Origin of the sequence: Victivallis vadensis (assembly GCF_003096415.1) — a bacterium.
GTDB classification, from domain to species: Bacteria; Verrucomicrobiota; Lentisphaeria; order Victivallales; family Victivallaceae; genus Victivallis; species Victivallis vadensis.
Window position 1 is genome coordinate 1 of the sequence record NZ_QEKH01000002.1, and the last position, 230,686, is coordinate 230,686.

Sequence of the window (230,686 nt, forward strand, 5' to 3'; positions counted from 1 at the left end):
TAGATCAGCTGCACCGGATACCGCAATTCGGGCGAAAAATTGGCTCCGCCCAGCTCCCGGCTCACGATGTAGCCGTTTTCGCTCAGCGAAGCCTTGCCCGCCGTCATCGGCGACGAACGAAAGTTCAGTTGTTCCGCACTGTTCCCCATCAGGCTCCCCGCCGCCATCGTCAAGCCGATGGCCCAACATTGTACTTGTCGTGCTAAATTCAATTTAACATCTCCTGTTGGTTTTTCAAGCTGCAAATGAGAGCATCCCCATGCCCATCTATTCAGCTCTTTATTATCATACCATAAGAAAGACTGAATTTCAATGCAGGAGAAAAAGAATTAATGAAAATATAGTTCGAGTTGAAAATCAAGTAATTAATACGCTTGTTGTGATGATATCGCCGGAATATTAATTGGAAGATCGAAAACCGTATTAATGAGAATTGCAATCGCAATTCAGGCATCCGGTCGGATATGCGGATTTTATAAAGCTGCAGCTTTATCGGAGAATGTCATAATCATAAAGAATATTGTCATGAAATACATCCTTTCCCATTTGCGGAAAAGCAGTTGCCCCCTGCCGGCATATCACCGGCAGGGGCGGAGATTTTTAAAATTTACGCTATGAGCAAGTTTCCGGAAATGGGCTTCCGCTCCGGCGGCCGAAGGCGGAATCCCGATGGCTTATTCCGAAAAGAGCCAGGTGGAGAGGTAGCGTTCACCGGAATCCGGCAGCAGCGCGACGATGGTTTTTCCGCTGAATTCGGGGCGTCCGGCAAGTTCGAGCGCCGCATACAGCGCGGCTCCCGAACTGATGCCGATCAACAGCCCCTCCCGCTTCGCGGCTTCGCGGGCGGTATTTCCGGCGTTTTCGGCGGAAACCTGAATGACTTCGTCGATAATCTTCGTATTCAGCACGGCAGGTACGAAACCGGCGCCGATGCCCTGCAGTTTGTGCGGCCCCGGCGCGCCCCCGGAGAGCACGGCGGAGGCGTCGGGTTCGACGGCGAAGATTTTCACGTGCGGATTGCGCTCCTTGAGCACTTCGCCGACCCCGGTGAGGGTGCCGCCGGTGCCGACTCCGGCGACGAAGGCGTCAACCTTGCCGTCGAGGTCGTCCCAGATTTCGACGGCGGTGGTCGCGCGGTGGCGGGCCGGGTTGGCCGGGTTGCCGAACTGCTGCGGGATGAAGCTGCCGGGATTCGCCTTCTGCAGCTCTTCCGCCTTCGCGATCGCGCCCGCCATCCCGGAAGCTCCGTCGGTCAGCACGATTTCGGCGCCGAACGCCGCCAGCAGCTTGCGCCGCTCAATGCTCATGGTTTCGGGCATGGTCAGGATCAGCCGGTAGCCTTTTACGGCGGCGGCGATGGCTAGGCCGATGCCGGTGTTGCCGCTGGTCGGCTCGATGATCAGCGCGCCGGGCTTCAGCACGCCGCGCTGTTCGGCATCCTCGATCATCGCAACGCCGATCCGGTCCTTCACGCTGGCGCCGGGATTGCGGGATTCCACCTTGACGAGGACTTCGGCGCCGCCGCGGTTGAGTCTGTTGATCCTGACGAGGGGGGTATGCCCGATCAATTCAAGTACGTTATCGAATACTTTTTTCATAATGCTGCTCCGGTTGAATAGGGTTTATGCCAATATAAGCCGGAAATGCGGTTTTGTCCAATTTCAAATGGAAACAATCCGTTCCGGGCTTGAACTTTGCGGCGGGGAAACGTACTTTATAACACGACAAATATGCGCAAAGGAGTGTCAGCCGATGGAGAAGATGCAGACCGGAATTCTGGTTTCCGTTGCGGCGGTTTCCGTGGCCGCCGGATTTCTGGCCGGAGCCGTGGCGTTCGGCGGAAATAAACGGGAGATGCCGGACGGGCCGGTGTCCACCAAGGTCAGGCGTTACTTCGACGAAGCCGCCTGCCGCCGCGGCGCCGCGTTTCTGGATGAAAAGCTTCAGGCCTCCCGCTCGCCGGGCGAAATGGCCGGGCTGGGTGTCGCCGCGACCGCGCTGCGGCAGGCGGAGCTGTACGACTTCACCGTGAATTATCTGGAAAGGCTGCCGGCGGAGGCGCTGTACGATGCGTTGGCCGATGAAGCCGCATGGCAGAAGCTCTACGACCGGGTGTTGACGGAGTCGGCGAATTACACCGGCGGCTCGGTGACGCCGATGGAGAACGCACAGGCGATCGGAGCACTGGTGCGGAACCGGATCGATTTCCTGCGGCTTTCTCCGGCCGGGAAGAAGCTGTTCCTGTCGCTTGCCGGACAGAACTTTTCCGATGAATTTTATCCGGGCGGCGGGGAGCCCGCCGTGAAACTGGAGGAAGGGACGGCGCTGATCCGGCGCTCGAATGCCGAGGCGGTCCGCTACTGGCTGCTGCCGGGACTCTGCACCGAATCCGGCACGAAGAAGGCCGCGGTGATCCGCGCGGTGCCGGGAATCGCCGCTCCCGAATATCTGCTGCTGGTAATCTGGCGCGACGGACTGCCGGTCAAAACGGTCAAGCTGCCCGGCTCCATTCAGGTTTCGGAGCTGCGGCTGGCGACGGAGCCGGAGCGGGTCGTCGTGAGTTACAGCCGGCCGGGCCGGACGGAGACGGAGTCGTTCAGTTTCCGGTTCTGATTCAAATGGAGTATTCCGAAACGCAGGCCGGCGGGGAGTTGAGGATGTCGGCCAGCGTGATCGCCGCGGCTTCACGGCGGAACGCCTCCGAAAGCCGCTGCCAGACAGTGCGCGAAAGGCAGCCCGCGATCCGGGCGCACCGCTGTTCCGGCCCGGTGCAGCCGACCAGATCGATCCGCCCTTCAAACAGCTCGATCACATCCAGCACTGTGATGTCGGCAGGAACCCTGCCGAGCAGATAGCCGCCGTTGCGGCCCCGGGCGGAAAAGACGAGCCCGCTGCCTTTGAGCGCGATCATGATCTGTTCGACATAGGCGTCCGAAATGCTCTGCTGCTCCGCGAGTTCGCGCACCTTGCAGGAGCGCCCCGAACCGCGGCACTGCGCCAGCTGGAGCAGGATCCGCAGCCCGTAGCGCGACTTGGTCGAAAGGTTCAGCATGGAGCGCCCGCGAAGGTGTTCAAGGCGTCGATGAACGCCTCGTCGTCCGCGATGCTGCGCCCCCGGGTGGTCAGGTAGCCGCCGGTCATCAGGCTGTTCGCGCCGCTCAGCATCAGCAGACCCTGGAAATCCTTCATCGAGGTTTCGCGCCCGGCGGTCAGCTTCAGCATCTTGGCCGGGTTGATCAGCCGGAAGATCGCGAAGGTCTTCGCCGCCTCCGCCGGCGTCACGCGCCGGTTGTGTTCGAGCGGGGTGCCGGGGATCGGCAGCAGGATGTTGAGCGGAGTCCCCTCCACGTCCAGTTCGCGGATCGCCAGCGCCATGTCCACGCGGTCCTCCCAGCTTTCGCCGACGCCGATGATGCCGCCGGTGCAGTTGGTGACGCCGTATTTCTGCAGATATCTGATCGTCTGAATTTTATCCTCGATGGTATGGGTGTCGGCGATCAGTTCCTTGTACCGTCCCGGTGCGGTCTGGATATTCATATTGTAGCGGTAGGCGTGGTGTTCGGCGAGCAGCTTCGCGGTCTCCTCCGACAGGATGCCGATGGAGACGCACACCTTCAGATCCGGCAGCTCCCTGTGCAGCAGATCGAGGGTGTCGAGAATGGTGCGGAACTCCTCGTCCGGCTCGAAGTAGCCGTAGCCGCTGGTCACGTAGCCGAAGGTGCGGATTCCGGCGTCGTAGATTTCGCGGGCGGCTTTCAGCGTTTCTTCGGGAGTCAGCAGCGGATACTCCTCGATGCCGGTGTTGTGGTGTCCGCTCTGGGAGCAGAAGCGGCAGTTCTGGGAACAGCGCCCCGATTTCGCGTTGATGATCGAGCAGGGCACGATCGGATCGGCGAACTTGAGGCGGACCTTGTTCGCCAGCGACACGAGGTCGAGGATATCGGGGCCGTCCACTTCGGTCAGCGCGAGCGCCTCGTCGCGGGTCAGGGTTCCGCCGTCGAGAACCTTGTAGGCGTTTTCAATTGCCGGATGCAGTCTGGAACTCATATTTCCACTCCTAAAATCAATGCCATCACCGTATTGGCCTGTTGAGCCGCCGCAATTCCCACTCTCGGGGAGTGCGGCGGAGTTTCTTCCGAAATGCCGGTCGCACGGTCGCCGGCCATGTAAAGTCGTTGCCCGATCCGCTGCACGCGCATCGTGTTGCTCCGCCCCCAGCCGGCGATGCCGCTGGCGGCCACCACCGGTTTGCCGAGCGGAAGCAGCGCACGGATCAGCATGGTTTTCGCGTCGGGGTCGTCGAAGGCTTCGACAGTCACGTCGCAGCTGCCGAACCGGCGGACCGCGTTTTCCGCCGTGACCCGTTCCGGGTACAGTTCCAGTTCGAGGGCCGAATTGATCCGCCGGAGGTTGGCGGCGACGGCTTCGACCTTGGGCATGCCGAGCTGGTCGGCGAAGAAGAACTGCCGGTTCAGATTGCTTTCCGAAACCGTATCGAAGTCGGCGATCACAAAGCGGCGCACGCCGCAGCGGACCAGGTGGGCGAGGCAGTTCGATCCCAATCCGCCCGCTCCGGCCACGCCGACCCGGGCGGCTTCGATCCGGGCGCGTTCCGCCGCGCCGAGATAGGGATTGAACGCCATGCCGCCGCTCAGCCTCCCGCCACCAGCGAAAACGCGTTGATCCGGTCGCCCTCATTCAGCACGATGCCGGAAAGCTCCGCCGCCGGGTCGAGCACCTCGCCGTTGTATTCCAGGATCAGCCGCGCCGTGTTCACTTTCTGCGCCGCAAGGAATGCGGCCAGCGTGGTTCCGGCTTCGGTTTCGTATTCGTTTTCATTGAAGTTGATCTTCAAAGGACACCTCGCTATTTTGTGGACAGCTTTCTAATATACAGCTTGAATTTTAAAATAAAAGCGGCATATTATATAAATTCCGACTATTTTGGTTTTATATTTCCGGGAGCAGGAGAATCCATGACCGATCTTGAGCTGAAAGAGCTGCTTTCCTTAACCGATCCGGCCGCGCTGCGTGAGCTGTACGACCGCGCCTACCGGGTCAAACTGCAATATATCGGGCCCCGGGTCAGCATCCGCGGGCTGATCGAAGTCAGCAACATCTGCGCGAAAAACTGCTTTTACTGCGGCATCCGGCGCGGCAACCATCTGGTGAAGCGCTACCGGATCGACGCCGACGAGATCGTTGAAACTGCGGTCTGGGCTTATGAACAGAAATTCGGTTCGATCGTGATGCAGTCCGGCGAAATCGAATCGCCGGAATTCGCCGCATTCATCGAAAGCGTGCTGAAACGCATCTCCGCCGCGACCGGTGGCGGGCTTGGCGTCACGTTGAGCTGCGGCGAGCAGTCGCCCGAAGTCTACGAGCGTTGGCGGAACGCGGGGGCGACCCGCTATCTGCTGCGCATCGAAGCCTCCAACCCGGAACTGTATCGCAGGCTCCATCCGGCGGATCACGATTTCAACGCCCGGCTGGAGTGCCTGCGTTCCCTGAGGAAGCTCGACTATCAGGTCGGCTCCGGCGTGATGATCGGCCTGCCGGGCCAGACCGTGGACGATCTGGTGCACGATCTGCGCTTTTTCGAAGAGTTCGATCTCGACATGATCGGCATGGGACCCTACATTCCGCACGCCGACACGCCGCTCGGTCACGGCATTGAAGTTACGGAGGAATACCGGAGGCGTCAGCTGGAAGCCGGCCTGCGCATGATCGCCTGCACCCGGCTGCTGCTCCGGGATGTGAACATCGCATCGACCACCGCGCTGCAGGCGCTGGGCGACGACGGGCGCGAACTCGGACTTCTCGCCGGAGGCAATGTGGTGATGCCCAATATCACCGAAACCGGCTACCGCAAAGGCTACCAGCTCTACGAAGGCAAGCCCTCGCTGGAGGAGAGTTCGGCGGAGAGCCGCGACAACCTGTCGCGCCGGATCGCGTCGATCGGCGAAACCATCCGCTGGGCCGAACCCGGCGACTCGCTCCACTACGCCGCCCGTCATCGCTGACGCGGGGGAGGAGATGCCTCCGGCGGCCGGTGGCGCTTCACCCCCCGGTCCCCCCGACCGGCAAGGTGCCGGCGCCGGGTACGGTTTTGAGATTTTTGCATAGCAAAAATCTCAAAACCGGGTTATTGTCTATCGGTGATACTCCGCACTGGTAAGGTGCCGGTGTTTGGTATGGTTTTATGTGGCATGGCTTCTTTCTCTTTATATTAATAGGTGGGACGTTTTGTCCGTGAAATTGATGATTCGGCTGTGCCGGTGATAAAAGAAAAAACAAAAAGCGGAAAAATTCCTTTGCAATTGCTTTGAATACGGTTATATTTAATTACAGTTGTATGGAATTCCCTGATAAATTCAATGATAAGAAGAGTGCGAGGTGCAGAAAATGCGTAGTTTGAAACCGGTGAAGTTCGTTCTCCTGCTGCTGGCGGTGGTGTTCACGTCCGCGACGTTTGCGGCGGTGCCGTGGTTTGCCAACGGTCCGAAACGCGAGGTGCAGACTCTGGTGATTACCGGTAACTATAAAAGTCCCCGGCTGCTGGCTGAACTGATCCAGTATGAGAGCCGCCAGCCCTATCTGCTGCTGCCGCCGCAGGATTCCGGCGATACCCGGATCATCTTCTGCCCGCCGAAGAGCAATTCGCTGCAGATCCGGGAGGATAAGTTCAACGATTTCGTCCGTTTCCTGAATCCGCGCCGGATCATCGTGCTGGGCAACGACGCGTATGTGCAGCCGAAATACATCGCGATGCTCGACCGCACGATTCCGGTGATCCGGGTGGATTCGGTCGATTGGAACCGCTCCGCTGAAGAACTGACCGACCTGCTGCACCTGAGCAACCTCGACCGCAACTACCGCAAACTGCGTGAAACCATGCTCGACAAGGGCAAAATCTACCGCCCGATCAGCAAGCCGAAGCAGCAGATGCCGGCCAAAGAGGTGATGGAGGAGCAGGCTCCGGAGGATTTCGCCGTGGAAGCCGCCCCCGCCTCCGATGACGTGGTCGAAGCGGCTCCGGTGGAAGAAGTTCCCGCTGAAAAGTAAGCCGGCGAAACCGGAGAGGGCCGATGTTCAATTTCTTCAAAATCACGAGCAATACCTTTAAGGAATCGGTGCGTGAACCCATCTTTTTTCTGATGCTGTTCGCGGCGCTGGTGCTGATCGGACACTATCCGTCGGCCGCCCTTTTCGTTTTTTCCGAACAACTGAAGCTGGTGGTCGACAGTTCGATGGCGACCAGCCTGATCTTCGGCCTGGTCGCCGGGGTGCTCTGCGCCAGCCACACGGTGGCGCGCGAGATGCGCAACGGCACCGTGCTGCTGCTGCTCTCCAAACCGGTGTACCGCTGGACGTTCGTGCTCGGCAAGATCATCGGGATTGCGCTGGCGGTGACGCTGTTCGCCGCCGTCTGCAATTTCGCCGCGGTGATTTCGGTCTATGTCGCGACCGACCAGTTCCGGATGGATATGGGAATCTACTACATCTATCTCGCGCTGCTGGCGGCCGGATGCGTGGTCGGCATGGTCGCGAACTTCTGGAAGGGCAGTTCGTTCTCTGAAATCGCCAGCTACGCGCTGACGCTGCTGGTTCCGGTGTTTGCGGTCTACTGCCTGATGGCGAAGCCGGAGCCGACGCTGGCGCTGGCTGACCTTGGAAAGGCGCTGATCCTGATCAACTTTGCGGTGATCGCGATGTCGACGCTGGCGGTGGTGTTCGCGACCCGGCTGGATATCGTCGCAAATCTGTGCGTCTGCTCGGTGGTGTTCTTCCTCGGGCTGATTTCCAGCTATCTGTTCCAGCGCCAGACCGATTCGGATGCGCTGAATCTGGTTTTCGGTACGCTTTATGCGATTCTGCCGAACTGGCAGTATTTCTGGCTGGCGGACGCGGTCGCGGTGAACCGGCCGATCCCCGACAGCTACGTGATCAATGCCGCCATCTATATGGTGATTTACGTATCGGTCTGCTCGATGTGGGCCGTCGCGATCTTCCAGAACAAGGAGATCGCCGGGGACAGCCGCGTGTAACGGGATTGTCCGTTCGGTTTTCTGTTGCCGCCGTTTTCACGGCGGCTTTTTTATAACCTTTGAAACGAGTGAGGCACTCCATGCCGGAACCTTATATTCTGATGTTGGATGAGGTCGATTCGACCAACACCTACGCGCGGAACCACTTCGATGAACTGCCCGACGGCGCGATCGTCGCGGCCCGCAGCCAGACCGCCGGGCGCGGCCGCCGGGGGCGGCGCTGGAACGCTCCGCCCGGAAGCTGCATTTTGTGCACGATGGTGATGAAGCGCCTGGTCGACGGATTTCACGCCGGGGCGCTGCTGGGGGTCGGCGCGCTCAACTGTCTGCGGGAAGCGGCTCCCGGCATCAACGCCTTTCTGAAATGGCCGAACGACGTCTACGTGGAGGAGCGCAAGATCGCCGGAATCCTCAGTGAGAGCGCCCGGATCGAGCAGGGGCGCGTGACCGGGGTTGTTTCCGGGATCGGCATCAACGTGAATCTGCCCGGTTCACTGCTCGAAACCATCGACCAGCCGGCGACATCCTTGCTTTTTGCAACGAAAAATGAATTTAACGTCGAAATTTTACTGAAAAAACTGGCAGAAATCCTGATTCGATATTATATTACTTATCCAAAATGTGCGGCCGGGCTTCTTTTTGAGTGGAAAAGCGAGAACCGGCTGGTGGGTGAAACGATCTCGGTGACCGATCCGCAGGGGAAAAGTCACACCGGGATCTTCCGTGATATCCTGCCGGATGGCGGGATGGTGCTGGAGGAGGCGGGATCGCTTCGGGTTTTCACCTGCGGAGATGTCAAAATCGACCGCGCCTCGGTGGACTGGGAACGCGTTCGGAACAAACGTAAAATAGATTGAAGTCCTGAGTTACCAACAACAAAAAAGGGAAACGTTATGAGCAACGCAGAGTTGATTCTGGGCGGACTCAAACTGTTGGTCTTCGGCATGGGGATGGTATTCGTCTTCCTCGTGGTGATGATCATCGCAATGAATCTGATGCAGAAAATCCTCGCCCCCTTCGCCGCCGCTTTCGAGCCGGCTCCGAAGGCTCCGGCCAAGCCGAAGGCGGCGGCCGGCGGGGATGACGCACAGCTGGCGGCGATCGCCGCGGCGGCTGTGGAGATGGTTCGCAACAAATAATTTGCCTCAAGTTTAATCCAACCATATAGAAGAGACTGTCTAAGATGAAGAAAATCAAATTCATGGATTGCTCGTTTCGCGACGGCTTCCAGTCCTGCCTCGGCGCCCGCGTCAAAACCGAAGATTTCCTGCCCGCTCTGGAAGCGGCGGTGAAAGCCGGCATCAACCATATCGAAATCGGCGGCGGCGCCCGTTTCCAGGCGCTCTATTTCTACTGCCAGGAAGATGCGTTCGAAATGATGGACCTGTGGCGCAAGACCGTCGGTCCGGATGTGAATTTGCAGACTCTCGCCCGCGGCGTGAACGTGGTCGGCCTCTCCAGCCAGTCCAGCGACATCATCGACCTGCACGCCAAGCTCTTCAAGAAGCACGGCATCACCACGATCCGCAACTTCGACGCGCTCAATGACGTGCGCAACCTCGACGTCTCCGGCCGGGCGATCGCCAAACACGGCCTGAAGCATCAGATCACCGTCACGATGATGGGGCTGGCCCCGAACCTCAAGGAAGCCTACGCGCATACCCCGAAATTCTACACGGACCGCCTGCAGGAGATCCTCGACAGCGGCATCCCGTTCGACAGCCTCGCGTTCAAGGATGCCTCCGGCACCTCGACTCCGCAGACCGTCTACGATACGATCAAGCAGGCCCGCGCGATGCTCGGCAGCGACAAGGAAATCCAGTTCCACACCCATGACACCGCGGGCATGGCGGTCAGCTGCAACATGGCGGCGATCGAAGCCGGCGCGGATGTGATCGACCTCGCGATGAGCCCGCTTTCGGGCGGCACCTGCGAAGCGGATATCCTGGTGATGTACCAGCGTCTGCGCGGCACCGAATACACCCTCGACATCGATCCGGAGAAGATCCTCGAAGTTGAGAAGATCTTTGAAAAGTGCATGGACAAGTATTTCATGCCGCCGGAATCCATGCAGGTTTCCCCGAAGATCATCTTCAGCCCGATGCCGGGCGGCGCGCTGACCGCGAACACCCAGATGATGCGCGACAACAACTGCCTCGACAAGTACGACGCCTGCATCGACGAGATGCGCGAAGTGGTCGCCAAGGGCGGTTTCGGTACCTCCGTGACCCCGGTTTCTCAGTTCTACTTCCAGCAGGCGTTCCGCAACGCGGTGCAGGGCAAGAATGCCGACGGTTCCTGGAAGATGGACCCGAAGGGCTACGGCAAGATGGTGCTCGGCTACTTCGGCAAGACCCCGGTTCCGCCGGATCCGACCGTCGTGAAGTGGGCGCAGGAGCAGCTCGGCCTTGAGCCGACCACCAAGTCCGTGGTCGAAATCAATGACGCCAATCCGCAGCTCGGCGTCAAATACAACACCGAACTTCTCGAAAAGGCCGGTCTCCCGGTCACTGATGAGAATATCTTCATCGTCGCGGCCTGCGGCGACAAGGGCCTGAACTTCCTGAAGGGCGACCGCCCGATGGGCATCCGCTACAAGGAAGCGGCTCCGGCGAAGAAGGCCGACGCCAAGGGCGGCGCCTACACCGCCACCATCGACGGCAAGGCCGTCGCGGTCCAGCTCAATGCCGCCGGCGACGCCTACACCGCGACCGTCAACGGCAAGAGCTTCACGGTCAAGGTCGCCGAAGGCGCGGCTGCTCCGGCCGCCGCTGCCGCTCCGGCGGGCAACGGCGCGCTGACTCCGCTGGCCGCTCCGCTTCCGGGCACCGTGGTCAAGGTCGTCGCCGAGGTCGGCACCGAAGTCGCGGAAGGCGACGTGGTGCTGGTGATCGAAGCGATGAAGATGGAAACCGAAATCAAGGCCGCCAAGGCCGGTATCGTTCGCGAAATCAACGTCTCCGCCAGCCAGGTTGTGGCCGCCGGCGACACCCTCGCGATGATCGAGGAGAAGTAAGACAAATGCAGAAGTTCAAACTCTTCTTTGCGGCCTGCGCCGTGCTCCTGTCGGGCATGGTGATGGCTGCGACGGAGCCGCAGGTGACGGTGCCGGCCAATGCCGAACCGGCTGTGGCCGCGCTCAAGACTGCGGCGGCGAAAGCGTCCGGGCTGGTTCTGCCGCCCACCGCCAAGCTGGATAAAGTCGCCAGCGACGAATTGTTCGGCTGGTACGAAGACGTCGACGGCGCCAAATATCTCGTCTATATCTGGGAAAAGCCGGCGACCGTCTATTCGCTGAATATCGCGGAAAAGCAGAAACTGCTGCCGGGCCGCGAATCGATGACCATCCTGCCCGGCGGACGCAGCAAGGGCAAGCTGAAGATCACCGATGCGGTGAAGGTTGTGAAGCTGAATCCGGGCCTGGTCAATGCGGCGACGCTGGAAAAGGGCATGGTGCTCGGCTGCTTCCTGCCGACCGAGATCGTCCATGACTCCCAGAACAACGCGACGGTCGAATCCGGCACGCTGCCGGGCTGGGGCGAAGGCCTCAGGGGGCTGTGGCAGAGCACCGGCATCTACGACCTGATCCGCCAGACCACCTGCGATTTCAGCCAGACCTGGATTCTCGGTCTCGGCCGGCTGCTGATGATGTTCGTCGCGCTGGTGCTGATCTATCTGGCGATCGTGAAGGAGTTCGAGCCGCTGCTGCTGCTGCCGATCGGCTTCGGCGCGCTGCTCGCGAACATTCCGCTGGCCGGCATCTCCGGCCCGGACGGCATCCAGGGCATGATCTACAACGTCGGCATCGAATCCGGCGTGTTCCCGCTGCTGATCTTCATGGGCGTCGGCGCGATGACCGACTTCGGGCCGCTGTTGGCGAATCCGAAGACCGCGCTGCTCGGCGGCGCGGCCCAGTTCGGCATCTTCTCCGCGCTGTTGGGCGCGCTGCTGCTGACCATGGCGATTCCGGGGATCGACTTTCACTTCAAGGAAGCGGCCAGTATCGGCATCATCGGCGGAGCCGACGGCCCGACCTCGATCTACCTGACCAGCAAACTGTCGCCGAAACTGCTCGGCGCGGTCGCGGTGGCGGCCTACAGCTACATGGCTCTGGTGCCGATCATTCAGCCGCCGATCATGAAGCTCTTCACCACCAAGGCGGAGCGCCAGATCAAGATGAGCCAGCTCCGCCATGTCGGCAAGCTGGAGAAGATCTGCTTCCCGCTGCTGATCACGCTGCTGTGCGCGTTTCTGCTGCCCGATGCGGCTCCGCTGATCGGTATGCTGATGTTCGGCAACCTGATGCGTGAGTGCGGCGTGGTTGAGCGTCTGAACCAGACTGCCCAGAATGCGCTGATCAACATCGTGACCATCTTCCTCGGCCTCGCGGTCGGCTCCAAGCTGTCGGCGGACCAGTTCCTGTCGCTGCAGACCCTCGGCATTCTGGTGCTCGGCGCAATCGCGTTCAGCATCGGCACCGCTGCGGGCGTGATCTTTGCGAAGATCATGAATGTGTTCAGCAAGGAGAAGATCAACCCGCTGATCGGTGCGGCCGGCGTCTCCGCGGTGCCGATGGCGGCCCGCGTGGCCAACAAGGTCGGTCTTGAGGCCAACCCGCAGAACTTCCTGCTGATGCACGCGATGGGGCCGAACGTGGCCGGCGTGATCGGTTCGGCGGTCGCCGCGGGTGTGCTGCTCAACATGCTCAAGGCTCTGTAAGGGCTTTCCGGCAGTATCTTCAACGCCGTATCGTGAAAATCGCGATACGGCGTTTTTTCGCGCCTGTTTCTTGACGGAACTCCTTTGCGGCGCTATATTGCCGGTGTACCCCGAAAACATGGAAAGGAGTTTCTGAAATGAACCGTTCACTTCTGTTTGCAGCTTTGCTGCTTCCCTCCGTCGGCATGGCGCTTCCCGTTCTGGATTCCGCGCAGAAAACGCGCGTCAACCAGTCTGAGCTCCGACAGCAGTCCGTGGCTCCCGGCCAAGCTCCGGACGGGACGCCGATGCTCGCATTGACCTGGAACAACTCCGCCGCCAACTATCTGGAATTTACGGTGGACAAGCCGGTGAACCTGCCGGAGTTCGACAGCGCCGTGCTGAAGCTCGATCTTTACTGGCCGGAAAATACGGCGGTCGGCAAGCTGAATCTGCGCATCACCGACTCGACCGGCGAAACGCTGCAATATCCGCTGCCGATCAAGGAGCTGAAGCCCGGCCGCCAGACGCTGGAAGCAACCCTTACGCCGACTTCGGCGGGCGGCAGCTGGGGCGGCAATAAGAATAAGAAGATCGATTTTCCCGCCCGCGTGACCGGAATGTCGGTCGATTTCAACCGTAAGGACGGCGACGGAAAGCTTTGGCTCGGCAAGGCCGAACTGTTGCCGGAGGTGAAGATCGGCAAGCTGATCGTCGATCCCGCCGTTGCCAAAGTGCGGATTCATGACGGCGCGAAGCGGCAGCAGTCGGCGGAGGTGACGACGGTGGAGGAGAAGTCTGCGTATCAGGTGAAATGGGACGCGGCGGCGGCAAAATGGTTGGAATTTTCCTTTGCTCCCCAGCTCCCGGTGCTTCCGGAGTTTGTGAGCGGCAGGTTCGAGGTGGAATTGATGATTCCGGAAAGCGGCAAGGTGAGCCGGGTCAATCTGCGGTTGTCGGACAAGTCGGGAGAGACCTTCCAGTATCCGCTTCCGATCACCGGACTCAAGCCCGGCTGGAATGTCGTCGCGCTCCGGATCAATCCGGCTGATGCCCGGAAGGTGGGGCACTGGGGCGGCGATAAGAATCACCAGCTCGATTTCCCGGTTCGCCTGATCGGTTTCTCGGTGGATTATCCCGCGGGCAGCGGAGCCGGAGAACTGGCGATCGGCAAAGTCACTTTTTCGGAGTGATTCCGGGCGAGGGGAGGGCGCTTGGGCGCTGAGCCCGGAAAAGGAACGGCCCGGTCGGATCAACGACCGGGCCGTATTGCCGACATTCACGCTTCGGCTCAAAAGCCGAACATCGTGAAGCTGCTGCCGCCCTTATTCACATAAGCGGCGGTCAGAAAAAAATTCCAGAGATTTTTTTTCATGATGTTGCCTGTTTTTGTTTGTGTCCATGCTTTCACCGGCACGAAAGCGTACACTCCGGTTTCTCCCGGTCCCCCCGACGAGAATCCGGCCCAAGAATATTTTTAAAAACTCTCCTCGACCATGCAGACCCCGGAATGAATCTGCCGGGTCGCGAGATATACCAGTCCGGCCCGATAGCTCGGCCAGATGTCTTCTTCATAAATCAGTTCGGGGCAGACGTTGCGCTGTCCTTCCCAGTTGAACGAAACCCGTTCCCGGAGCCGTTCACCGATCCGCTCCAGCAGGGCGGGGCGCACCGAATCACCCGTAAACACCACCATCGCCGGATTCACCACACAGGTGACCGCGGCCACCATCTGGCTGATCACGCGCACATATTCGTCGTCGCTGACCCCGGAGTCGATGAACTGCCGCAGGTATTCGCCGTTGGCCAGCGGCAGCCGCCCGATCTCCCCGGCAAAATAGGAGAACCCGCGGACCACCCGGCCTCCCGCCAGGAAACCGGCCCCGTAACCGGCCTCCGACAGCAGCATATAGGCCAGATCCTGCACTTTCGGCAGGTCGCCTGAAACCGGCGTGAGACTGCCGCGCGCGAATCCGATCGAAGTGATGTTCAGATCGCGGCCGATCAGAACCGGCTGTTCCCAAACCTCGTCCAACCCATGCTGGACATCCACATCCTTGAACTGGAGCAGGTGCCCGCTGTGCAGCCGCCCTTCGAACACCGGAGCCGGAAAGCCCACCGCCACCGCCTGAATCTTCGGCAGCCGCTGGCGGCAGAAATCGCGGATCTCCACGAGCCGGTCGAATCCGTATCCCTCCGGCATCGGGAAAGTGTGCTGGAACTTGACTTCGCCGAGCAGGTCCGCGCCCACCACGTCGATCCGGTCCACCAGAAAACGCATGCCGACCGAACTGCCGAACGCCGGATTCACCGCGAACTGCTCCGCCTTGCGGCCGAGCGCCGACTCCTGCGTCCCGAGCCGGGTCAGGGCTCCCTGCTCGCACATTTCATTGACGATCTTGCCGACCGTCATCAGACTGATTCCGGTCAGCTGCGCGATTTCCGGTTTGGTCGCGGCGCCGTGATCCAGCAGGAACCACTTCACGAGGTTCACGTTGCACTCCTTGACCATCGGCGACGTTCCGGTTATCCGCATGACCTGACTCCTCCGTTTCACCATTCATAAATCATATTTATAAAATAATCTTTTCTTATTGAAAATCAACCTTTCCCCTTTGGAAAATCGGCGGGATCGATCAAATAATCCGAAACATTTCCGATCAGTCGGCAAAAAAAGCGCGCTCCTTTGCAAAGGGGCGCGAATATCGGAACGGCCGCTTGAAGTTCAGCGCAGATTCACGATCGGCCAGGCCGCTTCGTCGTCTCCGACGCCGAGGCCGGGAGCCGCGGCGAGGAAGCCCTCACGCAAATTGCCGTCGTTGTCGTTGACGATCAGGTTGAAGCGGAAGCCGTTCGCCGCGTTTTCCGGCGTCATCCCGATGGCGCGGAATGGAATTTCGGCCCGGTAGACGGTCGTCTTTTTCACTTCGTCGCGGGCGGTTTCAAGCCGGATCGACGAAACCGTGCCGGAGAAACCGGCGGGACGGCTCCAGCAGTATACCTCCGGTTTGCCGTCGGCGAGCCGGGTCAGGCCGAACTTCCAGAGCTTATCCTGTCCCGGCAGCCGCAGCGCGAACTGGATGCCGTCGCCCTGCCACACATCGCTTCCCCGGTACGGCTGCACATGCACGTCGTCGCGCACCTCCGCGCGAAGCAGCAGATGCTTTCCCTCACAAGACAGAAACACGTTCGCGCCGAGGTCCTCCGGCCCCTTCCAATACAGCGGTTCGTTGCCGGGGGCGCTTTCGACGAAGGAGTGGTACTGCTCCGCTTTCCCCAGCCGGAACAGCGGTTCTCCTTCGGGAAGCCGGTTCACCACCGGTAATGTAATCGTTTCAGGGGACAGACCGGCGGGAGTGACCGAAAAACGGAACAGCGCCGGAGCGGTCGGAGTCGCCTTGAATTCCCGGTCCGCCGTCAGGCGAAGCCGCACCGTTGCGTCTCCTTTGGCGGGAAGCGTGACGGCATGGGCCGCCGGAGCCACGGTGAGGTGTTCCGGCGCGGCCGCGCGTATTTCCAGCGCCAGCGGCCGCGACAGCGGATTGGCGAGCTGCAGTGCCAGTTCGCCGGTTCCGCCGGACGGCACCGCCAGCTGCTGCGGCAGCCTGCCGGTCAATACCTCGCCGCCGATCCGGATTTTTTCCTCCGGAACCTCCGGCATCCGGAGCGTGAAGGGCTGTTCCGAAATCCTGAGATAAGCCATCCCGTCCCGCACCGGCAGCGGCTGTTCGTTGCCGAAAAGGTCGATCCGGGTGGTTCCGGCGGGAAGACCGGCGAGCAGCACCGTTCGCGCCGTGCCCTCGTTCCACAACGCGAGCAGCCCCTGTCCGGCTGGATTTTCAAACAGGCAGCCGTAGACGCTGGGGGCGAGGTCGACCGTCCGCAGGAACTTCCCGCCTTTGTAGGTATTCGCGAGCATATTGTAGGTCACATAAGCCGGTTTCGGCTCGAATTCGGCGGTGATCAGCCCGAAGTGGCGTTCGTGGTGACCGAGCGGATAGTAACTCTTTTCGCGCAGCAGATACCAGTTGTAGCCCATCGCGCCGTTGGCCCACGCGTACAGCAGCTTCTTGAATACGCTGGCGGCCTGTTTGCGTTCGCCGATCGCGGCGGAACTTTCCGCGGTTTCGTTGGAGTACCACGGCCGGGGTGCGCCGGGACCGGTCAGGCCGTATTTGCGCAACTCCCGAAGCTGGCCGACATAGGGCTTGAATGCGCCGTGTCCGTGAAATGCAAAGAGGTCGAAATGCTTTCCGCCATCTGCCAGCAGCAGTTCGAACAGTCCGTTGTTGTGGTTCGGGCGGCCGCTGTTGTTGGTATGCACGGCGGCGATGCCGCCATTCATCACTTTCGCCTCCGGGGCGGCTTTTTTGACTGCGCCGTAACCGCGCCGCAGCAGCTCCATATAGGATTCGGCGGAGAAGTTGGCGAAGCCTATGAGGTCGGGTTCGTTCCAGATTTCAAAATATCTGATCCGGTCTTTGTAGCGGTCCGCGACGGTTCCGGCGAACTTCGCGAAGTCATCGTAATCCGGCAGGCCGGGACGTCCTTTGACCTCCGGATTCTTCGGCTTATAACTGGCCGGCACCGCCCACGGCACGCTGTAGCCGAGCAGGCATTGCAGCTCCACGCCGTTGCGGCCGAACACATCCACCAGCCGGTCGTAGACGGAAAAGTTCCACCGGTCGCGCTGCGGCTGAATCCGGCCCCACGCGAAATCCGTCCGCAGGATCTTCGCACCGCACAGCCCGGCCGCCAGCGCTTCCAGCTCGGCTTCCTCCGGCGAGAACCGTTCGGGATGGCCGCAGAGGCCGAACAGGAACTCCTGCGCCCGTTCCGACGTCGGCCCGGCCGGATTCATCCGCGCGAAGCGGTGCGTCCCGGCAAACTCTTTGCCGGAAGCGCCCTTGAGCCGGTAATCGACCTTCCACCAGCCCTGTTGCATGTAATCGCCCGGCAGCGGCAGCATCGCCTCGCCGCCCGGGGCTATCCTGCAGGAGACCGGTTCCGTGCGGATGCCGTCGCCCGCGTCGGAAATGGTCAAAGTCCCGGTCAGTTCCAGCGGCTCCAGGCCCGTGTTGCGGATCACCAGCTCCGGCGGCGTTTTCCGCTCCGGCAGCAGCAGATTCAGCCGGTGCCCGGTCCGCAGTGCAATTGCGGCGTGTTCGCCGGAGGGACGGCACTCCAGCGAATCAAGCAGAATCCGCCTGCCGCCGGGCGTCTCCCGATTCATGTCGATCGCGATTCCGGCCACCCGGAGCGGCCAGTCGATCTTTTTATTGCCGTCGCCGCCCCAGATGCTTCCCTTCGGGGCAGCCGCATCGACAGTATAGCGCAATTCATTTCTCCCCTGTACCAGACCGCCCGCCTTGTCAGGAGCGAACTGGAAGGTCTCGCCGGAGCGGTCCGCCAGCCGCAGCACGATCCGCCGCAGCGGCAGCGCCTCCGGTGCATTCAAGGTCAGGATGAACTCCGCGCGTTCGAATTTTTCCAGCTTCGGAGTCCTGCCCTGCAAAGCCAGTTCGACTACCGGCGGGCGCGGCGTCCCCCACGCCAGTACCGGAACGGTGCGGCCGGTATCGCCCAGCGGAGCAGTTCCGAGCTCCACTGTTTCGGAGCCGGGATGTTTCAGGTTGACCGGTTTCCACTGCGTCCGGTCGAACAGCAATGGCTCAAGGCCGAACAACATCCCCGTCACGCCTCCGAAGAGCAGGGCCGCCAAGAGTTGTTTTTTCATTTTCGCATCTCCTTACTGTTATTCCAGCGACCGGATGGTAAGTCCATCGGCCTCGATACACTTCTTCGGTTTATTGACTGTATTTGCGTAGAGTTCCGCCCCGGTCAGCACTCCGGCGCGGCCGTCGACGAAACCGACCGCGCTTCGGCCACCATGTGCCAGATGAATCAGTCTCGTACTGCTGTTGCAGCAGTAAAAAGCCCAGTTTCCCCCTTTTCCGGCTTCTTTGTTGACTGCCACTGCATTGGTTGAATCCGCCACAAGCACAAACCGGGACGGCGCCTTGCACTGTTCCGGGACCAGCAACGACGCAATCGGATTGGAAGCCGAGCCGATGAAGCAGTCGCCGGAGCCGTTTTCCTTGAAGTAGTTCCGCTCCGAATCCTGATCAAAATGCGGCATTCCGACCACTGCATCGAATCTGGTGTTGAACTCCATGCGGCTGCTGTAGGAGTTTGAAGCGCAGACCAGCATCTCCGGCGGCAGATAGCCGAGATTGTAATCGGCGGTCCCCTTGACCAGAATATCAAAGAAGGCCCGATAACCGGTCGTCGGATTGGTCGGAGTCGAACACACCATGTATTTATAGTCATTCGCGTACAGGATCTGTGCCGTCATGAACTGTTTTTTCGCGGAAACGCACTTGACCTCCCGCGCTTTCTCCCGCGCCTTGTTCAGTGCAGGCAGCAGCATCGCCGCCAGAATCGCGATAATTGCAACAACAACCAGCAATTCAATAAGTGTGAATCGATTTTTCATGCTTTTCTCTCCTGTCGGTTGAAACGGTTGGATGGAGTCCGGCGGATTCTCCCCATGCCAGCACCGCGCATTTGCCGGTTTCTCCCGGAATGCGGAAACTTTCGTAGAGGTCCGCATAAGTCTGGGTCGCGCGTCCCCCCCTGCCGACCGGCAGCCGGTGGCCGAACTCCCACTCGTGGATCGGAATGAAACCGCAGCCGAACCGGCGGTACGTTTCCTGTACCGGATCGGGGCCGCTCTGGTAGAACGGGCTGGTCGCCATCACATCGATCTTCACGCCTTGCGATTCGATCCGATCGTAAATCGGCTTCAGCTCCTCCCAGTGATAGATGTCGCCGCGCACCAGCAGCGTGACACCGGGCTGGAACGTGACCGCATAGGCGCTGTTCGGAACATCCTCCTTGTCGGCCATACGCTGCGCTCCGCGATAGCAGCGGACGCCCTCCGCCTGAAATTCTTCGGCGGGAACGGCTCCGTCCAGCAGCCAGCGCCGCACCGCGTCGCCGGGCGCGACCACCGGCTTGCCGCGCATCAGCAGCGCGTCGGCGACCGCCAGCCCGAGGTGGTCGAGGTGTCCGTGCGTGTAGAACATGCGGCCGACCAGTTCGGCGAACTCCTCCACCAGCCCCGGCGAGAGCCGCAGCCGGGTGCGCCGCTCACAGGCCGGAGTGCAGCCTTCGTTCAGGTCGAACCCGGTCACGAGGCCGGTTTCATCCTTGACCAGAATCGCGGAACTGTACAGCTTCCACAGCCTGACGCCGGGCCCGTGCCAGGTGCGGACCTCCGCGATCACCCGGCGGCATTGTTCGTGATAGAACCGGTTCAGCACCGGATCGTTCTCCAGCTCCGGTTCGCTGAACAGCGCATCGAGCCGTTCCAGCAGCGGCAGGCGCGCGCTCCAGTTTTCCGGCGACGGCGGCACCCGGTCCAGCTGCCGCCGCGCTCCTTCCAACTCCTGCAGTTTCATCATCTGATTCCTTTCTCTTTTTCAATGCCGCGGAGCGCCGATGCTTTCGCGGCGGATCAACTGCGGCGGCAGCACTTCGACACTGCGGGGCAGCTCCGGGTGCGCCAGCCGGTTCAGCACCCGATCCACCAGCTTCCGGGCCAGTTCCTCCCGGCTGCCGTACCCGACCGAAGCGAGCGTCGGCACCAGCCGTCCGCACAGGCCGATGTCGTCGTGCCCGATCAGGCTCAGGTCATCCGGAATCCGCAGTCCGCACTCGTGCAGCCGCCGCATCAGCGTCACCGCGATGGTGTCGTTGTGGCAGAGCAGCGCGGTCGGCAGCCCGGCGCGGGAGGCGCGGCGCAGCGGGTCGAAAAAAGCCGGGTCGTCCACAAGCTCGTAAATCGCTTCGCTGCACACCGAAAATGTTTCCGGCAGCTCCATCCCGTATTCGCGCGCCAGCCGCGGCAGCAGCCGGGAGCGGTCGTCGCTTTCGTCATAGCCGTACCAGCCGATCCGGCGGTGTCCCAGCTCCCGGAGGCACTCCAGCGACAGGCGCAAGCCGGCCTCCGCATCCTGCACCACCGCATCGAATCTCGGGTCGCTGTGGAACAAACTGACCACCGGCAGGTCGAGCAGGTCCGGGAGCCACTGCGGCTCAAGGGTGATGATCGCGTCGAGGTTGTTGTCCAGCAGCAGCTTCGTCGCGGACTGCTGCTCCATGTCGCTGCTGAAGAACGCGAAGAGCGGCCGGTATCCGCGCCGGACGATCTCGGCGTGCAGCGTCGTCACCAGCTCCGCCCGGTAGAAGTTGTCGGAATAGGCCAGCGCCACGCCGATCGTGTTGGAACACCTCCGGCGCAGATCGGAAGCGGCCCGGTTCAGCCGGAATCCCGTCGCCGCCGCTTCCTGCCGCACCCGTTCCGCCAGCTCCGGCCGCACCCGCCCCTTGTCGCGGTTGTTCAGCACCAGCGAAACCGTCGACTGGGAAAGATTCAGCCGCCGCGCCAGCTCCGTCATCGTAATCGCCATGATTTCCATATCTCCCGGGATTCAATGTCACTGATTAAATCATACGTATGACATTATTAATTATACCAAACTCCCGCCGCTTTGTCAAGAGCAAAACGGAATTTATTGCCGAAAAAGAGACGGAAGAACCGGGAATGCCGGCTCCGTCACCGGAATTCCAGACAGCGCCGGCGGAAATGCAGGTAGTCGCGCCAGTTCACTTCGGACGGCACGCCGTGGTCGCAGGTCGGCACATAACCGCCGCGCTCGTACATCACCGGGAAGATCCGGTCCACCTCGCGGTCGATCGCGTCACGCCCCGCCGCCAGAATCCGCTTGTCGAAGCCGCCCTGAAACACCAGTTCGGGATACTTCCGCCCCAGTTCCACCGGGTCGCAGCCGGAAGCGACTTCCAACGGCGAAAAGACTTCGCAGCCGATTCCGTCGCGGTACAGCTCGATCACCGGGCGGCAGTCGCCGTCGGTATCCAGCTGCACGTAAAGGTGGCGCGACCGGTCCCGCTGGCGGGAGCGGATGTTGGCGAGCAGCTGCTGGTAATACGGGAACAGGAACTCCCGGATCATCTCCGGCGAAATCAGCGGCCCGTGGTTGTAGCAGATATCCTCGGCGAAGAACACCTCGTCGAACGTGACCGCCTGCTGATACCGCGCCGTCACCGCGTCGGCCAGCCGGAACCAGCCCTGCAGGCAGCGGTGGATCAGTTCCGGGTCGTCGTAGAATGCGTACAATACCTCCTCCGGCCCCATCAGGCTGCGCAGGTACATATAGCAGCCGATGATCCGCTGGGAGATCATCATCCCCGCCGCCTCCGCCTGCCGGGCCGCGTCGAGCGTCGCGTCGATCGCGGCGAGCCGCTCCGGGGTGGCGGGGTCCATCCGCCACAGCACCTGCTCCTCAAAACTCTTCCGGTCGGTCACCGGGTGCCCCACGTATTCCGGCATGAATCCCTGCCGTTTACCCTTGAAACAGAGCAGCCTGCGCCCGGCGTGATCCTGCACGATCTCGGTTTCGCCGCGCTCCTCCAGCACCTTCGTCTCAAATTGCGGGAAAAACTGCGCTTCGCACCATCCGAGCTGCCAAAGCTCAAACTGCCCCGGCGGATCGAACTGGAAAAACTCGTTCAAGTCGACATCCTGCGGCAGGCCGTCGGCGCGCCATGCGTCGAGGCACATCCACAGGCCGAAGGTTTTCTGGATCAGTCCGGTTCGCGGCACACGCGCGTAGGTGTCGCGGTATTTACGGATCATCGAAGCAGTTTCAGTCATCGCGGTTACCTTCATTTTTATAGACTGGGCATTTCATTTCTCTGAATACGGCACCCCCTTTGCCGGAAGCAAAGAGGTGATTGACAAAATTCACTTTTCAACGCATATTATGAAAACTCACTTCAACACAGGATCGACAGAATGAAACAGATTTTCAGATTTTACCCGCTTTTTCTGGCTCTCGGCATGTTGTTCGCTCCCGGCTGCGCCTCGCAGACGGTTCCTCCGCCGCCTGCCGCCCAGGCTCTCGTCGCGGCGCCGGATTATACGCAGCCCGGCAGCTGGGCGGTTCTGCCGGAGGCGGGGGCGGAACCGCAGCCTTTCGACGTGTTCTACGTCTATCCGACCGTGTTTGTCGATCCGGCGCATCCGGTGATGGACATCTCCGTGCCGAAGCTCCGGAACAAAGCGGAACTGATCGCCCGCGAGCATACCGGGATGTTTCAGGGGAAATTCAACGTGTTCGCCCCGCACTACCGCCAATGCGAGCTGAGCCGCGCGATGCCGGTGCTGGAAAAAGAACCGGTCGACCTGACCGTGCTGCAGCCCGGTTTCGACGATATCCGGCGCGCATTCCGCAACTTCCTCGCCAACCGCAACCACGGCCGCCCCTTCATCCTGATCGGCCACAGCCAGGGGGCGATGGCGCTGCTCGAACTGATGAAAACCGACCTGCCGGAAGGTTCCATCGCCCGCCGGAATCTGATCGCCGCCTATCTGCCCGGCTGGCCGGTCAGGCCTGCCGATCTGGCCGCATATCCGCAACTGCGCCCGGCGGCCGGCGAACTGGATACCGGCGTGGTGGTCAGCTGGAACACCGAAGCGCCGGGGACCGGTTATCCGGTCTTTGCCGGCGGCATCTGCATCAATCCGCTGAACTGGCGGACCGACGGCGTCCCCGCCGGGCGCGCCGCCAACCTCGGCGCGGTATTTTTCGACCGCACCGGAGCGGTCGAGCGCGAAATTCCGGGCTTCTGCGGCGCGGCGGTCGATGCGAAGCGCGGGACCGTCGTGGTCGACCTCGACGATCCCGCCCCTTATGAACTGGCCGCTTTCGGCAAGGGGGTGCTGCACCTCGGCGATATTCTGTTTTTCTATCGCAACCTTGCCGAAAACGCCGTCAGGCGCGCCCATGCCTTTCAGGCGGCGCACGCTTTGGAACGCTCCCCGGCGATTACCAGTGGATCAGCTCCTGGACGTTGACCGGGAGTCCGGTCTTCATTGAGATATTTGCGCCGATGCCGGTCAGGATCGACTTCGCGCCGTCGTGGTAGTCGGCGGCCAGGCCGAGCGGGTCCTCGTCGGCTCCGACGAAGACGTTGTGCAGCAGCTTGGCGTCGCCGCCGCCGTGCCCGGCGAGGCTTTCGCACTCGTAGTCGATCACCTGCGCCTTGCCCCAGTGCGGCTGGAAGATGATTTCCGGGATCAGTTCGGAGCGGTCCTGGCCGAGTTCGCGCATGCCGAACTGGCTCATGTCCTCTCCGGCTTCGCAGAAGGAGCGTTCGACCACATTGAATTCAAGGCGGCCCTTGGTGCCGTTGAAGACGATCCGGTAGCCTTCCCACGGGCAGTGCGCGCAGAGGCAGTAGGTCATCACGGCCTTGTTCTTGTAGCGGACCATCACGCTCATATTGTCCTCGATGTCGATGCCGTCGCCGAAGACGCTCTGGTCGCGGTAGTAGCCGTCTTCGGCTTCCGCGTTGTAGTAGAGCCCCATCATGGTTTCATCGTCGGGGTTGACCTTGAGCGCGAAGGGGTCTCTGGCGGCGATTTCGCTGTTGCGGGCGCGGGAATAGAACTGGGTGATGCCGCGCTTTTCCGCGTTGATCTTGCCGTAGAACTTCAGGTCGCCCATCGCGAAGACGGTGACCGGCTCGGAGTCGAGCCACCAGTTGACGAGGTCGAAGTGGTGGGTCGCCTTGTGAACCATCAGGCCGCCGCAGTTGGCCTTGTTGCGGTGCCAGCGGCGGAAGTAGTCCGCGCCGTGGTTGGTGTCGAGCAGCCACTCGAAGTGGACGCTGGTGATGTCGCCGACGGTGCCGGACTGCAGGATCTCCTTGACCTTGGAGTTGCGCGGCGCGTAACGGTAGTTGAACGTGACGGTCAGGTGGCGGCCGGTGCGCTTCTGGGTGTCGATGATCTGCTGGCACTTTTCGGCGTCGATGGTCATCGGCTTCTCGCTGATCACGTCGCAGCCGAGCTCCATCGCGCGGCAGGTGTACTGGTGGTGGGTGCGGTCCATGCTGGTCACGATCACCACGTCGGGACGGGTTTCGGCGATCATCCGGTCGAAGTCGGGGGCCTTGTAGGTCGGGACGTCGGGATGGTTGCCGCACTCTTTCTTCAGGAAGACCCGGTTGTAGAAGTCCATGCGCGCCTGGTTGGAATCACAGAATCCGACCAGCTCGGCCTGATCCTTGTAGGTGGTGCAGAGCGCTTTGATGTACATGCTGGACCGACCGCCGGTCCCGACGACTGCGTAACGTTTCTTGTTCATGAAAACAAACTCCTGGGTTATGTTTTAGGATTGCGTCTATTGGTTTCGGCTGCTCTCGCGTTCGAGCAGCCGGGTCGGCAGAATCATGCTCTCCGGGCGTTGCGGCTCGGAACAGGTCAGGATATCGACGGCGGCTTTCACCGTTTCATGGTCGGGGTGGGCGACGGTGGTCAGCGCCGGGATCGCAAAGGAACCCGCGCTGTCGTTGTCGAAACCGGCGACCAGAATGTCGCGGGGAATCCGCAGCCCGTGTTCGTGCGCATAGCGGTAGAAGCCGAGCGCCATGCGGTCGGTGTCGAAAAAGGCGGCGTCGGCTTTGAGCTTCACGAGTTCGTCGCCCGCCCGGTAGCCGTCCTGCAGCTCCAGCGCCCGGCAGCGGACCGTGAAGCTCTCCACCGGCAGCCCGGCCCGGCGGACCGCCTGCTCGAAGCCCGAGGCGCGCCCGACGGCGGAACCGGCGGCGACATGGGCGATCCGGCGGGCTCCCTGCCGGATCAGCGCGTCGACGGCGGCTTCGACTCCGCTGGCGCGGTCGGTCAGCAGCCGGTCGAACTCCTCGGCGTCCGGAGCGCAGTCGATGAAGATGAACCGCATCGGATAATTTTTCAGCATCGCCGGGTCCCACGTGGGCGGCCACGCCAGAAACAGGATGAACTCCACAAGGCCGCTCCATTCGCGCAGCAGCGCGTCGAGGTCGCCGCAGCTGGAGGGAAGCGCCCCGAGCAATGTATATCTGCCCTCGGCCCGCATCGCCTCTTCGAGCAGCCGCACCCGGCGCTGGCCGACTTCGCTGCCGAAGGTCTGGCCGGTGATGAGTCCGACGATCCGGCTGGAACGCTGCTTGAGGTTGCGGGCGGCGGCATTCGGCACATAATTGAGCGCGTGCGCGGCAGCCAGCACCCGTTCGGCGACCTCCCGCCGGACCGGGCCGTCGCCGCGCAGGGCGCGCCCGGTCGTCCGGATCGAAACTCCCGCCTTTTCCGCCACATCCTTCAGTGTCGCCGCCATTGCATTTCCTGTGTATCGTTTCTCTTGTGCCATCGTTGGCATTTGCCTATATTATACTCGAAGAGAATCGAAAAAGCAAGAGGGGAGGGTGGAAAAATAACGGATTTTTTCTCTTTTTTTCTTTCCGGCTCTTCCGGCGGTCAATCGGCTTGGGAAACCGTGTAACGCTGCTTTCCCGGCCCCTGCCGGAATTGCCGGTCGCAGAGGGTCAGCTCCGCTTCGACCGCGGCGGGAAGCGTCAGCTCAAACTCCAGTCGGCCGCCGTGCCTGCGCCAGCGGCACTCGACCTCGCCGCGCCCGGTCCGGCAGCGGGCCTGGAAGGAGTCCAGCTCCGCCGGAATGCACGGGGCGACCCGAAGCGGACCGCCTGCGGCAAATCCGGGCGTCAGGCGGATGCCGCCGAGGTACTCGAAGGCGAACGCGACGAAATCCCCGTACATGATGTGGTTCCACGACTGGCTCCCCTCCCAGTTTTCGAGCAGCGTGGTCGCGCCGGAGTCCAGCCAGTGCATCCAGCCGGGATAGCTGTGCTGGGTGAAAAAACGCCATGCCGTGTCGATATGGCCGTTCCGCGCCAGCGCGCGCGGCACGTATCTGGCCCCCTGAATGCCGAACTGCGCCTGACAGGAAACCTTGCGGGCCAGTTCCGCCAGCGCGGCGGCGGCCTGAAGGCGTTCGTGTTCGGGGACGAGGTCCATTTCCAGCGCCATGCCGAGCTCGGTCATCCCGCCGTTGCCCCACTCTCCGGCGGAATGGCGGAACCGGTGGAGCAGGGCGGTGCGCACCGCTGCCGCGCGCTGTTGCAGAGTCCGGCCGGTTTCCGCTTCTCCGAACAGCCCGGCGATGACGGCGGCGGTTTCGAGGTCGCGGATGTAGTAGGCGCTGGAGCTGAAACAGCGTTCCACGCGCCCCTCGATGCAGTTCGGGGCGCACCAGTCGGCAAGCCCGAAGTCGAGCAGCCCGTCCGCCTCCTCGCGCTCGCGGCAGTAATCGAGATAGCGGAGCATGGCCGGGAAGAATTTTTCCGGAACCCGCCGGTCGCCGGTGTGCAGATAGATCGACCACGGCAGCAGCACCAGCACGCTGTCCCAGGCCGGGCCGCTGCATCCGTTGAAGCCCCAGCCGCCGGTCGGGGCGATCGCGGGAAGCTGGCCGCTGGGCCGCTGGCTGTCGCAGAGGGTTTCGAGCCATTCGGAGTAGCTCGAAGCGGCGTCGAACAGGAACAGGCCGGTTTCGGCGGCCAGCAGCGCGTCGCCGGTCCAGCCGTTCTTTTCCCGCTGCGGGCAGTCGGTCGGGATGCCGGTGAAGTTGCCGAGGTAGGAGCGGACGGCGCACTCGGTGAGGCGGTTGAAGTTTTCGTCCGAAGTGCGGTATTCGCCGGTCCGCTCGAAAGCGCTGCATACGAATTGCGCTTCGACCGCGCACAGCTCCGCCGCCGGGTCGGAAAGCTCGATCACCGCATAACGGAAGCCGTGGTAGGTGAAACGGGGCCGCCAGCTTTCGCCTTCGGGGACTCCCGCCGCGGTATAGTGGTCGGTCTGGAATTCGCCGTCGAGGATGTATTGGGCGAGCCGTTCCGCATGGGGCTGTTCCGGCTGGCCGTCCGGCGCGAGCCGTTCGTAGTACCGGATGGTGAAGACGGTTCCGGCGGGGGCTTTGACCGTGATCCGGCACCAGCCGGTCAGGTTTTCGCCGAAGTCGGCGGTGATCCGGTTTCCCGTCCGGTCGAGCCGGACCGGTTCGAGCCGGCGCATCACCTGACAGCACGGCGCAGTCTGGCGGGTCAGGATTCCTCCCGGCGGGGCGGTGATCACCGCGCGTTCCCAGCCGGAGTCGTCGAAGCCGGGAAGCCGCCAGCCGGAAGGTTCAAGCCGGGCGTCATAGGTTTCGCCGTTGCGGAGCCCGTCGAACAGCAGCCCGCCGGTGGCGACTCGCCACGAGCGGTCGCTGGCCAGAAACAGTTCGCCGTCGATTTCCAGCTCGAACCGGAATTTCGGATAATCCCGCCACGGCGCCTTGTCGAAGTGCCAGACCTCATGGGTGTGGCAGTTGTACCAGCCGTTGCCGAGCACGGCGCTCCAGGTGGAGCGTTTCCCCGGAACCAGCCGGCCGGTCACGTCGATTTCCAGAAAACGGACCCGGCGGTCGAAAACGGAAACGGTCGGGGCCAGTTCGCTGCGGTCGATCCGGCCGCCGTCGAGCCGGAGGTCGCAGTAACCCGGCGCGGCGATCCGCACCAGCGCTTTGCGGAAAACAGCCGGGCAGTCGAATTCCCGCCGCAGGCAGGGAGCGGGCATTACTTCACTCTGAAAGGTCAATCCGGGCAGATCGCGTGTGATCCAGCGCGCCCGGCATTCCGGTTCGATTGACATGGTTACGGCCTCCTTTTTATTTAAACGTTTCAAAAAATCGGAAAAAAAGTCGTCCCGCCTCTTGACAAGCGTGACTGATTTTGGTATAATATAGGTATTGAAACGTTTAAATTGCAAGGCCGGATATCAAAATTTATGGCGATAACTCTGAATGAACTGGCGAAGCAGCTGGGGCTGTCGAATGCGACCGTGAGCATGGCGCTGCGGAATTCGCCGCGCATTGCCGCGGATACCCGGGAGCGGGTGCGGAAGCTGGCCGGCGAACTGAATTATGTGCCGAACAACTTCGGGCGCGGATTGCAGTCGAGGCGCAGCTGGCTGCTCGGCTATATGCTCGGCACCGTGACCCGTTCCTTTCTGAATGAGCTGCTGGAAACGGTCGGATTCGCTTCGATGTACGACGGCTACGGGCTGCTGACCGGGTGGGTGCCGGATACGCCGGAGGCGTTCCGTTCCCAGTTGCACCTGATGCTGGAGAAAAATGTGGATGCGCTGATTTTCACCCTGACCGGCGAACTGGTCTATCCGCATATCCCGCTGCTGCGGGCGCACAGGAAGCCGTTTATTTTCTGCTCCTGCTACTGCCCGCCGGAGTACGACTCCGTGGTCGGCGATCACTACCTCGGCGGACGCATGGCGCTGGAACATCTGGCGGAAGCCGGGCATCGGGCGGTGCTGGTCAGCGAATGCCGGTCGCTGGAAGAGCGTCTGCGCGGTTATTCCGACGCCGCCCGCGAACGGGAGGTGACGCTGCATTGCTACCGGAGCAGCAGGGAGATTCCGGCGATGCTCGACGCGATGCCGGAGGTGACCGCCATAGCCGCCTTCAGCGATGCCGAAGCATTGGAAATCCGGCACCTGCTGCAGGATTCGGGCAGGTCCGTGCCGGGGGACGTGTCGCTGATCGGCTACGATGGAGCGTGGTTCACGCAGGAGCGGGAATTCAGCCTGACGACGGTGGCGCAGCCGGTTCAGGAGATCGGCCGGAGCACCTACCGGCGGCTGACGGAGATATTGGCGGGTGACAGCGACCCCCGGCAGATTCTGCTGGCTCCGTCGCTGCGCCCGGGCGCCAGCGTGGCGCCGCCAAAGACAGGGAAATAAGCGGACGGCAAGGTGCCGCTGCCGGGTACGCGCTCTACGCCCTTCGGGGTTGCGCGGCGGCTGGCACAGGCAAGCGAAGGTTGGTCTCCATAACCACTTACGCGGCGCACAATAAGCGCGGCAAGCGCCGCGAACGAATGTGAGGGAATTATTTTGCGGCAGCGAAATACCGAGGAACGATAGTGACGAAGCCCCTCTGGCGTAGTGAGCGCAGCGAACGTGAAGGGTTGGCCGCCGCAGGCGGACAAGTAAGCGGCGAAGCCGCGTCCGCGAGCGGAACTGCTCCGAAAGTCCGCGTGAGTTCAAATCCGGACGGGGAGGTCCGGAGGGCGCAACCGGGCCCTCCGGAGCCATCCGCAGGCTGGAGGCCCGGTGCTCACTACCCTCCGGGCAGCTTGCCTGTTCTTGATGCAATGCAAAGTTGAATATAGCGGAGCGGGAGCAAGCCGTTCCGGCTCCGCACTCCAAGGTTGATATCGGACGGCATTGGGTTGGATAAGTAAACATCACATTTGAGTTGTTCCTGTAGCAGCCTTTGAAAGAAACACAACGGAGGTAAAAATGCGTAGCAAACGAAAGAAAAAGCAAATGCAACAAGGAAAACACTCTGCACGTAAGCGGTATAAATTCACATTGATTGAGCTGCTTGTAGTGATCGCGATTATCGCGATTCTGGCTTCGATGCTGCTGCCGGCGTTGAACAAGGCGCGGGACCGGGCGCGCGCGACGTCATGCGTGAATAATATGAAGAATCTGGGACAGGCGTTCATGTTCTATTTTCAGGGGAACGAGGATTACTATCCGAACTACGAATCGCCCGATACGTTCTGGGCGCGGCAGGTGATGGAGTCGATGAATATCGTGAATACCACCAATACGGTCAAAGGGATGCTGCTCTGCCCGGCGGCGTCGCAGAAACCGAACGGCGAACGGAACTGGAATGTCCATGACGCCGCCTACGGCTATAACTATACCGGCCTGGGCGACTATGCGGGCGGGGTGATCGTGAAGGTGTCGCGGCTGCGGCGGCCGAGCATCATGACGGTTGCCGCCGACAGCCGCGACGATTGGAACAACGATGCCTTTCACGGTCTGATCGCGGGGGAGAGTACGCCGTATGTGATTTCGCAGCGGCATAACGAAGGCTCCAACGTGCTTTTCGGCGACGGCAGCGTGCGGGGATTCCGCTACGGGGAATTTTATGGAAAAATCGACAACGGGGAACTTCTGTTTCTGAATAAGTAAATGTAAAAGGAAAATGATTATGTGGAAAAAACTGCTTCCGGTCTTCACCCTGTGCGGCGCTGCGGCGATCGCCGCCGACTACAATGTGCTCGATCACGGCCTCAAGGCGGACGGGCGCTCCGACAATACCGCCGCGATGGCGGCGCTGCTGGCGAAAACCGCGCCGGGCGACACCATCCGTTTTCCCGGCGGAACCTATTTCTTCACCGGCGACATCAGGCTGGACGGAACCGGCCTGACGCTTGACGGCAGCGGCACGATCCTGTTTGAACACAAGGACGACGATCCGGCGTGGAACGACAACCGCAAAATCAACATCACCGGTAAAAAGATCGCGGTGCGGAATCTGAAGGTCACTTCGACCGCCAAGACCCGCAGCGCGGTGTACGGGCTGGTCAGCTGCTTCGACGCGGATGACGTCCGCATCGAAAACCTTGAAATCTACAATTCACCTTCGACGGCGATCTATACGATCCACTCTTCGCGGATCTGGATTCTGAACAACTTCGTTCACGACCAGTGGGCGGACGGCATCCATGTTTCGCGCGGTTCGGACCAGGTCCTGATCCACGGCAACGTGATCGAACGCAACGGCGACGACGGGATCGGCGTGGTCTCCTACCACGGGCCGGAGCCGTGGAACCGGCACCCGCGGAACAACCGCATCATCATGACCGACAACATCATCAGCCGCACTCCGGCGCGCGGCATCTGCGCCAGCGGCGGCAACCTGACCATCCGCGGCAATATCATTTCGCAGACCGGCAAGGCCGGGATCATCTGTACCGCCGAAGGGTGGATTTCCGCGTATACATTGATCGAGGGCAATACCGTCTTCGACGTCGGGACCGCTGAAAAGTACGGCTTCGACTTCTACGATACGCGCGGCACGCGCTCCGGCATTCACGTGCAGTACAACCGGGATATGATGATCCTGAACAATATGATCTACAATGCCCGGCAGGGGTGCGGCATCTCGGTGACTTCGTCGCCGGATGTGACGGTTTCCGGCAACCGGATCACGAACTGCGTGCGCGGCATCCAGGCCGATATCCCGGCCGCTTTCGGGACGGGGGAGAAATTCAATCCGGAGTGGCTCCGGGAGATGTACGGCGACAAGAGCTATCAGGCGGTCGGGGATATCCCCGGCTGCGACAATCTGACGGTCAGCGGCAACACGGTGCGCGACTGTATGACGGACGGCATCTGGGTTTCCGGCCTGAAAGATCGTCCCAACATGAATGTGGTGGTCAGCGGCAACATTCTCGGAGGCAACAACCGATCGAAACAGCCGAATGTCCGCGACGTGTGGAGCGCGTATTGCACCAGCCTGACCATGAGCGGCAATATCTCGCAGGGCGGCGATGGGGCTCCGCTCTCTCCGGTGCAGGGGAGCGCCGGGTGTACCGCAAACGCGCCCCGCTGAGAAAGGAAGTGGAACATGGCGTGTCAGCCTTTGATCAGCGGCATCATGCTCAGCCTCGGGCCGAACAGCTTTGCCGACAGCAGTTACCTGTACCGGATGGGCGCCGGGGAGTGGCGGGCCGAACTTGACGCGATGCAGCGTTTCGGTATCGACTGGCTCGGCTGCTGGTCCGGATTGGAAACGTGCGTGGAACGCCGGGCGGCGGTGCCCGGCGGCGACCTGATCGGTTTCCTGCTCCGCGAGGCGGAAGAGAGGAATATGCGCCTGAGCCTCTCCTGCGGCTTCTGCCCGGGGTGGTGGGAGGAGTGGAACCTGCCGAAGGCGCTGGCGTTCACCGGCCGCAGCATTGAACGGCTGCGGCGGCGGTACGGTGCGTTCCGGTCATTCGATTCGTGGTATCTGGACTATGAAATCTATCTGCGCTGGGGCGAAGAAGCGGAGCAAATGGCGGAACTTTACCGTGGAGTGACGGCGTACTGTCACGAGGCGGACCGGCGGCCGGTGATGGTTTCGCCGTTTTTCCAGCCGGACACCTCGGGGCGCTGCGGCGTATTCCGTTACGGGGAACCGGCGGAATATTATCCCTTCTGGCGCGACCTGCTGGCGGGGAGCGGCATCGATATTCTGGCGCTGCAGGACAACGGCGGCCAGCACCTCGGCTGCTTCGGCGACGGCGAACGGCTGCCCTTCATCCGCGAAGTGACCCGGGCGTGCCGGGATGCGGGCGTGCGCTACTGGGGAAATGTGGAGTCCGGCGAGCTGCCGGTCGCGAGTGTCGACGCGTTTGCGGAGCGCTACGGCGCGGGGGGCGATGTGAACGACCGCCGCATCCGTCCGGACTGGCGGGCCGTGCCTCTGCCGAAGCTGGAACGGAAGCTGGAGCTCGCCGCGCGCGACGCGGAGAAGATCATGAGCTGGGGGTACATGGAGTTCTTCCGCCCTGGAGGCGGCGCGGAAAACCGGCGCAACTATCAGGCGTACTGTTCTTACCGCGACAGCGTGCGCGGCGTCGAAGTGGAAAGTGCTTCTTCAGAGCTGCTTGCTGCCGGAAGCGTCTGAAAAACGGCTTTCTATAATCGAAATTGAAAAAAACAGCCTGCCCCGGCAATCCAGCGGCAGGCTGTTGAGTTGAAATATTACCGGTGGATATCCACCACGCTGCCGCCGAACAAGTCGACGACCTCATGGATGAAGGGATCATTGACCGCCTCCTCCAGCGCCTTCGGATTGTCGTTGGCGATGCTGTGGCGCTTCTTGCGGCCGGGGGCGTCCAGATCGGATTCCTCCGTCACCTGCGCGGCCAGCACCTCCGGCATTTGATTCGGGGGAGCAGGTTCGGGTTCGGCTTCCGGCTCTTCCGCCGGTTCCGGGACAGGCTGCCGTTCCACGGCCGGCGGGGCAGGGGAAGCCGGTTCTTCCTCCGGAGGCTCCGGGGAAGGCGCGGAAAGAGGCCGGATGGGCTCGACCGGTTCGGATTCGGGTTCCGGTGCCGCCGGCGCCTGTTCCGGCAGCTGCGGAGCCGGAACAGGCTCCGCTGTGACCGGCATGGGAGCAGCCTGCGGTTCCGGCGCAGGTTCCGGAGGAACCGGAGCAGGGGCGCTTTCCACGGCAGCAGGCTGCGGCATGGGGGCCGGTGCTGCCGGAGGCGGCGCAACTTCCGTCGCGGCCGGTTCCGGCGCGGGTTCCTGCGGAGCCGGGGGAGGAGTGGCCCTTGCGGCAGGTGCCGGCGCGGGAGCCGGTGCTTCCGGCTGCGGTTTCAGAGGCTCGATTTCGGCGGCCTCGGTCCGCTTGACTACCGGGGGGAGCTGGTCGATGAACTTCAATTCTCCGGCGGTGCGCAACTGGTTCAGGCGCGCCAGCAGGTCGTCGATGCGGACCGCATGGGCTTCGCGCATCGATTTCAGCAGGATCGTTTCCAGATAGACCTGCTTGTTCAGGGCGTCGTGCAGTACGCGGCCCACCGGAGCGATGATTTCCAGCAGTATCTGAATGGTGTCCGGCTTCGCGAGCGCCGCCAGCTTGCGGTAGCGTGCCACCGCTTCCTCGCCTTCGTCGATCAGGTCGGAGGGATCGGGCAGGATCGCGCAGAGCTGCACCGCGCGCATCGCTTCAAGCAGGTCGTCGAACAACGTTTCGAGATTTTTCCCTTTCCGGGCCAGCCGCGACACGATTGAGACCACTTCGCCGGGGGCATTGCGCAGCATTGCGACCATCAGCGCGTCGAGATCGGTCCGGTCGGTCAACCCGAAGAGCGACAGCACCTGTTCCCCGGTGATCGGCGTATCGTCGCCCTGGGAGAAGAACGCGATCATCTGGTCGAGCAGGCTCTGGGCGTCGCGCATGCCGCCCTCGGCGGCCCGGGCGATCGCGCCGATCGCGCTGTCGTTGATCTTCACTTGCTCGGAGTCGCAGATCAGCCGCAGCCGCTCCGTGATCAGCCGGGTCGGGATCGGCAGCAGATCGAACCGCTGGCAGCGCGAAATGATCGTCGGCAGGACCTGATGGACTTCGGTGGTCGCAAAGATGAACTTCACATGGGCGGGCGGCTCCTCCACCGTTTTCAACAGCACGTTCCACGCCTGCTTGGAGAGCATGTGGACTTCGTCGATGATGTAGATTTTGTAGCGGCCGCCGACCGGCTGGGTCAGCACGTCTTCGGCCAGTTCGCGCATATCGCCGGTGGTGTTGCGGCTGGCGGCGTCCACCTCCATCACGTCGAGGCTGCGCTCCTCCGCGATCGCACGGCAGGATTCGCAGCGGCAGCACGGCTCGCCGTCCTGCGGATCGAGACAGTTCATCGCCTTGGCGAAGATGCGCGCGAGCGTGGTCTTGCCGACGCCGCGCGGGCCGACGAAAAGATAGGCATGCGCGGTGCGCTGCTGGCGGATCGCGTTTTCCAGCGTCCGCACCACATGCTGCTGACCGACCACGTCACCGAAGCGCTGCGGCCGCCATTTGCGGGCTATGACCTGGTATTCACTCATGGGCGCACCTCAAGCGCGGTTTCCACCGCTTCGCGCTGCATCGCGAAAACCTGTTTGAGACCATGCTCGGCAAGGTCGATCAGTTCGTTGAGCCGGGCGCGGGAGAAAGGTTCCCCTTCGGCGGTTCCCTGCACCTCCACGAGTTTGCCGGATTCGGTCATCACCACATTCATATCGACTTCGGCATTGGAGTCCTCCTCGTAGCAGAGGTCGAGCATCGGAACCCCGCCGATCACGCCGACGCTGATCGCGGCCACACTCTCTTTGAACGGGTTTTCCGGGAAAATGCCTTTGGCGACTCCCCGGCGGCATGCGATCGCCAGCGCGGTCGCCGCGCCGGTGATGCCGGCGCAGCGGGTGCCGCCGTCGGCGTCGATCACGTCGCAGTCGAGATAGGCGGTGTTTTCGCCGAGCTTCAGGAGGTCGGCGGACATCCGCAGCGAGCGGCCGATCAGGCGCTGGATTTCGACGGTGCGCCCGCCCTGCTTGCCGGCGCTGGATTCGCGCTTCATCCGGTCGTGGGTGGAGGCCGGGAGCATTCCGTATTCGCAGGTGATCCAGCCGCCGGGAACCTTCCGGTTTTTCATCCACGCCGGGACCTTCGCATCGATGCTGACCGCGCAGACCACCCTGGTGCCGCCGTTCCGGATCAGCACCGAAGCGAGCGGATGCGACAGATAGTCGGGAGTGATCACGATTTTGCGAAGTTCATCCGGAGCGCGTCCGTCGATACGAGCCATAAAAAACCTCCACCAGCACAAGAGATGTTAAATTCCGAAACGGGCGGCTGTGCGCCGCATCAAAAAGAGTCGCCGGGTCAGATTACTCGTGGCCTGTCAAAAAATCGCGTAGAGCTGCTTGGTTCCCCACCTGACTCGGTTGGCACTTTTGACAACGCACGGGGTCCGGCCCGGCGACAACAAATTTTCGATTGTTCCCTTACTGTACCCTACTTTTTGAAAAAATCAAGGAGCAATCCGAGTTCTTTGCGCAAATTTTTCCGTTCGACCACTCGGTCGATCAGCCCTTTTTCCAACAGGAATTCGGCGGTCTGGAAGCCTTCGGGCAGTTTGGAGTTGGTGGTCTCCTGAATCACGCGGGGACCGGCGAAGCCGATCATGGCTCCCGGTTCGGCGATAATCACGTCGCCGACCGCCGCAAAACTCGCGGTCACGCCGCCGTAGGTCGGATTGGTCAGGATCGCGAAGTAAGGCAGCCCGGCTTCGGCATGGCGCTCCAGCGCGGCGCAGGTCTTGGCCATCTGCATCAGGCTCATGATTCCCTCCTGCATGCGGGCGCCGCCGGAAGCGGTCACGATCACCACCGGCAGTTTCGCGGCGGTCGCGGCTTCCACCAGCCGGGTGATTTTTTCGCCGACCACGGAGCCCATCGAAGCGCCCATGAAACGGAAATCCATCACACCGAGCATATAGGGACGGCCGTCCAGTTTCGCGGAGCCGCAGACGATCGCGTCGTTGAGCCGGGTTTTCTTCTCGTTTTCTTCGAGACGGGCCGTGTAGGGCTTGGAATCGGTGAAGTGCAGGAAGTCCACGGACTTGAGATCAGCGTCCATTTCAGCGAAGCTGTCAGGATCGGTCAGCGATACGATGCGGGAGTGCGCGTCCATCGAAAGGTGGCAGTTGCAGTACCAGCAGACGAGAAGGTTGTCCGCGAGGCGGTCCGTGTAGAGCGTCTGTCCGCAATTCTTGCATTTCACCCACGAACCGTCGGGAATGACCATTTTGCGCTCTCCGCTGGTCGGCATCCGCAAAGTCGAATACTTGCCGCTGCTGAATAATGACATAAAAGTTTACAACTCCAGTTAACCACAACTCAATCCGGACCGGTTCCCATGTCCGCCAACCGTAAAAATCAACACGTCATCTTGCCTAATATATCCCGGTTCCGTAAAAATTCAATTGCCGTTTTGTAATATTGTGGCGGCGTGTTGCGGTTTTCCCGGTCGAATTGTTCAGAAAAGTTCTCCCTGTTCCATGGCCGGGGAAGGCGCCGTTTCCGGCGCCGGGGCGGCGGAAGCGGCGGAAAACAGGTCGTCCTGATCCGGTTCGGGAGCGTTTTCCGGCACGACGGGGAGCTCCTTGAGAATGCTTTTGAGCTCCATGCGGCGGCAGATGTCGGCAATTTTCGCCCAGTCCGGTTCCCGGCGCGCCAGCACAGCTCCGAGGTCGGAGAAGCGTTCCGGCAGGTCGCTGCGCAGCCGGATCAACTCCTGGTTGCGCTTCAGGATATTTCCGGCGCCGGCAAGTTTCTTCTCGAATTTGGTGCCGGCCAGTTTTTCCGGATGCTCCAGCCACTCCGAGGCGGGGCCGTAGGTGTTGAGCAGCTGCGCCGCCCCTTTCGCGCCGATTCCCGGAACTCCCGGAATATTGTCGGAGCTGTCGCCGAGCAGCGCCAGATAATCGATCAGCAGTGCGGGCGGAACCTGAAATTTCGCGGTGATCTCCGCGACGCCCCGTTCTTCAAATCCGGCATTCCTGGGGGCGGGTGAAAGCATGGTGACCCGGTCGTCGACCAGTTGGGCGAGGTCTTTGTCGGAGCTGATGATCTTCACGGGGCCTTCGGCGGCGCGCGCAAAAGCGGCGGCGAGGTCGTCGGCTTCGTACTCCGGTTCTTCCAGCAGCGGCCAGCCGAAGGCTTCCGCCAGTTCGCGGATCACCGGAATCTGGGTGCGGAGCGCTTCCGGCATCGGCGGGCGGTTGGCCTTGTATTCCGGATTGAGTTTCATCCGGAACTCCACCTTGCCGCAGTCGAAGAGCATCGCTCCCCGGCTGGTGGGGTACTCCTTCTGGATGCCGAGCAGCAGCCGGGTGAACACAAAGACCGCGTTGGTCGGTTCCCCCCTGGAGTTGGTCAATTGGCGGATCGCGTAGAACGCGCGGAAAATCTGGGAGTAAGCGTCGATCAGAATCAGCTCGTCTGCCATCAAAAAACCTCCGGAACATTGATCAAATCAAATCCGCCGCAACGGATCAAGACAAAAAAAAGGGTTCAAGGTTGAGTTATCCAGACGCTTAGAGGAGTAATTATGAAGAGGAGAAATTGCGTATAGGAGCCTGAATAAACAGAACCTTGAACACTTCTTACTATAAACGGAAATTTTTCAAAATCAAATGGTTTTTGTCGATTTTACGAAAAAAAACGCTTTTTTTTTGATTTTTATCGAAAAAAGACCGTTTTTCACTGTTCATTTTACAGATATGCCGGAGATGTGAAAAACTGATCGGTTGACTGTCGTTTTTCCATAACCATCGATCAATTAAGATTGTTTATCGGAAATAAAAACTTTTGAGTCGAAAATAATAGTGGTTACGGTTTCAATTTGAAAATTAAAGTACCGATTAAATGGTTGAAAAGAGGGAATCAACTGATTCGGTTGCAGCAGAGACTTATTGAGTTACTACTATTATGGTAGTTTTTTAGTGGTATCTAAGAAATAAAAAACGGCAATTGCATAAACTGGCATTCAGTCTCGATCGACGCATTGCCGGTCTGGGGGCTGCAAAGGTTGACCGCTTAAGTTTCTTTTGCCGATATGACGCGTCTTTGTCGAGTGTCGCCTTTGTGCTTGCTTCTGCGACGCAAAGCGTCTTTGGAGTGCGGAGATTCATCTCCGCACTCCAAGGTTGTCAGTTCGCCTTTCGTGGATTTTTTCGATTATCATAAACGAGCCGCAGCCGTGCCGTTTTCGCGGCAGGCGGGTCTTACGGCCTTGCGGCCTCCAGACCTTGTACGCTACGCGGCCTGATTTTCAATCGCATCTCCGGTAGCTGGGCGCTGCAGCAGCGGCAAGGTGCCGCTGCCGTGACTGTCTCCGACGGCCAACGGTTTCGCCGTTGGATCACGACCGGGTGGCACCCGGTGGCGTATACCGTCTATAGAGTGAATAAGCTGATAGCTGATAACCCCGGTTTTGCAATTTTTACGTAGTAAAAATTCAAAACCGCACCCGGCGCCGGCACCTTGCCGGTCGGGGGGACCGGGGGGCGAAGCGCCCCCGGCCGCCGGAGGCTCCCTCCTCAGGCCGTGGGGACATCGCGGCCTGCAAAGACGCGCACGGCGGCGGTGTTGTCCATGAAGTCGCGGATGGTTTCGTTGACGGAGTCGCGGGGGCAGGCGCGCAGTTCCGCTTCGTGGAGCCAGCTCTCCTCCGCCGGGCGGCCGTAGTGCAGTGAAAGCACGCTTGCGGTCAGCGCAGAGCCGACGGATTCGGTCAGGCGCGCTGCGGCGAAGGCCGCCCCTTCGCGGGCGGCGAGGAATTCCTCTTCGCGCAGCCCTTCGGTGGCGAGCCGGTCGATTTCGGCGGCGATGAGCCGGTCGGCCACCTCTGCCTGTTCGGCGGTGGTGATCACGTGGAACATCAGCGAACCGCGGTGGAAACCGCCGGACATCTGCATGCCGGTGGTGTAAGCGAGCGCGTTGTCTTCGCGGATGCTGCGGAACAGCTGCGAGGCCAGCCCGTTGGTCGCCTGGTTCAGGATTTCAAAGGCCGGATAGCGCCGGTCGCAGCCGCTGATGCCGGGCAACGCGCGGATCACGGCGGTCTGTTCGCGTTCGATCGGCAGTGCGCCGCTGCGGAATCCGTGTTGGAAAACCGGTTCCGGCGGCAGTTCGATTTCCGGCTGGTTCCAGTCGATGCCGCCGGCAAGGAGTTCCGCGAACTCCCGCGTTTCTTCGGCGGAACAGTCGCCGCCGAAGCCGAAGACCACCCGCGAGGGCGTCCAGCGGGAGCGGTAGAATTCACGGGCCTGCTCCGGGGTCAGCGCCGCGAGCTGCTGTTCGGTGCCGTTTACGCCCCAGCCGTAGGGGTGGCTGCCGAAGAGCTGCCGCCGGGCGAGGTCCTGCGCGGCGGCGCGGGGGGATTGGGCGCGGCTGCGCAGGAGTTCGAGCCGGTTGTAACATTCGCGTTCAAACTCCTCCGGGCCGAAGGCCGGGGCATGGAGAATTTCAGCGAGGATTTCCAGCGCCTTTTTGAACTTTGCACGCGGTGCGTTGAGTTCGAGCACCCAAGAGTTCAGCCCGGAATTCACCGAAAGATCGGCTCCGCAGCCGTCGAGGCGGCGCAGGATTTCAGTTTCATTGTGGAACTTGGTTCCCGCCGTGATCAGGTCGGCGGTCAGGCTGCTGAGCCCGCCTTGCGCCGGAGTTTCGAAGATGGTTCCGGCCGGGAGCAGCAGCGCGAGGTCGATCATCGGCAGCCGGCGGTCGGTCAGCGTCAGCACGCGGGCGCCGTTGCCGAGCCGGGAGGTTTCCGGGCGCGGCGGTTTCGGCGCCGGAGCGGAGTGAATCCGCGCGGACTCCTTCCCGGTCAGCTGTGTGACCGTGGCGAAGCTGTTTTCGTCCAGATAGGTCGCGGCAACCCGGCGGATATCGTCGACGTCGAGCTTCGCGAGCTTTTCCATATAGAGGTCGGAGAGGGCAGGGGCGTCGTTCGCGATGACTCCTCCGGCGATATCGGCCGCGATTTCGCGCAGGCCGCGCAGCTGGCGGAGATGGTCGGCGGTCTGCTGCATCTTTTCGCGCTCGACCTCCGCTTTGGTGAGGTCGCCTTTGCGGATTTTCTCCAGCTCGCGCTTCAGGGCGGATTGGAGCTTGTTGAGTTTGCCGGGAGCGGCGGTGCAGCCGATGCCGAGCAGGCCGCCGCAGGGCTGGGTGTAGCAGAAGCTGCGCAGGTCGATCGCGAGCTTCTGCTCAAGCTCAAGCACCCGGACCAGCCGGGAACCGTCGCCCATGCCGAAGATGCCGGCCAGCACGTCCAGCGCCGGAATATCCGGGTGGGACGCTTCCGGAATCCGCACCGCCGTCGCCAGCCGGGCCAGCGGGTCGGCGAAGCGGAACGAGCTGGAGCGGGGCGCACACTGAACCGGTTCCTCCGGCAGCAGCGCCTCCGCCAGATGTGCGGCGGGCCAGTCGCCGAGCAGTGCGCCGATCTCCTCGTAAGCCTGTTCGGGGACCACATCGCCGACGATTACCCAGAAACAGCGCCCGGGCGTGTAGCGCTCCCGGTAATAGGTTTCCATCATCTCTTTGCTGACGCCGGCGATCAGTTCCCGGTAGCCGATGATCGGGTGGCGCATCGGGTGAATCTTGAACAGCTCCTGATTCAGCGCTTCAAAGAGCCGCCGGGACGGATTGTCCACACCGAGCTCACGTTCGCGCAGGATCACCTCGCGCTCCGCCCTGAAGCGGGCTTCCGGGAACTCCGGATACCGCACCATCGAGCCGAGCACCTTCACCGCCGTCCCGAGATGCTTGGCCGCCACTGTCGCGTGATAAGCGGTGTGGTCGTAACTGGTGTAGGCGTTCATCGTGCCGCCGAGCCGGTCGATCGTGTCGGAAACGGCGGTGCCGGGGTAGTCGCAGCATCCCTGGAACATCATGTGTTCGAGAAAGTGGGAGAGGCCGCAGCCGAGATGCCGCCCCTCGTGGATGCTGCCGGTGCGGATGAAGCATTCGACTTCGACCGCAGTGCCCGGCTGGGGCAGCACGTGGAGCCGCATGCCGTTTTCATAGTGGAAGGTGACGACGTCGCGGTAGAATTTCATAATGCTCCAAATGGGTTGTTTCAATCGATTTTCGGAAGGGGGGCGTGCGGCTGCCGGGGCGGTCCGCTTTCCGGCTCGATCAGCGGGAAGTCGATCTCGAATTCCTCCGGCGAATCGTCCTGCGAGGCGGAGAGCAGCTCGGCGCCGATCAGCGAATAGACGATGCTGCCGACATCGGCGGCTTCATGGATGCCCCACTCGTCCAGCACCTGCTGCGCGAGGACGCCGAACTCCTTTTGCGCGTAGTCGCGGACGCCGTGCAGCAGTTCGAGCGCCGAGACATGGCGGTGCTTCGGCAGCCGTCCGACCGTGAAGGTCACCGCGTTGGCGACGAAAGGGTAGGCATCGTGCCGGTAACGCGGGTCGCGCCGGACGAGTTCCTCGATTTTCTGCTCCACATCCTGTTGATCCATGATGAAATGCGCTTGTAAGCGCCTACTCCAGAACTTTGGGTTTCTTTTTGCCGCTGACCAGAGAACTCGGGTCCTGATTGAGATAGTCGGTTAATTCCCGCAGCGAGTCGAGCGTCTGGTTCAGCTTGAGCAGTGTGTTGGACAATTCATCCTGCGAGTTCACGAAGGAGTCTGCGGCGCTGCGGATGCTGGCGGTGCTCTCCGGGATTTTGGAGTCGCGGGTCTCCCGGATCAGCTGGGTGGTCAATTCATTGACGCTCTTGAGATCGGTTTCAAGCAGACTGACGATTCGGTTGATCTGCTCTTCGTTCAGCACGCGCGAAATGGTGCGGCTGCTGGTTTCGAGATTCTCCGCGGCGTCGTTGATCCGGGCGATCGTGGATTTGAGCGCGGGATCGGAGAGCAGGCCGGAGAGCTCGGAGAGGCTGCGCTCCAACCCGTCCGAAATCTCCTCGAAACGGATGCGGCTGATCCGGTCGAGCGAGGTGTTCAACGCTTTCAGGATGTCGCGGAAACTCGACGGCACCGCCGGAATGTACAACACTTCCGGACCGGTTCCGGCCGGCGGCTCCGGCAGCTCCTGTCCCGGCGTCGCAAAATAGTCGAAGTCGATATAGCGCATTCCGGTGATGCCCGCATATTCGAGGCGGCAGCGCATTCCCTGTTCCAGCTCGGAGCGGAAAAAGCGGTCGAATTCGGTCAACTGGCGGCTGCGCCCCCCTTCGACGTTCACGAAGTGGTCGAGCTGGATCTCCATATTGACTTCCACGAGCTTGTCGGAGACGCGGATCGCGATCTTCGAGACGGTACCGATCGGCACTCCCCGGTATTTGACGCCGGAGCCGACGGTCAGCCCCTGCACCGACTCCGAGAAATAGGTCCGCACCGCCACCTTGTGGGTGAAAAAGTCGGACATGCCGAAAAAGAACAGCATGATCAGCAGCAGCAGCACGCCGCCGATCACGAACATGCCGATCCGCAATTTTTGATTCCGGTCGTTCATTGCAGCTTACTCCACGATTTTTACTTTGACATCGGCCTTGTCCTCGCTTTTGAGCCCGTCACGGCTCAGGAAAGCGCGGACCCACGGGTTCTCCGACGTGTCGCGCAGCGTCGCGGGAGCGCCGAGGGCGGCGATGGTTTTCGTCGTTTTATCCAGCATGGCCACCCGGTCGCAGATGGTGAAGATGCTGTCGAGTTCATGCGTGACCACCACGATGGTCGCGCCGAAGTTGTCGCGCATGCGCAGGATCAGCCGGTCGAGGTCGGCCGAAGTGATCGGATCGAGGCCGGCGGAGGGTTCGTCGAAAAAAAGCAGCTGGGGGTCGAGCGCCATCGCCCGCGCCAGCCCGGCCCGTTTGCGCATGCCGCCGGAGAGTTCGGAGGGCATGTAGTCGCCGAAGCCGCCGAGGTCGACCAGTTTGAGCTTCTCTTCGACCTTTCTGGCGATTTCGGCGGGGCTTTTGCCGGTGTACTCCTGCAGCGGCAGCGCGACGTTTTCCGCGACGGTCATCGAGCCGAACAGCGCGCCGCCCTGATAGGTGACGCCGAAGTGGCGCATGATCTCAAGCTTTTCCGTATCGGTGGCGGAGACGATGCTGCGCCCTTCGATGCGGATGTCCCCTTTCTGCGGTTCGTAAAGCCCGATGATGTGCTTGAGCAGCGTACTCTTGCCGCAGCCGGAGCCGCCGAGGATGCCGAACACCTCGCCCGGCTTCACGTCGAAGTTCAAATTCTGCTGGAGCACATTCGAGCCGTAGCCGATGGTCAGGTCTTCGACTTCAATTTCCGGTTGTACCTTTTCCGCCATGATTCACCTCAATAACCGATAAACGAGTAAAGCACCGTCAGCAGTGCGGTCGCCACCACCACGAACAGGATCGAAATCACCACCGCTGCCGTCGCAGCCCGTCCGACCCCCTGTGCGTCGCCGCTGGAACGGAAACCGCAATAGCAGCCCGCCAGCGTGATCAGCACCGCGAAAACAAAACTTTTCAGCACGCCGAGCAGGAACGTCGTGGAATCCAGAATATCCAATGTGCGCTCCACATACGCGGCGAGCGGCAGCCCCGCGACGGTGATCCCGACCGCCAGCCCGCCGGTCAGCCCGGCGAAGTCTCCGAACACGGTCAGCAGCGGCAGCGCGATCAGCATCGCGATCAGCTTGGGCAGCACCAGATAGGCGGCCGGCCGGATACCGAGCGTTTCCAGAGCGCTGATCTCCTCATCCACCTTCATCGTGCCGATTTCGGAGGCGAAGGCGGAACCGGCCTGGCCGGTCGCGATCAGCGCCACCATCAGCGGGCCGAATTCCTTGAGCACCGAAAAGCCGACCATGTCCACGATGAAAATTTCAGAGCCGAATTTGCTGAGCTGGATCTGGCCGTTGATCGCCAGCACCCCGCCCATCAGGAAGCAGATCAGCAGCACCAGCGGCAGCGACTGCGCACCGCAGAGATCGAGATAGTACAGAGTCTCCTTGAGCCGCAGCTGCCGTTTCTGCCGCAGCAAGGGCAATGCCGAGGCGACCCGGCCGATGAAAACCACCGGTTCGGTGACGGAGTCCGGCAATTGAAAGCGCCGGGAAGTTTTCGCTCGGTTTTCCGCCAAGGGGACGCCTCCGGGTCAGTACATCCGCTGCTGCACCTGCCGCTGCGGTTTGATTTTGGGTTCTTCCAGATAAAGGGAATACCACAGGTCGCCGAGTCCGGCATTGTTGAAATGCTTGTATTTGCCGTTGACCAGCCGGTCGCAGTTTTCGATCAGGGTCTGGTTGTCGGAGAGCTTGCGCGCGGCGACCAGCGCGGCGACCGCTTTCTGCGGTTCATCCTGCCGGAGCTTGATCCAGGCGTAGGTCAATGCGACCAGCGCGGCATCCTCGCCCTTGAGCTTTTTGCATTTCCTGTCGTAAAATTTGTCGATGGAAGCGTCGTTGTTTTTGTAGAGCCGCACCAGCTTGATCGCGAGCGAACGCGGATCGAGCAGGAAGCACTTCGGCAGCAGTTCGTCCACCTTGCCGAACTCCTTGAGCTGGAAATGGAGCTGCATCTTCATGGTGTTGATCTGTTTTTTCAGCATCATGTTCCACTTGTACCACGGCTCGAACTCTTTGGTCGCTTCGAGGGTCCGGCGGACCGCGTCGCTCTGGAGTTTCTCCAGATTCTGCTGCGCGAGGCGCATATTGCCCGGCGGCCGCATCTGGTACTGCTGCATCTGCCGGTTGATCTTCGCCTGCGCCGCCTGCATGATCTGCTGCAACTGGAGATTGAGCTTGCCGACTTTCCTGCGGATCAGCAGCCCGATCACGATCTGGCTGATCAGCATCGCGCCGACCGCACAGAAAATACCCCAGCCGGTGCCGAGGTCGCGCTGCGTAATTGCGCCGATCACGGCGCCCACAATCAAGGATATGATAATGCTGTACACTCTGTAACACTCCCGTGAAAACGGTTATTTCTTATGTTTGCGCTGCTTCTGCCGCTGTTTCTTGGCGAGCTTGGCGAGGCGCTTTTTGCGATCCTGCTCTTTCTTTGAAATGGGCGCGGGGCCTCCGAGCAATCCGCCGAAGGTGCCGGGCGCGCCGCCATTTTCCGGCAACTGGGCGCCGGACATCAGGCGGCCGAGCACGCCGTTGTGCTTCATCATCTTGCGCATCGATTCGAACTGCTTGACCAGGTTGCTGACCATCTCGACCGGCACGCCGGAACCCTTGGCGATACGCTTTTTGCGGGAGAAGTCCATCAGGTCCGGGTTGGCGCGTTCGGCTTTGGTCATCGACAGGATCACCGCCTCCATGCGCGAAAAATGCCTGGGGTCGACGCCGGAGAGAGCGCCGGCGATCTGGCGGCCGCCCGGCAGGAACTTCAGGATGCTCTCCATGCCGCCGAGCTTGGTGATCTGGCGCAGCTGGGACAGAAAGTCGTCGTAATCGAATTTGTTGGCGCGCAGCTTCTCCTGAAGTTTTTTCGCCTCTTCCTCGTCGATTTCGGCCGCGGCCTTTTCAACGAGGGAGACCACGTCGCCCATGCCGAGGATGCGGCCGGCCATGCGGTCGGGGTAGAATACTTCAAGGCTGTCGAGCTTTTCGCCGAGACCGATGAATTTGACCGGGCAGCCGGTGACCTTGCGGATCGAAAGCGCCGCGCCGCCGCGGGCGTCGCCGTCGAGCTTGGTCAGGATGAAGCCGGTGAGGTCGAGCGCCCTGTGGAAGTGTTCCGCGACCGAAACCGCCTCCTGGCCGAGCGCGGCATCCGCGACCAGCAGCACTTCGTCGGGCTGGACGGCCTGGCGGATGCGGACCAGTTCCTGCACCATCGTCTCGTCGATCTGCAGCCGGCCCGCGGTGTCGATGATGACCACGTCGAAGCCCTGCCGCCCGGCCTGTTCGACCGCGTTGACCGCGATCGCGGCGACGTTGACGCTGGTGCGCTCGGCGTGGACCGGTACGCTGATCTCCTTGCCGATGATTTCAAGCTGGTCGATCGCGGCGGGACGGTATACGTCGCCGGCGACCAGCAGCACCTTCTTGCCGTCGCGCTTAAGTTTCAGCGCGAGCTTGCCGGCGGTGGTGGTCTTGCCGGAGCCGTGCAGGCCGACCAGCATGATCGCGGTCGGCTTGTGCGCGAAATTCAGTTCGGAAACGCCTCCGCCCAGCAATTCGACCAGCTTGTCGTTGACGATCTTGACGACCTGCTGGCCGGGGGTGACGCTTTTGACCACATCCTGGCCGACGCATTCGGTTTTGACCGCCTCGATGAATTCGGCGACCACGTTGAGGTTGACGTCCGCATCCAGCAGCGCCAGCCGGATTTCCCGCATCGCGTCGGCGATATTCGACTCGGTCAGGGTGCTCTGCCCCCGCAGCTTCCGGAAAACGTCGTGGAGTTTGTCGCTCAGTGACTCGAACATTATTCAGTCTGTCCTTTTTTATTTTAATATATCCATATTACATAATATCATTTTAATATATCTTGGTTCGTGCTCAACTTCAAGAGAACCTTTGAAACTTTTGCGGGGAATCCTGCGCGGGAGAAGGGGAACTGGAGCGATATCGGAAAAAAAGCGTTTTGAAATTTCCCCGTCCGGTTGCTTTTGCCGTCCGTTCATGGTAAATTATACCGCGTGAGTGCAAACCAACCATTGCCATAAGGAGAATCGTCAAATGCGCAGTGATACTATGAAAAAGGGGCCGGAACGGGCTCCGCACCGCGGGCTGATGCGCGCGACCGGCCTGAAAAAAGAAGATTTCGACAAGCCGTTCATCGGCGTATGCAACTCCTATACCAACATCGTCCCCGGCCACTGCCATCTGAAGAAGGTCGGCGAAATCATCTGCGACGCGATCCGCGAAGCCGGCGGCGTGCCCTATGAATTCAACACCATCGCGGTCTGCGACGGCATCGCGATGGGCCACAAGGGGATGAAGTACTCCCTCGCCAGCCGCGAAATCATCGCCGACAGCGTCGAAACCATGGGCACCGCCCATCCGTTCGACGCGATGATCTGCATCCCGAACTGCGACAAGGTGGTGCCGGGCATGCTGATGGGCGCGATGCGGCTGAACATCCCGACCATCTTCGCCTCCGGCGGCCCGATGCGCGCCGGGAAACCGCAGGCCGAAGGCGGTCCCGACACCGACCTGATTTCGATTTTTGAAGGCGTCGCGGCGAACCGGATCGGCAAACTCAGCGACGAGGGGCTGGAGGCGCTCGAATGTTCCGCCTGTCCCGGCCCCGGCTCCTGTTCGGGCATGTTCACCGCGAACAGCATGAACTGTCTGTGCGAGGCGCTCGGCATCGCGCTGCCCGGCAACGGCACCATCGCGGCCGATTCCCCCGAACGCGTCGAACTCTGGAAGCGCGCCGCCCGCCGCGCGGTCGAACTGGCCAGAATGGAAAATCCGCCGACCGCAAAGGATTTCGCGACTCCGGCCGCGTTCCAGAACGCGCTCGTGCTCGACATGGCGATGGGCGGCTCCTCGAACACCGTATTGCACACCCTCGCGGTCGCGACTGAAGCTGGCACGAAGCTCGACCTGAAGAAGCTCGACGAGATTTCGGCCCGCACCCCGAACATCTGCAAACTCTCCCCGTCGGTCCAGTACCACATCGTCGAAGACGGCAACCGCGTCGGCGGCATCATGGCGATCCTGAAGGAGATCAGCAAGGTTCCGGGGCTGATCGACGGCAGCGCCCCGACCGTTTCCGGCAAGACGCTGGCGGAGGAGTTCAACGGCGCGCCCGACCCGGACGGCACGATCATCCGCCCGCTCTCGAATCCCTACAGCGAAAAGGGCGGACTGGCGATTCTCTTCGGCAACCTCGCCGAAAAGGGGTGCGTGGTGAAGGCCGCCGGCGTCGCCAAAGCGATGCTGACCCACAAGGGGCCCGCGGTGATCTTCGACAGCGAGGAAGAGGCCGGTGAAGGCATCCTCGCGGGCAAGGTCAAGGCGGGCGACGTGGTGGTGATCCGCTATGAAGGGCCGAAGGGCGGCCCCGGCATGCAGGAGATGCTCGCCCCGACCAGCTACATCATGGGGCGCGGGCTCGGTGAAAGCGTGGCGCTGGTCACCGACGGCCGCTTCTCCGGCGGCACCCGCGGCGCATGCATCGGCCACGTCAGCCCGGAAGCGGCGGCGGGCGGCCTGATCGGCCTGGTCGAACCCGGCGACATCATCGAGATCGACATCCCGAACCGCAGCATCAAGCTGGATGTGCCGGACGAGGTGATCGCCGAGCGCCGCAAAAACTGGAAGCCGCGCGAGCCGAAGATCAAGACCGGCTACCTCGCGAAGTATGCGTCGCTGGCGACCAGCGCCGATACGGGCGGCGTACTGAAAGTCAACTGACGGCGGGAAGCGCCGGAGGGCATTTCTCCCTCCGGCGTTTTGCCCCGGAAGGACGCCATGATTCTCGCACTCGACTTTGAAACCGCCAACTCCGATCCCGGCAGCGTCTGCGCGGTCGGTCTGGCGTGGTTCGACGGTGCGCGGATCACCGGAAGCTGGGAGTCGCTGATCCGGCCCCACCGCAGTTGCCGCTGGTTTTCACGGCTCAATATCGCGGTGCACGGCATTACGCCGGAGATGGTGGCGCAGGCTCCCGAATGGGGCGACGTGTGGCCGGAGCTGGCGCCGCATTTCGCCGGGAGCATGGTGATCGCGCACAACGCGGCCTTCGATGTGCCGGTGCTGCTGCGGACGCTGGAGCTTTACGGCTTTGCGCCCCCCGAATTCGATTTCTTCTGCACCTGCAAGAGCGCACGGCGCGTCTGGCCGGGGCTGGAGAACCATAAACTCAACACTGTTTCGGACTTTCTCGGCTGGGAGTTCCGCCATCACGACGCGCAGGAAGATGCCGCCGCGGCGGCGAATGCGCTCGGCGCGATGCTGCGCGCCACCGGTTCCGCCGATGTGACGGAGCTGGCCGACCGCCTCGGAATCGCGCCCGGCCACGTCAGCCCTGCGGGGTTCACGCCGTGCAAGGTCCGCACTCCCCGAAAAAGGAGACCTGCCAAATCGTGAAATCGGTCCAGATCTACACCGACGGCGCCTGCAAGGGCAATCCCGGTCCCGGCGGCTACGGCGCCGTCTTGCTGTATAAAACCTACCGCCGCGAGCTTTCCGGCGGTTTCCGCCACACCACCAACAACCGCATGGAAATCTTCGCCGCGATCGCCGCGGTCGAACTGCTGAACGAGCCGTGTGAAATCACCCTTTATTCGGATTCCAGCTATCTGGTCAACGCGGTGACCAAACGGTGGCTGTACAACTGGAAGCGTTCCGGCTGGGTGAAGCGGGACGGGCAGCCGGTCAACAACATCGACCTCTGGAAACGTTTCCTCGCCGCGGTCGAGCCCCATAAGCTGCATATGGTCTGGGTGAAGGGACACGCCGACAATGTCGAAAATTCCCGCTGCGACGCGCTGGCGGTGGCAGCCGCCGCCCGCCGCAACGCGCTTCCGCCCGATACCGGCTTCCGGTAAGAGCTTATCCCTAAATAAGCTCTAAGTTCCTAGCCTTTGATGATGACGCCCATTTGTCCGGCGAGTTCGGCGGCCTGGAACAGGGTGACTTCGGCTCCCCGCAGCTCCGGGCCGCCGAGGGAGAGGGTGGGGGCCTGCAGACGGCAGGAGGTGAAATCCACCCCTTTCAGCGGGGTTTTGAAGAAGTTCACGCGGATCAGCTCCGAATCATCCGGCAGCAGGGCTTTCAGGGTGCATTCGGTGAAGGCGGCGTCGCTGAGGTTGCAGCGGCGGAACAGGACCCGGTCGAAAATCGCGCCGTGAAAGTTCGCATACTCGAAGTTGCAGCCGATGGCGGCGGCGTCCCGGAAGCGGCCGCGGGTGAAGTCGGCTCCAAGTCCTTTGACGGAGTGGAATTCGCACCGCCGGAAGCCGCATTCCGCGAACCGGCAGTTGGAGAAATCGCATTCGCGGAACACCGTGTCGGTGAAATCGCAATGGGTGAAGTCGCAGCCGGAAAAGCGGCAGTTTTCCAGAATCACATGCTCGAACGGAGTTTCGGCGAACTCCTCGCCGGCTGCGGAAACGCCCCGGATCAGACAGTCGAACACGTCGCACTCTTCACGGCGGCTTTCGGAAACGAGTTCGCGCAGGCTTTCACGGACGGCGAGGCGGCCGCCGACTGACGGCTTGGCAATTTTCATCGGGATTTTTTCCTGTTTCACATTTCATGGAATTGTTTTGTCCAATGTAGCCGGTCAAAACGGAATATCAAGCTGCGCAACGGGGTTGACAAAAGATTTCCGGCGGGATATGGTAGAAAAAAGGAGATGGAAATCATGCAGAAAATCGACCGTATCGACGCCGGGAAGCCGTTCGACTTCGGACGGACCTCCGGGGATTATGGACGTTACCGGGATATTTACCCCGCGAGTTTGTACCGCAAGCTGCGGACCTTCGGCGTGGTGACGCCGGGCAGTTCGGTGCTGGATGTCGGCACCGGCACCGGCGTGCTGCCGCGCCATCTGGCCGACAGCGGCGCGAACCTGACCGGAACCGATATTTCACCGGAACAGATCAAGGAGGCGCGCCGCCTTTCCGAAGGGCTGCCGATCCGCTACGAAGTCGCGACTGCGGAGAACGTGCCGTTCCCCGACCGCAGTTTCGACGCGGTGACCGCCTGCCAGTGTTTTCACTATTTCGACCCGGATCGGTTCACCGCGGAGCTGAAGCGGGTGCTGAAGCCGGGCGGGCTTTTCTGCCGGATCGATATGGAGTGGCTGCCGTTTGAGGACGAGATCGCGCGTCTGACCGAAGAGGTGGTGCTGCGGTACAATCCGGCCTGGAACGGCAAGGAGTTCCGCCCCGAACCGCCCGCGGTGCCGGAGTGGGCGTGCCACGGCTTCGAGCTGGAGACCTGGCACGCCTGCCGGGAGGAGCTGCCGTTCACCATCGACAGCTGGAGCGGGCGGATCCGCACCTGCCGCGGCGTCGGCGCCTCGCTGGAACCGCCGGAGATCGCCGCCTTCGAGGCCGAACTGCGCCGCCGTCTCGCGGAGGTTTCGGACGGCGCCTTCACGATCCGCCACTGGCTGCGGCTGGAGATTTACCGGCTGCAATAATTGCCCGGGGATTTCGCCTTCGGCGACCAAGGCGCTTCGCCCCTGCTCGCTCCGGAAGGAGCGAAATCCCCTCCTGCTTAAGCTTTTAATTCTGAGGTGTCGGGGAGGGGGATAAGTTGTTTTTCGCGCTGCCGCAGCTCGCGGAAGAAGAAGACCAGGAACGGGACGCAGCTGGAAAAGGCCAGCAGATCGGAGATCGGCTGGGTGTATTCGACTCCGCCGAGGCCGAAGAAGCAGGGCAGGATCAGGATCAGCGGCAGGAAATAGATCCCCTGACGGGTGGCGGAGATGAAGAGCGCCTGAAACGCTTTGCCGACGGACTGGAAGAGCATGTTGGACAGCACGATCGTCGATTGCAGCGGCAACGCGAGGCACTGGGCGCGGAACGCGGTCGCGCCGATTTCGATCACGGCCGGGTCGTCGCTTTGAAAAAGGGAGATCACTTCGGGGGCGAACCAGAAGCCAAGTGCTCCGAGACAGGTCAGGAATACGGTGCCGGTCTTGACGGTGAAGCGGAACGCCTCGCGCACCCGGTCGAACCGCTTCGCGCCGTAGTTGTACCCCGCGACCGGCTGGAAGCCCTGTCCGAAGCCGATCAGCGCCGACAGCAGGAAGTGGAACACCCGCCCGACGATGGACATGGCGGCCACCGCCGCGTCGCCGTAGCCTCCGGCGGTCACGTTCAGAGCCACGGTGGAGATTCCGGCCAGCCCCTGCCTGCAGAAACTCGAAGAACCGATTTTGAGGATTTCAAGGTAGTCGCTCCAGCGGCGCGAGATGCTGCCGAAAGAGAGGCGGGTGATGCTTTTTTTCGCGATGAAGAAGTAGAGCAGGATGCCGAAGCTGACGGCCTGGCTGATCAGCGTGGCCAGCGCGGCTCCGGCGATGCCGAGGCCGAACGTGAAGATGAACAAAGGATCAAGCCCGATGTTCAGGAGCCCGCCGACCCCCAGCCCGACCATCGACAGGACCGCCTTGCCTTCGGCGCGCAGGATGTTGTTGAGCACGAAAGACGAACACATCAGCACCGTCCCGGCGAAGATGTATTTCGCGTAGTCCCGGGCGTAGGGCAGGATGGTCGGCGTTGCGCCCAGCAGCCGCATCAGCCCGGAGTTGAACACAAGTCCGATGACCGTCAGCGTCAGGCCGAAGACCAGCGACATCAGAAAGGCGCTGGAGCCGAAGCGGTCCGCCGCCTCCCGGTCCTGTCTGCCGAGCGCGCGGGAGACCGAACTGCCGCAGCCGACGCCGATCATGAAGCCGACCGCCTGGATCAGCGCCATCATCGCAAAGACGATCCCGACCGCCCCGGCGGCGCTGGTGCCGAGCTTGGCCACGAAGAAGGTGTCCACCATATTGTAGAAGGTGGTGATCAGCATCGACAGGATGGTCGGCACCGCCAGCGCGGAGACCAGCCGGGGGACCGGCGTTTCGGTCATGCGCCGGAATTGCCGCTGTTCGGCTTCGGAGCGTTCCTGGTTCATTTGTCGGTGTGCTCCGGTCAGTCGAGCGGCATGCCGGTCAGGTTGCGGTACATCCGCCGGAGATAACGCTCGAACTCCTGCTGCTCGGCTTCGGAGAAGTCCCGCAGCGCGTCCGAGTTGATCTTTTCGATCCGCACCCGGATTTCGTTCTCGTAGAGCCGTCTGCCTTTTTCGGTGAGGTCGACCGCGACCGCGCGCCGGTCGCCGGCGCGGTCGGAACGCGCGATCAGCCCGTTCTCTTCGAGCAGATTCAGCAGCTTGGAGATGGTGGCAGGTTCGATGTCGCACGCCGCGGCCAGCTCCTTTTGCAGGCACTCTCCGTGCAGCGCGAGAAAGGTCAGCAGCTTCGGCTGGCCTGGCGACAGGCCGATTTCGGCCATCGCCGGGCGCACCCGGTTTTTCTGGGCGTGGAACACTTTCAGAATCAGCAGATTGAACGGCAGAATCATTCGTTTACCCATATAGTTGGTTTGCTTATTATTTGCAAGCTAACTATATCACTGTTTTGTCGTTTTTCAAGCTGTCACGCGGAATTTTGTGCTCAGTTGGCCATCACATAGACGTAGATGTTCGCGGCGATCTGGAAAGCGGCCTTGCGCTGCGCCTGCGTGAAGTGGAATCCGGTCCACGCGCAGTGCAGGTCGCTGGAGTTGGTCAGCATGATCAGCCGCCCTTTGTACCACGCTCCCCACAGGCCGTTGTCCACGCCCTGCATGTGGGTCCAGCGCTTGATGTCGTAATAGCAGTGAAAGACCGGATGGCTCAGCGGCAGTTTTTTCAGCTCCACTTCGGGCAGGATTTCCCTGACCAGATTGTTGACGCTGGTGAAAAAGATGTCCTCCTTGGGCTGCCGCAGCGCGACGCAGTCGTCGACGAACAGGAAGCCGCCGCGCAGAATGTACTCCCTGAGGTTCCGCTTCTCTTTGGCGTTCAGGTCGATGCTGCCTTTGCCGGAGAGGAAGAGCATGGGAAATTCGCACATCTGGTCGAGGCGGGCGACGTCGACAATGTTCCACTCCTCCTTGATGTTGATGTCGGTGTTGGCGCGCAGCCAGTCCACCATGCGCACGTCGCCGGTGGGATGGTAGAACCAGCCGAGCGCGACGTTGCCGTTGGGGTTGTAGCCGGTGACCCGGAACTTCAGCCGCGCCCATGCGACGCGGCTGCCGCGCCCGGCCTCGAACTCCTCCTCCTGCGCGAACAGCGCGGCAAGGGTGCAGCACAGCAGCAGGAAAACAAGCGTTTTTTTCATGATCGCCTCCACGTTATACCAGTTTGAAGATTCGTCTCAGGATCAGTTCGCAGCAGTAGAGCGCCAGCAGCAGCGCCAGCAGCGTGCCGGTCGGCCAGAGCGGCCGGACGATCCGCTCGGTCAGCGTTTCGCCCTTGAGCGCGGTGAAGTCGGAGAGGTCGAGCTTCTCCGCCGGGGCGAGCACCCGGCAGTTGTCCAATGCCCCGAACTGCCGCAGCAGAAAGAGGTTGGGGGCCGGAGCGTCCAGTTCGCGGTTGCCGCGGTCGGCGGCGACGGTGAAGTCCCGCACCGCGCCGTCCCCGGAGCGCAGCCGGTAGATTCCGGGCCGGGCGGGAGTGAAGCTGCTCTCCCAGAGCCCCGCCTTGCCGGAGACGGGCTGGAAGGTGAGGCTCCAGCTCTCCTTTTCGCACGAAACGGTGCAGTCGGCGGGTACTTCGGGCTGGCTGAGGCGGAGCTTCAGCGGTTTCCCGGCGACCGGCTGCGATTCACCGAGGGTCCACGGCTGGTCGCCGAGCTTCCCGGCATCCCCGGCGAAGCTGAGCAGGTTTTCCCAGAAGATTTCGCTGTCGCGGCGATCGGAGGGGAGCGAGAGCTTCCAGCGCCACAACGGATCGGTCGCGAGCACCACGCTGCGTCCCCGGCCGAACCGCTGGACCGCGAGGATGATATGCTCCGCGCCTTTTTCATCCTTGTAGAACGCCAGCGCCTGGGCGCCGGGCTTGACCGCGTCCACCTTCGCACAGTCGAGGAAGCCGGGGCGGATTTCGCCGCCGCCGGGCAGCCTGAACATCGGCCCGGCTTCTCCCGCCGGAGTCAGGGTGAACTCCTTGAGTCTGGTCGGTTTGTAGCTGAATTCCTGCGCCCGGAGGAAGCGCTGTTCCGCGCCGCCGTTGACGCCGCGATGGTAGTTGCGGATTTCGCGCCGGAACTGGCTGGTCAGCGCGTGCTTGCGGTCGGAGCGGTTCAGATTGGGCGAAAACTCCACCGGCAGCAGCATTTCGAGCGGGGAATTGGCGTACTCCCCGGCGATCACCGGGTTGCCGGTGACGAAGATCACGCCGCCGCCCGCTTTCAGGTATTCGTGCAGCGACTTTTCGAGGCCGCCGACGCACTGTTTCCGGTTCAGGTTCAGCAGGATCACCACATCGTACTCCGCCAGCTCGCGGTCGGACGGGAAGTTGTTGTTGGGCAGCTCGGCGTTGAAGCGCCGCACCTCCAGTTCGCTGCGGTTCTCGCTGGCGACCGCGTTTTTCAGGAAGCGCGCCGCCCAGTCGTGGGTCCCCTGATAGAGCAGGATGCGTTTGCGGTTTCGCTTGACGGTTTCGAGGCACCAGACGGTTTCGCGGTGTTTGCGGCCGTTGAGCAGCAGAGCCGCGGTGTAGCGGCGGAGGCCGGGCGCATCCATCGTGAGCTCGGCACGGAACATCATGCCGCCGCCCGCGCCGTTACGTTTGCCTTCGGCGCGGAAAAGCTCGTTGCCCCGGTCGTCGGTGATCGCCAGCTCGACCTTGTCGGAGCCGGTCAGGTTGGAATAGGAGGCGGCGATGTCCACCGGCACGGTCGCATTCTGTACCGCCCTGGCGGGGGCCTCGACTTTGCGGAACTCCAGAAACTTGTGCATCGCCAGCTCGGTCACGGCCGGGACGATCCGGTATTGCGGGCGGCTTCCCGCCAGCGCCGACAGCGCCGGGGCGGGCTGCGCGTCGGAGGTGTCCACGCCGTCGGTGAAGACCACCACCGCGTCGAGGTTCTGCGAGTCGAAGAGCGCCGCGCCGTCCCGCAGCGAGTCGAGCAGGTTCGTAAAGACGGTCCGCTTCGAGGGGGCGCCCGCCAATGGCCGGATCGACTCCGCCGACGCGGCCGGTTCGAGCCGTTCGCCGATGGTGAAGTACCGGTACTCCACCTTGCCCTCCGGCCTGGCCGCCTCCTCGAACTGCCGGAGCGAATCCGCGAGCCGCGAGCTGCCGAGCAGTCCATTTGCGCACATGCTCGACGATACGTCGAAGACCACGCCGAGCCGGACGGTTTTCTCATTCACATATTCGCGGATCTCCTCGCGGCGCGGATTGCCGAGCAGCGCCAGCAGCGCCAGCAGCAGCGCGAGCCGCAGCGCGCCGAGCAGCAGCCGCTGCCGGAGCTTGAGTTTGCGCAGCGTGAAACAGTAGAGCAGCGCCGCGAGCACGAGCGCCGCGCCGGCGGCGATGCCGAAAGCGGTCGCGCCGCCGGGAAAATTCCAGACGATTTCAGCCGGATTCATTTGGCTTCCTCCCTGTCGTTCGGTTTCGCCGGTTTGCCGCGCATCCGGGAAAGGGCTTCAAAATAGCGGGCCGCCGCGTCGCGGTACTCCTCCGGAATCCGGTCGGGCGAGAACTGGTAGACCGCGTTCGGCGGCTCCCCTTCGGCGGCGTTCCGTTCGAGCAGCTCCGCGAGCTTGTCCAGCGCGGCGGCGATCCGTTTCAGCTCCGGTTCGGGCGGCTCCCGGTCCAGCTGCATGTCGCGGACCGCCCCCTGCAGCGGCATCGACTCATTGAGGGCGAGGGTGCGGCGCGGCGACTGCTTCTGCTCGCGCCAGTAGCCCATGCCCGCTTCGAGGGCGAGCAGCAGGTCGTTGCGCCACGCCTCTGCCTGCTTCCAGTCGCCGCGCTTCTGGTGGTAGCCCATCTCCCGTTTGAGGCCGTCCAGCTCGGCGGCGAGGGCGTCGGGCGTGTCGGTTTTGCCGCGCAGTTCGCGCTGCGCCCTGCCCAGCTCCCGCATCAGGCCGTCGAGTCGGGCGGCGGCTTCGGCGTCGGGGAGTTTCGTCAGCTCTTTGGCGGCGGCTGCGGCGGATTCGGCGAGCTTGCCGAGCTTGTCGGCGTTCTCCTTGAGGCCGTTGCGCTGCTCGGAGTTCTTCGCCTCCTCCAACTGTTTATGGGCCGCTTCGACGTGTCTGGCGGCGGCGGCCTTCCCGGAACTCTTCCCGGATCCGGCTATCTTGCCTTGCGCCTGCCGGACTTCGCCGCGCGCCTTGCCCAATGCCTGATCGGTGTCGCCGTCGCTGCGGCGTTTGAGCCGGGCGAGCGCCGCGCGCATCTGGTCGAGCGCCTGTTCGGCATGGACCTTCAGCGCGGCTGCGGCGTTTGAAACGATCGCCTCCTCCGCCTTGAGGCTGGGCGGGAGCGCCAGCGTGACGTACTCCGCCATCGCCGCGGGCAGTTCGGTCCGGGCCGCGAGCATTTTCAGGATCCAGGTCACTCCCGACTGCTGTTGCCCGAGTTCGGCGGGCAGCTCATCGACGCCGGGGCCGGAATGTTTGACGACGTTCTCCTCGATGCCGATCGCCTTTTTCAGCAGTTCGCCGGGATTGGGTTCCTTTTTCCGGTCGGAATCGGATTGGCCGGAGGGCTTTTTATGCGGATTGATGTTGATCTCCTTGCGGAACTGGCGCAGCGCGCGCGACAGGTGGTAGACCGCCTTTTGCTGGGCTTCCCCGGCGAGCTTCGGCGCGGGCGGGGCCGGGATTTTGCGGATCTGCTGTTCCGCGGCGAACATCTGTTGTTCTGCGGCGGAGAGCGACTGGATCATCTCCGGGGAGAGCGGGGTGTCGGTCTTGTCGTCGTCGCGCTCCTTTGCGACGAAGTCGGCCAGCTCCTGCCGGAGCTTGAGCTGTTCGTCCGCGAGCAGCCCGAACGCCTCAAGGTCGGCCTTCGGGTCGAGGCTGAGCGAATTGCAGCCGAGGTAGAAAAGTTCGTTGAGCCTGATCTGCTGCCGCAGGAAGGCGGCGATGAAGTTGTATTTTTCCGTATAGCCGCCGCCGGGGCAGTCCACCACGCCGATCTCCTCGCGCAGCTCCTTGATGCGGAAGAACATCGGCGCACTGGAGATGCGCTGCCCCTCTTTGAGCACTCCGTTCAGCCGGATGCCGACCATGTCGAACGGCTCCGCGCCGTATTCGTCGAGCGCGAACGCGCCGGTGGCGAAGATCACTCCATTTTCACTTTTTACCCCGGAGAGATCGACCGGCACCTCCGGCTGCGCTTCCCCGTTGCGGGTGATCGCGAGCGTCAGGGTGCGGAACTCGGAGTTGGTGCTTCCCTTGCCCTCCCATTCCACGAGGTCGACCGGTTTGTAGCCGGGGTCTTTTTCGGGATAGGTGAAGACCAGTTCGGCCCTGACCGGCGGTTTGGGCGGCTCTTTTTCGTTTTCCCCTTTGCCGCCGTTCTCTTCCGGTTCCTTTTCGGGATCGGCGGCGGACTGCGTTGAGCGCTGTTGCGCCGCGATCCGGTCGGACATGCGGACATGGAAATCGCCGGTCAGGATCGGCACCGCAACCACCCCGGCCAGCCACAGCGCGCACCAGAGCCACGGCCGCCACAGCAGCCGGGGGAGCGGGCGGGGGCCGGCGGAGCGCCAGAAGGCTTCGGCGCTCTCCAGCTGCGCTTCGCGGAGCGGGTTCCGTGGCTCCTCCGCGAGCTGGACGGCGGCTTCGAGCCGGTTGGCACTGCCGGGAAGCTCCCGGTCGACGCGGGCGGCGGCCTCACGGAGCGTGTTCCGGTTCAGAAAACCGAAGCAGGCGGCAAGCACTCCGGCCGCCGTGCCGCCGTACCCGGCCCACTGAAAGAGGGCGGGATCGAAGGTCAGGACGGCCATCGCCGCCGCGGTCAGCAGCAGCGGCAGCCAGCAGAGCGCCGCGCCGGCGGCGAACGGGCGCTCGAAGTTCCGCCAGAAGCGGATGGTCCGCAATGTGTGTAAAAGCTGGTTCATCGTCGGCCTCCTTATAGCGCGGTCCGGTTGGCGAGCGCCAGCTCAGAAACGAGGAGCAGCAGCGCCGCGAGGATGAAATAGGCGTAAAGTTCGGTTTTGCCGCCGCCGGTCTGTGCGGCGGCTGGGACGATCACGCCCGGAGCCGCCGTCCGGAACTGTGCGGCGCGGTCATCGACCGGGTCCGGCGCGCAGTCCGACTCCTCCGGGGGCAGGTTCACGCTGAAGAGCCGTTCCCCGGCCCGGTAGTTGCCGGGGCGGTCGAAAGTCAGGAACCCGCCCGCCGCCTGAACCGGCTTCGGACCGGAACCGTCATCGAATTCGGCGCGCTCTCCTTGGGCGAGGCGCACCACGTCGCCGGGGAGGGGGGCGGCCGCCGCGACGGTTCCGGCCGCATACTTCTCCAGCTCCCGCCAGAAGGGGAGGAAGGAGTAGTGTCCGGCCCAACTGGTCGACTCCGGCGTGAACTTCATCATGAAAAGCCAGAGTTTTCCGGTGCCGACCGGCAGTTCCGCGACTGCCGGAGCGCCGTTGTCGAACCGGATCGGCACCGCCGCTTCCGGCGGCAGCGTGACCTTGCAGCTGCGGTAGACCAGCACGTCGCTCCAGCCTGTGCCGGAAGCCTCGAAAATCCGCCGGAACACCGGGTGATCGAAGTCGAAAAGCCCGAACTTGCGCAGCTTCCTTTCCTCCGCCCGGCCCGGCGACATTCTGACACTGTAGCGGTCGAGGAAAGTCGCGATGCGCGGCGAAGCCTCCAGCGTGACCGCGCAGACGCCGCCGGATTGCAGGAACTTCTCCAGTTTTTCCTGCACTTCCGGGGTCAGACCTGCCGGGTCCTGCCAGATCAGGAGCTTTCCGGCGGCCTCGCGCGGCACCTCGGCGGGAGCGTCGGCGACGCCGACCGCGAGGGCAGGGAGGTTGACCCGGTGCTGTTCCGGCGCCGGGGCACGGGTGCGTTCATGCCCGGCGGCGCGACTGAAGTAGAAGGAGTTGTCCGGCTTCAGGCCGTCGCCGGTTTCCAGCTCGATCCGGCCGGTGATGTCGCCCGCGGGGAGCGGGGCGGTCAGCAGGAAGGAGGCTTCCGCGCCCGGCTTCAGGTCGACCGGCAGCGACGCACGGCGGGTTCCGGCGAGTTCGAGGTAGAGCGTGCCGGGCAGCAGTGCGTCCGAGTAGTTGCGGACCGTCGCGCGCACCGTCAACGAGCCGGGCGCGGTCGAAAGCTCCGCGCCGGTGACCGTCGCATTGCGGACAGTCGCCGGTTCGGGGCGGATCACGCAGAATTCGGTCGCATTCTCAAACGCCTCTTCGCGCGGGGTGCGCCGCCACGGCAGCTCCTGGCGGTCGGTGAAGAGGAGCACCCGCCGCTTTTCCGCCGGCAGTTCCCGCAGCCGGAAGTCGCTCTGGCGCGCCACCTCGGCGAAGTTGGAGGTGCTCTGGTTCAGCGCGTTCTGGCGGAAAAAGCCGAGCAGCTCCTCCGCGTCGCCGGTGAAGGGCCCGTTCCACAGAATCCGGCTGCCGCGCACGATTCCGACCGTGGCGGGCGAGGCCGGAGAGGTTTCGCGCAGCGCCGCCTCGAACCGCGTTTTGAGCCGGGCATAGCCCGGCGGCAGCTGCATCGAAAAGGAATCGTCCCACAGCAGCACGGTCGTCCGCCCCGGCGCAACGCCGACCGACGACAGGAAGGGTTGGCAGAAAGCGAGACAGAGCGCCGCGACCGCCAGCACCCGGCACAGCAGGATCAGCCGCCGCCGCCAGCTGCCGCCGCTGCGGGCTTTCGTTTCGGATTGCAGCAAAAAGAGCAGCCCCGGAAACGGGATCTCCTCTTTCGGCCTGCGGTTCAGCAAATGGAGCGCCAGCGGCACGCCCGCCGCAACCAGCCCCGCCAGGAACGCGCCCGATACCACGAAGAGAGTCATCGCATCAGCTCCTTCCTGCGGATCATCACCCGCTGCAACGCCTCGACCGGCAGTTCGGAGGTGCGGAAGAGGGCGTATTCATTGCCGGTTTCCAGCGCGACCGCCTTGAGCCGGGCGAGATGGCGTTCCACCGCCTGCCGGAAACCCTTGCGCCGTTCGTCGGGGTGGACGATCAGCCGCGCTTCGCCCTCGGGATCGGTCAGCAGCACCGGGCCGTCCCACTCCAGTTCCAGCTCGGAGTCGTCGAGCACCTGAAAGAGCAGCGCTTTCGAGCGGGCCGCCGCGACCGCGTCCAGCGCGTCGCGCAGCGATTCTGGCGCCATGTAGAAGTCTGAAATCACTACCGTCAGCGTCCCCTTGCCGAACTCTCCGGCCAGCCGCGTCAGGCAGGGCGCGAGGTGGAAGGCGTCGGCAACCGGCGTCCGGTCGAGCGCACGGAACATCCGCAGCCGGTGCGATTCGCGCGGCGACGGCGGGAATTCCTGCTCCGCCCGGCGGCCGAGCAGCGTCAGCCCCGCCGCGTCCCCCTGATGCTGCAGCAGCAGGATCAGCGCGGCGGCGAGGGTGCGGGCGTACTCCCACTTGCTCATCGCCGCCTTTTTCCCTTTGTAGTCGAGCGAACGGCTCACATCCAGCACGATCCGGCACTTGAGGTCGGTTTCGTCGTCGCGGATGCGCAGTTGCAGCCGGTCGGAGCGGCCGCTGGCGCGCCAGTCGATGTCGCGGATCGAATCCCCGGCGCGGTAGTCGCGGAATTCGCGGAACTCCGGGCAGTTCCCTTTGCGGGGGCTGCGGTGGATTCCGGCGAGGAAGCCTTCGACCAGCATGCCGGCGCGTATTTCGATCCGGTCCAGCCCGGCGAGGCCGGCGATGTCGAGTTTCTGCTCCTCCATCGCGGTTCACCTGACCGCCTTGACCAGTCCCTGAATGATCCGGTCGGCGTCCACGCCCTCGGATTTCGCGCGGAAGTTCAGCAGCAGCCGGTGGCGCATCACCGGCGGGGCCGCTTTCAGGATGTCCGCCTCGGAAACGTTGAACCGCCCGTCCAGCGCCGCGAGCGCCTTGCCCGCCAGCGCGAGATACTGGCAGGCGCGCGGCCCGGCCCCCCACTTCACATATTTCTCCACGAATTCAAGTTGTTCCGGCGAGCCCGGACGGCTGGCGCGGACCAGCCGCACCGCGAACTTCGCGACCGACTCCGGCACCGGAATACAGCGGATCGCATTCTGGAACGCGATCAATTCGGCGGCGGTGATCGCCTTTTCCGGCTTCTGCTGCGCGGAACCGGTGGTTTCGCACATCACGCGCAGCTCCGAATCGAAATCGGGGTAGTCGATCCGCAGCGAGAACATGAAGCGGTCCTGCTGCGCTTCCGGGAGCTGGTAGGTGCCCTCCTGTTCGATCGGATTCTGGGTGGCCAGCACGAAGAACGGCTCCGGCAGCGGATAGACTTTGCCGTCCGCCGACACCTGCTGCTCCTCCATCGCTTCGAGCAGCGCGGACTGGGTCTTGGGCGGAGTGCGGTTGATCTCGTCGGCGAGCAGCAGCTGGGTGAAAACCGGCCCCTTGACGAATTCAAAGCGCCGCCTGCCGTCCGGCAGCTCCTCGATGATCTGGCTGCCGATGATGTCGGCGGGCATCATGTCCGGAGTGAACTGCACGCGGGTGAACTGGAGTTCGGAAGCCTCCGCCAGCGTTTTGATCAGCAGCGTCTTGGCGAGGCCGGGCACACCGGTCAGGATGCAGTGGCTGCGGCAGAGCAGCGCGAGCAGCAGCTCGTCGATCAACTGCTGCTGGCCGAAGATTTTCTTGCCGATTTCGCGCCTGAGCTGTTCGAGCTTCGGCGCGATGGCCTGGATGGTCCCCCGGATGTCGGCTGATTCATTCATCTCCCGTCCTCCCTTGTTTTTTCTATCGAAATTGAGCGGTAATTGCCTGATCTGAACGCAGCGCCTTCAGCAGCAGCCTGCGTACCGCCGGATAGTCGGCGGGGGCGACCTCTCCGGCGGAAAACCGGATGACCATATCTGTTTTATAGCGGCCGTTCTCCCCGGCGGAGCGGGTCACTTCGACCGTCAGCGGCCCGGCGCTCTCTTTCCAATCGGCGGCCTGTTCCAGTTTGCCGTATCCCTGAATGGAAACGGTCCGCCGGAAAGTGAAAGGCTGGCCGTCGTTCAGCGCGACCGGCAGGCTCCGGGCGGGCAGCGCGAAGGGCTTCCACAGGAAGCCGGGCAGCAGCACGGCGGGCGGCGTTCCGGCCGGTTCCAGTGTGCCGGAGGTGTCCGCGCCGCCGAGCCGGAAGGTTTTCAAACCGGCGCCGGGGATCAGCTCCGCCAGCTCCGATTGCAGCAGATAGCCGAGCTGTTCGGCCGGTTTGAGCTTGAAGGCGTGCCGCTCGCGGTATTTGAAGATGCCCTGCGCATTGAATGTGAACTGCCCGTCCCTGCCTCGTTCAAAGATGAAATTCTGGGTCAGTTGATTGGCCTCGGGGCGGCCCGGCTTCACGGTGCGGAAGGCTCCGCCCGCCGGAGTCAGCACCAGCGCCGGGCGGTTTACATCCCCCGGCGGCAGGGTCGGGAACGGGGTTTCGGTGTCGGTCGCGTCGAGCCACAGCCCCTCCGGGAAGCCCTCCAGCTCCGGGAAGTACGCAAGCATGTGGTTGAACTGCCACGACGGGAAATTCGGGTCCGCCGCCCCGGCGCGGTTCAGCAGCGCGGTATATCCCTCGATGCCGAGCTTCCCTGCCAGCGCGACCAGCAGCGTCGCCTTGTCCTTGCAGTCGCCGTAGCCGGATTCGATCACCTGCCCGGGCAGGCGGGGACGCAATCCCCGGATGCCGATCGGCGTGGTGTCGTAGCGCAGTGCATTCACATAGTCGTAGAGTTTTTCGAGCTTTTCCGCATTGGAGTTCGCCCCCTGCGCCAGCCGGACGGCGAGCTGCTCCACGTCGCTCCCGGCGATGTCGGAGCCTTCGATCAGCTTCGCGTACCAGTCGGTGAACTCCTGCCACTCCTTCAACGCCGACATCCGCAGATAGGGGTGGAAAAGCCGGTCGGCGGGAAGCCACGGCACCGGAACGTAGCCGGGGAGTTTGGCGAATTCCAGCACATAGGCGCGGTTGTACGGCCCCGTCTCCTCCCTGAATTGCGGGACGGCGGGCAGATTGCCGTATTTGAAATTCAGCCGCAGCGCCTTGGGAACGCTTAAAGTGAGTTTCAACTTCTGCTGCGGATAGTTGAGTGCGAGCGTGAGCAGCCTGCTGAAGGCCCCGAGTCCGTTTCCGGCCCGGTAACGGCGGCGGTACGCGTACTCGATCCGGCTGCCCGGCTCCAGCCCGGAGAAGCGGACCGAGCCGGTCGCTTTCGCGATTTCACCGTCGTTCACCTTGCCGGTTTTATCCAGGCTGCGGGCGGTGAGCACCTCGAATTCCGTGCTGCCCGCGCGCGGCAGATAGAGCACTGTGAACTGCCGCGCCGCATCGGGGGTGTTCAGCTCGATCACATTGCGTTCGGTTTCGGTGACGGTGCCGTTGGGGTCGAAGATCAGCTCCACCTCCCGCTCCCGGCTGAAATAGGGGACGCCGGGCAGGGGCGCGGCCTGCTTCCCGGCGGCGGCCCGGAACGAATCGGGTCTGGCCCGGCGGGCCGGAAGCTCGGCGTCGGTCAGCGCGGTGAATGGATAGGCGTCCGCCTTGTTTCCGGCGGTGATGCGCGGGGATTCGGCCTGATAGAGGCCGGCCTGTCTGGCGGCCGCGCTGTTTTCCAACGCCGCCTGCCGGACGGGGTCGAGCCAGCCCTCTCCGGGCACGGAGAGCTTTTTGAGCAGGAAGTCGGGCAGTTTCGGCGGGTTGCTCTCTCCTTCGGCGGAGGCGGAGGCGATCACGGTGCGCTCCGGCTTCTTCAGCGCCTCCTGCAGCTCGTAGCTGTACGGCGTGAACACGAAAACCAGCTGTTCACCGGAAATGCGGTCGAGCCTGCGGGCCAGCTCCGTGATGTTCAACACTCCTTTGGGCAGCTTGAGCCACTGGGTGAGCCGCCCGGACTGGGCATGGCCGAACAGGAAGACCCACAGCCGGTCGGAAGGTCCCTGCGCCGCGGCGATTTTATCCAGTTCCGCCAGCACCGCCTGCCGGTCGTAGGGAGAAGCCTCCGTGAAAACACGGATCGCCTCTTTCCCGAACCCGAGCCGGGGCAGTCCGGCTTCGAGCTGCCGCCGGTATGTGTCGAATTTGCGGAACATCGCCTCGTCGCCCGCCTTGGCGAACAGCAAAAGCGCGTGGTCTGCGGCGGCAAGATACGCCGTCACTCCCGACAGCAGCAGTGCGGTCAGGAGCCGTGAAATTCCCCGTTTCCCCATGTAGAAGCCTCCATCTCCCCCCGGAAGGTCGGCCCCGTTCCGTTCCGGCTATTTTCTGGCCGGATCGGAGATCAGGGTCTTGATCAGTTTGCGATCGTCCAGACTGCGCCGGACGCCCTGTATTTCCTGATAATTCTCGTGTCCCTTGCCGGCGATCAGCACCACGTCTCCCGGACGCGCGACTGCCACCGCCCGGCGGAGCGCCTGCGCCCGGTCCGGCTCCGTTTCAAAGCTGGTTCCGGCCGGGATGCCGGCGGCGATTTCATCGATGATTTTCTGCGGCTCCTCGGAGCGCGGATTGTCGCTGGTCAGGATCAGGTGGTCGGCGTACTGCGCGGCGGCTTTTCCCATGCGCGGCCGCTTGGAACGGTCGCGGTCGCCGCCGGCGCCGAACACCGCGATCAGCTTGCCTTTCGTGATTTTGCGCAGGATTTCAAGCACGTTTTTAAGTGCGTCGTCGGTGTGCGCGTAGTCGACGTAAAAGACCGGCCCCTCCGGGGAGGCGCGGAAAGGTTCGAGCCGCCCCGGCACCCGGATCGGGCGATTGAGCGCATGGCTGATCGCCTCCGGCTTGAGTCCGTAATCGAGCGCCGCGAGAATCGCTCCGGTCAGGTTGTGGATGTTATGCGTGCCGATCAGGTTGGTGGCGACGTCGAACGCCTGCTCCTCGCCGGTCAGGCGGAATTTCGAGCCTTCCGCGCCGAGTTCGACGTCGGAGATCACCCAGTCCGCCGCCGGGGTCATGCCGAAAGTGACCTGCTGGCGGCCCGAGATGTCCCGCGCCAGCCGTTTGCCGAATTCGTCGTCGATGTTGATCACCGCGGTGCCGTCCAGTCCGAGCAGCCGGGTGAAGAAGAGCTTCTTGGCCTGATAGTAGTGCTCCATGTCGCCGTGGTAGTCGAGGTGGTCGCCGGTGAGGTTCGTGAAGATCGCGGTGCGGAACCGCGCGCCGTTGATCCGCCCCTGCTGCAAAGCGTGGCTGGAAAGCTCCATCGCAGCGGCCCGCATGCCGTTCCTGCGCATCGTGGCCAGCAGCGGAAAGAGGATTCCGGCTTCGGGCGTGGTGTGCGTGGCGGGCGCGGTGATCTTGCCGTCGCGGTATTCGACCGTCGAAATCAGCCCGCACGGTTCGCCCGCGTTGCGGAAAATGTGTTCGACCAGAAAGGCGGTGGTGGTTTTGCCGTTGGTTCCGGTGACGCCGATCAGTTTCACGTATTCATCGGGGCAGTCGCAGAACTCCCGCACCAGCCGCGCGTAGGCCCGCGACGAGTCGGTGACCCGGATGTAGGTCGGCTTTTCCAGATAGTCGGTGAGTTCGCGCTCATGCACGATCACCTGCGCTCCGGCGGCGGCCGCCTTGGTGATGAAGTCGTGCCCGTCATATACCGCGCCGGGAATCGCGACGAAGATATCGCCGGGCAGCACCTTGCGCGAATCGTTCCGGACCTGCCCGCGGGTGTGGCCCTCCAGGCCGTGGCGGGAAATGAACAGCTCGCCGAGCGTTTTTTCAAATGATGTGATCATATTTTTCTCCTCCTCTGATTACCTCGCCGCCTCCGGCAGTGCGAGCTCGACCGCGATGCCGCGGGAGCCCTTCGCAAAGACGAGATCGCCGTCACGGACAAGTTTTGCAAGCGTCTCCCCGACTTCTTCCGAACGGTCGAAGCGGAGCGCTCCGGGACATTCACCGAAAGCGCGGCCGACGGTCAGCAGCCGGACTCCCGGAAAGGTCTGCAGCGCGTTTTCCACCAGCGCACGGTGTTCGGCGGCTTCGCTGCCGCCAAGCTCGCGCATTTCGCCGAGCACCAGCACCAGCCGGGCCGGATCGGCGAACTCTGCAAGATTGGCCAGCGCCGCGCGCATGCTGCCCGGATTGGCGTTGTAGGCGTCGTTCACATAGGTGACGCCGTCGAGCCGGGTCACTTTGGAACGCATTCCCGGCAGCCGGGCATGCACGGCCCCGGCGGCGATCGTTTCGGGCGGGATGCCGATCGCGACGGCGAGAGCGGCGGCGGCGGCGGCGTTCCGCGCCTGATGACGCCCGGTCAGCGCCCACTCCAGTGTAAAGCGTTCCCCGGTGCGGAATGAAAGCTCGAACCGGCTCCCTTCCAGTGTGCCGCCGAGATAACGCGCGGCGGCGTCGCATCGGGAAACATCCTCGCCGAACCGGAATACGCGGTAGGATTCTGCCGCCGTTTCGAGCACCTCGACCGCCGGACCGTCGGCGGGGATCACCGCCGCGCCGCTCTCCGGCAGGCCGCAGAAAATATGGGACTTCTCACGCGCCACCCCTTCGAGGCTGCCGAGGAATTCCAGATGGCAGGGGGCGATGGAGTTGACCAGCGAAGCGAGCGGCTCCGCCATCCGGCTCAGCGGCTCGATTTCGCCGTGGTGGTTGGTGCCCATCTCGATCACCGCGTACCGGTGGCGGCTGTTGAGCCGCAGCAGGTTCTGCGGTACGCCGATCTGGTTGTTGGTGTTCCCCTCGGTGTAGAGCACCGCCTCCGGAGATGACGCCGCCGTCAGGATTGCGCGGACGATCTCCTTGACGCTGGTCTTGCCGACGCTGCCGGTGACCGCGACGAGCTTCAGCTCCGGGAACCGGCGGCGGTGAAAATTGGCGATTTTCTGGTAAGCGGCCAGGGTGTCATCGACTTCCAGCACCGGAACCGGACACGGTTCCGGCAGTTTCTCCGCCCGGTCGCGGCGGATGCAGAGCCCCCCGGCTCCGGCGGCGACCGCCTGGGCGAGATAATCGTGCGCATCGAACTTTTCACCGGGAAGAGCAAGGAATAACCGCCCTTCACCGGCGACGCGGGTGTCGGTGTAGACCGCAACGGCCTCCGCCGGCAGCCGGCCGTCCCGCCAGCTGCCGCGGGTTGCTTCGGCCAGCTCTTTTCCGGTGAAAGTCGGGTTCTTCATGGATGCAGGCCGCCTCAATCGTTGATGTTCCAGACATTCCGGACCTTGTCGCCGCGGAAGATCACGCGCACGGTTTCGGTGGGCGTCAGCCAGTAGAGCCAGGTGTCGAGGCGCGGATTCGGGGTGCGGATCGCCGGAGGCGGCCCGTAGGCGAGCAGCACGTCGCGGCGGTTCATGCCGGCGACGACCTCGCCGCGCCGGATGCGTTCGAGCGTCTTGGGCGGAATGTCTTTCAACAGTTCATCCGGCGGCGTGGTGGTGAAGGTGTAGCCGATGAAGTCCCGCATCGTGCAGAGCCGGGTGCCGGAGTCGAATTTGATCACGTAATTGTGCCCCGCCGTGTCCTTGAAGCGGATCGCGCCGAAACTGCCGGTTCCGACCGGCTCGATTTCGGTGCCGACCGGGATGAAACTGCCCTGCTGGATGTTCAGGCAGCTGATCTCCTCCGGGTCGGTGTACCAGATGTTGTATTGGGTATAGATTTTCTGGCCGACTCCCTGCTGGAGCGCCTCCGAAAACACCACCGGGTCGGCGCAGCCCGCACCGACCAGAACTCCAATTGCGGACATCAGCAAAGCCAACAGGCGAAAACGCATCGTAAAATCCCCTTCCCGAAAAATATTGAACAGTAACCTTTATAATCTATAATCCCGAAGCGGTTTTCGCAAGTGTCCGCATGAAAAAAGCGGACGGTTTTCCGCCCGCTTTTCCTCCAACTGTTTTTCTATTTGCCCAGAAACACCTTTTCGAGGTCCACTTTGGCATAGGAATTCAGCGTGACCATGGTCTTGGTGTGGATGATCCCGCGGATGTCGTGGGTCATTTTCGTGGCGATGATGTCGGCGAGTTCGACGTTGTTGTTGACGCGGATCATCACGACCAGGTCGTATTCCCCGGCGACCGCGTACACCTCCGAAACGCCTTCGATCTTCATCAGGTCTTCGATCACGGTGCGAATCATCGCACGCTCCACATTGACCAATACAATGCCGGTAACCATTTTGATCCATCCTCCTTATGCGTCAGTCGTTGCCGTTTCCGGGGAAAGCATCCCCGCCGATTACAGTATAACCGGACATCGCCGGAATGCAAATTGTTTTTTCAGGAATTCCGAAAAAAATCTCCGCTTTCCCGGCGGTCACGCCTTGAGTTCGCGGGTGCGGAAGCCGTACAGCGCGACCACCGCGAAACAGATCAGCGGCAGCACGAACGACAAATTCACGGCGGGCATGCCGAACAGTTCGCCCCGGTCGATGATCGCCGCCTGCAGCGGGGGCAGCACCGACCCGCCGAGAATGGCCATGATCAGTCCCGCCGCCCCGAACTTCGCGTCATCCCCGAGTCCTTCGAGCGCGATGCCGTAGATGGTCGGGAACATCAGCGACATGCAGCCCGAAGTCGCGACCAGACAGTACATGCCGAGAATATTCCGGAACAGGATGGTTCCGACTGTGAAGGCCCCTCCGGCGACCGCGAGAATCAGCAGCAGTTTGCCCGGATTCAGATAACGCAGCAGGAAGGTGCAGATGAAGCGGCTGAAGCAGAAGATCACCATCGCGAGGATGTTGTATTTCTGCGACAGCACCTCGGCGGCCTTTTCGTCCATGCCCTGCGACATGAAAAGGCGCGTGCCGTACTGGATGATGAAGGTCCAGCACATGATCTGCACTCCGATGTAAAAGAACTGCGCGACCACGCCTTCGCGATAGCGTGGAATGGAGAAGATGCGTTTCAGGGTCGGCACGAGGTTGATGGTGTGGGACTGGTCGTGGCTGGTCGGCATCTTCGTGAATCTGATCAGCAGGAACATCGCGAAAATCACCAGCCCGATCAGCAGATAGGGGCCGATCAGGATCGACAGGTCGGAGTCGCGGACCGCCGCGAACTCCGCGTCGGTGAGCGCCTTGCGCCCGGCGGTGTCCAGCGGGTTCAGCCGGGCCTGGATGAAGGTCATCGCGACATACATGCCGAGCAGCGAGCCCATCGGGTTGAAGGACTGCGCGAGGTTCAGCCGCCGGGTGGCGGTCTCCTCCGGCCCCATCGACAGGATGTACGGGTTGGCGCTGGTTTCAAGGAAGGATAGCCCGCAGGTCAGTATGAAGTACGCCAGCAGAAAGGGATAGTAAGCGCCGGTCATCTTCGCCGGGTAAAAGAGCAGCGCGCCGAACGCGTACAGGCCCAGTCCGAGCAGGATGCCCGCTTTATAGGAAAATTTGCGGATGAACATCGCCGCGGGCAGCGCCATCGCGAAATAGCCGCCGTAAAAAGCGACCTGGACCAGGGCGCCGTCGGTCACGCTGGTCCGGAAAATCTTGGAGAACGCCTTCACCATCGGGTTGGTGATATCGTTGGCGAAGCCCCACAGCGCAAAACACGCGGTGATCAGGATGAACGGAACCAGATAGCTGACTCCATCCTTGCTCAACAGTGATTTCTTCTCCATATCATCCTCCCTGATTTCGGTGAACCGGCAATTTCTCCAACTTCTGTCGGCAATATAATTGTACAACGCTTTTTTGTCAAGCGGTGAGCGTGACGGCGCTGTCTGAAACGCAGTCCGGCAGAAAAATACATTTTTTTCGTTTTCGCTCTTGACATTTTACGGGATTTGATCTATAATATTGATAAAGCGGTTTATCTCATGTCGTTCAATCCGGGAGGCACAGCGGGAGACATGGTTAGAATGATTGATATTGCCGAGCGGGCCGGAGTTTCGCTCGGTACGGTTTCCGCCGTGTTGAGCGGCCGCGGAAAGAGTATCCGTTTTTCCAAAGAGAAGGCGGAAAAGATCCGTGCCATCGCCCGTGAAATGAACTATATTCCGAATTTTTCGGCGAAGATGCTGAGCGGACAGTCCTCACATACGCTCGGTGTGCTGGTCGACAGCGAGGACGTGGCGGTTCGGTTCGAACAGCTTGCCGCAATCGAACGCGAGGCCGAGCAGTGCGGCTACCGGCTGCTGGTCGCCGAAGCGCACCGCAATCCGGAAAAACAGCTGATGAACTACCGCACGCTCCGTCAGTACGGCGTGGATGGTGTGATCTGCCATGTGAACAGCATCCATGACGAGCTGCGCGGCGAATCCGGTGTGGTGCTGTACGGAGCCGAACCGGTGGAAGGTTTTTCCACGGTCTGCTATGATGTGCGGAGCGGATATGCCGAAGCGCTGGCCGCGTTCGAAGCGGAGGGGAGGCGGAATGTCGCGCTGGCAATCCGGGAACAGCCTGAATTCGATTCGATCCGGGCCCGCCGCCGCGCTTTTCGGGAACTGTGTCCGCACGGACAGATTTATGCGTTGCCGGAGGCGGATTGCGATATGCGCGAGGCGGCGGAAAAGCTGGTCAGGACCTTCATCCGGCCCCGGGAAATCGATGCGGTGATTCTGCAGAATGATGTGTGGGCGTTGGCGCTGCTGTTTGAGCTGCTGCATTGCGGAGTCCGGGTGCCGGAGGAAATTTCGCTGGTCGGGCAGGATAATTCGCAGTTCTGCCGCTGCACGCGTCCGGCGCTTTCGACGATCGATTCAAACCTGAACGGTCTGGGAAAGGCTGTGATGGAATCAATGCTTGAACGGATTGCGGAACCGGATGCGCCGCTTCGCGCGGTAAGCGTCGGAACCTGGCTGATCAGACGTGAAACAACGCTGGGATAACAAGCTGTGAAACGGGAGCGTCCGGGCTGAGTCGGTTAGAATGGCATCAGCTGGGGGAATTCGGTATTGTGAATATCTTCGAGCCGGTGTATCCATTGTTTACAAGCGGGGTGTAGGGAGGATGGAAAAAATGATGAATCTCAAATATGGCGCGATCGTATTTTCTGTCGATCAAGGCGGTAATTTGGGCTTCCGGTGCGGAAACGTGGTTGTGACCGGTTGCCGTCCCGAACTGATAATTGACGATGCCAGGGTTGTATCCGATGTCCGAATTTGCCGGACGGAAGATGGGATTCGCTTGGAAGGTCTTGCGTTTCAAGGGAATTGGATGCTCGATATCCGTGCTGCAGAAACGCCTTCCGGACATAAGGGAATCGCGCTTCAGATGGAGGTTCGGCTTGCATCATGCGCTCGGGCATTTTCCTTTGCGCCTTTTGCCGGAGGAAATGTCCGTCTTGAACACTATCTGGGATCAGGACGGGCGGGAGGCCATGCTGAATCCATTGTTTTTCCCGCTCTGAAGCGCCGTTTTATCAGCTATTATGCTGCGATGTTGAGTCGGGGAGGTGATCATCTTTATTGTGCGGCACCGTTGAGTGGAGCTGCGTTGCCTGAATTTCACGGGGAAAGCGGTGAGTTGCTGACGGGTTTTTCGCTGCGTTTCTCTTTTTTGCATGAGACTCTCACGAATGTCGATTCCGGGAATATTTTGATTCTTGGCGGAGACGATCCGTTTACATTGATGGAGGAGTATGCCGGAATCAGTTGTACTCGGCGCCCGGATTTTTCCACTCCGCCCGCTTGTGGTTGGAACAGTTGGGATTATTACCGGTGGACCATCACTGAAGAAGAGGTTCTCGCCAATGCGGATTTTATTGCACATGACCCCGTGCTTGCACGCAGAATCCGTCGGATTGTCATTGATGACGGCTGGCAATACTGTTACGGAGAATGGGAAGCCAATCCGCTTTTTCCGCATGGTATGGAATATCTGGCAAGGGAATTGACGAAAATGGGTTTTGAACCCGGACTTTGGTTTGCACCGATTCTCGCCGAACCACAGAGCCGGATTGCACAAAAAGAGACTCAGATGCTCGGAATGAGTGAGGGAGGACAACCTTGCCTGGCGTTTGAATGTATGCGGCGGAACGCTTTTATTCTTGATCCGACCCGGCAGGAAGTTTGCAACTGGATCAGCGCGCTTTTTGACCGATATGCAGCGATGGGTTACCGTTATTTCAAGCTTGACTTTATGCAGCGCGTACTGAATATACGGAAATTTCACAATCCGACCATTCCGCGTGCTGATCTGCAGCGGCGGATTATCGAAGCAGCGGCGCACGGCATCGCCGGACGGGCTCAATTGCTGGGGTGCAATTATCTTTTTGCCAGCGGCAATGGAGCAGTTGATCAGGTGAGGATCGGAGCAGATATTCATGCACGTTGGGATCATATTTGCCAAAACGCCGTTTCCATTGCGGCAAACTGGCATTTGAACCGGATTTTATGGTGGAACGATCCCGATTTTGCCCTTGCCCGCACTGTATGCAACCATCGTGACCCGGAACTGAACAGACTTCGGGCTCATGTGGTTTATGTTGAACCGGATGACCCATTGACTCCGGACAAGGACCGGGCACTGGTGACGATGGAGCCGGCGCAGGCGGAAGTTCTGCTGTCGCTGGTGCTTGTTTCCGGCGGCGTCTGCAATCTTTCGGATAAATTGCCCGCATTGGAGGAAAGTGAACTTGCCATGCTTTACAGGATTCTGCAAGCAGAACCCGGCGGTGCCGGACGGCCGCTCGACCTCTTCTCCGCGGAAATCCCTTCGCTCTGGCACCAGAAAACACAGCATGGAAATCGATTGCTTTTCATCAACTGGGGTGATGAATCGGCCACGCGATTTCTGGAACCGGGCCAATTCGGCATCTGCTCTCGAAAAGCACACGATTTCTGGAGCGACGAATATTTTTCTCCTGTTCCGAAAATGTTGACGATTGCTCCACGCAGTTGCCGTTTGCTGGAGTTTCCGTATATCTGAAATTATTAAAAAGTGAGGAGCTGTCATGAGGTTTTTTTCAGTAAGTTTGTTCAGTGTCGCGCTGGTCGTGCAGTGTGCCGGCAGTACGCTCGATATTGACCGGCGCGGCGCGCTTTCCCTCGGCGGGAAACGTTTTGAGATGGTATTCTTCAATCCGAAATGGGTTGCCTATCCGCAATATACTCCGATGCCGGGGTATTATCGGATCGAAAATAAGAATGCGGAATATGTGAAAATCGCCTTGAATTTTCCTGAAGCGAAAAACGGCACGCTTGTGCATCGGCTTCAGAAAACGGCGCCTTCCCATTGGACGCTCCGCAGCGAAGTCGATTTTCCGGAACATATCGAGTTACCCGGAGTGATGTCGCTCCGGCTGCCCGGCGAAGAATATCGGGGAGTCAAACTGAAAGCCGATGGAACGGAGTTGCTTTGCCCGCCTGTTCCTCCCGGTGATAAAAAAGCGATTATTTTCAGGCGGCAATGCCGGGAACTGCGGATTCCCGATCAGAACGGCGAGTGGATTCTGAAAGGCGACTTCCATCTTCTGCTCCAGGACAACCGCTGTTTCAGGAACGGAAAGGATTTCGAGCTGCGGCTGTCATTCACACGGCTGAAGCCGCCGGCGCGTTACCCGGCAGTTCTTGACCTTGCCATTGAATACTGGACTGCACAACAGCCATCGGATCATTCTCAAACAAATCTGCAACAGGACAAGGTCTCTGATGAAAAATAGAAATGCCTCTTTTACGCTTATTGAATTGCTTATTGTAATTGCGATCATCGCAATACTTGCCGCCCTGCTTCTTCCTGCCCTCAATAAGGCTCGCAGCTCCGCCCGGAACATCCAATGCGTGAATCAGCTTAAACAGGTCGGTTTGACTTTTTCTATCTATCTCAGCAATTCAGATGACCGGTTGCCGAATGTCTACAAATACGCAACCGGAGAGAATTGGGCGAAGACTCTGGTTGACTGCGAAAATCTCGAACCGAAAATTCTGGTTTGCCCCGAGGCAATCAACAGCGAGTATGACAAGATCCGCCGCGGCATGACCTTCTATAACTGGCAACTGCTTCCTTATGGCATGAATTGGAGTTTGGACGGAGTCAGAAACAGCCGTATCAGGAACTGTTCGGAGAAAGTGCTGATTGTTGAAAGTGTCAATTGCTCTGAAGCATTTCCGTCACCGGCGAGTACAGGTCATATCAGAGTCAGCAAACAACGCGAAAGTACCGGTTTCGGTGTCCCGTTTCCGCGCCATGGAAACGGGAGAGGTTGCAATGTGTTGTGGGTGGACGGGCATGTCAGTTCGCTTCAGGCACCTGTCATCGGCAGGGCCGCAAGTGATTTTTTTTATCAGTCGCGTTTGGATACGGAATTTCATTGGGAACCATAAAGAGGAACTATCATGAGGTTTTTCTCTGTAAGTTTGTTTAGTGTCGCGATGATCGTGCAGTGTGCCGGCAGTACGCTCGATATTGATCGGCGCGGCGCACTTTCCCTCGGCGGGAAACGTTTTGAGATGGTGTTCTTCAATCCGAAATGGGTTGCCTATCCGCAATATACTCCAATGCCAGGGTATTATCGGATTGAAAATAAGAATGCGGAATATGTGAAAATCGCCTTGAATTTTCCTGAAGCAAAGAACGGTACGCTTGTGCACCGGCTTCAGAAAACGGCGCCTTCCAATTGGACACTCCGCAGCGAAGTCGATTTTCCGGAACATATCGAGTTACCTGGAGTGATGTCGCTCCGGCTGCCCGGCGAAGAATATCGGGGAGTCAAACTGAAAGCCGATGGAACGGAGTTGCTTTGCCCGCCTGTCCCTTCCAGTGATAAAAAAGCGATTATTTTCAGGCGACAATGCCGGGAGCTGCGGATTCCCGATCAGAACGGCGAGTGGATTCTGAAAGGCGACTTCCATCTTTTGCTCCAGGACAACCGCTGTTTCAGGAACGGAAAGGATTTCGAGCTGCGGCTGTCATTCACACGGCTGAAACCGCCGGCGCGTTACCCTGCAACTCTTGACCTTGATATTGAATATCGTACTGCGGTTTGGACTGCGCTTGACCTGCGGGAAGCAATGAATATGGGAGTTGCCGATGAGGTCGCCAATGATGGAAGCGGGGGATGGACCGATCAGGGAAGCGAAAACGACCTGCGGATGCTCTGGCAGGCGCCGGAGAAACATCCCCGGGAATTTACCCTGACTGATCCCGCAAAGAATGGCGGCAAGGGGTGCATCATGCTGCGTGGCAAGGCTCGGCCTTATTTTCCGGAATCCGCTTCCGTGGAATTGACAGGAAAACCTCATGGGAATTTCCTTTATCTTCTGCATGCATTGGCATGGCGGGGAACTGCAGCCGACCTTGGAACCGTCACGCTGATCTATGCTGATGATTCCGAGCAGGATATTCAGGTCTGTTCGGGGCGTGAAGCGGATAACTGGTGGCAGCCGTCTCCGCTGGCGAATGGCTCAGTTGCCTGGATTGGAGAAAATACCAGCAGTTACGTCGGCTTGTACCGTTCCATGTTTCCCATTCAAAACAAACCGATCGCCAAAATCATATTTCAATCTGCCGGAAATGCAGTCTGGGGGATTCTTGCAGCGACCGTTGGTGATTTCGAGATCCCGCGCAAACTTGAGAGCCCGAGTTATATTCTGGAAAATAGCGAATGGAAGAAACTTTCGTTCGATAAGGATATTCTAAAAGGGTCCGTGCTGGATTTTTCGGCGCGGCTTGATGCGCCGGCCGGTAAGTATGGTCCGGTTGTGGTTCGGAACGGACGGTTTGAATTTCGCGATCGCCCGGGCCAGCCGGCTCGTTTTTACGGTACGAATCTTTGTTCCCAGGCGGTCTATCCCGAGCGGGAGTGGGCGGAGCGTCTTGCCGACAGGATTGCAAGGGCAGGATTCAATGCGATTCGACTGCATCATCATGACGCTCTTATGGTCAACCGCCAAAAGACGACTGAATTGGAGCCTGCCGCGATGGAACGGCTTGACTATTTCCTTGCCTGCCTGAAGAAACGTGGCATTTACGTTCAGACTGATCTTTTCATTTCTCGGCGCCCGGCTGCGGGAGAAATTCCCGGTTATAACAGGAAAATGGATAATTTTGACCTCTATAAAGCACTTTTTTATCTTCAGGAACCTGTATTTGAAAACTGGAAAGGTTATGTGAAGAATTATCTCAATCACATGAACCCTTATACCGGTTCGATCGTCAAAGATGATCCAATGTTCATTTCATTGGGATTGATTAATGAAGGAAACATCAATAAAAAATGGGATGCCGATCCTTTTTCCCGCAAACTCTATCTGGAGCGATTCAAGGAATATCTGGCGGAACATGATGTCATCAATCCCGAACCGGCGCTTCGCAATCGACTTTTTGATGATTTTTTGACGGAGATCTATTTCGCGCGGTACGCCCGGATGGTTGATTTTGTCCGTTCGCTCGATTGTCATAAGCCGCTTTCCGACCAGAATATGGGCAGCTCCCCCAAACTGGCGTCCATGCGCTCCTCTTATGATTTTGTCGATAATCATCTCTATTTCAACCACCCGGAATTCGCGGGAAAATCCTGGGGGCTACCTTCATTCTCCCGTAATCATTCAGTTTTGCAGGAGTATGTTTCTGTACCCGCCTGGCTTTTTCAGAGCCGGATTTTCGGGAAGCCTTTCATCGTGACGGAGTTTGATTTCGCACGCCCGAATCCGCATCGCTCGGACGGAGCGCTGCTTTTCGGGGTTTATGGCGCTTTGCAGCAGTGGGATGGCTTGTTCCAGTTCGCCTATGCACATGGGATGGACAAAATCAAATATGTCAGCAGAACAGACGGCTATTTTGATTTGGCAACGGATCCGGTTAAACTGTTATCACAGTATCTCGGAGTTGCATTTTTCCTGAATGGGGAGTTGGAAAACGGCAACAAAGACACATATTATTTCATGATTCCTGAAAAAACATCGGAATCTTTTGAAAAGCTCTATCCGGCTGAGTATGCTAAAATCGGACTTTGCGCCCGGATCGGCGGAGTACCCGAAGGACAGGCTATTCCTGTCGCCGGAAACATGCCGGCATCTCGGGAGGAGTTGCGAAAACTGGTTCGGGTCATTTCGCCCGACGGGTGTTTCCGGACTGCCGATGGAAATGTTGTTTTTGATTCCGCTGCCGAAACTTTTGAGGCCGTGACTCCGCAAGCCGAAGCGTTCATTCTGCCGGCTGGCGAAACGGGAACGGGCAGGTTTTGCCGTGTCGGCAATCACGTCGGCAAGGCGGTTGTGGGCGTGATTTCAGTCGATTCAAAACCTCTTCGGGAATCCGGCAGAATGCTGGTGCTTCACCTTACGGATTCGGCGGCGACCAAAATGCGTTATGCGGATCAGGATCATCGGAAATTGGAAGAGTGGGGGACGACTCCTTTTCTCGCCGCCCGCGGAGAGGCGGTGCTGACCTTCTCGCCGGCCGCCGGCAGGAACTACCGCCTTTTCGCGGTCGACACCGCCGGGAAAAGGTTGGCGGAGCTGCCGCTGAACCGTACGGAAACGGGCGGGCTCTCCGCTCTGCTCAAGGTGTTCAATCCATTCGGATCGGTATTCGCGTATGAATTGGAAGCGCGGCCTTGAAAATCCGTCCGGGGCGGCTATTTTGTAGTGTGGCAGAGTCGCCGGATCAATACGTCAGGAGAACTTGCGATGAGTTTTTCACCTTATTCCGATCAGCTTCAGCGTTATTACGGTCGTATCGCGCGCGAGTGCGCCGAACGCCGCCGGGAGGAGCTTGCCGCCGTGGACACGCCGGAAAAGGCGCGGGAGTATGTGCGACGCGCCGCCGAACGGATTCGGACCGCCTTCGGCCCGCTGCCGGAGCGTTGCGTGAAATCCCCGGCAGTGACCGGCGTGACCGAGCGCGACGGCGTGCGGATGGAAAAAATCCTGTTTGAATGCGCTCCCGGCTTCCACCTGACCGGCGTCTTCTACCGCCCGGTTCGGCTGGACGGGGCCGCGCCGGGCGTGCTCGCGCTGCTCGGCCACAACGACAACGGCAAGGCGGCGAAGTACCAGCAGTACTGCTGCTTCAACCTTGCGCGCAAGGGGGCGGTGGTCTTCTGTCCCGACCCGTTCGGGCAGGGGGAACGCAAGCAGTATCTCCACTCCGAGTTGCGCAGCGGCTGTGTGTGGGAACATAATATGGCGGGCAAACAGCTGCTGCTGTGCGGCGAATTCTTCGGCGCGTGGCGCACCGCTGACGCAAGGGCGGCGCTCGACTATCTGGTTTCCCGCCCGGAGACGGACCCGGCGCGTCTCGCGGTGACCGGCGCTTCCGGCGGCGGCACGCTTTCGAGCTACATCTATGCGCTCGACGAACGGCTGACGATGGCGGCTCCCGCCTGCTACATCACCACCTTTCGCCGCAATTTTGAAAACGAGCTGCCGGCCGACGCCGAGCAGATTCCGCCGGGCCTGTGGGCGGCGGGCGGCGAGATGGCCGACTTCCTGATCGCGCGCGCGCCGCATCCGGTGGTGATCCTCGGCGAGCGGGACGACTTTTTCGATGTGCGCGGCGCGCGGGAGAGTTATGAGGAGGTCCGCCGGATTTACGCACTGCTCGGCGCGGAGTCCGAGGTGAAACTGGTGATTGGCGACGGCGTCCACGGCTACGGGCTGCAACTGCGCGAGGCGATGTACGGCTTTTTCACCAGGCACTGGTTCGGCCGCGAGGATGCGCCGGAACCGCCGTTCGAGGAGTTCCCGGAACCGGAACTCAGGGTTACGGAACCGGGGCAGGTCGTGCGGCTTCCCGGCGAACTCACGCTGCCGGGATGGCTGGCCCGCCGCGCGGCGGAGCTTGTCCGCAGCCGTTCGCCCGAACCGGCGCGGATTGCGGCATTCCTGCGCCGGGCGCTTCAGGTTCCGGCGGAGACGGCGGCGCCGGAGTTCCGTGTGCTGCGCGGTCGCCCCGGTGAAAACGCGGTCTCCTGCTTCGCGTTGCGGACGGAGCCGGAGTGTGAGGCGTTCCTGCACTGCCGGGGCGGACTTGCCCGGTTCAGCCTGCCGCGGGGGAAACGCTGTACGCTGTATGTTTCACATCTCGATGCGGAGACGGAGCTTGCCGCCGGGCTGCCGGAGGAGAGCGGCAACGAAGTGGTCTTCGCGCTGGACGTGCGCGGCGTCGGCAAGTCGGCACCGCTGACCTGTGACCGGGTGGAGGACTATTTCTATATGTACGGCAGCGATTATTTCTACGACTCGGCCGGTCAACTCCTGTCGCACTCCTTTCTTGGCGGCAAGGTGCGCGATCTTCTGGGAGCGCTGGCGCTGCTGCGGAGCGCGGGTTACCGGGAGATCACTCTGGCCGGGCGCGGCCTCGGCGCACTGGTCGCGCTGTACGCCGCCGGAACCGATCTGACCGGCGTGCGGCGCATCCGGTTGCGGAATATGCCGCGCTCGTGGCGGGAGCTGATCGAAGCGGGGATCTTCCTGTGGCCGCAGTCACACCTGATTCCGGGGATGCTCCGGGAGTTCGACCTGCCGGAGCTGGCCGGGATGCTGGAGCAGGGCTGCGACTTCGAGGCAGCGGAACCGTGGGACGGCTTCTTCCGGCCTCCGGAACGGTGAGACATTTGTGAAAGGCGCTTGATTTCCGTGGTTTATATGCCATATTTCATCAATTGCATTTTCAGAACTTTTACGGATGAGATTCATGGTGTTCCAGTTTCTGCGCGACCGGGCGAATTCGCTGGCCTTCGCCTGGACGATCAATTCGCTGGCGTATTCGATCGTCTATCCCTTTCTGCCGATCTATCTGCACAGCGAACGCGGCTACCCGATGACCACGGTGGGGTTGATTTTTCCGCTGATGGGAGCCGCGATCATCGTTTCGCCGCTGATTGCCGGAACCCTGACCGACCGGATCGGGCGGCGGCTGATGATGCAGTTCGGGCAGACCGGACGGGCGGTGCTGTTCGCGGTGCTGGCGGTGATGGCATTCTGCCACGCGCCCTTCTGGCTGTTTGCGGCAGTGCTGATGGTCAACGCCGGAGTCGGGACCTTTTTTCAGGTCGGTTCGGACGCGTATCTTTCGGACATCTCCCGCCCCGAGGAGCGGCCGCGCATGTTCAGCCGCATCCGGATCGGCACCAACATCGGCTGGGCGCTGGGGCCGATGCTCGGCTCGTTCCTGATCGGTACGCCTTTCTGGCTGCTGTTTCTGCTGACCTGCGCACTTTGTCTCCTGGGAGCGTGGTACACCGGGCGCGTCTGCAAGCCGACGGTCCGCCATGCGGCTGCGGTTTCGGGGGCCGCGGCAAGGTTCACGGTGGGGCGGCTGCTTTCGGACCGGTGGCTGACCGGTACGCTCGGCTGCAGTTTCGTGCTGTTTCTGCTGACCAGCCAGCTCTATTCGGTGATGTCGGTGTACGCAACCGGGGTGGTCGGGATTTCGCCCAGCGCGCTCGGGCTGATCTATTCGCTGAACGGCTTCGCGATCATCGTGTTCCAGATGCCGATGACCTGGTTGCTGGAACGGTTCCGGCTGCTCTTTCCGGTCCGGCTGGTGGTCGGGGCGGCGCTGTATACCGCCGGTTACTTCTCGCTCGGCTTCGCGCAGAATGCCGGGATGATGGCCGTATCGGTGCTGACCATCACTCTCGGGGAAGCCGCGGTGATGCCGTCGGTCTACTCCGGCGTCAGCCGCCTCGCTCCCGCCGGCGGGACGGGGCGCTACATGGCGTCGCTGGAGCTGATCCGGGGCGTGGGGTACGCGGTCGGGCCGTTTCTGGGCGCGACGTTGTTCGATTGCTGGCCGGGGCGTCCACTGCTGCTGTGGGGGACGCTGTCGCTGCTCGGCGTCGCGGCGGCCTCCGGCTACGTGCTGCTCGCACGCAGGATGATTGCGACCAGATATTTACACTCATAATTCAGGAAGGGTTCAGTTGTTATGCGCATGAATGGATTCAAGGAGGTGCCGGAAGCCGTCGGGAAGTTCGCGTTTGAGAACTATCCGGACTACCCGTCGTGGCGCGCCGCAGCGCTGCCGGAACTGAAGCGGCTGCTCGGCTTCGACCGGTTGGAACGGTTGGAGCGCAAGCCGGTTGTGCCGGAGTCGCTGTGGAAGCGGAGGACTCCGCTCGGCACCATCGAAAAACTGCGTTTTTCACCGGAGGAGGGGGAGGAGGCCTGCATCTACATTTGTCTGCCGGAGCTGCCGCCGCCCTATAAAACCTTCATCTGTCTGCAGGGGCATTCCACCGGCATGCACAACTCCATCGCGGTGGAGTGGCAGGATGAAACCGTGCCGAAAGCGATCGAGGGCGACCGGGATTTCGCGATCGGCTGCCTGAAGCGCGGCATCGCGGCGGTCTGCCTGGAGCAGCGCTATATGGGCGAACGCAGTTCCGATCCGGAACACCATCCCGCCTGCCTGCTGCCGACGCTTCAGAATCTGATGATCGGCCGGACCGCCATCGGCGACCGGGTCTACGACGTGGATCGCCTGATCGACTATCTGTACACGCGCGGCGACATCGACCGCACCCGGCTCGGCGTGATGGGAAATTCCGGCGGCGGGACGACCGGCATGTTCGCCGGGGCGGTGCTGGACCGGATCACCCATGTGATCGCGTCGTGCAGTTTTTCGTCGTTCCGGGGCAGCATCGGGTCGATGTTCCATTGCGCCTGCAATTACGTCCCCGGACTCCTGGAGTACGGCGAGAGCGCCGACGTGGTCGGCCTGACCGCCCCGAAACCGGTCGTGATCGTGAACGGCGATGCCGACGAAATCTTTCCGCTCGATGAGGCGGACCGCCAGTTCAGGCGGCTCGAAGCGGTCTACCGCGCCGCCGGGGCCGCCGGAAACTGCGTCCACGCGGTCGGCGGCGGCGGCCACCGCTTTTATGCGGCGGAGGCGTGGAGCGCGATGCTGCCGTTCTTTCAGTAGACGCACTCCTTGCAGGCGTCGGTGAAGGCTTTCAGGTTGGCGAGATCGCCGAAGAAAAAGTGATCCGACGGCGCGATGATGTAGCCGGCGTGGTCGCGGGTGGCTTCGAAGCAGTCGAACACCATCCGGCGGACCAGAGCCGGGTTGCCCCGCTCGAACCCGGCGTTCTGGTCGAAGCCGCCGATGAAAAAGAGCCGGTCGCCGACCCGTTTCGAGGCTTCCGCGAGGTTGCAGTCGCCGCCCATCGACGGCGGAGTCATGGTTTCGAGGCCGTCGGCGCCGGATTCCACGGCCAGTTCCAGCATCGGCATCAGGCCGCCGCAGAAGTGGTTGACCACCTTGAGGCCGATTTCATGGAAAAGCCGGTTCTGGGCGGTGTCGTAAGGGAGGCCGAACTCCCGGTAGAACTCCGGGCTGATCACCGTGCTCGAACCGGCTCCGCCGCCGACTTCGACCATATCGGTGCGGGCGCCTTCCCAGAAACGGGTCGCCTTCAGGGTTTTGGCGAGGATTGCGTCGAGGATGTGGTGCAGTGTTTCCGGCTCGTCCATGCCGAGCAGGATCGCCTCCTGGGTGCCGAAGAGCGTGCAGAAGCTCTGCCACGGGCTGCCCTGTCCCGGTGAAAACGGATGGGAACGGACGATGCCGAGGTCGCCGAGCTTTTCTCGGACTCGGGCGATTTCACTGAGGTCGGCGCCGGATGGCTCCGGGCTGTAACGGTCCCACAGCTCGAAATCCGCAATTGTTTTGAGCAGCGGCTCGGTGTCCCACGCGGTGAACGCATTGCGCGAAACCACCTTGTGCAACGTGCCGCCCGGCGTGGTGATGAACTCCTCGTGGGTGTGGTTGCCGTCGGCGTCGGTGCCGAGGTCGACGGTTTTGACCTGCCATTTTTCGAGCGTTTTCGGCTCATAGCGGTAGGTCGGGCTGACGTAGATCGCGTAGTCGAAGCCGAGGCGGCGGTTGGCTTCGTACCAGTCGGCGCCGCCGAGATAGGTTTTCAGGTAGTAATCCATCCAGCCGTGCACCTGGCAGGGGAGACGGTCGGGCCGTTTGTTGTCGAGAGCGGTCAGCATTCGTTCACGCGAGGTCATTGCCATGATAACATCTCCTGAAATTTATGATATTCCGGAACCGCATATCGCTTCTTTTACTTTGAATATAGCAGGGTTTCAGTAAAAGTATACGCGGCGGCACCGGATATCGCGCATTTTTATAGACCCGGCGCACACGGCGTTAATTTGGATAAAAACAGGGTTAAAATAAAAAAAAGTGGTAAAATTGCAAATTCAGGCTTGATAATAAACCAAAATAGGATATATTGAAACTTAGAGGAGCTTTGTAAGTCTTGAGGAGGATTTATAAAGTGGAGAAATTGCATAAATGGGAACTGAGACTGGAGCATCCTGTCGAAGCGGCCAAAGCAGGCTTTGCCTGACTTCCGCAAGTATGACGTTGGAGGTTCCGGTTGAATGGCCGGCTGCGAAACCTGTTCCGCACGGGAACTGGTGAAATGCGGTTCCGGCGCGTTCCCCGGGGGAGTCTGCATAGGACTCCCCCTGATTTTTTCCGGTACAGAGGGAGCGGGCGGATCACTCCCTTTCAAAGCCGTCCGCCGCATAACCGAGCAGCTTGAGCCAGCGGCGGAAGCGCGGCAGCTCGAAGGGGCGCGGCCCGGCGATATAGTGGTTGCGGCCCACCTCCGCATCGCCGGAAAGCCTGGTTTCGCTGAGCCACAGCGCCGGAGCGGCAGGCGCCGGGATTCCGGGAAGGCGCGCCGGCTCTCCGGCGGCACAGCTGAAGTCGGCGCGGAGCAGCACCTCGCCGCTTTCCCCGTCGCGGATCGTGACGACGCCCGACACCGGGCGGGAGGTGTCGTTGACCACGACCGGCCGGTGCACGCCTTGGGCCGCCTCGGTCACGATGGTGCAGACGTCGCGCTGGGAGGCTTTGATATAGGCGTAGGCGAGTTTCCGGCGGCCGTACCAGTCGACGACCGCGTCGGAGAGGATCGGCCAGCAGTCCCGCACGTTCCACCAGAGCAGCCCGCCGCGCCACTCCTTTTCGGAACGCCATTTCTCGATGAAGAACTTGTCCGCTTCGGCCTGGCTGATCTGCGACGCGAGACAGAACTCCTCAAGCGTCTGCGGTTCGGAGTCGAAGAGCACCGCGATCTGGCGGGCCATCAGCGGGATACGGTAGTTGTAACCGTCTTCGCCGGGCATCGGACGCACCGCGCGGGTCAGCCACTGGTCGTTCTCGCGCCACGGCCACACCGCTTCCGGGTCAAGCATGTCGCGCATGGAAGCCGGGGAGGGGCAGCCGTGATAGCCGATCTCGCTGACGAAGTGGGCGTTGGACTTCATGTAGAAGTCGCCTTTGAAATCGTTGCGCGGCCCCCACAGGTGATCTTCCGGCTTGCGGCCGTGCGGCGCTCCTTCCGCGATCAGTTCCGGGGCGTAATAAGGGGAGCTCGGCAGGTAGTCGCGCACCGGGTCGAACGTCTGCACCGCCTGTGCCAGCACTTCGCGGCTGAGTTTGTCCCACCGGTTCGGGTCGGATTTCAGCGGCCCCCAGTCGAAACCGGCCGAATCGATCTCGTTGTTGCCCGCCCACAGCGCCAGCGACGGATGGTTGCGCAGCTTGCGGATGATGAATTCCGCCTCGGCGCGGATCGCGTCGCAGAATTCGCGGTCCTGCGGATACAGGAAGCAGGCCAGGGAGAAATCCTGCCAGACCAGCACTCCGTTCGCGTCGCAAAGCTCGAAGAAGGCATGATCCTCGTAGACGTTGCCGCCCCAGCAGCGCAACATGTTGCAGTTGAGGTCGAGCGCCATGGCAAAGGTCTCCTCAAGCCGCGCGGCGTCGCGGCTGTGCAGCGCGTCGAGCGGCACCCAGTTGCTCCCTTTGATGTAGATCCGGCGGTCGTTCACGTAAAAGGAGAAGTCCCCTTTGCCGGGGCCGCCGGTCACGGCGGTGCGGCTGAGGCGGACGGTGCGGATACCGATCCGCTGCCGGTCCTCCGCCAGTATCCGGCCGGATTCGTCGAACAGCCGCAGTTCGGCTTCGTAGCGGTCGGGACGGCCGGAGCCGCGCGGCCACCAGAACCGGGCGTCGGTCAGTTCGATCACCTGCTTGCCGTGGGTGGAGAACAGCGGCCGGACACTCTCGAAGGCGGTTTCCCCGTCATGGGAGAGCCGGATGGAGAGGCGGAATTTTCGCCACTCGGCGCAGCCGGGAATCAGGTCCCACGCCAGCAGCACTTTGGCGCGGGACGAATCCGGGTCCGCTTCCAGCGTGGCCCAGTAGATGTCGCGGAATGCGGTTGCCGGGACGGTTTCGAGGCGGACGCCGCGCCAGATCCCCGCCGATACGAGCCGCGGCGCGATGTCCCAGCCGTACATGTGCGGCGCTTTGCGCACCCGCAGCGACTCCCAGTTTCCCGGAAAGGCGTTCTCCGACGGCGACGGCGGGAGCCGCCGTCCCTCCGCGACCGCCGGAGCGATCGCCACTTCCAGGCGGTTCTCCCCGGCGACGGCCAGTCCGGTCACGTCGAAGGCGTGCGCGATCAGCATATTGGCGGCCCGCCCCGCCTCGACGCCGTTCAGCCGGATGGTCGCAAAACAGTCGATCCCGTCGAAGACCAGCCGGAGCCGTTCCGCCGGAAGTGCATCGAGGCGGAAAACGGTCTCATACAGCCATTCGCACTCCTCGAATTCAAGCGCCCGGTAGACGTTGTTGCCGCGCGTGAGGTCGGGGAGGACGCCCGCACGCATCAGGTCGAGTTCGACGTTGCCGGGGACTTCGGCGGGGATTTCGCTCCATTCATCGCCGGGCTTGCGGTACTTCAGGCGCCAGGCGCCGTTGAGGTTCCATGTATTCATTTCGTTCTTCTCCGGGATTGTGAAAATATGATTTGTATTATATTATAATACATTTTATCGCAAATGGCAAGAGCCGGAAGGAGGAAAAAGCGGAGTTTTTACGGAATATTCCGAGGAGGAGCTTCCTCCACCCGTTCGAGGATGATGTGGAAGGTGCTGCCGCGGCCGGGGGCGCTGTCGAGTTCGATCCGGCCGCCCATCTTTTCCGCGAGGCGGCGGGAGATGGCCAGTCCGAGGCCCGCTCCGTCATGGCTCCGGGAGGCGGTGGCGCGGTGATCCTCTGCCTGTTCGAAGGGCTGGAAGATCCGCTCGTGCAAAGCGGCGGGGATGCCCGGCCCGTTGTCGGCGACGGAGATGCGCAACTGCCGGAAGCCGTCCGGCGCGGAGGTTGATTCGAGGCGGACGGCGATCCGCCCGTTGCGGGTGAATTTGACCGCATTGCCGACCAGGTTGATCAGGATCCGGCGCAACCGGATGCGGTCGAGCAGCAGCAGGGGCGGCGGCTCCGGGATTTCCGGCTCCAGCCGGTCGGAGCGTTCGAGCGCCCGCTGCCGGAACATATCCAGCACCTCGCCGATCAGCCTGCCCGCGTCGGTGGACTGCCGGCGGATATCGACCTGATCGGCTTCGAGCCGGGAGAGTTCGAGCACGTCGTCGACCAGCGTCAGCAGCGTGTTGCCCGCCGCGTGGATCGCCTTCACACCGGCGGAACGTTCCGCTTCGGGCAGGTCGGGGAAGCCGAGCAGTTCGCTGCAGCCGATCACCGCATTGAGCGGGGTGCGGAATTCATGGCTCATGGTGGCGAGGAAACTGCTTTTCGCGCGGTTGGCCGCCTGCGCCGCCTCCAGCGCCTGCTCCAGCTTGCGGCGGTTGGCGTTGAATTCGGTGATGTCGACCGCGCTTTCGAGGACGTTGGCGAAGTTGCCGTCGCGATCGAACAGCGCGGCGGCGGTGAACAGATACTCCCGGCCGCCGATGCGGAACTCCTTCTGGTGGGGCTGAAGGTCCCGGCGGCAGGCGGCGACCAGGCACTCGCCGCCGACGCAGCCGCAGCCGCAATCGCAGCGGGAGGACTCGGCGGGCTGTTCGAGCATTTGCGACGCGCTCCGGTTGAGCCGCAGCCGTTTCCCCTGCGCGTCGAAAAACAGGATCGGGACCTGGATGTTGTCGAGGATCAGTTGCTTTTCATACTCGTTGTGTTCGAGTTCGCGGGTGTGCTCGCGGCGGATCAGCGAGAGTTCCACCAGATTGGCGGCGGCGCGCATGATCTGGCGGCTGGATTCGGTGAAAGCGTAAGGCTTGCGCAGATAATCGACCGCGATACCGCCCCACAGCTCGCCACGGAACCGGATGCCGGCCACGATCACCGATTTCAGGCCGGTTTGCTGCAGGTAGCCGCGGACATCGGCGAAGGGGCCGCTCCCCTCCGGGGTGGAGAGGTCGTCGCCGCAGGCGATTTCATGGTTTTCGAGCAGTTTGAACCACTCGGTCTGCAGGAAGTCCGCCGGAAATGGATAGACGCCGTCGGGGTTGTGGAAATGTTCGATCCCGAAGTCGCAGTAGTCGAACCGGCGGCGGATCACCCCCGCTTCGCGGTCCAGCTTGAATACGCAGCAGCGGTCGGCGTGGGACTGAGCCACGATGATCTGCAGAATCCGGTTCAGGGACTCCTGATAGTCGGTGTGCAGCACCAGCAGCGAGAGGCAGGAGTTGATGATCCGCTCCTGATTGATATGCAGCTCCAGCTCCGCGATCAGGTTGCGCCGTTCTTCCTCCAGCCGGGTCTGCTCGGTGATGTCCAGGAAAATGGAGAGCAGCAGCTGTCCGCCGTCGCCGAGTTCCACTCTGGTGCGGAAAGTCTTGAATTCATGGCGGACGCCCTCCCGGTCGGTATAGAAATCATTGGCGGTCACGACTCCGTCCGCCGCCATCGCTTCGCGGTCGTGACGGTGGAAACTTTCGAGGTCGACGGTGTCGCCGAGCAGTTCGTCCGTGGTCCGTCCGATCGCGGCGGCGGCGGAGATGCCGGTGATACGCCCGGCGGCATTGTTCCAGATCCGGCAGCGGAATCCGTCGTCGGGGTCCTTGGCGATCACGCAGAGGGGAAGGTGGTTCAGCACCGCGTTGAGCAGGCGGTTGGCTTCAGAGAGCTGCTTGCGGCTGAGCTGCAATTCGCTGACGTCGACGCAGCTGCCGAGCAGCAGCCGCCTGCCGCTCCGGAGGGTCAGCGGGGATTTCAGCGTATGCACCCAGCGGAGCCGGTTGTTGCGGGTCAGGAACTGTTCGAACACATCCAGCGGCCTGCCGGATTCGATCACCTGCCGGTCCTCCTCCACGAACTTCCGGGCGAATTCGGGACGGTGGAACTCGAAATCGGTCCGGTTCAGGATCTCCTCCTCGCTGAAGCCGAGCATCCGGAAATAGGCCTGGTTGGCCATGATGTGGCGGTTGCCGTCGTCGTAGTCCTTCACGAATACCGCGCAGGGGAGGTTGTCGAGCACTCGCTGGAGCAGGCTGTTGCTGTCCATATAGCGGATTTCGCTTTCGCGCGTGGCGGTCACGTCCTGCAGGATGCCGTAGATGCCCGGCTGGATGCCGTCGCCGGCGGGGATCCGCACCGCGTGCAACTGGAAGTAGCGCGGAGCGCCGGAGCAATCGGAGCGGACCAGCATTTTCAGCTCCGGCCGCCGTTCCGCCATGAAAACGCGCCACGCCTGCTGCTGGCGGTCGGCGTCCTCCGGGACCAGCCATTCCGCAGCGGGAACGGGCCTGCCGTCCCGTCGCGGCCAGTATTTTTCCGCGACCGGAACGGTGATCTCGCCGTCGGCGGTGCATTTGAAGTAGCCGATGTCGGCGATTCCGGCGGCGATGTTCAGCAGGCTGTTGCTGACATAGAGCTGCTGGCGCTGTTCGTATTCGCGGGTGATGTCGCGGAAGACCAATACCGCGCCGGTTACGGCGCCCTCCTTGTCGCGGATCAGCGAAACAGTGTCGGAGAAGTGAATCCGCCTGCCGTCCGGGGTCGCGAACATCGAATGTTCGGGCAGCGGGATGACCTTGCCGGTTTTCAGCGTCTCCAGCAATGGCGAGGGAACCGCCTTCCCGGTGAGGGCATTGAAGACCGGGATGATTTCCGGCAGAAGTTTGCCGATAACTTTGGAAGTTTCGTAACCGGCCATGCGGGCGGCGGCCGGATTCATCAGGGTGATGCGTCCGGTCTCATCGGTGACGATTACGCCGTCGCCGAGCGCCTCAAGGGTCAGCCGGGCGCCCTCTTCCATCCGGGCCAGCGTGGCGCGGGCCCGGTCCAGCTCTTCCGCCCGGAACACTGTCCAGAACACGGCTTCGACGCCGAAAACCGCCTGCGGCAGAGGCTGTAATTCCACTTGTACCGTTCCGCTGGCGCTTTCACAGCAAAAGGAGAGCGCCCGGCCGGAGAGGAAAACTTTGCCGAGTGCCGGGCTGAATTCAGTGGAGACGCTCCGGTCGAGATCAAAGAGGCGGTCGCCGGAGAGGGCGGCGCGCGCATTCCGGTTCCGGAACAGCAATTTGCCGGAACGGTCGACCACTCCGGCAAGGCCGGGAAGTTCATCGCAGAGCGCCGAAAAACGCCGCAGGGCGTTGGAGCCGGTGCGCTGCCGCCGCACGATGCCGCCGAGCAGCAGCGAAGTCAGCAGGAAAAAAAGAGCGAACCACCAGCCGGCGTCGGCCGGCGGGAGTGCGGCAGAGATGGTTCCGGCCCAGACTGTTCCCGGCATAAATGGTTCCTCCGAATCTCCGGAACGGGGTTTGGCGTCAGATTGCAATCCGAATTAACATATCATCGCAATACGGAAATGCAAGTTTTCCCCCGGTGAAAGGCCGGTGAAACGGCAAAGCGCCGCTGCCGGGGCGGTTCAGGCCGCGCGCTCCCGGCGCGGCCTGCGCGGTTACTCCCGCCGTTGGCTGAAGCAGGCGCCCAGCTCCGCCAGACGCTGTTGCAGCACGGCGGTATCGACGGCGCGGACGTCGGATTGCCCGGCTGCGAGGGTTGCGGCGATTCCGGCGGCCTGTCCGGTCACGAAGCAGGGGGGCATGACCCGGATCGAGGACTGGATCGGGCGGTCGGAGGAGATGGCGCGCCCCGGCACGAGCAAATTGGCGATTCCCGCCGGAATCAGCGCCCGGTAGGGGATGCCGTAGCTTTCGCCTTTTTTGAAGCGGGTGGCTTCGATGGTCTTGACCACCTGCGCCTGCTCCTCGGAATCCGTGGTGCTCGAATGGATATCCACCGGGTAGCAGCAGCGGCCGATTTCGTCCTCGAAGACCGCGCGTTTTTTGTAATCCTCGATGGTGAGGCGGTATTCGCCTCTGATGCGGCGGGTTTCGCGCACGCCGAGCAGTGCGGCGGAGGAGATCAGCTCGACTTGTTCAAAGCCGGGCACATGACAGCGATAGTATTCTTCGAGGATGCGCAGGATGCGGCGTCCCTCGGTGTAGCAGCGTGACAGGTCGAATTCGTCGAGGCAGTCGGCTCCGTAGATGTGGCCGAGGTTGCTGCTGGCGCTGCGGCTGCTCACCGGCTTCATGCAGACGAAGTGCTGTTCCGGCAGCGGCGCGGTGCCGTTTCTGAGCATTTCAGCCCAGATGGTGTGGTCGTTGACGCCGGTTTTGCCGACCTCCGCGACTTTGTCCCAGTCGATGCCGCTGAACTGTCCGCACAGGGTGGGACTCATCGGGATGCCGTTGGCGTCGCCGTATTCGAACTCCGCGCCGGAGAGGGCGGCGAGCAGCCCGTCGCCGGTGGCATCGACGAAAACGCGGCCGGTAATCTTTTTCAGCCCCATCGAAGTCGCGGCCAGAACGGCCAGAATCCGGCCGCCGTCCATTTCGGCTTCGCAGAGCTTGGCGCAATAGAGCACGCGCACGCCGGCCTGCGCGATCTTTTCATCGAGCAGCCGCTTCAGGATTTCCGGGTTGATCGCCTGCCAGGACTCCCGCCACGGCTCGACCTTCATGCGGCTGCACATCTCCAGGTTGATTTCGCGGAAAATGCCGCCGTAGATCATCCGTTCGCCGTCGGAGGTCGGGGCGAACATCGGCACCAGCCCGGTGGTGCCGAGTCCGCCGAGCGCGCCGAACTGTTCGACGAGCAGCACCTGTGCTCCGTTCCGGGCCGCCGCCAGAGCCGCCGCGACGCCGGAGGGACCGCCGCCGAGCACCACCACATCCGCATCCGCCAACACCGGGAGATTCAGTTTTCCGATCATGTTTCGCACCTCGATTGTTCTGTTGATTCGGTTTGTGTGGAATATATGTGAAATTCACTGGATTTTATATGGGCAAACGGCTATATTTTATAAGGAATGTGCTGTTTTGTGGTTTGGAAACGATCGTATCATGATAGAATTTGAAGATTCCATGCAGGACCTGGTCCGGCGGCTCTGCTCGCTGGCGGCGCTGGCGCGTACCGGATGCATCTGGAAAATCGGCGGCGAACAATTGCTGCCGGAGCCGGATCTGCCGCGTCCCGCGACGTATCACTGCTGCGAATTCTGCTGCCGCGTCAAGGAGCTGCCGGACGGGGTGGCGCAGTGCATGTTCAACGATTCGCACCTCCTTGCCGACCGGCTCCGCAAGGACTGCGCGCCGTTCGTGAACACCTGCCACGCCGGAACCGCTGAACTCGTGATCCCGGTCGTGACGGCGGAGGGGGAGGTGCCGGGAGCGGTGATCGTCGGCCCGTTCCGTTCGCCGGGAAGCGCCTGCCGGTATCCGGTGCTCCGGGAATTGTTCGAGCGGCTGCCGCCGCTGACCTGCGAGGTGACGCGGGCGTTGACGGAGTTCGTGCCGCTGCTGTTCGGCGAGGTGGTGCACCGCGCCTACGTCGAATATTCCGGGCTGCTGCCGCACCGCCCGGAGGACGAGAGGCTCAAGCCGGTGCTCGACCGGCTGCGGCGGAATTTCCGGGAGAATCTGTCGGCGGCGGACGCCGCCGCGATGATCTATATGAGCCCGTCGCGCTTCGTGCATCTGTTCAACAAGGAGTGCGGGATCGGGTTTTCCGAATATCTGCTCAAACTGCGGCTGCGCGAAGCCCGGCGCTATCTGCTGGCGGGCAACTGGCCGATCCACCGGATCGCCGGCGTCAGCGGCTTCCCGGACCAGAGCTACTTCACCGCGATGTTCAAACGGGAGTTCGGCCTGCCGCCGCTGCGCTACCGGCGCAAGTTCGGCCGCGGAGCCGGAATTGTGTAGAAGCCGTCTTGACTTTCGGGCTTCGCGGTGGTACTTTATCGGGATGAAACACAACGGTATGAAAGGGGCGGAATGGGAAAACTCTATGTGATCTGCGGCGACGATGAATTCGCGGTCAAGGAGCGTTCCCGCGCACTGGCCGCCGAACTGGCCGGCGGCGCGCCCGAGGAGAGTCCGGCGGTCGAAATCATCGCCGGGGACAGCGACGAGCTGAAGCCGGATGCGATCGTCGGCAAGTTTCTGGACGCCGCGCGCACGCCCTCCTTCCTGTGCAGCGACAAGCTGGTCTGGCTGCGCCATTTTCCCGATTTCGAGCTGTTTTCCGCCAAGAGCGCGGCCCCGGTCTATCTGGAAACCGCCGCACTGCTCGGGCAGGAACTGCCGCCGGACCTGACCGTGCTGCTCGACGGCTTCGGCTTCGATGTGCGCAAGGGGTTCGGCAAGGCGCTGAAAGCCGCCGGCGCGGTGATCGAAACGCTGAATGTGACCAAAAGTTCGGACAAACGCTACGCCGACGACCGCCGCCTGAACATCCGTGAAATCTGCCAGGCCGCCGGGAAATCCATCGAACCGGCCGCCGCCCAGTTCCTGACGGAGACCCTCGGCGGCGATTCGGGGACGCTGCGCAACGAGCTGGAAAAACTCTTCAGCTACACCGGCGACGCCCCCGCGATCACTCTGAACGACTGCCGCGCGGTCTGCTGCCGTACCCCCGAAACCGTCAGCTGGGAGTTCACCGGCGCGATCGTGAGCCGGAATCTGCCGCTGGCGCTGCAATTGCTCAGCGTGCTGCTGCGGCAGGGCGAGCCGGAGATCCGGCTGATGGGATCGCTTTCCGGCGAATACCAGAAGCAGATCCAGACCAAGCTGGCGATGCAGCAGTTGAAGATTACCCGGGTTTCGCCGCGGACGTTCGATTCGCTGCCGCCGTCGGTGAAGGAGGAGTTTCCGAACAATCCGCTGCTGAAGATTCATCCGTTCCGCGCCTACAAGGTGTGCGAAGCGGCCGCGAACTACACCGATGCGGAATTGATCCGCAACCTCGAACTGGTGCGCAACGCCAACCGCGCGCTGGTTTCCGGCGGAGGCGACCGCCGCATCATCCTCGAACAGCTGATCATCAAACTGACCCGCCGTTCCCAGCGCTGACGTTCGGGAATTGCCCCCGGCCCCCCGATCGGCAAGGTGCCGGCGCCAGGTACGGTTTTGTATTGCATCAAGAACAGGCACAATGCCCGTAATGCCGAGCGGCCACCGTTGAGCTTCCGTGTCGGTCCGTGGGCACAACGCCCGTAAGGCCGCGCGGTAACCTTGGAGTGCGGAGATTCATCTCCGCTTTCCAGTCGCACGTGAGTTTTATACTCGGCTTTGCAGTGCATTAGAAACAGGCAGGGTGCCCGGAGGGTAACAATTTTTGAGTGCAAGCACAGGCAGGCTGCCCGGAGGGTAGTGAGCACGGGATTGGCGGCCTGCGGATGGCTCCGGGGGACGTTGCGCACGTCCCCCGGACCCCCTCGCCGGTGGCGGAGGCCGGTCTGGTTGCGGGGCACTTCCGCTCGCGGGCGCGGCTTCGCCGCTTACTTGTCCGCCTGGGGCGGCCAACCCTTCATCGCCCGCGTTGCGGGCTACGCCAGGGGGGCTTCGCTCACTACGTTCGGCTTCGTCACTATCGTTCCTCGTTACTTGCCGAAGGCAAGTAATTCCCTCACATGCGTTCGCGGCGCTGACCGCGCTTGCTGTGCGCCGCGTAAAAGGCGACGTAGCCTTACTTGTGCGCCGTGTAAGTGGTAATGCCGCACGGTTACCCTGGCGTGCGGAACTGAACTCGGCTTTGCTGCCCCTGCGGGCTCCGCACTCCAAGGTTCCGAACTGGCCTTTCTTGTGAGTCGCGGCCTCCGATGAACGGGAGCATCCGGTAACACCGGTTTGTATTCTCAATCTTTACATTTTCCGCTTTCCGCCTTGATTTTTTCCGTAACCGTCGTTAAATTAACGGTAACAACAGAGGATTTCGTAAAAATGTAGCAGAGTATCCGAGCTGAAAACTGAATAGTACCTGATTCGTGTTATTTTTCCTGCGAAACTTGCAAAATTTCTGGAAGTGAGATTACACGGAATTAGGCGTACCCCTATTGGTACGTCCTTTTTTCGTACACTTCCGGGCTTGCAAGTGCCTGCAGGGTTGCGTCAATGGGGCGTACCTCTTTTGTTGTGGGGACGTCCTGAACATCAACCATAGAGGAGAACGGAAGGATGTTTGGGTGGTTGCATCGGAAAGCGATTGAGAAAACGGCGGTGCCGGAGTGCAGCGATAAGGCCGTTGACGCATGGATGCGGCGGCAGAACGGAGCGGAAAAGCTGCGGAAGGATGAATTCCGGGAAATCGGGAAACACTGTTACCGTGATCCGGGTCAGGCGAAGGATGACGAGGAGCGGAACCGCTGGCTGCTGGACCGTGAAGTTGCTCTGGAATGGTACTGCCGGTGGAAGCGTACCCTGATCCAATTGAATGACGAACGGTTTCAGGCTGATTTGCGTCGGCGGCGGGAGCTGCTGGAATTGGAACTTGCACGGCTGGAACATTACCGGAATGTGCCTGCTTCCGTGCTGTTTGCGACTATTCAGGAGCCGGAGCGCAGCCGCCGGTTCTACGAAATATGCCGGTATCAGCAAAACACGGCTTCACCGGCGGAATGACCGCAAAGGGCCAATAAACGGTCTATCGGCAGCCTTGATTTAGAGCTTATCCCTAAATAAGCTCTTACGGAAATAATAAAAATCCGGGAGACGGCGGGGCTTCCGGCCTCCAGACCTTGTGCGGGCAGCGCACAAGTGTCTCAGCGCTTCGTCCGGTCACCAAAGCCGACGTTCATCCCCGACCGGCAACGTACCGGTGCGGTAAAACGCCCATAGAGCAAATAAACTGATAGGTAATAACCCCGGTTTTGAATTTTTACTGCGTAAAAATTCAAAACCGTACCCGGCGCCGGCACCTTGCCGGTCGGGGGGACCGGGGAGCGAAGCGCCCCCGGCCGCCGGAGGCAACGTTACAGTTCGACGGTCAGGCCGTCGTAGGCGACCCGGATGCGGTGCGGCGCGAAGAAGGCTTCAAGGTCGGCGTGAAGCGCGCCGCCATTGTGGGAGAAGTGGTTCGCGTAGACAGGCGTTTCCGGCGTGATGCAGCCGAGTTCCAGCAGCCGGTCGCGGAAGGCCAGCACGGAATTGACTCCCTGGTGGCCGCGGTCGCAGTCGGGAGTGCGCAGCCCGCAGGTGCAGTCGATTTCGACGAGGTCGAGTTTCACGCCTTTCAGCAACTCCCACGATTCCTCGCGGAGAAAGCCGGTGTCGTTGGCGATGAAGAAGCGTTTGCCGTTTCTGCCGATCACATGGACCTGCGGTTCAAGGCCGGGGGCGTGGTCGGCGTTCAGAGTCAGCAGTTCGAAGTCGCCGTCGTCGGTGGTCTGCCCGTGGCGGACCTCGACCGGATCGATCAGCAGGTCGGAAAGCTGGTAGATGCTGCTGTCCATCGTGATTTGCGACAGCATCCGCGCGAAGATGGCCGGAGAACCGAACACCTTGATCCGGTGGCGGAGAGTGCTGAACCACGGGGTGCGCCGCCAGATGAATTCGATTCCGTTCAGATGGTCGGAGTGGGCGTGAGTGAAGACGATCCGGTCGATCCGGGTGAGGTCGATGTTGAATTCGGTGCACTGCCAGAAGATGTCGGGGCCGAAGTCCACGAGCGTGTCGGAGTCGATCAGGTAGGCGCAGCGGCGCCGCAGGTCCCTGTCGCGCTGCTGTTGCGCCTTGCGGCACACTTCACACTCGCACCACAAGGCGGGGATGCCCTCCGCCGCCGCCGTTCCCAGAAACGTCACTTTCATTGCCGGTTCTCCTTGATGGTTGAAGATGGTTTCTCGTAATATGGCAGTTTCCGGGAAAAAATCCACCGGATGAACGGTTTTCTCCGAAAAATTTCCGATGCAATTCAAACCGATTGCAAATAATCCGGTGCGATATTATATTATTTCGCAAGGAAAGGGAATGTTTTGATGAATCGGACTGAGGGAAAAAATGATTATGTGATTCTGGTCAGCGGCCACCGCAACCCGGATATCGACAGCCTCGCGTCGGCGGTCGCTCTCGCGGAACTGCGCCGCCGCCAGACGAAACGGAAGGTGACCGCGCTCTGCCCGGGGGTGCTCTCCGATCGGGCGAAGCACCTGTTTTCGCGTTTCGGCCTGACGCCGCCGGAGAGCTGCAACGACGTGTATCCGCGGGTGCGGGACCTGATGTGCGAGGTCCCGGCCATTCCGGGCGGCAGCACGCTGTTCGACGCGGTCGGCAGGCTGCGCGAATCCGGCTTGCCGCGGCTGCCGGTGATCGGCGGTGACGGAAAATTCCTGGGGATGCTTTCCAGTTTGAATTTGCTTTCGGATCTGTTGAGCTCCGGCCGCGACGAGGGCAGGGGGTTGACCGGCCGCCGCGTACACTCCTCGCTGGAGCTGATCGCCAAGGTTCTCGAGGGCGAATACCTGACCAGTTTTCAGCCGGAAACCGCGCAGGATTTCGAGGTCTACGTCGCGGCGATGGGGCTGGACAGCTTCGAGGAGCATCTGCCCGCCAACAACCGCGAACTGGCGGTGATCGTCGGCGACCGCCCCGAAATCCATCTGTATGCGGTGAACCGCAAGCTGCGGCTGATGATCGTGACCGGCAGCCGTCCGGTCGATCCGCTGATCCTGCAGGCGGCGAAAACCTTTGAGGTGTCGATTCTGGTCACGCCGCTGGATTCGGCGACGGTGATCCGGCGGCTGAAATTCAGCGCCCCGGTCGAACAGACCCGCTTCCCGGAGGACCAGCTCGAACTGACTCCCTCCGACCGCATCCGCGACGTGCGGAACCAGATTCTCGGCCACTTCGAGGACGTGGTCCCGGTGGTGGACTGCGACCGCCGCCTGACGGGGGCGGTGTTCAAGCAGCGGCTGAATGCGCCGCCGCCTTTCCGGATGATCCTGGTCGATCACAACGAAATCGAGCAGAGCCTGCCCGGCGTGGAGGAGATTCCGATCATCGAGGTGGTCGATCACCACCGTATCGGCATGATGCCGACCGCCACGCCGATCAAATTCACCGGCGACGTGGTCGGCAGCACCTGCACGCTGGTTGCGGCGATGTTCCGCAGTTGCGGCGAAAGCCTCGGCGCGGATCTGGCCGGGCTGCTGCTCGGCGGCATCATTTCCGACACTCTGCTGCTGAAATCCCCGACCACGGCCGACCTCGACCGCAGGATGGCGGAGTGGCTGGAAAAGGTCTCCGGCGTGACCGGCGAAACGCTGATGCAGGAGCTGATGAGCATCGACTCCGCGCTCGCGGTCAAACCGGCGGAGGAGGTGATCGGCGGCGACCGCAAGGATTACACCGACCATGAACTTCATTTCGCGCTCGCGCAGGTCGAGGAGACCAACCTCGAACTTCTGCATCAGCGCCGCGACGAGCTGGCCGCCGAAATCCGCCGCGCCGTCGAACGGGACAAGCTCGACTTTTTCGGCCTGCTGGTCACCGACGCGGTCCGCGAAACCTCGCAATTGCTGGCGATCGGCAGGCCGGAGATCGTGCGCAGCCTGCCTTACCGCAAGATCGGCCCGGAGCTGTTCGACCTGCCCGGCATCCTGAGCCGCAAGAAGCAGCTGCTGCCGCAGATGCTGTCGATCACCGCCGCAGTCGGAAAATAGGGGGCGGCAGGTGGAGTTCACGTTTGCGCCGATCGGTTTCGTGCGGGGCGGGGGAAACTATCCGCAGGAGGCCCCCCGGCAGGGGGTGTTCGCCCGCAACGAAGGGGTGATCGAACTGCTGCCGGAGCGCAACTTCGAGACGGCGCTGGCCGACCTCGGCGGCTTTGAACGGATCTGGATCGTATTCGTGTTCGACCGCAACCGCAACTGGAAGCCGAAGGTGCGCCCGCCGGACGGGGCCGCCGACCGGCGGATCGGCCTTTTCGCGACCCGTTCGCCGCACCGGCCGAATCCGGTCGGGATTTCGGCGGTGGAGCTGGTCCGGGTCGAAGGACGGCGCGTCCATATCCGCAATTTCGATCTGCTGGACGGTACGCCGGTGCTGGATATCAAGCCGTACATCCCCGCCGCCGACGCGTTCCCGGATTCCGCCGCCGGCTGGCGCGACGAACTGGATTCGACGCGGCGCGAACTGTTTTTTGCAGAGGAGGCGCTTGGGGTGATCGGATTCATCCGCTCCCACGGCGGGCCGGACCTCGAAAATGCCGCGCGTGTCCAGCTGGCCACCCGCGCCCTCGATCCGCGCCGCCAGCGGTTGACCGAACTTGACCGTGCGGAACACCTCTGGCTGCTCGCATTCCGCACCTGGCGGATCGTTTTCACCGCGCCGCCGGTGCCGGAGCCGATCCGGGTTGAACGAATTTACGGCGGCTATTCCGCCGAAGAGCTTCAGCCCGGCGCGCCCGATCCCTATCGCGACAAGGAACTGCACCGGCTGGTCCGGCGGGCTTTCCCCCCGCCGGAGGGAAAGTGACCCGCCGGGATCGTTCCGGCTTTTGATCGGTGTGGGTGCGGCTTGAAAGAAGTCCCCGCACTCCTGCCGGAGATCATTGGTGATTGTAGTCGAAACCGACGGCTTCGAGGAAGGCGCGGGCGAGGACGGTCGCTCCGTAGATGTTCGGGTGGACGCGGTCCCAGGTGATGTAGGAGGAGTGGCGGTATTTCAGCACCCGGTCGAAAGCGGCCTGCGTGTCCACCAGCGGGAGGTTTTCGCGCGCGGCGATGCGGCGGCAGACGTCGCCGTATTCGTCCATGCGGCGGCGCATCGCGTCCTGCCGGTCCGGTTCGATGAAGTACGGGGTCATCAGCACCAGTCCGCCCGAAAGCTGCGGGCGGGTGGAACTGACCAGTTCGCCGAGGGTTTTCTCGTAGAGTTCGGGAGAGACGTGCTGCTCGGGGAGCTGGGGGGAGTCGAACTGCCGCCATACGTCGTTGATGCCGATCATGATCGAGAGCCAGTCCGGCTTCAGGTCGAGCACGTCCTTCTGCCAGCGGTTCTTCAGGTCGAGCACATTGTTGCCGCTGTTGCCGACGTTGGTGATGCGGAGCAGCAGCTCCGGGTAGACCGCGTTCAGGAGCCCCGACACCACGTGCACATATCCCTTGCCGAGCGGCTCGAAAAGCCCTTCCGACGGGCCGTCCTGCGCGCCGCGGGTGCGTCCCATATCCGTGACCGAGTCGCCGATGAAAACAAGGCGCTGTCCATTCTGAAGCTTCATCTCTCTGTTCCTTCTGTGGATTGATTGTGAAAATCAGGCCGTGAAATATAGCACCGGAGCTGATTTCCCGCAAGGGAAACGGCCCGGCGGAAATAAAAAAAGCTCCCGGAAAACTCCGGGAGCCGTCCAAATGCGCGAAGCCCGTTTATTTGTACTTGGGCAGCATATCGCCGTGGGCCTTGATCAGCGCGTCGCAGAGCTTGACCGTGTCGTCGATCGACAGCTCGGCGCTGGTGTGCGGATCGAGCAGCGCGGCGTGGTAGATGTGTTCCTTTTTCAGCGTCAGCGCGGCTTCGATGGTCAGCAGCTGCACGTTGATGTTGGTCATGTTCATCGCGGCGCACTGCGGCGGCAGGGCGCCTACGTAGGTGCCCTGGATGCCGTTGGCGTCCACGAGGCACGGCACTTCGACCACCGCGTTGCAGGGCAAATTGGAGATCAGGCCGTTGTTCATCACGTTGCCGCCGATCTGGTACGGCTTGTTCGTGACGATCGCCTCCATGATGCCGGAGCCGTATTCGCGCGAAAGCGTGTGCGACAGGTGCGGATCCTGCGACAGCTCGGCGTACTGCTTTTTCCAGTCGGCGATCTGGCGGATACAGCGGCGCGGATACTCGTCCAGCGGGATGTTCCAGTCGGCGATCAGCTCCGGATAGCGGTGCTTGATCCAGTAGGGCTGGTATTCGGCGTTGTGTTCGCTGGATTCGGTCACGTAGTAGCCGAAGCGGCGCATCATCTCGATGCGGATCATATTGCCGGACTTCTTGGCCGGGTCGGTCTCCTTGAGCCACTCCTTGATCTTCTTGTCGGCGAGCTTTTTGATCTCCGGGTAGAGGTCCTTGCCGTTTTCGGTGATTTCGAGCAGCCACGCCATGTGGTTGATGCCGGCGATTCTGGTCTGGAGCCGGGCGGAACGCTCGTCGTTCCACTCCATGCCGAGGGTTTCGAGCAGGCTCTGGGCGCAGACCTGCACCGAGTGGCAGAGGCCGACGGTCTTCACGTCGGTGGCCTGCAGCATCGCGCCGGTCAGCATCGCCATCGGGTTGGTGTAGTTCAGGAACCACGCGTTCGGGGCGACTTCCTCGATATCGTGCGCGAAGTCCAGCATCACCGGAATCGTGCGCAGCGCGCGGAAAATGCCGCCAATGCCGAGCGTGTCGGCGATGGTCTGGCGCAGGCCGAATTTCTTCGGAATTTCAAAGTCGATCACCGTGGAAGGCTCGTAGCCGCCGACCTGGATCGCGTTGACCACGAAGTCCGCGCCGCGGAGCGCCGCCTTGCGGGAGCGTTCGCCGAGGTGGGTGGTGATGGTGGCGCGGTTGTCGTTGATGTTCGCATTCAGCGTCTTGAGGATGAATTCCGACTCCTTGAGCCGTTCCCCGTCGATGTCGTACAGCGCGAAATGCGAATCCTTCAGCGCTTCCCGGCACATGCAGTCGCCGAGCACGTTGCGGGCGAAAACCGTGCTGCCCGCACCCATAAAAGTAATTTTGGCCATCCCGTAAATCTCCTGTTGGCGGACAGGACCCATTCCCCCGCCGTTGCTTGTCGCTGTTTATACAATAGCGCGCATTCCGTTGAAGTAAATATGAAAAACATGCTTTTAATGGTAATTTTGTGCTGTTTTCGAAAAATGGTCATGCTTGCAAAAAATGCTCACAATGCTATTTTAATGGAGAAACTCATAAAAACGGCGGGGTAATCATGAGCCAGGATGAACCGGAACGCATCCACGAACACTATTCGTTGTTTTTCTCCGAGCGCACCGACCGGCTGCACGCGATGCTGACCAACTGCGGGCACGAACTGACCACCAGCCGCTCGTATGTGTGGGACGGGCTGAAGCGCGGACAGGCCGAACTGGTGATCTGGCAGTACACGCTCTCCGGGATGGGGCGGCTCCGTTTCGGGGAGAACGAGTATCCGATTCCGCCCGGCAGCGCGGTGCTGCTGGTGGTGCCGGAAAATCACTGCTATTACCTGCCGGAGGATTCCCCGTACTGGCGGTTTCTGTTCGTCAGCGTCTACGGCTCCGAACTGGTGCGGCTGGTCACCGATTTCCGCCGCAGCCACGGTTTTCTGCTGCAGCACGGGACGGATTCGCCGGTGGTGGCGTCGGCGTGGGAGCTGCTGAAGAAGTGCCGGGAAAAAAAGCTGGACAACCGCTACCGCGCCAGCGCCGCCGCCTATGATTTCGTGATGTCGCTGTTTTCGGAACCGGCCGGCCGCGGCACCCACGCGCAGGACGATTTCCTGAAGCGAGTGCACGCCTACGCGCTCGCCAATCTGTCGAGGCCGCTGAGCGTCGGCGACCTGGCCGACGCCGCCGGGTGCAGCCGCTGGCACTTTTCCAGGCGGTTCCAGCAGCTGGAGGGCAAGTCGCCGCACGAATTTGTGACCGACCTCAAGATGCGGCTGGCGGTCCGGCTGCTGCAGACCACCAACGGCTCGGTCAAGGAGGTCGCGGAAAACTGCGGCTTCGAGGACGCCAGCTACTTCTGCAAGGTGTTCCGGAACCACTACGGCGTGTCGCCCGCCGGTTTCCGTTCCGGAGCCGAGAGCTGAATCACTCCGCCAGTCCGGCGTAGACGCGCGAGCGTACTCCGAGCAGCCATGCGTCGGTGCGCGGGTATTCGGTCATCGAGAGCGGTTTTTCCAGACCTTCGTTCAGCAGCGCGAGCACGGCGCCGCGGCCGATCCTGCTCTCCAGCAGTTTCAGCGCGCGCAGGTCCTGCAATCCCTCGCGGAACACCTCGTGCCGGATCGAATCCAGCGGCACGCCGTATTCGCCGGGGTATACCATGAAAGGATCGCCCGCCGGGAACGCGCCGCCCGCATCCGTGCAGGCAAAGGGATCGATCAGCCGCTTGGAATACTGCGAGAAGTAGAAGTTGAATCCCCACTGCAGGAAGCCGGTCAGGTCGTAGACATACGCGAGCAGCCCCATGATCCGGTTGCGTCGCGACGGCATCGCCATGCAGCGGTTCGGCACGCGGTCCTCCTGACTGCAGCAATAGTAGGTCCACAGCTCCTTCACGTGCCCGACGAAAGGCTCGATGTGGTTGTTGCAGGGGACCGGATTTCTGACCAGCCCGTTCTGGTAGAAGTCGAAACTGGACAGCGCCTCGACGGTCGGGAAATCCTCCAGCAGCGGCACGATCCACTCCACCACGGAGCGGTAAGTTTCGAGATGTTCGACGCTCGGCTCGTCGGAGATGGAGAAGAAGCAGCGGCCGGTCAGCCCGTGCCGGCGCAGCACCGCGAGCAACTGCGGCATCAGCGCGGTCAGGAACGCCTTGAACGCGGGATCATCGGAGCCGACGTGCCAGCCGAAGAGCTTCCGGTCGCGGCCGCCGCCGAGCGTTTCGACGATTTTCGGCGTGAACTCCGCTCCCCACTGGGTCACCAGGTGACTGATTCCGAACCGTTTGACACCGAGACGCTTCCCCATTTCCAGATAGCGTTCGAGCTTTTCGAAACCGAACCGGTAGGCGCCGTCGGCTTCCACATGTACGTCGAGCAGCTGGCAGGTGGGTCGTTCACCGCCGATTTCAGTGTCCAGCGGCGGCGTCCACAGCGGCACGTAAAGCACGTTGATGCCGTGGGAAACCGCGTTGTGCACGAAATTCTCCACGATCCGCCAATGTTCTTCGCTCCAGGCCGGAACCCGGTAGTAAGCGCTGAGGCAGTCGGCGTGGAACCATTCGTAGCGCAGCAGCTGTTGCTCCGGCAGCGTAAAGGGCAGCACTTTCAGCTCGATTTCGGCGGTTGCGACCGTTTCCGGGCGCCACTTCCCCTGCCAGTCGATATCGGAAAACAGCAGTTTGACCGGATAGGTTCCGGCGGGGCAATCCTCCCCGATCCGGACTGTGACCCAGAGCGTCCGCCACTGGCGCGGCATCACCCGGAAGCGGTCTTTGCATTCCAGTTCGTCGAGCAGATCGGGATAGAGTCCCGGAGTTGTGCGCAGGAAATCATCGTCCGGCCGATTGGCCGCAAGGTGAACCGGCACCGCCTCCACAAGACGGATTTGCGCATTCAGTTCGCTTTCGAGCGCGACGCGCAGATAATGGTTGTCCGTCTCCCGGAAGCGGACCGCAACCTGAAACGAATAAACTTCCCCGCGCGCGGCAACATCGCTCCGCAATTCCGGGCCATTCCAATCGGAATCCGGGAAAATCTTTTCCAGCGAACCGGCGACTTTGACATCAATCATATTTTATTCCCCATTCTCTACTCTGCGAAAACTGAATTCAAACTCTGTAACAGCACATGCAAATATAGCCGCCCTCCTTGAAAAAACAATGGATAATCCGGGAATACCTATGCATTTTTCGGCAATTGCCGGCCGATGAAGGCAAGTACATTTGACGCAAAGCGCCCTTGCACGTTACCGTTGGGCTTGTCCCTCCGACGCGAAGCGTCTTTGGAGTGCGGAGATTCATCTCCGCTTTCAAATCATGCGTAAGTTTTATACTCGGCCTTGCATTGCGTCAAGAACAGGCAGAGCTGCCCGGAGGGTAACTACTTTTGAGCGCAAGCACAGGCGGGGTGCCCGGAGGGTAGTGAGCGCCGCGCCTTCGGCCTGCGGATGGCTCCGGGGGACGTCGCGCACGTCCCCCGGACCCCCTCGCCGGTGGCGGAGGCCGGTCCGGTTGCAAGGCACTTCCGCTCGCGGGCGCGGCTTTGCCGCTTACTTGCCGGGCTGCGCCCGTCAACCCCTTCAACGCCCGCGTTGCGGGCTACGCCAGGGGGGGCTTCGCTCACTACGTTCGGCTTCGTCACTACCGTTCCTCGTTACTTGCCAAAAGCAAGTAATTCCCTCACATTCGTTCGCGGCGCTGACCGCGCTTGTTGTGCGCCGCGTAAGAGGCATTACGGCCTTATTTGTGCGCCGCGTAAGAGGTATTACGGCCTTATTTGTGCGCCGCGTAAATGGCATTGCGGCCTTACTTATGTGCCGCGTAAATGGCATTGCGGCCTTACTTATGTGCCGCATAAATGGTTATTTGGCCTAATATAGTAAATGGCTTTGCTAACCGACCAATGCTCGCCTGTACAAGTTGCCCGCACGCCCCCCGGAGGGGCATTGGCGTGCGCACCCGGCAGCGGCACCTTGCCGCCGCACGCCCTCCGGAGGGGCATTGGCGGGCACACCCGGCAGCGGCACCTTGCCGCCGTGGGATCATTTATTTCCGTAATACGTGTCGCACATGCGCAGCACGGGCGCGGGGAGGGGAGCATTTTCCAGAAAAAGCCGGATCAGTTTTTCCGGTTCCGGCTCGCGGCCGGCCTTGAGCCAGTGGATCACATGTCCTTCCCGCTCAAGTTTGCGAAAGAAGATATCCTGTCGTTTGGCGAACTGCCGGATGCGGTACAAAAGCCGGTCGCGCATTTCGGCGCGGGTGCATTCCTGCTTCAGATAGCGGGAAACCTCGCGGTATTCGAGGCCGAAGAACTCCATCTTCTCATAGCTGACCTGCCGTTCGTCGTGGAGGCGGCGGACTTCGTCGATCATCCCGTCGGCGAGGCGGCTGTCGAGGCGGGCTTCGATCCGTTTGTGGACTTCGGCGCGCGGATAGTAGACGCCGAGCAGCAGCGGATCAAGCTCGAAGGGAGGCCGGAAAGAGTCCGCGCCGCCGGGTGTCTGGCGTTCGCGGGGAAGCCCGGAGTCCCGGTGCGGCAGTTCGCCGCCGGGCAGCCTGTAGCCGTCGAGCAGCGCCGCCAGATAGAGGGCGGTGCCGCCGCACAGGATCGGCAGTTTCCCGCGCGCGGCGATGCCGGAAATAGCCGGGTAGGCGTCGCGGCAGAAGCGGGCAAGATTATACTCTTCGGCGGCGGGATCGGCAACGTCGATCAGGTGGTACGGGATTTCGCCGTATTCGCCGAGATCCTTGCCGGTGCCGATGTCCATGCCGCGGTAGACCTGCCGGGAGTCGATGCTGACGATCTCGCCGTCGAAGCGGCGGGCCAGCTCCACGGCGAGGGCGGTTTTCCCGGTGGCGGTCGGACCGGTTATCACAACGGTTTTGATTTTTTCAGTCATAAAGAACGATAAAAATTTGTAAAAAGTACGTTTCGCGTACTATATTATGACGCATTAAATTTAATTTTCAATTGGAATCGGTTCGAAGACATGGAAAAACAGCAAACTTTGGTCAGATCGGCGTTTTTTTCCGGAATCGCACTGCACTCGGGCGCCCGGTGCACGGTCCGGATTCAGCCTGCGCCGGAAAACACCGGGATTGTGTTCCGGCGGGTTGACCTGCCCGGCAAGCCGGAGGTGCGGGCGCTGGCTTGCAATGTGGTGGACGTCCGCCGCGGCACCACCATCGCGGAAGGCAAGGCGGTGGTCTTCACGGTCGAGCATATCATGTCCGCGCTGAATGCGTGGCACGTCGATAACTGCATTGTTGAAATGGACGGCGGAGAACCGCCGATCGCGGACGGCAGTTCGCTCCCCTATTACCGGATGATCGAAGAAGCCGGGATTCAGCAGCAGGAAGCCGAGGCGAAGACCTTCACCCCGAAGCAGCCGCTCTACGTCGAGGGCGGGGCGACCAAAATCGTGTTGATTCCGGGACAGGAGAAGTTGAGCATCTCCTGTCTGGCCTCGTTCAAAGGCTGTCCGGTGGACCCGCAGTTCCATGAATTCATTCTGAGCACCGAAGGCTATCGCGACGAGATCGCCGGAGGGCGCACCTTTGTGGATTACGGCGACCTGAAGCAGCTGCTGGCGATGGGGTTGTGCAAGGGCGGCAGCCTCGACGCGGCCGCGATCATCCATGACGGCGCGATCATCTGCAAGGAGGAGCTGCGCTTCCGGGATGAGATCGTGCGCCACAAAATTCTCGACCTGATCGGGGATATCTATCTGACCGGCTGCCGGATCACCGGTACGGTCATCGCGATCAGGCCGGGCCATCCGAAGAACGTCGAGCTGGCTGGAATGCTGCTCAGGGAGATTGCGGCGGCGCAGTGACGGAAATTTGATGATTCATTAACTAGTTTGGGAGATTTTTTTACGATGGGACAGGTTTTCGGAACCCGTGAGATCAAGGCCGTGCTGCCGCAGCGTTATCCGATGCTGATGCTGGATCGTGCCGAACAGGAGTCGGAACAGAAGTGGATTGCCGTCAAGAATCTGACGATGAATGAGATATTCTTTCAGGGGCATTTCCCGAATCACCCGATCATGCCGGGAGTGCTGCAGGTCGAGGCGATGAAGCAGCTCGGCGAGCTGGCGGTGCGTTCCACGCTCGACCCGGAAGGGAAGAACGACGTTTATATGCGCGTGGTGGAAAAGGTGAAGTTCCGCCGCCCGAACAATCCCGGCGACCGGATGAAAGTCGAAGCCGAGATCGTCGAAATCCGGGACAACTCCGAAGCGGTCGTCAAGGCGAAGACCATGAACAACGGCGGCGCGACCTGCGAGGCGACCATCACGCTGGCGGTGCGCCCCCGCAAAAGCGCGACGAAGATGCCGGAGCTTTACGGCGAATTCGACAAGCATGCGGAGACACCGCTGGATGTGCTGAAGATCATGTCGCTGGTGCCGCACCGCTATCCCTTTTTGCTGATCGACAACATCGCGAAGGTGGACGGCGATCACGTGCAGGCCGTGAAGAATGTTTCGGTCAACGAGGAAATTTTCTCGCACTGTCCGGATGACTACGCGGTGATGCCGGAGTCGCTGCTCTGCGAGATCGTCGCGCAGTCCGGCTGTGCGCTGGTGCTGTCGCGCCCTGAAAACGTCGGCAAGATCGGTTACTTCATGTCGATCGACCGCGCGGAAATCTTTGAGCCGGTGTTTCCGGGGGACCAGCTGGTGATCGATATCACCCTGCCGCCGGGTAAGTCGAAGTTCGGCAAGGGAACCGGTACGATCAAGGTGGACGGCAAGGTGGTGTTCGAAATCACTTTGATGTTCGCGATCGTCGACGCGTAAAAGTTTCCGATGCCGAATGATGGCGGCCGGACCGGAGCTGTCGGGGTCCGGACGGCCGCGAATGTTGTATTGAGGCAGTGGCAGAGCGGGGAAGTATATTTGAGCAGGAAATATCGGGTCGTGACCGCGGAGGAGGCGGTGCAGTTTGTCGGTTCCGGGGACGCCGTTTACCTGTCCAGTGCCGGTTCGGTGCCGAAGAATCTGGTGGATGCGTTGTGCACCCGTGCCCGGCTGGGCGGGCTTTCCAATGTGACGCTCCGTCACATTCATACGGCCGAGACCACGAATTACGCGGGGGCGGAGTATGAGGGGGTTTTCCGTTCGGAATCCTTTTTCGTCGGCGGCAATGTCCGCCGGGAGGTGCACGCCGGATATGCCGACTACCTGCCGGTTTCCCTGCATGAAATACCGTTGCTGTTCCGCAGAGGCATTTTGCCGCTGGATGTCGCGATGATTCAGGTTTCGCGTCCCGACCGCCACGGCCGGGTGTCGCTGGGAACCTCGGTGGATGTCGCGCTGGCGGCGATCGAATGCGCCCGGGTGGTGATCGCGGTGATGAACTGCCATGTCCCGTTCACGCTGGGGGATGCGGTGATTCCGCTGGACCGGATCGACTACATCGTTCCCCATGACGCTCCGATTGAAACCATGGCGTTCCAGCCGCCGGACGAGGTGGAGCGGATCATCGGCCGCCACTGCGCCGAACTGATCGAGGACGGCTCCTGTCTGCAGCTCGGCATCGGCGAGATTCCGAATGCGGTGCTGTCGCAGCTCTCGGACCGGCGTGATCTGGGAGTCCATACCGAAATGTTCGCCGACGGCCTGCTGCCGCTGGTGGAGGCCGGGGTGGTGACCGGAGCGCGCAAGAAGATCGACCGCGGCAAGATCGTCGCGTGTTTCCTGATGGGAACGCAGAAGGTCTATGATTTCGCGCATCGCAACCGGATGGTGCGCATGCGTGACGCCGCCTATACCAACGATCCGTTCATCATTGCGAAGAATCCGAAAGTGGTCGCGATCAATTCCGCGATTCAGGTGGATTTGACCGGACAGGTGTGCGCCGATTCGATCGGTACGAAAATCTATTCCGGAGTCGGCGGACAGCTGGATTTCATCTACGGCTCCTCGCGCTCGGAGGGCGGCAAGCCGATTATCGCGATGCCGTCCGCGACCCGCAAGGGGGTCAGCAAAATCGTGCCGACGCTGGAAGTCGGAGCGGGAGTGGTCACGCCGCGCAATCTGGTCCACCACGTGATTACGGAATACGGCCGGGTGGACCTCTACGGAAAATCTTTGCAGCAGCGGGCAAAACTGCTGATCGGAATCGCCCACCCGGATCACCGCGAAGCGCTGGAACGCGCCGCCGTGGAGCGTTTCGGCACGCCTTTCCTGCGGGTGAAAGCCTGACTTTCGATTGATCGCGCGCACGACAAGGTGCCGCTGCCGGGTGCGGCGGCAAGGTGCCGCTGCCTAGTGCGCCCGCCAATGCCCCTGCGGGGGGCGTGCGGGCAACCAGTACAGGCAAAGCATCGGACGGTCTGCATCACCACTTACGCGGCGCACAAATAAGGCCGTAATGCCTCTTACGCGGCGCACAACAAGCGCGGTCAGCGCCGCGAACGAATGTGAGGGAATTACTTGCCACTGGCAAGTAACGAGGAACGATAGTGACGAAGCCGAACGTAGTGAGCGTAGCGAACGATGAAGAGTTGACGGGCGCAGCCCGGCAAGTAAGCGGCGAAGCCGCGCCCGCGAGCGGAAGTGCTTTGCAACCGGACCGGCCTCCGCCACCGGCGAGGGGGTCCGGGGGACGTGCGCGACGTCCCCCGGAGCCATCCGCAGGCCGGAGATCCGGTGCTCACTACCCTCCGGGCAGCCTGCCTGCGCTTGCGCTCAAAAGTTGTTACCCTCCGGGCATCCCCGCTTGTGCTTGTTGCAATGATGAGCCAACCATAAAACTCACGTGCGACTGGAAAGCGGAGATGAATCTTACTCCCGCAGAGCGGGAGCAAGCCCTTCGGGCTCCGCACTCCAAAATCACCGCTCGGCCTTACGAACATTGTACCCACGGACTTCCATGGACTGGCACGGAAGCTCCAACAGTGACCGACCGGCATTGTATAAAACTCACGTGCGTCGCGGGAGCAGGGACGTGCTGAGGCGGCCGGTCAATCGGCAGGAAACAATACGGCAAATGTATTTCGCGCTTTTGTTCCTCCGATATTCTTGCCGTCGTATTCGCAGGTGTAGAGGCGATAGCCGCGATGCGTTTCCTCCGGTTTGCCGGGCCGTTTGAATTTGAGGTCGCCGTGCTCGTAGCGGATCGGCAGACGGTTCATGCGATCGAGCGGGACGGTGGGGAGAAATTCGGGAACCAGTGCTTCGAGCGTTTCGGGCAGCTTGCCGTATTTGCGGCGGTAGCGTTCTACCTGAAACGCGGTGTCGGCAAGCAGCTTCGCGTCCTCGATTTCCGCTTGTTTGACGTGGATCATATTCAATGCGGGCAGCAGCATGCCGGAGAGCAGGAAGCCTTTCCGGCGCAGTTCTTTGTTTAAATCTGTGAATTGAGAGGCCTGTACCGTACCACTGGAGGCAGGAGCGGATTCCCGGAAAAGTCGGATTCCGAGCAGATAATAACTTTGTGCGAACCGCCAGTCCCGCTTGAGCCAGATTCCGACTTCCAGCGGCAGAAAACGTTGCACGGAAACAGGCAGGACGGTCGGGCGGTCGGAGAGGGCCTGAAGCGTTTGGGACTGGACAAAATTGATGCAGCTCTCAAAGGCTGTTGCTTCATCGGCGAAAGCGTCGATAAAAATATCGCCCCAGTTGGCTTGTTCGCTCGCCAGTGTTTTGAAGTCATCATCGGTCAGGCTGTCGGCTGTCAATGCAAAACGCAAGCTGTCCAGACGCATTTTTTCTATGGACATGGCTACCAGTTTGGCGATCAGGGAAAAATCGGCGGCACACCAGTTTCTCAGACGTATCAGAGCGGCGTTAAGGCGGAGCACGGCTTGCTGGTCGGCGGCGGCTGCGATCAGTTCTCCGGCCGTCAGGCGGCCTGCTTCCCGCAGGGAATTCAACTCTGAAAGATTGATGGAGGCGAGAAGGTCATCCGAAGGACGGATATGGCGGATTGGCTGGGGCGGCAGCTGCCGGAGTTCCCTGACTGCGGCTGCAAAGGCCGGGTTGGCCTCGCGGCGGGCGTGCAGGCGGGCCGGAAAATCGCCCGGAAGCGGCAGGACAGGAAGTTCAAGGCTTTCCTTCGGAGCAGAAGCGATCAGAGTCGCCAACGGCTCGGCTGTAAGCGGTATTCCCTTTTCCTGCTCTTGCCAGAAACCGGCGGGATCGACCGGCCGTCCGGTCAGGCGGGCCAGCATATCGCGCTGTTCCGCGATTTCGGCGGAAAGAGTCCGATCATAAATCAGGAGGCCTGTACTGTAGAGAAGCAATAAAAAGAGTGGCAGCAGGGAAGCCGGCCGGAAGCGGCGATTATCCCGGATCAAGGCCAATGCCGCAGTGAACAGGGCAATGCAGCCGAAGTTCAGTATCCATGAACTGCCGAGTGGAATAGGAGAATTCCGGCTTCCGGTAAGAAAGAACAGTATCATCAATATGACTGCGGCACTTGCCAGACAGAGGGCCGTTTTTTGTTTCTGCTTCCACAATATCGGACCGATGACCAGAATTCCGGCAGGAATAAAGAGGGCGCAAATCGCCGCTGACTGTTGAAATACTTTTCGGGCGGAAAGCACTTTGCGCACCAGCCCGGAATAAGCGAAGCCGAGCATGAACAGACCGTAGCAGTAGAAAAGCAGAAACAGGAAAAAGATGAGGCAAAGGACTCCGATGATCGTATGAAAATTTGCTTTCGATACTGAAGCGAACCAGGGAAAGACCACCAGCAGCAGGAAGCCCGGCAACGATAAAAGGCAGAACAGCATCCAGCCGAAGCCGAAGACGGCGGCGTTGCACGGTGAACGTCGCAGGAAGAGGCGGTAAAAGAACTTCTTGCGTGAATAATGGCGTAACGGTTGAGCGTCTGACATTCTGTACTCCTTTGATTTGCGGATACTGTAATTGTTTGACCGCCGTAATTCAATGGAAATACAGATAAAATTGCTTGAAAAAGTTTTCGGGATATGGTATGCTGTATCAGGAGGAACCGGAAATGGCGGATGAACAGGATAAGTTCCAACAACTTTGGGAACGTGCTGAAGCCGGTGAGGCTGAAGCGCAGTTTGAGCTGGCGTGGAAGCTGGGAGAGGAAAAGACCGGAAATATTCCCACTGACCATATCGCAGAACGTTTCTGGTATGAGCGGGCGGCGGAACAGGGGCATCAGGGAGCAATGTTCAACCTTGCTTTTATGCTTTCCAATCACGAAGGTGGTGAAAACGATATTCCGCGTGCTTTGGAACTGTATCGGCGCTGCGGCGAACTCGGTGATCGGGAGGCTTTCTTCGATTACGGTGTGTTACTCGAAAAGCAGGGCGCCCCGGTTGAACAGGTGATTGCGGCTTACCGGCGGGCCGAGACTCCGGAGGCGTGGTTTAATCTGGCGCTGCTTTACGATTATGGGCGGGGAGTGCCGGTCGATCACCGGCGGGCGGTCCGGTATTACCAGCGTGCCGCCGATGCCGGCCACATTGAGGCGGCCTGCAACCTCGGAGCTTCTTATCATCACGGAACGGGTGTCCGCAAGGACGAGCATAAAGCATTTTTCTATATCCGCTTTGCCGCGGAAAATGGCGATGAGCTGGCGTATTGCGGTCTGGCGGAAGGTTATTATTTCGGGGAGGGGACCCGGAAGAATTACCGGAAAGCATTCGAGTGGTTCCGGCGGAGTTACCTGCAAAGCCGCAGAGCGAAAGCCGCCGACTGGCTCGGCGCTCTGTATGCAGAGGGAAAGGGAGTCCGGCGGGATTTGCGCAAGGCTTTCCTGTGGCGTAAAAAGGCGGTCGCATCGGGAGATGAACCGGCTTTGTTTTCGCTGGCGCTGATGTATATTCATGGCGAAGGCACTGAAAAGAAGCCGGATGAGGCCCGGAAACTGCTGGCGCGTTTTCTGGAACATAATCCCGATGATTGCGATGCCCGGTATTGGCTGGGGATGATCAGCCCGGCCGCGGAAGCGTTGCCGCACTTCGATTTTGTGTACCGGAGGGAACATGATCCGTGGAGCGCGTGGCAGATCGTCCGGCTTGGATTGAAAGGGGAGTGCCGGTTCCCGCCGGAACGATTCCGGGAACTGGAAAAGCTGTTGCATCTGGCGGTGCGTAAAAAGATTCCGGGGGCGTTGCGGCTGTTGCGGAGCAGGCGATGGCAGGCTGAAATCCGCCGGAAGTACATGGCGGAAACTTGCATGTGAGGCGCCGGCAACGTATATTATTGCAATTGACTTGATTCAGAAGGGGAATTGCGATGAAATATACGAAGATCGTGGCGACGATCAATGCGTCGACCTGCACCGAGGAGCTGTTGCGCGGACTCTACAAGAACGGCATGGACGTGGTCCGGCTGAACACCGCCCACATGGAAATCGCGGATATGGACCGGATCGTGGCGCTGGTGCGCAAGGTTTCGGATAAGCTGGCGATCATGGTCGATACCAAAGGGCCGAATATCCGCACCTGCAACCTCGATGCGCCACTCGCGCTGAAGATCGGAGACAAGCTCGACCTGACCGGCGAAACCGTGCCGCAGGAAAAAGCGGTTCAGGTGAACTACTCCAAATTCACCGCCGAAGTTCCGGTCGGAGCGCGGATCATTTTCGACGACGGCGCGATGGAACTGCTGGTGCTTGGCAAAAGCGGCGGCCTGCTGCACTGCGAGGCGAAGCGCGACGGCGAACTCAAGAATCATAAATCGGTGAACGTTCCCGGCGCGGAGCTGAAAATGCCCGCGCTGACCCGTAAGGACCGGGACTTCATCGAATACGCGGTGAAGAACGACCTCGATTTCATCGCCCACTCTTTCGTGCGCAGTGCGAACGACGTGCTGGCGGTGCGCAGCATCCTCGACACCGGCGACAGCGATATCCGCATTATCGCGAAGATCGAAAACCGGCAGGGGGTCGACAATCTCGACGAAATCCTGAAAGCCGCCGACGGCGTGATGGTCGCGCGCGGCGACCTCGGCATCGAAATTCCGCTTGAGGAAGTGCCGCTGATCCAGAAGAAACTGATCCGCGCCTGCATGGCGGCGGGCAAGTCGGTGATCACCGCGACCCAGATGCTGCAGAGCATGGAGAACAGCCCGCTGCCGACCCGCGCCGAAATCAACGACGTCGCGAATGCGGTCTATGACGGCACCGACGCGGTGATGCTTTCGGGGGAAACCGCCGAGGGGGTGTATCCGGTCGAAGCGGTCAGCGTGATGAGCCGGATTCTGGAGGAGACCGAGAAGTCGCCGGATTATTATTTCACAAGGGTGCGCGAACAGATCAGCGATTCCGACGAAAACTCCGCTTTCCTGATCCATTCCGCGGTCGAAGCGGCCGAACGGCTGCCGGTCCGGGCGATCGTGTGCAATACCGCCAGCGGGCTTTCGGCGCGGCTCTGCGCCGCCTATCGTCCCCGCAAGCCGATTTTCGCCTTCAGCTACAATCCGGGCGTGGTGCGGCAGCTGTCGCTGACCTACGGCGTTTACGCCGGTTACAATGCATTCGCGGAGGATGTGATCGACCTGACCCGGCAGACCTGCCGGACCCTGATCGAAGAAAAGCGGCTGGCTCCGGACGACAAGGTCGCGATGCTGGCCAAGAATTCGCAGTCGATGGAGCGCAACAACCTTTTCTGCCTCGGAGCGGTCAAAGACTTTATCTGATTGCGGCAGGTCATCATCTGAAATATCTGAGGAATAGGAATATATTACTTTTGTTACCTGTCGGTTCTCTGGTGTTATGGAAAGATGTCCGGCGCCGTCCGGAATATTTCCATGCCGGCAGGATAGACTGCGTGACGAAACCGGGAAGCGCGATGGGGATCATCATCCCGTTCCTGGCCGGATTTTGCCGGAAATCGTGTCACACGATATTGAAAAACTGTTCGGCATTTTTATAAAACAGCATATTCCGTTCCTCGACGGTCATCGGCTGGCGGTCCAGGAAGGTCATGGATTCTTCCATGGTTTCATACGGATAATCCGAGCCGAACAGGATATGCTCCATTCCGAACGTCCGCTTCGCCGCCTCAAAAGCGATTGGAGCGAAGTTGCCGCTGGTCGTCATCCAGATATTGTTTTTGAAATAATAACTGGGCTGATGCCGGCTTTTGACGGTCGGCGCGTTCGGAACCATGGACGCTCTGGCATCCATGCGGTCAAGCAGCACGGCCATCGCTTCGCCGTAATGTCCGAGGATCATTTTCAGATTCGGATTGCGGTCGAAAGTGCCGTTGTAAATCATCCGGGCGATCGTGATCAGGGTTTCAATGGTGAAGCCGAACGCGGCCGACCCGAGCTGCCAGCCGTAGCCGGAAAGCCGGTCGATCGACCCGCCGTTCGGATGCAGGTAAAACGGCACATCAAGCGCCCCCATGCAATCGAAAATCGGCGCAAAGCGTTCTTCGTCAGGATAACAGTCGCCATAATTGGAGTGAGTCATGACTCCGACAAAGCCGAGCTCCTGAATGCAGCGCTTCAGCTCCGCCGCGGCGGCCTCGGCGTCGCGCACCGGGAGGACGGCAAATCCGAGAAAACGGCCGGGAAACCGCCTGATCACTTCGGCGATGCGGGTATTGCTTTTACGGGCAAGCTCAACGGCTTCAGGGCCTGACAGCATTTCAATGCCGGGGGAACAGCCGAGAATCTGTTTGGTCACCCCGAAACGATCCATTTCACTCAACCGCTGTTCCGCAAAGTCGAACAGCCCTTTGTAAACATACGGCACTTTTCCCATGTCGAGGGGACAGTCCTTCCCCAAGCTCAGGACTTTGCTCTGCGGGTTCCACATCCCGTTTTTTTCCAGAGCGGTAAAAATTTCCGGAGTGTAGTAGTGAGCTTCAAAGTCGATCTTTTTCATAGCGCCGTTTCTTGTTGTAGATTTATTTTGCAGAACTGACAGTTCAAACTTATCATCGGAAGATGATTTTTTCAAGTCAGGAAAAGGCGACTGCTCATATTTTTCCCGTCCGGCACATCTTGCATGAATGAAACGGAGGCGCAGGATGCGCCGGGTTTCCGGCGTGACCGGCGCGTGGATGGTGTGGCGGATCAGCGGAGCCCACAGGATCGTCCCGTCCGGTGACGTGACCACCGGGCAGGGCGTGGAGGCGGGAATCCCCCGGCCGGTTCGCAGTTTCTTCAACGAGACCGGTTTGCTTCCGCCGAAGGGGATCAGTGCGTCTCCGGCTTCCCTTGCGCGTACGGTCAGCGTTTCCGGCAGGCGGTCTGCGTCGAACAGCGCGACGGTGCAGTCCGGCGGCGGGCCGGGAAAGGTTTCCAGCCATTCCACGCGGAGCCGGAACGGGCCGAAACCGATTTCCGTTTCCTGATCGAACTTCCAGGTGAGGCGGGGCAGGGCCGCCGCCGCCGCGATCTGCAGGGTATCGCCCTGCAATCGCAGGCTGATTCCGCTGTGCACCGGGATCAGGCGCGGTTCCGGCTTCGGGGCGTTCAGCTCGCTTTGCAGCCGCCTGACCAGTTCGGGCGGCGGGATCAGGTCGGTTCCGAGTTCGGCGCGGAACCAGAGCCGCAACACCCGCACCAGCAGCGCCGGATGCAGTTTTCGCCAGAATGCGGCGGAGCCGTCCAGCTCCCGGAAGCGCCGTTCCGCCTCCTGTTCCAGAAACTCCGCATCCAGCTCCAGCACGTCGAGCGAGTGGCGCAGGCCGGCCTCGGAGCCGGGGAGCTTCGCGTAAAATTCCGGCAGCAGCCGGTTGCGCAGCAGGTTGCGGCGGAAGCGGTTTTCGGCGTTGCTGGAGTCCCGCGCCCATTCGCTGATTCCGTTTTCATGCAGGAACTCCTCGATTTCGGTGCGGGCAAAGCCGAGCAGCGGGCGCAGGAAAATCACGTTGTCCACCTCGGAACGGCTCCGCATTGAGGTAAGCCCGGTCGCGTTGGAGCCGCGCGCGAGCCGCAGCAGCAGGTTTTCGGCACGGTCCCCGGCGTGGTGTCCGAGTATCACCGCGGAACCGGGATTCTCCCGGACCAGTTCTTTCCACACATCGAGCCGGGCGGCGCGGGCGCGGCTTTCGAGGCCGGGGCCGGGAGAGAGCGCCAGGCGGACCAGCCGGAATTCGATGGCGCAATTTCGGGCGAACCGTTGCGCCGCCTCCGCTTCGGCGGCGGATTCCGCGCCGCGCAGGCCGTGGTCGAAGTGGATGGCGGTCAGCCGGTAGTGAAAGATTTCCTGGAAACGGCGGGCAACCAGCAGCGCGGCGGTGCTGTCGGCGCCGCCGGAAAAGCCGACGAACAGACGGCCGTGTTGAAAAGGGGCAAAAAGTTTGCCGCAATCGTCAAGTTTCATTTGTAATCATCCGCTTTCGGTTATAATATATGTGGCGTAACGTTTGAAATCAAGGAGATGGATTGATTATGGCTTATATTGTCGCCGCCACCGCCAATGCCCACAAGGTCGACGAGTACCGCAAGCTGCTTGAAGGGCAGAATGTCGAACTGAAGTCGCTGCTGGATTATCCCGGTTTCCCCGGGGTCGAGGAGAACGGCAGAAGTTTTATCGAAAACGCCGGGATCAAGGCGCTGGCCGCCTGCAAATACTGCGACGTGCCCGCGTTTGCGGACGATTCCGGGCTGGAGGTCGAGGCGCTTGACGGCCGCCCCGGCATCTATTCCGCCCGCTATGCGCCGACTGACAAAGAGCGGATCGCCAGACTGCTGGACGAGATGAAAGGGCAAACCAACCGGCGCGCCCGCTTCGTCTGCGCGATCGCGATCGCGATCAACGGCGAGGTGATCGAGAGCTTCGAGGGGGAGATCAAGGGCACGATCGTCGATGCGCCGCGCGGCGAAAGCGGCTTCGGCTACGATCCGGTCTTCCAGCCGGACGGGTACGACCAGACCTTCGGCGAGATGGCTCCCGAATTGAAGAACCGGATCAGCCACCGGGCGAATGCGTTCAAATTGGCGATGGAGTTCGTCGAGGATGAGATGTCGGTGCTGGACGACGAGTTCGACCTGTAATTCCGGAATCCGGTTGCGTTGATTGCAATTGCAGTGAAGCGGTGTTATATTATCGGTTGATAATTTCCCGGTGTCCGGGAAGCACCACTTAATCAATGAATGGCTTTTATGGAACAAAGCAGTTATTTGTTTGCCGGCGACAGCTACGATACGCCGCCGGATGCGCCGAAGTCGGTCTGGTACCGCCTTCTGCTGAAAAACCGCTGGTACTTCTATGTGAACAACTTCGGCATCTTCTGCCGCACCGGGCGCTGCGGCAGGCGCGGGGAGCTGACCAAAGAGCGGCAGATTTCCTACTCCAATGAAAACCTCCGGCTGGTGGAGCGCTGCGGCGGCAAAGTGCACCTGCGCGGCCTCGACAATCTGCGGGCGCTCGACGGCCGTCCGGTTGTGCTGATCGGCAACCATATGAGTTTATTGGAAACCGCTTTGTTTCATTCCGTGGCTCGCGGGTTGGTCGATTTCACCTTTGTGATCAAGCAGTCGCTGATGGAGGTGCCGTTTTTCCGGGACATCATGACCAGCCTTGAAGCGATTCCGATCGGCCGCGCGAACCCGCGCGACGACCTGAAAGCGGTCTTCGAGGAGGGCGGAAAACTGCTTGCCTCAGGGCGCTCGATCATCATTTTTCCGCAATCCACCCGCAGCGAGGAGTTCGACCCGGAGAAGTTCAATTCGATCGGAATCAAGCTGGCGAAGCGGTCCGGAGTGCCGGTGCTGCCCTTTGCCCTCAAAACCGACTTCCTCGGGAACGGCAGGTATTTCCGCGATCTCGGCCCGGTGCGGCCGGAGCGGGAGGTCTGGTTCGAATTCGGCGCGGCGCGCGAGGTGGCCGGGAACGGCCAGGAGTTGCAGCAGGAGATTATCGCTTTTATTCGGGAACGCCTGAAAGAGTGGCGCTCCCGGGAGACCGGTCGCAAATAGTGTTCAACCTGGGGCGGCCGGGGGGCGTCCCGCTCAAATTGGAGTTTGATGTTTTGCTGTCGCATAAGGCTAAATACTTTGTCGCTGTCGCGGTGCTGGCGCTGATGCTGCCGGCTGCGGGCGCCCAGCTTTCGCGGATGAAGCTCAGCGATCTGAAGCGGATGCGGGCCGACAACATGAACTTCGTCGACAACAATATCGTGGTCTCCGGCAACGTCTATCTGCCTTTCGGCGATATGGAGGTGTACGCCGACAAGGCGGTGATCAACGCTTCCACCTGGGATGTGGAGGCGACGGGCAACATCCAGTTCTACCGCTGGGTCAGCATGACCGGCAACATCGACACGGATAAGCTCGCCCGGCTGGAGCGCGCGTCGAACATCCTGGTTTCCGTGAAAGGGATCATGGGGGATATCTGGGGTGACCAGCTGATTCAGGTGGAGGCTTCCGGGCTGACCGACAATATCCGCGCGCAGCGGATGGTCGGCAATATGGAGACCGGCTACTTCCAGTTCGAGAATTTTGAAGCGCAGTACAACACCTTCATCTGCAAGGCCGGGGTCGGCGAACGGCGTCCGGACGGCAAGATCGTGGTGAAAAAGGCGGAGATCAGCGCCTGTAACTACCTGTTGAACGACAACGCCCACTATTCGATCAGCTGCGGCGAGGCGACCCTGATTCCGCAGAACACCTCCTTCTACGGCTACGGGCTGGACAATCTGGAGTCGGACCTCGGCGAATACTCCGTGTTCGTGACCAACGGCTTCGCGAAGGTGTACGGTGTGCCGGTGCTGTGGCTGCCGGTCTTCTACAAGCCCAAGGACGAGTCCCCCGGATTGCTGAGCACCCAGTGGGGCAAGGCGAGCGACTGGGGATACTACGTGCTGCTCTCCAAACGGTTCAACTTCACCGACTATCCGTATTCCAAAGCGAAGCTGATGGCGGACTACTATGAGAAGCGCGGGTTCGCCGGCGGCGTGGAGGCCGATTTCGGGACGGAGAATTCCAAGACGGAGATTTTCTTCTATACGATCCGCGACAAGGACCCCTATGAGAGCGAGGATTACTGGAAATACCGCATGGAGATTCCGAACCAGCGCTACGACCTGCGGATCACCAATGTCACGCACATCACGCCCCGGCTGGATTTCCGCGGCGCGTTCGAGCTGCTGAGCGACCCGTGGTTCAACAACGACTTCTTCACCAGCCGCTACGACAGCGATCCGCAGCCTTCGACTTACGCGTCGCTGGAGCAGCAGTTCGACCACTTCAGCGCGTCGCTCTACATCCGGGCCAAGGTGAACGACTTCTTCACCACGGTGCAGCGGCTGCCCAGCTTCCGGCTGGATTTCCAGCGTCAGGAGATTCTGGACACCAACATCTATTATCAGGGCGACTTCTCGATGGATTACCTGAAGATGAGCTGGCTGAAGTTCGATATTCCGGGTTACTGGGGCAAGGAGTACGAGAAGCTCAAGAACTATGAGTCCTTCCGGCTGGACACCACCCATTTCCTGTACTATCCCTTGCGTTTCGACTGGCTGACGGTGGTGCCGCGCGCCGGCTTCAAGTTCACCGCCTATTCGAAATCGTCGAAGAACAAGGTGGATACCGACGACCTGATGACCATGTTCCGGGCCGCGGACCTGCAGAACATCACCAACATCGCTTTGAACAACTTCGACGAAAAAGGCGGCAGCCGCAGCCGGTTCATCGGCGAGCTGGGCATTGAGGCGTCGACCAAAATCTACAACACCTGGGAGAACGTGCGCAGCAGCTGGCTGCAGCTGGACGGGCTCCGCCACGTGATGCGCCCGTATGTGAACTACACGTTCATTCCCAAGCCCACGGTCAACCGGGAGCATCTTTACTACTTCGATGAAATCGACCGGATCGACGAACAGAACTTCGTGCGGTTCGGCGTGCAGAACCGGCTGCAGACCCGCAGCGGAAACTCGGTCCGCACCTATTTCGCGATGGAGAACTACTGGGATCTCTATTTGAACAAGAGCGAGGGCTTCAACAATATCGGCAATTTCTGCACGATGCTGACCGCGTCCCCGTTCAAGGGATTTTCGATCAACACCATGTTTTCGATCGACGCGGGCAACAACAACGGAGACCTGCCGCAGGTGGTCCGCAACGGCCGCCGGATCGACAATCCCGGCATCAACCTGAAATGGCTGAACCGCTGGAACATCAATGTGAGCTACACTCCGGCGGACGACTGGCGGTTCACGCTCGGTTACACCTATCACCGGCCGTATGGAACCCGCAGCGCCTATTCGATGGGGTCCACGCTGACCCAGTTCGACGCGGGCAGCTACTTCAACAACTACTTTTCGGAATATACCGAGGAAATCTATTTCGGGATGATGTTCCCGATCACGCCCGACCGGCGCACGAAAGGGTCGTTCGGGATGAGCTACGATTTCCACGAAGGGTATGTCGATGCGTATGAATTCGGCGTGACCCGGAATTTCCATTGCTGGGAGCTGGCGTTTTCATTCATACTGGAATATGACCGCGGCGACGGCTGGCACAAGACCAACTGGTCGCCCAATTTCATGGTCTCCGCTTATCTGACCGGGTTGGAAAATCCGCTGGCGGGACCGTCGAACAACATCCTGGTCGATGCCGACCGGGAAATGCGCCGTGGCGCGGGAAGCCGCACCTTCGGCTGGACCGGAGGAAACTAAGATGAGAAAAGGCAAATATATCGTGACCGGCGGGGCCGGTCTGATCGGCAGCGCTCTGATCTGGGAGCTGAACCGGGCGGGCATCGACGACATTCTGGTGGTGGACCACCTCGGCAATACTACGGACAAGTGGAAGAACCTTGCTCCGCTGCGCTTTGACGACTATCTGGAAAAGGACGCGTTCCGCGAGAAGCTGGCGGCGGGCGGAATCAGGCCGGCCGAGATCGCCGGAGTGCTCCACATGGGGGCCTGTTCCTCGACCACCGAGCGCGACGCCTCCTATCTGATCGACAACAATTTCAAGGCGACCTGCGAACTGGCGGAGTTCTGTGTCGCGAACGGTATCCGGCTGGTGTATGCTTCCAGCTGCGCGACCTACGGCGACGGCAGCCGCGGCTATGTGGACGACGAGACCGGGATTGAGCAGCTGCGGCCGATGAATATGTACGGCTACTCCAAGCAGATGTTCGATCTGTGGGCGAAGCGGCGCGGCTATCTCGCGAAGATCACCGGCTGCAAATTCTCTAACGTGTACGGGCCGAATGAGCGGCACAAGGGGGAGATGCGCAGCGTGGTCTGCCGGGCGTTCGAGCAGATTTCGGCGACCGGGAAGCTGAAGCTCTTTCGCTCCTACCGCCCCGAATATGCGGACGGCGAGCAGATGCGCGACTTCCTGTACGTGAAGGATGCGGTGAAAATGGTGATGTTCCTGTTCCGCCGCTCCGACGCCGGAGGGCTTTACAATATCGGCAGCGGCCGGGCGGAGACCTGGAACGCGCTGGCCCGTGCCGCGTTTGCCGCGCTGGACAAGCCGGTCGATATCGAATATATCGAAATGCCGGAGCATCTGCGTGACCGTTATCAGTATTACACCAAAGCGGAAATGGGCAAGCTGCATGCGCTCGGGTTTACCGAAGAGGCGACGAGCCTGCACGACGCCATCGGCGACTACATCCGCAACTACATGGTTCCCGGTAAATTCCTGGGGGATGAATGCGCGAAGTGAGCGGCGTCTCCGCCAAGATCCTCGAAGAGGCCGTCGCCGGGTTGGCGGCGGTGGAGGCGGGGGAGGCGAACCTCGACGATTTTCTGGATTTCCGGCTGCAATACCCTGAATTGCGCCGGTCGATTTCCAATCTGCTGTTCCTGTGCTTCCGGCGGAAGCGTTTTCTGGAAGGGTGGATCGGCCGCCTGGCGGCGCGCCCGCCGCGCCCGGCGGTGCGGCGATTGCTGACTGCGGTGCTGGCGCAGATCACCTTTCAGACCGGCATCGCGCCGGAGTCGGCGGTCAACATCGCGGTCGGCCTGGTCAAGCACTCCGGCAAATTGCAGGAGGCGAAGTTCGTGAATGCGGTATTGCGCCGCGCCCTGGAGCAGCCGCAGCCGGTTCCGGAGGCCCCGGAGCTGGTGTTGCCGCCCGTATTGTTCAAGCGGTGGCGGAAACGGTATTCCGAGGCGGAGCTGGCGCAGCTGGCCGCCGCGCTGCTGGCGCAGCCGGAGTTCACCTTTCGGGCTGAACGCGGTTTCGAGCCGGGTGAACTGGCGGCGGAGGCGGTTCCGGCGTTCGGGGAGTTCCGCTTTTTCCGCGCCTGTTCCGCGGCGCGGCTGCTGGAATCGGCGGCATTGCGCGACGGCAGGATTTACATTCAGGACCCGGCCACCTCGCTGGCGCCGTCGTTGCCTGACTTCAACGGCGTTAAAAGTGTGCTGGATCTCTGCGCCGCCCCCGGCGGCAAGTCGCTGATGCTCGGAGAACGGCTGGCCGGGGAGGGGCGGCTGGTCGCGGCGGACCGTTCGGAGCGCCGCCAGCGGCAGACTGCCGAAAACTTCCGCCGCCGCGGTCTGGACTATCAGGTCACGGTGGCCGATCCGGCGGAACTGACGGGGGAGTTCGACGTGGTGCTGGTTGATGTGCCGTGTTCCAATACGGGGGTGTACCGCCGCCGCCCCGACGTGCTGTGGCGGTTTCGGCCGGAGGAGTTGGAAAAGATCACCGCGCTGCAGCGCCGGATTCTGGGTGAGGCGGCGCGGCTGACCGCTCCCGGCGGCCAACTGGTCTACAGCACCTGCAGCATTGAACCGGAGGAGAATCCGCTTCAGGTGGAGGCGTTCCTGAAAGAACACCCCGGGTTTGAGCGGCTCTGCGAACGGCAGCTGCTGCCTTCGGCGGAGATGGACGGTGCTTACGCCTGCCTGTTGCGCCGCAGGGCCAGCAGCATTTGAAGATATTCGGCGGCCACGCGCGCGGTGAGCTTGCTTTCTCCGTGTTTGCGGCGGTTGAAGATGATGCCGTGTTCCACGACCCGGACCGTATCGCCCTTGCGGTTGACGGCAAGGCAGAGCAGCTCCAGCATGATTTTGAAGCCGCGCGGCGTCAGGGCGGGGCGCAGTTCCTCAAACAGCTCCCGGCGGATTGCAAAAAAGCCGGACATCGGGTCCGCGACCTTGATTCCGAGCATCACGCGCGCCATCAACGTGGCGGTGCGGCTGATCAGAATCCGGCAGGGGTTCCATTTCTCCGCGAAGCCGCCTCCTTTCACATAGCGTGAGCCGATCACGAAATCCGCGCCGCCATTGAATTCGGAGAGCACTCCGGGCAGGCTGCCGACGTCGTGCTGCAAATCGCCGTCCATGCAGCAGAGGATTTCGCCCCGGGCAGTCTCAAACCCCTTTACGATGCTGGGGCTCAGGCCGGGGTCGCCGTCGTTGAGGACCGCCCGGACCTCCGGATGCCCGGCCGCGGCATAGGCGTTGACCGCGTCGGCGGTTCCGTCGGGGGAGTTCTCGTCGGCGACGATGATTTCGTAATTACTGAGGCCGCAATGCCCGATCTGTCCGAGGAGTTCGACGATATTGTCACGCTCGTTGAGCGTCGGTATCACGATGGAGTAAGTGACCATGTTCAACGCTCGCCTTCGTGGTCGATGATTTCGTTGATGCCGGAGTAGATCCGCTCCACATCGCGGGGCAGCCCCGCCCCGGTGCAGCGGCGCAGCCGGTCGCCGCTGTGGCGGGCGTCGATCACCGCATCGATCTCTTCGAAGGGCTGGGCGAGGTTGCGCACGACCCGCCGCTTGAAAACCAGCCCGGCGAACAGCAGGATGATCGCCATGAACACCACGCCCCACGCGCCCGCATAGCCGAGCTGGCGCGCTTCATCCGCCGCCTTGATCATCGCGAGGCGGTTGGCTTCGGAGATGCGGTTGATCCCCTCAAGGGTTGCGGTCCGGGCTGTGATGTCGCCCCGGAAGGCGGCTTCATAGTTGGCGCGGATCTGCCGGAGCGCCAGCGGCTCCCCGGTTTCGGTGATGTTGCCGGAAGCCATATTGAGGGCGATCCGGAAGCGCTGCAGCGCGAGCGGGGCCGGCGGTTCGGCCAGCGCGGAAAGCATCTCCTCGCAGGCCTGCAGCGAACGGTTGTTCCGGGCGTTGATCTTGTCGATCACCGGCGCCATCCGTGTGAAAATCCAGATGCAGGCGAAAGACATCAGCAGATTGAACACGATCAGAATTGAGGCTCCGAACCGGACCGACTGCGTAACCTGCATGGCTTACACCCCCTTGACCAGTTTGGGCAGGGCGTTTTCGCCGCAGACGATCAGCAGCTTGTCGTCCCTGGAGAGCGGTTCATCGGGGATCGGCAGTTCCACCCGTCCGGTTTTACCGCGCCGGATTGCCGCGACAATCACGCCGAATTTCTTGGGCAGCTGCAGTTCGATCAGCGTTTTGCCCGCCATCGAGGGCTGGATGCAGATTTCGGTCAGCTGCAGGTCGGTGCCGAGCGCGGTGTCCGCGAAAATCTGGCTGTACAGAATCCGGTTTGCGAATTTCTTGCCGAACTCGAATTCCGGGTTGATGATTTCGTGGGCTCCGACCAGCTGCAGGATGCGGCGCAGCATCGGGTCGTTGGCCCGTGCGATGATGCGCGGAGTCCCCATCTGCCGCAGCAGTGCTGTGCACATGATGGAGGCTTCGCGGGATTCGTCTCCGATCGCGCAGACCGCGACATCCCGCTGGCCGGGATTGAGCCGGGCCAGCTCGGTTTCGTCGGTGGCATCCATCGCGATGGCCTCCGTCACGAAATTGGCGGCTTCGTCGACCCGCTTGCGGTCCTGGTCGACGGCGAGCACCTCGGCTCCACGTTCCGCAAGGGTGCGGGAGAGCGACAGGCCGAACTGGCCGAGACCGATGATGAGAATCTGATTGGCCATATCTGAATTCCTAGTTTAGGGTTATTTTCGCATACGGATAGTGGGCATTGGTCTGGCTGTGCGCGTCATCCAGCAGCATGAACATGGTCAGAGGGCCGATGCGGCCGATGAACATGGTCAGGATGATCAGCACCTTGCCGATGCCGTCCAGCTGGGGAGTCGCCCCGATGCTCAGCCCCACCGTCGCCAGCGCCGAGGTAACCTCGAACAGGAGTTCGCGCGGGGCGATCGGCTGGGTGATCGTCAGCATCATTGTCGCCGCCAGCAGCACCAATCCGCTCGCCATCACGATGGTGACGGCGCGGTAGACGATATAGTGGCTGATGTGCCGATTCTGGATGTTCAGGTCGCCGGAACCGGTCACGTTGTTCCAGAAGGTGATCGCCAGCACCGCCAGCGTGGTGGTTTTGACGCCTCCGGCGGTGCCGCCCGGACTGCCTCCGATGAACATGTAGAGGATCATGACGATATAGGTCGGCGTGGTCGCCGCCGCGACGTTGATGGAATTGAAACCCGCCGTCCGGAAGGTGGCGGACTGGAACCAGGCGTTGTTGATCTTGCCGGCCAGTCCGAAGCCGGCCAGCCCCTTGTCCCATTCGAAGATCAGTACGGAGACAGTTCCCGCGACCAGCAGCACCAGCGTGGTGGTGATCGCCAGCCGCGCCGCCAGCGGGATCGTCCGCCCCGAGAAATAGGCGGGCAGAAACAGCGCGGTGGCCGGAGCGATTCCGCCCGCGACCACCAGCAGCGAAACCGGATAGAGCACCAGCGGATTGTGCGCAAACGGCACGAGGTTGGCGCTGTTCAGAGAGAAACCGGCGTTGCAGAAGGCGGAAACCGCGGTGAAACAGCCGTGCCAGAGCGCGGTGGCCGGAGCGAACCCATCCAGCATGAATCCCGCCGCCAGCAGCAGCGCACCGCAGCCTTCGACGATGAAGGTGAATTTCAGAATCAGTTTCAGCGAGCGGGTCAGGTCCTGATGGTCGCTGTCGGTCAGCGAGCTCATCAGCCGCTCCTGCGACAAACTGAGCCGCTTGCCGATCGCGTGCATCGCGGCGGTCGCGATGGTCATGATGCCGAGTCCGCCGAGCTGGATCAGCACCATGATGAAAATCTGGCCGGTCAGGGTGAACTCTTTGGAGATGTCGAGCACGCTCAAACCGGTCACGCAGACCGCGCTGACGGCGGTGAACAGCTTGTCGATGAACGGAATCTCCGGCCGGACGGTGGAAAAGGAGAGGTTCAGCAGCAGCGCGCCGAAGGTGCAGAGCGTCAGGAAGGTGCTGAACAGTGTCCGGCCGGGATGGTTCAATACCAGTTCCCACCAGTGTTCGCGCGGAGCCGCCGTCCGGCGGAAACGGTACAGCGGGATGGACATCAGCAGCGCGATGAACAGCGCTACCGCCCGCGTCCGTCCCGAAACCAGTGAAACCAGCAACGGCAGCAGGAGCATTCCCGCCGCCGCACTGTAAAACCAGGAAACGTGACGCCTCTGGGAGAGGCGGACCCAGCGCAGCAGCAGCCAGAGTGAAGCCAGTGCGCTGAGAATAAAGCACATGCGCGCTTCGAGATAATCCGGCTGGTTCAGAGACGCCGATACCAGGACCGCGCCGCCGAGCACCAGTGCCGCTCCCGCCGCGCGCTGGCGGCAGCGCTCGGCACGTGGAGTCGTAAGCAATTCCTGGTAGTCCACCTTGAAATCAGTCAGGGCAAAGCCGGAGATAATGAAGAATGTGGCAAAAAGCAGTGCCGCAAATGGATTGCCGATCAGAATCGGCAGCGTACCAACCAGCGCACCGATCCAGAAAAGCCAGCCGAACAGCTTGCCGTAGCGCGGATTCAAAAAGAGCAGCCGGGCGGCGGCGAGGCCGCACCCCGCCGTGAAGAACGCGGCCAGCGGAGGCATCAGGGCCGGAAATTGTCCCGCCTTGTTGTGCGCCATCAGCAGCGCGAAAGGCGCAAGCGCCAGCAATGCGCCTTCGATCAGGCCATATTGTTTCACGCTCGTCAGGCGTCTCATCTGCAATCCCCGAAAGTATGTGTGAGTAATCCTATAACATACCACGTCAACCGGCGGTTGTCAAAAGAAACGGCGGGAATCTCAGGCCTTGGCTGAAGAATTGCAGCGGAGCAGTCGTTTCCCGGGGCGGTCACCCTCGTACCGAAGGAAAAATCCCGGCCGGCGTACGACTGCATAAAAAAACACCCCGGAAAATTCCGGGGTGCCCTGAAACAAATCGCGTTTGCGAATTACTTCATCATTTCGCCGAGGTTCTTGTAGAAGGTCATGCGGCGCTGCGCATCCTTCTCGGCCCGGGCGAACAGCTCTTCCGCATCCGCCGGGGCGGTCTTGAACAGCGACTTGTAGCGGTTCTCGCTGCGGATGAACTCCTGGAAGCTCGCGGTGGCTTCCTTGGTTTCCCACTTGAAGGGCTGCTCTTCCGCCGGGTTGTAGCGGTACAGCGGCCAGTAGCCGGCTTCGACCGCGCGCTTGGCTTCGGTCTGGCTCTTGGACATGTTGATGCCGTGGGCGATACAGGGCGCGTAGGCCAGGATGATCGACGGCCCCTTGTGCGCTTCGGCTTCGCGGATCGCGGTCAGCGCCTGCTGACGGTTCGCGCCCATCGAGATCGACGCGACATACACGTTGCCGTAGCTCATGCACATGAAACCGAGGTTCTTCTTGGTCAGCCGCTTGCCGCTGTTCGCGAACAGCGCGACCGCGCCGATCGGGGTGGACTTGGAAGCCTGGCCGCCGGTGTTGGAGTACACTTCGGTGTCGAGCACGAGGATGTTGACGTTGCGGTTCTGCGCCACGACGTGGTCGAGGCCGCCGAAACCGATGTCATACGCCCAGCCGTCGCCGCCGAGGATCCAGACCGACTTGTCGACGAAGTAATCCTTGAGTTCGAGCATCTTGGTGTAGATTTCCTTCTGCTCGCCCTCGGACTTCTCGACCGCAACCGGCAGGAGCTCGCCGAGCTTCTTCTGGTTTTCAATCGCGGCGTCGTCGGTGCTTTCCCAGTTGGCGACCGCGTAATCCAGCAGGCCCTTCATCTGGTCGCAGCAGACACCCAGCTCCTGGATGCGCTTGATGTTGCTCATCAACTGCCGGCGGTTGGTGTCGACCGCGATACGCATGCCGAAACCGTATTCCGCATTGTCCTCAAAGAGGGAGTTGGCCCACGCCGGGCCGCGACCCTGCTTGTCCTTGCAGTACGGCAGGCTCGGGAAGGAACCGCCGTAGATCGAGGAGCAGCCGGTCGCGTTCGCGACGACCATGCGGTTGCCGAAGAGCTGGCTGACCAGCTTCACATACGGAGTTTCGCCGCAGCCCGCGCAGGCGCCGCTGAACTCGAAGTACGGCATCAGGAACTGCGAACCCTTGACCGTGGTCGGATTGGTGCCGCCGAGCACGTTGTCGGGCAGCGACAGGAAGAATTCGGCGTTCGCATTCTGGCCCGCGGCGCGTTCGTCCGGCGTATGGGTCATGGTGATCGCCTTCTCTTTGGCCGGGCAGGTTTCGACGCAGACGCCGCAGCCGGTGCAGTCTTCGACGAAGACCTGAAGACGGAACTTCAGGCCCGGCTCCTTGACCGCCTTCGCGTCGACGACGTTGAAGGTGGCCGGCGCAGCGGCGAGGTCGGCTTCCTTGATCAGCTTGGCACGGATCGCGGCATGCGGACAGGCCATCACGCACTGGTTGCACTGGATGCACTTCGCGGAATCCCACTTCGGCACGCTCGGAGCGATGCCGCGCTTTTCAAATCTGGAGGTTGCGGTCGGCATGGAGCCGTCGTAGCTCATCGCCGAAACCGGAATCTCATCGCCCTTCTGGTGGAGGATCGGCTTCATCAGGGTGTTCGCGAACACGCCCATGTCGTCGGTGATGGTTTCGACCGCTTCAAACGCGGCGACGCCGTCGAGCGAAGCCGGGACTTCGACCTTCTTCAGCATCGCGAGCGCCTGGTCGACGCAGGCCTGATTTTCCTTGACGACGTCGTCGCCCTTCTTCTTGAACTTCTTCTCGATACCGGACTTGATGTAGCCGATCGCCTCATCCGCCGGGATGATGTTCGCCAGCTTGAAGAAGCAGGTCTGCATGATGGTCGACACGTACTTGGCGCTGCCGACTTCGAGCGCGAGCTTGAGCGCGTCGATGGTGTAGACCTTCACATGTTTCCTGACGATGGTTTCCTGCATGTCGCGGGTGAAGCTCTCGAACACCTTGTCGGCCGGGAGTTCGCTGTTGATCAGGAAGGTGCCGCCGTCGACAATGCCGGAAAGCATGTCGTAACGGCCGATGTACGCCGCGTTATGGCAGGCGACGAAGTTCGGGGCGGTGATGGTGTATTCGCTGGTGATCGGCTTGTCGCCGAAACGCAGGTGCGAAACCGTGATGCCGCCGGACTTCTTCGAGTCGTACACGAAGTAGGCCTGCACGTATTTATTGGTGTGGTCGCCGATGATCTTGACCGAGTTCTTGTTGGAACCGACGGTGCCGTCACCGCCGAGGCCCCAGAACATGCACGCGGTGGTGCCGGCCGGTTCGGTGACGATCACTTCATCGACCGGCAGCGAAAGCCCGGTCACGTCGTCGTTGATGCCGACGGTGAAGTTGTGGGTGCACTTGCCGTCCAGATGCTTGTAGATCGCGAGCACCATCGACGGGGTGAACTCCTTGCTGGCGAGGCCGTAGCGGCCGCCGATCACGGTGATGTCCTTGTCCGCCAGGGCGGCCTTCACGTCGAGGAACAGCGGTTCGCCGAGCGAGCCGGGTTCCTTGCAGCGGTCGAGCACCGCGACCTTTTTGACGGTCGCGGGCAGCGCTTTCACGAACACGTCGGCGGCGAACGGACGGTACAGCCGGACCTTCAGCAGGCCGAGCTTCTGTCCCTTGGAGTTCAGATAGCCGACCGCTTCTTCAATCGTTTCGCAGCCGGAACCCATCGCGATGATGACCTTGTCCGCATCGGCGGCGCCGACATAGTCGAAGAGGTGGAGCGGACGGCCGGTGACTGCGGCGACCTTGTCCATGTACTTCTGCACGACGGCCGGGAGTTCTTCATAGGTCTTGTTGGTGGTCTCGCGGCCCTGGAAGTAGACGTCGGGGTTCTGGGCGGCCATCTTGGCGTAGGGAGCTTCCGGACGCAGCGCGCGGTTGCGGAAGCGCTCGACGTACTTCATGTCGACCAGTTTCTTCATATCCGCATAGTCGAGCAGCTCGACCTTCTGGAATTCATGAGAAGTGCGGAAACCGTCGAAGAACGCGAGGAACGGGATTTCGCTTTCGAGGGTCGCGAGGTGGGCGACCAGTGCGAGGTCGTGGGTTTCCTGAATGGACGCGGCCGAGGTCATCGCGAAACCGGTGGAACGGCAGCTCATCACGTCGGAATGGTCGCCGAAGATCGACAGCGACTGGGCGGCCAGGGCGCGGGCCGAAACGTGGAAGACGGTCGGGAGCATTTCACCGGCGATCTTGTACATGTTCGGGATCATCAGCAGCAGACCCTGCGAAGCGGTGTAGGTGGTGGTCAGCGCACCCGCGGAAAGCGAACCGTGCACGGCACCCGCGGCGCCGGCTTCGGACTGCATTTCCACGACTTCGAGCTTCTCACCGAACATGTTCTTCAGACCCTGGCTGGCCCAGGTGTCGGCGTACTCGCCCATCGTCGAGGACGGGGTGATCGGGTAGATCGCCGCGACTTCGCTGAATGCGTACGCAACGTACGACGCAGCGTAGTTCCCGTCGATGGTCAGCATTTTCTTTGCCATGATTCCTCCATTGGTTTTGGTATGGTAAAAGTATGGTTTCTTTTACGAAAAGTGTGACGGTGAAAACGCCGGTTCACATTTTTATCCATAGAATCTACACCTTCATCCCGTATTTTTCAAATGCCGCAGCCGACTTTTTTCGGACTGTCCGGCCCGTTTATCCGGCCGATTGCGGAAAAATCCATAACGAATGATGATTTTTCCATTTGGCAATTGCGGTTTCGAGTCTATATTGTATTGCAATACCGACAAGATATCCTCACACAGGAGTTTGGAAATGAAAGACCTGAGAATCGGCATTATCGGCTGCTGCGGCCGCGGCACGCTGGCCGACAACGCCCACAAGCCCGGCGCAGGTTCGGTGATCGTTGCCGGAGCCGAACCGTATCCGGAGCAGCAGAAGATGTTCCTCGACCGCTATCAGGAGAAGTTCGGCGTCCGGCCTGCGTTGTACGCCGACTACCGCGAAATGATCGATAAGGAAAATCTCGACGGCGTGATCATCACCAGTCCCGATTTCGTACACATGGAACACGCGGTCTACGCGCTCGAACGCAAGGTGCCGGTCTATCTGGAAAAGCCGGTCGCGATCTCCATCCCCGACGCCGATCGCATTCTCGAAGCGGCCTACCGCAGCAAAACCAAGCTGGTGATCGGCCACAACATGCGCTACATGGCGTTCACCCGCAAGATGAAGGAGCTTATCGACTCCGGTGTGATCGGCGAGGTGAAAGCGGTCTGGTGCCGTCACTTCATCAGCTACGGCGGCGATGCGTACTACCGCGACTGGCACGCCGAGAAGCGGCTCTGCAACAGCCTGCTGCTGCAGAAGGGCGCGCACGACATCGACATCATCCATTGGCTGGCCGGGGCGCGCACGGTGCAGGTCAGCGGCATGGGCAACCTGTCGGTCTACGACAAGCTGCCGCGCCGTCCGAAAGGCGAGGAGCGGGTCAAAGACGGCATCGCCGCCCACTGGAAAAATTCGCACTGGCCGCCGCTGGAGCAGAAGGATATGTACCCGACGGTCGAGGTGGAAGACCTCAATATGATCAATATGCGCTTGGAAAACGGCGTGCTGGCCAGCTACGAGCAGTGCCACTACACTCCGGACGCCTGCCGCAACTACACCGTGATCGGCACGAAGGGACGGCTCGAAAATTACGGCGACTATTCCCCGAAGAGCGATATTCAGGTCTGGACCAGACGAGTTGACGCGTTCCGTCTGGAAGGCGACATCACCTGCCGCGTCGATGCGTCGGACGGCACCCACGGCGGCGCCGATCCGCTGATCATTCAAAGTTTCATCGACGCGCTCCGCGGCAGATATGACGTGTGGTCGACGCCGCAGGCGGCGCGTTACAGCATTGCGGCCGGTTGCTGCGGCGCGGATTCGATCCGCAACGGCGGCATGGTGGAAAACGTTCCGGCGCTGCCGGATTATCTGGAAAACTGGGATTTTGCCCGTGCGGAGGAGAAAAAGTAAAATGCGCGTACTCATCACCGGCGGCGCCGGCTTCATCGGCAGCCATATTGCAGAGTATTTTCAGGGGAAGGCGGAGGTCCGGATTCTGGACAGCCTGCGTTCCGGCTTCAAAAAGAACCTTGACGGCCTCGACGTCGAATTCATCGAGGGCGACATCCGCGACCGGATCACGGTTGCGAAGGCGATGGAGGACGTGGATTACGTGTTCCACCTCGCCGCGATGATCAGCGTGCCCGAATCGATGACCAAGATCATCGAGTGCATCGACATCAACAACACCGGCATGCTGATCGTGCTGGAGGAAGCGGCCAAAGCGGGCGTGAAGAAGCTCTGTTTCTCGACTTCGGCGGCGATCTACGGCGACAATCCGGTCGTGCCGAAGGTCGAAACGATGTTCCCGGAACCGAAAAGCCCCTACGCGATCACCAAGCTCGACGGTGAATATTACTGCAAGATGTTCAACGACACCGGCAAGCTGAAAACGGCATGCCTGCGCTACTTCAACGTGTTCGGGCCGCGTCAGGATCCGAAGAGCGCCTATGCGGCGGCGGTGCCGATCTTCACCGCGAAGGCGGTCGCGAACGAGCCGCTGACCATCTTCGGAGACGGCGAGCAGACCCGCGACTTCATCTACGTGAAGGACATCGTCGCGGCGAACGTTTTCATGGCGACCCATGATTTTTCGGGCGTCTACAACGTGGCCTACGGCGGGAAGATCACGATCAACGACCTGGCGAAGGAGATCATCCGCCTGACCGGTTCGAAGTCGGAAATCCAATACCTGCCGGAACGGATCGGCGATGTGAAGCATTCGATGGCGGCGGTGGACAAGCTCAAAGCCACCGGTTTCAAACCTTCCTGCAGCTTCGCGGAAGGCATGGCGGCCACGGTCGCCTACTTCCAGGGCCTGAAAAAATAATCCGGAATCACACGCTCCCGGTCCTGCGGCCGGGAACGTATCTTGCCTTTCCGCTAATTACACTCTGTCCTTTCACAGTTTCTAACGCTTTCCTGCAATACCCGCCTCCTCGGAGAAATACAAAAAAACAGTGGCCTGTCTTCGTGATCAGAAAACAGGCCGCCGATGGTTGCAGGTTCAATCAGCGGATCAGAAGCTCGCGGCTCTCCATCACTCCGGCGGTTTCGGCCGGGGTCTTGCCGATGTAGATCTGGCGCGGCCGGACGATCTTGGTTTCGCCGCCGATCATCTCCTTCCAGTGAGCCACCCAGCCGGGCAGGCGGGCCAGCGCGAACATCACCGTGAACATGTTCTCGGGAATGCCCAGCGCCCGGTACAGGATGCCGGTGTAGAAGTCCACGTTGGGATACAGATTCCGCTCGACGAAGTACGGATCGGTCAGTGCGGCTTCCTCCACTTCGCGCGCCACGTCAAGCAGCGGGTCCTTGTAGTGAATCCGTTCGAGATACGCGTCGCACTCCTTTTTGATGATCGCGGCGCGCGGGTCGTAGGTCTTGTAGACCCGGTGCCCGAAGCCCATCAGCCGGAACGGGTTGTTGCGGTCCTTCGCCAGGCGGATGAATTTCTTCACGTCGCCGTCGGCGTGGATCATCTGCAGCATTTCGATCACCGCCTGGTTGGCTCCGCCGTGCAGCGGCCCCGAGAGCGCGGAGATGCCCGCCGAAATCGTCGCGTACAGATTCACCTGCGCGCTGCCGATCGCCCGCACCGCGGTGGTCGAACAGTTCTGCTCGTGATCCGCATGCAGGATGAACAGGATATTCAGAATCCGCACCGCTTCCGGGTGGATCTGGTAGGGGCGCACCGGCGAATCGAACATCATGTTCAGGAAGTTCGCGCAGTACGACAGGTCGTGCCGGGGATAGACCACCGGTTCGCCGATCGACTTCTTGTACGCGAACGCCGCCATCGTACGCACGATCGAAATCAACCGCGCGGTGGAAACGTCGATGTCGTCCTCCATCGACTTCAGGTCCACGTTGGGATAGAAGGCCGCCAGGGCGTTGATCATCGTCGACAGAATGTGCATCGGATGCGCACCCCTCGGGAAATGGTCGAAGAAGTGGCGCATATCCTCGTGCAGCATCGAATTGAGGTTCAGCATCGTCGAGAAGTTGCGGCGCTGTTCCTCGCTGGGCAGCTCGCCGTGGACCAGCAGATAGGCGACTTCGACGAACATGGTCTTGCGGACCAGCTCCTCGATCGGAATCCCGCGGTAACGCAGAATGCCCCGTTCGCCGTCCACAAAGGTGATCTGGCTGTAGCAGGCGGCGGTATTCATGAAACTCGGGTCGAGCGTGACGTAGCCGGTCTGTCGGCGCAGTCCGGCGATATCGATCGCCTTTTCGCCTTCGGAACCCACAACCACCGGCAGTTTAATCGCCTTGCCCTCGACCTCAAGTGTCACATAACCGGGACTCTCGTTCATATCGGAATCCTCCTTCTGCAAAAATTACCGCTCCTGTTTCATTGGCGCGGACGCCGGAAATGCCGAAACACTCCGCCGCCGCTTTTCCTTCAGCTACATCCGCATAATATGGCACCGGAAGCACCGTTTTTCAAGCGGAAATTCCCGATAACACACGATTTTCACAGAATGAAAACGCCCCCGGAACCGGGGGCCGTTTCCGGGCGGAAATCAACGGAAGAGCTTGATCAGCATCGGAGCTTTCAGCGGGAGCCGTTCGAAAACGAGCCGGCCGCCGTCGCGCTTATACTCCACGTCGAAACTTTCGCCGGTCATCAGGTTGATGCCGACCGCCGGCTGCCGGCCGAAGGTTTCCAGCCCTTCGGCCGCGAAGCTCACCGCCCGGTTGTTGAACTCCCCGGAGTAAGGAAGCATCGACCAGAGCGCGATCAGCCGTTCATCCGGCGTTTCCGGATTGCGGAACGCATAGAGGCGCACGCCGTTCGCGGCTTCGAGCTTCGTCTTGTCCCAGTCGCGGATCAGTTCGGAGCGTTTCATGCTGCGGTGGAGCGGCGCATCGGTCACGGTCAGTTTCGCCTGCGGATCGGATTCGGCCCCGGCAAACAGCGAATTGATGCGCTGCACCGCGTAAAACGCCGGCTTGCGGCTGAAATCGCTGCGGAGCAGCCCGAAATTGGCCTCCTCCCCGGATTCCTGGCTGTCATAGTCGTCGATGAAGTCGTACTGACAGGTGACTTCGATCGGCAGCGCAAGGCTTTCGATGAAACGGCGGATCAGGTACTCCGCCTGCGCCTGCTCGGAAAAACCGGCGTACTGGCGGCCCTCGACCTTCCCGTTGAACCAGAAGCTCGTGAAACCGAACTCGGTGACCCAGAGCTGCCGGTCGCGCCCGGTCTTTTTAAAGTGCTCCTTGTAGGAGCGGACCAGTCCGGCGAAAGTGTGTTCCCGGTCGCCGATCCGGATGCCGTCGCGCTTCTCGAAGCCCCAGCCGAACGGAACCGTTTCGGGCGGCATCGAAAATGTGTAGGGATGTTCGACCACGCCGTCGAGGTTCGGAGTCACATCCAGCGTCAGGTAATGGAAGTTGGTCGGGGCGCAGGCGCCAAGCCCGATCGCGGTGGCTTCGGGATAGAGCCGCTTGAGATGGTCGGTGACCGCGTTGGTGTAGTTGAGATGCTCCCTGACCCAGCGGGAGATGGAGCCGTCCTTCGCCTCGTAGCCGTTCCAGCTGCCCGGATACTTCCTGCGCCACTCGCCGAAATTGTGCGGTTCATTGCCCACTTCATAGATTTTCACATAGTCGCGGGTGTCGCGGACCAGCACTTCGACTTTGTTCAGGTGCTGTTCGACGGTCTGGTTGGCGCGCAGCTCGAATTCGAGGATCATTTCAATCCCCCTTTCCTTCGCCTCCCGGAGCACATTTTTGCCGTGGTCGTCGACGGCGAGATAACGCCCGTCGCTGCCGGTTGCGTAACCGACGCCGTCCCGGATGTATTTGAAACCGCACGCTTCGATCTCGTCGAGAATACGCCGGTAATCATACCACCCTTTGAAGGCTCCGGCGGGCTTCGCGGCGTATTTGAAGTGCACGCAGGTTCCGAAGCGGGATTTCCCGATCTCCCGGCTGGAGCGGGGAGCTCCGAGGTTCACGGCTTCAGCCTGAAGCCCGGCCAGTTGAGAGGAGAAGGCGAACCGTTCACCGTCCCCTTCCAGTTCAAGCCGGAACCTGTAGCAATTACGCGGATTGATGCCGGCGATGAAATCCGGCCGGTACGCGAGAATTTGTTTGCCGTGCTTCGCATCAAGCTCATACCGCTGCACGGCGTCGCGTCCGGGACGGGGCATCGTGACGGTCAACAGCGCATTCCGTTTTCCCTGCGGTTCGGCGGTGATCACCAGCAGCGCGCCGCCGGGCTGTTCAATCCAGCGGCCGTCCACCGTCCAGCCGCAGCCGCTTTTCTGAAACGGTTCGGCCCTGAAGGTTTTCGGTGCGGCCTCGTCGTCGAGTTTCGCCGAAAAGCCGCTGACCAGCACATTCCCTGAGAGCGGCAGCGATCCGTGCCGGTCCACCATCAGAGACAAAGAGCGCAGCGGCAGTTTCGGCTGCGGCGCGGAGGGATTCCGGCCTCCCCACGCGGAATGCCATTTGCCGACGACCGGAATCTCATAGACGCTTTCCCCGCCGCCCCGGACCGTGCGGGCATGGCTCTGGAACCAGCGGCCGTCGGCATCCAGAAGCCGGCAGCGGATCGAGACATCCTGTTCCGGCTTCAGGGTGAAGGAATAGCTCCGCGCCGTCCCGACCGAGAGGCGTCCGGGGTGCAGCGTCACATAGTTACCGCCGCCGGTGAAATCATATCCCAGTTTCAACCCCTCGGGAGAATCGACAAGCGACACTTTCGCCCCCTTGAATTCAGCGCCGTTGCCGCAGCCCCATGCGGAAGCGTTGCGGCACGAATCAAGCCGCAGCGTCACTTCCGCCGACGCCGCCAGAGTCAGAAAACAGGCCGCCAAGGCGAGCCGCCGGAATAAAATCATAACAATCATCGGTCACTCCTTATGTTCAAAACAATTCAACGGCAGACAGGTTCTCTTTTCTTTGTTCAGCAGACCATGCTTCTCAGCGTGACGGAAGCCAGATTCGGTTCCAAGTCGGAATTTTCAATGAAAAGCAGGCGGTCGCCCGCCGCGTTGAGTTGCGGATGGGGATGCCGATACTGCACCGCCGAATCCGAATGGATCGTCTTGACGATCTCTTTCGTCCCCGCGCGGCTGTCGATGCGGATGATATCCATTTCACCCGGCGTCCGGCGCTTCGCGGCGCCCCACCACATCGTATCCATTGCAAATACCGTTCCGGAAGCATTGCACGAGCAGTGCCAGTAATCGTCGCAATCCAGTGCGGCATATCCGCTCCCGTCCGTCCGCATCGTCAGCAGCGCGCCCGGCAGCCTGCTGACCGGGTAACGCACTGCGCAGACGGTATCGCCGCCGGTCATCTCATGCCCGATGCACTCCAGCAAGGTCCCGTCGGGCGCGGTCTCGTGACGGTGCAGCACCTGCCGCTCGCCGGTCCGCCAGTTCAACCGGTTCAGCCGGTCGGAAATTCCCTCGGTCTTTCCCTCGTGGGCGAAAAGCAGCCACTCCGAATCGCCGATGAACTGAAAATGAGCTGCATGGAATCCGTGAAATTCACAGGCGCCGACTTCGGCAAAGGTCGCCGCGTCGAATACGGTGACGCCCACCCGCTCCTGTACGGCCGCCCCGAAGCGGCAGGAGCCGTAAACCAGATATTTCCCGTTCCGCGAAAGATTGCCGGACACCATGATCCGCTCCGGCTCGAAGCCCCCTCGGACTTCCACGGCTTCTCCGGTGTCGACCGATACCGTAAACAGCTTTCCCGGAAACGGCACGACCATCAGCCGCCGCTCCGGAATCAGCACCGACCACAGCAGCAGTTCACTCAGCAGCTCCCGCCTGATCCCCCGCCAGTTCACCAGTTCGAATTCGGCGGTCATGCACTCCCGCCGCGGCGACCAGGTGTGGAGCCACGCCCGGCTGAAATCCGGCAGCGCGGAGAAAAACACGAAATATTCCTCCTGCTTTCCCCACGGCGAAGAGGTGTAGTAGGGCAGAAACACCATGCGCCCGGCAATTTGGATACGCTGTTCAAGCCAGTTTGAAGAAACCATCTTCATCGAAATCTTCTCCATTGTCTTTTCTGAAATCAGTTGTCTTTGGCCGCGGTCCACTTGGTTCCGTCGATGGTCCAGCGGTTGTCGTTCTCGAATTTGTTGTAGAGAATCCCTTTGGAATAGAGGCCGTTGTAAAGGTGGTTGGGACTCCCGACCGCCGCGACATGCCCGTCAAGCCACACCACGTTGGCGCGGCCGTCATGGCGGGTGAACGCAAGCGGATTACTCGTGTCATGCCAGCTCAAAGCGTAATAATACCCGGTCTGCGCATACGTCCCGGTGGTGAGGTTCGGCGAAACCGCCGCCCCGATCAGGCCGATGGTGGTGGCCGGAGTGCGCACCCTTGATATCTTCTTGAATGGAAGATGCTGGTTGTTGTAGCCGTAACTGATGCGGCGGTTCTCAAAAAGCTGCTGCTTGGCTTCTCCCAGCATTCTGATCCGGTCGAGCGGGCACCAGTAGATTTCACTGCGTTTGTTGCCGTCCTCATTGGGGAGGCGGGTGATCAGGTCGGATATCGCATAATGCCAGTTGCCGTTGAGATCGCGCCCCCCGTCCGCCCGCCGGAAAGAGATGAAATTGTCGTTGTTCTCGTTCACGTAGAGCATCATGCCCGTGCCGAGCTGCTTGAGATTGCCGGTGCAGGTGATGAACTGCGCCCGGCTGCGCGCCTTGTTCAGCGCCGGCAGCAGCATCGATGCCAGGATCGCGATGATCGCTATCACCACGAGCAATTCAATAAGGGTGAATGAGATGACTCGACTTTCTTTCCGGCTGCCCTTGATCGCGGACGGCTTTGCGAATGCGTGTGCGTGTTTCATGATGGCTCCTTTCAGTTGGTGTTCAGGTCGCGGATGGATTTGCGTTCCACCAGTTTGGGTTCATCGCGCAGGTGGAAAAAAGGAATTTCACGCTTCAGAACCCGGTCCAGTCCGGCGAGGATTCCGGAAACGGTTCCGGCGTATCCGCTCATGGAGCCGATACAGGTCAACGGCGGATTCAGGTAACCGGCCTGCGTGACATTATCATGGGCGATCACGCTCACATCGTCCGGGATGCGGAGGCCGTGGTCGCTGAATACTTTGTAAACCTCAAGCGCGGCGGCGGCCGACTGCAGGAAAAGCGCGGTGAAGTCAAGCCCATGCTCCTTCAGGTGGCGGTCGATCGCCCGGTAACTGATGCCGTCGGTGTTGCCGCCCGGCGCCGGCGGGGAAGAGATCACGGCCACCTCCGCGCCGCTGTAACGGGCGAAGTCGAGGAAGCCGCGCAGCCGGGCGTCCGAAGTGTCCGCCTCCGGTTCGGTCAGCAGCAGCGCGAGCTTGCGGTGCCCCGCTGAAATCAGACGCGACGCGGCCAGAGCGCCGCCGGAATGGGCCTGCCCGCTGGCCATCGAGAGCCCGAGGTCGCCGATTTCACGCAGCAGCACCGCCGGGATGCGCCATGAAAAAATGATCTCCAGGTCATGCGGCAGCAGCGGCCCGGCGGGAGGCGTCACAATCACCGCGTCGTAGGATTCGACCCGGATATTGCGGAAAAACTGTTCATCATAATTCAGGTTGACGGTATCGACCTTGAAGCGGGCGCCGTCCGCCTGCCGGCGGAATTCACTCTCCAGCTCCCGGTAGTTCGGGCTGGGCCACGCCGGAAAGATCAGCAGATAACGCCGCACTTTCTCCGCCGAATTATCCCGGACATACCAGCCGGAGCCGGGACGGCGCACCAGCAGCCCGTCGGCAGCCAGTTCGTTGAGGACCTGTTCGACGGTACGCTGGCTGGTGGTGTATTCCTCCATCAGCTTGCGTACGGTATCGAGGCGGCTGCCGCCGGGAAGCTGCCTGCACCGTTCCCGAAGTTCCCGCGCCATCCGTTGCCTGGGGGGCAGATTCATCTGAAAGACTCCTGATATTCGATTATGCATTCATCTGTATTCATACATATATATTATGACGATTGTGCACGGTCATTCCAAAAAATGTGCACGGTTTTTCAGAAATAACCAGAAATACTATGCGCGGGGGGCCAATATTCTTTCGTCCTGATGCCCCGGCTTTCTACGGGATGAAGGTCCGCGGCCGGGCCCGCCTATCAACGTCTTCCGGAATCTTCGCTCAGGGAACTGACTGGCCCGGGCGACAGGCTCGAACCGCAGTCGCTGCGGCTCGATCAGGTCAGCCGCAGCGAACAGCGCGAAGCCGCCGGAGACCGGAAAAAATAACAAACGCGGTGTGCGGGACGGGAAAATACTCCCGGGCGCACACCGCGTCTGCCGTTTCCGGCAACGGTCAGCCGCCTTTCCATCATCGTGAAAGGCGTCTGCAGCAAGTTCAGAAAGTTTCGGCGATGTAGTCGACCGCGTTACGGAAGAAGGCGACGCCGTCACCCTCCTCGGCCACCTTGCCGGCGGCTTTGTCGGCGGTCCAAGTCGGCGAGTTGTACGGCGACAGGAACGCCTCCGGGTGCGGCATCAGGCCGAAGATGCGGCCGGTGGGATCGCAGACGCCCGCGATCGAATTCAGAGAGCCGTTGGGATTGGCCGGGAATTCGGTCGCCAACGTGCCGTCGTCATTCACATAGCGGACCGCCGCGAGGTGCTTCGCCTCGATTTCGGCCAGTACCGCCGGATCGGCGACGAACTTGCCTTCGCCGTGGCGCAGCGGCAGCCGGACGGTTTCCATATTGCGGGTGAACACGCACGGCGAAGCCGGATCGGCCTTCAGCGTGCACCAGTCATCACGGAAAACGCCGCTGTCGTTGTGGGCCAGCGCGACGGTCTGGCTGAAGTAGTCGCCGTTGAGCGCCGGAACCATGCCGAGGCGGGTCAGGGTCTGGAAACCGTTGCAGATGCCCATCACCAGTTTGCCGTCGGCGACGAACTTCTCAAGCTGGTCGTGAAGCCGGAACTTGACCCGGTTCGCGAAAACCGTGCCGCTGCCGAGATGGTCCCCGAAGCTGAAGCCGCCGATGAAGACCAGGAATTGATACTCCTCAAGTTTGTGCCTGCCCGCGATCAGGTCGTTCAGGTGGACCTGTTCGGGAGCGGCGCCGACCAGCTTGCAGGCGGCGGCGGTTTCACGCTCGCAGTTCAGGCCGAAGCCGGTGATGACCAGAACCTTGATATCCGATTTTTTCATGTCTTATCCGTTGCTGTTTGATTTCATACACAGTATCTGTTCGAAAATTCCCGGGGGACGGCCCGGCTCTACGTGTGGTAATCCGCGTTGATCTTCACATATTCGTAGGAGATGTCGCTGGTCCAGACCCAGTATTCGGCGTCGCCTTCGTTCTGGTCGACAAGCACGGTGAATTCACGCTGTTTCACGATGCCGCACAGGGCGGATTCGGGAGTTCCCGCATCGCCGCCCTGCCGGACCACCGGCATGCCGTCGTAATAGATGTCGGTTTTATCCGGATCGAAAGTCGCGCCGGAATAACCCAGCGCCGCGACCACACGGCCCCAGTTCGGGTCGCCCCCGAACCAGGCGGTCTTGCAGAGCAGCGAATTGGCGACCGCTTCCGCGCAGAGCTTCGCATTCTCTTTGGAACGGCTGTGGACGACCTTCACGGTCACGAATTTGGTCGCGCCTTCACCGTCCATCACCATGCGGCGGGCGAGGTCCTGCATCACCGTGAGCAGTGCTTCCTGAAAGAGCGCCGCCTCCGGAGTCCCCGCCTTGAGTTCTATGCCGGAAAGCCCGTTCGCCATTACGATGGTGGTGTCGTTGGTGCTCATGTCGCCGTCGACGGTAATCCGGTTGAAGGAATCCGCGACGTTCGCGCCGATCATGTCGCGCAGCAGCGCGTTGTCGGCTTTCACATCGGTGGTGATGTAGCAGAGCATGGTCGCATGCGGCACGGTCATGGCCGGATCGATCATGCCGGCGCCTTTGGTCATCGCGCCGATCGTGACGGTTTTACCGCCGATTTCAAGCTGCAGCGCGACCGATTTGGGCACGGTGTCGGTGGTCATGATCGCTTCGGCGGCGGTCGGGCCGCCTTTGTCGCTGAGGGCCGCCGCCGCGAGGTCGATGCCGCGCTCGATGGTGGCCATCGGCATCTGCACGCCGATCCGGCCGGTGCTGGAAACCGCGACTTCCTCCGGCTTGACGCCGAGCCGGACCGCGACCAGTTCGCAGGTGCGTTCGGCATTGGCGATGCCGGTCGCGCCGGTGCAGGCGTTGGCGTTGCCGCTGTTGATCGCGGCGGCGCGCAGGTATTCCGACTCCAGCACCCGTTTGCGGCAGACCTGAACCGGAGCCGCCGCGAAGGTGCAGCTGGTGAAGGCCCCGGCGAAATTGGCCGGCACGTCGGAGGCGATCATCGCGAAATCCGGTGCGCCGCTGCGTTTGAAACCGGCGGTGACTCCGGCGGCCCTGAAGCCGGGCACGGAGGTGACGGACCCGCCGTCGATCCAGTTGAACTTGCTCATTCGATCGCTCCTCCATAGGTAGCTTTGACGTTGATGGCGATGCCGCCGCGGGGCCGGAACCGGCCGATCACCTCGGCTTTGCGCGGCGCGCAGGTTTTGACCACCGCGTCGAGGATCGTGTTGACCGACTCCTCGTGAAAAGTGTTGGTGTTGCGGAAAGAATACAAATACAGCTTGAGCGACTTGCTCTCGATGCAGAGTTTGTCCGGCACATAGCGCAGGATGATATGGCCGAAGTCGGGCTGGCCGGTGACCGGGCAGAGCGAAGTGTATTCGGGGCAGTCGAATTCGATGATGTAGTCGCGGTCGGCATAGACGTTCCGGAACGCTTCCAGCCGGGCTTCCTCCGGCCTGGTCGGATAGTTGCGTTCCGACGCCGACAGCAGCGTCAGGCCGTCGAAACGCTCTTTTGAACTTTTGTCCATATGGGTTTACCTGTGAAATTGGTGATGAAACGATACTTTGCCCTATAACATAGCACCGGTTCGGAGGGATTTCGACAGGAAAGCGAAAAAATGAAGAACTTTTTGCGCACTTCGCGCGGAAACTGCTTACCGGAGGCGGCCGTACGCATGGGGATTTTGCGGTGAAAATGGAATTTTCCGGGCCGTCTGCGGGGCGGAAAATCCGGAATCCGCCTTTTTTTAAAGAATTGTGCTTTTTGACTCTTGCATTTTCCGGGCAGTAAAATTATATTGCAGCGTGTAATTGATTTTTTCGGTAATTGAAAAGCGTTCGTTTGACGTGAAATTTATCATGAAGGGTTGACCAAAGATGAGATTCGGTAAGAGTGTGTTGGCTGGCGCTGTTCTGGCGGTGATGATGATCGGCGGGTCGGTTTGCCAGGCGGCGCCCGGAGATCCGTGGATCATGAAACCGGTGGAGAAGCTCGGCCGGGGCATCGCCAATGTGGCGTTCGGTCCGCTCGAACTCCTGATGAAGGGGTGGGATGTGACCCAGGAGCAGGGCGGCATCGCCGGAGTCACTTACGGTCCGCTGAAGGGGGTCTGCTATGTGATCGCCCGTGAAGTGGTCGGCGTGGTCGATATCGTGACGTTCCCGTTCCCGTTGCCGGACTGCCCGGATGATCCGGCCGGATTCGGCGCCGGATACGGCCCGATCATGCGTCCGGCCTACGTGGTCGACATCAAGCACAATGCGTTCAACTTCGTGTACGACGAGAATTCGATCGTTTCGCAGAGCTACTGAGTTCCGCGGAACCGGAATCGTGTTTCAAATGTGTCCGCACCGGATTGTTACCGGTGCGGACGTTTTGATTGCTGATCATAACTATTTTGACTGAGTGAGACTATGAGCTTTTCCTGTGGTTTTGTCGGTTTGCCGAATGTGGGCAAATCCACGTTGTTCAACGCGTTGTGCAAAGGCGGCGCGGAAGCCGCGAACTTCCCCTTCTGTACGATTGAGCCGAATACCGGCATTGTGCCGGTGCCGGACGAGCGGCTGCAAGTGTTGTCCGATCTGGAACACTCCGGGCGGATCGTGCCCTCCACGCTGAAGTTCATCGACATCGCCGGTCTGGTCAAGGGGGCGAGCCAGGGGCAGGGATTGGGCAACCAGTTCCTCGGCCATATCCGCAGCGTGGATGCGATTGCGCACGTGGTGCGTCTGTTCGACGATCCCGATGTGGTGCATGTCGACGCGGAGCCGGACCCGGTCAACGACCTTGAGGTGATCATGACCGAGCTGATGCTGGCCGATCTGGACGTGCTGGAAAAACGGCGCGACCGCGCCCACAAGCTGGCCCGTTCCAACGACGCCGACGCGAAGCTCGAATTGGAATTGGTCAAGGAGATGGCCGCACAGCTCGGCGAAGGGAAGATTCCGACTTACGACAAGGATAATCCGAAGGTCGCAGCTCTGGTCAAATCGTTCGAACTGCTGACGCTGATGCCCGCTTTCGTCTGCGCGAATACCGACGAGGAGACTTTCAAGAATTTCGATGCGAATCCCAAGGCGAAGCATCTGGCGGAGTATGCTGCGCAGCACGGCCTTGAGGTGGTTCCGGTCTGCGCGAAGCTGGAGGATGAACTCGGCCAGCTCGAACCCGAGGATGCCGCGATGTTCATGGAGGAGATCGGGATCCGGGAGACCGGGCTGAACCGGGTGATCAAGACCGGTTACCGGCTGCTCGATTATATCACGTTCTTCACTGCCGGCCCGATGGAGTCGCGGGCCTGGACGGTTACGCGCGGCACTCCGGCGCCGCAGGCTGCCGGGAAGATCCATACCGATCTCTGCCGCGGCTTCATCCGGATGGAGACGGTTTCCTATGAGGACCTGGTCGCCGCGGGCGGCTGGACGAAGGCGCAGGCGGCCGGAAAACTGCGGATCGAGGGAAAAGATTACCTGATTCAGGACGGCGATGTGATTCATGTTCGTTTCTCGGTTTGAAAAACCGGAAAGATACGCTATATTAATCGGACCCGTGAAGTGGAGGGTGCGAGGATCGTATTGTGCGATCGCTCCGGTGCAGTGTATCAAACAAGGTTTATCGATAGGGAAACACAGATGGCGAAAAAGACCGGCAAACTGGTTTTTGAAGGCAAGGACAAAGAGCATTACGATGCTCTGATGCATGCCCGCGACATGATTCTGGGGCAGATGCAGTATCACGCTGAGGACGCTCTCGATTGCAGCAATGCCGACAAGCGCGGTGTGACGACCCATATGGCGGATGTCTCTTCGGATAATTCCCGTCATGAGATGGAGCTTCAGCTGCTCTCCGAAGAGGGCGATGTGCTCCGTTTGATCGAAGATGCGATCAAGCGTCTGGTCGACGGCGAGTACGGCAAATGCCAGGAGTGCGGCGAGCCGATTTCCGAAGGCCGTCTGGCGATTCGTCCTTATGCCGTCTATTGCGTGAAGTGCAAGGAGATGCACGAAAAGCAGGGATGGCATGTCCCCCGGTAATTGCTTTCGGCCGGTTGAAACCGGCTCCCCCCGCGAGCGCACCGTAATCGGTGCGGCTGTCGCGGCGGCGTGTACGATTCTGCTGCTCGACCAGTTGACCAAGGTCCTGGTCGAGCGCAATTTCATGCTGCATGAAAGCCGGGTGGTCATCGAGAATTTCTTCAATCTGTCCTATGTCCGGAATTACGGAGCCGCCTGGAGCATTCTGAGCGGCTACGGTTGGTTTCTGTTGCTGATCGCCGCACTGGTCACGGCGGCGGCGCTCTGGTTCTTCCGTTATTTGACCGAGGGATACCCGGAGCGTTACTTCGCGATCTTCATCATCCTCGGCGGAGTCGTCGGCAACTCCATTGACCGCATCTGGCGCGGCGCGGTGGTGGATTTCTTCGATCTGCACTACTATGAGGCTTACCACTGGCCGGTGTTCAACATCGCGGACATCGCGATCTGCGTCGGCGTCGGGATTTTCGTGCTTTCCAGCCTGTTGCGTCCTTCGCGCAAGGCGGCGGACGATCCGGGGGATCGTGCGTCGGAATGAGTGAGATCTGGTACGGAATGGGGTGTCTGCGGCGGGGAATCGCCGCCTATTACACCTCTCCGGGACTGTGGAAATACGGCCTGATTCCGATCCTGATCCTGCTGGCGGCTTATCTGCTGGTGATGGCCGGGCTGATCGGCTGGGGCATTCCGTACCTGACCGACCTGCTGCTGCCGGACCCGGCGGCGTGGGGGGCCGCCCTGCGCTGGCTGGTTTACGTGGGGCGGGTCCTGATCTGGATTTCGATTCTGGCGGGCGCCACGCTCTGCTCTCTGCTGCTGCTGACCACGCTTTTTGAAGCGCTCGGCGCGATTTTCTTCGATGAACTGGTGATCCGGTTTGAGGAAAGAACCTATGGCGAACGCCTGCGCCCGCTCTCGTGGCGGGAGAATTTCCGTTATCTGGGGCAGTCGCTGTCGTACTCGTGCGGCACGGCGGTGTGGGCGTTGCTGCTGCTGATCCCGCCTCTGCTGATTCCGGTGGCCGGTTTGATTCCGGCAGTGGCGGTGGTGGGATACCGGTTCGGCCTGAACTATGCGTTCAGCAGTGCTTTTGCACGCCGGATCGATGTGCGTGAGGTCCGCCGCCGCGCCCGGCTGCATCGGGCGGCCGTGGTCGGTTTCGGCGGGCTTTCCTATCTGTTGCTGCTGATTCCGTTCGCGGCGGTGTTTCTGCTCCCCGGCTTCGCGCTCGGCGGCTCGATCTTCTTTCACGAGCGGCTGCGGGACACATCTTTGCCGGAGTTCTGAAAATACGAGTTCCGACTGCACTGTCTTCGCTTTTCTCTGTCCGGGTTTTCATCGCATTTTACCGTATTTTCTTTGCAGGATGTACGGAAAGTGATAGATAAAATATGAAAAACGGTATTGGCACAGGCGTTTTTTTCGGGTATAATATAAAGAAAGATGGAAAACTATAACTGATACTACAAAAACGGTATATCCGGGATCACGGTCTTCATGGAAAAGGAGCGTAAAACAGTTCTGCTCGCTTTGGCATGGCATCTGGAAAAGCTCACGCAGGGTATTGCCGATTACGCCCGCGCCCACAATTGGCACTTGCTGATCCACCGCGGCGGGGAGCTGCGGGAAATTCTGCGGCGTTGGCGCGGCAACGGGATCATCTCCAGCTTCTGGAACGCCTATACCGACAGCGCCACCGAGGAGGTGCTGGCCGCCCGCTCCTGGGATGCTACACGGATGGTTTCGCTGGTGCCCATCCGGAATCCCCGGATTCCGTGCCGCGTGGTACGCGAGGACGACTATGCGATCGGTACGCTGGCGGCGGAGTATTTTCTCGGCACCGGGCATCGGAACTATGCGGTTTACAGCGATTCGGTCCGCATGACCGGATTCCGGGACCGGTTGCGCCGCAGCGGTTTTGCCTGCTGCGACCTGAGTCCGTACCGGGCGGCGGAGCGGGAGGAGGCCGAGCTGCTCGGCTGGCTTCGCGAACTGCCGAAACCCTGCGCGGTTTTCTGTGAAAATGACTGGGATGCGGCTGAGCTGCTGAACACCGCATTCTGGGGAAAAATCGCGGTCCCCGACGAACTGGCGATTCTGGGAGTGGGAAACGATGAGCTTGTCTGCATGGCCGCATCGGTTTCGCTCTCCTCGGTGGACAGCCGCCTTTATGAGCTTGGACAGTTGGCGGCGGCGGAGCTGGATAAGCTGATTGATGGGACGGAAGCTCCCGAAGGGGCGCTGTTCCTGAAGCCGGAGCCGTTGGTGGTCGAACGGCGGAGTACCGATTTTTATGCGGTGGAGAATCCGGAACTGATCCGGATGATTGAGTATTTCCGCAACCATGCGTGCGAACCGTTTTCGGTGGCTGAAGCCGCCCGCCGTTTCCATACCTCGGAGTCGGCGCTGTATAAACTCTTCGTGCGGAACCTGAAGATTTCTCCGAAGCAGTTCGTGCTGGAACAACGGCTCCGGAATGCGTGCAGCTACCTGAAGATGGAACGCGCATGGCCGATGGAGGAGGTGGCCCGGAGGGCGGGCTTCCCGACGGCCTGTGCAATGTTTTCAACTTTTCAAAAACGTTTCGGTACTTCTCCCGGCAACTGGAGAAAAAACAGTCGGAGTAACATAAACCTTTAATGTGGAAGGGAAAAGGAATGAATAAAAGATTTACGTTAATTGAATTGCTGGTTGTTATTGCCATCATCGCCATACTTGCGAGTATGCTGTTGCCGTCGTTGAACAAGGCCCGTGCGAAAGCCAGAAGTACAGCCTGTTTTAATAATCAGAAGCAGATCGCGAGTGCCATCGTCTCTTACAGCATCTCGTATGGAGATGCCATGATAATGCAGCAGAATAAACCTTCTCACCAGGGTTTTATGAGGGCGTTGACCGAGACTGGAATGCTGCCTGTTTCTGAAAAACTGGCGCGTTGTCCGGATAATCTGCCTAAGCGTGACGTAACTACGGCTGAGGAGCAGGTCTGGGTTCACAGCTATGCGGCTAATGTGGACTGTCTGTTCTCCGTAGGTGAAAAATGTTCGGAGGAGGACGGTTCCAGTCCCAGGATTCTGAACAGTGACGGAACAACCCTGCTGTTCAAGAAACTCAGGTATCCGAGCAATTTTCTGCTGATTGTGGACGGCCGGGTTACAGAGGAGGGAAATTCACAGGTTGCCCGCTTCAATCTTTCCATGTCCGGACAGAATGGCTGGAGTGCCTTGTCCTGGGCGGTTCATAATCCGCAGCGGGTCAACATCGCCTGGGCCGACGGACATGTCGCGGCAACGGGCAGGCAGGAACAATTTGAGAAATGGACAAAAGGAAATTGGTGGGGCAGTGCATTGGAATGGGTCTGGTAAGCCGGAAGGACTGCATGGAAACGGAAGTGGGAAGGAATACAATGAAGCGGATCTTGTTTGGTGTATTGATTGCTGTGTGGACAGCCGTTGTTTATGCGGATCATGTCTATTTCCCGGAATGGCAGATTCCAAAGGTCGCCCCGGAGAAGCTGAACGACTGGGATCTTTCCAAAGCGTTCAGGAAGCAGGGCGGCGAGCGTACCGACATCAGTCTCAACGGCTTCTGGAAGTTCGCGCTCTGCGAGAAGGAGCAGGAGACCCCGCCGCCGTTTTCCGAGGAGTGGGGATATTTCCTCGTGCCGAGTTTCTGGCGGACGGGGCCGATGTGCAATTTCTTCCGCACCGCGGACGGCCGGGCGGTGGATAAAGTGCGCGGCAAACAATATACCGACTACCGGCAGGGATGGTACTACCGGGAGTTCGTCACTCCGGCGGAGTGTGCAAACCGGCAGACGCTGCTGAAGTTTGATGCGCTCTATTCCCGCGGGCTTCTGTTCGTCAACGGAAAGGCGGTGCCGCTGCCGGGACATACCCCGAAATTGTCGATGAACAGCCCGGCTTTCCTGGTCGATATCACGGACTGTCTGCGTCCCGCGGGGGAAAAGAATACCATCTGCGTTGCAACTTCCCCGGACGACCCGCGGGGAGGGGATTTCACCCGTGCCGGACTGCAGGACAACGTCTGGCTCTGCACCCGCCCGAAGCTGAATTTCGGTCAGGCCCGGATTTCAACTTTCGTAAAGGATAAGAAGCTGCGGATCGACTTCGGCGGCGGCACTCTGCCGGAGGATTTCGGCGGCACGGCGGAATTCACGGTCCGCGACGCCGGAGACGGCAGAACCGTCCATACGGAAACACGCCCCTATGCCCGCAGAATCGAGCTGGATTACATCACTCCGAAACTCTGGAGCGTCGACGCGCCGAATCTTTATTATCTCGACTGCAGACTGACGCGGAACGGCGAAACCGTGGATGCCGCAACGCTGCGTTTCGGGTTCCGGGAGCTGACTGCGGCAAAGGGCCGTTTTCTGCTGAACGGCAATCCGATCATGATCAACACCGAATCCTCATGGCAGGGCATGTGGGCCCCGCTCTGGCACACGATGGACAATATGACGAGGAAAAGCATCCGGACCATGAAGGAATTCGGCATCAATGCGGCTTATACGCAGCGCATGAACGCGGCTTCCTTTTACGACATCGCCGACGAGGAGGGGTTCCTTTGCGTCGAACGGGTTGAACTCAACTATGACGAGTTCAACAATCATACGCCGGAGGAGTGCGCCGGGCTGTGGCGTTCCTTGGCGGCGGAGAACGTCCGCTCCGGGCGCCTCGACAATCACCCGTCCGTAGTGGCGATCCTGATCAACGTCTATTATCAGATGTCCGCAAGCGCCAACAATCCGGCTTATATCGGAATCTCCCGGGATGCGAAGCAGCACCGTTATATTCTGCCGGACGGCACGGAACAGATCCGGCAGGGCGGCGACCCGAATCTGGCCGGCGATCCGAAAGTCCGCTCGGTGAAACTGAACCGGGTGGCAGATCAGGTGAAGGACTTTTTCCCGGACGCCGAGGTTTTGACCGGAGCTTCCGGACATGTGAAAAATGCTTACGGCGTGCATATCTACCACACCTGGGGCGCTCCCCTCGCCGAACTGGCGGCGCTGTTCTCGCGTTACAGCAAAGACCGCGAAGTGCCGGTCTACTGCGGGGAATACGCGATTCCGTACCACGGCTCCTATGCGCATTTGAACTTGTGGGGACAGATCCGCAACAAACCGGATTTCTATTACTGGCAGGAGAATGCCGCCCGTATCCTCGGCCCCGCCGCCTATCGGGAGAAAACCGTCACTACGACGTTTGCGTGGGATGGCGTCTACAACGATCTTCTGGCCTCCAGCCGGGGATGTGACGGGTTCAACAAGGCAACGGAATACAGTTTCATCGCCGACATTTATTCCAAAGTTCTGGCGGATTCGGTAAACCGGACCGTTTTCTTCTGGCGTTATGACGGCCTGGCCGGGCTGGCGCCGTTCGAGTACATCTGCGGACGCTATCTGACGGCGGCGCGTTCCTGTCCTCCGGCGCCCCGGCTGGACGGCGATCTGACGCTTCCCGGCGTGAAACCGGTCTATCTGTACGGCTCCCATGTGCTGCCGCTGTTTGAACCGTTCGGGCCGGAGCTGGATATCCGCCCGAATCTGGCGTCGACTCCGTTCCGGCAGGCGATGGCGGAAGTCGCCTGCAAATTCGTCGGCGCGGGCAGGGACTATTATGAAAACGATCATGCTTTCTGGAGCGGAGAAACGCTCTCCAAAGCGCTCGGAGTCGTCAATATGAGCGGCAGGGCGCTGGACTGGCAGGTCGAAATTTCCGTGCTGGACGGTTCCGGCGCGGCCGCCGCATCAACCCGTGTCCCTTTCCGGATCGGGGCATATACGCAGAAGACGGTTCCGTTCCGCCTGAAACTGCCGCGCATCGGAGTCCGGCGGGACTATACGCTGCGGGCGGTTTTCCGCCCTGTTTCACCGGATTCGCCGGAGTTGGTTACGGCAATCCCGGTTCAAGTGTTTCCGGCAGTGCGCCCGGCGGTTCGGAGCATTCAGCTTTACGGCGGCACTCCGGCGTTTGCCGCCGCGCTGAAGAAGCTGGGGTATGAAGTGACTGCGGTGAACTCTTTTGCGAATCTCAATGTGCGGCAGGTGCTGGTGGTTGCTCCCGGTGCACTCAGCGCTCTCAAGGAAGTGCCCGATTTCTCCGCCCTGGCCGGAAAAGGAATTCAGACTCTGGTGATGGAACAGCACAGGAACGCTTCCCCGGAGCTGATGAAAGTCCGCAGCCGTCAGGCGTTCATCAACGCTCCCGCCCATCCGGTGCTGGAAGGGCTGTCCGATGCCGATTTCGCGGATTGGCGCGGCAGCCATTCGCTGGATCCCGCTTACGGCAGCGCGGAACCGGGACATGTCTGGTCCAATGCGGCGTGGACTGACTGGGGCAATCGCGGCATGGTTGCCGGCAATGTTTTCCGCCGTCCGCAGGCCGGGAATTATCTGTCGCTGCTGGTCAGCGGTTTCGACCTCTATCAGACGCCGCTTCTGGAGTATCGGGGACGGAACGGAAGCTGGCTCGGTTCCCAGCTGGAAATCGGAGAACGGCTCGGACTTGACCCGGTTGCGACCACCGTGTTCTGCCGGATGGTCGACTATCTGGCGGAACGCCGCCCGGCCTATGGCGAAGTCGGTTTTTTCGGCGGGGAAAGCGGAAAAGCCCTGCTGAAAAAGTTCGGAGTCCACTACCGGAATACCGATCTCTCCGATTTGAACGGCCTCCGGCTTCTGATCGTCTCCGATCCGGACTGGAAAGCGCTGGAAAAGCACAGCTTCCAACTCTCGGACTACGTTTACAACGGCGGGAAAATTCTCTACTTGCATACCGGAAAGAGCTGGTACGGCTCCTGGCTGCCTTTCGTGATGGAACTCAGGAAAGCCGCAAAGAGCGAAAAAGGCGTCGTGCCTGCCGGAGACGGCGGCAATTGGAAAGAGGGCTGGAGCGAATGCGAGCTTTACTGGCGCGGAAAACCGGAATTGCCGGAATTCGCGAAGTTCCCCAACAGTGCGGCGGCAGCCTCGCCGGCGGTTCTGGTGCAGATGAAGCACGGCTGCGGCAGCTGGTTTTTCAGCTCCCTGACGCCGGAAAGTTTTGAGGCGGACCGGATGGCGGCGGTCAAATACGCCCGTCTGATCTCCGCTTTGCTGACTTCCCACGGCGCGGAGATGGCGGATTCCGCCTCGCCGTACCGGGTGGACCGGAGTTTGACCATTCCGCTGCGGAGCATGCGCTGGGAGTTCGCGCTCGACCCGGATGACAAAGGCCTCTCGGAGAACCGGCAGGCCGGCCGGGACGGTTCCGGGAAATGGCTCAGCGGCCAGCAGACGCTCAGCGGCGAATCCGTTCGCCCCGGAGTCGGTTACGAAGCGTTTCTCGAACGCGAGTATTCCGGAGTGAGCTGGTACCGGCTGCGGTTCAAGCTGACGCCGGAGCAGGCGGCTGCCAAAGGAATGCGTGCGGAACTCGGACACATCAACACCGCCGACCGCACTTTCCTGAACGGTACGCAGATCGGTGCCGCCGATGAACACAAGCGCGTCTACCGGATTCCGGACGGTTTGCTCAAGGCCGGAGAAAATACGCTGGTGATCCGCGTGGAAAACCGGACCGCGCCCGGCGGCCTCGTCGATGCGGAAATCCGGCTTACCAACACGGATGGCGCCAATCGTTTCTGGAAACAGCTTTATTCCGGCGGAAGCCGCGATTATGATTACAACCCGGATTGGATCAGGCAATATTGATTCCGGGCGGCGGCTCCGGGCAATCGCCCGGAGTTTTCTTCAAACATTACTTGGCGGAATCGATCAGGATGACCTTTTCCGGTTCGGCGGGGCGGGCGAGATGGCGGTGCATCGGGGTGAAGCCGCCCCTGTCCCAGATTTCCAGGCCGACCAGACAGCCGATCTGAAAAAGCCCCCAGACCAGAAGGATTTCCAGAAAGTGTATCGTGGTCTGCAGAAAGTTCGCCCCGTAGCGGCGCGCCGCCCAGAAGCGGAATACTGCCCACAGCACTGCCAGCGTCGCCAGATTGCAGGCGCCGAGCATCACGGCCGGCTGTTCCACCACCAGAAAGTGCATCAGCGGAGTCTCCTGCAGGCCGAAGCACCAGTTGAACAAACTCAGCAGCTCCATAGGCAGATAACCGAGGAACAGCAGGAACCACAGCGCGAAGCCATGCGGTTCCGGCTTGCCGAGTTCGTATGGTTCGCCCATGCAGATCGCGGTGGCGACCACGATCACCACCGCCAGCGCGGCGGCCAGCAGGTCGAAGCGGAGACCGAGCTTCTGCAGGCGCTCCCGGCCGCGGCGGGAGAGCTGTTCGCCGCGGACGCGGCTCTTTTTTTCCGGACTCATCTTACCGCCTTCTTCCCGAATTGTTGGTTCCGATCTGTTTCACAAGCAGGTAGGTCACGTAGCCGACGATCACCATCACCAGCACCAGCGCGCTGTAGGCGTGCGGCCACCAGATGCCTTCGGTCATCATCGTGAATTCCGACATGCCGCCCAGCCCGGTGATCACGGTCAGCGGCATGAACACGATGTTGATCACCGCCAGGTATTTCATGATTCCGGCGAGGTTGTTGCTGACCACCGAAACGCGCGCGTCGGACATGCCGGTCAGAATCCCGGCGTAGATTCCGGCGAGGTTGTCGCACTGTTTGTTTTCGACGGTGATGTCGTCGAGGAAGTCCAGCTCCTCCTCGTTGAAGCCGATTTTGCCGGCGTCGTTTTTCAGCTTGAGCAGCAGCAGCTGGTTGGCGCTGGTGGCGCTTTCATAGTAGGTCAGGCTTTTCAGCAGCGAGAACATATTCACCAGCGATTTGTTCGTGACCGCGAATTCGATCTTGTTCTCGATTTCGTCGGAGATGTTGCGGATAATCCGCAGATGCTGCAGGAAGTGGTGGGTCGAATGGTGCAGCAGCCGCAGCAGCACGCCCTGAATGGTATTGCCGCGCAGCGGCATGCGGCCGTGTTCGAAGAGCGGCATCGGCTCCGCCTGGAGCACCACGATCCGGTCCTTGAACAGGAAAGCGCCGATCGACGACACCTTGAACGCCATCGTCCGGTCCACCTGGAAGTTGCGCGGGCGCTTCAGGATCACCGCGATATGGTTGTGCTCGTATTCCACACGGGAGATTTCATCCTCGTCGAGCGCGGAGACGAGCGTGTGCTCGTCGATTCCGCACTGATCGACCAGATACCGTTTTTCCTCCTCGGTCGGGGCGCTGTAGACCTGAATGATTCCGAGCTGTCCCTCCGGGCAGCTCTGCACCCGACCATCGACCAGATCGTAACATCTGAACATAAGCCAAGATTCCTGTAACGTTTTGTGATCGTTCGACCGGGCGCGGCAGAGTGCGCCCGGAACCGGTATCCCGGAAACCCGACGATATAAGACAACGACGCATGCCGTTCTCTTTTACAGGCGTGAAGCCGCCAACGCGAACCGCGGCAACCTCAACGAAAGCTCGGAGCTTCAGAAACGCGAGCCGGACAGAAAAATACCACCCGACGCGGCTTCACGCCATCGGGGTCCAGGGTCCTCGCTGATTTTCGTATTTTTCTGTTTCTCTTTCATATTCCTGACTGCTGGTTGATTGACGAATAGCAGACTATTTCAGAATATACCTCTCCCGCCGCCCTTTTTCAACCGGCGCGGTGAAATTCCCGGCAATTTTCCGTCCGTCCGGATCAGCTCCCGAAATATTTGCATTTGCGGCGGAAACGCCTATATTGTAAAAAATACCTGATTTTCATCAACAATGGGATCTGTTTATGAATTGTGAATCGTTCGATGTCCTGGTCGTCGGCGCCGGTGCGGCGGGAATTACCGCCGCGCTTCAGGCCGCGCGGGCCGGAGCCGCCGTCTGCCTGGTGGAGAAAAACGGAATTCCGGGGGGAACCATGACGGTTTCCGGCATCCATTATCCCGGTATTTTCAATGCGTGGGGCCGTCAGGTGATCGCCGGAATCGGCTGGGAGCTGGTCGCGAAAACCCTGGAGACGATGGAGCGTCCGATGCCGGATTTCAGCCGTACCGACATGACGCGCCACTGGGAGCATCAGATTCCGCTCGATCCGGTGATCTTCGCGGCGATTGTCGACCGGGAACTGCTGGCCGCCGGTGTGACGATCAAGTATCACACCATGCTCGGCGCGCTCTCCGGGGAGGAGTCCGGCTGGGCGGTCACGCTTTGCGGCCGGGACGGGCTGTACGAAGTGAAAAGCAAGGTCGTGGCCGATTGCAGCGGCGACGCCAACGCCGCAAAGCTGGCCGGGTATGAGGTGCGGACCTCCGAGCCGTGCCAGCCCGGCACCATGAGCGTCTACGCGACCGGCTATCATCTGAAATCGCTCGACCTCGACGCGATCGGCAACGCGTTTCAGGAGGCGGTCCGTAAGGGGGAAGTCTGCGCGGAGGATACCGGCTGGGCGGGCGGCTTCAATCCGAATGTGCTGATCAAGCGCGGCAACAACAGCAACCATATTTCCGGGATCAACGCCTGCGACAGCGCCGGGCGCACGAAGATCGAAATCGCCGGGCGGGAGTCGCTGCTGCGGCTCTACCGCTTCCTGCGCCGCCAGCCGGGGCTGGAGCAGCTGGAGTTCCGGCTGGACGGCCCCGAATGCGGCGTGCGCGAAACCCGCACCATCGTCGGCGAGGATACCGTGACCGCCGCCGATTACGCGGCGGGCAGGAAGTACCCGGATGCGCTCTGCAATGCGTTCTATCCGATCGACCTGCACGACGCCAAAGTGGGGCTGGACAAACGCGGGCTGGCTCCCGGCACCGTGCCGCAGGTGCCGCGCGGCGCGCTGATTCCGGCGCACAGCCGCCGTTTTGTGGCGGCGGGGCGGCTGCTGTCGAGCGACCGGCTGGCCAATTCGGCGCTGCGGGTGCAGGCGATCTGCATGGCGACCGGGCAGGCGGCGGGGGCGATGGCGGCGTTGAGCGCGAAGTCCGGCGCCGATCCGCTCCGGCTTGAGCTGGCCGAAATCCGGGCGCTGCTGAAACGGCATGGAGCGATCGTGCCGGAATGAGCAGGCCGCGTTTCGGAATCAGCCGCTGTCTGCTGGGCGAATGCGTCCGTTACGACGGGCGGCACAAACTTGACCCGTATCTGCGGGACCAGCTGGGCCGGCTGGTCGAATGGGTGCCGGTCTGCCCGGAGGTCGAGTGCGGGCTTTCCGTGCCGCGCGAACCGATCCGGCTGGTCGGGGAGCAGCTGGAGACCGTGGAGACGCGGCGCGACCTGACCGCCCGGATGGAGGAGTTCTGCCGCCGACGGGCGGAGGAGCTCGCGGAGCTGGAATTGGCCGGATTCATTTTCAAGAGCAAGTCGCCGTCGTGCGGCCTGTCCGGCGTCGGAATATTCGATGCGGCGGGGAACCGGGTCGGCGAGGGCAGGGGGTGCTTCGCGGCCGCATGGCTGCGGCGCTTTCCCGGTTTCGTGGTTGTGGAAGCCGAGGCGCTGCGCGAACCGGGCGCCCGGCGGGAACTGGAAAGGAGGATTGAAGAACTGTCGAAGTGATTGCTTGGCTCAAGTGAGGAGGAGCCATGAAAATTGTCGGAATTTCATGCTGTCTGATACTGTTGTCGTTCTTTGGAAGAGGAGTAATTGCAATGGAACACATCCAATCCCCCTATGGTCCCTTGTCGGTCGAAGAAAAGCAGGTGATCCTGAACCACGGCACGGAGCGTGCGTTCACCGGCTGCTATACCGATACGTTTGAGTGCGGAGTTTACGCGTGCCGCAATTGCGGCGCGCCGCTCTACCGGTCCGATGACAAATTTCACTCCGGCTGCGGCTGGCCGGCCTTCGACGACGAAATTCCGGGAGCGGTTCGGCGGCTTTCCGATCCCGGCGACAGCCGCACGGAAATTCTCTGCGCCGGGTGTGGAGCCCACCTCGGCCATGTATTCAGTGGGGAACAGTTTACCGCAAAGGATATTCGGCATTGCGTGAATTCGCTCTCTCTGCGCTTTGAACCGCAGCAGGGCGGACGGCTCGGCCGCGCGGTGTTTGCCGGAGGCTGCTTCTGGGGCGTCGAGGCGATGCTGGCCAGGCTGCCAGGCGTGGCGGCCGTCACCAGCGGTTATACCGGCGGCAAGGTCGCAAATCCCTCCTATCGCCAGGTCTGCTCCGGCAAGACCGGCCATGTCGAAGCGGTCGAAGTGGTGTTCGACCGGAAACAGACCGACTTCGAGACGCTTTGCCGCTGCTTTCTGGAAATTCACGATCCGACGCAGGAGGACCGGCAGGGACCGGATATCGGTCCGCAATGCCGTTCCGCGATCTTTTATCTGGATGAAGAACAGGAAAAGACGGCGGAGCGGCTGCTGGAACTGCTCAGGCGGAAAGGATACCGGATCGTGACCCGCGTTGAGAAGTTCGAACGCTTCTGGAATGCCGAGCCCGGCCATCAGGATTACTACCGGCGCAATGGGCAAACGCCGTATTGTCATATTTACACCAGACGTTTCTGAAATTCTCCCTTGAAAACAAATCAACCGTATGGTAGATTACCCGGAAGTAAAAAAGAAACTGACACGGGAAGAGCGGGAAACCATATGGAGTTGATCCGGTGCCATTTCGCATCAGGCGCCCGCCGATGCCGTTTCACTTTGGCTGAACTGTTGGTCGTGATCGTGGTGATCGCGATCCTGTTGGGGTTGCTGCTTTCGGCGGCGGGGTATTGCCGCCGTGCCGCCCGGCGGAACTCCTGTGTGAGCCTCCTCCGGCAATACGGGGCGGGCATCCAGCTGTATGGAGCGGATTCGGACGATTACTTCCCGACCGCCGACTCCTGGCTGCGGGTGGGGGAGTTTCTGGAACTCTGGCAGCTGCTGTCGCCCTATTTACAGGTGAATGGGGCGATTTTTTACGACGACTTTGACAATGCGGGGCATCAGCAGTTCGAGTCCCGGGGCATTCCGAAGCGGATGCTTTGCCCGGACGGGGTGGACAGCTATCTGAACCATTCCGGCAAGGTGCGGGAGCTGAATCTCTTCGAGGCGCGGCCCAGCCGGTTCGGCGTTTACGACACTTTGCCGGTCAACCGCAATTCGGACCCGTCCGCGTTTCAGGGAACATTCGCCCGGCGGCGCCTGGGCGGACTGCCGTCGCCGGGGCGCTTTTTCTTTATGAACGATACCGGTTTCAACGATGGAACGGACGATCGGAACCAGCCGTTCTGGAGTTTGCGTGAGTTCATCGACGGCAACTTTCACTGGGGACATGGCCGTTACTACAATCTGGCTTTTCTGGACGGCCATGCCGTCGGCATGACGCGCAAACGACGCAATGCGGACTGGACGCGCAGTTTCAACCGTGTGCTGGAGTTCTGATCCTGTCCCGAAGGAGACAGGGATCAGGGACCGTCCGGCGAGGCTTCCCGCAGCCGGCGGAGAGCATCCGCGAGCTTCTCTCGGTTGACCGGTTTGGTCAGGATCATATCGAAAACACTCATGTCGAAGTTGTGCCTGGAATCCGTATCGGCGGTCACGGCGATGATCCGGATCGTTCCGCCCGCGGGGAGCCGCCGGATCGCCGCGGCGAGTTCGGCTCCGTTCAGGTCGGGCATCCACATATCGGAAAAGATCAGTTTCGGGTGTTCTCCGCCGCGGATGCGCTCCAGGGCGGTTTTCGGATCGGAGAGCGCCTCCGCCTTGATATTCAGCTTTTCGAGCATGGCAGCCAGCACCCGGCAGTTCATCGGGACGTCGTCCACTACCCAGGCGGGTTCCGGATCGTTGAATTCCGCAGCGGAAAAGGCCTGCGGTGAACCCGTATCCGTGTGCCGCTCCCGGACGGAAAGCTGTTCGAACAGAATCCGGAAGGTGCTGCCGGTGCCGGGAATGCTTTCCAGCGTGACCGAGCCGCCCATCTTGTCCAGCAGCCGTTTTACGATCGAGAGTCCCAGCCCGGTGCCGTTGGTGGTCCGGTTGCCGCGGACGGCTCCTTCGTCCGCCTGCACGAAAGGATCGAAAATCCGGCTGTGCAGACCCGGATCGATGCCGATGCCGGTATCCCGGACGGTAATTTCCAGACGGCCGTGACCGCTGTCGGTGGCCCGGAAGTCTGCCGAAACTGAAATTCCGCCTTTTTCGGTGAATTTAACCGCGTTGCCGACCAGATTGAGCAGAATCTGACGCAGGCGGGCGTCATTCAGGTAAATCTCGGGGAGTTCCGCCGGCGCTTCAATCCGGAAGTCAAGGCCTTTCTTGCGGGCCATGTGCTTGAAAATAGAACCGATTTCAGCCAGCAGGCGGTTGAAGTCGACCCATTCCAGCGGAATTTCCACCAGATCCGCTTCGAAACGGGAAATCTCCAGCACATCGTTGATCAGCTGCAGCAGGGTTTGGCCGGCGGTGTTGATATTGGCCGCATAGTCGTGCAGCTCCTCGGAATCCGGCGAGGTGGCCTGCAGCAGCTCGCTGAAGCCGATGATCGAGTTGAGCGGGGTGCGGATTTCATGGCTCATCATGGCCAGGAAGTTACTCTTGGTCTGATACGCCTGGCGGGTCAGCTCCAGGGCTTCGGCGGTCCGGCGCTGAAGCTCTTTCTGGCGGGTCACATCGACCGCGCACTCCAGCACATTGACCACTTTGCCGGCTTCGTCCAGCACCGGAATCGCGGTGACCTCGTAATCGTGGCCATTTAGGGAAAAGCTGTGGAACGCCTTCTCGCCGGTTCGGAGCGCCTGCTGCACGGGGCAGTGTCGCGGATAGGTGTCGTGGCGGCAGAACACCTGATAGCAGGGGCGCTTCAGAACCTCTTCCGCGCTGAGCCCCAGCGCTTTGACCACCTCGTTATTCATGGAAAGCATCCGGCCGGCGGTGTCGAAGAGCAGAACCGGGATGTTCATGTTGTCCAGCAGGATGCTCTGCATGCGTTCCTTCTGGCGGACCAGCATATCCTGATTGCGCCGCGTGATCGCCAGTTCAAGCAGGTCGGCGCACGCTTTGACCAGCGCCGCGTCGGTCCCCGTGAACTTCTCTTCGCTCCGGAAGCCCAGCAGCAGGAAACCGGTCAGCCTGCCGTTCTGCCGGAGCCCGGCAGCGTAGAAACCGACAAAATCGAGATGCCGGAAGTTGGCGACCACTTCCGGATTGACCGGAACGAAATCCTGCTCCCGGCGGAGGCAGACCACCTCTTTTTGCATCAGGCGGTGTGCGAAGGGACTTTCCCGCCACGCCTGCAGCCGCCTGATGCCCTCGGTGCCGGTCTGCAGCTCCGGTTCGCTCCACAGATGGGTGATGTTGACCTGCGAATCCTCCTGCGCGTATTCATAGAGACAGGCGAGTCCTGCCCCGAAGAAGCCGGCGAACTGTTCCAGAATCGCGTTCATGGTCTCAGCATAATCTTCATTGGCCGCGAGCTTGGTCAGACAACTGTTCCAGAGCTGCTCCTGTTTCAGGAAGTCGCTCTGGCGGCGGAGCAGTCTCTCTTTTTCCTGCTCCAGAATATGCTGCTCGGTAATGTTGTTGGCCATCGTCAGCAGCAAAGAGTGGTGTTCATCAATCCGGACGTTGCGGCGGACCGCGTGAAAGTAGCCGACGGTTCCATCCGAGTAGGGATAGGTGTCGGTTCTTTCGACCAGCTGGCCGTCGGGCGGAACGGCGAGATCCTCCTCGCGGAGCCGGTCCGCGATTTCGGCCATTCCCGGAATATCGCAATCGCGCTTGCCGAGAACTGTTTTTTCCGGGAGGCCGGAGACGCGCTCGCTGGTCCGGTTCCAGAATACGTAGCGGTAGTCGTCATCCGGATCCTTTCCCTGAACGATTGCCGGGATGTGATCCAGAATCGCCTGAAGCAGCCGGTTGGCGGTATGTGTCTGCTCCTCCGCCTTTCGCTCCCGGTCGATGTTGAGTGAAATGCACAGCACACATTCGCGGCCCATGATCGAAACCGGCAGCCGGTAGATCACCATCCGGCGCCACTCGCCGTCGGAATCGTAGTCGAAACTCACGCTCCGGCCGGTCCGGAACACCTGCTCGACCTGCGGAGTGATCTGTTCCAGCGTCTGCCGGCTCAGGCTGTCCAACAGGGTGGTTGCCTGCCGGTAGGGGACCGGCGGCTGGTTGACGTCGCGGTGGCGGACCAGCAAATTCAGATTGCGGTCCAGCACCGTGATCTGCAGCGGCAGCGAGCGGAAAATCGCGGCGTTGACGCGATCTTTTTCGCGCGCCTGCCGCAATAGATGCAGCAATACGGTCAGCAGGGCCACCAGGATAAGCAGCAGCAGGATCACGCCGGAGGCCAGCAGCACATAGTTGCGGTGGGTGTCCCACACGGTGTTGGGTTTCTGAAGGAATACGGTGTCGGGCGGCAGCGCGGCGAGCCGGGCCCCGGTTTTGAGCAGCAGCGGGTAATTCATCACCAGCCGGGAGCAGGTTCGGGCGACCGGGATATGCCTGGCGCTTCCGGCTCGGATGGTTTGGGTGACCAGATCGGCTATCTGCCGTCCCCACTCGTCGACGGAGATCAGGTAACCGCCGAGCACTCCGCTGTTGAGGCCGTAATCGACCAGTGAGAAGTTGCGGATTTTACGGTTGGGGTTATGGGCTTCCAGCCGGGCGGCCAATTCGTCGACCTGTACGGTTTTGCCGGTCCTCTTATCACGCCAGGGGGTGGTGGAGATCAGGATTACGTCGCCGGCGGGCAGCCCGGAAATCCGTTCGACATACTCATCCGGGGTAATTTCGTCGTCGTAGAGAAAGAGGAGCCGGTAACCCCGCGGGAGTCCGGCGAGCTGTCTGCGGATTCGTTCCTCCCGGTCGCGCATATTGTCGTAGCCGGAGGTAATCACGATATTGCGGCAGGAGGGAAACAACGCGGCCGCCGTCAGCGCGGTTTCGGCGGCGTCCCGGTAACGGATCAGGCCGGTGGAGTTCGGGTACTCCTGCTGAAGCCCCTGCTCCTGCTCCGGCGCATCGTAGAAAACGACGGGGATATCGAGTTTCCGCGCTTTCAGGAACTCCAGGATCGGGTGGGTCAGCGGATGGCGCGAAATAATCAGGTCGCACCGGCCGTCCTGCAGTTCACGGGCGAGCTGTTCGAGCGCCGCCCGCACGGCGGAATCGGACTGGTGCTGGGTGATCCAGATGGCATTGATTTCCGCCGGCAGTCCGGTCCGTTCCGGGTCGAGCGCGTCGATTACGCTGTAGGCGACGTCGGACGGGAGACGGTAAGTCGGATCATGCTGGGCGACCAGCAGAATTCTGGTTTTCTTTTCAGGCGCAATTCCACTGGTCACAAAGGGAGTACTGCACAGGAGCAGCAGCACTGCCGCCCATGCCGGGAAACAGGATTTGTTCAGATTCATATTGATTTTCCCGTTGGGACCGCGTGAATATTTGCCGGAGAAGATACTCCATATGACATTGAAATACAAATCCTGAGTATGATTTTTGCCGATCTTATCGAATGAAACGGAGTGCCGGGAACACTATTTCTTCAACGCTTTCTGCAACTCACGCTGCAACAGCGGAAGATTCTCCTGAATTTTCAGCGAGGTCACTTTGGCGGTAGCCGCTCCGATCCTGGGATCGGCGGCGGCTTTTTTGCGGCCCAGCGGAGTCCGGTAGAAAGCGATCAGGCCCTTGAGTTCATCGACCGTGTAGTTGTCCAGATAGATGGTCGCCAGGTCCTCCTTGAGTACTTCGAAGGAAAAACACTTCTTCAGGTACCGTTCGATCACAGGCCGGGCCGGATCGCTGTCTTTGGGACTCATCTGCGTCAGCGCGGAGTTGAAGGTCTGGTCGAGCACCTGCTCGGTGCCGTCGGCTTTCAGCAGCTCAATCGCGAGCGCACGGTCGGCGGCGCTGTATTCGGCGGCGGCGAGAGAGAACGACAGAGACACGGCGGCGCAAAGGATGGCGAATTTCATGGTTGTTTTTCCTCCTGAGGTGGATTTAATCGGATTCCGTCTTCGGCGATCGTAATTCTGCCCTCTTTATAGAGCATGCCGATCACCTGTTTGAATACCCGTTTGCTGAAGCTGAAATAATCGCGGATCGCGGCGAGGTCGCTTTTCGCGTTGAGCGGCAGGAATCCGCCCGCGTCCTCAAGCGCGTCGAGCACGGCGGGCTTGAAGGCTTTGATTCCCTCGATGCCGTCGGGACGGAGCCGCACGTCGATGCGGTTTTCTTCCGCGCGGATCGCATGGACGTAACCGTCGAGCCGGTCGCCGGGATGAAGGGTGCGGCAGAGCTCGTTGAAGTAGACGAGTCCGACATAGCTGTCATCGGCGATCACCCGCCAGCCGAGCCGCGCTTCCTCCCAGACCGTCAGCCGGACTTTCTGGTTCAGCCTGAGCTTGCTCACGTCGCCGGTGTAGAAACGCGACAGCCGCCGCGACGCGACGATGCGGCCGGTGACCGGATCGAGATAGAGCTTGACCAGGCAGAGCTCGCCCGGAGTCAGCCGCACCGGCTGTTCGCGGAAGGGGACAAAGAGGTCCTTGTCCAGCCCCCAGTCGAGGAAGGCCCCGATCCGGGTCTGTTCCTTGACCCGGAGCCGGGCAAGGTCCCCCAGTTGCGCCAGCGGCGTCTGTGTGGTCGCGACGATCCGGTCTTCGGAGTCGAGGTACAGGAAAACATCGATTTCGTCGTCGACGTCGAGGTTTTCCGGCACATATTTGTTGGGCAGCAGCACCATGTTGCGGCGGTCGGTCCCGTCGGAGAGGTAAAAACCGAATTCCGTGGTTTTTTCGACGACCAGCCGGTTGAATTTACCGAGTTTCAGCATGAAGATTCCTTCCGAGGATCTGGATGGAGCCGAGCGGCTGTCGCAGCCGTTCGGCGATTACTTTGCATTTGATGCGGAGCAGGAAATAAACGGGGCCCCGGAAATCCTCATCCAGCGATTCGAAATTTCCCTGCCCCTTTGAGATTACGAGATCGGCGCTGTGGAGCGCGTCGAGAATTTCAGGAGAACTCCGGCGCAGCGACACGCCGGGCGCGCGGTCCCCGGTGTCGAGGACCGGCGCGAAGTCGATTCCGGAAAGCATCGCTTCGCGGCGGGTCACGTCGTTCAGCACCGGCTTGCCGCGCACGCCGATCACCAGTTTGTCGGCATACGGTTCCATCAGCAGCCGGTCGACCACCGCTTCGCCGCAGTTGTCGAGCATGTAGAAGATCCGCTTCGCCCGGTCCATCCGCCGCTTCAGGTCGGCGCAGGCGGTCCGGTCGAACGGCAGGTCGAACACCTCGCGGATACCCGCTTCGGCTTCGAGCAGGTTGAATTCCGGGTTTACCCCGTAGTCGATGATGTTCCCGCCGATCGCCATGCGGACTTTCGCCTCGAAGGGATCGGGCTGTTCTTCGGCAAGCTCGCGCAGCTCCGGCAGCAGCTCAAGGCCCAGCCGGGTGGACTGGTCCTTGACCTCCCGGAACGGGTCGTCGATGCCGGAGACTTCGCTGACGATTTCGTTGAACTGGCCGGCGAACTCCGGCGGAGTGGCGCGGTCGTCGGCCTCCAGCACTTTTTGCAGCATCCGCCTGATCAGCCGGGACTGTTCCTCCGGGTCAGGGGAGGCCAGTTTGGCCAGCCGCACCGATTGGGAGAGGATGCAGGCATAACAGTCGGTTTGCACACGCATGGTCAGCTCCCCGCACCAGGCCGGCGGATCGCGTCCAGCAGGGCTTGTTTTCGCTTTTTGAAGCCGGCGAATGCCGCCAGCCAGAACACCGCTTCCACGGCAGCCAGTACTGCGATGAACCATTCGCCGTGGCGGACGTAAAAGGTATAGGAAGGGGATGGTTCGACGCCGACGGCAAGCGTCTTTACGCCGCGCCCGCGCCGCAGTTCGGGGCGCTGTTCCGGGCCGTCCACGGTCAATACCTGCGTGATCCGTCCGTACGGGGTCACCACCAGAGAGCCGCCGTTGTTGCCGCAGCGGACCATCGGCAGACCGGTTTCGACGGCGCGCAGCGTCGCGTTGGCGAGGTGCTGCTCCGGCTCGCTGCTCTTCGGATACCACGCGTCGTTGGAGAGCACCACCAGCACGTTCGCGCCGCGCCGCGCGAACTCCCGCGTCAGGTAGCCGAACACCCCTTCGTAACAGATTGCGGTTCCGGCCCGCACATCGGAGCGGACTTCGATCGGGTTGTAGTCGGCTCCCGGCACCAGATCGCGGTTCATATCGATCATCCTGACGATGAAACCCGGCAGACAGCGGCGGAACGGGATGTATTCGCCGTAGGGAACCCGGTGGATCTTGTCGTATTTGTGGCGGAGCCTGCCGCGGTGGTTGAAGAACAGCGCGCTGTTGGTCATGCCGGGAGGAGTGGCTGAGCCGGGCAGTTTGTCCTCGAAGTCGATCGCGCCGATCAGCATCGGCACGCCGCTCTGCAGGATCAGGTTCTGCAGGCCGATCCGGAACAGGAAACTGACTGAATGCGTGGAACGGTACGGCACCGGCACCGCGCTCTCCGGCCACAGCAGGATTTCGGGCTTCGGCTTGCCCGCGAGCGCGTCGCGGCTGAGCTGCAGATAGATTTCGAGCGCTTCCTGTGCCTGGTTGGTGTTCGCGTTGCGGCGCTGTGAGATATCCCCCTGGATCACCGCCGGGAACCAGTTGGGCTTCACCGGCTTTTCGCGGTCCAGCCGGATCAGTCCGCCGAGCATCGCGAGCGTCAGCGTCAGCACCGCGGCCAGCAGCACGCGCAGCCCCGGCCCCCGGAAGCCGGTCCGGCAGGCGGCATACAGCGCGCCTCCGGCCAGCGCGATCAGGAAGTTGATCCCGTAACTGCCGGTGAACGCGGCCAGCTGGATCAACGCGAGGTTGCGGTACTGGGTCACGGCGAGGTCGTTCCAGTTGAACAGCCTCGACCGGGTCCACTCCAGCAGCGTGAACAGCGCGGCCGAACCGACCGCAAAACAGAGCCACCGGCCGAAGGCGGCGGAACTTTGCAGGAATTTTTCACGTTCCTCGAAGCCTCCCAGTTCGGCGGCGAGCGGATAGAGGGTGTTGCGCTTCAGGAAAGGGATCAGCCCCGCCCAGACCGCCGGCCACACCGAGATCACCGGTGCAAGCAAATAGGGGACCGCCGGGTCGATCTCCCGCAGGAACTGGTAGGCGAAGAGCGACCAGCCCAGCCCCCACACCCAGCCCGCCAGCGCCGCGAAACGCCAGTGCGACTCCGCCGCGACCAGATAGAGCAAAAAGACGGAGGCGAAAACGAGGGGTTCCAGGTTGAAGGGAGGCAGCGCCGCCGCGTAGAGCGCGCCTCCGGCAAAGGCGGTCAGCAGCCGGAACAGCTTTCCGGCGCGGGAGATCCGCCAGGATTCATCGGGAGCCTCGGAACCGTCTGTTTCCGGTTTCGACAGAAAAAATTTGCGTAATTGGGGCATTTGAATCGTAATCCCATTGAAATAACGGTGCATTCGGTGTAATTTACTACACATTTACAACAGAGGCAATTTCAAAAGCCGGTTTCGCCCGATTTTTTTCACAAATTCGCACGGCGGAGCCTGCTTTTGAAAGTTGCCTCGCAAACCAAAGCTGTGTAATCATGAAAATCAGTGAAACCTTACAGTTCGATCACCTGGTGATCGGCAGCGGACTGGCGGGGCTTTCCAGCGCGCTGCATCTGGCAAAGACCGGCCGCCGGGTGGCGGTGGTCACGAAACGGGATATCTCCGAGTGCAACAGCCGCCTCGCGCAGGGCGGCGTCGCGTGCGTGATGGATGCGCTGGACTCCTTCGACGAGCATGTGCAGGACACTCTGGCCGCCGGCGCCGGGCTTTGCGACGTCGGCGCGGTGCGCGCGATCGTCGAAGCCGGCCCCGCCGCGATCCGGGAGATCATTTCGCTCGGCGCGAAATTCACCACCCGCGGCGAACTCGGCCACACCGACGGCTCCGACGAGTACGACCTCGGGCGTGAGGGCGGCCATCACAAGCGCCGCATCCTGCATGCCGGGGACATCACCGGCGCGGAGCTGGAGCGCACCGTGGTCGAGGCGGTCCGGGCGACTCCGAACATCGAAGTTTTCGAGTACCATGTCGCGATCGACCTGATCGTCAGCTCCCGGCTCGACATCGGCGGGCCGAACCGCTGTTTCGGCGCGTATGTGCTGGATGCTGAAACCGGCCACATCGCGACTTTCCTCGCGCCCTCCACCACCATCGCGTGCGGCGGAGCGGGCAAAGTCTATTTGTACACCAGCAATCCGGACGTCGCGTGCGGTTCGGGCGTCGCGATGGCCTACCGGGCCGGGGCGAAGATCGCGAATATGGAGTTCATCCAGTTCCATCCGACCATCCTGCACCATCCGACCATCCGCTCTTTCCTGATCAGCGAGGCGCTGCGCGGCGAGGGGGCGGTGCTGAAATGCCGCGATGCGCGCGGTGCGGAGCCGGTGGAATTCATGCAGAAATATCATCCGATGAAGTCCCTTGCGCCCCGCGACGTGGTCGCCCGGGCGATCGACTCGGAGATGAAGCGCACCGGCGAGGAGTGCGTCTATCTGGACATCCGCCACCTCGACGAGGTGACGCTGCGCCGCCGCTTCCCGAATATCTTTGAAAAGTGCCTCGAAGCGGGCATCAACATGGCGCACGACCTGATCCCGGTGGTTCCGGCGGCGCACTTCGTGTGCGGCGGCATCAAAACCGACGTGAACGGCGCCTCCAGCATTCAGGGGCTTTACGCGGTCGGCGAATCCGGCTGCACCGGGCTGCACGGCGCGAACCGCCTCGCCAGCAACAGCCTGCTCGAAGCGATGGTGGTCGCGAAATTTTCCAGCGACGATATCGACGCGAAGTATGAGTTTTTCAAGAGGAGCTGGCCGAGCAACACCGAGGCCGCGATGAAGTGGATGAGCGGCAACGCGACCGATTCCGACGAGCAGGTGGTGATCGCCCACAACTGGGATGAGATCCGCCGCTTCATGTGGGACTACGTCGGTATCTACCGCACCAACAAGCGGCTCGAACGCGCCAAGAACCGGATCAAGCTGATCCGCAAGGAGATCGAAAAGTATTACTGGGATTTCCGCGTGACCGCCGATCTGGTCGAACTGCGCAACATCGCGACCGTCGCCGAGCTGATCATCGACTGTTCGCTGATGCGCCATGAAAGCCGCGGGCTGCACTACAACGCCGACTACCCGTACCTCGACCCCGAACTTGAGTGCGTCGACACCGTGATCCAACGAAAATTCTGAACAGGACGGCCATGAAACACGAATTACCGGTTGCAAACCATGTCATCAGTCTGATTTCCGAGCTTCAGAACGCCGGTTTTGAAGCATATATCGTCGGCGGGGCGATCCGCGACCTGCTGCTCGGCCGCACGCCGAAAGACTACGATATTTCCACTTCCGCGACTCCGGAGGAGGTGCGCGGCGTCTTCGGCCGCCGCATCGCCCGGATCATCGGGAAGCGGTTCCGCCTCGTCCACGTGCAGTACGGCGGCGAACTCTTTGAAGTGAGCACCTTCCGCAAGGCGCCGACGCAGGGGCAGCTGCGCCCGGACGGCAGGCCGGCGAAGGACCTGCCGGAACACATGATCCTCTCCGACAATGAATTCGGATCGGCGGAGGAGGATGCATGGCGGCGCGATTTCACCGTCAACGCTTTGTTTTACGATCCCGTCAGGTCCGAGCTGATCGACTACACCGGGCAGGGGATCGGCGATATCCGCGCCGGGATCGTCCGTGCGATCGGCAATCCGAAGCTGCGTTTCGAGGAGGATCCGGTGCGGATGCTTCGCGCGCTGAAGCTGGTCGGACAGTACGATTTCGCTCTGGACTGCGCCACCGAAAACGCGCTGTTCAACAGTCTTGAGCTGATCCGCCACGCCGCTCCGTCGCGGCTGTCGCTGGAGCTGGAGAAAATCCTGAGTTCCAGTTACGGCGACAAACACATCCTCGCGTTTCACGACTACGGCCTGCTCGCCTATTACCTGCCGGAGCTGGAGGAGGCGTGGGGGACCCCGGCGGGGATGTTCGCGCTGAATCTGCTCAACGAGCGCAACTGCCGCGTTGCGGAGGGGCTCTACCGCAACAGCATTTCGCTGGCGATGGCGACTCTGGCGCTGCCCTTTGTCGAACTTGAATGCGACCACGGTCCGGGCGAACTCTGGGAGATGTCGCCGGAATCCACCGCGCGCATCCGTTCGGTGCTGGACCGGTTGTTCCGGCCGCAGACGATGATGAACCGCATGACCGAATCGGCGTTGCGGGTGCTGATTCTGCAGGCGCTTTTCGCCGACCCGGAGAATCTGGACCGGATGGTCGAAACCAAATCCTACGCCCATGCCCGCGAACTGCTGCTGATCCGTACCGCGGTGATGGACGGCGACGTGGATGCCGCCGCCCGGCTCTGGCCGGCGGGAAGCTCCGGGCGCCGCCGTTCCGGGAAGCGCCCGCGCCGCCGCAAGAATCCGAAGGAAGGAAAGAAAAGCGATGCGTAAACTCCGGGCCGGGATTCTGCCGGCGGTCGTATTCGGGCTTCTGTTCACCGGCTTCGGCCTGTGCGGGGCGAATGAGGTATTGAAGGACCCGACCACCGGCAGGCCGGTCCGTTATGGCGGTCGATTTGAAACGCGCCGCACGGTTTCGGTGCCGCCTTATTTGCAGCGAGCCCGTGAGATGCGCGGCGTCTGGGTCGCTACGGTTGAAAACATCGACTTCGGCAGGCACACCGACGCCGCCGGCTTCAAGCGGGATTTCATTGCGGTGGTGAACAATCTGCAGCGGGCGAAATTCAACGCGATTTTTTTTCAGGTCCGTCCGATGTGCGATGCCTTTTACCCGTCGAAGCACAATCCGTGGTCGCGCTGGATGACCGGCAAAGAGGGGCAGGCGATTCCGAATTTCGATCCGCTCGCCTTTATGGTCGCGGAGGCGCATAAACGGGGACTGGAATTTCACGCGTGGCTGAATCCCTACCGGGTCAACGCCGGTGCGCAGGTCGGGAAGACCGCTTACCTGAAGACGCTGGACAACAAGAGCTTTGCAAAGCGGAATCCCGGTCTGGTGCTGGAGTCGAAACTGGCCAGCGGCCGCTACTCGCTTTTCCTGAATCCGGGCGAACCGCGCGTGGTGAGGCACATCGCCGACACCATTGCGGAAATTCTGGAGAACTATCCGGTCGATGCGATCCATTTTGACGACTATTTTTATTTGTACAGCGATATCGGCACTATCGACAGCGCCTCTTTTCAGCGGAACAATCCCGGCAGGCTTTCGCTGGAGGAGTGGCGGCGCGGCAATGTCGACAAGGCGATTTACACGGTGAAGAAAACGGTCGATGCGTATAACCGCAGAAGTGGACGCAAGGTGGCGTTCGGCGTCAGCCCTTTCGGAATCTGGGCCAATAAAAAGAGCAATCCGAATGGTTCGCTGACCGGCGGCAAGCAGTCCTATTATGCGCAGTACGCCGACACGCGCGGCTGGGTCAGAAAAGGGTGGGTGGACTATATCATTCCGCAGCTTTACTGGCCGTTTTCGCACGAGGTGGCGGCGTATGCGGCGCTGGCGGACTGGTGGAGCGACGCGGTGAAAGGGACGCGGGTGCGGCTTTTTATCGGGCAGGGACTCTACCGGGTCGGGGCGGAACGAATCTGGCAGCCGCGCGAACTGGTGGATCAGATGCGGTATAATCAAATGCTGTTCAACGTGGATGGAACGGTGATCTTTTCGTACCGGAATGTATTTATGCCGGGCAATGGTCAGATGAAAGAGGCGGTTTCGCGCATCCTGCAGGGATGCTGGCGCTATCCCGCCCGGCTGCCGGATTACCCCAATGTGAGGTAGGATTCCAACACCCAGCTCTGTGCAAAACAGGCGGTGGGCCGGAAAGGCCGGGCGGCCCTGTTGGAGCTTCCGTGCCTTCCGTGTCAGTCCGTGGAAGTCCGTGGGCGCAATGCCGGTAATACGGGGGGCAACCTTGGAGTGCGGAGATTTATCTCCGCTTTCAAGTCGTACGTGAGTTTTATACTCAGCTTTGCATTGCGTTAGAAATAGGCAAGTTGCCCGGAGGGTAACAACTCTTAAGTGCAAGAACTGGCAAGGTGCCCGGAGGGTAGTGAGCACGGGATTGGCGGCCTGCGGATGGCTCCGGGGGACGTCGCGCACGTCCCCCGGCCCCCCTCGCCGGTGGCGGAGGCCGGTCTGGTTGCGGAGCACTTCCGCTCGCGGGCGCGGCTTCGCCGCTTACTTGTCCGCCTGCGGCGGCCAACCCTTCATCGTTCGCTTCGCTCACTACGCCAGGGGGGCTTCGCTCACTACGTTCGGCTTCGTCACTACCGTTCCTCGTTACTTGCCAAAGGCAAGTAATTCCCTCACATTCGTTCGCGGCGCTGGCCGCGCTTGTTGTGCGCCGCGTAAAAGGCGACGTAGCCTTACTTATATGTCGAGTAAATGGTATTGCGGCTTTATTTGTGCGTCGTGTAAGTAGTTCTGCAGACCGCCCGATGCGTTGCCTGTGCTGGCCGCCCGCACGCCCCCCGGAGGGGCATTGGCGTGCGCACCCGGCGGCGGCATCTTGCCGCCGCCGGGTGCCGGGCGCTGAGGAATGTCCGTTGCTGCTGAAGGCGCCGGCGAGGGTGTCGTGCATGGTATTTTCCCACTCAGGCGGGGAACGGATGGCGGGCTGAAAGAAGATTTTTTTAAGATTATTTAAGATTAATTTCTTAAAATATTTAAGAAGGTTGTTGACATTCGGGGCGATTTATGTCATAATATACCGTGAAAGCACAAAAGGAGTATCATGTGATGGCTTCAACGAGAAAAGTCCGGAATCTGGATGACCTTGCCGAGCGGGCGGGGGTGACGGCGGCAACCGTGTCGATGGCGCTGCGCAATTCGCCGTTGCTGTCGGAAAAGATGCGCGAGCGGATCTGCCGGCTGGCCGAGGAGAGCGGCTTCAAACCGCGCACCTACAGGCGCAGGGCCCTGCCGAAAGAAACGGCGGAGGATGGGGAAAACGGTCCGCTGCTGGTGCTCTATTATGAGTTTCCCGGCGAGCCGGATCCGGTGCGTGAGGGGATCATGCCCGCACTTTTCCTGATGCTGAACGAACGCCGGATCGAATACAGATACATCAGCTGTCAGGAGCTGATGGCCGATCCGTCGATCGTGAAGGATTACCGGGGGATTCTGTTTTACAACGATCCGGAGGATTTCGTGCTGCCGCCGGATATTCCCGCCGCGCAGGTGTTCGGCTGGGAGCCGATGCGTGAGGGGCAGGACCGGGTTACTACGAATGATTCGCTGGTCGTGCGGCTGGCTGTGGACCACCTGTGCAAAACCGGAATCGAGCGGGCGGCGATCGTGTGGTGCCGGGAGATGGTTGCGATTCCGGACCATCCGCGCATCACCGGTTTCCTGGAGGCGATGCGGGAGCGGAATATCGAGGTTGAAGCGTTGCCGTTCCACAAGAACGGCGGGGATTTCCTGCCGATGCTCAAAACGTACCTTGCCGCGGGCAGCGACCGGATCGGATTTTTCGCTTTCAACGCGTTTTGCGGCCTGAAGCTCTGCTGTGCGCTGGACAGTCTTGAGCTGATGTCGAAGTACGGCAACAGCGGACTGGTGGTATGCGATAATTCGCCTCTGCTGTATTCGTTTTCGCCGCGCCCGGTGATGATCGACCTGAATCTGCCGCAGATGGCGGAGTTCGCGCTGGAAGCACTGCTCCGCCGTCTGAAACGTCCGGAGTTGCCCGGAACCGTGCTGCTGCAGTCCCCCGTATTGATTTCATTCAATTCCTCCGAGCCGGTCCAGAGAGGTTGAAAAAATAAAGACCATATAAAGAAAGGAATGTTCCATGGGCTGCAAGAGATTTACTTTAATTGAATTGTTAGTAGTTATTGCAATCATCGCAATCCTGGCCGGCATGCTGCTGCCGGCGCTCGGCAGGGCGCGGAACAGCGCAATGAAAGCCAAATGTGTTTCGCAGTTGAACCAGATGCAGAAAGGGTTGATCCTGTATGCCGATTTGTACAAGGGCGTTTTTCCCGGACCGGCAATTCATGCGGTGAATCTGGAGGATGACAATCCGGCTTATATGCCTTATGCATATTTGCTTGTCGGTTATCATAAACTGGTTGACCGTAAAATTCTGCATTGTCCGTCACAGATTAAGTATGAACCGTATGAGGTGGGTTATGCAACCGGGTGGTCATGGGGGTGCTATGCGATGTACAATCCGCTTCATGGATGGGCCTGGAGCGGTGGGCCGAACAGTTTGTATCATAAGCAGAAGCCGGTTCGCGGCGATTATGCGTTCAAAGTGAACGACGATCCGTTTTTTTCTCTCGGCAGAATGAAACAGCCGTCTTCCACTTATATCCTGGCGGACAGTGCGGAAATACATTCGCCGGGAAATAACCGTCGCGGTATTGCCGTCTTTCAGTTCAGTCCGCAACATAACCTTGGCGAATCTGCCGCAGTCTGGCTTGCTCACGGCGGCAAAGCCAATCTGAGTTTCGCGGACGGACATGTCGGGAGCTGGGGGAATAACGAGCTGCGACAGGAAGAATTTACTCAGATCGCATCAGAATCCCTGAATGCTCTGGGGTGGGAGCCTTGGAATTAAGTGATAATAAAAGGAAATTTTAGAATGAATGTTTTTTCCCTCACTACGGCGGCTGCCTGCATTGCGGCGGGAGCCTGCGCCGCCGGTGAAATGCTGGTCGATTTCGACCGATACGATTGCTCCCGGATCATTCCGGTTGATTTTACGGCTCCGTACTGGGTTACGCCGCAGCCGGTTGAAACGGGGAAGATCAAAGTGGAAAAACGCAAGGTCGGTGAAAACACCGTGATCGACGTGACGGTGGCGGACCCTTTCCTCGATAATCCGGGAATTGCGCTGCTTCCACCGAAGGAACGGAAATATTGGGATATTTCCGCGTATGAGGAACTGCACGCCGATATTGAAAATTTGGACCGGAACCAGCAATTGATGCTCTCCGTGCGGGTCAACAATCCGCGGGTGAATGACCGGCAGACGGCCAATAACAGCGGTTTTGCCCTGAATCCCGGCGAGCGGGGAACCCTGAAGCTGTACTATCCGCAGGCCGATGAATTTTCGCCGGTGAAGGTCGACTGGATGCTGGCGACTCCGCCGGGCGTGCCGGGACCGAAGAACGTCGATGGCCGCCGGGTCGAGGCGATTACTTTATGGGGGCACAGCGTCAAAATTTACTCCCGCAACCGGGCGTGGCGATACCGGATTCATTCGGTCAGGCTGGTGAAGCCGAAGCGCCCGTATCCGGCAGCGGTCGGATCGCCGGAAACGTTCTTCCCGTTCGTGGACCGGTACGGACAGTATAGGCACGACGACTGGCCGGACAAGATTCACGAAGATGCGGATTTCAAGAAGGCGCTTGACAAAGAAACGGCCGGCCGCAAAGGCAGGATTGCCGGTTGGAACCGCTTCGGCGGCTGGGCGAACGGCCCGAAACTGGAGGCGAAAGGGTATTTCTATCCGGCCAAATATGAAGGCAAATGGTATCTGGTCGATCCAGAGGGATGTCTGTTCTTTTCACACGGTGTCTGCACCATCCGGTATGACATCCGGGCGGAGCGGAAAGCGCAAAACTGGTTCCCGCCGGAGTTGGCGGCTTCCGGGCCGAATCACAACTTCTCCCGCGATAATCTGCGGCGGAAATTCGGGCCGGAGCTGGAGAAGGTTTATCCCGGTTTCGTTACCCGGCGGCTGGAGGAGTGGGGACTCAATACGATCGGCAACTGGGCCGATTTGGAATTCATGCGTGGCGGCGGGACTCCCTATGCGATGGAACTGCCGTATCCGAAGTGTCCCCGGACTGCCGGAGTCAAAGGGCTTGAAGGCGGAATATTCGATGTCTTTTCCACGGAATTTGCCGCTTCGATGCGGAGCGCGGCGGCCCGGCCGGAGTTCGCTTTCGCCCGGAAGGATCCGATGCTGATCGGCATTTTCATCACCAATGAAATTTATTGGGGAAACGACCGTACCGCGGCGGCCCGCAGCGCCTTCGCTTCACCGGCAACTCAACCGGCCAAGCGGGAATTCATAAAAGAGCTGAAGCGCAAATATATTTCCATTGATGTTCTGAATGATAAGTGGGGGAGCAATTACGCTGATTGGCAGGAGATTTTGGACACTGTCGCGTTGCCGGATGCGGAACGCTCGTTTGAGGACTTTCTTTCATTCAACAAACGGATTTTCGAGGTTTTTTATTCGACTTGCCGCGATGTGGTCAAGGAGTTCTCGCCGAATGCGATTTATTTCGGTTCGCGCATTCATCTCACGAACATGCCTGAGCTTTTCGAGGCGGCCTCCCGATATGCCGACGTGGTGTCGACCAACACCTACACCTGGAGTTTCGACGGCCTGCGCAAAGAGGGGCTGCCGGAGGACAAGCCGATTCTGATCTCCGAGTTCCATGTGGGAGTGCTCGACCGGGGCATGTTCAACGCGGATCTCCGGCCGGCCGGAGTCACGCAGCAGGATCGGGCGCAGGCTTATCTGCGGCTGCTGCAGGGGGCGTTGCTCCATCCGCAGATCGTCGGCACTCATTACTTCTGTTATCGCGATTCGCCGGTCACCGGCCGTTGGGACGGTGAGAATTTCGCGATCGGCATGGTGGATGTCACCGACACCCCCTACTGGGAATTGACCGCGATGATGCGGAAAATCGGGGCGAATATGATCCAGTACCGGCTGAAGGGAGAATTCAAATGCGACTGGGAATAATGCTTTTGCTGTTGCTGTCCTTCCCGCTTGCGGCAGAAATGCCGCTGGCGTGGGACAATCGGAATATCGTCCGATCCAACGAAAACGGAATTACCGTGCGTCCCGCCGGAGAAGGGGCTGCGATCGTGGAATTCCGCACCGGAGAACCGTGGCCGCATATCGTTCTCAAACCGAAAAAAGGGTCCAGTTGGGATCTCTCGCGCTTTCGCGAAATTTCTTTCGACGTGGAGAATCTCAGCCGGAACCGGCAGTGCGAAATCGAATTCAACGCCGGAATGTGGTCCGGGGGGTATCTCGGCACCGCAATCCTGCGTCCCGGTGAAAAGCGGACGTTCCGCTACCGGTTGAACCACGGAACCGGCGCCGGTTTTTCGCCGTTGTTTCAGGCGTCGTTCATGCCGCAGGGCTTTACGGGCGGCCGGAATGTCGATACCTCGAAACTGAAGACGCTGCAACTGATCAGTTCATTCCCGCTTTACTGCAAATACCGCCTCTCCAACATCCGTCTGATCGGAGAGCGCCCGCGTCAGTTGACGGAAGCGGAATTTTTCCCTTTCATCGACCGCTATGGGCAGAATATGCACGCTGATTGGCCGGAAAAGGTGAAGTCGGATAACGATTTGAGAAATTTGCAAAAAGACGAGCTTGCCACGCTGAAACCTCGTATCGCAGCGTGGAACCGTTACGGCGGGTGGGCCGACGGGCCGCGGCTGAAATCCACCGGTTTTTTCCGGGTGGAAAAATACCGCGGCAAATGGTATTTCGTCGATCCGGAAGGATGTCTTTTCTTTTCGCGGGGCGTCAATGATGTGGCGCCGTGGGGATTTATCGACAAGCGGGGCCGGGAGAGATGTTTTGAAGCTCCCGATGAACTTGGAACCGACGGAAGCCATATCTATTGGGAAAACATCGGAAAGAAATATGCGAAAGAGCTGGATTCCTGGCCGGATATCCAGTATCGCCGGCTTGATTCCTGGGGCTTCAACACGGTGGGAAATTGGAGCGATATGCGTTTTTACAGGAATGCGCGGCTTCCCTATACGCTGAACCTGCCGTTCCCGAAGTGTCCGTCGCTCGACGGTATTCCGGATGTCTACTCCGTTGAGTTTGAACGGGGAATGGAGAATCTGCTCAAGGCCGATTATGCCTTTGTGATCGGCGACCCCATGTGCATCGGCGTATTTCTCGGCAATGAATTTCGGTTCGGCGACAACACCGCCATTGCCCGGCGGGTATTGAAAAGCGCCCCGGAACAACCGGCCAGAAAGAAATTCCTCGCGGAACTTCAGGAAAAATACCGCACGATCGAGGTTCTGAACCGGCAGTGGGGCAGTGACTTCGCCTCATGGGAAGCTTTGCGTCCCGTGGAGGGCAGGGGGGCCGAAGCCGACCTGCGGCAGTTCAGCATCGCTTTTGTCGAACGGCTTCTGGTGATGTCGAAGGAGGCGGTCAAACGTCATTCGCCCGATACGCTTTATCTCGGCACGCGGCTGATGAACGACGACTATTTTCAGGCGTGGATCAACCGGCTCTCCGCCCGGTATTGCGACGTGGTTTCCTACAACCTTTATCCGCTTGGATTCGAACGTTTCAAACCCAACGGCCTGCCGGATGTCCCGGTGTTGATCACGGAGTCCACAGTCGGCCACGGCACGCGCGGCACATTCGGCAGCATCACCAACCCCGGCGTGGAACCGGGGGCGCGAAACCGGGCGTTGGCAAGACAGCTCGAAAGTGCTTTCTCACATCCGCAGATCGTCGGGATTCATCATTTCAAATTCACGGATCAGGTGCTGACCGGCCGCTGGGACGGAGAAAATTATGGATTCGGGCTCGTGGATATCACCGATACGCCGTACCGGGATTTTCTGGAAACGAACCGCGCCGCTTCGGAACAGTTGTATTCGTTCCGAAACGGCGCCGGTGTTTTTTTGAATCTTCCGTGAAATGCGCCGGAGGTCACTCGAAAAGGATGACCGGGAATTTGCCGGGATCTTTTTCGTCGCCGATGCCCGGGGCGAGCTGGAGCCAGCCGTCCCGGCCTTCGCCGTCGTTGTCGTTGACCAGCAAATTGAACCGGAACCCCTGCCGGTAGAGCTGCGGCGTCAGGCCGAGCGCCCGGTTGGGCAGACGGAGTTCATAGCGGGTTTCCGTCCCCTCCCGGACGATCCGGCAGGTTCCGAAGGCGGCGGTCCGGTTCGGATCGTAGCCGCGCGGCGCCCGCGGGATGGTCAGCTCCGCTTTGCCGGAGTCGGAGAGCGACAGGCAGAGTTCCCAGAAGCCGTTCTGCCCGGGGAGCTGGAGCGCGAACTGCACCGAGTCGCCTTTCCATGCCTCCGCCGCCGGGAAGGGCTGGGCGTGGCGGTCGTCGGTGACGGCGGCTTTCAGCACGAAATTCCCGCCGGCCCGCTCAAGGGTGATCGCGGCGCTCAAATCCTCCGGGCCGGACCAGAGCCGGTGCAGCAGCGCCGGGTCCGCTCCGGTCAGCGAATGGAGCTGGCTGCGGTTGTCGAGCCGGAAGTCCGGACCGGTTTTCCGCGCCGGAATCAGTTGCGCGGTGCGTATCGGCAAAGTCACCTCACCCTGCCACGGCGTGCCGTCGAGCGCATACGAGAGTTTCAGGAGGGCTCCGTCGCGGGGGCGCGGCGGCACGGTCAGCAGAAATTCCGCGGCGCTTTCGCCGTTCGCCTTGACCGCGACCCGTTTTTCGGCGCGGTCGGCGGAGAAGCCTTCCGGCAGGGATTCCGGCTTCAGCACGAAGATGCGGTCGATATTCTGCGGGTTGCGCAGCGACAGCCGGACCGGAAAAGTCTTTCCCGGCACCGCGAAACCACCGGAGGTTACTGCGAGCAGTTCTCGGCCGGGCTTCGCATGGGTGGCGTTGCGCAACAGCAGTGTGGCGGGCGTCCTGCCGAATTCGAACAGCGCCATTCCGTCCGCGACCGGAATTTCGACGGAGTTGCCCATCGGGTCGATCACGGCAGCAGAGGCGGCGTCGCTGAGGATCGGCAGAGTGCAGGTCGCGCCGTCGCCGGCCTCGTTCCACGCGGGGATCAGAATGCCCTCCGGCGTGGAAAATTCAAATATGTAACTGCCGCTTCCGGCCTGAAGTTCACGGCGGAACCGCGCGTTGCGGAAGGTCCCGGCGAGCATGTTGTAGACGGAGTAGACCGGCTTCGGATAGAACTCATGATCCAGCATCCCGTAATTGTGCTCCGCGTTTTTCGGGTCGAAGCCGTCGTTGCGCAGGTCGTACCAGGTGTAGCCGATCGCTCCCCGGCTCCACGCGAACAGCAGTTTTTTGAACAGCGTCAGCGCCTGGTTGCGTTCGGTGCCGCCGAGGGAGTGGATCGCCGTTTCGTTCGCATACCAGGGCGCGGTGACTTTGGCCGCGGCGCGCATCGGCAGGAACTGTTCGTCGAGCAGCCGGACGTAAGCCGGAAAACTGCCGTGCTCATGGTAGGCGTGAATGTCGTACAGCCCTCTGGCCGCGATCAGGTTGTCCCGCTGGAAGGTCGGGGATTTCAGCCCCGGATGCGGGGTCAGCGTGGCGTAGCCGCCGGTCAGCAGCTTGAGTTCGGGGGAGACCTTGCGCGCCTCTTCAAACGCGATTTTCTGGAGTTCGACGTATTCGTCCGGGCTCATCCGGTTGAAACCGGTCAGGTCGGGTTCGTTCCAGACCTCCCAGAAGCGGATTTTGCCCTTGTAGCGGGCGAACACGGTCGCCGCGTAGTTGCGCCACGCGGCGGAATCGGGCTTGGAGCGCGACCATTCCAGCCAGTCCGGAGCGTTGCGGAGCTGCTCCGCCGCCGCCCAGCGCGCGGTAAAGGCGAGCATCGCCTGAAGCTCCATGCCCATCTTGCCGTAGGAGTCGACCAGGGAATCCATCGGGGCGAAGTTCCAGCGGTCTGCCGCGGGCTGGAGGGTGTGCCAGTCGACGGAGTCGCGGATCACTTTCGCGCCGCACAGCGCGGCGGCGAGCACTTCCTTGTCCTGCGCCCCCGGACTCCACCACTCCGAATGCGTGCAGATGCTGAAGAGAAAACCGGGCGCACGTCCCTCAGTGGGGCCGGCCGGTTCCAGCAGGGCAAACGACCGCGAGTGCGTCACAGGCCGATCCGGCGCACCGGCTTCCCGCACGGTCGCGGTGACCTGCCAGTGGCCGAGGCGATCGGGCTGTTTTTCCGGCTTGAACGTGACCGACTGCCCCGGCGCAAGCGCGGCGGAACGGCTCTCCGTCAGCCGGGTCCCGTCGAAATGCGCGTAAACGATGTCGATCGCGAAATTTCCCGCTTTTTCGGAACGGTTGGTGAAGCGGAGGGCCAGCGCCGCTTCGCCGCCCTTGCGGAGCACATGGACCGGCGTGCCGGTTTCGACCTCAAGCTCCAGCGCTTCGGCCGCGGGCAGGACGGTTCGGAGCGCGGCGCTCTTCAACAGCACTTCCCCGTTTGCGGCGGCTGAATTGCGAAAGAAGATATTGTCCATTTTGACCGGCAGCACCGCTTCTTCCAGAATTGCGCCGAGATCGAATTGCAGCGGCGCCCCCTCCCGCTGCAGGCGGAGTTCCGGGGTGGTGAACGGCACACCTTTGGCGTCACGCAAAATGGCGAATGCGGTCAGTTCGCCCTGACGCACTTCGGCGTCGAGGGTCAGGGCGGCAGGCCTGCCGCGCAGAGGCAGCAGTTCGTTCCTGCGCTCGGTGATTATGAATTCGCCTTTGATGTCTTTGAGCAGCACGCCGTCCGGCTGCTGCACGATCAGCCCCTGACCGCCGCGCTGCCGGAACAGTTCATCCCGGTCGAAACGGTACAGCGGCAGAAGCGCCTTGTCGCCCGGCAGTTCCCGCACGGGCGGCGCTTCGGTGTCGATATCAAGTGCGAGGAGCGTCAGACTTGAGGCTGGTGCGCCCCCGGCGAAATCAAAGGCGAACCCCAGCACGCTGCCCGGCATGTCGAAAACGCGGTTGGCGTCTCCGCCCCAGCAGAGCTGGAATTGCTCCGGCTTCACCTGCCAGACCACTTCAAATTCGCCGCCTCTGGCGAAATCGGCTTGGCTCACATACTGGAATACCTCGCGGTTGCGGTCGAGCAGCCGCAGCGACATGCGCCGGACCGGGGAACCGGCGGGGACGCGGACCTTCGCCGCGATGCGCGCCGAGCGGAAAATGCCGAGCGGCAGCGGGCGCGGCAGTACGATTTCGGCATAGCCCGGCTTCGCGGGATTGAACGGGAACGTGATTTCCCCGTTTCGGGCGCGGCAATCCAGTCTGGCGCCGCCGCCCGGTTCCGGGACGATCAGGGTGCCGCCGTCGAGGGAAACGCGCGCGGCCCAGAGAACGCCGGCCGTACACACGGCGGCGAAAAGGAGGAATCTCTTCAAATAGTGCATGGTTGCCTCGAATTAACCTGAATGGATCACAGTCCCCAATGCGCTATGGGAGCCAGCAGCGAGTCGGCATTGCTGGATATGAAAAGGGGAGGATTGAGCTTCTTGACGTACATGCCGTAGAAAAGCGCGTTCCGGCCGCCGTCCGGATGGCCGTACTCGAATTTGAATCCCCAGTACGGGACGGACTGGCCGCCGCCGTACTGATTGGCGTCACGGCCGTCGTCCGTGTGCGGGACGATGCGGTCCGCCAGCAGTACGATATCGTTCCGGTTGGTTTTGTAGTTGGAGTAAAACGGCTTGACCCGGTCCATCCGGAACGCCTGATTGGCGGCGAGGGACCTGCTCGTATCGTTTGCATAGGGGACTTTGCCGTCGCTTTGGCTTCCTGCGTTGAAAGCGTAACTGAGCCGGGTCTTCTTGCTGCCGACAAGGGCGTTTTTATCCGTGGGACAGGTCAGGTATTTCGCAACGAGGTTCCAGCGGTTGGCGTGCGCGCCGTCGCCGCCGAGCGTGGATACGACGAATTGCTCCCAGGAGTTCGGCGTGCTCTGGTCGGCGTTGGTCGCTCCCGAACGCGGCGGGAACCATTCGCCATTGCCGTAAAGCATGATTGCGGTACTGATCTGTTTGAGGTTGTTGACGCAGGCGGTCGACTGCGCCTTGTCTCTGGCCTTGTTCAGCGTGGGCAGCAGCATGGAGGCGAGAATCGCAATGATTGCGATCACGACGAGCAGCTCGATCAGCGTAAAATTCTTGCTTTTCATACGGTTATATCCTTTCATTGGGAGTTAGTGTTCTTACGGAGTCCCGTTCTATGAGCTTCATTGGTATTTCGGCCTTGAAATTGGCGATCTTCTTCTTCAGGATCGCGGCGATCCCGGTGAACGCGGCTTCGACCTCCGCGCCGAGGTCGGCGCAGACGGCGGTCAGGGCGGGATGGTAGAACTTGCCGATCTGCTCGGTCGAGTGCGCCATGATGCTGATGTCGCGCGGCAGTTCGTAGCCGAACTCGCGCAGCGCCGTCATGATGCCCGGAACGCCTTCGGCGGTGATCGCGTAGACCGCGGTGAACCCGGCGGCGCCGTCATGTTCTTCGAGATACTGCTTCATGCCGAGATACGCCTTGTACTGGGCGTACTCGCCGCTGGCGGTCATGCAGTCGATCTTGATCAGCCTGATGCCGAGCAGCTTTGAGAGGTAGTCGAATGAAACGGCCTGCTTGTCCGTCGGAAGCGAATGCGGCTCGCTCTGCACGATCGCGATCTGCCGGTGGCCGCATTGGTAGAGATGGTGGCACGCGAGGATGGCTCCCCCCGCATCGGCTGACCTGACGTTGCTGACCGGGAAGCTGCCGGTGTCGGCATTCAGCAGGACGACCGGAATCGAAAGGGAGGCGAGCCATTTCATTTCATCCGTGGAAATGTCGGCGCGCGGCGTGCGGATGATCGCGGCATCGAAGCCGTCGGTGTTGAGCGAGGCAATCGTGTCGCTGTCCGGCACCAGCATGGTCTTACACAGTTGCCAGCCGTGATGCGTTTCCGTGTAGACGCCGGCCATGCGGTTCCATTCGAGGGTCACTTCGCTCGGCCAGTCCAGCACTGCCAGAAGCACTTTATAGGCATTGGGGCGGCGGGTCACGCTGCTGAAGATTCCGACCTGCGGAACCCGTTCGATCAGCCGGTCCGCTTCCAGCCGCTCAAGCGTGCGGTCCAGCACACCGCGGTGGCATTTGAACTTATCCATCAGTTTTCGGACCGAATAGAACTTCGTGCCGGAGGGGAAGTTGTCAAGCTCCCGGTCCAGCATCCGGTACAGTTCTTCGATTTGCGGTTCAAGTTTCATACGCTCTTTCCAAAATTGTGCCGCCTTGTGAATAATTATACCGGAAATGCACAGTTAAAACAATAACTGTGCATAATTTTTGCGGAAAATCATACATCCGCCGCATGCCTGCAATCCGGGATGAAGAATATAAAAAGAGTGCGAAGACGAATCTGCGCACTCAAATTGCGATCCGGGACGGGGCCTTTCGTCAACGGATGGCTTTGGACATCCGCAGGACGGTGTTGTAGTAGACCACGAGATCTTTGGCGGTCTCGTACTCTTTGGGATTCGGGGAGTTCTTCAGGAGCTGCATCGAAACCTTGGCGACCTCCAGCGCCTTGTCCGGGCGGCCGCAGTAATAAAGCACTCCGGCGTATTCGCGCGCGATCAGCCCCTTCTGGCGGTCGTCGGCGAACTTCGGTGCGTTGTAGGCGGCATGGGTCAGCTTGTAGGCGTTTTCCACGCGCAGCTTGCCGACCGGCTGGCTGAGTTCCTGCCGGGCGAAGCGGATCAGCACCGCCGGCTGGTCTCCGAAGTCGGCGACCAGACGGTCGAACCAGACGGGCAGCCGGGTGTCCGCCCCCGCTTGGTGCAATGCGCGGATCAGCTGCTCATAAAGCTTCAGGTTGCGGGGGAGCTGTTTCAGGCCTGCTTCGGCGGTCTTTTCGGCGGTGTCGATGTCGTTCATCAAAGTGCCGGCCAGATTGATTTTGAGGGTCAGCAGTTCAAGATTATCCGGATGTTTTTCCAGCTCGGCGTCGACCAGCTTGCGCACGGTCGGATAGTCCTTGATCTTCATCGCGCTCATCACCGCCTGGGAGAACTTCTCGCGCTCGATATTGCCCTTCAGGTCGTATTTGCCGGAGAGGATTTCCGGGAGCACCTCGTCGAGATATTCCGGGCGGCCGCGCCAGAGCAGCTTGCCTGATTTGTCGATCACCGCCGCCAGCGGCACCTGGTCGTTGGGGCGCATATAGGTGTAGAGCGTTTTGAGGATGTTGTCGGCGGCGACCGGGAAGGGCAGGGGCTGGTTCCTGATGAATTTGTCGACCGCCTCCGGGGAGTCGGGCGCGATGCCGATGAACTGCAGCTCCTTTTCCCCGAACTTGTTCGCGGTGGCGATGATGCGTGGAAACACATCCAGACTGCGCTGGCCGATGGTCCAGAAGAACAGAACCGCGTGCTTTTTGCCTTTCAGGTCGGCGAGGTTGACCGGCTTGCCGGAGAGCCACGCCCGCAGGTCCAGTTCGGGAACCTCCGCTCCGGTCTCCAGCGTCGCGCCCGGGGCGGAGAAGATGCAAAACAGCGCGGCTGCCGCCGCAACGAACAGTTTGAGGGAGTTCTTCATTTCATTTTCTCCAATCGGTCAAACCATTTGAACAGAAATTCGGCGCAGAGCACGAAAAGTCCCGACACCAGCAGCGGCCAGCCGGTATAGCCCGCCCGCATCGCCTGAATGCCGCTGACGATCAGCGGCACCGCGCAGAGGACCAGCGCCAGCCGGAACAATAAGTGGCAGAGCTTCACCAGCAGCGGATTGGGCTTGTTCGCAAGCCGGGCCGGTGCGGGGGAAGCCGGAGCCGCCGCGTTTTCCGGTTCCGGCCGGGGTTCGTGGCGGCGCATCGCTGCATAAACCAGCGTGGCGGTCATCTTCTCAAAGGAGATGCCGGAAACTTTAGCCGCTTTCGGCACAAGACTGGTGGCGGTGCAGCCGGGGATGGAGTTTCCCTCCAGCATATAGGGCACGCCGTCTTTGCCGACGATGAAATCCACCCGCAGGATGTCGCGGCAGCCCGCGCCCAGATAGAACTTGACCGCCTGCCGGGAGGCGTCGGCGACCTGTTCCGCGGAGAGGGAGCGGGCCGGGCAGAAGTATTCGGTGTGCCCGTCCTTGTAGACGTATTTGGCGTCGTAGTCGTAGAAGCCGTGGGGGCTTTTGATCTCGATCGCCGGGAGCACTTCGCCGTTCACGATCGGGACGGTGATCTCGATGCCGTCGATGTACTCCTCGACCAGCAGCTCGCCGGCCATCGCGAACTCTTTTTCCAGAGCGGCGTCCCACTCTTCGGCGCGTTCGACCTTCACGATGCCGAAGGTCGAACCTTCCATCGGGACCTTGAGGATCAGCGGCAGTTTCAGGTTCTGCGGCAACTCCCGGCGGTCGCGGGTCACGACGCTCCACTTCGCGGTCGGGATGCCGAGCCGGTCGAGCAGCCGCTTGGTGGCGATTTTGTCCATGGTCAGCAGACTGGCGGCGCTGCCGGAGCCGACGAAACGCAGGCCGGCTTCCTCCATCACCTTCTGGATGCGGCCGTCCTCGCCGAAGCCGCCGTGCAGCACCGGGTAGACCACGTCGGCTTCGCGCATCTCCGGGAGGAGGCGGCATTCGGTCACATCCGTGACCGTCACGTCGAAGCCGCCGTTGCGCAGGGCCTGCGCGACCGCACTGCCGGATTTCAGCGAAATTTCACGTTCGTTGCTGGCGCCGCCGAGCAGGAGGTTGATTTTCGGGGCCTCGACGGCGGCCATCACTTTGGGCAGTGCGTCCGGGTTCAGGAATTTCACTTCGGGACGCAGGTAGAAGCCGTGCTTTTCCGCGACGGCGCAGCGCAAATGGCGGACCAGCTCCACATAGTCGGATTCCCTGCCGGAATCGAGGTTCACGATGAAGTTGGCGTGTTCGGCGCTGACCGCGACGCCGCCGATCCGGTAATTCTTCAGGCGGCACTGGTCGATCAGTCTGCCCGCCGGTTCAAATTCGGAGACGTTGCGGAAGGTGCAGCCCGCGCTGCGGCCGGCGGGTTCGCGTTTGCGCCGCGCCTCGACTTCGGAGCGGAGCGCGGCGATTTCGGTTTCGCGGTCGGCGGCGGGCAGTTTCAGCTCCGCACCGGTGATCACGACGTCGTCGGGAATGGAGCTGCCGCGGTAGCGCCACTCGATTTCATCGTGGCCGGCGCTCCACGGATTGCCGCGGAAGTCGAAGCCGCTGACTTTGACGATGAAATCGCCGATCGAGACGCCGTTGGCACCGGCGTTCATCCGGAGCGCGCCGCCGAGGGTGCCGGGGATGCCGGCCAGCCGGGCCAGCCCGCCGAGACCGAGTTCGACGGTGCGGCTGGTCAGGTCGGGCAGCCGCAGGTGCGCACCGGCGCGGATGATGCCGTTTTCGCTGCTGAATTCGGAAAAGCCGTTGCGGTGCAGCCGGATGCCGAGCATCGGGCAGGGGGCGTCCATGCCGACGAGGTTGGTGCCGCCGCCGATCACAAAGACCGGAATCGCGTGTCCGGAGGTGAAGCGGAGCAGTCCGGCCAGCTCCTCCGGGTCCTGCGGTTCGGCGAGCACCGGCAGCGCGGAACCGACGCCGAGCGAAGTGATGTCGCGGTATGAAACGTTTTCACGGATGGCGAGCCGGGGGAGGGCGCGCTTGAGGTCGTCGAGATATTGCGCTTTCATTGCTTGTTGTACACTTTCTTCGGATCGAACACGGTTTCGCCGGTTTCCACAAGCGTGCCGCCGTCGACTTTGCGGTAGAAGCAGCTGCGGTGGCCGGTGTGACAGGCGGCGCCGCCGATCTGTTCGACCTTGAAGATCACGCTGTCGCCGTCGCAGTCGACGAGGATTTCGCGGATCAGCTGGACGTTGCCGCTCTCTTCGCCTTTGCGCCACAGCCTTTTGCGGCTGCGCGAGTAGTAGACCGCGCGGCCGGTCGCGAGGGTTTCTTGCCAGGATTCCGGGTTGATGTTGGCCAGCATCAGCACTTCACCGGTCCGGAAATCCTGGGCGATCGCCGGGATCAGGCCGCCGTACTTGCTGAAATCGAGTTCGATCATTCTTTCTTGAGCCTTGCAGAATAGTTTTTGGGGATACGCCTTTATTAATGTGGTCGCATTTGTCGTTTTTTGCAAGTCGCCGGAAGCAGGTAATTGGAAAAATGATCGAAGTATGAAAGCGCGTTCAGCCAAGCGGAACGGTCATGCCGTCGGAGGCGAACAGCACGCCTGCCCCCCACGCCGCGTCGGCCTTCGCCTTCTCTCCGGCGGGATCGCGGAGGATTTCGAGGCCGTGGTGGAGAAAGAGAAGCCGTCTGACCGGCCAGTGCCGCGCCCGGACCAGTGCACACAGTTCGGCGGCCCGGTGGTGGCCGGTCTCCGCCATCAGCAGTTCGGTCGGCTGTTCCAGCCATGCCGCCAGCTCGTCGAGCGAACCGACGTCGCCGGTGTAGACGATGTGCTTGGGGCTGAACCGGAGCCGGAAGGAGTAACTGCGCGGCTTGCCGCTGCGGGGATCGGGCGGCATGTGGCGGTTGGGCAATGCTTCGACCGCCGTTTCGCCGTCGCGGTGGAGTTCTCCGGGGCGGAGTTCACGGACGACCGGCGTGAAATCCCATTCGTCCCCAGCCGCCGCGTCGGCTTTCAGGAACACGTCGGCCGCGGCGATGACCTCCGGCGCGGAGGTGTGACAGGGAAGCTCCCGGAACTCCCGGTCGCCCCGGAGCCATTTCTCCTTGCGGATCGCCTGAAAAATTCCGGGCAGCCCCGCGGTGTGGTCCAGATGCGGGTGGGACAGGAAGAGGGCCTTGACCTTCAGCGGCGAAAGTCCTTTCGCATAGGCGTGGGAAGCGCATCCGCCGCCCGCGTCGAACCAGAGCAGTCCGCCGTCGTTCTCTTCGAGAATCCACGACGTGTAATCCCGTCCCGGCATCGGTTCGGTGCCGGAACAGCTTCCGAGAATGTGGAGCAGCATTGTAATCTCCTTGTCTGATTTCAGGTCGGGCTAGACCAGGTCGCGGCGGACTCCGAGGGTGGATTCGGAGAAGACGACCGGATCGGTCTGCCGGAAGATTTCGCGTTGGAGCTCTTCGGGGGAGGGATCGGCCAGCAGCGCGATTTCGTACTCGTGTTCCCCCTGATCGGTGATCCGGTAAGTGTTGACCGCCGGAACGCGGTAGGGATCATGATGGGCGTAATAGGGGGTGCGCAGCAACGTCAGGCGCAGCTCGCCGCCGGGCTGGACGTCGCAGGCGAAACAATCCTTCGACACGACGGCGAGCGACTGTTCCCGTCCGCGCAGCAGAGTGTAGTTGAAAAACGGAAATTCCTCGCCGTTGAGTTCGCGGCGGATTTCGCCGCCGGGGCAGCCGTCGCGGCGTTCGAGGACCGGGAAGGCGGGAGTGAGCGCCAGCTTCACGATCTGCTGTGCGCCGTTCCAGTTCAGGCGGAGCCGGAGCCGCAGTCCGCGGAATCCCGCTTCGCGGCGCAGGGCGGCATGGATGGTGTTGCCGCGCCCGTCGCTGAAGCGGCCGAGCGACTGGGACAACAGCGGCCCGGTGAAGTGGCTGTGGAATTTCCCCGCCTGCCGGAAGGAGCGGCCGGGTTGGGCCGGATAGCCGTTCAGCCCGTGACTCCAGGTGTCGGAGCGGTCGTGGATCACGTCGAAGCGCAGCGGCGCGCCGAAATATTCGCGGCCGCCGCATTGCAGGGAGGCGACGCCGCCGGGAGCCGGGAGGCTGCCGGAACGGTCCGGGGCGGCGGAACCGGCATAGTCGAGGTACAGGATTTTCCGGCCTTGAGGCGGCAGTTCGAGCGGAAAAGCGAGGCGGGCCAGCCGCATCACGGCGGCTTCCGGCGGCAGCGGCTGGAGCGGCACCGTCCGTTCTTTTTCATCCAGCAGCCGGATGGTTTCGATGCCGCGCCTTCCGCGTGAATACTCCCATGAGACCCACGGCTCGACCTCGAACAGCCCGCGATAGGGTTCAGGGCCGGTGTTGTCGAAGACCAGCCGCTGCCGGGAGTCGGGGCGGAACCGCACGTTGCGGCGGCGGACCGCGCGGATCTGCGCAGTCCGAGCGAGGCTGCGCACCGCCCCGAGGCTGTCGAGTATCCCGTCGTAGGCGGAGGCGATGGAGCTGCCGGGCAGGAGGTCGTGGAACGTTGCGAACAGCAGCTGTTTCCACGCCTTTTCCCGCTCGGAGCGGCTCAGGAGGCGTTCCGACTGAAGCAGCCGGTTTTCGGTCAGCCGCACTGCGCGCTTGATCGCGGAACAGGCGGAATAACAGCCGATCGCGTGGTGGAGGAGTTCCCCGGTCACCACCGGCAGCTTCGCGCCGGAGCCGCGGACCGCGTCGAAAAAGGCGTCGGGATGGCTGAACCGGATTTCGGCGTCCTGGCGGCCGCGCTGCGTGAGGAGGTAGTCGATTTCGGCGCGGGCGGGGCCGCCGCCGTGGTCGCCGACGCCGCAGAAACACATGATGTGGCCGACCGCCGGATCGACGGCGGCGATCACCCGTTCGAGGTGGCCGGGAAGGTATTCGGGGGAAGAGCTGTAACTCTCGAAAATGCGGGCGGCCAGCAGTTCCGCGCCGTTCGGGGAGCGCCAGCGGAAGAGTTCGCCCGGCAGTGTTTTTTCCTGCGGGGAGGGGCGCATCATGCAATAGTTGACGACCCCGGCTTCGCGGTAGAAGTCCGGCAGGAAAGCGCCGTGGCCGAAGCTGTCCACATTGTAGCCGGTCCTGACTTTGACGCCGAATTTTTCCCGGAAATACGCTCCGCCGAACTCGTTGTGCCTGCGGTAGGTTTCCGGCGACGCGAGATTGCAGTCGGGCTGGACGTACCAGCCGCCGACCACATGGAGACGTCCGGCGGCGATATGGCCGCGCAGCCTCTCGAACGTGGCGGTATCGTGCCGCTCGACGGTCTCATAGAACCACGCTTCGCCCCGGGTGAGGTGGATTTCCGGGTAAGCGTCCAGCAGGTCGCAGGCGGTCCGGGCGGTGGAAAGGGCTTCGTCGATGCCCTGTTCCAGCCTCCAGAGCCAGACCGGGTCGAGATGGGAATTGAGGATGATGTGAACGATCGGCTTCATTGGTTGTGTTGGTCCTTGGTGGTGGTGGTTTGTTCGATGGCTGCGATCTCTTCCGGGAGGAGGGCGATGCCGTAGATCCGGCAGTCGTAGATCCGGCAGTCGAGCGCGGAACGCACGCCGCCTTTCCCGTCCGGGAAACCGCCGGCGAAGAATGTTCCGCCGTAGGGAAAGACGGGGCCGGCGATCGAGTCGCGGGCCTCTTCCTGCCCGTTGACGTAAAGTACGGCGACGGTTTCGATGCCGCGCCCTTCGGCGACGCCGGTTACGCGGTACTGCCTGCCGGGGACGAGCCGGGTCTTGCTGTGGATCATCAGGCTGTCCGAACGGAAAGCGTTCCACACATTGAAAAAGACGCGGCCGTCCGGCATCACGCCGAGCGCGTTGTCGAAGCCGGGCCGCCCGGCGATCACGCCGTTCTGCTTCGGGAGTGCGTCAAGTTGCACGGCGGCGGTGACGGTGACCGATTCCGGGGCGTTGCCGGGTTTCCAGGCGGCGGTCGAGCCGCCGGTGAAATGCCACGCTCCGTCCTGACGGCGGACGTTTCCCGAAAACACCGGTTTCGCCGTGCCGGTTCCGTCGAGGGCGGCGACCGGGGACATCACCGGCCACGCCTCCTTGCCGGTTGCGCCGGGAAGTGCGCAGATTTCACTGGGAGTCAGCGCCTTGTAGTGGAAGTAAAAATTGCCGACCGCACAGGCTGCGGGCGATTTCGCGTTGCCGTCGCGGTCTGCGTCGATGCCGCCGAGGAAAAGTTCCCGGCCGTAATGGCGCGGCGGCATCGGCAGGGTGTCGGCGGCTTCCAGCGCTCCGTCGATGTAGAGTTTCATCGCCGTATGGTTGTCGCGGGAGCAATCCATCGTACCGGCGACGCGGTGGCGCCTGCCGGGGATCAGCGGATTCCGGGAGATCAGCAGGCGGCTGGTTTTGCCGTCGCGTCCGAAGCAGGAGAAAGTCACCCGTCCGTCCGGGCGGACCGCGAGCGCGTTGTGGAAGCCGGGCCGCCCGGCGATCACGCCGCTTTTTTCCGGCAGGCGGTCAAGGGTGAGGTCGACGACATAACTCGCCGACAGGGGGCGGTCCGGGTAGAGCCACGGGATCGAAAAGCGGCAGACCGAGCGTTGCCCGTCGAATTTCAGCGCATCGCCTGTTTTTTCCAGCGCGGTGCGCAGCGTGACCCGGACGTCGTGCCCGACGTACCCCGAGATGTCGCCGTTGTGGAAAAAGACGACCGGGGGCCGCTCGAACGGCGGTTTCGCGGCGAGCGTCCCGGCGCACGACAGCAGGGTGGAAAACACAAGGATCGTGAACAGCTTCATCGGGCGTTTCCTCCTGTATGGATTTTATCGAGCAGAATCTTTCTGCACGCGGTGAAGGTTTCGGCGGGCTTGAGGTTGAGCTTCAATTGCGGGCCGCGGCCGATCGGCCTGCCGGTATAAGCATCGAACCACTCCTCCGCGCCGCCGACGTTGAGGTCGTACAGGCCGCCCTCGCCGGCGGTGACGGCGACGAAGTCGCGCCCCTTGTGAATTCCCGCGTTGCGCGAACAGTAGACGTGCGCTCCGGCCTTGCGGGCGAAGGCGCGGATCGTCGCGGCGGGCAGGTCGGCCGCGCCGCAGAATACCGAAAACGGTCTGCCGTCTCTGCCGGGCCGGAGTACGATCGCCGGGGTGCCGTAGCTGTCGCGCCAGTAGGCGAGCACGAGGTCGCCCTTTTCCGGGACCGGGGCGAAGACCGGCCGGAGGGTTTGTCCCCACCCGTAGTGATCGGGCAGGTTGAAGTCGAATCCCTCCGGGCGCGCCCAGACCGTCCAGGTGGCCGGCTGGACCGGGCGGACTTTGAAGCCGGTCGTCTCCTCGATCGTTTTCAGCGAAAATTCATTGCGGTCGAGGTCGATGTAACCGGGGGCCCACATCCAGACCGTCGGGATTTTTCCGGCGCGGTCGCGCAAGGCGCGCCGTTCTTCACCGGTCAGCGCGACGGCGTTGCAGTGGATGTCCAGCTTGCTGTAACCGGCCTTGTCGGAAACGATGTCGTCGAGGAGCCGGACGCCGGAAGCGCAGCCGGAGCGGGACACGCGGTCGCGCATCGCGCTGACGCCGCCCTCAAGGGTGTAACGCGGTTCGTTCGCAGAAACGATGAAATCGGCGTTCTTTTCGTCGAAAAACAGCGTCACGTCGGGGCGGTAGGGTTCCGGATCGTCCAGAACGGCGGCTTCGAGCCGGTCTGCGAAGGCCTTTTCCTCCCAGAGCGCGGGATCGTTCCACATGCCGCGCGAATGGTGGTCGTACCACCAGACGCCGTAGTTGCGCGCGAGGTTGAACAGGAAGTTGCGCCGCAGCAGCAGGCGGGTCTCTTCGAGGGTGCGGTCGAAGGCGGCGCGGTGGCTGCCGTCCTCGGGCATGCGCTGGCGCATGGAAATATGGGTCGCGGTGTCGTCCTCGTTGAACCAGATTTTGCCTGCTGCCGTGATGCTTTCGCCGACGGTGTGGGTGAACTGAGGGCCGCCCGGCACCCGGGCGAGGTTGGAGTAGCTGTATGGGCCGCAGAGCACGTCGATGTCGGGGGAGCGCAGCAGCCGGGCGAGCGCGAAGTGTCCCGACTGCGAGGGGCCGTTGCTCTGCGGCATACACTCGAAAAGATAGCCGTAGAAGACCGAGACGATGCGGGTTTTGCCGCACTCCTCGCGCACGACGCGCGCCAGTTCCAATGCGAAGTCCGCCATGTCGCGGTTCAGGAACGCATTGAAATCGATGCTCGCTTGTTCGGTGTGCGGGTCGTGGAATACCTCGCCCTCGCGTCCGCTGCGGAGCGTCGGCGGCGGAACCGGCGCGTTTTCAAACGTGAGGTGGTTCTTCTTCCACGCCCTGCACAAGGCGGTCAGGTCGTTGCGGTACTTCTCCTTCAGGAAGTTGCGGAAGGCCGCGCCGGTCGCGTCGTCGTAGCCGAACAGGTTGCCCCGCCGCGCGAAGTTGCAGTACTGGAATTCGCCGTGGTGTCCGGCGGCGACGTGGTAGCCCATCATGTGATCGCCGTACTTGCGTTCCATATAGCGGATGAAGTCGCGCAGCGCCCCGGCGGCTTCGCGGCGGTAGCGCGCGGAGGCGATCGCAACCTGATCCCGGCTGCCGTCGGCGGAGAGATTCTTTTCCCGCATATCCGCCTCGGCGAACGGCGGCTCCTGAAACTGGACGCGGGGCATGAAGAAGGCGTCGGGATCGGATTTCAGGATTTCGCCGCAGATATGGTCGGCGAAATCGGCGGCGGCTTTCCGCTGCGCTTCGTCGCCCCACAGCGGCAGGAAGCTGACCGAATAGACCCGGACGCCGTGCTTCCGGGCCAGCTTGACTTCGGCGGCGACGCTTTCCGTTTCCACCGGATCGCCTTTGGTGATCCGCGCGGCGGAAAAGATGAAATTGCTTTCGGCCTCGCCGTTGCGCGTCAGCCGCGGCACGCCGTTGATGGGGCGGACGCTCCAGTCGTCGGCGTGCAGCGCCGCGGAAACGGGTAGCAGTAACGCCGCCAGGAGAGAGAGTCTGTTCATTTGCAAACCTGTCTGTTGGTGGTGGAGGGGGATTCTAGGGATACCATTTGCTGCCGCTGTCGGCCATCAGATAATAGACCAGGGGAACATATTCCTGTCCCAATTCACGTCCGGAAGCGGCTTTCGCGTGGCCGTCGAAAAAAGCTACTGTCGCCCTGCCGAGATGGTGTTCCTTGACCGAGTTGGTGTACGAGTCGCAATAATAGGTGATCCGGTAGTGTCCGACGGAAGCGGGCTGGCCGTTTCCACTGTCGCCGCAGGCGATCGTGCCGCCGGGAGACTTGAAGCGGCCGGGCTGGTAGACGCCCCACTGCTTATCCGGGTCGATGCCCACAATGCCGGTTCCGAGCCGGGCTTTCACATCGCTGGTGGGCCATCCCTTCAGGACCGGCACGATGTCCATCCAGCCGATGGTTCCGTTCAGGTCGGCCGCCCCGACGCGCGGTGTCCAGTTCGGGTCGAAGTCTCCCGAGGGAGCTCCGCTCTTGGTGCAGGTGAAGGTCCCCCACGGCGCATAAGGGGTCAGGCCGGAGTCGGTGCCGTCCCATTTGATGCCGGAGAGAACGAATGCCGTCAGGGCGGTTCCTCCATATGCCTGCGGCCCCTGATAGTACATATAATCCTTGAAATCATTGGCATAGAGCTGGTTGGCGAGGATCGCCTGCTTCTTGCGGTTGAGGCATGCGCTGGTCTGAGCCGATTCGCGGGCCCGGTTCAGCGCGGGCAGCAGCATGGAAGCGAGAATCGCTATAATTGCTATTACGATCAACAACTCAATGAGGGTGAATCTACTTGTTTTTTTCATGTTTTTCTCCATGCGGTTGATTGGGGGGCGGATGAAAGTTTCAATTTCTCCTGTTCAACCTCCTTTCTGCTGTGGATTCAGGTTTTTCACGGAGGCGCGCTCGATCAGCAGGCTGGGAACGCGGCGGATGCCGAACGGTTTTCCGCTGAAAAGATTTTCCACTCCGGTGCGGACCTCCCGCACATAGCCGTCGAAGTCTCTTGCCACGGTCGTCAGCGGCGGATCGCACCGGGCGGCAGAGGGAACTTCGCTGTTGGCGATCACGCTGATATCGCCCGGAATCGAATAACCGAGCGACTGTACCGCCTGATAGAGGCCGTTGGTGGCAAAAACACCTTGCACGAAGCAACCGGTAAAGATTGCCCCGTGTTGTCGCAAATGGCGGTAAACAGCTTTTTCGGTGGTGATCATGCTTGATTCTCCCGTGTGATGCCGGCAGTTGATGATCTGCGGCCTGATGCCGTGCAGTTGCAGATAAGCGACAAAGCCGCCGGTTTCCCGCCGGACGCAGAGGTCGGCGGGTTCGGAGACGATCGCCGCAATTTTCCGGTGCCCGTTCCGCAGCAGGCTGTCGGCGGCGAGCATGCCGGTGTACTCCGGTTCGCTGTCGATGGCGTTGACTCCGTCGCAGGAGATGTGGTTTTCCAGAAAGACCAGCGGGATTTCGCAGGAGAGCAGCCGGGCGACGTCCTGTTGCGTGCAGTCGGAAAAGGCATAGGTCAGCAGCGCGACATCGCCGAGTTCGCGGTTCAGCCTGCCGAAGAGGAACTCTCGCTCCTTCCCGGGCGGAATGAGCGCGCGTGAAAAAACGCAGCCGGAGAGGGTGCTGAACGCCTCCTCGAATTTCGCATCCAGCGTCTGCCAGTATTCGGAAGGCCAGTCGCTGTGGACCACGACGATGCGCCGCACGGCGGGATCGGGCCGTTTCCGCACGAAAATGCCGACCTGCGGTTCGATGCGGATCAGCTCCTCGGCTTCCAGCCGGGCGAGAGCCTGCTCCAGAGCCCGCCGGGAGGTCCGGAAACGGCCGATCAGCGTCTGGTAGGAGAAAAAACGGTCGCCGGGCGCATGGTCCGTCAGGGCCGCGCGGAGTTTTCCATAGAGCCGCCGGATTTCCGGCTGTATGTCTTTAGGCATTTTTCATCTCCTTATCCGTACTGTGAGTTAATCTATTGTTATGCCACAACCATCGCAAAACTATGTCACAATAAATATAAAGCGGAGGTGAAATTCATTCCAGCCGGAAGCAATGATTTGTCTTTCCCGGCTCGGGGGACATCTGCCATGTGAAGGGAACGGAAGAAAGATAAAAACTACCTGTTTGATTACGTTTTGGTCATAAAGTGGATTGTATCTATTGAAAATACAAAGAAAAACAGTATGTTTATATTATGCTAATAAGAATACATTGAAAGGATGTATGAAACTGCTGGTACACACCGGTGGCGGAATTTCGTCCTGCGAGGCGAAAGAAAGCCGTCCGTTGAGTGAAACCCTGCGGGAAGCGGGGATAGGGCTGGATTTGCGCTGCGGCGGCAACGGGCGTTGCGGCAGGTGCCGGATCGAGCTGGTTCGCGGCGATTTCGTCGCGGCGGGCCGCCAGGTTTCCCTGCGGGGCAAAGAGACGGCGGCGGTGAACGCCTGCACCTGTTTCCCCGCCGGAGCCGAGGGGGAGATCCGGATTCCGGCGGCCTCGCTGCACCGGAGCGACGGGGCGGTGGAGGTGAACTTTTCGCCGGTGCCGGATCTGTCCGGGGGGCCCGGAGGCCTGTCGGTTGCGGTGGATATCGGCACCACGACGGTGGCCGCATTGCTGGTGGAGGATGGGCGGATCGTCGCATCGGCGGGGATGCCGAACCGGCAGTTCCGGTTTGGAGACAATGTGATCGACCGGATCGCCGCGTGCCAGAGTTCGCCCGGGGCGCAGCGGGAGCTTCACCGGGCGGTGGTCGATGAGACGATCAATCCGTTGCTGGCGCAGTTGGCGGTCGATCCCCGCCGGATCAGCCGGATGGCGGTCGCCGCCAATACTGTGATGACCCATCTGTTTTACAATGAAAGCCCGGTTTCGATCGGGACGGCGCCGTTCACGCCGAAGTTCCGCCGTTTCCCGGAAGTCGCCGCCGCGTCGCTCGGAGTGGCGATTCGGCCGGAGGGAAGGATCATCGCGGCTCCGGCGATCTCCGGCAACGTCGGCGGCGATATCACCGCCGGGCTGGTGGCGACGGGCTTCGGCGCGTCCGGCGGAACGGAGCTGCTGCTGGATCTGGGAACCAATTGCGAGATGGTATTGGCGCACCGGGGGAAGGTCTGGGCCTCCAGCGCGGCGGCGGGACCTGCTTTCGAAGGGGCGAACCTGAGCTTCGGATGCCGCGCCGCGCCCGGAGCGGTCGAGCATCTGACGCTGTCGGCGGCGGGCAAGCTGGAGTTGCAGGTTTCCGGGGGCGGAGCACCCATCGGCCTGTGCGGTTCCGGGGCGGTCGATTTTCTGGCGGAAGCCCGCCGCGCGGGGGCGCTGGATGAGTACGGAAGACTGGAGCCGGGGGTGCTGCGGCGCTGGGGACGGCTGGTGACGCGCAACGGCGGGAACGGTTTCCGGATTGCCTCCGGCATTGTGGTGACGGAAGCGGATATCGAGCGGCTGTTGAAGGCCAAAGCGGCTGTCGGCGCGGGAATCGCGTCACTGCTGCGCCATGCCGGAGTGGAACCGGAAGAGATTCGGATATTTCATCTGTGCGGCGGTTTTGCCCGTTGCCTGGATTTGGATGCCGCGCAGGCGATCGGGATGCTTCCGCGATTGGAGCGGCCGGTATTCCGGATCGGCGGCAATACCTCTCTGGCGGGTGCCGTGTTGCTGGCGGCGAGGCCGGACCGGATGGCGGAATTCGAGAAATGGGCGGATTTGCCGTGCGATTTGCCGCTGAATTCGCTGAAAGGTTTCGAGGAGAGTTATATCGATGGGTTGCTTTTAGGCTGAATACAAGTGATTTGTGATGGTGTTTATAATTTGATTTCACTAAAAAAGAATAATTTTGCCTTTTTTATATCTTTTTTTACAATTTTTTGTTTGCTTTGTTCGTTTTTTATAAAAATGGAGTTATATTATGCCAGAGTTACCAGAGGCTGAGAATATCGGAAGGGCTTTGAAGCGCGCGTTGGTGGAACGCCGGATCGTAAAGGTGGAGGTGTTTACTCCGGCCATGCGCGAACCGCTGACGCCGCTGCTTTCGGCCGGATTGGAGGGGCGCCGGATCATCGATGTGCGCCGGCGCGCGCGTTATGTCGTGGTGGAACTGGATGACGGGCGCGGGCTTCTGATGCACTTCGGGATGTCCGGGGTGGTTCGGGTGGAGTCGCCGGAGGTGCCCCGGCGGAAACATGAACATGTGTTCCTGCACCTGGACGACGGGCGTGCTTTCCGGTTCGAATGCACAAGGCGGTTCAGCGTGCTGAAAGTTTGCGAACTCCCGCGGCCCGGCGGGTGGCCGTCTGAACTGGATGCTCTCGGTGTGGAGCCTCTTACCGATGCGTTTAACGGAAATTATCTTTATGAAAAGTCGCGCGGCCGCACGGGATGTGTCAAAAATTTTATCATGAACAATGAAATAGTGGTCGGGATCGGCAATATTTATGCGACGGAAACGTTATATGCATCAGAAGTCAGTCCGTTGCGCGAAACCGGTTCCGTGACCCGCGAGGAATGTTCGAGAATCGCCGAGTGCGCGAAACGGATTCTGGCGCGGGCCATCGAACTGGGCGGCACGTCGATCTCGGATTTTTTGAATGTGGATGGTTCGGAAGGAAAATTTGCCCTGGAGCTGGCGGTGTACGGCAGGAAGGGGCAGGCGTGTCCGAAGTGCGGAGAACGGATTGAGATGAGGAAGCTCGGCGGCCGCAGTTCCTGCTTCTGTCCGGTGTGCCAGAAGTAGATGGGCCGGGGTTCCGTAAAGTAAGTAACTCATGCTATATAGGAGGACGATATGAAGTTCCGGGTCATGCTTATGACTGGACTGTTGCCGCTCGGTTTGGGCTTGGCCGGCTGTGCGGCGATCGGAGAGAAACCGGAATCCGAAGCGGCGGCGGAGCTGTTGCCCGCCGCTCCCCAGCCGGAAGCGAAGGCGATTGCCTCCGCTTATGTCGCCGGGCTGGCGGAAGCGATCGAACAGGATGATTTCGCAAAGCTCAAGGCGGTGATTCCGCGGGAATCGAAGGACAAAGTGACGGAGGAGATGTTCAAACAGATGGCCGGAGAACTTTCCGAAGGGCTTGGAACCCTGAAGAAAACGGAGTATCTGGGAGAACTGAATCAGAGCGTGGTAATGGATTATATCTGGAAATTCACGTTCGAAAAAATGAGTGCCGACAAGGATGGCAAAAGCCGCAATCTGTGCAAAGAGGTGCTGTACATGGTTCGCATGGGGCGAGTCGACGGGCGGTTTGTCATTGTCGGTTCCGGTTTCCGATTTTAACAGAATCTTTTAAATAATAACAAAAGGGATTTAAGATGAAAAGTTTGACTGAAAAGCAAAAGAACATTCTGGAATTCATCGAGGAGTTTCTTGATCGCGAAGGAATGGCGCCGACGGTTTATGAGATTGCCGACAATTTCCAGATCAAGACTTCGACGGTCTTCGCCCATCTGCGGGCGCTGCAGAAGAAAAAGCAGCTGTCGCGCAGCTCGAAGGCCCGCAGTATTTCGCTGATGTCCCGCGCGCGCGGAAGCCGGACGATGCCGAATTGCGCGCTGGCGATTCCGTTATTGGGACGGGTCAATGCCGGACTTCCCTCTGAAAGCATTGAATTCAAGGAAGGCGAGGTCTGCATTTCGAATACGATGCTCGGCGAGCATACGCCGGAGCAGATGTTCGCGCTGCGGGTGCAGGGCGAAAGCATGCGTGATCTCGGTATCTACGACGGCGACATCGTGATCTGCGGACAGGGCGCTTCAAAGCCGCGTCCCGGTGATATCGTGGTTGCGTTGGTGCAGGGGGAAGTGACGGTCAAGAGTTATTTCCCGAAAACGGGCGGCCGTATCGAGCTGCGTCCGGCGAATCCGGACTTCTCAGTACAGGTTTATCCGATTGCCGACGTGACGATCCAGGGCAAGGTGGTCGGCCTGCATCGCAAGTATTGAGCAATCTGAAGTTGAAAGGGCTGTTGCAAAAACTCATGGTTTTGCAACAGCCCCTTTTTCATTTCTTCAACTTACGTTCTGTAGAGAATTCAAGTACAATCGGCACCATAACGGCACCATAATGCTCTGGGATTGAGTTTTTTTTTAATATGTAAGTCAATGTATTGTAGTTGTTTAGATATGGTAGCCCGGGCGGGAATCGAACCCACGGCCAACTGCTTAGAAGGCAGCTGCTCTATCCTCTGAGCTACCGGGCCGGATGATGACTTATTAATATCGTCCGTTTTTACTGATTTTCAAGCGCTAATGAAGCATTTTCGACAGGATTGATGCGATTTTGTCGGCGGCTCCCGCCGGATGTGTGGTATATTCATTCAAACTGCCGGGACGCTGATAGGTGATGGCGGATTTCAGCAGCTCCTCCAGAGGGGGGCGGAGGTCCAGCGCGTTTGTGTTGTATTCGCGCGCCAGGCGGCGCAGCGCCGAAGCCAGTTCCGCGGATTCCGCGCGCAACGATTCCGGGCCGGGCAGAGCCGCAAGCGTCACCTGCCGGATGTTCGGATTCGCCTTGAGCTTCTCAATCAATGCCGAAATATAGCGGTCGCGCAGCCACGGTTCGGTTCCGGCAAGGTGGGACGGGCAGGGGAGCAGCAGCAGCGCGCTGGTCGCATCGCTGGCGGAGATCCGGGGCCAGGAAGCCGCTATCATCGCCGGAAGCGGGGACGGTTCGGACGGAGCAGGCACGAAATCCAGTTCGCGCCCGGAGGCTTTCAGGTTGAGTTCCAGCTGATGGCTGAAACTCATCTCGCCGGTTCCGAAATCCTCGCCGATCACCAGTATCTTACGGTCCTTGCGCAGTTCGTCATCGAGCTTGCGCAGCAGCTCCCAGTTGCGCAGTTCCGCCAGCGTCGGACGGTGCTGCAGCAGGATCGCCCGGTTGCCTTCCCCGTCGATCAGCCCCTCCGGGGTCGCCGTCAGTTTCAGATCGGCTCCGACCGGCACGATCCGGATCTTCCGGCTGTCGAATTGCAGGCCCGGCATTTCCAGTGTCAGCTCGTAGGTCTCGGTCTTCCTGAGCGGCGTGCCGCGGAAAGTCAACGGCAGCTTGAGAGAGAGGTCAGCGGCGAAACGGTCGAAGCGTTCATCCGGCTTGGCCGGGAGCGACAGCGTTTTGCGCTCCTGCTGCAGGATGGTTGGGGCGTCCGCGATGGAACGCAAGCTGAAGGTGATGTCGATGGCTTCAGGAAGTTTGGAACAGATTTCCGCCTGACCGTCGAGCGTCTCATGATCGTACAGCGTAGCGGGCAGCCACAGCTTCAGGAAGATATCCGCCGGAACCGGGACGACCGCGTCCTGCCGGTCGCGGCTTTCCACCGGCAGCATCAGCGGTTCGCCGTTTTTGCAGGTGAAAGCCAGGCCGGTATTGCCCCGCGTCGGCAACGCAATCCGTTTGGGAAGTTCGGAAAGCGGCCGGGATTCGGAGCCGTTCCAGGTGAACTCCACTCCCTCCTGTTCGCCGCGGACCGTGAATTGAGCCAGTTCCAACTTGCTCTGCTTGCCGGTGTAAAGCTGGTAGTGCGCGTGGCGGTTGATGACCGGCAGTTTGCGGCCTTCGCGGTTTTCGAGGGCGGAAATGCTCAATGGCCGCGCCGGTTCGAAGTCGTCGGAAGTCAGCAGCCGGAACGGCTCGTTCTCTCCCCGGCGCATGGAGAGCAGCATCCGCCCCACGCCGGTATTCAGGCGGTGGTAAAGCTCGAAATCGTGGCTGCCGCGCGTCAGCTTGCGCTTGAAACGGACGGTTTCCGCCGGAGTTCCGCCGGTCCCGTGGTGGCGGCCGACGGTTTCGCCGTCCAGCCGGACCAGGGTGAGGGCGTTGCTCAGCAGTTCAAATTCATATTCCCCGTCCTCCGGAATCTGCAGCATCCCGTAGAAGCGGCAGCTGTAGTATTCCGAGGTTTCCGGGGGGCGGGTCATCATCTGCACTTCGGTCGCGATATAGTCGCGCCGCCAGCGGCGCGAGACGATGCCGAGCAGGTCCCGTTCCGGTCCCTCCGGCGCATCGATTTGCACCTGCTGATAGCGTTTGGCCAGCTTGGCGCTTTCATTGATCACCCATTTCAACTGGTTCTTCAACTGCTGCTGCCGGTTCCGTTTCCGGTTGGCCAGTTCGCGCGCCGTGCTGCGGCCTCCCGACAGGATCGCCAGATATTGGGCGCGGCGCTGGCCGGCGTTGCGGGAGGCGATCCGGCGGCTGTTGCGTTCAAGCGCCTGCAACTGCTGTCTTGCGCGGGGCGGTTCCAGCGGCAGGTCGGAGTTGAGATGGAGCGCCATCAGCAGCCGGTAGGTCTGCCAGGCGGAGTGCCGGATCATCCAGCGGCTGCTCCGGGCGATGGCGTTGTTCCGGTTGCTGATGAATTCCGGCACGGTGCAGATCTGTCCGCCGCCGCCGAAGAAAGTCATATTCAGACGCTCGGGGGGAGGACAGGGAATGCCGGGATTTCCCCATTGGTCTGCAGGCTGTTCCGGCGTGACCCCTAGGTAAATCCGGTACTCCGGGGCGCCCTTCGCCGGATGGACCGCCAGCGAACCGTTGTCGCGCAGCCGGAAGCCGACCGGTTTGCCGCCGGCGAACACCTTCAGGGATTTCGCCGGAACCGGCAGCAGAATTTCACTGAGGTCCAGCGAGGAGGGGGCATCGGCCTTTTCCGGTTTCGCCGTGATCCGGTAGGGAGCCTCCGGCACCTGCCAGTCGGCGGCATTGAGTCCGGTGAGGGTAAGCAGCAGGAACAGGATTCTACAGGAAGGACGCCGCATTATTTCGCCTCCGTTTTTTCCAGTTTGAATGCAAGGTCGAGACGGAATGACGGGACGGCGAAGGTGACCGGCTTGCCCGCTTCCACATTCAGCTTGAGTTCTCCCGGAAGGCACTCCCCGGTGAGAGGAACGAACCAGCGCAGCAGATAAACGCCGCCGGTCAGGTTGTGGCCGGCGAGTGTGACGGAACCGGGTCGGGTTTCGGGAAATTGGTTCGGATCGTCCGGATACTCAAGCATCGCGTTGCGGTTGTAGATCCAGCCGTAGGCGGCTGCGGGCAGGGAGAGGCCGAGCGACTCATATTTCTGCTGGTTGGCCGGAACCGCGACGGCCGGCGTAAAATAGACTCGCTCTTTGCCGCGCAGGTCGATTCCCGCCAGATAACGGGAGAAGCCGAGGTAGTGTTGGTAATGATTCCGGAGATGGACGAAGTCGTGCCACCACAGGAACGGAGTTCCGGCGAGGCGCACGAAAAGCGAACTCCACAGTCCGCTGTGGATGTCGGCGAGAACCTGGCGTTCGCTGCTGCCCTGCGGGTTGCCGCCGAATTCGGTGATCAGCTGCGGCTTGTTGTAACGCATATTCTGCTCATAACCGCGCAGGTGGTCGACGAAATGAATCTGCGGGGAGCGGTAGGCATCCCCCGCCAGATGGGTGATCGAAGGGTTGTCGAAGAGCTTGATGAAACGCCGCACGTTGTTGTAGTCGCTGCAGAAGTGGATGCTGACCGGCAGGTCCGGCCGGGAGTTGGCCTGCAGGAATGCGGCGGCTTTTTCCGCCCACCGGATTGCGCTGCCGTCGTTGTAGCGGCCCCAGTAGTCTTCGGTCAGGTCCACCTCGCTCCACAGTTCGACAGCCATCAGGTTGGGGGCGTTCCCCCAGCGTGCGGCGATATAGCGGGCCCGTTTGCGGTCGTTCTTTTCCGCGGCTTCGCTGCGGAAGAAGTCCGCGGGGTTGGCGAGGAAGCCGCCGTTGGCCTTCGCATACGGGGTGGTCGAGTTGATCGGATTGTCCTGCCACTCCGGGTCGGAGCGGTCGCTGAGGCGGCCGTGGTTGTCGAGGATCAGATTCAGGTAGATGCCGTTCTTGCGGGCCTGCTCGAAAATGTGGTCGAGCTTCCAGGCGGCTTCGAGGTTGTAGCGGCCGACACCGTAGTTGCCGGCGCGGGTCGCGTCGTGTTCGATCGCGTAGGTCCAGCCGGCCATCCAGATTTCCACCGCGTTGATGCCGCCCCTGCCGCAGGCTTCGAGGTAGTCGTCGTAGTCGAAGGTGCCGCGGTCGGGGAGCTGGCCGAACTTGAAGCCGAATTCGCTGCGCCGGTCGGTGTTGGTATGAATGTTCAGGCCGACCGGAAAAAAGAACTCTCCGGTTCCCAATTCGAAGAACGGATCTTTCTCCGAGGCGCGGACAAGGCCGGGACGTCTGGAGGGCAGTGCGGTGAAGCTTTTCCAACTGCCGGTGACCGTCTCTCTGGCCGTTTTATCTGCAATGACCGCCCGGAGTCGATATTCGCCGGGAACGGGAGGAGTGAAACGGAATTCCCAGAACCCCTGTCCTATCGGCGTGGCCGTTTCACGGGTATGGTGGAGCCGGCGTTCGTAATCACGGCTGTAAAAGGCGGGCAGCCGGGTGAGCTTCCCATTCGGCGCTTTGATTTCAAAATCCACGGTGACTTCATCCGGATCGAAGGGATTGAAAAACTCGCGCAACAGCCGGAAGCGGCCCTGGAACAGGGCGTTGGCTTCTCCCTGTTCCGGGAAGTGGCAGTCGAGCAGCGCGAGCTTGCCCGGTTCCCGTTTGCCGGTGCGGGCCGCGTTGCGGACCTCCAGGGTGAATTCACGCTTTTCTTCCCCGTAGACGGAGATGCCGCCTGCGTAAAATTCGGTTGCGGCCATCGCGTCGAAAGTCGCCGTATGCCCGACGCCGCGCCAGACCGCGCCGGTGCGGTCCAGCCGGGCGGAGAGCTTCTGCCAGACGCCCGGCGCCAGACGGTACTCCTCGATGGTCTGGTACCAGCGGCCGTCCTTGTCCTTGAAAAACAGCCAGGCGCGGACCGGATCGGGAGTATCGGTAATTACCCGCGCTTCCAGCTCGAATTCGGCTGCTTCAAACGCTTCGCGGGAGGGGCGGAACGTGGCGCGGTCCGGCTCCCGGTAGAGTTGCGCGGAGCCGGGGAAACGCACGGTGACGGCGGCTTCGCCGGGGGCTTCCGGGGAGGAATGCGGCGTATTCGTGCCGTCCGCTTTCCACACACCGGTAAGTTCCGCCGCATTCAGCAGCGGCAGGAAGGCAAGTGACAGGATCGTCGGGAACAGCGCGGAAATTCGTCGCATGCGGTTAAAGCTCCCTGATTTTGAGGTTGCCGGGACTCGCCGCGGCGGATTCCCGGATCCGGTCCAGTTGAGGACCGATATTGGAGAGGGCGCGAGCCGCCAGATGCTCGGGGACGGTTGCTCCGTTCCGGTCGAGCTGGTCGAAAAGATCGCAAACCGTCTGGCGTTCTGTGGGCCGCCCCGGCATGAAGAGTGCAACGCTGCCGGAGTTCTCTACGCGCTCAAACACCCCGGCCTCCACCAGTTCCCGGGCCAGCGGCTGCAGCCGGATCATCGGGATCGGCAGCGCGGCGCACAGTTCGCTGAAGGCGGTCGGCCCCTTGCCGTCGTCGAAATTGCGGTAGACGATCCGGGCCAGCGCGAGCTGGTATTCGCGGCGCAGCCGCAGGCTCAACGGGCCGGTATCCATCCGGTCGAAGAGTCCGGACGAGGCGTTCTGGTGCACGTAGCCGATCTCCGCTCCGAACAGCGCGATCTGCCACGACCATTGCAGCCAGATCAGGAAAAGCGGCAGCGCCGCGAAGCTGCCGTAGATGGTGTTGTAACGGTAAAGGGCGCTCTGTACATAGATGAAGCCGTCCTGAAGCAGCTGGTAGAGCATTCCGGCGACGATTCCGGAGAGCAGGGCGGAGCCGAAGCGCACCTTCGTATTCGGCACCAGAAAGTAGATCAGCGTGAAGAGCAGAATCACCAGCAGCAGCGGAAAAAGCTTGATCATGATCGAAAACAGGATGAAACCCGCCCCGCCGAGCCACGGCATCCCCGCGAGGATGTGTCCCATCATGCTCCGCATGAACACTCCGGCGCTGCTCATCACCACCAGGATGATCGGAGTGACCAGGATGATCGCCAGATAGTCGCTGAACCGGCGGAACATATTCTTGCGGGTCGGCAGGTTCCAGACCGCGTTGAACGCGCGTTCGATGTTGGATGCCAGCCAGATCACCGTCCAGATCAGCGCGATTACGCCGACGCCGGCGACCACGCCGCCCTGCGCTTCCTTGAGGGTGGTATCGGCGAACTGGTAGATCCAGTTCAGCACATCCTGATGGTTCGCGAATTTTTCCTCCAGGAACACCTGGAGCTTGTCTTCCAGCGAAAACCCTTTGGCAATGCCGAAAACCAGCGCCATCACCGGCACCACCGCAAACAGTGTATAGTAGGTGAGCGCCACCGCCCGCTGGCTCTGGTGGTCGCTGCCGTAGCGGCGCGCGCTGCAGTAGAAGGTACGGCTCAGCTTGCCGAGCCACGAAAGCTGTGTATAGGGAATATCGTCCCCGAGTACGTTGTGGTGAATCCAGGCTGAGCGGTCCTTCATCGGCGGTCACTTTCCGTTTTTGGCGGCGTTCAGTTTGTTGCCCCACGAATCCTTCAGCGTCACCGTGCGGTTGAAAACCGGCTTGCCGGGGGCGCTGTCCGGGTCGACGGTGAAGTAGCCGAGCCGCTCGAACTGCACCGTGCTGCCGGAGGCGAGCTTGGCCAGTTCCGGTTCGAGCCGGCCGGTCACGACCTTCAGCGAATCCGCATTGAGCTGGGTCAGGAAGTCAACTCCGTCGGCGCCGGGCTGTTCGACGCTGAACAGCCGGTCATAGAGCCGGACCTCTGCCGGAACCGATTCGGAAGCGGAAACCCAGTGGATCGTTCCCTTGACCTTGCGGCCGTCCGGCGCGCTGCCGCCGCGGGTGGCCGGATCGAAGCTGCATTTCAGCTCGATCACGTTGCCCGCCGCATCGGTGACGACCTCTTCGCACTTGATGAAGTAGCCGTAACGGAGACGGACCTCTTTGCCGGGAGCGAGGCGGAAATAGCCCTTGGGCGGTTCCATCATGAAGTCGCTCTTTTCAATATAAAGTTCGCGTGTGAAAGCCAGCTTGCGGCAGCCCGCCGCCGGGTCTTCTGGATTGTTGACCGCGTCGAGCGGCTCCACTCCCTCCTCCGGGAAATTGGTGATGGTCACCTTGAGCGGGTCGAGCACCGCGAGGAAACGGGGAGCGGAGGAGTTCAGCTCTTCGCGGACGCAGTATTCCAGCACCGCCACGTCGGTCAGGCCGTCGAATTTGGTCACGCCGACCATCTTGCACAGGCGGCGGATCGCGGAGGCCGGAATGCCGCGGCGGCGCATGCCGGACAACGTGGGCATGCGCGGGTCGTCCCAGCCGTGCACATGATTCTCCTTGACCAGCTGCAGCAGTTTGCGCTTGCTCATCACCGTGTAGGTCAGGTTCAGCCGCGAGAATTCGGTCTGCTGCGGCCGGTCCGGGAATTTGTAGCCGAGCGAGTCGAGCACCCAGTCGTAAAGCGGCCGGTGGATTTCAAACTCCAGCGTGCAGAGCGAGTGCGTGACTCCTTCGAACGCATCCTCCAGCGGGTGCGCGTAGTCGTACATCGGGTAGATGCACCATTTGTCGCCGTGGCGGAAGTGGTGGGCGCGGCGGATGCGGTAGATCACCGGGTCGCGCATGTTGATGTTGGGCGAAGCCATGTCGATCCGGGCGCGCAGCACCTTGGCGCCGTCTTCGAATTCCCCGGCGCGCATCCGGGCGAAAAGGTCGAGGTTCTCCTCGACGGAGCGTTTGCGGCCGGGCGACTCCTTGCCGGGATTGGCGAGGTCGCCGCGGTATTCGTCCCACTCCTCGGCGGAGAGGTCGCATACGTAGGCTTTGCCGCGTTTGATCAGCTCGACCGCGCACTCGTACATCCGCTCGAAGTAGTCGCTGGCATAGTAAAGATGTTTGCCGAAGTCGAAGCCCAGCCAGCGCACGTCGTTCTGGATGGACTCCTCGTACTCGGTGTCCTCCTTGGTCGGATTGGTGTCGTCGAAGCGCAGGTGGCAGACGCCGTTGTTTTCCGCCGCGATGCCGAAATCCAGGCAGATCGCCTTGGCGTGGCCGATATGCAGATAGCCGTTGGGTTCCGGCGGGAAGCGGGTGACGACCTTGCCGTTGTATTTGCCGCTTTTCATATCCGCCGCGACCATCTCGCGGATGAAATCCAGCGGCGCCGCGTTGTTTTCAGTAGTTTCAGCCATGATAAAATCAAACTCCGTAAATCAGTTGCACGATATTTTTGAAAAAATATACCATCATAAGTGCGGTTTGCCAAATCGGGACCGGGATATTCTTGAAGGAAAAAATAGAACCGCGACAATTTCCGTACTCCGGCGGGAGAAAAAAGCGAACCTGACCGTTTCAACCGGCCGAACGGAGCCGGCGGGAGGTGTGGGGGGGGCCGGGTACGTACGGACTGTCGATTCCGTCAGGTTCGCAACAGCATCAACATCATCAGTCTGCTGTTTTCAATATAGCCTGAAAAGTTGACTGAATCAAGTTTATCATAAAAATAAATTATTTAACACCGTGTGCAAGTTTCCTTATGACACGCGGCGACAGGAAAGGAGAACAACTCTTTCCCGAAATCCTCTTGAATAATAAGAGGGGAGGATGTATTTTTACTGGCGGAAATTCACAGGCACAGGAAATGGAGCAGCGGAACCGATGAACATGGTCAGGCGGATTTTGATTCCGGAACAGCCGTTCCGGGAAAGACGGCCCGGGGCGGCGTGGCCGGAGTGGGGTGTATGGCCCGCGAAATGGATTGCTCCGGCAGAAGGTGAGGCGGCAGGAATGCGTGCGACCCTGTTCCGGTGTGACATTGAGATGGAACGGCAGGAGACGGTGCGGCTGCATCTGGCGGCCGACGCGGTTTACCGGTTCTGGATCGACGGTGTTTATGTGGCCTCCGGGCCGGAGCAGGGGGACCGGAACCATACCTTTTTCGATACGTTCGACTGGGAGGCCGGAGCGGGAGCGCACCGGCTGACGGTGCTGGTGACGAGCTTCGGCGGTTCGGGGCCGTTTTCCCGGATGGAGTTCGCCCACGGGCTGCTGCTGGCGGCGGAGGGCGCGGCCGGAGCGCGGCTGAACAGTTGCGCCGCCAACTGGCGCGCCGCAGGAATTGCCGGGATCGCCGGGAGGAATGTGCTCTATGGCGCCGGGAGTGTGGGGCAGGAGTTGGTGTTCGACCTTGCCGGATGGCCGGAGGGGGCGGAGCGCGGCGAAGGAGTCGCGTTCGGGCCGGTCGTCGAAGGCGAATCGGGGAGCAATGCCGGAATGCGCAACGAGTACCGGCCGGTTCCGCTGCTGGAACCGGCGGCCCTGCCGGAGATGGCGGCAGCTCCGGTCGGCGGCTGGCGCGTGGTGTGCGTAAGCCCCAGCGAAGGGCGACGGCTTCCCGCGGACGGCGGCGATTCGGAGCGCGCGGCGGAGTGGGAGAGGGGGCTGAAGCAGGGAAATATGCGCGTGCCGCCGCATTGCAGTCTGCGGGTGCTGCTTGAACTGGATGATTATTACTGCGGCTGTCCGGAGCTGACCGTTTCCGGCGGCGCCGGTTCCGAGCTGGCGGTCGGCTGGTGCGAGGCGCTGGCGGTCACCGACGAGCCGTCCGGGCGCAAAGACGACCGCCGGGAGTGGCGGGGGCGGTATTTCCACGGCATTTACGACCGTTTCCGCATGGACGGGCGGCTGGGCGCGGAATTGTTCACGCTTCACTACCGGGCGGGGCGGTTCGTTTCAATCGAGGTGCGGACCGGGGCGGAACCGCTGGTGATCGACCGTTTCAGCCTGCGCGAAAGCCGCTATCCGGTGGAGTTTGCCGCTGCTTTCGAGTGCGGGGACGACCGGTTCGCGGAGTGTTTCCGCCTGGCTTGCCGGACTTTGGAAATGTGTTCGCACGATACCTTTATGGATTGCCCGTTCTACGAGCAGCTGCAGTATGTCGGCGATACCCGGATTCAGGCGCTGGTCACGCTGGCCGCGACGCCGGACGACCGGCTGGTGCGCAAAGCGTTGCGGCTTTTCGCCTCCAGCCAGCTGGAATCCGGGCTGGTGCAGTCGCGCTATCCGTCGCGGGTCACGCAGGTGATTCCGACTTTCACCCCGTACTTTGTCGGGATGGTGCTCGACTGGGCGAAGTGGCGCGGCGGAGCGTTGGCGCGGGAGCTTTTCCCGGCGGCGCGGCGCGGAACGGACGCCTTTGAACGGTGGCTGAACCGCGACGGCCTGCTGGAAATCAACCGCAGCTGGAACTTTGTGGACTGGCCGGGCTGGAAGTGGGGCGTGCCGCCCGACGGGGAGTTCGGCGTTTCCGGCGTGCTGAATGCGCAGTATCTCTATACGCTGGAGATGACGCGTGAACTGTGCGAGTTGATGGAGGCCCCGGAGCTGGCGGCCCATTACCGGCGGCGGCTGGCGGAGCAGTCGGAGCGGTTCGTGCGCGCTTTCTGGCGGCCCGATGCGGGGCTGTTCGCGGATTCGCTTGCCGGCGATGCGTTTTCGGAGCATGCGCAGGTGTTCGCGCTGCTTTCCCATGCGCTGCCGGAGGAGATCCGTGAGCGGTGCGCGGCGACGCTGTTCCGCCGCCGCGACCTGACGGAGGCGACGGTCTACTTCACGTTTTATCTGTTTGAGGTGTACCGCGAGTTCAACCGCCCGGATCTGCTGGTCGAGCGGCTGAAGATTTTCTTCGATATGAACACGCTCGGGCTGAAAACCATGCTGGAGGCGCCGGAGCCGTCGCGCTCCGACTGTCACGCATGGAGCGCCCATCCGATCTGGCACTTCCTGACTTCGCTGCTGGGGGTGCGCCCGGCGGGAGCGGGATTCCGGCAGGTCGAGGTGCGGCCGCAGTCCGGCCCGCTGCCGTTCGTGCGCGGGAAAGTGTGCCACCCGGCGGGGATGATCGAGGTCGAGTGCGATGCGCATTCGGCCCGGGTCGTGCTGCCGGCGGGCGTGACGGGAAGGTTTATCGCGCCGGACGGCCGGAGCTTTGCGCTCGGCGGCGGCGCGGATCAAATTGAATTTCAACCGTAACTGACGAGGACATGTAGTATGGATGTATTTCCGCTCTGGAGCAAGATCGAATCGGCCGGCACCGGCAACCCGAAGGATGATTTCGATCCGTGTATTCAAACCTATCTTCTGGAAAAAAGCGATAAACCGCGCGGCGCGGTCGTGGTGTTCCCCGGCGGCGGCTACTCCTGCCGGGCGCCGCATGAAGGCGAACCGATCGCACTCAAATTCAATGAGCTCGGCTTCCACGCGTTCGTGGTGCAGTACCGGGTCGCGCCGTACCGCTTCCCCGCGCCGCAGCGGGATGCGTTCCGGGCGATCCGGCTCATCCGCAGCCGGGCGCAGGAGTGGGGCGTGAATCCGAACCAGATCGCGACGCTCGGCTTTTCGGCGGGCGGACATCTGTGCGCCTCGACCGGAACGCTGTACCGGGAGATCGACGCGGACGCGGGGGACGAGGTGGACAACTTCCCGTGCCGCCCGGATGCGATCATCCCGTGTTATCCGGTGATCAACCTGACCGACGGCATCGCCCACCGCGGCAGCGGCGAAAACCTGCTCGGCGACAAAATCAATACGCCGGAAGCGGCGAAGTTGGATCTGGACAAGCGCGTTTCGCCGGATGATCCGCCGGCGTTTCTGTGGCACACCGCGGACGACGGCGCGGTGAATGTGGAAAACTCGATCCGTTTTGCGCAGGCGATGTGGAAGGCGGGCGTGACCTGTGCGTTGCATGTGTTCCCGCATGCGCCGCATGGCGTCGGCCTCGGGCTGGATTACCCGGACATCGCGGTGTGGCCGGAGCTGGCCGCGAAATTCCTGACCGTGAACTGCAAGTTCACTGCGGGGAAGTAACCGGATTTTTTTCAGAAACGTGAGGAGGTTTTATGTACTTTGATCCTGTCTATTTCCTGTTTCTGCTGCCGGGCCTGCTGCTGGCGGCATGGGCGAGCTGCAAGACCAAGACGACCTTCGACCGTTATTCGGAGGTGACGACGGCGGCGGGGATGACCGGGGCGCAGGCGGCGGCCCGGCTGCTGGCCGACGCCGGAATCCGCGACGTCCGGATCGAAGAGGTCGGCGGTTTCCTCTCCGACCACTACGATCCGGCGAACCGGGTGCTGCGGCTGTCTCCGTCGGTGTACGGTTCCAATTCGATCGCCGCGATCGGGGTGGCCTGCCATGAGGCGGGCCACGCGATCCAGCATGCGACCAGCTACGGGCCGCTCGGGATGCGCAGCGCGCTGGTGCCGGTGGTGAATTTCTCCAGCCCGGTCTCCTATATTCTGATGGTGCTGGGATTCATTCTGGCGGCGCCGGGGATGATCTGGCTCGGGGTGATCCTGTTTTCGATGGCGGTGCTGTTCACGCTGGTCACGCTGCCGGTCGAATATGACGCGAGCCGCCGGGCGAAGCTGCTGATGGTGGAGGCCGGGATCGTGACGCCCCATGAGGAGCGGGCGGCGGCCGAGGTGTTGAACGCGGCGTTCCTGACCTACGTGGCTTCGGCGGTCAGCGCGCTGCTGACGCTGCTTTATTACCTTTACCGGCTCGGGGTATTCAGCCGGCGGGATTGAAAAAGGGCGCTTGAGGATGTATATTGTCCCTGAACTGATTGTTCCGGGATAAGGGAAGGATGGCTCGTGTGGCAAAAGAACAGTTGAGATATTCCGCGAAATTCAAGCGCGATTACGTCGCGATGCTGGCGGTGGCGATTTTTTTCGCGATCATTTTCTGCGAGGTGGCGCTGGCGGTCAGCATTCCGGCGTATCTGCATAAGGAGAATGCGATGGCGCTCGAGGTGAGGCGGCTTCAGCTGCTGGAGTCGTTCGACGGGGCGCGCAGCCTGGCGAACAACGTGAAACCGGCCCAGGAGGCGGCGGAGCTGGAGGCGCGGCTGCTGCGCTGGGACCTGAATCTGCTGGCGAATTACCTGCGGACCGAAGCGCCGAAGCTCACAAGCTCCGAGATTTCCGAACTTCAGGCCACGGTGCGGGACATCACTTATTTCCTGGCCCGGCTGCGGGAAGGCAGGAGCTTCTGTTCGGAACGGAAGCTGGATACGTCGATTTACATGGATTCCTTGTTGGAGGCCTCTGCGGCGAAGCAATGAACGATATTTCACGTCTGGAAGCGGTCATCAGTGGATTTTCCGGCAAGCGCATCGCGGTACTGGGCGATGTGATGCTGGATGTGTATCTGTGGGGCAAGGTGACCCGGATTTCGCCGGAAGCGCCGGTGCCGGTGGTCAATGTCGAGCGGCGCACGAGCTGTCTCGGCGGCGCGGCGAATGTGATGCGCAACGTCGCGACGCTGGGGGCGAAATCCTTCGGTTTCGGGATGGTCGGGGCCGATCCGACCGGCGACGAGGTGATTCAGGCGCTGGGGGAGTACCGGATCGATGCGGCGGCGGTGCTGCGCGACGCGAACCGCCGGACCACGGAGAAAAAGCGGGTGATCGCGGGCGGCCAGCAGTTGTTCCGCGAAGATTACGAGGATACTTTCAGCGCGGACGACGGACTGCGCCGCAAGCTGGTGGACGGGATCATCGACCTGATCCGCAAGCGGGAGCTGGATGCGGTGATCTTCGAAGATTACAACAAAGGCATGCTGGCGGAGTGGATGCTTGAGGAGATTATCGTCGAGGCGAAAAAGGCCGGGGTGGTCACGGCGCTGGATCCGAAGCCGAACAGCATGCGTCCGGTCAGGGGGATCACGGTGATCAAACCGAACCGGCTGGAGGCGTTCGCGCTGGCGGGAAGGCCGGACCGGAGCGGCGGGACGGTGGCTCCGGCGCAGGACCGGGAGCTGACCGCGGTTGCCGCGGAGCTGTTGAACGCCTGGGAGCCGGAGCATCTGCTGATTTCGCTGGCGGCGCAGGGAATGGCGCTTTACGACCGGAGACATCCGGAGCCGCAGGTGATTCCGACGCGGGCGCGGGAGGTGTTCGACGTGTCGGGTGCGGGCGATACGGTGACCGCGACGTTCGCGTTGTCGCTGGTTTCGGGAGCGACACCGGTGGAAGCGGCGGAGCTGGCGAACCGGGCGGCAGGCGTGGTGGTTGCGAAAGTGGGCACGGTGCCGGTGCTGTTCGAGGAGCTGAAACAGGCGCTGTTGTGCTGCGAAAAAAAATAAAAAAATTAAAATAAAATAAAGGCCGCGAAGCGGCCGACCCGCATCGGCACGTTGCCGGTCGCAGTCCGCGCGCGAATTGCGCCGGTCGCTGTGACCGCGCAGGCGCGGGTCCGGAGCGCAGCGAAATGTAAGGTTTGCGAAGGCAAACCGCATTGCAACAGTACCGCATCGGCGGAGCGCCCGGTTTTCCCAAAGAGCAGAGCGATTTTGGGAAAAACGGCAACAAGCGGAGCCGCCGGGCGAGGGGCGTCCCGGAACGAAATGTATGGCCAACTCCGCACCGCAGTCGCGCCGGCGGAATCGGTAAGGAAATAATGAGGTGAAGAGGCACTTATGAATAAGAAAAAAGAGACGGTGGCGGTGATTATTCCGTCACGCTATGCGAGTACGCGTTTTCCGGCAAAGGCGCTGGCGCCGCTGTGCGGCAGGCCGATGGTGCAGCATGTGGTCGAAAAGGCGACCGCGTCGCAGGCGGATCTGGTGCTGGTCGCCACCGATCATGAGCTGATCCGGGATGCGGTGGAGTCTTTCGGCGGCCGGGCGGTGATGACGGCGGTGGACCATCCCTCCGGAACCGACCGGATCGCGGAGGCGGTGCGCCGTTCCGGCGAGGATATCGACATTATCATCAACGTGCAGGGGGATGAGCCGTTGATTCCGACTTCGGTGATCGATGAATTGATCGATATCATGAAGTCCGATCCGACGCTTGAGATGGCGACGGTCGCGGTGCCCGGCAACCGCGAAACGATGACCGAGAACAATGTGAAAGTGGTGTTCGGGGCGGACAAGTTCGCGCTCTACTTCAGCCGTTCGATGATTCCGTTCTGCCGTGCCGGGGGCGTTCCGGCGCAGGTCTATTTGCACTGGGGCATCTACGCGTACCGGCGCAGCGCGCTGGAGAAGTTCGTGAAGCTGCCGCCGGGCGTGCTGGAAAACTGCGAAAAGCTCGAACAGCTGCGGGCGCTGGAGAACGGCATAAGGATTTACGTGCATGTTTCCGACCTCGAAAGCATCGGCGTGGACACGCCCGCCGACCTGGAACGGGCGGAACGCAAACTGCGGGAGATGATGGAAAATGGAAATTAAACCGGTCAATCCGATTCAGTGCGGGCCATTGACGATCGGCGACGGCCGTCTGACCCTGATCGCGGGCCCCTGCATGGCCGAGACGCTGGAAGTCTGCCTCGAAACTGCGGAGTTCCTGAAGAACCTGACTGCCGAGCTGAATGTGCAGTATATCTTCAAGGCTTCCTACGACAAGGCGAACCGCACCAGCAACGATTCGAAGCGCGGTCCCGGCATGGAGCGCGGCCTTGAAATGCTGGCGGAGGTGAAGAGGCGGTTCGATGTGCCTGTGATCACCGACGTGCATGAGCACGAGGAGGTGCCGCGCGTGGCGGAGGTCGCGGATGTGCTGCAGATTCCGGCGTTCCTGTGCCGCCAGACCGATCTGCTGCACGCGGCGGGCGAGAGCGGCCGCGCGGTCAATATCAAGAAGGGGCAGTTCATGGCCCCCGAGGATATGCTCGGCGCGGTGGAGAAGGTCCGCTCGACCGGCAACGACCGGGTGATGCTGACCGAGCGCGGCACCACTTTCGGCTACCATAATCTGGTGGTGGACATGCGTTCGTTGATGACGATGCGTTCGTTCGGCGTGCCGGTGGTGTTCGATGCAACCCATTCGGTGCAGCTGCCCGGCGGGCTCGGCAATGCCTCCGGGGGGCGCCGCGAATTTGTGTACCCGCTGGCGCGCGCGGCGGCGGCGGTGGGGATCGACGTGCTCTTCACCGAGGTGCATCCGCGTCCGGACGAAGCGTGGTCGGATGGACCGAATTCTCTGGACTTCAGGCAAATACGTGAAATTCTGACCAAGGTGAAAGCAATTCATGATCTCGTCGGAAACATTTAAACGGATCAGAGCCGTGGTGCTGGACGTCGACGGCGTCCTGACCGACGGCCGGGCCGGTTACGGCGCGGCGGAGGAGATCAAATTCTTCAACATGCGCGACGGCCACTGGATGAAGCTGGCGATGCGGGCCGGGCTGAAAGTCGGGCTGCTCTCCGGGCGCGGCTCCGAAGCGAACCGCAAACGCGCCGCCGAGCTGGGGCTGTCGTTCATCTATGAGAACTGCAAAGACAAGCTCGAAGGTTTCGAGCGGCTGCTCGCAGAGCATGGACTGCGGCCGGAAGAGTGTCTCTATATCGGGGACGATGTGATCGACCTGCCGGTCCTGCGGCGGGCCGGGGTGGCGGTGGCGGTGGCCGACGCGGTGCCGGAGCTGGACGAGGCGGCGGACTTCCGCACGCAGCTTCCGGGCGGACACGGCGCGGTGTACGAAGCGATTCGGCGGCTGCTGATCGAGCAGGAAAAACTGGATTCCGTGATGGAACGTTACCGCCGTTGAACGGCCGGGAGGTAAGGATGAACAAGCAATTATGGGCGGCGCTGCTGACCGGCGCCGCCGTTTCGATACAGGCGGCCGGGGATCTCGAAGACCTGCGCGGGCTGATCCTGACCAACGCGAAACTGCCCTTGTACAACAAACAGGTGCTGCAGTCGATGGTGTTCTGCGACAAGGCGGAGCGGCAGGGCAAGCTGGTGGTCGGGCAGAACGTGGTGCTCGATCTGGTGCGCCGCACCGCCGATGTGGATGAGATCAAAGACGGCTGGGGGGTGAAGTTCTACCCGCTGGGGGCGAAGCTGCCGGAGATTTTCAATTTCTGGAAGGGGCGGCTTTACAGCGAGGGCGTGATGTTCACTCCGCGCGCCGATATCGAACAGGAGACGAAGATGGCGGCCGGCGGCGAACCGGTCTATTTCCGCTCCCCGGTGATCGACCTTGATGGCGTCGGCTTCGAGGCTGACCTCGACAAAAAGACGATTCTGGTGAAGTCCGATGTGCGCATCGTGCTGCGCATGGGCGGCAGCGACCCGCGCAAGCTCTTCGAAGCCGGAGCAAAGCTCCCGCCGAAATACGAGTACATGACCGCGACCAGCGATTCGATGCTGATCGATATGAACAACAACCAGATCCTGCTGATCGGCAATGTGCGCGTGGATGAGGAGAACTCCGGCGTGGATTGCGACCGGATGACCATTTTCATCGACCGCAGGAGCGATCAGGAGCTGGCCGGGGCGAACCGCACCGCACCGGTCAACGCCGAGGACACCCTCGAAGGGGTGTCGCGGATTCTGTGCGACGGCAACGTGGTCGTGTCGCGCAAGCTCACCGCCGAAGAGGCGAAGGAGGGCGACCAGAAGGCGTTCGCCGACCACATGGTCTACGACGTGAAAACCGCGTCGGTCACGCTGACCGGCGAAGAGAAGAAGAACCCGCGGGTGATCCGGGGACAGGAGTCGCTGACGGGACAGCGGATCGTGATGTTCCGCGAGGAGCAGCGCGCGACCGTGACCGGCGACTGCGAAATCCTGGTGATCCAGGAGCCGGAGAATCCCGGCGACAAGCCCGGCGTGATGAAGGTGAATTCCGATATCGCCCAGATGGATTACCGCAACAACTACAGCGATTTCATCGGCAATGTGAAGGTGGATGAACCCCGCATGACGCTGGAATGCGACAAAATGCGCGTGACGCTGCGCGAGCTGGCCGGCGGACCGGCCGTGGAGAGTGTCGGCGACACCGCTTCGCTTTCCGGTCTGCCGGACTTCGGAACCACCGGCGGCAAGCGGGAACTCGACAAGATCAAGTGCTCCGGGCGGGTCAAAATGGTCCGCAAGGATGACGCGGGTAAATTGATGCCCGACCAGAAAGCGGAGGCGTCGTTCGCGGATTTCAACTATGCGGACCGCACGGTCCGGATGTACGGCGGCGAACCGAAACTGACCCGCGGCCTGGAAGAGATGAGCGGGCGCGAGCTGCTGATCTGGATCAATGAGGAGCGGCTCGCCGCGAAGGAGGAGAGCAAAATCGTGCTCTGTTCCGCTCCGGCGGAAGGCGCGAAGGAGCAGGCGCCGTCGCAGACCGTGATCACCTCGGATGAAAGCGATCTCAATTACGGCGGCAACAGCCTGGTATTCACCGGCAATGTACAGGTGCGCGATCCGCGCATGATTCTGGACTGCGACCGGATGGAGCTGGTGATGATGCCCCGGGAGAGCGCCGCGAAGGCGGAGAAGAAGGACCCCGCGAAAAAGGCGGATGAACTGGGCGGCGCTTCGGAGAGCAAGTTCCTGAGCAAGGTGATCTGCACCGGCAACGTTCACGCGGTGGAGGACCGGATGGACCTGAAAACCGACAAGCTGACGCTGCTTTTCCGCGAGCTTCCGCCCGGAACCGTGGTGGAGCCGGGGATGTTCCAGTCCAACGGCACCCAGTTGACCAAAATCCTGTGTGACGGCCGCGTGGTGATGGTGAACCAGCCCGACCCGGACGCCGAGAAGAAGTCGGCCGAGGCCCGCCCCGGCGCATTGAGCGGCATGTTCGGCAACTCGAAGAGCGCCCGGACGCTGAAATCCGGGCACGCGGTCGTCGACATGCTCAAGAACGAGTCCGAGTTTCACGAAAAGGTCGAGATGGTGGACGATCAGGGCACGCTCAAGTGCGAGGATATGTTCGTCTATGCCGAAAAGAGCGCCCCCGCGGCGGCGCAGACGGCGGCAAAGAGCGCCGCCAAGCCCCATTCCCCCGACCTGCCGCCGGATGACGACGGGTTTGCGGTGGAGGAGTCCGGCAGTGAAGTGCCGGAGCGGATCGAATTGGCCGAAGGGTTGGAACTGTCCCGCATTCTCTGCTTGAAGGATGTGGAACTGACCCGGCGGACCAAGACCGGTGAAGTTCAGCGCGCCGGCGGCCAGAAGGCCGATTATGTGGTGGCCGATAAAAAGATCATCATGACCGGCGACGACAGGGAGAAACCGTGGATGAGCGCTTCCGGCGGCCGTCTGAAAGGCAAGCGGATCATCGTCTATGTGGACAGCGAACGCATGGAAGTGGACGGCGGAACGCAGGTCGATTTCTCCAACGGCATAAATTTCCCGGCGAATTAGTGATTTCCCGCTTGACGGGCGGCAAAGCACGTGTATAATAGTAACAGGCACAAGGCCGCTCGGCGGCGATTTTTTGAGGAAACTGAGAAAACGATGAGTGAAGCGAACGAACAGGAAGTTCTGATCAGTGCGCGCAACCTGGTGAAAACCTATCATGGACGCCGGGTGGTCAGCGACGTTTCGATCACGGTGAAGGCCGGCGAGGTGGTCGGCCTGCTCGGTCCGAACGGCGCGGGCAAAACGACCAGCTTCTATATGGTGATGGGGCTGATCCGGCCGGATTCCGGCGAGATCACTTTCCGCGATGTGGACATCACGCATATGCCGATGTACAAGCGGGCCCGCATGGGCATGGGATATCTGGCGCAGGAGCCGTCGATCTTCCGCAAGCTGACCGTCGAGGAGAATATCATGGCGATCCTCGAAACGCTGGCGATTTCGGCGGCGGAGCGCCGGCAGCGCTGCAAGGAGCTGCTCGACGAGCTGGAGCTGACCCGGCTGGCCAGGCAGAAGGCGATGACCCTCTCCGGCGGCGAACGCCGCCGGCTGGAGATCACCCGGGCGCTGGTCACGAATCCGTCGTTCATCATGCTGGACGAACCGTTCAGCGGCGTGGACCCGCTGGCGGTGTACGATGTGCAGCAGATCATCCTGCAGCTGAAGCAGCGCAATCTGGGGATCCTGATTACCGACCACAACGTGCGTGAAACGCTGTCGGTGGTGGACCGGGCCTACCTGATGTGCCAGGGAAAAATCCTGGTCGAGGGACCGAGCGATTTTCTGGTCAACGACGAACAGGCGCGCGAAATCTATCTCGGGCCGCAGTTCTCAATGTGACGGCGGCGCGGGAAAAATTTGGAACAGGACCGGGAATAGATTCCGGTTTGTGAATAGAAGGAGAGAAGACTATGAAAATTTCAGTAACCGGTCGGCAGTTTGAGATCACTCCATCGATCCGTGAATATGTCGAATCCCGGATTCAGGCTCTGGTGGAAGACAAGGCGCTGGATTTTTCGAGCGCGAAAGTGGTGATGGACTATCAGAAGAACAGTTTCAAAACCACTCTGGTCGTGAACTGCAAGTATCACGTGGTTCCGGCGGAAGTCGAGGACTTCGATCTGTACAAGTCGTTCGACGCCTGTGTGGCGAAGGTCGATACGCAGCTCAAGACGATCCGCGAAAAGATCCGCAGCCATCAGGCGCCTCCGCTCCGTGAAGTGGCGGAAGTGGAAGAGGAAGCCGTCGAAGAGTAAAAGATGGTATCCGGCCTTGTGCCGGAGTTAATTCAAACAGCGGAAATGGCCTGAGTCAACCTGATTCGGGCCGTTTCCTTTGATGGTAAGGAGGATACAGAATGATTATCGCGGTGGCTTCGGAGAACGAAGAGGTATTCCAGCATTTCGGGCATACGCCCGAATTCACGATTTTTGAAATCGAAAGCGGCAGCGTCAAAAACAAGCAGGCCGTTTCCACCGAAGGCGAAGGCCACGGCGCTCTGGCGAAGTTCCTGTTGGATCACGGCGTGGATCTGCTGATCTGCGGCGGCATCGGCGCCGGTGCGCAAAAGGCGCTGGCCGACGAGGGGATCAAACTGGTCGCCGGAGTTTCCGGCAAGGTCGAAGGCGCGATGTCCGGCTATCTGAACGGTACGCTGGAGTTTCGCACGGATTTCACCTGCAATCATCACCACGGCGACCATGCGCACGGCGAAGGCCACACCTGCGGCGGTCACGGACATGGTGAAGGCCACTCCTGCGGCGGCGGCTGCAAGCATTGAAAAAAGGGGGGATGGAAAATGAGTAGTTGTTCCGGTAATTGCGGCAGCTGTTCCTCGAAGGGCAGCTGTTCCGAAGAAAAAGAACCGATCCTGAAATCGGTCAAAAAAGCGGTGCTGGTGCTTTCCGGCAAGGGCGGTGTCGGCAAAAGCACCGTGGCGGCTTCCCTCGCGGTCACGCTGGCGAAGCAGGGAAAGAAAGTCGGGTTGCTCGACGTGGATTTTCACGGTCCCTCGCAGCCGACGCTGTTCAACGTGTCGCATCTGCGCATGAGCGGCACCGCCGACAACAAAATGGTGCCGCTGGAAGTGGCCGGGATCAAACTGGTTTCGATCGGGCTGCTGCTGGATAATTCCGACGGCGCGGTGATCTGGCGCGGCCCGGTCAAGATGGGTGTGATCAAGCAGCTGCTCGAAGAGGTGGAGTGGGGCGAACTCGACTATCTGGTGCTCGACTTCCCGCCGGGAACCGGCGATGAATCGCTTTCGGCGTGTCAGTTGATCGATTGCCCGAAGTGTGCGGTGATCGTGACCACCCCGCAGGAGGTGGCGCTGGCGGATTGCCGCAAGTGTCTCGATTTCTGCAATCAGGTCGAAGTGCCGGTGGCCGGAATCGTCGAAAATATGTCCGGCTTCGTCTGTCCGGATTGCGGGCACCGTCACGAGCTCTTTTCCTCCGGCGGCGGCGCGCGTCTCGCGGCGGCGGCCGGAGTACAGCTTCTGGCGCAGCTTCCGCTGGAACCGGTGTTTTTGCAGCAGTGTGACGCCGGCAATCTGGTCGACGGCCTTGCCGACAGCCGCATTATCTCTTCGGAAATGGAGCGGGTCGCGTCAGCGGTTCTGTGACGCGAAGCGTCTTTGAAGTGCGTCGCGGGGGGGCTTGTTCCTTCGACGCGAAGCGTCTTTGGAGTGCGGAGATTCATCTCCGCTTTCAAATCGCACGTGAGTTTTATGGTTGGCTTGTCATTGCATTAAGAACAGGCAAGGTGCCCTGAGGGTAACAACTTTTGAGCACAGTAACAGGCGGGGTGCCCGGAGGGTAGTGAGCGCCGCGCCTTCGGCCTGCGGATGGCTCCGGGGGACGTCGCGCACGTCCCCCGGACCCCCTCGCCGGTGGCGGAGGCCGGTCCGGTTGCAAGGCACTTCCGCTCGCGGGCGCGGCTTTGCCGCTTACTTGTCCGCCTACGGCGGCCAACCCTTCATCGTTCGCTTCGCTCACTACGCCAGGGGGGCTTCGCTCACTACGTTCGGCTTCGTCACTACCGTTCCTCGTTACTTGCCGGAGGCAAGTAATTCCCTCACATTCGTTCGCGGCGCTGACCGCGCTTGTTGTGCGCCGCGTAAGTGGTTATACTGCCTTATTTGTGCGCCGCTTAAGTGGTCATGCAGACCGACCGATGCCTTGCCTGTACTGGTTGTCCGCACGCCCCCCGGAGGGGCATTGGCGGGCGCACCCGGCAGCGGCACCTTGCCGCCCGCGCAAATGGTGATGCAGACCGACCGATGCCTTGCCTGTACTGGCTGCCCGCACGCCCCCCGGAGGGGCATTGGCGGGCGCACTCGGCAGCGGCACCTTGCCGCCCGCGCTTGTGTGCGCCGCGTAAGTGGTGATGCAGCCTTATTTATGTACCGTGTAAGTGGTTATGTAGACCGCCCGATGCCTTGCCTGTACTGGCTGCCCGCACGCCCCCCGGAGGGGCATTGGCGTGCGCACTCGGCAGCGGCACCTTGCCGCCCGCGCAAATGGTGATGCAGACCGACCGATGCCTTGCCTGTTCTGGCTGCCCGCACGCTCTCCGGAGGGGCATTGGCGTGCGCACCCGGCAGCGGCACCTTGCCGCCCGCGCTTGTTGTGCGCCGCGTAGAGGGTGAGTTGGCTTATTCAGGGATCAGCTCTTATTGTCTGGAAATGCGGACGATCTTTCCTTCGAGCAGTGTGGCGTAAACGTCGCCGCTGGGAGCGGCGGTGAAGCTGTTGACGGACGTGGTGCCGACTTTGTAGGTCCAGAGCAGTGCGCCGGTGGCGGCGTCGACGGCGGCGATCACGCCGGAGCGGCTGCCTGCGTAGACGACCCCGTTCGCTTCCAGCACGGGGCAGGGTGCGTGTTCATAACCGAATTTCAGGTCGCACTGCCAGCGCAGGGTAAATTCCGGTTTGCCGGTTTCGACGGCGATCAGGAGTCCATCCATGGTCTTGGCGTAGACGGTTTTGCCGTCGGCGGAGCGGCCGAAGGATTCGCGGACCTTGAAGCGGTTGGTGCGCCAGACCTGCTTGCCGGTGGCGGCGTCGAGTGCGGTCATGTAGCGGTCGGGGGCGACGAAGAGCACCTGTCCGGCGGCGATGGCGGGAACCACGTTGCCGGGGGAGAACAGGACCTGGGTGGAACCGCTGCTCCATTTCCAGAGCTGCTTGCCGTTGACGGCGTCAAGAGCGTAGAGGCGGGTATCCCATGCACCGAACACCACGATTTTGCCGTCGGTGGCGGGAGCGCCCTGAAAAGTGCCGTAGCCGCCGTCGGTCTGCCAGACGATCTTGCCGGAGTGCGGTTCAAGCCGGGCGAAGCTGCCGGAACCGAGTCCCATGAAAACCGAACCGTCGGCGAAGATCCCGGTATTGGTGACCGGCGCGTTGGCGGGGAGTTCCCAGCGGATTTTCAGTGTGCCGGGATCGATGCCGAGGATTTTCCGCTGCAACGAACCGATGATGACGGTGTCGTCCGCATAGACCGGGGTGGAGTAGAATGGTGTGCCGAGCTCCAGGGTGCGGACCGGCCGCACCGCGGGATTCTGCAGTTTGGTGGTGAGCAGCCGGACGAGCATCCCGTTGCTGGTTCCGTAGAACAGCTCAGTGCCGTGAACGGCGGCGCCGGTGTAGATGGAGGCGCTCTCCTCCCAGATGGTTTCAACCCTGACATCCACCGGGAGGTTGCCGCCGAAGACGATTTCCGGCTTTTTGAGCGGCGGCCGCACATTGAAATCCTTTTCCACCGGGTCGCCGAGCCGCTTTTCCCACGCTTCGAGCTTGCCGTTGTCGTAGACGATGAAGTTGTAGCCGAAGGTCTTGCCGTCATTGGAGGTCAGCGGCCGGCAGACGATGTTGTCGATGCCGTAGATGTTCCGGCGGAACTGGACGTGGGTGTGTCCGCAGACCAGGCCGAGCACGTGGTAGGGAGCCAATACCTCGGCGACTTCGACGCCGTTGGAAAGTTCATCCGCGAGCGGATAGTGGCAGAAGACGATGACCGGCTTCTGATCGGCGGCGCGTTCCGCGAGAGTATCTTTCAGGAACGCGATATCCTCGGCGCGGACATGGCCGTCGCCCATTTTCAGGTAGGGACCGGTGGAGAAGCCGATCAGCAGCACTCCGTTCCGCTCGAAAGCGAACCGTTCGGATCTGAATAGTTCGGCGAAAGCGAGCGCGCCGCTGTCGGACCAGTTGGTTTCATGGTTGCCCGGGAGGGCCCGGTAAGGCTTGTTGAGCTGGTCGAGCAGCTCTTTGACGCGGGTGAGTTCGGCGGTGGCGCCGCGGTTGGAGAGGTCGCCGGTCACGATCACCTGATCGACGTCGGACTCATTGATTTCGGCGATGGCCTGTTGGAGCCGCTGTTCATTGGGATTGCCGGGCGAGACATGGATGTCGGAGAGGATGGCGACCTTCAACTCCGCCCCGATCAGGGAAAAGGCGGTATAGAGCAGTACAGCCGGCTGCAGCAGGAATTTCATTTTCAATCTACCTTGTTAGAATGGAACACTGAGTTGAAATTTACCACGTTTTCCCGCCGGTGTCAAGCTGTTTCCGGAAAAACACGGTTCAGCGGGAGATCGTTTCATGCGGCAGTTGCAATGACATTTCCGATTTCAGCTTTTCCCTTTGTCGGCGAGAACGCCGGAGCGGATGTTGCGCACCGATTTTCGCTCAATCAGCTGACTGCAGTTCAGAACACGGCATTCCGGGACTTTGGGCCACCTGAATTCGGAAGCACACAGGTCTGCGATGGTTTCCGCCACCGCCTGTCCCAGTACGGCAAAATTCTGAAAAACCGTCGTCTGGGGAGGTGTCATATATTGCGAGTTCATCGGATCTTCAAAGGTGATCACGGAGAGTTCTTCCGGCACCTTGATTCCGAGGCGGTAAAAGGCATAGTTGAGTGGAACGCCCACCGTTTCACCTTCCGCAATAACCGCTGTCGGCCGGAACGTCCACAACTGTTGAACGATCCGTACCGGATCATCGGCTTCCTTGTACTGGATGATCAGGGATGAATCCGGCTCAACTCCCATCTGTTTCAAGGCTGAGCGGAATCCGCTCTCACGTTCATTGCTTCCCCAATTGTCCGTCAGGCGCAGCAATCCGATCCGGCGATGGCCGTTTTCCAGCAGATGGCGTACCGCGAGAGCGATTCCCTCGCGGTGATCCGTAACGATTGAGTGCATCCCCGGTATAATCCGGTTGACCAGGAGCACCGGAATCCCGGATTCCCGGATTTCTTCGGCGACGGTGCTGTCGGTCAGAATCACACCGGCGAAGGAATGTTTGTGAAGATATGGCAATTGATTTTCCCCGAAAATCCGGATGTTGAATCCCCGGCGGAAAAGCTCCTGCGACACATGATGCAGCAGTTGGTTGTGGTACGGATTGAACAAAATTCCTTCATCGATGCTCCGCATCATCACACCGATGAGATAGCGCGAGCTTGTAATGGTCGGTGCATAATGAAGTTTTCTGGCAATCTCCAGCACTTTTTGCCGGATCTCTTCTGAAACATAAGGATGACGGCTGAATACTCTGGAGACAGTGGCGGTTGAAACTCCTGCCGCTTCAGCGATATCCCGGGTTTTAGCCTGCTTGAAGGGATTCATAAAAATTGCTTCCTGATCTGAATGGTTCACTCCGACGGATGAAAAATCGGATTTTTCGCCCAGTCCGTTTCCGCTGATTCCAACCGCCAGAGCCGATATTTCATTTCCTACTATACCTTTCTCACGGAGAATTTACAACCGCCTCTTTGCTTCTTCTGTCCGGCTTCCGGCAAAAAACAACGGAAAGACCTGACGATTCCGAATATTTTGGACTTTTTTGAGTGAAGGACTTGAAATATAGAAACTGCCGGCATATAATTATATGTAACAGTTACATATTCAAAGACGGGAATATTTTACAACTACGGGAGAATGAAGCATGCTTTTTGCTTACAGGATCGGAACAATGCTGAGAAAGAGTACCGTTTGCCTGATATTAGCCATTTCCTGCGAAGCCCTGGAGATCGACGATGCCAGAAATCAGAGATTGGAAACAAGCTGTGCCCGTGATATTTCAATCTGGCGTTCCGCGCTTTATCCGGTACATCCGAAAACAGGCAGTGCAGTCAGGTTGAGGGCCTATGTCGAATCAAGGACTCCAGGCGCGGCCTTGTCGCTGCAGGCGGTTTTGCTGGACGCATCGGGAAAGGAACTGAAACGGGTGACGGAGTTGGATTTCCGGACTCAATTGCTGTCCCGCTGCGGCGAACTCCCTGAACTCACCCGGCGGGTTCCTTATGTCGCGAATGCCGAAAAAATTCGGATCGAAGTAAAACTGGCCGGGAATCCGGCAGCCGTAAAGATACGAAGCCTCTCCCTGCTTCCGGATCGTCAGATGCCGCATTTCAGCGGAATTTACGATCCGCCGGATCCGGCTCCCGATCTGCCGGAGGCATTGCGGAAGCTTTCGCGGATTGCTCCGGCAGAGGCATGGGTGGAGCGCGGCGGGAAACGTCCCCGCCTGATTGTGGACGGGCGGGAAACCGCTTATTGCACCTATAAGGGGCGAACGGATTTCAAAGTGTTCCGGCGAGCCGGCGCCGATCTGATCCTGTCGCACGTCAGCGGAACGACATTGTTCTGGAGCAAGCCGTGGGATCCCGCCGCCCGAAGGCCGGACGGGACATTCGATTTTTCCCGCCTGGAAACGGAATTGGCAAGAATGCATGCCAACAATCCGGAAGCCCGGGTAATCCTGTCGGTGGAGTGTGATCCCGATGACCGTTTTCTGGAAGAACATCCCAACTGCATTTTCACCAACGAGCATGGCGAGTTTGGAGTGCGTTTCGACTGCGCATTCAGAGGATTCCGAAAGAAGCATGAGTCGCCGGACGCTCAGAAACAGGAACATTGGGCGGTCTCTTATGCTTCGGCGGAATTTCAGGAACATATCGCAACCGGCTTGCGCGCCTTGACTGATTTTCTGAAAAAATCTCCGGCGGGAAATATCGTAATCGGCTTTTGCATTGTCGGAGGACACGACAATCAGTTTGTGCAGTGGGAATACGGCGGCGAACGCGGCAATGCGGATTATTCCCCGTCCCACCGGCGGGCGCTTCAGGCCTACCTGAAAGAAAAATACGGAACCGATGAGGCTTTGCAACAGGCTTGGGGCGACAGTGGCGTGACGCTGGAGAACGCGGCGGTGTTTACTCCGGAGGAGTGGCGCGCTCGACCATTGAACGGACTGCGGAACGGAACCGGTTTGAAAATCAGAGATTGCCGTGAATTTATTTCCATCAGTACCGCGCGGATGCTTCGCCGATTCGCAGGAGAGCTCAAGCGGAATTTCGGACGGCGTTGTGTCGTACAGGCCTTTTACAGCAGCGCGATATGGCCGCAGGCCGGTCGGTTGGCGCTTGCGGAATTGGCGAAAAACGGTGAAATCGATATTGTCGCACAAGTGAGCAATTATGCGCCGGCACGCCAGATCGGTTTTCCCGGCGCCAGTGCCAATTTCTGCATCGGCGCCGCGCACATGCAGAATCTGATCTATGTTCAGGAATTGGATCATCGCACCTGGAGATCGCAGATAACGGGATCGTGGTTCGGAGCCTGCGAACCGGATACCCCGGAAAAATTCCGCGCCCAGGTGCTGCGTGACGCCGGAATGTCTCTGGCGTATGGCGGAGACGGCTTCTATTTTTATGATATGTACGGAAGCTGGTATCATGACAGACAGGCCGAGGCCGTGATTGCGGAAGTAGTCCGCGCGGCTCGCTGGAGCCAACGGTTTCGCGATGCGGTTCCGGCTGCGGAAGTCGCGGTTTTTCTGGACGAGCGGGAACGGATCAGCAGCACGGAAACTGCTGGAAATGCAGCAGTCACGGCCTGGCAATTGAGTGGCCTGACTCCCGACCTGTATCATCTTGATGACCTCTGCGATCCGCGGCTCGGCACCTATAAACTCTACGTGATTTTATCTCCGAGCACTATGACGGCCGCCCATTGGAACGCATTGAAAAGGCAGGCATTTCAGCCTGGCAAAGTGGTGCTTATGACTGGCAATCCGGGCCGTTACAGTTCGGAGAGCATTGAATTGCCGATACGCCTTCGGCCGATGAAGGAGAGTTGGAACGAGGTTGCGGAATGGATTCCGGACGCTGACGATCCCCTGACGGAGAAGTGTACGGGACGACTTGGCGTGAGCGAGATTTCAATACCCGGTTCCGGGGAAGTCCGTTTCAACACGCAACGCCTTCGCCATTGTCTCGACGATTCTTCGGCGAAAATACTGGCCCGCTGGAAAAACGGCGCACCGGCGGCGGGAGTGAAGCGTTCTCCGAAATATGGAACATTCTTCTATTCCGCCCCGGTTGACGGACTGACGCCGCAGCTGCTTTACAATGCCGCCAGGGAAGCGGGGATTTTGCCGGTATCGCGTCCCGGCAACGCGGTATTCGCCGGAAACGGCATCTTAGCCGTTCATCGGTTGGACGCTCCGGTGGAAGTGGAATTTCCGGCGGATATGGAATTCTTCAGTTCCGAGTCGGGATGTAAAATCGGGGAAGGACGCAAACTGGCGCTTACATTAAAAATCGGTGAAAGCAAGGTGGTGTTGTATCGCCCCAAACTCGAAAGGATCGACGATGAAAAAAAGTAACTGTTTCCGCACGTTATCTTCCTTGGTCCACTTCATTTCACGGAGAGCGGATACGCCCCCCGCATACCGCCATGTAAGGCCGACCATCGCAAGATTTACGCTGATTGAGCTGCTCGTTGTGATCGCGATCATCGCGATTCTGGCGTCAATGCTGATGCCGGTTCTGGGCAAAGCGCGCAATGCGGCGAGAACGGCGAAATGTCTCAACAATCTGAAGCAGATATCGAGTGGTCATCTCTTGTATCAGGGAGATTATAACGATTACTTCATACCGGGATTCAGATATGAGATAAGCAGTTCGGACTACTGGAACTGGAGCTGGGGATACGAGATGACCCGCTCCGGATATATGTCGGCCAAGCTGTTCCGTTGTGATATCATGCTGGCACAGGCACAGCCGGATTTCGTCGCGGCCCTGAACAATATGCTGACCGCTCCAGGGGATGTGTGGAATTACCCCTATAACTCCTACGGTTATAACATTGCGTACCTCGGCTTGGGCTTGCAGGAGTCTCCGACTCGTACGGCGCCGATCAAAACTTCCCAGGTGAAATATCCCTCACGCATAATTACCATGGCAGAATCGAACATGAGCTAT

172 protein-coding genes, 1 tRNA gene and 1 other RNA gene (1 of these 174 cut by a window edge) are annotated in these 230,686 nt (G+C 61.1%); 82 read left to right on the forward strand and 92 right to left on the reverse strand.

Annotated elements, in window-relative coordinates; all coding sequences use genetic code 11:
* Window positions 1–674 precede the first annotated feature (674 nt).
* Window positions 675–1,598: a cysteine synthase A gene (cysK, locus tag C8D82_RS01325; RefSeq protein WP_116882463.1), complete on the reverse strand. Its 924-nt coding sequence runs from the start codon at window positions 1,596–1,598 to the stop codon at window positions 675–677.
* 154 nt (window positions 1,599–1,752) lie between these two features.
* On the opposite strand from cysK, the gene C8D82_RS01330 reads away from it, so the two are divergent.
* Window positions 1,753–2,613, forward strand: a complete 861-nt coding sequence (locus tag C8D82_RS01330; RefSeq protein ID WP_116882464.1) for a hypothetical protein — start codon at window positions 1,753–1,755, stop codon at window positions 2,611–2,613.
* A gap of 1 nt (window position 2,614) precedes the next feature.
* Here C8D82_RS01330 and C8D82_RS01335 read toward each other — a convergent pair whose 3' ends face one another.
* Genes C8D82_RS01335 through thiS form a run of 4 tightly spaced genes read right to left on the reverse strand, consistent with a single transcriptional unit; the run spans window position 2,615 to window position 4,855 of the window.
* On the reverse strand, window positions 2,615–3,052 hold the full coding sequence (locus tag C8D82_RS01335; protein WP_116882465.1) for an RrF2 family transcriptional regulator: 438 nt from the start codon (window positions 3,050–3,052) through the stop codon (window positions 2,615–2,617).
* Window positions 3,046–4,047 (reverse strand): biotin synthase BioB, encoded by a 1,002-nt coding sequence (gene bioB, locus C8D82_RS01340; RefSeq protein WP_116882466.1) that lies wholly within the window; start codon window positions 4,045–4,047, stop codon window positions 3,046–3,048. The genes C8D82_RS01335 and bioB overlap by 7 nt, the downstream gene beginning before the upstream one ends.
* Window positions 4,044–4,643 carry a sulfur carrier protein ThiS adenylyltransferase ThiF gene (thiF, locus tag C8D82_RS01345; RefSeq protein ID WP_116882467.1) on the reverse strand — a complete coding sequence of 200 codons (600 nt, stop codon included), beginning with the start codon at window positions 4,641–4,643 and terminating at the stop codon, window positions 4,044–4,046. Before thiF ends, bioB begins: the two co-directional genes overlap by 4 nt.
* Window positions 4,644–4,651: 8 nt before the next feature.
* On the reverse strand, window positions 4,652–4,855 hold the full coding sequence (gene thiS / locus C8D82_RS01350; RefSeq protein WP_165832758.1) for a sulfur carrier protein ThiS: 204 nt from the start codon (window positions 4,853–4,855) through the stop codon (window positions 4,652–4,654).
* 120 nt (window positions 4,856–4,975) lie between these two features.
* Here thiS and hydE point away from each other — a divergent pair, with 120 nt between their 5' ends.
* The 8 genes from hydE to C8D82_RS01390 all read left to right on the forward strand — a co-directional run bounded on the left by hydE (window position 4,976) and on the right by C8D82_RS01390 (window position 13,938).
* Window positions 4,976–6,022, forward strand: coding sequence for a [FeFe] hydrogenase H-cluster radical SAM maturase HydE (hydE, locus tag C8D82_RS01355; RefSeq protein WP_116882469.1), 1,047 nt, complete (start codon window positions 4,976–4,978; stop codon window positions 6,020–6,022).
* A 382-nt stretch (window positions 6,023–6,404) separates the two neighbouring features.
* Complete coding sequence (locus C8D82_RS01360) at window positions 6,405–7,064, forward strand: hypothetical protein (RefSeq protein WP_133245007.1); 660 nt, start codon at window positions 6,405–6,407, stop codon at window positions 7,062–7,064.
* Between the two features lie 68 nt (window positions 7,065–7,132).
* Window positions 7,133–8,047, forward strand: coding sequence for an ABC transporter permease (locus tag C8D82_RS01365; protein WP_165832759.1), 915 nt, complete (start codon window positions 7,133–7,135; stop codon window positions 8,045–8,047).
* A gap of 80 nt (window positions 8,048–8,127) precedes the next feature.
* Entirely contained in the window at window positions 8,128–8,904 is a 777-nt protein-coding gene (locus tag C8D82_RS01370; protein WP_116882472.1) for a biotin--[acetyl-CoA-carboxylase] ligase, read from the forward strand.
* 36 nt (window positions 8,905–8,940) lie between these two features.
* Window positions 8,941–9,186: an OadG family protein gene (locus C8D82_RS01375; protein ID WP_116882473.1), complete on the forward strand. Its 246-nt coding sequence runs from the start codon at window positions 8,941–8,943 to the stop codon at window positions 9,184–9,186.
* Window positions 9,187–9,230: 44 nt separating this feature from the next.
* Window positions 9,231–11,063 (forward strand): biotin/lipoyl-containing protein, encoded by a 1,833-nt coding sequence (locus tag C8D82_RS01380; RefSeq protein WP_116882474.1) that lies wholly within the window; start codon window positions 9,231–9,233, stop codon window positions 11,061–11,063.
* 569 nt (window positions 11,064–11,632) lie between these two features.
* Complete coding sequence (locus tag C8D82_RS01385; protein WP_419647821.1) at window positions 11,633–12,766, forward strand: sodium ion-translocating decarboxylase subunit beta; 1,134 nt, start codon at window positions 11,633–11,635, stop codon at window positions 12,764–12,766.
* Window positions 12,767–12,903: 137 nt separating this feature from the next.
* On the forward strand, window positions 12,904–13,938 hold the full coding sequence (locus C8D82_RS01390) for a hypothetical protein (protein WP_116882475.1): 1,035 nt from the start codon (window positions 12,904–12,906) through the stop codon (window positions 13,936–13,938).
* 98 nt (window positions 13,939–14,036) lie between these two features.
* On the opposite strand, the gene C8D82_RS22025 is transcribed toward C8D82_RS01390, so the two are convergent.
* From C8D82_RS22025 to C8D82_RS01420, 7 genes are all read right to left on the reverse strand, one after another.
* Window positions 14,037–14,162, reverse strand: coding sequence for a hypothetical protein (locus C8D82_RS22025; protein WP_276739659.1), 126 nt, complete (start codon window positions 14,160–14,162; stop codon window positions 14,037–14,039).
* Between the two features lie 60 nt (window positions 14,163–14,222).
* Window positions 14,223–15,281 (reverse strand): ROK family protein, encoded by a 1,059-nt coding sequence (locus C8D82_RS01395; protein WP_165832760.1) that lies wholly within the window; start codon window positions 15,279–15,281, stop codon window positions 14,223–14,225.
* A 189-nt stretch (window positions 15,282–15,470) separates the two neighbouring features.
* Complete coding sequence (locus C8D82_RS01400; protein WP_116882477.1) at window positions 15,471–18,482, reverse strand: hypothetical protein; 3,012 nt, start codon at window positions 18,480–18,482, stop codon at window positions 15,471–15,473.
* An 18-nt stretch (window positions 18,483–18,500) separates the two neighbouring features.
* The gene (locus C8D82_RS22030) at window positions 18,501–19,241 is read right to left on the reverse strand and encodes a type II secretion system protein (protein ID WP_116882478.1); all 741 of its coding nucleotides are present in this window, start codon (window positions 19,239–19,241) and stop codon (window positions 18,501–18,503) included.
* On the reverse strand, window positions 19,216–20,211 hold the full coding sequence (locus C8D82_RS01410) for an MBL fold metallo-hydrolase (RefSeq protein ID WP_133245008.1): 996 nt from the start codon (window positions 20,209–20,211) through the stop codon (window positions 19,216–19,218). Before C8D82_RS01410 ends, C8D82_RS22030 begins: the two co-directional genes overlap by 26 nt.
* Window positions 20,212–20,229: 18 nt before the next feature.
* Complete coding sequence (locus C8D82_RS01415) at window positions 20,230–21,219, reverse strand: LacI family DNA-binding transcriptional regulator (RefSeq protein ID WP_165832761.1); 990 nt, start codon at window positions 21,217–21,219, stop codon at window positions 20,230–20,232.
* Between the two features lie 146 nt (window positions 21,220–21,365).
* Window positions 21,366–22,484, reverse strand: a complete 1,119-nt coding sequence (locus C8D82_RS01420; protein ID WP_207776047.1) for a uroporphyrinogen decarboxylase family protein — start codon at window positions 22,482–22,484, stop codon at window positions 21,366–21,368.
* A gap of 141 nt (window positions 22,485–22,625) precedes the next feature.
* Between C8D82_RS01420 and C8D82_RS01425 the strand changes: the two genes are divergently transcribed.
* On the forward strand, window positions 22,626–23,687 hold the full coding sequence (locus C8D82_RS01425; RefSeq protein ID WP_116882482.1) for a DUF3089 domain-containing protein: 1,062 nt from the start codon (window positions 22,626–22,628) through the stop codon (window positions 23,685–23,687).
* Here the strand turns inward: C8D82_RS01425 and C8D82_RS01430 are convergent.
* The 3 genes from C8D82_RS01430 to C8D82_RS01440 form a co-directional block, all read right to left on the reverse strand.
* Window positions 23,659–24,981: a Gfo/Idh/MocA family protein gene (locus C8D82_RS01430; protein WP_116882483.1), complete on the reverse strand. Its 1,323-nt coding sequence runs from the start codon at window positions 24,979–24,981 to the stop codon at window positions 23,659–23,661. The genes C8D82_RS01425 and C8D82_RS01430 overlap by 29 nt on opposite strands.
* Window positions 24,982–25,017: 36 nt before the next feature.
* Window positions 25,018–25,989 carry a LacI family DNA-binding transcriptional regulator gene (locus C8D82_RS01435; RefSeq protein ID WP_165832762.1) on the reverse strand — a complete coding sequence of 324 codons (972 nt, stop codon included), beginning with the start codon at window positions 25,987–25,989 and terminating at the stop codon, window positions 25,018–25,020.
* A 140-nt stretch (window positions 25,990–26,129) separates the two neighbouring features.
* Window positions 26,130–28,361, reverse strand: a complete 2,232-nt coding sequence (locus tag C8D82_RS01440) for an alpha-L-rhamnosidase (protein WP_116882485.1) — start codon at window positions 28,359–28,361, stop codon at window positions 26,130–26,132.
* A 135-nt stretch (window positions 28,362–28,496) separates the two neighbouring features.
* Between C8D82_RS01440 and C8D82_RS01445 the strand changes: the two genes are divergently transcribed.
* The 4 genes from C8D82_RS01445 (at window position 28,497) to C8D82_RS01460 (ending at window position 33,195) form a co-directional block, all read left to right on the forward strand.
* Entirely contained in the window at window positions 28,497–29,465 is a 969-nt protein-coding gene (locus C8D82_RS01445) for a LacI family DNA-binding transcriptional regulator (protein WP_116882486.1), read from the forward strand.
* 588 nt (window positions 29,466–30,053) lie between these two features.
* Window positions 30,054–30,710 carry a prepilin-type N-terminal cleavage/methylation domain-containing protein gene (locus C8D82_RS01450; protein ID WP_116882487.1) on the forward strand — a complete coding sequence of 219 codons (657 nt, stop codon included), beginning with the start codon at window positions 30,054–30,056 and terminating at the stop codon, window positions 30,708–30,710.
* Between the two features lie 19 nt (window positions 30,711–30,729).
* Window positions 30,730–32,136, forward strand: a complete 1,407-nt coding sequence (locus tag C8D82_RS01455; protein WP_165832763.1) for a right-handed parallel beta-helix repeat-containing protein — start codon at window positions 30,730–30,732, stop codon at window positions 32,134–32,136.
* Window positions 32,137–32,151: 15 nt separating this feature from the next.
* On the forward strand, window positions 32,152–33,195 hold the full coding sequence (locus C8D82_RS01460; protein ID WP_116882489.1) for a DUF4434 domain-containing protein: 1,044 nt from the start codon (window positions 32,152–32,154) through the stop codon (window positions 33,193–33,195).
* A 77-nt stretch (window positions 33,196–33,272) separates the two neighbouring features.
* Here the strand turns inward: C8D82_RS01460 and dnaX are convergent, their stop codons facing one another.
* From dnaX to ffh, 12 genes are all read right to left on the reverse strand, one after another.
* Window positions 33,273–35,120, reverse strand: a complete 1,848-nt coding sequence (dnaX, locus tag C8D82_RS01465) for a DNA polymerase III subunit gamma/tau (RefSeq protein WP_116882490.1) — start codon at window positions 35,118–35,120, stop codon at window positions 33,273–33,275.
* A complete protein-coding gene (gene rph, locus C8D82_RS01470) occupies window positions 35,117–35,860 on the reverse strand; it encodes a ribonuclease PH (RefSeq protein ID WP_116882491.1) in 744 nt (247 codons plus the stop codon). Before rph ends, dnaX begins: the two co-directional genes overlap by 4 nt.
* 72 nt (window positions 35,861–35,932) lie before the next feature.
* Window positions 35,933–36,031: signal recognition particle sRNA small type (gene ffs / locus C8D82_RS01475), an RNA gene on the reverse strand.
* A gap of 38 nt (window positions 36,032–36,069) precedes the next feature.
* Window positions 36,070–36,924, reverse strand: coding sequence for an acetyl-CoA carboxylase, carboxyltransferase subunit beta (gene accD, locus C8D82_RS01480; protein WP_116882492.1), 855 nt, complete (start codon window positions 36,922–36,924; stop codon window positions 36,070–36,072).
* A gap of 168 nt (window positions 36,925–37,092) precedes the next feature.
* On the reverse strand, window positions 37,093–38,064 hold the full coding sequence (locus tag C8D82_RS01485; protein WP_116882493.1) for a 5'-3' exonuclease: 972 nt from the start codon (window positions 38,062–38,064) through the stop codon (window positions 37,093–37,095).
* A gap of 1,093 nt (window positions 38,065–39,157) precedes the next feature.
* Window positions 39,158–41,683: a M16 family metallopeptidase gene (locus tag C8D82_RS01490; RefSeq protein ID WP_116882494.1), complete on the reverse strand. Its 2,526-nt coding sequence runs from the start codon at window positions 41,681–41,683 to the stop codon at window positions 39,158–39,160.
* Between the two features lie 20 nt (window positions 41,684–41,703).
* Complete coding sequence (locus tag C8D82_RS01495) at window positions 41,704–42,096, reverse strand: Minf_1886 family protein (RefSeq protein WP_116882495.1); 393 nt, start codon at window positions 42,094–42,096, stop codon at window positions 41,704–41,706.
* Window positions 42,097–42,118: 22 nt separating this feature from the next.
* Complete coding sequence (locus C8D82_RS01500) at window positions 42,119–43,099, reverse strand: MlaD family protein (RefSeq protein ID WP_116882496.1); 981 nt, start codon at window positions 43,097–43,099, stop codon at window positions 42,119–42,121.
* A gap of 6 nt (window positions 43,100–43,105) precedes the next feature.
* A complete protein-coding gene (locus C8D82_RS01505) occupies window positions 43,106–43,906 on the reverse strand; it encodes an ABC transporter ATP-binding protein (protein ID WP_116882497.1) in 801 nt (266 codons plus the stop codon).
* 8 nt (window positions 43,907–43,914) lie between these two features.
* Window positions 43,915–44,706, reverse strand: a complete 792-nt coding sequence (locus C8D82_RS01510) for an MlaE family ABC transporter permease (protein ID WP_116882498.1) — start codon at window positions 44,704–44,706, stop codon at window positions 43,915–43,917.
* 15 nt (window positions 44,707–44,721) lie between these two features.
* Window positions 44,722–45,522 carry a hypothetical protein gene (locus tag C8D82_RS01515; protein WP_133245009.1) on the reverse strand — a complete coding sequence of 267 codons (801 nt, stop codon included), beginning with the start codon at window positions 45,520–45,522 and terminating at the stop codon, window positions 44,722–44,724.
* Window positions 45,523–45,546: 24 nt separating this feature from the next.
* Window positions 45,547–47,004, reverse strand: a complete 1,458-nt coding sequence (gene ffh, locus C8D82_RS01520; protein ID WP_116882500.1) for a signal recognition particle protein — start codon at window positions 47,002–47,004, stop codon at window positions 45,547–45,549.
* Window positions 47,005–47,257: 253 nt separating this feature from the next.
* On the opposite strand from ffh, the gene ilvD reads away from it, so the two are divergent.
* The 3 genes from ilvD to rnhA are packed head-to-tail and all read left to right on the forward strand — an operon-like array spanning window position 47,258 to window position 50,079.
* Window positions 47,258–48,943 (forward strand): dihydroxy-acid dehydratase, encoded by a 1,686-nt coding sequence (gene ilvD / locus C8D82_RS01525; protein ID WP_116882501.1) that lies wholly within the window; start codon window positions 47,258–47,260, stop codon window positions 48,941–48,943.
* A 57-nt stretch (window positions 48,944–49,000) separates the two neighbouring features.
* Window positions 49,001–49,618 (forward strand): 3'-5' exonuclease, encoded by a 618-nt coding sequence (locus tag C8D82_RS01530; RefSeq protein WP_116882502.1) that lies wholly within the window; start codon window positions 49,001–49,003, stop codon window positions 49,616–49,618.
* The gene (gene rnhA, locus C8D82_RS01535) at window positions 49,615–50,079 is read left to right on the forward strand and encodes a ribonuclease HI (protein ID WP_116882503.1); all 465 of its coding nucleotides are present in this window, start codon (window positions 49,615–49,617) and stop codon (window positions 50,077–50,079) included. The genes C8D82_RS01530 and rnhA overlap by 4 nt, the downstream gene beginning before the upstream one ends.
* A 29-nt stretch (window positions 50,080–50,108) precedes the next feature.
* Here the strand turns inward: rnhA and C8D82_RS01540 are convergent, their stop codons facing one another.
* On the reverse strand, window positions 50,109–50,762 hold the full coding sequence (locus C8D82_RS01540; protein ID WP_116882504.1) for a pentapeptide repeat-containing protein: 654 nt from the start codon (window positions 50,760–50,762) through the stop codon (window positions 50,109–50,111).
* 135 nt (window positions 50,763–50,897) lie between these two features.
* Between C8D82_RS01540 and C8D82_RS01545 the strand changes: the two genes are divergently transcribed.
* Window positions 50,898–51,680 carry a class I SAM-dependent methyltransferase gene (locus tag C8D82_RS01545; protein ID WP_207776048.1) on the forward strand — a complete coding sequence of 261 codons (783 nt, stop codon included), beginning with the start codon at window positions 50,898–50,900 and terminating at the stop codon, window positions 51,678–51,680.
* A 77-nt stretch (window positions 51,681–51,757) separates the two neighbouring features.
* Here the strand turns inward: C8D82_RS01545 and C8D82_RS01550 are convergent, their stop codons facing one another.
* From C8D82_RS01550 to fucP, 14 genes are all read right to left on the reverse strand, one after another.
* Window positions 51,758–53,164: an MATE family efflux transporter gene (locus C8D82_RS01550; RefSeq protein WP_116882506.1), complete on the reverse strand. Its 1,407-nt coding sequence runs from the start codon at window positions 53,162–53,164 to the stop codon at window positions 51,758–51,760.
* A gap of 17 nt (window positions 53,165–53,181) precedes the next feature.
* Window positions 53,182–53,625, reverse strand: a complete 444-nt coding sequence (locus C8D82_RS01555; RefSeq protein ID WP_116882507.1) for a MarR family winged helix-turn-helix transcriptional regulator — start codon at window positions 53,623–53,625, stop codon at window positions 53,182–53,184.
* A gap of 80 nt (window positions 53,626–53,705) precedes the next feature.
* A complete protein-coding gene (locus tag C8D82_RS01560) occupies window positions 53,706–54,416 on the reverse strand; it encodes a DUF4159 domain-containing protein (protein WP_116882508.1) in 711 nt (236 codons plus the stop codon).
* A gap of 13 nt (window positions 54,417–54,429) precedes the next feature.
* Entirely contained in the window at window positions 54,430–56,673 is a 2,244-nt protein-coding gene (locus C8D82_RS01565; RefSeq protein WP_116882509.1) for a hypothetical protein, read from the reverse strand.
* A complete protein-coding gene (locus C8D82_RS01570) occupies window positions 56,670–59,156 on the reverse strand; it encodes a hypothetical protein (protein ID WP_116882510.1) in 2,487 nt (828 codons plus the stop codon). Before C8D82_RS01570 ends, C8D82_RS01565 begins: the two co-directional genes overlap by 4 nt.
* Before the next feature lie 11 nt (window positions 59,157–59,167).
* Complete coding sequence (locus C8D82_RS01575; protein WP_116882511.1) at window positions 59,168–61,072, reverse strand: BatA domain-containing protein; 1,905 nt, start codon at window positions 61,070–61,072, stop codon at window positions 59,168–59,170.
* Complete coding sequence (locus C8D82_RS01580) at window positions 61,069–61,965, reverse strand: DUF58 domain-containing protein (RefSeq protein ID WP_116882512.1); 897 nt, start codon at window positions 61,963–61,965, stop codon at window positions 61,069–61,071. The genes C8D82_RS01575 and C8D82_RS01580 overlap by 4 nt, the downstream gene beginning before the upstream one ends.
* Before the next feature lie 6 nt (window positions 61,966–61,971).
* Window positions 61,972–62,961 (reverse strand): AAA family ATPase, encoded by a 990-nt coding sequence (locus C8D82_RS01585; protein WP_116882513.1) that lies wholly within the window; start codon window positions 62,959–62,961, stop codon window positions 61,972–61,974.
* Between the two features lie 22 nt (window positions 62,962–62,983).
* The gene (locus tag C8D82_RS01590; RefSeq protein WP_116882514.1) at window positions 62,984–65,428 is read right to left on the reverse strand and encodes a DUF3857 domain-containing protein; all 2,445 of its coding nucleotides are present in this window, start codon (window positions 65,426–65,428) and stop codon (window positions 62,984–62,986) included.
* Between the two features lie 48 nt (window positions 65,429–65,476).
* Entirely contained in the window at window positions 65,477–66,952 is a 1,476-nt protein-coding gene (locus C8D82_RS01595) for a UDP-N-acetylmuramoyl-L-alanyl-D-glutamate--2,6-diaminopimelate ligase (RefSeq protein WP_116882515.1), read from the reverse strand.
* 18 nt (window positions 66,953–66,970) lie between these two features.
* Window positions 66,971–68,350 (reverse strand): UDP-N-acetylmuramoyl-tripeptide--D-alanyl-D-alanine ligase, encoded by a 1,380-nt coding sequence (locus C8D82_RS01600; protein ID WP_116882516.1) that lies wholly within the window; start codon window positions 68,348–68,350, stop codon window positions 66,971–66,973.
* 14 nt (window positions 68,351–68,364) lie between these two features.
* Window positions 68,365–68,946 (reverse strand): hypothetical protein, encoded by a 582-nt coding sequence (locus C8D82_RS01605; RefSeq protein WP_116882517.1) that lies wholly within the window; start codon window positions 68,944–68,946, stop codon window positions 68,365–68,367.
* 128 nt (window positions 68,947–69,074) lie between these two features.
* Complete coding sequence (locus C8D82_RS01610) at window positions 69,075–69,350, reverse strand: Lrp/AsnC family transcriptional regulator (RefSeq protein WP_116882518.1); 276 nt, start codon at window positions 69,348–69,350, stop codon at window positions 69,075–69,077.
* 138 nt (window positions 69,351–69,488) lie between these two features.
* Window positions 69,489–70,793, reverse strand: coding sequence for an L-fucose:H+ symporter permease (fucP, locus tag C8D82_RS01615; RefSeq protein ID WP_116882519.1), 1,305 nt, complete (start codon window positions 70,791–70,793; stop codon window positions 69,489–69,491).
* 240 nt (window positions 70,794–71,033) lie between these two features.
* Here fucP and C8D82_RS01620 point away from each other — a divergent pair, with 240 nt between their 5' ends.
* From C8D82_RS01620 to C8D82_RS01655, 8 genes are all read left to right on the forward strand, one after another.
* A complete protein-coding gene (locus tag C8D82_RS01620) occupies window positions 71,034–72,002 on the forward strand; it encodes a LacI family DNA-binding transcriptional regulator (RefSeq protein WP_165832764.1) in 969 nt (322 codons plus the stop codon).
* Between the two features lie 130 nt (window positions 72,003–72,132).
* The gene (locus C8D82_RS01625) at window positions 72,133–74,043 is read left to right on the forward strand and encodes a glycoside hydrolase family 36 protein (protein ID WP_165832765.1); all 1,911 of its coding nucleotides are present in this window, start codon (window positions 72,133–72,135) and stop codon (window positions 74,041–74,043) included.
* A 25-nt stretch (window positions 74,044–74,068) separates the two neighbouring features.
* Complete coding sequence (locus C8D82_RS01630; RefSeq protein ID WP_116882522.1) at window positions 74,069–74,776, forward strand: hypothetical protein; 708 nt, start codon at window positions 74,069–74,071, stop codon at window positions 74,774–74,776.
* A complete protein-coding gene (locus tag C8D82_RS01635; protein ID WP_116882660.1) occupies window positions 74,766–75,437 on the forward strand; it encodes a prepilin-type N-terminal cleavage/methylation domain-containing protein in 672 nt (223 codons plus the stop codon). Before C8D82_RS01630 ends, C8D82_RS01635 begins: the two co-directional genes overlap by 11 nt.
* A gap of 12 nt (window positions 75,438–75,449) precedes the next feature.
* Window positions 75,450–78,674, forward strand: a complete 3,225-nt coding sequence (locus C8D82_RS01640; RefSeq protein WP_133245011.1) for a glycoside hydrolase family 5 protein — start codon at window positions 75,450–75,452, stop codon at window positions 78,672–78,674.
* Between the two features lie 69 nt (window positions 78,675–78,743).
* A complete protein-coding gene (locus tag C8D82_RS01645) occupies window positions 78,744–80,666 on the forward strand; it encodes an alpha/beta hydrolase family protein (protein ID WP_116882524.1) in 1,923 nt (640 codons plus the stop codon).
* Window positions 80,667–80,751: 85 nt separating this feature from the next.
* Complete coding sequence (locus C8D82_RS01650) at window positions 80,752–81,966, forward strand: MFS transporter (protein ID WP_165832766.1); 1,215 nt, start codon at window positions 80,752–80,754, stop codon at window positions 81,964–81,966.
* 21 nt (window positions 81,967–81,987) lie between these two features.
* A complete protein-coding gene (locus C8D82_RS01655; RefSeq protein ID WP_116882526.1) occupies window positions 81,988–82,986 on the forward strand; it encodes an alpha/beta hydrolase family protein in 999 nt (332 codons plus the stop codon).
* Here C8D82_RS01655 and C8D82_RS01660 read toward each other — a convergent pair.
* The 4 genes from C8D82_RS01660 to C8D82_RS01675 all read right to left on the reverse strand — a co-directional run bounded on the left by C8D82_RS01660 (window position 82,980) and on the right by C8D82_RS01675 (window position 92,119).
* Window positions 82,980–84,086, reverse strand: a complete 1,107-nt coding sequence (locus tag C8D82_RS01660; protein ID WP_116882527.1) for a uroporphyrinogen decarboxylase family protein — start codon at window positions 84,084–84,086, stop codon at window positions 82,980–82,982. The two genes, C8D82_RS01655 and C8D82_RS01660, sit on opposite strands and share 7 nt — an antisense overlap.
* Before the next feature lie 492 nt (window positions 84,087–84,578).
* On the reverse strand, window positions 84,579–86,870 hold the full coding sequence (locus tag C8D82_RS01665; RefSeq protein WP_116882528.1) for a glycoside hydrolase family 2 protein: 2,292 nt from the start codon (window positions 86,868–86,870) through the stop codon (window positions 84,579–84,581).
* A gap of 98 nt (window positions 86,871–86,968) precedes the next feature.
* Window positions 86,969–90,628, reverse strand: a complete 3,660-nt coding sequence (locus C8D82_RS01670) for a PAS domain-containing protein (RefSeq protein ID WP_116882529.1) — start codon at window positions 90,626–90,628, stop codon at window positions 86,969–86,971.
* A 171-nt stretch (window positions 90,629–90,799) separates the two neighbouring features.
* Window positions 90,800–92,119 carry an FAD-dependent oxidoreductase gene (locus C8D82_RS01675; protein WP_116882530.1) on the reverse strand — a complete coding sequence of 440 codons (1,320 nt, stop codon included), beginning with the start codon at window positions 92,117–92,119 and terminating at the stop codon, window positions 90,800–90,802.
* A gap of 130 nt (window positions 92,120–92,249) precedes the next feature.
* Between C8D82_RS01675 and C8D82_RS01680 the strand changes: the two genes are divergently transcribed.
* From C8D82_RS01680 to C8D82_RS01690, 3 genes are all read left to right on the forward strand, one after another.
* Complete coding sequence (locus C8D82_RS01680) at window positions 92,250–93,107, forward strand: AraC family transcriptional regulator (protein WP_165832767.1); 858 nt, start codon at window positions 92,250–92,252, stop codon at window positions 93,105–93,107.
* 72 nt (window positions 93,108–93,179) lie between these two features.
* On the forward strand, window positions 93,180–94,256 hold the full coding sequence (gene holA, locus C8D82_RS01685) for a DNA polymerase III subunit delta (protein ID WP_116882532.1): 1,077 nt from the start codon (window positions 93,180–93,182) through the stop codon (window positions 94,254–94,256).
* Between the two features lie 1,104 nt (window positions 94,257–95,360).
* Window positions 95,361–95,804: a hypothetical protein gene (locus C8D82_RS01690; protein ID WP_116882533.1), complete on the forward strand. Its 444-nt coding sequence runs from the start codon at window positions 95,361–95,363 to the stop codon at window positions 95,802–95,804.
* 350 nt (window positions 95,805–96,154) lie between these two features.
* Here the strand turns inward: C8D82_RS01690 and C8D82_RS01695 are convergent, their stop codons facing one another.
* Window positions 96,155–96,991, reverse strand: a complete 837-nt coding sequence (locus C8D82_RS01695) for an MBL fold metallo-hydrolase (RefSeq protein ID WP_116882534.1) — start codon at window positions 96,989–96,991, stop codon at window positions 96,155–96,157.
* A 168-nt stretch (window positions 96,992–97,159) separates the two neighbouring features.
* On the opposite strand from C8D82_RS01695, the gene C8D82_RS01700 reads away from it, so the two are divergent.
* Window positions 97,160–98,842, forward strand: coding sequence for a putative manganese-dependent inorganic diphosphatase (locus C8D82_RS01700; protein ID WP_116882535.1), 1,683 nt, complete (start codon window positions 97,160–97,162; stop codon window positions 98,840–98,842).
* Window positions 98,843–98,852: 10 nt separating this feature from the next.
* Window positions 98,853–99,656 (forward strand): tRNA (N6-threonylcarbamoyladenosine(37)-N6)-methyltransferase TrmO, encoded by an 804-nt coding sequence (gene tsaA, locus C8D82_RS01705; RefSeq protein ID WP_116882536.1) that lies wholly within the window; start codon window positions 98,853–98,855, stop codon window positions 99,654–99,656.
* 73 nt (window positions 99,657–99,729) lie between these two features.
* Here tsaA and C8D82_RS01710 read toward each other — a convergent pair whose 3' ends face one another.
* On the reverse strand, window positions 99,730–100,401 hold the full coding sequence (locus C8D82_RS01710) for an SGNH/GDSL hydrolase family protein (protein ID WP_116882537.1): 672 nt from the start codon (window positions 100,399–100,401) through the stop codon (window positions 99,730–99,732).
* A 145-nt stretch (window positions 100,402–100,546) separates the two neighbouring features.
* Window positions 100,547–101,899, reverse strand: a complete 1,353-nt coding sequence (gene melA, locus C8D82_RS01715) for an alpha-glucosidase/alpha-galactosidase (RefSeq protein ID WP_116882538.1) — start codon at window positions 101,897–101,899, stop codon at window positions 100,547–100,549.
* Window positions 101,900–102,105: 206 nt separating this feature from the next.
* Between melA and C8D82_RS01720 the strand changes: the two genes are divergently transcribed.
* Window positions 102,106–102,966 (forward strand): helix-turn-helix domain-containing protein, encoded by an 861-nt coding sequence (locus tag C8D82_RS01720; protein ID WP_116882539.1) that lies wholly within the window; start codon window positions 102,106–102,108, stop codon window positions 102,964–102,966.
* Between the two features lies 1 nt (window position 102,967).
* Here C8D82_RS01720 and C8D82_RS01725 read toward each other — a convergent pair whose 3' ends face one another.
* Both C8D82_RS01725 and C8D82_RS01730 read right to left on the reverse strand, forming a co-directional pair.
* Window positions 102,968–104,617 carry a DUF4091 domain-containing protein gene (locus C8D82_RS01725; protein WP_116882540.1) on the reverse strand — a complete coding sequence of 550 codons (1,650 nt, stop codon included), beginning with the start codon at window positions 104,615–104,617 and terminating at the stop codon, window positions 102,968–102,970.
* A gap of 969 nt (window positions 104,618–105,586) precedes the next feature.
* Entirely contained in the window at window positions 105,587–106,423 is an 837-nt protein-coding gene (locus C8D82_RS01730) for a tRNA (adenosine(37)-N6)-dimethylallyltransferase (protein WP_207776049.1), read from the reverse strand.
* A 114-nt stretch (window positions 106,424–106,537) separates the two neighbouring features.
* On the opposite strand from C8D82_RS01730, the gene lpxC reads away from it, so the two are divergent.
* From lpxC to C8D82_RS01745, 3 genes are all read left to right on the forward strand, one after another.
* On the forward strand, window positions 106,538–107,383 hold the full coding sequence (lpxC, locus tag C8D82_RS01735; RefSeq protein ID WP_116882542.1) for a UDP-3-O-acyl-N-acetylglucosamine deacetylase: 846 nt from the start codon (window positions 106,538–106,540) through the stop codon (window positions 107,381–107,383).
* Between the two features lie 45 nt (window positions 107,384–107,428).
* Window positions 107,429–108,349 (forward strand): 3-hydroxyacyl-ACP dehydratase FabZ, encoded by a 921-nt coding sequence (gene fabZ / locus C8D82_RS01740; RefSeq protein WP_133245012.1) that lies wholly within the window; start codon window positions 107,429–107,431, stop codon window positions 108,347–108,349.
* A gap of 99 nt (window positions 108,350–108,448) precedes the next feature.
* Window positions 108,449–109,756, forward strand: a complete 1,308-nt coding sequence (locus tag C8D82_RS01745) for an acetyl-CoA hydrolase/transferase family protein (RefSeq protein ID WP_207776050.1) — start codon at window positions 108,449–108,451, stop codon at window positions 109,754–109,756.
* Between the two features lie 761 nt (window positions 109,757–110,517).
* Here C8D82_RS01745 and C8D82_RS01750 read toward each other — a convergent pair.
* Entirely contained in the window at window positions 110,518–112,698 is a 2,181-nt protein-coding gene (locus tag C8D82_RS01750) for a hypothetical protein (RefSeq protein WP_243402498.1), read from the reverse strand.
* Between C8D82_RS01750 and C8D82_RS01755 the strand changes: the two genes are divergently transcribed.
* Entirely contained in the window at window positions 112,698–113,717 is a 1,020-nt protein-coding gene (locus C8D82_RS01755; protein WP_243402499.1) for a tetratricopeptide repeat protein, read from the forward strand. The two genes, C8D82_RS01750 and C8D82_RS01755, sit on opposite strands and share 1 nt — an antisense overlap.
* A 53-nt stretch (window positions 113,718–113,770) precedes the next feature.
* Window positions 113,771–115,174, forward strand: coding sequence for a pyruvate kinase (gene pyk, locus C8D82_RS01760; RefSeq protein WP_116882547.1), 1,404 nt, complete (start codon window positions 113,771–113,773; stop codon window positions 115,172–115,174).
* Window positions 115,175–115,373: 199 nt separating this feature from the next.
* Here pyk and tilS read toward each other — a convergent pair whose 3' ends face one another.
* On the reverse strand, window positions 115,374–117,815 hold the full coding sequence (tilS, locus tag C8D82_RS01765) for a tRNA lysidine(34) synthetase TilS (protein WP_116882548.1): 2,442 nt from the start codon (window positions 117,813–117,815) through the stop codon (window positions 115,374–115,376).
* Window positions 117,816–117,883: 68 nt separating this feature from the next.
* Here tilS and rdgB point away from each other — a divergent pair, with 68 nt between their 5' ends.
* From rdgB to C8D82_RS01790, 5 genes are all read left to right on the forward strand, one after another.
* Window positions 117,884–118,489: an RdgB/HAM1 family non-canonical purine NTP pyrophosphatase gene (rdgB, locus tag C8D82_RS01770; protein ID WP_116882549.1), complete on the forward strand. Its 606-nt coding sequence runs from the start codon at window positions 117,884–117,886 to the stop codon at window positions 118,487–118,489.
* Window positions 118,490–118,597: 108 nt separating this feature from the next.
* Window positions 118,598–119,413: a lysophospholipid acyltransferase family protein gene (locus C8D82_RS01775; protein ID WP_165832769.1), complete on the forward strand. Its 816-nt coding sequence runs from the start codon at window positions 118,598–118,600 to the stop codon at window positions 119,411–119,413.
* Window positions 119,414–119,466: 53 nt separating this feature from the next.
* Window positions 119,467–122,112 carry an LPS-assembly protein LptD gene (locus tag C8D82_RS01780; protein ID WP_133245014.1) on the forward strand — a complete coding sequence of 882 codons (2,646 nt, stop codon included), beginning with the start codon at window positions 119,467–119,469 and terminating at the stop codon, window positions 122,110–122,112.
* A gap of 1 nt (window position 122,113) precedes the next feature.
* Window positions 122,114–123,118, forward strand: coding sequence for an ADP-glyceromanno-heptose 6-epimerase (gene rfaD / locus C8D82_RS01785; protein ID WP_116882552.1), 1,005 nt, complete (start codon window positions 122,114–122,116; stop codon window positions 123,116–123,118).
* Entirely contained in the window at window positions 123,106–124,335 is a 1,230-nt protein-coding gene (locus C8D82_RS01790; protein ID WP_116882553.1) for an RsmB/NOP family class I SAM-dependent RNA methyltransferase, read from the forward strand. The genes rfaD and C8D82_RS01790 overlap by 13 nt, the downstream gene beginning before the upstream one ends.
* Here the strand turns inward: C8D82_RS01790 and C8D82_RS01795 are convergent.
* The 5 genes from C8D82_RS01795 to nifJ form a co-directional block, all read right to left on the reverse strand.
* Entirely contained in the window at window positions 124,296–125,012 is a 717-nt protein-coding gene (locus C8D82_RS01795) for a polyprenol monophosphomannose synthase (RefSeq protein WP_116882554.1), read from the reverse strand. The genes C8D82_RS01790 and C8D82_RS01795 overlap by 40 nt on opposite strands.
* A 2-nt stretch (window positions 125,013–125,014) precedes the next feature.
* Window positions 125,015–125,659 (reverse strand): hypothetical protein, encoded by a 645-nt coding sequence (locus C8D82_RS01800; RefSeq protein WP_116882555.1) that lies wholly within the window; start codon window positions 125,657–125,659, stop codon window positions 125,015–125,017.
* Between the two features lie 3 nt (window positions 125,660–125,662).
* The gene (locus C8D82_RS01805; protein ID WP_116882556.1) at window positions 125,663–126,322 is read right to left on the reverse strand and encodes a potassium channel family protein; all 660 of its coding nucleotides are present in this window, start codon (window positions 126,320–126,322) and stop codon (window positions 125,663–125,665) included.
* A 10-nt stretch (window positions 126,323–126,332) separates the two neighbouring features.
* On the reverse strand, window positions 126,333–128,342 hold the full coding sequence (locus C8D82_RS01810; RefSeq protein WP_116882557.1) for a TrkH family potassium uptake protein: 2,010 nt from the start codon (window positions 128,340–128,342) through the stop codon (window positions 126,333–126,335).
* Window positions 128,343–128,572: 230 nt separating this feature from the next.
* The gene (gene nifJ / locus C8D82_RS01815) at window positions 128,573–132,097 is read right to left on the reverse strand and encodes a pyruvate:ferredoxin (flavodoxin) oxidoreductase (RefSeq protein ID WP_116882558.1); all 3,525 of its coding nucleotides are present in this window, start codon (window positions 132,095–132,097) and stop codon (window positions 128,573–128,575) included.
* Between the two features lie 277 nt (window positions 132,098–132,374).
* Between nifJ and C8D82_RS01820 the strand changes: the two genes are divergently transcribed.
* On the forward strand, window positions 132,375–133,583 hold the full coding sequence (locus tag C8D82_RS01820; RefSeq protein WP_165832770.1) for a Gfo/Idh/MocA family protein: 1,209 nt from the start codon (window positions 132,375–132,377) through the stop codon (window positions 133,581–133,583).
* A 1-nt stretch (window position 133,584) separates the two neighbouring features.
* Window positions 133,585–134,502, forward strand: a complete 918-nt coding sequence (locus C8D82_RS01825; protein WP_116882560.1) for an NAD-dependent epimerase/dehydratase family protein — start codon at window positions 133,585–133,587, stop codon at window positions 134,500–134,502.
* A gap of 181 nt (window positions 134,503–134,683) precedes the next feature.
* Here the strand turns inward: C8D82_RS01825 and C8D82_RS01830 are convergent, their stop codons facing one another.
* The 8 genes from C8D82_RS01830 to queF form a co-directional block, all read right to left on the reverse strand.
* Complete coding sequence (locus C8D82_RS01830) at window positions 134,684–135,991, reverse strand: citrate synthase (RefSeq protein WP_116882661.1); 1,308 nt, start codon at window positions 135,989–135,991, stop codon at window positions 134,684–134,686.
* 210 nt (window positions 135,992–136,201) lie between these two features.
* Window positions 136,202–138,538, reverse strand: coding sequence for a hypothetical protein (locus C8D82_RS01835; RefSeq protein WP_116882561.1), 2,337 nt, complete (start codon window positions 138,536–138,538; stop codon window positions 136,202–136,204).
* Window positions 138,539–138,594: 56 nt separating this feature from the next.
* The gene (locus tag C8D82_RS01840; RefSeq protein ID WP_133245015.1) at window positions 138,595–139,689 is read right to left on the reverse strand and encodes a hypothetical protein; all 1,095 of its coding nucleotides are present in this window, start codon (window positions 139,687–139,689) and stop codon (window positions 138,595–138,597) included.
* A 29-nt stretch (window positions 139,690–139,718) separates the two neighbouring features.
* Window positions 139,719–140,507 carry a prepilin-type N-terminal cleavage/methylation domain-containing protein gene (locus tag C8D82_RS22035; protein ID WP_116882563.1) on the reverse strand — a complete coding sequence of 263 codons (789 nt, stop codon included), beginning with the start codon at window positions 140,505–140,507 and terminating at the stop codon, window positions 139,719–139,721.
* An 11-nt stretch (window positions 140,508–140,518) separates the two neighbouring features.
* Window positions 140,519–141,574 carry a GntR family transcriptional regulator gene (locus C8D82_RS01850; RefSeq protein ID WP_165832771.1) on the reverse strand — a complete coding sequence of 352 codons (1,056 nt, stop codon included), beginning with the start codon at window positions 141,572–141,574 and terminating at the stop codon, window positions 140,519–140,521.
* A gap of 436 nt (window positions 141,575–142,010) precedes the next feature.
* Entirely contained in the window at window positions 142,011–142,817 is an 807-nt protein-coding gene (locus C8D82_RS01855) for a phosphoribosylformylglycinamidine synthase subunit PurQ (protein WP_116882565.1), read from the reverse strand.
* A gap of 68 nt (window positions 142,818–142,885) precedes the next feature.
* Entirely contained in the window at window positions 142,886–144,112 is a 1,227-nt protein-coding gene (gene argJ, locus C8D82_RS01860) for a bifunctional glutamate N-acetyltransferase/amino-acid acetyltransferase ArgJ (protein WP_116882566.1), read from the reverse strand.
* Entirely contained in the window at window positions 144,109–144,537 is a 429-nt protein-coding gene (queF, locus tag C8D82_RS01865; RefSeq protein WP_116882567.1) for a preQ(1) synthase, read from the reverse strand. Before queF ends, argJ begins: the two co-directional genes overlap by 4 nt.
* A 349-nt stretch (window positions 144,538–144,886) precedes the next feature.
* Between queF and C8D82_RS01870 the strand changes: the two genes are divergently transcribed.
* The 8 genes from C8D82_RS01870 to C8D82_RS01905 all read left to right on the forward strand — a co-directional run bounded on the left by C8D82_RS01870 (window position 144,887) and on the right by C8D82_RS01905 (window position 154,757).
* Entirely contained in the window at window positions 144,887–145,321 is a 435-nt protein-coding gene (locus tag C8D82_RS01870; protein ID WP_116882568.1) for an exosortase system-associated protein, TIGR04073 family, read from the forward strand.
* Window positions 145,322–145,423: 102 nt separating this feature from the next.
* On the forward strand, window positions 145,424–146,524 hold the full coding sequence (gene ychF, locus C8D82_RS01875; RefSeq protein ID WP_116882569.1) for a redox-regulated ATPase YchF: 1,101 nt from the start codon (window positions 145,424–145,426) through the stop codon (window positions 146,522–146,524).
* A gap of 117 nt (window positions 146,525–146,641) precedes the next feature.
* On the forward strand, window positions 146,642–147,043 hold the full coding sequence (locus C8D82_RS01880; protein ID WP_116882570.1) for a TraR/DksA family transcriptional regulator: 402 nt from the start codon (window positions 146,642–146,644) through the stop codon (window positions 147,041–147,043).
* Window positions 147,030–147,581 (forward strand): signal peptidase II, encoded by a 552-nt coding sequence (gene lspA / locus C8D82_RS01885; protein ID WP_116882571.1) that lies wholly within the window; start codon window positions 147,030–147,032, stop codon window positions 147,579–147,581. Before C8D82_RS01880 ends, lspA begins: the two co-directional genes overlap by 14 nt.
* Window positions 147,578–148,330: an EI24 domain-containing protein gene (locus tag C8D82_RS01890; protein ID WP_116882572.1), complete on the forward strand. Its 753-nt coding sequence runs from the start codon at window positions 147,578–147,580 to the stop codon at window positions 148,328–148,330. Before lspA ends, C8D82_RS01890 begins: the two co-directional genes overlap by 4 nt.
* 210 nt (window positions 148,331–148,540) lie before the next feature.
* A complete protein-coding gene (locus C8D82_RS01895) occupies window positions 148,541–149,683 on the forward strand; it encodes a substrate-binding domain-containing protein (protein WP_116882573.1) in 1,143 nt (380 codons plus the stop codon).
* Between the two features lie 17 nt (window positions 149,684–149,700).
* Entirely contained in the window at window positions 149,701–150,405 is a 705-nt protein-coding gene (locus C8D82_RS01900; protein WP_116882662.1) for a type II secretion system protein, read from the forward strand.
* 41 nt (window positions 150,406–150,446) lie between these two features.
* Window positions 150,447–154,757 carry a glycoside hydrolase family 2 protein gene (locus tag C8D82_RS01905; protein ID WP_165832772.1) on the forward strand — a complete coding sequence of 1,437 codons (4,311 nt, stop codon included), beginning with the start codon at window positions 150,447–150,449 and terminating at the stop codon, window positions 154,755–154,757.
* A 46-nt stretch (window positions 154,758–154,803) separates the two neighbouring features.
* Here C8D82_RS01905 and C8D82_RS01910 read toward each other — a convergent pair whose 3' ends face one another.
* Together C8D82_RS01910 and C8D82_RS01915 are read right to left on the reverse strand one after the other, a co-directional pair.
* Window positions 154,804–155,370, reverse strand: coding sequence for a hypothetical protein (locus tag C8D82_RS01910; protein WP_116882575.1), 567 nt, complete (start codon window positions 155,368–155,370; stop codon window positions 154,804–154,806).
* Between the two features lies 1 nt (window position 155,371).
* Entirely contained in the window at window positions 155,372–156,322 is a 951-nt protein-coding gene (locus tag C8D82_RS01915) for a magnesium transporter CorA family protein (RefSeq protein WP_116882576.1), read from the reverse strand.
* 470 nt (window positions 156,323–156,792) lie between these two features.
* Between C8D82_RS01915 and C8D82_RS01920 the strand changes: the two genes are divergently transcribed.
* The 4 genes from C8D82_RS01920 (at window position 156,793) to C8D82_RS01935 (ending at window position 160,366) form a co-directional block, all read left to right on the forward strand.
* Window positions 156,793–158,058 (forward strand): FAD-dependent oxidoreductase, encoded by a 1,266-nt coding sequence (locus C8D82_RS01920; RefSeq protein WP_116882577.1) that lies wholly within the window; start codon window positions 156,793–156,795, stop codon window positions 158,056–158,058.
* Entirely contained in the window at window positions 158,055–158,549 is a 495-nt protein-coding gene (locus C8D82_RS01925) for a 2-thiouracil desulfurase family protein (protein WP_116882578.1), read from the forward strand. Before C8D82_RS01920 ends, C8D82_RS01925 begins: the two co-directional genes overlap by 4 nt.
* Window positions 158,550–158,641: 92 nt before the next feature.
* Entirely contained in the window at window positions 158,642–159,505 is an 864-nt protein-coding gene (locus tag C8D82_RS01930) for a bifunctional methionine sulfoxide reductase B/A protein (protein ID WP_207776051.1), read from the forward strand.
* A 138-nt stretch (window positions 159,506–159,643) separates the two neighbouring features.
* Window positions 159,644–160,366 carry a hypothetical protein gene (locus C8D82_RS01935; RefSeq protein ID WP_133245016.1) on the forward strand — a complete coding sequence of 241 codons (723 nt, stop codon included), beginning with the start codon at window positions 159,644–159,646 and terminating at the stop codon, window positions 160,364–160,366.
* A 23-nt stretch (window positions 160,367–160,389) separates the two neighbouring features.
* Here C8D82_RS01935 and C8D82_RS01940 read toward each other — a convergent pair whose 3' ends face one another.
* From C8D82_RS01940 to lnt, 5 genes are all read right to left on the reverse strand, one after another.
* The gene (locus C8D82_RS01940; protein WP_133245017.1) at window positions 160,390–164,346 is read right to left on the reverse strand and encodes an ATP-binding protein; all 3,957 of its coding nucleotides are present in this window, start codon (window positions 164,344–164,346) and stop codon (window positions 160,390–160,392) included.
* A 123-nt stretch (window positions 164,347–164,469) separates the two neighbouring features.
* Window positions 164,470–164,910 carry a DUF2059 domain-containing protein gene (locus C8D82_RS01945; protein WP_116882582.1) on the reverse strand — a complete coding sequence of 147 codons (441 nt, stop codon included), beginning with the start codon at window positions 164,908–164,910 and terminating at the stop codon, window positions 164,470–164,472.
* Window positions 164,907–165,770 (reverse strand): CvfB family protein, encoded by an 864-nt coding sequence (locus C8D82_RS01950; RefSeq protein ID WP_116882583.1) that lies wholly within the window; start codon window positions 165,768–165,770, stop codon window positions 164,907–164,909. The genes C8D82_RS01945 and C8D82_RS01950 overlap by 4 nt, the downstream gene beginning before the upstream one ends.
* Window positions 165,754–166,623, reverse strand: a complete 870-nt coding sequence (locus C8D82_RS01955; protein ID WP_165832773.1) for a damage-control phosphatase ARMT1 family protein — start codon at window positions 166,621–166,623, stop codon at window positions 165,754–165,756. The genes C8D82_RS01950 and C8D82_RS01955 overlap by 17 nt, the downstream gene beginning before the upstream one ends.
* A gap of 2 nt (window positions 166,624–166,625) precedes the next feature.
* Window positions 166,626–168,377: an apolipoprotein N-acyltransferase gene (gene lnt, locus C8D82_RS01960; protein ID WP_147836780.1), complete on the reverse strand. Its 1,752-nt coding sequence runs from the start codon at window positions 168,375–168,377 to the stop codon at window positions 166,626–166,628.
* 161 nt (window positions 168,378–168,538) lie between these two features.
* Between lnt and nadB the strand changes: the two genes are divergently transcribed.
* The 7 genes from nadB (at window position 168,539) to C8D82_RS01995 (ending at window position 179,665) form a co-directional block, all read left to right on the forward strand.
* Window positions 168,539–170,194, forward strand: coding sequence for an L-aspartate oxidase (nadB, locus tag C8D82_RS01965; RefSeq protein WP_116882586.1), 1,656 nt, complete (start codon window positions 168,539–168,541; stop codon window positions 170,192–170,194).
* 11 nt (window positions 170,195–170,205) lie between these two features.
* Window positions 170,206–171,444 carry a tRNA nucleotidyltransferase/poly(A) polymerase-related protein gene (locus C8D82_RS01970; protein ID WP_116882587.1) on the forward strand — a complete coding sequence of 413 codons (1,239 nt, stop codon included), beginning with the start codon at window positions 170,206–170,208 and terminating at the stop codon, window positions 171,442–171,444.
* Complete coding sequence (locus tag C8D82_RS01975) at window positions 171,437–172,789, forward strand: glycoside hydrolase family 10-like protein (RefSeq protein ID WP_165832774.1); 1,353 nt, start codon at window positions 171,437–171,439, stop codon at window positions 172,787–172,789. Before C8D82_RS01970 ends, C8D82_RS01975 begins: the two co-directional genes overlap by 8 nt.
* A gap of 960 nt (window positions 172,790–173,749) precedes the next feature.
* On the forward strand, window positions 173,750–174,769 hold the full coding sequence (locus tag C8D82_RS01980) for a LacI family DNA-binding transcriptional regulator (protein WP_116882589.1): 1,020 nt from the start codon (window positions 173,750–173,752) through the stop codon (window positions 174,767–174,769).
* A 34-nt stretch (window positions 174,770–174,803) separates the two neighbouring features.
* Window positions 174,804–175,574 carry a prepilin-type N-terminal cleavage/methylation domain-containing protein gene (locus C8D82_RS20965; protein WP_147835425.1) on the forward strand — a complete coding sequence of 257 codons (771 nt, stop codon included), beginning with the start codon at window positions 174,804–174,806 and terminating at the stop codon, window positions 175,572–175,574.
* 24 nt (window positions 175,575–175,598) lie between these two features.
* Window positions 175,599–177,719 carry a beta-galactosidase gene (locus tag C8D82_RS01990; RefSeq protein WP_116882590.1) on the forward strand — a complete coding sequence of 707 codons (2,121 nt, stop codon included), beginning with the start codon at window positions 175,599–175,601 and terminating at the stop codon, window positions 177,717–177,719.
* A complete protein-coding gene (locus C8D82_RS01995; RefSeq protein WP_116882591.1) occupies window positions 177,704–179,665 on the forward strand; it encodes a beta-galactosidase in 1,962 nt (653 codons plus the stop codon). The genes C8D82_RS01990 and C8D82_RS01995 overlap by 16 nt, the downstream gene beginning before the upstream one ends.
* A 13-nt stretch (window positions 179,666–179,678) precedes the next feature.
* Here the strand turns inward: C8D82_RS01995 and C8D82_RS02000 are convergent, their stop codons facing one another.
* The 12 genes from C8D82_RS02000 to C8D82_RS02055 form a co-directional block, all read right to left on the reverse strand.
* Entirely contained in the window at window positions 179,679–183,098 is a 3,420-nt protein-coding gene (locus C8D82_RS02000; protein WP_165832775.1) for an endo-1,4-beta-xylanase, read from the reverse strand.
* Between the two features lie 35 nt (window positions 183,099–183,133).
* The gene (locus C8D82_RS02005; RefSeq protein ID WP_116882593.1) at window positions 183,134–183,871 is read right to left on the reverse strand and encodes a type II secretion system protein; all 738 of its coding nucleotides are present in this window, start codon (window positions 183,869–183,871) and stop codon (window positions 183,134–183,136) included.
* A gap of 4 nt (window positions 183,872–183,875) precedes the next feature.
* A complete protein-coding gene (locus tag C8D82_RS02010) occupies window positions 183,876–184,949 on the reverse strand; it encodes a substrate-binding domain-containing protein (protein WP_116882594.1) in 1,074 nt (357 codons plus the stop codon).
* 190 nt (window positions 184,950–185,139) lie between these two features.
* Window positions 185,140–186,279, reverse strand: a complete 1,140-nt coding sequence (locus C8D82_RS02015) for a redoxin domain-containing protein (protein ID WP_116882595.1) — start codon at window positions 186,277–186,279, stop codon at window positions 185,140–185,142.
* On the reverse strand, window positions 186,276–188,384 hold the full coding sequence (gene murB, locus C8D82_RS02020) for a UDP-N-acetylmuramate dehydrogenase (RefSeq protein ID WP_116882596.1): 2,109 nt from the start codon (window positions 188,382–188,384) through the stop codon (window positions 186,276–186,278). The genes C8D82_RS02015 and murB overlap by 4 nt, the downstream gene beginning before the upstream one ends.
* Entirely contained in the window at window positions 188,381–188,761 is a 381-nt protein-coding gene (gene hisI / locus C8D82_RS02025; protein WP_116882597.1) for a phosphoribosyl-AMP cyclohydrolase, read from the reverse strand. The genes murB and hisI overlap by 4 nt, the downstream gene beginning before the upstream one ends.
* Before the next feature lie 124 nt (window positions 188,762–188,885).
* Window positions 188,886–189,674: an MBL fold metallo-hydrolase gene (locus C8D82_RS02030; RefSeq protein WP_116882598.1), complete on the reverse strand. Its 789-nt coding sequence runs from the start codon at window positions 189,672–189,674 to the stop codon at window positions 188,886–188,888.
* 30 nt (window positions 189,675–189,704) lie between these two features.
* A complete protein-coding gene (locus tag C8D82_RS02035; RefSeq protein WP_116882599.1) occupies window positions 189,705–191,792 on the reverse strand; it encodes an alpha-mannosidase in 2,088 nt (695 codons plus the stop codon).
* On the reverse strand, window positions 191,789–193,108 hold the full coding sequence (locus C8D82_RS02040) for a LamG-like jellyroll fold domain-containing protein (protein WP_116882600.1): 1,320 nt from the start codon (window positions 193,106–193,108) through the stop codon (window positions 191,789–191,791). The genes C8D82_RS02035 and C8D82_RS02040 overlap by 4 nt, the downstream gene beginning before the upstream one ends.
* On the reverse strand, window positions 193,105–195,333 hold the full coding sequence (locus C8D82_RS02045) for a beta-galactosidase (protein WP_116882601.1): 2,229 nt from the start codon (window positions 195,331–195,333) through the stop codon (window positions 193,105–193,107). The genes C8D82_RS02040 and C8D82_RS02045 overlap by 4 nt, the downstream gene beginning before the upstream one ends.
* 34 nt (window positions 195,334–195,367) lie before the next feature.
* Window positions 195,368–196,138 carry a prepilin-type N-terminal cleavage/methylation domain-containing protein gene (locus tag C8D82_RS22040; protein WP_187144109.1) on the reverse strand — a complete coding sequence of 257 codons (771 nt, stop codon included), beginning with the start codon at window positions 196,136–196,138 and terminating at the stop codon, window positions 195,368–195,370.
* A 54-nt stretch (window positions 196,139–196,192) separates the two neighbouring features.
* A complete protein-coding gene (locus C8D82_RS02055) occupies window positions 196,193–197,275 on the reverse strand; it encodes a substrate-binding domain-containing protein (protein ID WP_116882603.1) in 1,083 nt (360 codons plus the stop codon).
* A gap of 283 nt (window positions 197,276–197,558) precedes the next feature.
* On the opposite strand from C8D82_RS02055, the gene C8D82_RS02060 reads away from it, so the two are divergent.
* The 4 genes from C8D82_RS02060 (at window position 197,559) to lexA (ending at window position 201,272) form a co-directional block, all read left to right on the forward strand.
* Window positions 197,559–199,115, forward strand: coding sequence for an ASKHA domain-containing protein (locus C8D82_RS02060; protein ID WP_116882604.1), 1,557 nt, complete (start codon window positions 197,559–197,561; stop codon window positions 199,113–199,115).
* Between the two features lie 127 nt (window positions 199,116–199,242).
* Entirely contained in the window at window positions 199,243–200,067 is an 825-nt protein-coding gene (mutM, locus tag C8D82_RS02065) for a bifunctional DNA-formamidopyrimidine glycosylase/DNA-(apurinic or apyrimidinic site) lyase (protein ID WP_116882605.1), read from the forward strand.
* Window positions 200,068–200,139: 72 nt separating this feature from the next.
* Entirely contained in the window at window positions 200,140–200,607 is a 468-nt protein-coding gene (locus C8D82_RS02070) for a hypothetical protein (RefSeq protein ID WP_133245018.1), read from the forward strand.
* Between the two features lie 35 nt (window positions 200,608–200,642).
* Window positions 200,643–201,272 (forward strand): transcriptional repressor LexA, encoded by a 630-nt coding sequence (gene lexA / locus C8D82_RS02075; protein ID WP_116882607.1) that lies wholly within the window; start codon window positions 200,643–200,645, stop codon window positions 201,270–201,272.
* A gap of 181 nt (window positions 201,273–201,453) precedes the next feature.
* Here lexA and C8D82_RS02080 read toward each other — a convergent pair.
* The 5 genes from C8D82_RS02080 to C8D82_RS02100 all read right to left on the reverse strand — a co-directional run bounded on the left by C8D82_RS02080 (window position 201,454) and on the right by C8D82_RS02100 (window position 209,447).
* Window positions 201,454–201,529 (reverse strand) — tRNA-Arg (locus tag C8D82_RS02080).
* Between the two features lie 46 nt (window positions 201,530–201,575).
* Window positions 201,576–204,086, reverse strand: coding sequence for a hypothetical protein (locus C8D82_RS02085; protein ID WP_116882608.1), 2,511 nt, complete (start codon window positions 204,084–204,086; stop codon window positions 201,576–201,578).
* Window positions 204,086–206,419: a hypothetical protein gene (locus tag C8D82_RS02090; protein ID WP_116882609.1), complete on the reverse strand. Its 2,334-nt coding sequence runs from the start codon at window positions 206,417–206,419 to the stop codon at window positions 204,086–204,088. The genes C8D82_RS02085 and C8D82_RS02090 overlap by 1 nt, the downstream gene beginning before the upstream one ends.
* A 4-nt stretch (window positions 206,420–206,423) precedes the next feature.
* The gene (locus C8D82_RS02095) at window positions 206,424–207,737 is read right to left on the reverse strand and encodes a YihY/virulence factor BrkB family protein (RefSeq protein ID WP_116882610.1); all 1,314 of its coding nucleotides are present in this window, start codon (window positions 207,735–207,737) and stop codon (window positions 206,424–206,426) included.
* Window positions 207,738–207,743: 6 nt separating this feature from the next.
* Window positions 207,744–209,447 carry a glutamine--tRNA ligase/YqeY domain fusion protein gene (locus C8D82_RS02100; protein ID WP_116882611.1) on the reverse strand — a complete coding sequence of 568 codons (1,704 nt, stop codon included), beginning with the start codon at window positions 209,445–209,447 and terminating at the stop codon, window positions 207,744–207,746.
* Window positions 209,448–209,913: 466 nt separating this feature from the next.
* Here C8D82_RS02100 and C8D82_RS02105 point away from each other — a divergent pair, with 466 nt between their 5' ends.
* From C8D82_RS02105 to C8D82_RS02165, 13 genes are all read left to right on the forward strand, one after another.
* Window positions 209,914–212,286: an alpha-L-rhamnosidase-related protein gene (locus C8D82_RS02105; RefSeq protein WP_165832776.1), complete on the forward strand. Its 2,373-nt coding sequence runs from the start codon at window positions 209,914–209,916 to the stop codon at window positions 212,284–212,286.
* Window positions 212,287–212,304: 18 nt separating this feature from the next.
* Window positions 212,305–213,120: an alpha/beta hydrolase gene (locus C8D82_RS02110; protein WP_116882613.1), complete on the forward strand. Its 816-nt coding sequence runs from the start codon at window positions 212,305–212,307 to the stop codon at window positions 213,118–213,120.
* Window positions 213,121–213,152: 32 nt separating this feature from the next.
* Entirely contained in the window at window positions 213,153–213,842 is a 690-nt protein-coding gene (locus tag C8D82_RS02115) for a zinc metallopeptidase (protein WP_116882614.1), read from the forward strand.
* Window positions 213,843–213,910: 68 nt separating this feature from the next.
* Window positions 213,911–214,378, forward strand: a complete 468-nt coding sequence (locus C8D82_RS02120; protein WP_116882615.1) for a hypothetical protein — start codon at window positions 213,911–213,913, stop codon at window positions 214,376–214,378.
* Window positions 214,375–215,400: a bifunctional heptose 7-phosphate kinase/heptose 1-phosphate adenyltransferase gene (locus tag C8D82_RS02125; protein ID WP_116882616.1), complete on the forward strand. Its 1,026-nt coding sequence runs from the start codon at window positions 214,375–214,377 to the stop codon at window positions 215,398–215,400. Before C8D82_RS02120 ends, C8D82_RS02125 begins: the two co-directional genes overlap by 4 nt.
* A gap of 333 nt (window positions 215,401–215,733) precedes the next feature.
* Window positions 215,734–216,489: a 3-deoxy-manno-octulosonate cytidylyltransferase gene (gene kdsB, locus C8D82_RS02130; RefSeq protein ID WP_116882617.1), complete on the forward strand. Its 756-nt coding sequence runs from the start codon at window positions 215,734–215,736 to the stop codon at window positions 216,487–216,489.
* Complete coding sequence (gene kdsA / locus C8D82_RS02135) at window positions 216,479–217,312, forward strand: 3-deoxy-8-phosphooctulonate synthase (RefSeq protein ID WP_116882618.1); 834 nt, start codon at window positions 216,479–216,481, stop codon at window positions 217,310–217,312. Before kdsB ends, kdsA begins: the two co-directional genes overlap by 11 nt.
* Window positions 217,290–217,808, forward strand: coding sequence for a KdsC family phosphatase (locus C8D82_RS02140; RefSeq protein WP_116882619.1), 519 nt, complete (start codon window positions 217,290–217,292; stop codon window positions 217,806–217,808). Before kdsA ends, C8D82_RS02140 begins: the two co-directional genes overlap by 23 nt.
* 17 nt (window positions 217,809–217,825) lie before the next feature.
* A complete protein-coding gene (locus C8D82_RS02145) occupies window positions 217,826–220,411 on the forward strand; it encodes an LptA/OstA family protein (RefSeq protein WP_133245019.1) in 2,586 nt (861 codons plus the stop codon).
* Between the two features lie 93 nt (window positions 220,412–220,504).
* A complete protein-coding gene (lptB, locus tag C8D82_RS02150) occupies window positions 220,505–221,248 on the forward strand; it encodes an LPS export ABC transporter ATP-binding protein (protein WP_116882621.1) in 744 nt (247 codons plus the stop codon).
* A 71-nt stretch (window positions 221,249–221,319) separates the two neighbouring features.
* A complete protein-coding gene (hpf, locus tag C8D82_RS02155; RefSeq protein WP_116882622.1) occupies window positions 221,320–221,664 on the forward strand; it encodes a ribosome hibernation-promoting factor, HPF/YfiA family in 345 nt (114 codons plus the stop codon).
* 101 nt (window positions 221,665–221,765) lie between these two features.
* Window positions 221,766–222,188: a NifB/NifX family molybdenum-iron cluster-binding protein gene (locus C8D82_RS02160; protein ID WP_116882623.1), complete on the forward strand. Its 423-nt coding sequence runs from the start codon at window positions 221,766–221,768 to the stop codon at window positions 222,186–222,188.
* Between the two features lie 18 nt (window positions 222,189–222,206).
* Window positions 222,207–223,031 (forward strand): Mrp/NBP35 family ATP-binding protein, encoded by an 825-nt coding sequence (locus C8D82_RS02165; protein WP_116882624.1) that lies wholly within the window; start codon window positions 222,207–222,209, stop codon window positions 223,029–223,031.
* Between the two features lie 1,050 nt (window positions 223,032–224,081).
* Here the strand turns inward: C8D82_RS02165 and C8D82_RS02170 are convergent.
* Both C8D82_RS02170 and C8D82_RS02175 read right to left on the reverse strand, forming a co-directional pair.
* Complete coding sequence (locus C8D82_RS02170; protein WP_116882625.1) at window positions 224,082–225,908, reverse strand: outer membrane protein assembly factor BamB family protein; 1,827 nt, start codon at window positions 225,906–225,908, stop codon at window positions 224,082–224,084.
* 135 nt (window positions 225,909–226,043) lie between these two features.
* On the reverse strand, window positions 226,044–227,045 hold the full coding sequence (locus C8D82_RS02175; RefSeq protein WP_116882626.1) for a LacI family DNA-binding transcriptional regulator: 1,002 nt from the start codon (window positions 227,043–227,045) through the stop codon (window positions 226,044–226,046).
* A 601-nt stretch (window positions 227,046–227,646) separates the two neighbouring features.
* Between C8D82_RS02175 and C8D82_RS02180 the strand changes: the two genes are divergently transcribed.
* Window positions 227,647–230,088 (forward strand): alpha-amylase family protein, encoded by a 2,442-nt coding sequence (locus C8D82_RS02180; RefSeq protein ID WP_133245020.1) that lies wholly within the window; start codon window positions 227,647–227,649, stop codon window positions 230,086–230,088.
* On the forward strand, window positions 230,075–230,686 hold the 5' portion of the coding sequence (locus tag C8D82_RS02185) for a type II secretion system protein (RefSeq protein ID WP_116882628.1). 180 nt of this gene lie beyond the right edge of the window; 612 of the gene's 792 nt are visible here — the first part of the coding sequence; the start codon lies at window positions 230,075–230,077; its stop codon lies beyond the right edge, outside the window. The genes C8D82_RS02180 and C8D82_RS02185 overlap by 14 nt, the downstream gene beginning before the upstream one ends.

Excerpts from the sequence above, each read along its gene's own strand:
- C8D82_RS02100 (WP_116882611.1), bottom strand. The coding sequence starts at position 209,447 with ATGGCTGAAACTACTGAAAACAACGCGGCGCCGCTGGATTTCATCCGC.
- fucP (WP_116882519.1), bottom strand. The coding sequence starts at position 70,793 with ATGGAGAAGAAATCACTGTTGAGCAAGGATGGAGTCAGCTATCTGGTT.
- melA (WP_116882538.1), bottom strand. The coding sequence starts at position 101,899 with ATGGCCAAAATTACTTTTATGGGTGCGGGCAGCACGGTTTTCGCCCGC.
- C8D82_RS01485 (WP_116882493.1), bottom strand. The coding sequence starts at position 38,064 with ATGGCAGACGAGCTGATTCTGATCGACGCTTACTCCCAGATTTTCCGC.
- C8D82_RS01545 (WP_207776048.1), top strand. The coding sequence starts at position 50,898 with ATGCAGAAAATCGACCGTATCGACGCCGGGAAGCCGTTCGACTTCGGA.
- C8D82_RS01945 (WP_116882582.1), bottom strand. The coding sequence starts at position 164,910 with ATGAAATTCGCCATCCTTTGCGCCGCCGTGTCTCTGTCGTTCTCTCTC.
- thiF (WP_116882467.1), bottom strand. The coding sequence starts at position 4,643 with ATGGCGTTCAATCCCTATCTCGGCGCGGCGGAACGCGCCCGGATCGAA.
- lpxC (WP_116882542.1), top strand. The coding sequence starts at position 106,538 with ATGGAAAAACAGCAAACTTTGGTCAGATCGGCGTTTTTTTCCGGAATC.
- C8D82_RS02055 (WP_116882603.1), bottom strand. The coding sequence starts at position 197,275 with ATGCCTAAAGACATACAGCCGGAAATCCGGCGGCTCTATGGAAAACTC.
- C8D82_RS02010 (WP_116882594.1), bottom strand. The coding sequence starts at position 184,949 with ATGAAACTTGAACCGCAAATCGAAGAACTGTACCGGATGCTGGACCGG.
- C8D82_RS01630 (WP_116882522.1), top strand. The coding sequence starts at position 74,069 with ATGAGGTTTTTTTCAGTAAGTTTGTTCAGTGTCGCGCTGGTCGTGCAG.
- C8D82_RS01335 (WP_116882465.1), bottom strand. The coding sequence starts at position 3,052 with ATGCTGAACCTTTCGACCAAGTCGCGCTACGGGCTGCGGATCCTGCTC.
- C8D82_RS01710 (WP_116882537.1), bottom strand. The coding sequence starts at position 100,401 with ATGAAGCTTCAGAATGGACAGCGCCTTGTTTTCATCGGCGACTCGGTC.
- hisI (WP_116882597.1), bottom strand. The coding sequence starts at position 188,761 with ATGATCGAACTCGATTTCAGCAAGTACGGCGGCCTGATCCCGGCGATC.
- C8D82_RS02015 (WP_116882595.1), bottom strand. The coding sequence starts at position 186,279 with ATGAAGAACTCCCTCAAACTGTTCGTTGCGGCGGCAGCCGCGCTGTTT.
- C8D82_RS01435 (WP_165832762.1), bottom strand. The coding sequence starts at position 25,989 with ATGGCGGCGACACTGAAGGATGTGGCGGAAAAGGCGGGAGTTTCGATC.
- C8D82_RS01500 (WP_116882496.1), bottom strand. The coding sequence starts at position 43,099 with ATGAACGACCGGAATCAAAAATTGCGGATCGGCATGTTCGTGATCGGC.
- C8D82_RS02085 (WP_116882608.1), bottom strand. The coding sequence starts at position 204,086 with ATGCGGCGTCCTTCCTGTAGAATCCTGTTCCTGCTGCTTACCCTCACC.
- C8D82_RS01680 (WP_165832767.1), top strand. The coding sequence starts at position 92,250 with ATGATAGAATTTGAAGATTCCATGCAGGACCTGGTCCGGCGGCTCTGC.
- argJ (WP_116882566.1), bottom strand. The coding sequence starts at position 144,112 with ATGAGCAAGTTCAACTGGATCGACGGCGGGTCCGTCACCTCCGTGCCC.
- C8D82_RS01555 (WP_116882507.1), bottom strand. The coding sequence starts at position 53,625 with ATGGGTAAACGAATGATTCTGCCGTTCAATCTGCTGATTCTGAAAGTG.
- C8D82_RS02175 (WP_116882626.1), bottom strand. The coding sequence starts at position 227,045 with ATGAATCCCTTCAAGCAGGCTAAAACCCGGGATATCGCTGAAGCGGCA.
- murB (WP_116882596.1), bottom strand. The coding sequence starts at position 188,384 with ATGAAAGCGCAATATCTCGACGACCTCAAGCGCGCCCTCCCCCGGCTC.
- C8D82_RS02140 (WP_116882619.1), top strand. The coding sequence starts at position 217,290 with ATGATCTCGTCGGAAACATTTAAACGGATCAGAGCCGTGGTGCTGGAC.
- mutM (WP_116882605.1), top strand. The coding sequence starts at position 199,243 with ATGCCAGAGTTACCAGAGGCTGAGAATATCGGAAGGGCTTTGAAGCGC.
- kdsA (WP_116882618.1), top strand. The coding sequence starts at position 216,479 with ATGGAAATTAAACCGGTCAATCCGATTCAGTGCGGGCCATTGACGATC.
- fabZ (WP_133245012.1), top strand. The coding sequence starts at position 107,429 with ATGGGACAGGTTTTCGGAACCCGTGAGATCAAGGCCGTGCTGCCGCAG.
- C8D82_RS01410 (WP_133245008.1), bottom strand. The coding sequence starts at position 20,211 with ATGATGAAACTGCAGGAGTTGGAAGGAGCGCGGCGGCAGCTGGACCGG.
- C8D82_RS01580 (WP_116882512.1), bottom strand. The coding sequence starts at position 61,965 with ATGGAGGAGCAGAAACTCGACATCGCCGGCCTCGCCGGGCTGGACCGG.
- C8D82_RS22040 (WP_187144109.1), bottom strand. The coding sequence starts at position 196,138 with ATGAAAAAAACAAGTAGATTCACCCTCATTGAGTTGTTGATCGTAATA.
- C8D82_RS01430 (WP_116882483.1), bottom strand. The coding sequence starts at position 24,981 with ATGAACAAGAAACGTTACGCAGTCGTCGGGACCGGCGGTCGGTCCAGC.
- C8D82_RS01665 (WP_116882528.1), bottom strand. The coding sequence starts at position 86,870 with ATGAATACATGGAACCTCAACGGCGCCTGGCGCCTGAAGTACCGCAAG.
- C8D82_RS01390 (WP_116882475.1), top strand. The coding sequence starts at position 12,904 with ATGAACCGTTCACTTCTGTTTGCAGCTTTGCTGCTTCCCTCCGTCGGC.
- C8D82_RS01575 (WP_116882511.1), bottom strand. The coding sequence starts at position 61,072 with ATGACTCTCTTCGTGGTATCGGGCGCGTTCCTGGCGGGGCTGGTTGCG.
- C8D82_RS22030 (WP_116882478.1), bottom strand. The coding sequence starts at position 19,241 with ATGAAAAATCGATTCACACTTATTGAATTGCTGGTTGTTGTTGCAATT.
- C8D82_RS01425 (WP_116882482.1), top strand. The coding sequence starts at position 22,626 with ATGAAACAGATTTTCAGATTTTACCCGCTTTTTCTGGCTCTCGGCATG.
- C8D82_RS01920 (WP_116882577.1), top strand. The coding sequence starts at position 156,793 with ATGAATTGTGAATCGTTCGATGTCCTGGTCGTCGGCGCCGGTGCGGCG.
- C8D82_RS02070 (WP_133245018.1), top strand. The coding sequence starts at position 200,140 with ATGACTGGACTGTTGCCGCTCGGTTTGGGCTTGGCCGGCTGTGCGGCG.
- C8D82_RS02060 (WP_116882604.1), top strand. The coding sequence starts at position 197,559 with ATGAAACTGCTGGTACACACCGGTGGCGGAATTTCGTCCTGCGAGGCG.
- C8D82_RS02165 (WP_116882624.1), top strand. The coding sequence starts at position 222,207 with ATGAGTAGTTGTTCCGGTAATTGCGGCAGCTGTTCCTCGAAGGGCAGC.
- C8D82_RS02045 (WP_116882601.1), bottom strand. The coding sequence starts at position 195,333 with ATGAACAGACTCTCTCTCCTGGCGGCGTTACTGCTACCCGTTTCCGCG.
- C8D82_RS01805 (WP_116882556.1), bottom strand. The coding sequence starts at position 126,322 with ATGGCCAATCAGATTCTCATCATCGGTCTCGGCCAGTTCGGCCTGTCG.
- C8D82_RS02160 (WP_116882623.1), top strand. The coding sequence starts at position 221,766 with ATGATTATCGCGGTGGCTTCGGAGAACGAAGAGGTATTCCAGCATTTC.
- C8D82_RS01695 (WP_116882534.1), bottom strand. The coding sequence starts at position 96,991 with ATGAAAGTGACGTTTCTGGGAACGGCGGCGGCGGAGGGCATCCCCGCC.
- C8D82_RS01825 (WP_116882560.1), top strand. The coding sequence starts at position 133,585 with ATGCGCGTACTCATCACCGGCGGCGCCGGCTTCATCGGCAGCCATATT.
- C8D82_RS01560 (WP_116882508.1), bottom strand. The coding sequence starts at position 54,416 with ATGAAAAAAACGCTTGTTTTCCTGCTGCTGTGCTGCACCCTTGCCGCG.
- C8D82_RS01925 (WP_116882578.1), top strand. The coding sequence starts at position 158,055 with ATGAGCAGGCCGCGTTTCGGAATCAGCCGCTGTCTGCTGGGCGAATGC.
- C8D82_RS01600 (WP_116882516.1), bottom strand. The coding sequence starts at position 68,350 with ATGAAGAACCCGACTTTCACCGGAAAAGAGCTGGCCGAAGCAACCCGC.
- C8D82_RS01880 (WP_116882570.1), top strand. The coding sequence starts at position 146,642 with ATGGCGAAAAAGACCGGCAAACTGGTTTTTGAAGGCAAGGACAAAGAG.
- hpf (WP_116882622.1), top strand. The coding sequence starts at position 221,320 with ATGAAAATTTCAGTAACCGGTCGGCAGTTTGAGATCACTCCATCGATC.
- C8D82_RS01720 (WP_116882539.1), top strand. The coding sequence starts at position 102,106 with ATGAGCCAGGATGAACCGGAACGCATCCACGAACACTATTCGTTGTTT.
- C8D82_RS01640 (WP_133245011.1), top strand. The coding sequence starts at position 75,450 with ATGAGGTTTTTCTCTGTAAGTTTGTTTAGTGTCGCGATGATCGTGCAG.
- C8D82_RS01565 (WP_116882509.1), bottom strand. The coding sequence starts at position 56,673 with ATGAATCCGGCTGAAATCGTCTGGAATTTTCCCGGCGGCGCGACCGCT.
- accD (WP_116882492.1), bottom strand. The coding sequence starts at position 36,924 with ATGTCATTATTCAGCAGCGGCAAGTATTCGACTTTGCGGATGCCGACC.
- C8D82_RS01850 (WP_165832771.1), bottom strand. The coding sequence starts at position 141,574 with ATGAATCTGCCCCCCAGGCAACGGATGGCGCGGGAACTTCGGGAACGG.
- pyk (WP_116882547.1), top strand. The coding sequence starts at position 113,771 with ATGAAATATACGAAGATCGTGGCGACGATCAATGCGTCGACCTGCACC.
- rfaD (WP_116882552.1), top strand. The coding sequence starts at position 122,114 with ATGAGAAAAGGCAAATATATCGTGACCGGCGGGGCCGGTCTGATCGGC.
- C8D82_RS02095 (WP_116882610.1), bottom strand. The coding sequence starts at position 207,737 with ATGAAGGACCGCTCAGCCTGGATTCACCACAACGTACTCGGGGACGAT.
- lexA (WP_116882607.1), top strand. The coding sequence starts at position 200,643 with ATGAAAAGTTTGACTGAAAAGCAAAAGAACATTCTGGAATTCATCGAG.
- C8D82_RS01450 (WP_116882487.1), top strand. The coding sequence starts at position 30,054 with ATGCAACAAGGAAAACACTCTGCACGTAAGCGGTATAAATTCACATTG.
- ffh (WP_116882500.1), bottom strand. The coding sequence starts at position 47,004 with ATGTTCGAGTCACTGAGCGACAAACTCCACGACGTTTTCCGGAAGCTG.
- C8D82_RS01910 (WP_116882575.1), bottom strand. The coding sequence starts at position 155,370 with ATGAGTCCGGAAAAAAAGAGCCGCGTCCGCGGCGAACAGCTCTCCCGC.
- C8D82_RS02005 (WP_116882593.1), bottom strand. The coding sequence starts at position 183,871 with ATGAAAAGCAAGAATTTTACGCTGATCGAGCTGCTCGTCGTGATCGCA.
- C8D82_RS01440 (WP_116882485.1), bottom strand. The coding sequence starts at position 28,361 with ATGTCAATCGAACCGGAATGCCGGGCGCGCTGGATCACACGCGATCTG.
- C8D82_RS01835 (WP_116882561.1), bottom strand. The coding sequence starts at position 138,538 with ATGATTGTTATGATTTTATTCCGGCGGCTCGCCTTGGCGGCCTGTTTT.
- C8D82_RS01995 (WP_116882591.1), top strand. The coding sequence starts at position 177,704 with ATGCGACTGGGAATAATGCTTTTGCTGTTGCTGTCCTTCCCGCTTGCG.
- C8D82_RS01400 (WP_116882477.1), bottom strand. The coding sequence starts at position 18,482 with ATGAAAAAACAACTCTTGGCGGCCCTGCTCTTCGGAGGCGTGACGGGG.
- rph (WP_116882491.1), bottom strand. The coding sequence starts at position 35,860 with ATGGCTCGTATCGACGGACGCGCTCCGGATGAACTTCGCAAAATCGTG.
- C8D82_RS01660 (WP_116882527.1), bottom strand. The coding sequence starts at position 84,086 with ATGGCAATGACCTCGCGTGAACGAATGCTGACCGCTCTCGACAACAAA.
- C8D82_RS01625 (WP_165832765.1), top strand. The coding sequence starts at position 72,133 with ATGATGAATCTCAAATATGGCGCGATCGTATTTTCTGTCGATCAAGGC.
- nifJ (WP_116882558.1), bottom strand. The coding sequence starts at position 132,097 with ATGGCAAAGAAAATGCTGACCATCGACGGGAACTACGCTGCGTCGTAC.
- C8D82_RS02030 (WP_116882598.1), bottom strand. The coding sequence starts at position 189,674 with ATGCTGCTCCACATTCTCGGAAGCTGTTCCGGCACCGAACCGATGCCG.
- C8D82_RS02145 (WP_133245019.1), top strand. The coding sequence starts at position 217,826 with ATGAACAAGCAATTATGGGCGGCGCTGCTGACCGGCGCCGCCGTTTCG.
- C8D82_RS01690 (WP_116882533.1), top strand. The coding sequence starts at position 95,361 with ATGTTTGGGTGGTTGCATCGGAAAGCGATTGAGAAAACGGCGGTGCCG.
- C8D82_RS01975 (WP_165832774.1), top strand. The coding sequence starts at position 171,437 with ATGCGTAAACTCCGGGCCGGGATTCTGCCGGCGGTCGTATTCGGGCTT.
- C8D82_RS01900 (WP_116882662.1), top strand. The coding sequence starts at position 149,701 with ATGAATAAAAGATTTACGTTAATTGAATTGCTGGTTGTTATTGCCATC.
- C8D82_RS01675 (WP_116882530.1), bottom strand. The coding sequence starts at position 92,119 with ATGATCGGAAAACTGAATCTCCCGGTGTTGGCGGATGCGGATGTGGTG.
- C8D82_RS02125 (WP_116882616.1), top strand. The coding sequence starts at position 214,375 with ATGAACGATATTTCACGTCTGGAAGCGGTCATCAGTGGATTTTCCGGC.
- C8D82_RS02040 (WP_116882600.1), bottom strand. The coding sequence starts at position 193,108 with ATGAAGCTGTTCACGATCCTTGTGTTTTCCACCCTGCTGTCGTGCGCC.
- C8D82_RS01700 (WP_116882535.1), top strand. The coding sequence starts at position 97,160 with ATGAATCGGACTGAGGGAAAAAATGATTATGTGATTCTGGTCAGCGGC.
- C8D82_RS02090 (WP_116882609.1), bottom strand. The coding sequence starts at position 206,419 with ATGCGACGAATTTCCGCGCTGTTCCCGACGATCCTGTCACTTGCCTTC.
- C8D82_RS01505 (WP_116882497.1), bottom strand. The coding sequence starts at position 43,906 with ATGGCGGAAAAGGTACAACCGGAAATTGAAGTCGAAGACCTGACCATC.
- C8D82_RS01725 (WP_116882540.1), bottom strand. The coding sequence starts at position 104,617 with ATGATTGATGTCAAAGTCGCCGGTTCGCTGGAAAAGATTTTCCCGGAT.
- C8D82_RS01595 (WP_116882515.1), bottom strand. The coding sequence starts at position 66,952 with ATGATCACATCATTTGAAAAAACGCTCGGCGAGCTGTTCATTTCCCGC.
- C8D82_RS01585 (WP_116882513.1), bottom strand. The coding sequence starts at position 62,961 with ATGAATGAATCAGCCGACATCCGGGGGACCATCCAGGCCATCGCGCCG.
- C8D82_RS01550 (WP_116882506.1), bottom strand. The coding sequence starts at position 53,164 with ATGAACCAGGAACGCTCCGAAGCCGAACAGCGGCAATTCCGGCGCATG.
- C8D82_RS01950 (WP_116882583.1), bottom strand. The coding sequence starts at position 165,770 with ATGCTGAAACTCGGTAAATTCAACCGGCTGGTCGTCGAAAAAACCACG.
- C8D82_RS01905 (WP_165832772.1), top strand. The coding sequence starts at position 150,447 with ATGAAGCGGATCTTGTTTGGTGTATTGATTGCTGTGTGGACAGCCGTT.
- lspA (WP_116882571.1), top strand. The coding sequence starts at position 147,030 with ATGTCCCCCGGTAATTGCTTTCGGCCGGTTGAAACCGGCTCCCCCCGC.
- C8D82_RS01645 (WP_116882524.1), top strand. The coding sequence starts at position 78,744 with ATGAGTTTTTCACCTTATTCCGATCAGCTTCAGCGTTATTACGGTCGT.
- C8D82_RS01495 (WP_116882495.1), bottom strand. The coding sequence starts at position 42,096 with ATGGATCAACAGGATGTGGAGCAGAAAATCGAGGAACTCGTCCGGCGC.
- C8D82_RS01415 (WP_165832761.1), bottom strand. The coding sequence starts at position 21,219 with ATGGCGATTACGATGACGGAGCTGGCGCGGCGGCTGAATCTTTCCCAG.
- C8D82_RS01840 (WP_133245015.1), bottom strand. The coding sequence starts at position 139,689 with ATGAAGATGGTTTCTTCAAACTGGCTTGAACAGCGTATCCAAATTGCC.
- C8D82_RS01655 (WP_116882526.1), top strand. The coding sequence starts at position 81,988 with ATGCGCATGAATGGATTCAAGGAGGTGCCGGAAGCCGTCGGGAAGTTC.
- C8D82_RS01795 (WP_116882554.1), bottom strand. The coding sequence starts at position 125,012 with ATGGTCACTTACTCCATCGTGATACCGACGCTCAACGAGCGTGACAAT.
- C8D82_RS01855 (WP_116882565.1), bottom strand. The coding sequence starts at position 142,817 with ATGAAAAAATCGGATATCAAGGTTCTGGTCATCACCGGCTTCGGCCTG.
- lnt (WP_147836780.1), bottom strand. The coding sequence starts at position 168,377 with ATGCCCCAATTACGCAAATTTTTTCTGTCGAAACCGGAAACAGACGGT.
- C8D82_RS01620 (WP_165832764.1), top strand. The coding sequence starts at position 71,034 with ATGATTGATATTGCCGAGCGGGCCGGAGTTTCGCTCGGTACGGTTTCC.
- C8D82_RS01375 (WP_116882473.1), top strand. The coding sequence starts at position 8,941 with ATGAGCAACGCAGAGTTGATTCTGGGCGGACTCAAACTGTTGGTCTTC.
- C8D82_RS01970 (WP_116882587.1), top strand. The coding sequence starts at position 170,206 with ATGAAACACGAATTACCGGTTGCAAACCATGTCATCAGTCTGATTTCC.
- C8D82_RS01670 (WP_116882529.1), bottom strand. The coding sequence starts at position 90,628 with ATGCCGGGAACAGTCTGGGCCGGAACCATCTCTGCCGCACTCCCGCCG.
- C8D82_RS02110 (WP_116882613.1), top strand. The coding sequence starts at position 212,305 with ATGGATGTATTTCCGCTCTGGAGCAAGATCGAATCGGCCGGCACCGGC.
- C8D82_RS01955 (WP_165832773.1), bottom strand. The coding sequence starts at position 166,623 with ATGCGTGTGCAAACCGACTGTTATGCCTGCATCCTCTCCCAATCGGTG.
- C8D82_RS01395 (WP_165832760.1), bottom strand. The coding sequence starts at position 15,281 with ATGCGGATAACCGGAACGTCGCCGATGGTCAAGGAGTGCAACGTGAAC.
- C8D82_RS22035 (WP_116882563.1), bottom strand. The coding sequence starts at position 140,507 with ATGAAACACGCACACGCATTCGCAAAGCCGTCCGCGATCAAGGGCAGC.
- C8D82_RS01445 (WP_116882486.1), top strand. The coding sequence starts at position 28,497 with ATGGCGATAACTCTGAATGAACTGGCGAAGCAGCTGGGGCTGTCGAAT.
- C8D82_RS01775 (WP_165832769.1), top strand. The coding sequence starts at position 118,598 with ATGGAACAAAGCAGTTATTTGTTTGCCGGCGACAGCTACGATACGCCG.
- C8D82_RS01570 (WP_116882510.1), bottom strand. The coding sequence starts at position 59,156 with ATGAACCAGCTTTTACACACATTGCGGACCATCCGCTTCTGGCGGAAC.
- C8D82_RS01590 (WP_116882514.1), bottom strand. The coding sequence starts at position 65,428 with ATGGGGAAACGGGGAATTTCACGGCTCCTGACCGCACTGCTGCTGTCG.
- C8D82_RS20965 (WP_147835425.1), top strand. The coding sequence starts at position 174,804 with ATGGGCTGCAAGAGATTTACTTTAATTGAATTGTTAGTAGTTATTGCA.
- C8D82_RS01360 (WP_133245007.1), top strand. The coding sequence starts at position 6,405 with ATGCGTAGTTTGAAACCGGTGAAGTTCGTTCTCCTGCTGCTGGCGGTG.
- C8D82_RS02115 (WP_116882614.1), top strand. The coding sequence starts at position 213,153 with ATGTACTTTGATCCTGTCTATTTCCTGTTTCTGCTGCCGGGCCTGCTG.
- C8D82_RS01890 (WP_116882572.1), top strand. The coding sequence starts at position 147,578 with ATGAGTGAGATCTGGTACGGAATGGGGTGTCTGCGGCGGGGAATCGCC.
- holA (WP_116882532.1), top strand. The coding sequence starts at position 93,180 with ATGGGAAAACTCTATGTGATCTGCGGCGACGATGAATTCGCGGTCAAG.
- hydE (WP_116882469.1), top strand. The coding sequence starts at position 4,976 with ATGACCGATCTTGAGCTGAAAGAGCTGCTTTCCTTAACCGATCCGGCC.
- C8D82_RS01820 (WP_165832770.1), top strand. The coding sequence starts at position 132,375 with ATGAAAGACCTGAGAATCGGCATTATCGGCTGCTGCGGCCGCGGCACG.
- C8D82_RS01915 (WP_116882576.1), bottom strand. The coding sequence starts at position 156,322 with ATGTTCAGATGTTACGATCTGGTCGATGGTCGGGTGCAGAGCTGCCCG.
- C8D82_RS01610 (WP_116882518.1), bottom strand. The coding sequence starts at position 69,350 with ATGGTTACCGGCATTGTATTGGTCAATGTGGAGCGTGCGATGATTCGC.
- dnaX (WP_116882490.1), bottom strand. The coding sequence starts at position 35,120 with ATGAGTGAATACCAGGTCATAGCCCGCAAATGGCGGCCGCAGCGCTTC.
- rdgB (WP_116882549.1), top strand. The coding sequence starts at position 117,884 with ATGGCTTATATTGTCGCCGCCACCGCCAATGCCCACAAGGTCGACGAG.
- C8D82_RS02170 (WP_116882625.1), bottom strand. The coding sequence starts at position 225,908 with ATGAAATTCCTGCTGCAGCCGGCTGTACTGCTCTATACCGCCTTTTCC.
- C8D82_RS01635 (WP_116882660.1), top strand. The coding sequence starts at position 74,766 with ATGAAAAATAGAAATGCCTCTTTTACGCTTATTGAATTGCTTATTGTA.
- C8D82_RS01940 (WP_133245017.1), bottom strand. The coding sequence starts at position 164,346 with ATGAATCTGAACAAATCCTGTTTCCCGGCATGGGCGGCAGTGCTGCTG.
- C8D82_RS01830 (WP_116882661.1), bottom strand. The coding sequence starts at position 135,991 with ATGAACGAGAGTCCCGGTTATGTGACACTTGAGGTCGAGGGCAAGGCG.
- C8D82_RS01790 (WP_116882553.1), top strand. The coding sequence starts at position 123,106 with ATGCGCGAAGTGAGCGGCGTCTCCGCCAAGATCCTCGAAGAGGCCGTC.
- C8D82_RS01810 (WP_116882557.1), bottom strand. The coding sequence starts at position 128,342 with ATGAGACGCCTGACGAGCGTGAAACAATATGGCCTGATCGAAGGCGCA.
- C8D82_RS01490 (WP_116882494.1), bottom strand. The coding sequence starts at position 41,683 with ATGAAATTCTACCGCGACGTCGTCACCTTCCACTATGAAAACGGCATG.
- tilS (WP_116882548.1), bottom strand. The coding sequence starts at position 117,815 with ATGAAACTTGACGATTGCGGCAAACTTTTTGCCCCTTTTCAACACGGC.
- C8D82_RS01990 (WP_116882590.1), top strand. The coding sequence starts at position 175,599 with ATGAATGTTTTTTCCCTCACTACGGCGGCTGCCTGCATTGCGGCGGGA.
- C8D82_RS01930 (WP_207776051.1), top strand. The coding sequence starts at position 158,642 with ATGGAACACATCCAATCCCCCTATGGTCCCTTGTCGGTCGAAGAAAAG.
- C8D82_RS01460 (WP_116882489.1), top strand. The coding sequence starts at position 32,152 with ATGGCGTGTCAGCCTTTGATCAGCGGCATCATGCTCAGCCTCGGGCCG.
- cysK (WP_116882463.1), bottom strand. The coding sequence starts at position 1,598 with ATGAAAAAAGTATTCGATAACGTACTTGAATTGATCGGGCATACCCCC.
- C8D82_RS01980 (WP_116882589.1), top strand. The coding sequence starts at position 173,750 with ATGGCTTCAACGAGAAAAGTCCGGAATCTGGATGACCTTGCCGAGCGG.
- C8D82_RS01330 (WP_116882464.1), top strand. The coding sequence starts at position 1,753 with ATGGAGAAGATGCAGACCGGAATTCTGGTTTCCGTTGCGGCGGTTTCC.
- C8D82_RS01800 (WP_116882555.1), bottom strand. The coding sequence starts at position 125,659 with ATGCAGGTTACGCAGTCGGTCCGGTTCGGAGCCTCAATTCTGATCGTG.
- ychF (WP_116882569.1), top strand. The coding sequence starts at position 145,424 with ATGAGCTTTTCCTGTGGTTTTGTCGGTTTGCCGAATGTGGGCAAATCC.
- C8D82_RS01605 (WP_116882517.1), bottom strand. The coding sequence starts at position 68,946 with ATGCGTTTTCGCCTGTTGGCTTTGCTGATGTCCGCAATTGGAGTTCTG.
- C8D82_RS01530 (WP_116882502.1), top strand. The coding sequence starts at position 49,001 with ATGATTCTCGCACTCGACTTTGAAACCGCCAACTCCGATCCCGGCAGC.
- C8D82_RS01755 (WP_243402499.1), top strand. The coding sequence starts at position 112,698 with ATGTTCAACCTTGCTTTTATGCTTTCCAATCACGAAGGTGGTGAAAAC.
- kdsB (WP_116882617.1), top strand. The coding sequence starts at position 215,734 with ATGAATAAGAAAAAAGAGACGGTGGCGGTGATTATTCCGTCACGCTAT.
- ilvD (WP_116882501.1), top strand. The coding sequence starts at position 47,258 with ATGCGCAGTGATACTATGAAAAAGGGGCCGGAACGGGCTCCGCACCGC.
- C8D82_RS01455 (WP_165832763.1), top strand. The coding sequence starts at position 30,730 with ATGTGGAAAAAACTGCTTCCGGTCTTCACCCTGTGCGGCGCTGCGGCG.
- C8D82_RS01420 (WP_207776047.1), bottom strand. The coding sequence starts at position 22,484 with ATGACTGAAACTGCTTCGATGATCCGTAAATACCGCGACACCTACGCG.
- C8D82_RS01370 (WP_116882472.1), top strand. The coding sequence starts at position 8,128 with ATGCCGGAACCTTATATTCTGATGTTGGATGAGGTCGATTCGACCAAC.
- C8D82_RS01650 (WP_165832766.1), top strand. The coding sequence starts at position 80,752 with ATGGTGTTCCAGTTTCTGCGCGACCGGGCGAATTCGCTGGCCTTCGCC.
- queF (WP_116882567.1), bottom strand. The coding sequence starts at position 144,537 with ATGGACAAAAGTTCAAAAGAGCGTTTCGACGGCCTGACGCTGCTGTCG.
- C8D82_RS02035 (WP_116882599.1), bottom strand. The coding sequence starts at position 191,792 with ATGAAGCCGATCGTTCACATCATCCTCAATTCCCATCTCGACCCGGTC.
- C8D82_RS01540 (WP_116882504.1), bottom strand. The coding sequence starts at position 50,762 with ATGAAAATTGCCAAGCCGTCAGTCGGCGGCCGCCTCGCCGTCCGTGAA.
- nadB (WP_116882586.1), top strand. The coding sequence starts at position 168,539 with ATGAAAATCAGTGAAACCTTACAGTTCGATCACCTGGTGATCGGCAGC.
- lptB (WP_116882621.1), top strand. The coding sequence starts at position 220,505 with ATGAGTGAAGCGAACGAACAGGAAGTTCTGATCAGTGCGCGCAACCTG.
- C8D82_RS01870 (WP_116882568.1), top strand. The coding sequence starts at position 144,887 with ATGAGATTCGGTAAGAGTGTGTTGGCTGGCGCTGTTCTGGCGGTGATG.
- C8D82_RS01895 (WP_116882573.1), top strand. The coding sequence starts at position 148,541 with ATGGAAAAGGAGCGTAAAACAGTTCTGCTCGCTTTGGCATGGCATCTG.
- C8D82_RS02105 (WP_165832776.1), top strand. The coding sequence starts at position 209,914 with ATGAACATGGTCAGGCGGATTTTGATTCCGGAACAGCCGTTCCGGGAA.
- C8D82_RS01380 (WP_116882474.1), top strand. The coding sequence starts at position 9,231 with ATGAAGAAAATCAAATTCATGGATTGCTCGTTTCGCGACGGCTTCCAG.
- bioB (WP_116882466.1), bottom strand. The coding sequence starts at position 4,047 with ATGAGTTCCAGACTGCATCCGGCAATTGAAAACGCCTACAAGGTTCTC.